At 73.5% G+C, this 228,673-nt stretch carries 198 protein-coding genes, 3 tRNA genes, 1 other RNA gene, 1 pseudogene and 1 riboswitch (1 of these 204 cut by a window edge); of the genes and pseudogenes, 120 read left to right on the top strand and 83 right to left on the bottom strand.

What is annotated here, in order from left to right; genetic code table 11:
- Positions 1 to 1,371, bottom strand: partial view of an alkyl/aryl-sulfatase gene (locus AC4H2G_RS09800; RefSeq protein WP_494365562.1) — the 5' portion only. The gene continues 516 nt to the left of window position 1, outside the view; the window shows 1,371 of its 1,887 coding nt (coding positions 1–1,371); the start codon lies at positions 1,369 to 1,371; its stop codon lies off the left edge, out of view.
- Positions 1,372 to 1,467: 96 nt separating this feature from the next.
- Positions 1,468 to 3,357 carry an alkyl/aryl-sulfatase gene (locus AC4H2G_RS09795; RefSeq protein WP_494365561.1) on the bottom strand — a complete coding sequence of 630 codons (1,890 nt, stop codon included), beginning with the start codon at positions 3,355 to 3,357 and terminating at the stop codon, positions 1,468 to 1,470.
- A 152-nt stretch (positions 3,358 to 3,509) separates the two neighbouring features.
- Here AC4H2G_RS09795 and AC4H2G_RS09790 point away from each other — a divergent pair, with 152 nt between their 5' ends.
- On the top strand, positions 3,510 to 5,594 hold the full coding sequence (locus AC4H2G_RS09790; RefSeq protein ID WP_494365560.1) for a hypothetical protein: 2,085 nt from the start codon (positions 3,510 to 3,512) through the stop codon (positions 5,592 to 5,594).
- Between the two features lie 42 nt (positions 5,595 to 5,636).
- Here AC4H2G_RS09790 and AC4H2G_RS09785 read toward each other — a convergent pair whose 3' ends face one another.
- The 4 genes from AC4H2G_RS09785 to AC4H2G_RS09770 form a co-directional block, all read right to left on the bottom strand.
- A complete protein-coding gene (locus AC4H2G_RS09785) occupies positions 5,637 to 6,083 on the bottom strand; it encodes a VOC family protein (protein WP_494365559.1) in 447 nt (148 codons plus the stop codon).
- Positions 6,084 to 6,135: 52 nt separating this feature from the next.
- A complete protein-coding gene (locus AC4H2G_RS09780; protein WP_494365558.1) occupies positions 6,136 to 7,017 on the bottom strand; it encodes a helix-turn-helix transcriptional regulator in 882 nt (293 codons plus the stop codon).
- Between the two features lie 79 nt (positions 7,018 to 7,096).
- Positions 7,097 to 7,681 (bottom strand): sugar O-acetyltransferase, encoded by a 585-nt coding sequence (locus AC4H2G_RS09775; RefSeq protein ID WP_494365557.1) that lies wholly within the window; start codon positions 7,679 to 7,681, stop codon positions 7,097 to 7,099.
- A gap of 57 nt (positions 7,682 to 7,738) precedes the next feature.
- Positions 7,739 to 8,638: a helix-turn-helix transcriptional regulator gene (locus AC4H2G_RS09770; RefSeq protein ID WP_494365556.1), complete on the bottom strand. Its 900-nt coding sequence runs from the start codon at positions 8,636 to 8,638 to the stop codon at positions 7,739 to 7,741.
- Positions 8,639 to 8,779: 141 nt separating this feature from the next.
- On the opposite strand from AC4H2G_RS09770, the gene AC4H2G_RS09765 reads away from it, so the two are divergent.
- From AC4H2G_RS09765 to AC4H2G_RS09730, 8 genes are all read left to right on the top strand, one after another.
- Positions 8,780 to 9,802 (top strand): zinc-dependent alcohol dehydrogenase family protein, encoded by a 1,023-nt coding sequence (locus AC4H2G_RS09765; protein WP_494365555.1) that lies wholly within the window; start codon positions 8,780 to 8,782, stop codon positions 9,800 to 9,802.
- Between the two features lie 61 nt (positions 9,803 to 9,863).
- Positions 9,864 to 10,262 carry a (R)-mandelonitrile lyase gene (locus tag AC4H2G_RS09760; protein ID WP_494365554.1) on the top strand — a complete coding sequence of 133 codons (399 nt, stop codon included), beginning with the start codon at positions 9,864 to 9,866 and terminating at the stop codon, positions 10,260 to 10,262.
- 81 nt (positions 10,263 to 10,343) lie between these two features.
- Complete coding sequence (locus AC4H2G_RS09755) at positions 10,344 to 10,793, top strand: hypothetical protein (RefSeq protein WP_435737242.1); 450 nt, start codon at positions 10,344 to 10,346, stop codon at positions 10,791 to 10,793.
- A gap of 116 nt (positions 10,794 to 10,909) precedes the next feature.
- Positions 10,910 to 11,179, top strand: coding sequence for a type II toxin-antitoxin system Phd/YefM family antitoxin (locus tag AC4H2G_RS09750; RefSeq protein WP_494365553.1), 270 nt, complete (start codon positions 10,910 to 10,912; stop codon positions 11,177 to 11,179).
- A gap of 90 nt (positions 11,180 to 11,269) precedes the next feature.
- Positions 11,270 to 11,617, top strand: a complete 348-nt coding sequence (locus tag AC4H2G_RS09745; protein ID WP_494365552.1) for a PIN domain-containing protein — start codon at positions 11,270 to 11,272, stop codon at positions 11,615 to 11,617.
- Between the two features lie 62 nt (positions 11,618 to 11,679).
- Positions 11,680 to 12,612, top strand: a complete 933-nt coding sequence (locus tag AC4H2G_RS09740; RefSeq protein WP_494365551.1) for a cold-shock protein — start codon at positions 11,680 to 11,682, stop codon at positions 12,610 to 12,612.
- Positions 12,613 to 12,627: 15 nt separating this feature from the next.
- A complete protein-coding gene (locus AC4H2G_RS09735; RefSeq protein WP_494365550.1) occupies positions 12,628 to 13,338 on the top strand; it encodes a Type 1 glutamine amidotransferase-like domain-containing protein in 711 nt (236 codons plus the stop codon).
- A 59-nt stretch (positions 13,339 to 13,397) separates the two neighbouring features.
- Positions 13,398 to 13,778, top strand: coding sequence for a hypothetical protein (locus AC4H2G_RS09730; RefSeq protein WP_494365549.1), 381 nt, complete (start codon positions 13,398 to 13,400; stop codon positions 13,776 to 13,778).
- Between the two features lie 128 nt (positions 13,779 to 13,906).
- On the opposite strand, the gene AC4H2G_RS09725 is transcribed toward AC4H2G_RS09730, so the two are convergent.
- Positions 13,907 to 14,371 carry a MarR family winged helix-turn-helix transcriptional regulator gene (locus tag AC4H2G_RS09725; protein WP_494365548.1) on the bottom strand — a complete coding sequence of 155 codons (465 nt, stop codon included), beginning with the start codon at positions 14,369 to 14,371 and terminating at the stop codon, positions 13,907 to 13,909.
- Between the two features lie 93 nt (positions 14,372 to 14,464).
- Between AC4H2G_RS09725 and AC4H2G_RS09720 the strand changes: the two genes are divergently transcribed.
- On the top strand, positions 14,465 to 15,358 hold the full coding sequence (locus AC4H2G_RS09720; RefSeq protein WP_494365547.1) for an alpha/beta hydrolase: 894 nt from the start codon (positions 14,465 to 14,467) through the stop codon (positions 15,356 to 15,358).
- A gap of 206 nt (positions 15,359 to 15,564) precedes the next feature.
- Here AC4H2G_RS09720 and AC4H2G_RS09715 read toward each other — a convergent pair whose 3' ends face one another.
- From AC4H2G_RS09715 to AC4H2G_RS09700, 4 genes are read right to left on the bottom strand one after another with little or no spacing between them, the layout of a single operon-like run.
- Positions 15,565 to 16,026, bottom strand: a complete 462-nt coding sequence (locus tag AC4H2G_RS09715) for a nitroreductase family deazaflavin-dependent oxidoreductase (protein WP_494365546.1) — start codon at positions 16,024 to 16,026, stop codon at positions 15,565 to 15,567.
- 16 nt (positions 16,027 to 16,042) lie between these two features.
- Positions 16,043 to 16,615: a dihydrofolate reductase family protein gene (locus tag AC4H2G_RS09710; RefSeq protein WP_494365545.1), complete on the bottom strand. Its 573-nt coding sequence runs from the start codon at positions 16,613 to 16,615 to the stop codon at positions 16,043 to 16,045.
- Between the two features lies 1 nt (position 16,616).
- Positions 16,617 to 16,937 carry an ArsR/SmtB family transcription factor gene (locus AC4H2G_RS09705; RefSeq protein WP_494365544.1) on the bottom strand — a complete coding sequence of 107 codons (321 nt, stop codon included), beginning with the start codon at positions 16,935 to 16,937 and terminating at the stop codon, positions 16,617 to 16,619.
- A gap of 10 nt (positions 16,938 to 16,947) precedes the next feature.
- Complete coding sequence (locus AC4H2G_RS09700) at positions 16,948 to 17,379, bottom strand: SRPBCC domain-containing protein (RefSeq protein ID WP_494365543.1); 432 nt, start codon at positions 17,377 to 17,379, stop codon at positions 16,948 to 16,950.
- 705 nt (positions 17,380 to 18,084) lie between these two features.
- Here AC4H2G_RS09700 and dnaK point away from each other — a divergent pair.
- The 5 genes from dnaK to AC4H2G_RS09675 all read left to right on the top strand — a co-directional run bounded on the left by dnaK (position 18,085) and on the right by AC4H2G_RS09675 (position 22,781).
- On the top strand, positions 18,085 to 19,959 hold the full coding sequence (gene dnaK / locus AC4H2G_RS09695; protein WP_494365542.1) for a molecular chaperone DnaK: 1,875 nt from the start codon (positions 18,085 to 18,087) through the stop codon (positions 19,957 to 19,959).
- Positions 19,956 to 20,639 (top strand): nucleotide exchange factor GrpE, encoded by a 684-nt coding sequence (gene grpE / locus AC4H2G_RS09690; RefSeq protein ID WP_494365541.1) that lies wholly within the window; start codon positions 19,956 to 19,958, stop codon positions 20,637 to 20,639. The genes dnaK and grpE overlap by 4 nt, the downstream gene beginning before the upstream one ends.
- 160 nt (positions 20,640 to 20,799) lie before the next feature.
- Positions 20,800 to 21,798, top strand: coding sequence for a DnaJ C-terminal domain-containing protein (locus AC4H2G_RS09685; protein WP_494365540.1), 999 nt, complete (start codon positions 20,800 to 20,802; stop codon positions 21,796 to 21,798).
- Between the two features lie 13 nt (positions 21,799 to 21,811).
- Complete coding sequence (locus tag AC4H2G_RS09680) at positions 21,812 to 22,282, top strand: heat shock protein transcriptional repressor HspR (protein ID WP_494365539.1); 471 nt, start codon at positions 21,812 to 21,814, stop codon at positions 22,280 to 22,282.
- A gap of 190 nt (positions 22,283 to 22,472) precedes the next feature.
- The gene (locus AC4H2G_RS09675) at positions 22,473 to 22,781 is read left to right on the top strand and encodes a DUF1540 domain-containing protein (protein ID WP_251149935.1); all 309 of its coding nucleotides are present in this window, start codon (positions 22,473 to 22,475) and stop codon (positions 22,779 to 22,781) included.
- A 132-nt stretch (positions 22,782 to 22,913) separates the two neighbouring features.
- On the opposite strand, the gene AC4H2G_RS09670 is transcribed toward AC4H2G_RS09675, so the two are convergent.
- Positions 22,914 to 23,711: a hypothetical protein gene (locus tag AC4H2G_RS09670; RefSeq protein ID WP_494365538.1), complete on the bottom strand. Its 798-nt coding sequence runs from the start codon at positions 23,709 to 23,711 to the stop codon at positions 22,914 to 22,916.
- 204 nt (positions 23,712 to 23,915) lie between these two features.
- Between AC4H2G_RS09670 and AC4H2G_RS09665 the strand changes: the two genes are divergently transcribed.
- Complete coding sequence (locus tag AC4H2G_RS09665; RefSeq protein ID WP_494365537.1) at positions 23,916 to 29,267, top strand: sigma-70 family RNA polymerase sigma factor; 5,352 nt, start codon at positions 23,916 to 23,918, stop codon at positions 29,265 to 29,267.
- A 97-nt stretch (positions 29,268 to 29,364) separates the two neighbouring features.
- On the opposite strand, the gene AC4H2G_RS09660 is transcribed toward AC4H2G_RS09665, so the two are convergent.
- The 3 genes from AC4H2G_RS09660 to upp form a co-directional block, all read right to left on the bottom strand.
- On the bottom strand, positions 29,365 to 30,087 hold the full coding sequence (locus AC4H2G_RS09660; protein WP_494365536.1) for an NAD(P)H-binding protein: 723 nt from the start codon (positions 30,085 to 30,087) through the stop codon (positions 29,365 to 29,367).
- A 149-nt stretch (positions 30,088 to 30,236) separates the two neighbouring features.
- Positions 30,237 to 30,923 (bottom strand): winged helix-turn-helix domain-containing protein, encoded by a 687-nt coding sequence (locus tag AC4H2G_RS09655; protein ID WP_494365535.1) that lies wholly within the window; start codon positions 30,921 to 30,923, stop codon positions 30,237 to 30,239.
- 279 nt (positions 30,924 to 31,202) lie between these two features.
- Entirely contained in the window at positions 31,203 to 31,838 is a 636-nt protein-coding gene (gene upp, locus AC4H2G_RS09650) for a uracil phosphoribosyltransferase (RefSeq protein WP_494365534.1), read from the bottom strand.
- A 270-nt stretch (positions 31,839 to 32,108) separates the two neighbouring features.
- Here upp and AC4H2G_RS09645 point away from each other — a divergent pair, with 270 nt between their 5' ends.
- A complete protein-coding gene (locus tag AC4H2G_RS09645; protein WP_494365758.1) occupies positions 32,109 to 32,540 on the top strand; it encodes a nucleoside deaminase in 432 nt (143 codons plus the stop codon).
- Positions 32,541 to 32,598: 58 nt separating this feature from the next.
- Here the strand turns inward: AC4H2G_RS09645 and AC4H2G_RS09640 are convergent, their stop codons facing one another.
- Positions 32,599 to 33,393, bottom strand: coding sequence for an NAD-dependent protein deacetylase (locus tag AC4H2G_RS09640; RefSeq protein ID WP_494365757.1), 795 nt, complete (start codon positions 33,391 to 33,393; stop codon positions 32,599 to 32,601).
- 317 nt (positions 33,394 to 33,710) lie between these two features.
- Here AC4H2G_RS09640 and AC4H2G_RS09635 point away from each other — a divergent pair, with 317 nt between their 5' ends.
- The 4 genes from AC4H2G_RS09635 to AC4H2G_RS09620 all read left to right on the top strand — a co-directional run bounded on the left by AC4H2G_RS09635 (position 33,711) and on the right by AC4H2G_RS09620 (position 36,272).
- On the top strand, positions 33,711 to 34,550 hold the full coding sequence (locus AC4H2G_RS09635; protein WP_494365533.1) for a siderophore-interacting protein: 840 nt from the start codon (positions 33,711 to 33,713) through the stop codon (positions 34,548 to 34,550).
- An 8-nt stretch (positions 34,551 to 34,558) separates the two neighbouring features.
- Positions 34,559 to 35,599 carry an iron-siderophore ABC transporter substrate-binding protein gene (locus AC4H2G_RS09630; protein ID WP_494365532.1) on the top strand — a complete coding sequence of 347 codons (1,041 nt, stop codon included), beginning with the start codon at positions 34,559 to 34,561 and terminating at the stop codon, positions 35,597 to 35,599.
- Positions 35,600 to 35,698: 99 nt separating this feature from the next.
- Positions 35,699 to 35,788, top strand: a tRNA-Ser gene (locus AC4H2G_RS09625).
- 136 nt (positions 35,789 to 35,924) lie between these two features.
- Positions 35,925 to 36,272: a DUF952 domain-containing protein gene (locus tag AC4H2G_RS09620; protein ID WP_494365531.1), complete on the top strand. Its 348-nt coding sequence runs from the start codon at positions 35,925 to 35,927 to the stop codon at positions 36,270 to 36,272.
- A 577-nt stretch (positions 36,273 to 36,849) separates the two neighbouring features.
- Here AC4H2G_RS09620 and AC4H2G_RS09615 read toward each other — a convergent pair.
- Positions 36,850 to 37,290: a hypothetical protein gene (locus AC4H2G_RS09615; protein ID WP_494365530.1), complete on the bottom strand. Its 441-nt coding sequence runs from the start codon at positions 37,288 to 37,290 to the stop codon at positions 36,850 to 36,852.
- Between the two features lie 305 nt (positions 37,291 to 37,595).
- Between AC4H2G_RS09615 and AC4H2G_RS09610 the strand changes: the two genes are divergently transcribed.
- On the top strand, positions 37,596 to 39,290 hold the full coding sequence (locus AC4H2G_RS09610) for a glycosyl hydrolase family 18 protein (protein WP_494365529.1): 1,695 nt from the start codon (positions 37,596 to 37,598) through the stop codon (positions 39,288 to 39,290).
- A gap of 87 nt (positions 39,291 to 39,377) precedes the next feature.
- Here the strand turns inward: AC4H2G_RS09610 and AC4H2G_RS09605 are convergent, their stop codons facing one another.
- From AC4H2G_RS09605 to AC4H2G_RS09595, 3 genes are all read right to left on the bottom strand, one after another.
- Positions 39,378 to 40,070: a phosphatase PAP2 family protein gene (locus AC4H2G_RS09605; RefSeq protein WP_494365528.1), complete on the bottom strand. Its 693-nt coding sequence runs from the start codon at positions 40,068 to 40,070 to the stop codon at positions 39,378 to 39,380.
- A complete protein-coding gene (locus AC4H2G_RS09600) occupies positions 40,070 to 40,768 on the bottom strand; it encodes a phosphatase PAP2 family protein (protein ID WP_494365527.1) in 699 nt (232 codons plus the stop codon). Before AC4H2G_RS09600 ends, AC4H2G_RS09605 begins: the two co-directional genes overlap by 1 nt.
- An 84-nt stretch (positions 40,769 to 40,852) precedes the next feature.
- Positions 40,853 to 41,248 (bottom strand): RidA family protein, encoded by a 396-nt coding sequence (locus tag AC4H2G_RS09595; protein ID WP_494365526.1) that lies wholly within the window; start codon positions 41,246 to 41,248, stop codon positions 40,853 to 40,855.
- A 167-nt stretch (positions 41,249 to 41,415) separates the two neighbouring features.
- Here AC4H2G_RS09595 and AC4H2G_RS09590 point away from each other — a divergent pair, with 167 nt between their 5' ends.
- The gene (locus AC4H2G_RS09590; protein ID WP_494365525.1) at positions 41,416 to 41,889 is read left to right on the top strand and encodes an NUDIX hydrolase; all 474 of its coding nucleotides are present in this window, start codon (positions 41,416 to 41,418) and stop codon (positions 41,887 to 41,889) included.
- Between the two features lie 147 nt (positions 41,890 to 42,036).
- On the opposite strand, the gene AC4H2G_RS09585 is transcribed toward AC4H2G_RS09590, so the two are convergent.
- The 3 genes from AC4H2G_RS09585 to AC4H2G_RS09575 form a co-directional block, all read right to left on the bottom strand.
- The gene (locus tag AC4H2G_RS09585; RefSeq protein WP_494365524.1) at positions 42,037 to 42,177 is read right to left on the bottom strand and encodes a hypothetical protein; all 141 of its coding nucleotides are present in this window, start codon (positions 42,175 to 42,177) and stop codon (positions 42,037 to 42,039) included.
- 201 nt (positions 42,178 to 42,378) lie between these two features.
- Positions 42,379 to 43,614 carry an acetyl-CoA C-acyltransferase gene (locus tag AC4H2G_RS09580; RefSeq protein ID WP_494365523.1) on the bottom strand — a complete coding sequence of 412 codons (1,236 nt, stop codon included), beginning with the start codon at positions 43,612 to 43,614 and terminating at the stop codon, positions 42,379 to 42,381.
- A gap of 110 nt (positions 43,615 to 43,724) precedes the next feature.
- Entirely contained in the window at positions 43,725 to 44,975 is a 1,251-nt protein-coding gene (locus tag AC4H2G_RS09575; RefSeq protein ID WP_494365522.1) for an acyl-CoA dehydrogenase family protein, read from the bottom strand.
- A 115-nt stretch (positions 44,976 to 45,090) separates the two neighbouring features.
- Here AC4H2G_RS09575 and AC4H2G_RS09570 point away from each other — a divergent pair, with 115 nt between their 5' ends.
- Positions 45,091 to 45,765 carry a hypothetical protein gene (locus AC4H2G_RS09570; RefSeq protein WP_494365521.1) on the top strand — a complete coding sequence of 225 codons (675 nt, stop codon included), beginning with the start codon at positions 45,091 to 45,093 and terminating at the stop codon, positions 45,763 to 45,765.
- Positions 45,766 to 45,812: 47 nt separating this feature from the next.
- On the opposite strand, the gene AC4H2G_RS09565 is transcribed toward AC4H2G_RS09570, so the two are convergent.
- The 4 genes from AC4H2G_RS09565 to AC4H2G_RS09550 form a co-directional block, all read right to left on the bottom strand.
- Positions 45,813 to 46,538 (bottom strand): MBL fold metallo-hydrolase, encoded by a 726-nt coding sequence (locus tag AC4H2G_RS09565; RefSeq protein WP_494365520.1) that lies wholly within the window; start codon positions 46,536 to 46,538, stop codon positions 45,813 to 45,815.
- An 87-nt stretch (positions 46,539 to 46,625) separates the two neighbouring features.
- Positions 46,626 to 47,321 (bottom strand): nicotinamide riboside transporter PnuC, encoded by a 696-nt coding sequence (gene pnuC, locus AC4H2G_RS09560; RefSeq protein WP_494365519.1) that lies wholly within the window; start codon positions 47,319 to 47,321, stop codon positions 46,626 to 46,628.
- Between the two features lie 85 nt (positions 47,322 to 47,406).
- Positions 47,407 to 47,533: riboswitch (FMN riboswitch) on the bottom strand.
- Positions 47,534 to 47,716: 183 nt separating this feature from the next.
- On the bottom strand, positions 47,717 to 48,475 hold the full coding sequence (locus AC4H2G_RS09555; protein ID WP_494365518.1) for a TetR/AcrR family transcriptional regulator: 759 nt from the start codon (positions 48,473 to 48,475) through the stop codon (positions 47,717 to 47,719).
- Between the two features lie 46 nt (positions 48,476 to 48,521).
- Positions 48,522 to 49,682: a class I SAM-dependent methyltransferase gene (locus tag AC4H2G_RS09550; protein WP_494365517.1), complete on the bottom strand. Its 1,161-nt coding sequence runs from the start codon at positions 49,680 to 49,682 to the stop codon at positions 48,522 to 48,524.
- Between the two features lie 220 nt (positions 49,683 to 49,902).
- On the opposite strand from AC4H2G_RS09550, the gene AC4H2G_RS09545 reads away from it, so the two are divergent.
- Genes AC4H2G_RS09545 through AC4H2G_RS09525 form a run of 5 tightly spaced genes read left to right on the top strand, consistent with a single transcriptional unit; the run spans position 49,903 to position 57,712 of the window.
- Positions 49,903 to 51,549, top strand: coding sequence for a 3' terminal RNA ribose 2'-O-methyltransferase Hen1 (locus AC4H2G_RS09545; protein ID WP_494365756.1), 1,647 nt, complete (start codon positions 49,903 to 49,905; stop codon positions 51,547 to 51,549).
- Positions 51,546 to 54,281 (top strand): polynucleotide kinase-phosphatase, encoded by a 2,736-nt coding sequence (locus tag AC4H2G_RS09540; RefSeq protein WP_494365516.1) that lies wholly within the window; start codon positions 51,546 to 51,548, stop codon positions 54,279 to 54,281. The genes AC4H2G_RS09545 and AC4H2G_RS09540 overlap by 4 nt, the downstream gene beginning before the upstream one ends.
- Positions 54,282 to 54,336: 55 nt before the next feature.
- Positions 54,337 to 56,220, top strand: a complete 1,884-nt coding sequence (locus AC4H2G_RS09535; RefSeq protein WP_494365515.1) for an ABC transporter ATP-binding protein — start codon at positions 54,337 to 54,339, stop codon at positions 56,218 to 56,220.
- On the top strand, positions 56,217 to 57,047 hold the full coding sequence (locus AC4H2G_RS09530) for an energy-coupling factor transporter transmembrane component T (RefSeq protein WP_494365514.1): 831 nt from the start codon (positions 56,217 to 56,219) through the stop codon (positions 57,045 to 57,047). The genes AC4H2G_RS09535 and AC4H2G_RS09530 overlap by 4 nt, the downstream gene beginning before the upstream one ends.
- Positions 57,048 to 57,106: 59 nt before the next feature.
- Positions 57,107 to 57,712 (top strand): ECF transporter S component, encoded by a 606-nt coding sequence (locus AC4H2G_RS09525; protein WP_494365513.1) that lies wholly within the window; start codon positions 57,107 to 57,109, stop codon positions 57,710 to 57,712.
- Positions 57,713 to 57,734: 22 nt separating this feature from the next.
- Here AC4H2G_RS09525 and AC4H2G_RS09520 read toward each other — a convergent pair whose 3' ends face one another.
- From AC4H2G_RS09520 to AC4H2G_RS09510, 3 genes are all read right to left on the bottom strand, one after another.
- Positions 57,735 to 57,968, bottom strand: a complete 234-nt coding sequence (locus AC4H2G_RS09520) for a hypothetical protein (RefSeq protein ID WP_494365512.1) — start codon at positions 57,966 to 57,968, stop codon at positions 57,735 to 57,737.
- A 140-nt stretch (positions 57,969 to 58,108) separates the two neighbouring features.
- A complete protein-coding gene (locus AC4H2G_RS09515; RefSeq protein ID WP_494365511.1) occupies positions 58,109 to 58,414 on the bottom strand; it encodes a hypothetical protein in 306 nt (101 codons plus the stop codon).
- Complete coding sequence (locus AC4H2G_RS09510) at positions 58,411 to 59,055, bottom strand: TetR/AcrR family transcriptional regulator (RefSeq protein ID WP_494365510.1); 645 nt, start codon at positions 59,053 to 59,055, stop codon at positions 58,411 to 58,413. Before AC4H2G_RS09510 ends, AC4H2G_RS09515 begins: the two co-directional genes overlap by 4 nt.
- A 150-nt stretch (positions 59,056 to 59,205) precedes the next feature.
- Between AC4H2G_RS09510 and AC4H2G_RS09505 the strand changes: the two genes are divergently transcribed.
- A complete protein-coding gene (locus AC4H2G_RS09505) occupies positions 59,206 to 61,101 on the top strand; it encodes an ABC transporter ATP-binding protein (protein ID WP_494365509.1) in 1,896 nt (631 codons plus the stop codon).
- A 145-nt stretch (positions 61,102 to 61,246) separates the two neighbouring features.
- A complete protein-coding gene (locus tag AC4H2G_RS09500) occupies positions 61,247 to 61,846 on the top strand; it encodes a dihydrofolate reductase family protein (RefSeq protein WP_494365508.1) in 600 nt (199 codons plus the stop codon).
- 131 nt (positions 61,847 to 61,977) lie between these two features.
- On the opposite strand, the gene AC4H2G_RS09495 is transcribed toward AC4H2G_RS09500, so the two are convergent.
- Entirely contained in the window at positions 61,978 to 62,871 is an 894-nt protein-coding gene (locus AC4H2G_RS09495) for an LLM class flavin-dependent oxidoreductase (RefSeq protein WP_494365507.1), read from the bottom strand.
- An 83-nt stretch (positions 62,872 to 62,954) separates the two neighbouring features.
- On the opposite strand from AC4H2G_RS09495, the gene AC4H2G_RS09490 reads away from it, so the two are divergent.
- From AC4H2G_RS09490 to AC4H2G_RS09465, 6 genes are all read left to right on the top strand, one after another.
- Positions 62,955 to 63,257 carry a Dabb family protein gene (locus AC4H2G_RS09490; protein WP_494365506.1) on the top strand — a complete coding sequence of 101 codons (303 nt, stop codon included), beginning with the start codon at positions 62,955 to 62,957 and terminating at the stop codon, positions 63,255 to 63,257.
- 65 nt (positions 63,258 to 63,322) lie between these two features.
- A complete protein-coding gene (locus AC4H2G_RS09485; RefSeq protein ID WP_494365755.1) occupies positions 63,323 to 64,246 on the top strand; it encodes an LLM class F420-dependent oxidoreductase in 924 nt (307 codons plus the stop codon).
- 537 nt (positions 64,247 to 64,783) lie between these two features.
- Positions 64,784 to 66,796, top strand: coding sequence for a glycosyltransferase family 2 protein (locus AC4H2G_RS09480; RefSeq protein WP_494365505.1), 2,013 nt, complete (start codon positions 64,784 to 64,786; stop codon positions 66,794 to 66,796).
- A complete protein-coding gene (locus AC4H2G_RS09475; RefSeq protein WP_494365504.1) occupies positions 66,793 to 67,554 on the top strand; it encodes an efflux RND transporter periplasmic adaptor subunit in 762 nt (253 codons plus the stop codon). The genes AC4H2G_RS09480 and AC4H2G_RS09475 overlap by 4 nt, the downstream gene beginning before the upstream one ends.
- A 140-nt stretch (positions 67,555 to 67,694) precedes the next feature.
- Complete coding sequence (locus AC4H2G_RS09470; RefSeq protein ID WP_494365503.1) at positions 67,695 to 69,803, top strand: glycosyl hydrolase; 2,109 nt, start codon at positions 67,695 to 67,697, stop codon at positions 69,801 to 69,803.
- A gap of 172 nt (positions 69,804 to 69,975) precedes the next feature.
- Positions 69,976 to 71,298: a uracil-xanthine permease family protein gene (locus tag AC4H2G_RS09465; RefSeq protein ID WP_494365502.1), complete on the top strand. Its 1,323-nt coding sequence runs from the start codon at positions 69,976 to 69,978 to the stop codon at positions 71,296 to 71,298.
- Positions 71,299 to 71,456: 158 nt separating this feature from the next.
- Here AC4H2G_RS09465 and AC4H2G_RS09460 read toward each other — a convergent pair whose 3' ends face one another.
- The 4 genes from AC4H2G_RS09460 to AC4H2G_RS09445 all read right to left on the bottom strand — a co-directional run bounded on the left by AC4H2G_RS09460 (position 71,457) and on the right by AC4H2G_RS09445 (position 74,428).
- Positions 71,457 to 72,419: a type IV toxin-antitoxin system AbiEi family antitoxin domain-containing protein gene (locus AC4H2G_RS09460; RefSeq protein ID WP_494365501.1), complete on the bottom strand. Its 963-nt coding sequence runs from the start codon at positions 72,417 to 72,419 to the stop codon at positions 71,457 to 71,459.
- Between the two features lie 341 nt (positions 72,420 to 72,760).
- Positions 72,761 to 73,372, bottom strand: a complete 612-nt coding sequence (locus AC4H2G_RS09455; RefSeq protein WP_494365500.1) for a GNAT family N-acetyltransferase — start codon at positions 73,370 to 73,372, stop codon at positions 72,761 to 72,763.
- A gap of 83 nt (positions 73,373 to 73,455) precedes the next feature.
- Positions 73,456 to 74,106, bottom strand: coding sequence for a LytR C-terminal domain-containing protein (locus AC4H2G_RS09450; RefSeq protein WP_494365499.1), 651 nt, complete (start codon positions 74,104 to 74,106; stop codon positions 73,456 to 73,458).
- Between the two features lie 25 nt (positions 74,107 to 74,131).
- Entirely contained in the window at positions 74,132 to 74,428 is a 297-nt protein-coding gene (locus AC4H2G_RS09445; protein WP_251149990.1) for a type II toxin-antitoxin system VapB family antitoxin, read from the bottom strand.
- Between the two features lie 370 nt (positions 74,429 to 74,798).
- On the opposite strand from AC4H2G_RS09445, the gene AC4H2G_RS09440 reads away from it, so the two are divergent.
- The 6 genes from AC4H2G_RS09440 to AC4H2G_RS09415 all read left to right on the top strand — a co-directional run bounded on the left by AC4H2G_RS09440 (position 74,799) and on the right by AC4H2G_RS09415 (position 83,330).
- Positions 74,799 to 74,888, top strand: a complete 90-nt coding sequence (locus AC4H2G_RS09440) for a potassium-transporting ATPase subunit F (RefSeq protein WP_494365498.1) — start codon at positions 74,799 to 74,801, stop codon at positions 74,886 to 74,888.
- A gap of 58 nt (positions 74,889 to 74,946) precedes the next feature.
- Positions 74,947 to 76,602: a potassium-transporting ATPase subunit KdpA gene (kdpA, locus tag AC4H2G_RS09435; protein ID WP_494365754.1), complete on the top strand. Its 1,656-nt coding sequence runs from the start codon at positions 74,947 to 74,949 to the stop codon at positions 76,600 to 76,602.
- Between the two features lie 233 nt (positions 76,603 to 76,835).
- The gene (gene kdpB, locus AC4H2G_RS09430) at positions 76,836 to 79,127 is read left to right on the top strand and encodes a potassium-transporting ATPase subunit KdpB (protein WP_494365497.1); all 2,292 of its coding nucleotides are present in this window, start codon (positions 76,836 to 76,838) and stop codon (positions 79,125 to 79,127) included.
- A 76-nt stretch (positions 79,128 to 79,203) separates the two neighbouring features.
- Positions 79,204 to 79,932 (top strand): K(+)-transporting ATPase subunit C, encoded by a 729-nt coding sequence (gene kdpC / locus AC4H2G_RS09425; protein WP_494365496.1) that lies wholly within the window; start codon positions 79,204 to 79,206, stop codon positions 79,930 to 79,932.
- Positions 79,933 to 79,968: 36 nt separating this feature from the next.
- Complete coding sequence (locus AC4H2G_RS09420; RefSeq protein WP_494365495.1) at positions 79,969 to 82,629, top strand: DUF4118 domain-containing protein; 2,661 nt, start codon at positions 79,969 to 79,971, stop codon at positions 82,627 to 82,629.
- Entirely contained in the window at positions 82,626 to 83,330 is a 705-nt protein-coding gene (locus AC4H2G_RS09415; RefSeq protein WP_494365494.1) for a response regulator, read from the top strand. The genes AC4H2G_RS09420 and AC4H2G_RS09415 overlap by 4 nt, the downstream gene beginning before the upstream one ends.
- A 39-nt stretch (positions 83,331 to 83,369) precedes the next feature.
- Here AC4H2G_RS09415 and AC4H2G_RS09410 read toward each other — a convergent pair whose 3' ends face one another.
- The 4 genes from AC4H2G_RS09410 to AC4H2G_RS09395 all read right to left on the bottom strand — a co-directional run bounded on the left by AC4H2G_RS09410 (position 83,370) and on the right by AC4H2G_RS09395 (position 87,043).
- Complete coding sequence (locus AC4H2G_RS09410) at positions 83,370 to 84,755, bottom strand: TrkH family potassium uptake protein (protein ID WP_494365493.1); 1,386 nt, start codon at positions 84,753 to 84,755, stop codon at positions 83,370 to 83,372.
- Positions 84,756 to 84,847: 92 nt separating this feature from the next.
- A complete protein-coding gene (locus AC4H2G_RS09405; protein WP_494365492.1) occupies positions 84,848 to 85,645 on the bottom strand; it encodes an ABC transporter permease in 798 nt (265 codons plus the stop codon).
- Complete coding sequence (locus tag AC4H2G_RS09400) at positions 85,642 to 86,406, bottom strand: ABC transporter ATP-binding protein (protein WP_494365491.1); 765 nt, start codon at positions 86,404 to 86,406, stop codon at positions 85,642 to 85,644. The genes AC4H2G_RS09405 and AC4H2G_RS09400 overlap by 4 nt, the downstream gene beginning before the upstream one ends.
- Complete coding sequence (locus AC4H2G_RS09395) at positions 86,390 to 87,043, bottom strand: TetR/AcrR family transcriptional regulator (protein ID WP_494365490.1); 654 nt, start codon at positions 87,041 to 87,043, stop codon at positions 86,390 to 86,392. Before AC4H2G_RS09395 ends, AC4H2G_RS09400 begins: the two co-directional genes overlap by 17 nt.
- 223 nt (positions 87,044 to 87,266) lie before the next feature.
- On the opposite strand from AC4H2G_RS09395, the gene AC4H2G_RS09390 reads away from it, so the two are divergent.
- Both AC4H2G_RS09390 and AC4H2G_RS09385 read left to right on the top strand, forming a co-directional pair.
- Positions 87,267 to 95,573 (top strand): DUF5979 domain-containing protein, encoded by an 8,307-nt coding sequence (locus AC4H2G_RS09390; protein WP_494365489.1) that lies wholly within the window; start codon positions 87,267 to 87,269, stop codon positions 95,571 to 95,573.
- A 308-nt stretch (positions 95,574 to 95,881) separates the two neighbouring features.
- Positions 95,882 to 96,346 (top strand): DUF488 domain-containing protein, encoded by a 465-nt coding sequence (locus AC4H2G_RS09385; RefSeq protein WP_494365488.1) that lies wholly within the window; start codon positions 95,882 to 95,884, stop codon positions 96,344 to 96,346.
- Here AC4H2G_RS09385 and AC4H2G_RS09380 read toward each other — a convergent pair.
- Positions 96,343 to 97,218, bottom strand: a complete 876-nt coding sequence (locus AC4H2G_RS09380; protein WP_494365487.1) for a DUF8757 domain-containing protein — start codon at positions 97,216 to 97,218, stop codon at positions 96,343 to 96,345. The two genes, AC4H2G_RS09385 and AC4H2G_RS09380, sit on opposite strands and share 4 nt — an antisense overlap.
- A gap of 251 nt (positions 97,219 to 97,469) precedes the next feature.
- Positions 97,470 to 97,558: transfer RNA gene (locus tag AC4H2G_RS09375), tRNA-Ser, on the bottom strand.
- A 137-nt stretch (positions 97,559 to 97,695) separates the two neighbouring features.
- On the opposite strand from AC4H2G_RS09375, the gene ffs reads away from it, so the two are divergent.
- The 8 genes from ffs to AC4H2G_RS09335 all read left to right on the top strand — a co-directional run bounded on the left by ffs (position 97,696) and on the right by AC4H2G_RS09335 (position 105,641).
- Positions 97,696 to 97,792: signal recognition particle sRNA small type (gene ffs, locus AC4H2G_RS09370), an RNA gene on the top strand.
- 414 nt (positions 97,793 to 98,206) lie between these two features.
- A complete protein-coding gene (locus AC4H2G_RS09365; RefSeq protein ID WP_494365486.1) occupies positions 98,207 to 99,127 on the top strand; it encodes a MetQ/NlpA family ABC transporter substrate-binding protein in 921 nt (306 codons plus the stop codon).
- Positions 99,128 to 99,321: 194 nt separating this feature from the next.
- Positions 99,322 to 100,536: a methionine ABC transporter ATP-binding protein gene (locus AC4H2G_RS09360; RefSeq protein ID WP_494365485.1), complete on the top strand. Its 1,215-nt coding sequence runs from the start codon at positions 99,322 to 99,324 to the stop codon at positions 100,534 to 100,536.
- Positions 100,536 to 101,198 (top strand): methionine ABC transporter permease, encoded by a 663-nt coding sequence (locus AC4H2G_RS09355; protein WP_435737173.1) that lies wholly within the window; start codon positions 100,536 to 100,538, stop codon positions 101,196 to 101,198. The genes AC4H2G_RS09360 and AC4H2G_RS09355 overlap by 1 nt, the downstream gene beginning before the upstream one ends.
- Before the next feature lie 69 nt (positions 101,199 to 101,267).
- Positions 101,268 to 104,213, top strand: coding sequence for a DNA polymerase III subunit gamma and tau (locus AC4H2G_RS09350; protein ID WP_494365484.1), 2,946 nt, complete (start codon positions 101,268 to 101,270; stop codon positions 104,211 to 104,213).
- A 34-nt stretch (positions 104,214 to 104,247) separates the two neighbouring features.
- Entirely contained in the window at positions 104,248 to 104,448 is a 201-nt protein-coding gene (locus AC4H2G_RS09345; protein ID WP_494365483.1) for a hypothetical protein, read from the top strand.
- 9 nt (positions 104,449 to 104,457) lie between these two features.
- The gene (recR, locus tag AC4H2G_RS09340; protein WP_494365482.1) at positions 104,458 to 105,057 is read left to right on the top strand and encodes a recombination mediator RecR; all 600 of its coding nucleotides are present in this window, start codon (positions 104,458 to 104,460) and stop codon (positions 105,055 to 105,057) included.
- A 14-nt stretch (positions 105,058 to 105,071) separates the two neighbouring features.
- Positions 105,072 to 105,641 carry a DUF5063 domain-containing protein gene (locus AC4H2G_RS09335; RefSeq protein WP_494365481.1) on the top strand — a complete coding sequence of 190 codons (570 nt, stop codon included), beginning with the start codon at positions 105,072 to 105,074 and terminating at the stop codon, positions 105,639 to 105,641.
- A gap of 24 nt (positions 105,642 to 105,665) precedes the next feature.
- Here the strand turns inward: AC4H2G_RS09335 and AC4H2G_RS09330 are convergent, their stop codons facing one another.
- Positions 105,666 to 106,211, bottom strand: a complete 546-nt coding sequence (locus AC4H2G_RS09330; RefSeq protein ID WP_494365480.1) for an SRPBCC family protein — start codon at positions 106,209 to 106,211, stop codon at positions 105,666 to 105,668.
- Positions 106,208 to 106,576, bottom strand: coding sequence for an ArsR/SmtB family transcription factor (locus AC4H2G_RS09325; RefSeq protein WP_494365479.1), 369 nt, complete (start codon positions 106,574 to 106,576; stop codon positions 106,208 to 106,210). The genes AC4H2G_RS09330 and AC4H2G_RS09325 overlap by 4 nt, the downstream gene beginning before the upstream one ends.
- Before the next feature lie 88 nt (positions 106,577 to 106,664).
- On the opposite strand from AC4H2G_RS09325, the gene AC4H2G_RS09320 reads away from it, so the two are divergent.
- Positions 106,665 to 107,477, top strand: coding sequence for a TSUP family transporter (locus tag AC4H2G_RS09320; RefSeq protein ID WP_494365478.1), 813 nt, complete (start codon positions 106,665 to 106,667; stop codon positions 107,475 to 107,477).
- A 181-nt stretch (positions 107,478 to 107,658) separates the two neighbouring features.
- Here the strand turns inward: AC4H2G_RS09320 and AC4H2G_RS09315 are convergent, their stop codons facing one another.
- The 6 genes from AC4H2G_RS09315 to AC4H2G_RS09290 all read right to left on the bottom strand — a co-directional run bounded on the left by AC4H2G_RS09315 (position 107,659) and on the right by AC4H2G_RS09290 (position 115,939).
- Positions 107,659 to 108,684, bottom strand: coding sequence for an ABC transporter permease (locus tag AC4H2G_RS09315; RefSeq protein WP_494365753.1), 1,026 nt, complete (start codon positions 108,682 to 108,684; stop codon positions 107,659 to 107,661).
- 177 nt (positions 108,685 to 108,861) lie between these two features.
- Entirely contained in the window at positions 108,862 to 109,845 is a 984-nt protein-coding gene (locus tag AC4H2G_RS09310; protein ID WP_494365477.1) for an ABC transporter permease, read from the bottom strand.
- A complete protein-coding gene (locus tag AC4H2G_RS09305; protein WP_494365476.1) occupies positions 109,842 to 110,657 on the bottom strand; it encodes an ABC transporter ATP-binding protein in 816 nt (271 codons plus the stop codon). The genes AC4H2G_RS09310 and AC4H2G_RS09305 overlap by 4 nt, the downstream gene beginning before the upstream one ends.
- Positions 110,654 to 111,517 carry an ABC transporter ATP-binding protein gene (locus AC4H2G_RS09300; protein ID WP_494365475.1) on the bottom strand — a complete coding sequence of 288 codons (864 nt, stop codon included), beginning with the start codon at positions 111,515 to 111,517 and terminating at the stop codon, positions 110,654 to 110,656. Before AC4H2G_RS09300 ends, AC4H2G_RS09305 begins: the two co-directional genes overlap by 4 nt.
- Before the next feature lie 151 nt (positions 111,518 to 111,668).
- Positions 111,669 to 113,339: an ABC transporter substrate-binding protein gene (locus tag AC4H2G_RS09295; protein WP_494365474.1), complete on the bottom strand. Its 1,671-nt coding sequence runs from the start codon at positions 113,337 to 113,339 to the stop codon at positions 111,669 to 111,671.
- 86 nt (positions 113,340 to 113,425) lie between these two features.
- On the bottom strand, positions 113,426 to 115,939 hold the full coding sequence (locus AC4H2G_RS09290; protein WP_494365473.1) for a beta-glucosidase family protein: 2,514 nt from the start codon (positions 115,937 to 115,939) through the stop codon (positions 113,426 to 113,428).
- 217 nt (positions 115,940 to 116,156) lie between these two features.
- On the opposite strand from AC4H2G_RS09290, the gene AC4H2G_RS09285 reads away from it, so the two are divergent.
- The 3 genes from AC4H2G_RS09285 (at position 116,157) to AC4H2G_RS09275 (ending at position 119,410) form a co-directional block, all read left to right on the top strand.
- Positions 116,157 to 116,792: a TetR/AcrR family transcriptional regulator gene (locus tag AC4H2G_RS09285; protein ID WP_494365472.1), complete on the top strand. Its 636-nt coding sequence runs from the start codon at positions 116,157 to 116,159 to the stop codon at positions 116,790 to 116,792.
- A 130-nt stretch (positions 116,793 to 116,922) separates the two neighbouring features.
- Positions 116,923 to 118,245, top strand: a complete 1,323-nt coding sequence (locus tag AC4H2G_RS09280) for an aspartate kinase (RefSeq protein ID WP_494365471.1) — start codon at positions 116,923 to 116,925, stop codon at positions 118,243 to 118,245.
- 25 nt (positions 118,246 to 118,270) lie between these two features.
- Positions 118,271 to 119,410 carry an aspartate-semialdehyde dehydrogenase gene (locus tag AC4H2G_RS09275; RefSeq protein ID WP_494365470.1) on the top strand — a complete coding sequence of 380 codons (1,140 nt, stop codon included), beginning with the start codon at positions 118,271 to 118,273 and terminating at the stop codon, positions 119,408 to 119,410.
- A gap of 244 nt (positions 119,411 to 119,654) precedes the next feature.
- Here AC4H2G_RS09275 and AC4H2G_RS09270 read toward each other — a convergent pair whose 3' ends face one another.
- Positions 119,655 to 123,011 (bottom strand): SNF2-related protein, encoded by a 3,357-nt coding sequence (locus AC4H2G_RS09270; protein WP_494365469.1) that lies wholly within the window; start codon positions 123,009 to 123,011, stop codon positions 119,655 to 119,657.
- A 139-nt stretch (positions 123,012 to 123,150) separates the two neighbouring features.
- Here AC4H2G_RS09270 and AC4H2G_RS09265 point away from each other — a divergent pair, with 139 nt between their 5' ends.
- Together AC4H2G_RS09265 and AC4H2G_RS09260 are read left to right on the top strand one after the other, a co-directional pair.
- A complete protein-coding gene (locus tag AC4H2G_RS09265) occupies positions 123,151 to 123,372 on the top strand; it encodes a ribbon-helix-helix domain-containing protein (protein WP_494365468.1) in 222 nt (73 codons plus the stop codon).
- Complete coding sequence (locus AC4H2G_RS09260) at positions 123,359 to 123,709, top strand: type II toxin-antitoxin system PemK/MazF family toxin (protein WP_494365467.1); 351 nt, start codon at positions 123,359 to 123,361, stop codon at positions 123,707 to 123,709. The genes AC4H2G_RS09265 and AC4H2G_RS09260 overlap by 14 nt, the downstream gene beginning before the upstream one ends.
- A gap of 6 nt (positions 123,710 to 123,715) precedes the next feature.
- Here AC4H2G_RS09260 and AC4H2G_RS09255 read toward each other — a convergent pair whose 3' ends face one another.
- The gene (locus AC4H2G_RS09255) at positions 123,716 to 124,402 is read right to left on the bottom strand and encodes a hypothetical protein (RefSeq protein ID WP_494365466.1); all 687 of its coding nucleotides are present in this window, start codon (positions 124,400 to 124,402) and stop codon (positions 123,716 to 123,718) included.
- Between the two features lie 180 nt (positions 124,403 to 124,582).
- Here AC4H2G_RS09255 and AC4H2G_RS09250 point away from each other — a divergent pair, with 180 nt between their 5' ends.
- The 6 genes from AC4H2G_RS09250 to AC4H2G_RS09225 all read left to right on the top strand — a co-directional run bounded on the left by AC4H2G_RS09250 (position 124,583) and on the right by AC4H2G_RS09225 (position 129,704).
- Positions 124,583 to 124,990 (top strand): GntR family transcriptional regulator, encoded by a 408-nt coding sequence (locus AC4H2G_RS09250; protein WP_494365465.1) that lies wholly within the window; start codon positions 124,583 to 124,585, stop codon positions 124,988 to 124,990.
- Positions 124,991 to 124,994: 4 nt separating this feature from the next.
- On the top strand, positions 124,995 to 125,954 hold the full coding sequence (locus AC4H2G_RS09245; RefSeq protein WP_494365464.1) for an ATP-binding cassette domain-containing protein: 960 nt from the start codon (positions 124,995 to 124,997) through the stop codon (positions 125,952 to 125,954).
- Entirely contained in the window at positions 125,951 to 126,760 is an 810-nt protein-coding gene (locus tag AC4H2G_RS09240; RefSeq protein ID WP_494365463.1) for a hypothetical protein, read from the top strand. The genes AC4H2G_RS09245 and AC4H2G_RS09240 overlap by 4 nt, the downstream gene beginning before the upstream one ends.
- Before the next feature lie 104 nt (positions 126,761 to 126,864).
- Positions 126,865 to 128,034: an ABC transporter ATP-binding protein gene (locus tag AC4H2G_RS09235; RefSeq protein WP_494365462.1), complete on the top strand. Its 1,170-nt coding sequence runs from the start codon at positions 126,865 to 126,867 to the stop codon at positions 128,032 to 128,034.
- Positions 128,031 to 128,837 (top strand): ABC transporter permease, encoded by an 807-nt coding sequence (locus AC4H2G_RS09230; protein WP_494365461.1) that lies wholly within the window; start codon positions 128,031 to 128,033, stop codon positions 128,835 to 128,837. The genes AC4H2G_RS09235 and AC4H2G_RS09230 overlap by 4 nt, the downstream gene beginning before the upstream one ends.
- A gap of 132 nt (positions 128,838 to 128,969) precedes the next feature.
- On the top strand, positions 128,970 to 129,704 hold the full coding sequence (locus AC4H2G_RS09225; protein WP_494365460.1) for a glutamine amidotransferase: 735 nt from the start codon (positions 128,970 to 128,972) through the stop codon (positions 129,702 to 129,704).
- Between the two features lie 73 nt (positions 129,705 to 129,777).
- Here AC4H2G_RS09225 and AC4H2G_RS09220 read toward each other — a convergent pair whose 3' ends face one another.
- Both AC4H2G_RS09220 and AC4H2G_RS09215 read right to left on the bottom strand, forming a co-directional pair.
- A complete protein-coding gene (locus AC4H2G_RS09220) occupies positions 129,778 to 130,731 on the bottom strand; it encodes a sulfite exporter TauE/SafE family protein (protein WP_494365459.1) in 954 nt (317 codons plus the stop codon).
- A 173-nt stretch (positions 130,732 to 130,904) separates the two neighbouring features.
- The gene (locus AC4H2G_RS09215; RefSeq protein ID WP_494365458.1) at positions 130,905 to 131,363 is read right to left on the bottom strand and encodes an RrF2 family transcriptional regulator; all 459 of its coding nucleotides are present in this window, start codon (positions 131,361 to 131,363) and stop codon (positions 130,905 to 130,907) included.
- Between the two features lie 80 nt (positions 131,364 to 131,443).
- Between AC4H2G_RS09215 and AC4H2G_RS09210 the strand changes: the two genes are divergently transcribed.
- Positions 131,444 to 132,244, top strand: a complete 801-nt coding sequence (locus AC4H2G_RS09210; protein WP_494365457.1) for an alpha/beta fold hydrolase — start codon at positions 131,444 to 131,446, stop codon at positions 132,242 to 132,244.
- On the top strand, positions 132,244 to 133,791 hold the full coding sequence (locus AC4H2G_RS09205; RefSeq protein WP_494365456.1) for a SpoIIE family protein phosphatase: 1,548 nt from the start codon (positions 132,244 to 132,246) through the stop codon (positions 133,789 to 133,791). The genes AC4H2G_RS09210 and AC4H2G_RS09205 overlap by 1 nt, the downstream gene beginning before the upstream one ends.
- Here AC4H2G_RS09205 and AC4H2G_RS09200 read toward each other — a convergent pair.
- Entirely contained in the window at positions 133,765 to 134,262 is a 498-nt protein-coding gene (locus tag AC4H2G_RS09200; protein WP_494365455.1) for an NUDIX hydrolase, read from the bottom strand. The two genes, AC4H2G_RS09205 and AC4H2G_RS09200, sit on opposite strands and share 27 nt — an antisense overlap.
- A 380-nt stretch (positions 134,263 to 134,642) precedes the next feature.
- Between AC4H2G_RS09200 and AC4H2G_RS09195 the strand changes: the two genes are divergently transcribed.
- From AC4H2G_RS09195 to AC4H2G_RS09185, 3 genes are all read left to right on the top strand, one after another.
- A complete protein-coding gene (locus AC4H2G_RS09195) occupies positions 134,643 to 135,725 on the top strand; it encodes a 3-deoxy-7-phosphoheptulonate synthase (RefSeq protein WP_494365752.1) in 1,083 nt (360 codons plus the stop codon).
- 107 nt (positions 135,726 to 135,832) lie between these two features.
- Positions 135,833 to 136,411, top strand: coding sequence for an ECF RNA polymerase sigma factor SigK (gene sigK, locus AC4H2G_RS09190; protein ID WP_494365454.1), 579 nt, complete (start codon positions 135,833 to 135,835; stop codon positions 136,409 to 136,411).
- Positions 136,404 to 137,288 carry an anti-sigma factor gene (locus AC4H2G_RS09185; protein ID WP_494365453.1) on the top strand — a complete coding sequence of 295 codons (885 nt, stop codon included), beginning with the start codon at positions 136,404 to 136,406 and terminating at the stop codon, positions 137,286 to 137,288. Before sigK ends, AC4H2G_RS09185 begins: the two co-directional genes overlap by 8 nt.
- Before the next feature lie 12 nt (positions 137,289 to 137,300).
- Here AC4H2G_RS09185 and AC4H2G_RS09180 read toward each other — a convergent pair whose 3' ends face one another.
- Positions 137,301 to 138,434, bottom strand: coding sequence for a DedA family protein (locus AC4H2G_RS09180; RefSeq protein WP_494365452.1), 1,134 nt, complete (start codon positions 138,432 to 138,434; stop codon positions 137,301 to 137,303).
- Between the two features lie 97 nt (positions 138,435 to 138,531).
- Positions 138,532 to 139,233 (bottom strand): fasciclin domain-containing protein, encoded by a 702-nt coding sequence (locus AC4H2G_RS09175; protein ID WP_494365451.1) that lies wholly within the window; start codon positions 139,231 to 139,233, stop codon positions 138,532 to 138,534.
- A gap of 126 nt (positions 139,234 to 139,359) precedes the next feature.
- Here AC4H2G_RS09175 and AC4H2G_RS09170 point away from each other — a divergent pair, with 126 nt between their 5' ends.
- Positions 139,360 to 141,363, top strand: coding sequence for a cytochrome c biogenesis protein DipZ (locus AC4H2G_RS09170; protein ID WP_494365450.1), 2,004 nt, complete (start codon positions 139,360 to 139,362; stop codon positions 141,361 to 141,363).
- Positions 141,364 to 141,616: 253 nt separating this feature from the next.
- Positions 141,617 to 143,638: a LamG-like jellyroll fold domain-containing protein gene (locus AC4H2G_RS09165; RefSeq protein ID WP_494365449.1), complete on the top strand. Its 2,022-nt coding sequence runs from the start codon at positions 141,617 to 141,619 to the stop codon at positions 143,636 to 143,638.
- Positions 143,639 to 143,723: 85 nt separating this feature from the next.
- Here AC4H2G_RS09165 and AC4H2G_RS09160 read toward each other — a convergent pair whose 3' ends face one another.
- The gene (locus AC4H2G_RS09160) at positions 143,724 to 145,250 is read right to left on the bottom strand and encodes a DUF4232 domain-containing protein (protein WP_494365448.1); all 1,527 of its coding nucleotides are present in this window, start codon (positions 145,248 to 145,250) and stop codon (positions 143,724 to 143,726) included.
- Between the two features lie 189 nt (positions 145,251 to 145,439).
- On the opposite strand from AC4H2G_RS09160, the gene AC4H2G_RS09155 reads away from it, so the two are divergent.
- From AC4H2G_RS09155 to AC4H2G_RS09135, 5 genes and pseudogenes are all read left to right on the top strand, one after another.
- Positions 145,440 to 146,165 (top strand): DUF2625 family protein, encoded by a 726-nt coding sequence (locus AC4H2G_RS09155; RefSeq protein ID WP_494365447.1) that lies wholly within the window; start codon positions 145,440 to 145,442, stop codon positions 146,163 to 146,165.
- Positions 146,166 to 146,256: 91 nt separating this feature from the next.
- A complete protein-coding gene (locus tag AC4H2G_RS09150) occupies positions 146,257 to 147,000 on the top strand; it encodes a GntR family transcriptional regulator (protein WP_494365446.1) in 744 nt (247 codons plus the stop codon).
- Positions 147,001 to 147,007: 7 nt separating this feature from the next.
- Positions 147,008 to 148,522 (top strand): annotated as a pseudogene (locus AC4H2G_RS09145) (MmgE/PrpD family protein); the annotation flags it as partial.
- Between the two features lie 167 nt (positions 148,523 to 148,689).
- Positions 148,690 to 149,607, top strand: a complete 918-nt coding sequence (prpB, locus tag AC4H2G_RS09140; protein ID WP_494365445.1) for a methylisocitrate lyase — start codon at positions 148,690 to 148,692, stop codon at positions 149,605 to 149,607.
- Between the two features lie 35 nt (positions 149,608 to 149,642).
- Positions 149,643 to 150,782, top strand: coding sequence for a bifunctional 2-methylcitrate synthase/citrate synthase (locus AC4H2G_RS09135; RefSeq protein WP_494365444.1), 1,140 nt, complete (start codon positions 149,643 to 149,645; stop codon positions 150,780 to 150,782).
- Between the two features lie 481 nt (positions 150,783 to 151,263).
- Here AC4H2G_RS09135 and AC4H2G_RS09130 read toward each other — a convergent pair whose 3' ends face one another.
- The 4 genes from AC4H2G_RS09130 to AC4H2G_RS09115 form a co-directional block, all read right to left on the bottom strand.
- Positions 151,264 to 152,499, bottom strand: a complete 1,236-nt coding sequence (locus AC4H2G_RS09130; protein WP_494365443.1) for an NAD(P)/FAD-dependent oxidoreductase — start codon at positions 152,497 to 152,499, stop codon at positions 151,264 to 151,266.
- Between the two features lie 79 nt (positions 152,500 to 152,578).
- On the bottom strand, positions 152,579 to 153,562 hold the full coding sequence (locus AC4H2G_RS09125) for a Gfo/Idh/MocA family protein (RefSeq protein ID WP_494365442.1): 984 nt from the start codon (positions 153,560 to 153,562) through the stop codon (positions 152,579 to 152,581).
- A 137-nt stretch (positions 153,563 to 153,699) separates the two neighbouring features.
- Positions 153,700 to 154,350, bottom strand: coding sequence for an NAD(P)H-binding protein (locus AC4H2G_RS09120; RefSeq protein WP_494365441.1), 651 nt, complete (start codon positions 154,348 to 154,350; stop codon positions 153,700 to 153,702).
- Positions 154,351 to 154,575: 225 nt separating this feature from the next.
- A complete protein-coding gene (locus AC4H2G_RS09115; RefSeq protein WP_494365751.1) occupies positions 154,576 to 157,314 on the bottom strand; it encodes an ATP-binding protein in 2,739 nt (912 codons plus the stop codon).
- Between the two features lie 319 nt (positions 157,315 to 157,633).
- Between AC4H2G_RS09115 and AC4H2G_RS09110 the strand changes: the two genes are divergently transcribed.
- From AC4H2G_RS09110 to AC4H2G_RS09095, 4 genes are all read left to right on the top strand, one after another.
- The gene (locus AC4H2G_RS09110) at positions 157,634 to 158,533 is read left to right on the top strand and encodes a protein kinase domain-containing protein (protein ID WP_494365440.1); all 900 of its coding nucleotides are present in this window, start codon (positions 157,634 to 157,636) and stop codon (positions 158,531 to 158,533) included.
- A 71-nt stretch (positions 158,534 to 158,604) separates the two neighbouring features.
- A complete protein-coding gene (locus AC4H2G_RS09105) occupies positions 158,605 to 159,477 on the top strand; it encodes an alpha/beta fold hydrolase (RefSeq protein ID WP_494365750.1) in 873 nt (290 codons plus the stop codon).
- A 33-nt stretch (positions 159,478 to 159,510) separates the two neighbouring features.
- A complete protein-coding gene (locus AC4H2G_RS09100) occupies positions 159,511 to 160,086 on the top strand; it encodes a small multidrug efflux protein (RefSeq protein ID WP_494365439.1) in 576 nt (191 codons plus the stop codon).
- 314 nt (positions 160,087 to 160,400) lie between these two features.
- Positions 160,401 to 161,726, top strand: coding sequence for a glutaminase (locus AC4H2G_RS09095; RefSeq protein WP_494365438.1), 1,326 nt, complete (start codon positions 160,401 to 160,403; stop codon positions 161,724 to 161,726).
- A gap of 118 nt (positions 161,727 to 161,844) precedes the next feature.
- Here AC4H2G_RS09095 and AC4H2G_RS09090 read toward each other — a convergent pair.
- The 3 genes from AC4H2G_RS09090 to AC4H2G_RS09080 form a co-directional block, all read right to left on the bottom strand.
- Positions 161,845 to 161,921 (bottom strand) — tRNA-Pro (locus AC4H2G_RS09090).
- A gap of 173 nt (positions 161,922 to 162,094) precedes the next feature.
- Positions 162,095 to 163,030, bottom strand: coding sequence for a metallophosphoesterase (locus AC4H2G_RS09085; protein ID WP_494365749.1), 936 nt, complete (start codon positions 163,028 to 163,030; stop codon positions 162,095 to 162,097).
- Complete coding sequence (locus AC4H2G_RS09080; RefSeq protein ID WP_494365437.1) at positions 163,027 to 165,360, bottom strand: transglycosylase domain-containing protein; 2,334 nt, start codon at positions 165,358 to 165,360, stop codon at positions 163,027 to 163,029. The genes AC4H2G_RS09085 and AC4H2G_RS09080 overlap by 4 nt, the downstream gene beginning before the upstream one ends.
- A gap of 212 nt (positions 165,361 to 165,572) precedes the next feature.
- Between AC4H2G_RS09080 and sp36 the strand changes: the two genes are divergently transcribed.
- The gene (sp36, locus tag AC4H2G_RS09075; RefSeq protein WP_021481786.1) at positions 165,573 to 165,737 is read left to right on the top strand and encodes a Sp36 family protein; all 165 of its coding nucleotides are present in this window, start codon (positions 165,573 to 165,575) and stop codon (positions 165,735 to 165,737) included.
- Complete coding sequence (locus AC4H2G_RS09070) at positions 165,737 to 166,225, top strand: RidA family protein (protein ID WP_494365436.1); 489 nt, start codon at positions 165,737 to 165,739, stop codon at positions 166,223 to 166,225. Before sp36 ends, AC4H2G_RS09070 begins: the two co-directional genes overlap by 1 nt.
- 642 nt (positions 166,226 to 166,867) lie before the next feature.
- Here AC4H2G_RS09070 and AC4H2G_RS09065 read toward each other — a convergent pair.
- Positions 166,868 to 167,545 (bottom strand): Crp/Fnr family transcriptional regulator, encoded by a 678-nt coding sequence (locus AC4H2G_RS09065; RefSeq protein ID WP_494365435.1) that lies wholly within the window; start codon positions 167,543 to 167,545, stop codon positions 166,868 to 166,870.
- A 119-nt stretch (positions 167,546 to 167,664) separates the two neighbouring features.
- Here AC4H2G_RS09065 and nth point away from each other — a divergent pair, with 119 nt between their 5' ends.
- Positions 167,665 to 168,405, top strand: a complete 741-nt coding sequence (nth, locus tag AC4H2G_RS09060) for an endonuclease III (RefSeq protein WP_494365434.1) — start codon at positions 167,665 to 167,667, stop codon at positions 168,403 to 168,405.
- A 70-nt stretch (positions 168,406 to 168,475) separates the two neighbouring features.
- On the opposite strand, the gene AC4H2G_RS09055 is transcribed toward nth, so the two are convergent.
- Both AC4H2G_RS09055 and AC4H2G_RS09050 read right to left on the bottom strand, forming a co-directional pair.
- The gene (locus tag AC4H2G_RS09055) at positions 168,476 to 169,414 is read right to left on the bottom strand and encodes an alpha/beta fold hydrolase (protein WP_494365433.1); all 939 of its coding nucleotides are present in this window, start codon (positions 169,412 to 169,414) and stop codon (positions 168,476 to 168,478) included.
- Positions 169,411 to 170,196, bottom strand: coding sequence for a winged helix-turn-helix transcriptional regulator (locus AC4H2G_RS09050; protein WP_494365432.1), 786 nt, complete (start codon positions 170,194 to 170,196; stop codon positions 169,411 to 169,413). The genes AC4H2G_RS09055 and AC4H2G_RS09050 overlap by 4 nt, the downstream gene beginning before the upstream one ends.
- Before the next feature lie 320 nt (positions 170,197 to 170,516).
- On the opposite strand from AC4H2G_RS09050, the gene AC4H2G_RS09045 reads away from it, so the two are divergent.
- From AC4H2G_RS09045 to AC4H2G_RS09035, 3 genes are all read left to right on the top strand, one after another.
- A complete protein-coding gene (locus AC4H2G_RS09045; RefSeq protein WP_494365431.1) occupies positions 170,517 to 171,251 on the top strand; it encodes a hypothetical protein in 735 nt (244 codons plus the stop codon).
- Positions 171,248 to 171,763, top strand: a complete 516-nt coding sequence (locus AC4H2G_RS09040) for a thioredoxin family protein (protein ID WP_494365430.1) — start codon at positions 171,248 to 171,250, stop codon at positions 171,761 to 171,763. Before AC4H2G_RS09045 ends, AC4H2G_RS09040 begins: the two co-directional genes overlap by 4 nt.
- Positions 171,764 to 171,914: 151 nt before the next feature.
- Entirely contained in the window at positions 171,915 to 172,400 is a 486-nt protein-coding gene (locus AC4H2G_RS09035; protein WP_494365429.1) for a DUF4395 domain-containing protein, read from the top strand.
- 205 nt (positions 172,401 to 172,605) lie between these two features.
- On the opposite strand, the gene AC4H2G_RS09030 is transcribed toward AC4H2G_RS09035, so the two are convergent.
- A complete protein-coding gene (locus tag AC4H2G_RS09030; RefSeq protein ID WP_494365428.1) occupies positions 172,606 to 173,004 on the bottom strand; it encodes a DsrE family protein in 399 nt (132 codons plus the stop codon).
- A 259-nt stretch (positions 173,005 to 173,263) separates the two neighbouring features.
- On the opposite strand from AC4H2G_RS09030, the gene AC4H2G_RS09025 reads away from it, so the two are divergent.
- The 9 genes from AC4H2G_RS09025 (at position 173,264) to AC4H2G_RS08985 (ending at position 179,274) form a co-directional block, all read left to right on the top strand.
- Complete coding sequence (locus tag AC4H2G_RS09025) at positions 173,264 to 173,860, top strand: heme-binding beta-barrel domain-containing protein (RefSeq protein WP_494365427.1); 597 nt, start codon at positions 173,264 to 173,266, stop codon at positions 173,858 to 173,860.
- 58 nt (positions 173,861 to 173,918) lie between these two features.
- Positions 173,919 to 175,061, top strand: a complete 1,143-nt coding sequence (ygfZ, locus tag AC4H2G_RS09020) for a CAF17-like 4Fe-4S cluster assembly/insertion protein YgfZ (protein WP_494365426.1) — start codon at positions 173,919 to 173,921, stop codon at positions 175,059 to 175,061.
- Positions 175,062 to 175,108: 47 nt separating this feature from the next.
- Complete coding sequence (locus AC4H2G_RS09015) at positions 175,109 to 176,257, top strand: FUSC family protein (protein ID WP_494365425.1); 1,149 nt, start codon at positions 175,109 to 175,111, stop codon at positions 176,255 to 176,257.
- Between the two features lie 68 nt (positions 176,258 to 176,325).
- Positions 176,326 to 176,637, top strand: coding sequence for a type II toxin-antitoxin system Phd/YefM family antitoxin (locus tag AC4H2G_RS09010; RefSeq protein ID WP_494365424.1), 312 nt, complete (start codon positions 176,326 to 176,328; stop codon positions 176,635 to 176,637).
- A gap of 6 nt (positions 176,638 to 176,643) precedes the next feature.
- Positions 176,644 to 177,063 carry a type II toxin-antitoxin system VapC family toxin gene (locus AC4H2G_RS09005; RefSeq protein ID WP_494365423.1) on the top strand — a complete coding sequence of 140 codons (420 nt, stop codon included), beginning with the start codon at positions 176,644 to 176,646 and terminating at the stop codon, positions 177,061 to 177,063.
- A 10-nt stretch (positions 177,064 to 177,073) separates the two neighbouring features.
- Positions 177,074 to 177,415, top strand: coding sequence for a DUF2516 family protein (locus AC4H2G_RS09000; RefSeq protein WP_494365422.1), 342 nt, complete (start codon positions 177,074 to 177,076; stop codon positions 177,413 to 177,415).
- 17 nt (positions 177,416 to 177,432) lie between these two features.
- Positions 177,433 to 178,443, top strand: a complete 1,011-nt coding sequence (locus tag AC4H2G_RS08995; RefSeq protein ID WP_494365748.1) for an asparaginase — start codon at positions 177,433 to 177,435, stop codon at positions 178,441 to 178,443.
- On the top strand, positions 178,440 to 178,895 hold the full coding sequence (dtd, locus tag AC4H2G_RS08990; RefSeq protein ID WP_494365421.1) for a D-aminoacyl-tRNA deacylase: 456 nt from the start codon (positions 178,440 to 178,442) through the stop codon (positions 178,893 to 178,895). Before AC4H2G_RS08995 ends, dtd begins: the two co-directional genes overlap by 4 nt.
- Positions 178,896 to 178,905: 10 nt before the next feature.
- Complete coding sequence (locus AC4H2G_RS08985) at positions 178,906 to 179,274, top strand: nuclear transport factor 2 family protein (protein WP_494365420.1); 369 nt, start codon at positions 178,906 to 178,908, stop codon at positions 179,272 to 179,274.
- Positions 179,275 to 179,283: 9 nt separating this feature from the next.
- Here the strand turns inward: AC4H2G_RS08985 and AC4H2G_RS08980 are convergent, their stop codons facing one another.
- Together AC4H2G_RS08980 and AC4H2G_RS08975 are read right to left on the bottom strand one after the other, a co-directional pair.
- A complete protein-coding gene (locus AC4H2G_RS08980; RefSeq protein WP_494365419.1) occupies positions 179,284 to 180,297 on the bottom strand; it encodes a CorA family divalent cation transporter in 1,014 nt (337 codons plus the stop codon).
- Positions 180,294 to 180,467, bottom strand: a complete 174-nt coding sequence (locus AC4H2G_RS08975; protein WP_494365418.1) for a hypothetical protein — start codon at positions 180,465 to 180,467, stop codon at positions 180,294 to 180,296. The genes AC4H2G_RS08980 and AC4H2G_RS08975 overlap by 4 nt, the downstream gene beginning before the upstream one ends.
- Before the next feature lie 607 nt (positions 180,468 to 181,074).
- On the opposite strand from AC4H2G_RS08975, the gene AC4H2G_RS08970 reads away from it, so the two are divergent.
- The 3 genes from AC4H2G_RS08970 (at position 181,075) to AC4H2G_RS08960 (ending at position 187,357) form a co-directional block, all read left to right on the top strand.
- Positions 181,075 to 184,110: a helix-turn-helix transcriptional regulator gene (locus AC4H2G_RS08970; RefSeq protein WP_494365417.1), complete on the top strand. Its 3,036-nt coding sequence runs from the start codon at positions 181,075 to 181,077 to the stop codon at positions 184,108 to 184,110.
- A 406-nt stretch (positions 184,111 to 184,516) separates the two neighbouring features.
- A complete protein-coding gene (locus AC4H2G_RS08965; RefSeq protein WP_494365416.1) occupies positions 184,517 to 186,424 on the top strand; it encodes a glycosyl hydrolase family 18 protein in 1,908 nt (635 codons plus the stop codon).
- Positions 186,425 to 186,805: 381 nt separating this feature from the next.
- Positions 186,806 to 187,357 (top strand): hypothetical protein, encoded by a 552-nt coding sequence (locus tag AC4H2G_RS08960; protein ID WP_494365415.1) that lies wholly within the window; start codon positions 186,806 to 186,808, stop codon positions 187,355 to 187,357.
- 122 nt (positions 187,358 to 187,479) lie between these two features.
- On the opposite strand, the gene AC4H2G_RS08955 is transcribed toward AC4H2G_RS08960, so the two are convergent.
- The gene (locus tag AC4H2G_RS08955; protein WP_494365414.1) at positions 187,480 to 188,151 is read right to left on the bottom strand and encodes a peptidase; all 672 of its coding nucleotides are present in this window, start codon (positions 188,149 to 188,151) and stop codon (positions 187,480 to 187,482) included.
- Between the two features lie 225 nt (positions 188,152 to 188,376).
- The gene (locus AC4H2G_RS08950; RefSeq protein ID WP_494365413.1) at positions 188,377 to 190,221 is read right to left on the bottom strand and encodes a DUF4012 domain-containing protein; all 1,845 of its coding nucleotides are present in this window, start codon (positions 190,219 to 190,221) and stop codon (positions 188,377 to 188,379) included.
- Positions 190,222 to 190,438: 217 nt separating this feature from the next.
- Between AC4H2G_RS08950 and AC4H2G_RS08945 the strand changes: the two genes are divergently transcribed.
- The 9 genes from AC4H2G_RS08945 (at position 190,439) to AC4H2G_RS08905 (ending at position 200,553) form a co-directional block, all read left to right on the top strand.
- On the top strand, positions 190,439 to 191,062 hold the full coding sequence (locus tag AC4H2G_RS08945; RefSeq protein ID WP_494365412.1) for an RNA polymerase sigma factor: 624 nt from the start codon (positions 190,439 to 190,441) through the stop codon (positions 191,060 to 191,062).
- Positions 191,063 to 191,139: 77 nt separating this feature from the next.
- Complete coding sequence (locus AC4H2G_RS08940; protein WP_494365411.1) at positions 191,140 to 192,711, top strand: hypothetical protein; 1,572 nt, start codon at positions 191,140 to 191,142, stop codon at positions 192,709 to 192,711.
- Between the two features lie 364 nt (positions 192,712 to 193,075).
- The gene (locus AC4H2G_RS08935) at positions 193,076 to 194,326 is read left to right on the top strand and encodes an inositol-3-phosphate synthase (protein ID WP_494365410.1); all 1,251 of its coding nucleotides are present in this window, start codon (positions 193,076 to 193,078) and stop codon (positions 194,324 to 194,326) included.
- Positions 194,323 to 195,300: an SCO3242 family prenyltransferase gene (locus tag AC4H2G_RS08930; RefSeq protein ID WP_494365409.1), complete on the top strand. Its 978-nt coding sequence runs from the start codon at positions 194,323 to 194,325 to the stop codon at positions 195,298 to 195,300. Before AC4H2G_RS08935 ends, AC4H2G_RS08930 begins: the two co-directional genes overlap by 4 nt.
- The gene (locus tag AC4H2G_RS08925) at positions 195,297 to 196,214 is read left to right on the top strand and encodes a sugar phosphate isomerase/epimerase family protein (protein WP_494365408.1); all 918 of its coding nucleotides are present in this window, start codon (positions 195,297 to 195,299) and stop codon (positions 196,212 to 196,214) included. The genes AC4H2G_RS08930 and AC4H2G_RS08925 overlap by 4 nt, the downstream gene beginning before the upstream one ends.
- Positions 196,211 to 196,930 (top strand): EboA domain-containing protein, encoded by a 720-nt coding sequence (locus tag AC4H2G_RS08920; RefSeq protein ID WP_494365407.1) that lies wholly within the window; start codon positions 196,211 to 196,213, stop codon positions 196,928 to 196,930. Before AC4H2G_RS08925 ends, AC4H2G_RS08920 begins: the two co-directional genes overlap by 4 nt.
- Positions 196,930 to 197,808 (top strand): TatD family hydrolase, encoded by an 879-nt coding sequence (locus AC4H2G_RS08915; protein WP_494365406.1) that lies wholly within the window; start codon positions 196,930 to 196,932, stop codon positions 197,806 to 197,808. The genes AC4H2G_RS08920 and AC4H2G_RS08915 overlap by 1 nt, the downstream gene beginning before the upstream one ends.
- A 1-nt stretch (position 197,809) precedes the next feature.
- Entirely contained in the window at positions 197,810 to 199,138 is a 1,329-nt protein-coding gene (eboE, locus tag AC4H2G_RS08910; RefSeq protein WP_494365405.1) for a metabolite traffic protein EboE, read from the top strand.
- The gene (locus tag AC4H2G_RS08905) at positions 199,135 to 200,553 is read left to right on the top strand and encodes an alkaline phosphatase family protein (protein ID WP_494365404.1); all 1,419 of its coding nucleotides are present in this window, start codon (positions 199,135 to 199,137) and stop codon (positions 200,551 to 200,553) included. The genes eboE and AC4H2G_RS08905 overlap by 4 nt, the downstream gene beginning before the upstream one ends.
- A 196-nt stretch (positions 200,554 to 200,749) precedes the next feature.
- Here AC4H2G_RS08905 and AC4H2G_RS08900 read toward each other — a convergent pair whose 3' ends face one another.
- Entirely contained in the window at positions 200,750 to 204,379 is a 3,630-nt protein-coding gene (locus AC4H2G_RS08900) for a S8 family peptidase (protein WP_494365403.1), read from the bottom strand.
- 280 nt (positions 204,380 to 204,659) lie between these two features.
- Between AC4H2G_RS08900 and AC4H2G_RS08895 the strand changes: the two genes are divergently transcribed.
- Positions 204,660 to 205,373, top strand: a complete 714-nt coding sequence (locus AC4H2G_RS08895; protein ID WP_494365402.1) for a hypothetical protein — start codon at positions 204,660 to 204,662, stop codon at positions 205,371 to 205,373.
- 122 nt (positions 205,374 to 205,495) lie between these two features.
- The gene (locus AC4H2G_RS08890; RefSeq protein ID WP_494365401.1) at positions 205,496 to 205,939 is read left to right on the top strand and encodes an OsmC family peroxiredoxin; all 444 of its coding nucleotides are present in this window, start codon (positions 205,496 to 205,498) and stop codon (positions 205,937 to 205,939) included.
- Between the two features lie 123 nt (positions 205,940 to 206,062).
- Here AC4H2G_RS08890 and AC4H2G_RS08885 read toward each other — a convergent pair whose 3' ends face one another.
- Together AC4H2G_RS08885 and AC4H2G_RS08880 are read right to left on the bottom strand one after the other, a co-directional pair.
- The gene (locus tag AC4H2G_RS08885) at positions 206,063 to 207,106 is read right to left on the bottom strand and encodes an NAD-dependent epimerase/dehydratase family protein (RefSeq protein ID WP_494365400.1); all 1,044 of its coding nucleotides are present in this window, start codon (positions 207,104 to 207,106) and stop codon (positions 206,063 to 206,065) included.
- A gap of 55 nt (positions 207,107 to 207,161) precedes the next feature.
- Positions 207,162 to 207,830 (bottom strand): TetR/AcrR family transcriptional regulator, encoded by a 669-nt coding sequence (locus AC4H2G_RS08880; RefSeq protein ID WP_494365399.1) that lies wholly within the window; start codon positions 207,828 to 207,830, stop codon positions 207,162 to 207,164.
- Between the two features lie 172 nt (positions 207,831 to 208,002).
- Between AC4H2G_RS08880 and AC4H2G_RS08875 the strand changes: the two genes are divergently transcribed.
- From AC4H2G_RS08875 to AC4H2G_RS08865, 3 genes are all read left to right on the top strand, one after another.
- Positions 208,003 to 208,698: a hypothetical protein gene (locus AC4H2G_RS08875; RefSeq protein ID WP_494365398.1), complete on the top strand. Its 696-nt coding sequence runs from the start codon at positions 208,003 to 208,005 to the stop codon at positions 208,696 to 208,698.
- Positions 208,695 to 210,833, top strand: coding sequence for a YhgE/Pip family protein (locus AC4H2G_RS08870; RefSeq protein ID WP_494365397.1), 2,139 nt, complete (start codon positions 208,695 to 208,697; stop codon positions 210,831 to 210,833). The genes AC4H2G_RS08875 and AC4H2G_RS08870 overlap by 4 nt, the downstream gene beginning before the upstream one ends.
- 261 nt (positions 210,834 to 211,094) lie before the next feature.
- Positions 211,095 to 214,061 carry an FAD-binding and (Fe-S)-binding domain-containing protein gene (locus AC4H2G_RS08865; protein WP_494365747.1) on the top strand — a complete coding sequence of 989 codons (2,967 nt, stop codon included), beginning with the start codon at positions 211,095 to 211,097 and terminating at the stop codon, positions 214,059 to 214,061.
- Position 214,062: 1 nt separating this feature from the next.
- On the opposite strand, the gene AC4H2G_RS08860 is transcribed toward AC4H2G_RS08865, so the two are convergent.
- Both AC4H2G_RS08860 and AC4H2G_RS08855 read right to left on the bottom strand, forming a co-directional pair.
- Positions 214,063 to 215,082, bottom strand: coding sequence for an NADP-dependent oxidoreductase (locus AC4H2G_RS08860; RefSeq protein ID WP_494365396.1), 1,020 nt, complete (start codon positions 215,080 to 215,082; stop codon positions 214,063 to 214,065).
- A 44-nt stretch (positions 215,083 to 215,126) separates the two neighbouring features.
- A complete protein-coding gene (locus tag AC4H2G_RS08855) occupies positions 215,127 to 215,513 on the bottom strand; it encodes a DUF1304 family protein (protein ID WP_494365395.1) in 387 nt (128 codons plus the stop codon).
- Between the two features lie 105 nt (positions 215,514 to 215,618).
- Here AC4H2G_RS08855 and AC4H2G_RS08850 point away from each other — a divergent pair, with 105 nt between their 5' ends.
- A complete protein-coding gene (locus AC4H2G_RS08850) occupies positions 215,619 to 216,224 on the top strand; it encodes a TetR/AcrR family transcriptional regulator (RefSeq protein ID WP_494365394.1) in 606 nt (201 codons plus the stop codon).
- A gap of 56 nt (positions 216,225 to 216,280) precedes the next feature.
- Here the strand turns inward: AC4H2G_RS08850 and pdxR are convergent, their stop codons facing one another.
- Complete coding sequence (gene pdxR, locus AC4H2G_RS08845) at positions 216,281 to 217,837, bottom strand: MocR-like pyridoxine biosynthesis transcription factor PdxR (RefSeq protein WP_494365393.1); 1,557 nt, start codon at positions 217,835 to 217,837, stop codon at positions 216,281 to 216,283.
- Between the two features lie 80 nt (positions 217,838 to 217,917).
- Between pdxR and AC4H2G_RS08840 the strand changes: the two genes are divergently transcribed.
- The 3 genes from AC4H2G_RS08840 (at position 217,918) to AC4H2G_RS08830 (ending at position 220,735) form a co-directional block, all read left to right on the top strand.
- Complete coding sequence (locus AC4H2G_RS08840; RefSeq protein ID WP_494365392.1) at positions 217,918 to 218,901, top strand: aldo/keto reductase; 984 nt, start codon at positions 217,918 to 217,920, stop codon at positions 218,899 to 218,901.
- Positions 218,902 to 218,977: 76 nt separating this feature from the next.
- The gene (locus tag AC4H2G_RS08835; RefSeq protein ID WP_494365391.1) at positions 218,978 to 219,589 is read left to right on the top strand and encodes a nitroreductase family protein; all 612 of its coding nucleotides are present in this window, start codon (positions 218,978 to 218,980) and stop codon (positions 219,587 to 219,589) included.
- A gap of 573 nt (positions 219,590 to 220,162) precedes the next feature.
- On the top strand, positions 220,163 to 220,735 hold the full coding sequence (locus tag AC4H2G_RS08830) for a TetR/AcrR family transcriptional regulator (protein ID WP_494365390.1): 573 nt from the start codon (positions 220,163 to 220,165) through the stop codon (positions 220,733 to 220,735).
- Between the two features lie 52 nt (positions 220,736 to 220,787).
- Here AC4H2G_RS08830 and AC4H2G_RS08825 read toward each other — a convergent pair whose 3' ends face one another.
- The 3 genes from AC4H2G_RS08825 to cofD form a co-directional block, all read right to left on the bottom strand.
- Positions 220,788 to 221,297: a DoxX family protein gene (locus tag AC4H2G_RS08825; protein WP_494365389.1), complete on the bottom strand. Its 510-nt coding sequence runs from the start codon at positions 221,295 to 221,297 to the stop codon at positions 220,788 to 220,790.
- A 120-nt stretch (positions 221,298 to 221,417) separates the two neighbouring features.
- Positions 221,418 to 222,320: a CofC family guanylyltransferase gene (locus AC4H2G_RS08820; RefSeq protein ID WP_494365388.1), complete on the bottom strand. Its 903-nt coding sequence runs from the start codon at positions 222,318 to 222,320 to the stop codon at positions 221,418 to 221,420.
- Positions 222,313 to 223,257 (bottom strand): 2-phospho-L-lactate transferase, encoded by a 945-nt coding sequence (gene cofD, locus AC4H2G_RS08815; protein ID WP_494365387.1) that lies wholly within the window; start codon positions 223,255 to 223,257, stop codon positions 222,313 to 222,315. Before cofD ends, AC4H2G_RS08820 begins: the two co-directional genes overlap by 8 nt.
- Positions 223,258 to 223,312: 55 nt before the next feature.
- Here cofD and AC4H2G_RS08810 point away from each other — a divergent pair, with 55 nt between their 5' ends.
- Together AC4H2G_RS08810 and AC4H2G_RS08805 are read left to right on the top strand one after the other, a co-directional pair.
- The gene (locus AC4H2G_RS08810; protein WP_494365386.1) at positions 223,313 to 223,633 is read left to right on the top strand and encodes an MTH1187 family thiamine-binding protein; all 321 of its coding nucleotides are present in this window, start codon (positions 223,313 to 223,315) and stop codon (positions 223,631 to 223,633) included.
- Positions 223,634 to 223,760: 127 nt separating this feature from the next.
- Positions 223,761 to 225,221, top strand: a complete 1,461-nt coding sequence (locus tag AC4H2G_RS08805; RefSeq protein WP_494365385.1) for a restriction system modified-DNA reader domain-containing protein — start codon at positions 223,761 to 223,763, stop codon at positions 225,219 to 225,221.
- Positions 225,222 to 225,263: 42 nt separating this feature from the next.
- On the opposite strand, the gene AC4H2G_RS08800 is transcribed toward AC4H2G_RS08805, so the two are convergent.
- Positions 225,264 to 226,097 carry an ABC transporter permease gene (locus AC4H2G_RS08800; RefSeq protein WP_494365384.1) on the bottom strand — a complete coding sequence of 278 codons (834 nt, stop codon included), beginning with the start codon at positions 226,095 to 226,097 and terminating at the stop codon, positions 225,264 to 225,266.
- Complete coding sequence (locus tag AC4H2G_RS08795) at positions 226,094 to 227,206, bottom strand: ATP-binding cassette domain-containing protein (RefSeq protein ID WP_494365383.1); 1,113 nt, start codon at positions 227,204 to 227,206, stop codon at positions 226,094 to 226,096. Before AC4H2G_RS08795 ends, AC4H2G_RS08800 begins: the two co-directional genes overlap by 4 nt.
- Before the next feature lie 128 nt (positions 227,207 to 227,334).
- On the opposite strand from AC4H2G_RS08795, the gene AC4H2G_RS08790 reads away from it, so the two are divergent.
- Complete coding sequence (locus tag AC4H2G_RS08790; protein ID WP_494365382.1) at positions 227,335 to 228,351, top strand: helix-turn-helix transcriptional regulator; 1,017 nt, start codon at positions 227,335 to 227,337, stop codon at positions 228,349 to 228,351.
- Positions 228,352 to 228,673: the final 322 nt, after the last annotated feature.

The following is a 228,673-nucleotide window of genomic DNA, read 5'->3' as shown; positions in this document are numbered from 1 at the left end:
GACGGCGTGGTTCGCGACCTCGGCCGCCCAGCGGAAGTCGCCGGCGTCGAAGGCCTCGCGCGCGTTCGCGACCAGCGCGTCGACGCCGCCGGCGAGCTTCGCGTAGCGCTTGGCGCGCTCGACCGGGGTGTGCTCCCACAGGTGCGCCGGGTTGCCGTCGAACCAGCCGAGGTAGCGCTGGTAGATCGCCTTGACGTTGTGGCTCACCGAGCCGTAGTAGCCGCGGGTGTTCCACGCGTTCTCGAGCGCCGGCGGCAGCTGGATCTCCTCGGCGATCTCCGGCCCGGTGAGGCCCTTGTTCAGCAGCCGCAGCGTCTGGTCGTGCAGGTACGCGTACAGGTCGCGCTGGTTCTCGAGGAAACCGACGACGCGCTCGTTGTCCCAGGTGGGCCAGTGGTGCGAGGCGAAGACGACCTCGACCTCGCCGCCCCAGAGGTCGATGGTCTCCGTGAGGTACTTCGACCAGGCGTGCGGGTCGCGCACGACGGCGCCGCGCAGCGTCAGCAGGTTGTGCAGGTTGTGCGTGGCGTCCTCGGCCGCGCACAGCGCCTTGTGGTCGGGCAGGTAGATGAGCATCTCCGACGGCGCCTCGGTGCCGGGCGCCATCTGGAAGACCATCCGGACGCCGTCGACGACCTCCTCGTGACCGGTGGTCGAGATCGTGTGCGTCGGCGGCACGAACGAGACCTCGCCGACCGACAGCGTCTGCCCGAGGCCGGCGCCGACACCGCCCTCCGGGCCGCGGGCCAGCGCTGCGCCGTACATGTACCCGGCGCGACGGTTCATCGCGACGCCCGCGTACACGTTCTCCGACACGGCGTGCTCGACGAACCCCTCGGGCGCGAAGATCTTCACCGCGCCGGAGTCGACCTCCTCCGGGGTGACGAAACCCTTGGCGCCGCCGAAGTGGTCCGCGTGCGAGTGCGTGTAGACGACTGCCTTGACCGGGCGGTCGCCCCGGTGCTCGCGGTACAGGGCCAGGGCTGCCGCCCCGGTCTCGGACGACAGCAGCGTGTCGATGACGACGACGCCCTCGTCGCCCTCGATGAACGACGTGTTGGACAGGTCCTGCCCCCGCACCTGGTAGATGCCGGGAGCGACCTCGAACAGGCCGTCGATCGCGGCGAGCCTGGACTGGCGCCACAGGCTCGGGTTGACGGTGTCCGGGGCGTCGCCCTGGAGGAACGAGTAGGTGTCGTTGTCCCACAGGACGGTGCCGTCCTCGGCCGTGACGGCGTTGGGGCTCCGCTTCGCGACGAGGCCACGGGTCGCGTCGTCGAAGTCCTGGGTGTCGGAGAAGGGCAGGCTCTCGAGGAGATCGCGCTGCTGCTTCTTGATGGTCTCTGTCGCTGGCTTCGGTGTGGTGGGCATGGCGCCAGAGTTGCAGCGGTCATCGGGGACCGCATCCGGAAGAATGCGCGAGCCCCTGGACTTCATGTGCCATTCACCGACCGACGACTCAGCGGGTCACGGCGTGACGATCGCGAAGTCCGGGTCGCCCGGGTCGAGCACGGCCCCGAGACGCGTCAGGGCCGACGCGTCGCCGCTCACCTCGATGCCGGCGTCGGAGAGCGTGTCCGGCGTGAGTCCGCCGAGCGCGAGTGCCGGCAGCGCGCGGCGCGTCGTCGTGATGGTCGCGTCGGCGTCACCGTGCTGGGCGGCGGCGGAGTAGGTGAGCACGCCGTTCGCGAGCCGGAGCCGGTACCGCTCGTCCGCGTCGGTGAGCACGACGTCGACCGACAGCGTCTCGTCCCACGCGCGGGGCCCGTCGACCTGGACGGCGAGGGCGTCGAAGAGCATCTCCGGCGAGAGCTGAGCGACCATGTCGGGCGAGCTCGTCACGGTCGGGGTGCCGAACGACCCGCCCCGCAGCTCCGTGGCGCCGGACAGGTAGAAGTTGCGCCACGTGCCGTTCTCCGAGCCGTAGCCGAGCTGCTCGTAGGTGTCGGCGAGCAGCTCCTTCGCGGCCGCGTGGCCGGGCTCGGCGAACACGACGTGGTTCACGACCTCGGCGACCCAGCGGAAGTCACCCGCGTCGAACGCCGAACGCGCCCTGTCGACGACGGCGTCCGCGCCGCCCATGTAGTCCACGTAGCGTCGGGCCTTCTCGACCGGGGTGTGGTCCCACAGCGTGGCCGGGTTGCCGCTGAACCAGCCCATGTAGCGCTGGTAGATCGCCTTGACGTTGTGGCTCACCGTGCCGTAGTAGCCGCGCGTGCTCCACGCGTTCTCGAGGGCCGGCGGGAGAGTGATGTCCTCGGCGATCTCCGGGCCCGTCAGCCCCTTGTTCAGCAGGCGCAGCGTCTGGTCGTGCAGGTAGCCGTACAGGTCGCGCTGGATCGAGAGGAAGTCGACGATCCGCTCGTTGCCCCACGTCGGCCAGTGGTGGGACGCGAACACGACCTCGACGTCACCGCCCCACAGGTCGATCGTCTCGGTGAGGTAGCGGGACCAGACGTGCGGGTCGCGCACGACGGCGCCGCGCAGCGTCAGCAGGTTGTGCAGGTTGTGCGTCGCGTCCTCGGCGGCGCACAGCGCCTTGTGGTCCGGGAAGTAGAACAGCATCTCCGAGGGGGCCTCGGTGTCGGGGGCCATCTGGAAGACGATCCGGACGCCGTCGACCACCTCCTCGTGACCGGTCGTCGTGATCTCGTGCGTAGGGGGGATCAGCGTGACGGTGCCGGTCGACGTGGTCTGTCCGAGCCCGGCGCCGACGGCGCCCTGAGGCCCGCGCGCGAGCGCGGCGCCGTACATGTACCCGGCCCGGCGTGCCATGGCGGTGCCGGCGTAGACGTTCTCGGAGACGGCGTGCTCCACGAAGCCGGCGGGCGCGAGGACCGGTACGCGTCCCGCGTCGACGTCCTCCTGCGACGTCACGCCCTTGACGCCGCCGAAGTGGTCGACGTGGGAGTGCGTGTAGATGACGCCCGTGACCGGACGGTCGCCGCGGTGCTCGCGGTAGAGGCCGAGCGCGGCCGACGCCGTCTCCGTGGAGATCAGCGGGTCGATGACGATGACGCCCGTCGCGCCCTCGACGAACGTGATGTTCGACAGGTCCAGGCCGCGCACCTGGTAGATGCCCTCGACCACCTCGTAGAGGCCCTGCTGGGCGACCAGCCGGGACTGGCGCCACAGGCTCGGGTTCACGGTGCCGGGCGCGTCGCCCTCGAGGAAGGCGTACGCGTCCCCGTCCCACACCGCTCCGCCGTCGGGCCGGGTGACGACACCGGGCTCGAGCTTGCCGAGGAAACCACGGCTCGCGTCGTCGAAGTCCTGGGTGTCGGAGAAGGGCAGGCTCTCGAGCAGCGCGCGCTGCTGCTGGACGATGGCGTCGGATGCTGGCTTCGGTGTCGACATGTTCGGAGCATCGCAGCGCGTTCCGCATCGTGCATCCGGAACCGGTCCGCCGTGCTACCGCGCGCGCGGTACAGTTCGCCGACGCCCGCCAGGGCGTCGGCCGAGACGCGGTTCGACCGGGCGGCCACGGAGCGCGGACGACGGAGACGCCGGTGGTGCAGGAGCGTGTGGTGCGCGGAGGGTCGCGCGCGGACGGGTCGGTGGGTCTGGCCCGGCGACCAGGGGTGTCGGGGCTGCTCGTGGCGGGGATCCTGGCGGCGTCCGTCGTGGTCGCGCCCGGTGCGGCGGCGGACGACGGGCTGGACGAGACGTCGCAGAGCAGGTTCGTCCTCGAGGCGGGAGCCGACGCCGTCGCCGCGTCGGTGACGGTCACGATCCGCAACGTGCGGCCCGACGACGGTGCGTACTTCTATTTCTTCGACAGCTACGCGCTCCCCGTGCCGGCGAGCGCGACGGGTGTGCGGGCCACGAGCGACGGCGCGGAGCTGCCGGTCTCGCTCGAGGCGACCGAGGACCCCGGGACGTCCCTGGCGACCGTGACGTTCTCCCCGCTCAACTACGGGCGGTCGCGCACCATCGAGTGGACCTACGCCGTCGCCGGGGAACCGATCCGTTCGGCCGGTTTCACGCGGGTCGGCGACGGCTACGCGACGTTCCCGGTCCAAGGGGTCGGGGAGCCGGGACAGGTCGGCGTCGACGTCGTGCTCCCCGCGGCGATGACCTTCGACGCCACGACCGACGTCTTCACGGCGAAGGAGGACGGCGGGACCGTCACGTACTCCGCGCGCGAGGGCACCGACGAGTACGGCATCTGGGCCGTCGTCTCGGCGCGTGACCCGGAGGCGGCCGACGAGCGCGTGCTGGAGGTCGGCGACGCGAGCCTGACCCTGCAGAGCTTCCCGGGTGACGCCGAGTGGGCGGACTTCGTCGAGACGCAGGTCGAGAAGGGCCTCCCGGTGCTCGAGGAGGTCATCGGTCACCCCTGGCCCGGCGGCTTGGAGGTGATCCGCGAGGACGTGTCGCCGCAGGTCCTCGGCTACGCGTGGTTCGATCCCGACGCGAACGAGATCGTCGTCCCGGAGGACCTCGACGAGAGCCTGCTGTTCCACGAGCTGACGCACGCCTGGCTCGACCCGGTGCACGTCCGCGAGCGCTGGTTGTACGAGGGCCTCACGGAGGTCGTCGCGGAGCAGGTCGTCGCGCGGACGGACGGATCGTTCGAGCCGTGGAAGGCCCCGGACCGCGCCTCCGCCGTCGCCCTGCCCCTCTCGCAGTGGGCCGAGCCGGTCGGCGAGGCCGCCGCCGAGGTCGACGAGTACGGCTACGCGGCGTCGTACACCGCGGTCTCGGAGCTGCTCGGAGACCTCGACGACGAGACGTTCACGGAGATCGTGGCCGCCTCGTACGCGGGCGAGAGCGCCTTCGAGGAGGCGGGCGGGGCCGAGAAGAACGGCGGTCGCACCGACTGGCGTCGGTTCCTCGACCTCGTCGAGGTCCGGGGCGGCGTCACCGGCGCCGCCGACGTGTTCCGGACCTGGGTGGTCGACGGCGCGGACGCCGACCTGCTGGACGGTCGCGCCGACGCGCTCGCCACGTTCACGGCGCTCGACGAGGCCGACGGCGCGTGGCAGGCGCCGTTCGGTGCGCGGTCCGCGATGACGCACTGGCGGTATGCGCAGCTCGACGACGCTGTCGCCGGACTGGGCGGCGCGCCTGTCGACGCCGGCTCCGTGCAGGACGCCGCCGAAGAGACCGGGCTGGCCGTCCCGGTCACGATCCGGGAGGCGTACGAGTCAGCCGCGGACGCGGAGGACTACGCCGCCGTCGCCACGCTGCTGCCGCAGGCCGCCGAGGCGATCCTGACTGTCGGGCAGGCGTCGGAGGCCGCGGCGACGGACCGCGACCCGGTCTCGGGGCTCGGCGAGCTCGTCCTCGGTGTCGACGGCTCGGCCTCCCAGGCCCGGACCGTTCTCGAGGAGGGCGACCTCGACGCTGCCGCCGGGCTCGCCGACCGGACGACCACGCTCTCGGGCCTCGCCACCTGGGTGGGCGTCGCCGTCGTCCTGCTCGGGGCCGCGGTGCTGGGCGGTGCGGTCCTCACGGTGCGCGCCGTGCGGCGGCGACGTGCTGCGGCGTCGGCCGCGGTCGTCGCTCGCGACGGCGAGCCGGACGCAACGTCCGCGCCGGTGGAGGACGAGGAGGAGCGGCAACCGGCCCCGGCCGCAGGGGCTCCGTGAGCCGACGGACCGCGAGAGCGCAGGGGTGCGCAGGGTGAGCGGCTACGGCCGGGTGGGCTCGCCGCGATAGCTGCCGAAGGACCACAGGTTGCCCTCCGGGTCGGCGCACGCGAAGGTCCGGCCGCCGTAGTCGGGGTTCTCCAGCGGCTGGACGATCCGCGCTCCGGCGGCAGCGACGCGGTCGTGGACCTCGTCCACCCGGTCGGTCACCACGTAGGCGCCGCCCGTGCCGGGCTGCTGCGTCCACGGGGTGCCGGGCCGGTCGCTCCCGAGCATGATCCCGCCGCCCTCGGGCCACGCCAGCTGGGCGTGCTCGACGACGTCCCCGTCGGCGTGCACCGCCGTCGCGGTGAAGCCGAGCACCGTCGTCAGGAAGTCGATCAGGGCGTGCGCGTCCCGGGCGCGGAGCGTCGGCCAGACGCTCGGGTCCGGGGCCCTGCCTGCTGTGCTGCCTGCTGTGCTGTCCGTTGTGCTGTCCGTTGTGCTCATGCGACCACCCTGTCCTGCCGGGCACCGGAGGGCTTGAACGTTTCGGCGGAGCTCATCCTGCCCGGGGTGCCTCGTGGTACCCGTCGGCGGAGAGGGTGCCGAGCTCCTCGGCCAGCCAGCGCGCCGGGCTGGTCCCCACGAGAGAGCCGAAGTCGCGCGTCAGGTGGGCCTGGTCGGCATACCCGCACCGCGCGGCGACGTCGGCGAGGCCGACGTCCCTGCCCTGGGCGACGCGTCCGCCGATGATCTGCTTCGCCTGCTGGAGGCGCAGGAGGCGGTTGAACCGCTTCGGCCCGACGCCGAGCTCCGCGGTGAAGACGGCGTGCAGCTGGCGAGGGCTGAGCAGCACGTGGTCCGCGAGGGCCGAGATCCGCCCTGTCCCGCGGTACCGCAGGAGCCAGCGCCAGGCTTCTGCGACCTCCGCCCGCACCGGTGGGCGGTCGGCGGCGCGCTCCACCCGGTCCTGGAGGAACCCCCGCACCAGGGCGAAGCGACCGGGCCAGTCGGGGGTCTCGATCAGGCGACCGCGGAGCCGGCTGATCACCGGACCTGCCACGTCGCTGCCCTCGACCGTCCGGTGGCTCAGCTCCGCGGCCGGGACGCCGAAGACGGCACGTGCCGCGGTCGGGTGCACCGCCAGCTGGATCCCGGACTGCGTCGGCGGCTGCCACACGTACGCCGGCTGCGTGTGCAGCCCGGCCGCGACGACGTCGACGCGCGTGGCCGACGGCCCGGACGTCTCCTCGACGGACCAGCCGGTGACCACGGGCTCGTCGAAGGTGACGACGAAGGTCAGGTGGGGTGACGGGAGCCCGCGGTGGATCGAGCGGGCGATCCCCTGGGCGTCGTACCCGACCACCGAGGCGACCACTCCGGGCATCAGTCCGTCCGCGCGCCGAAAGCCCCACTCAGGAACCTCGACCGGGCGAGCCATGCCTCCATCCTGGCACCGTCGACCAGACCGGCCCGGTCGGGGCCGGCCCGCCGCGCTCGCTACCCGCCCGCCGAAGCGCTCAGTCGGTGGAGGTCTCGAAGCCGGTCGGGCGGATCGGCCGGGCCGGGACGCCCGCGACGATCGTGTCGGCGGGCACGTCTCGGGTGACGACCGCACCGGCGCCGACGATCGCGCCGTCGCCGATCGTGACGCCGGGGACGATCGTCACGGACGCGCCGATCCAGACCTTGCGGCCGATCACGACGGGCGCCGGGATCATGTCGGCGCGCCGGGCCGGGTCGACCGCGTGGTTCAGCGTGACCACGGTCGTGCCGTGGCCGACGAGCGTCCCGTCCCCGATCGTGATGCCGCCCGCGTCCTGGAAGCGGCAGCCCATGTTGAGGAACACGTCGCGCCCGAGGACGAGGTTCTTGCCGAACTCGCAGTGGAACGGCGGGAAGACGGTCACCGAGTCGTCGAGGGTCCGCCCGGTCAGCCGGGACATCAGGCCGCGCACCTCCTCCGGTGTGCCGTACCCGGCGTTCAGCTCCGCGGTGATCCGCAGCGACTCCTGCGCGGTCTCGTGGAGGAACGCGTGCTGCACGGAGCCGCCCTCGATGACGTCTCCTCGCCCGACGTGGTCGAGGAAGTCCTGCAGCTGCATCGTGTGGTCCTGTCGTCAGGGGTCGGGCCGTGCCGTCGTGCGTCGCTCATCGGTCGCTCATCGGGGCGGCGGCGTGGCGGAGCCGACGGGGTCGGCGGTGGCGGCGGGGTCGGCCGCCCAGGACGCCAGCAGGCGCAGGCGCTCGGCCGACGGCGATCCCGGCTCGGCCGTGTAGACCATCAGGATCTGGCCCGGCTCGGCGGTGATCGCGAGCTCCTCGTACGCCAGCGTGAGGTCGCCGACCACCGGGTGGTGGAACCGTTTGGTCCCGGACCCGTGCGTGCGCACGTCGTGCGCGCCCCACAGGCGACGGAACGTCTCGCTGCGCGTCGACAGCTCGCCGACGAGGTCCTGCAGGCCCTTGTCGTGCGGGTCCCGCCCCGCCTCGGCGCGCATGATCGCGACGCACATCTCGGCGAACAGGTCCCAGTCGGGGTAGAAGTCGCGTGCCGCGGGGTCGAGGAACTGGAACCGGGCGAGGTTCGGCGTGCGGCCGCCGTCGCCGATGACGGGGGAGTAGAAGGCGCGGCCGAGCGCGTTGGTCGCGAGCAGGTCCTGGCGCTGGTCGCGCACGAACGCGACGCCGTCGGTGATCGCGGACAGCGCCCACTGCAGGCTCGGGCGGGGCGCCGACGACCGGGTAGCGCGCCGTCGGGCACGTCCCGACGACGGGATGCCGTCGGCCGCGCGCGCGAGGTCGAACAGGTGCGCGCGCTCGGTGTCGTCGAGCTGCAGAGCACGAGCCACGGCGTCGAGCACGGAGGCCGAGGCACCGCCGACGGCGCCGCGCTCGAGCTTGGCGTAGTACTCCACGCTCACCCCGGCGAGGGTCGCGACCTCGCTGCGCCGCAGGCCCGGGACGCGCCGGTTGGCCCCGCCGACGACCCCTGCCGCCTCGGGGGACACCTTCGCGCGCCGCGACATGAGGAACTCCCGCACGTCCGCCCTGTTGTCCATGGTTTCGAGGGTAGGCCGGTGGGGGTGCCCGTGCGGGAGTCCCTGTCATGGGGTGCACTGCTGGTACACCCCACCACAGGCACTCCCACGGGGACTCGATCCGTCGCACGCTGGTGTCCACCGAACAGAAGGAGAAACCCTATGCGTGGCGTCATCATGCACGGCCCCGGCGACGTCCGGGTCGAGGACCGCGAGGACCCGACGATCGTCGACCCCACCGACGCGATCATCCGCCTGGCCGCGACCTGCATCTGCGGGTCCGACCTGTGGCCCTACCGCGGCGCGGACCAGGTGGACCACGCGACGATGGGCCACGAGTACGTCGGCGTGGTCGAGGAGGTCGGTGCCGAGGTCACGACCGTCAAGCCCGGCGACTTCGTCGTCGGCTCGTTCGTCATCTCCGACGGCACGTGCGAGATCTGCCGTGCCGGCTTCCCGTCGAGCTGCGTGCACCGCATCTTCGTCGACGGCGCGATCGGCACCCAGGCCGAGAAGGCCCGCATCCCCTTCGCCGACGGCACCCTCGTCGCCACCCCGGGCCAGCCCGACGCCGACCTCGTCCCCCACCTGCTCGCCGCGTCCGACGTCCTGGGGACCGGCTGGTTCGCGGCCGTCGCCGCGCAGGCCGGTCCCGGGAAGACGGTCGCGGTGGTCGGCGACGGCGCCGTGGGCCTCATGGGCGTCCTCGCCGCCAAGCAGCTCGGCGCGGAGCGCATCATCGCGATGTCCCGGCACACCGACCGCCAGGGCCTCGCACGCCACTTCGGCGCGACCGACATCGTGGAGGAGCGCGGCGAGGCGGGCGTCGCTCGCATCAAGGAGCTCACGGGCGGCCTCGGCGCCCACTCGGTGATCGAGGCGGTCGGCACGCAGGAGTCGATGGTCCAGGCAATCGGCGCGACCCGCCCGGGCGGGAACGTCGGCTTCGTCGGCGTCACCCACGACGTCGAGCTCCCCGGCGAGCTGCTGTTCTTCTCCCAGGTGCAGATCCTCGGCGGCCCGGCACCTGTCCGCCGCTTCCTGCCCGAGCTGATCCAGCTCATCTGGGACCGGACGATCGACCCGGGCAAGGTCTTCGACCTCACCCTCCCGCTCGAGCAGGCCGCCGAGGGATACCGGGCCATGGACGAGCGGCGCGCCACGAAGGTGCTCCTGACCCTCTGACCTGCGCGCTGATCGGTGTGCTGACCGACGAGTCGTGACCCGCAACGAGAGGACGACCATCATGAAGCTGACGCGCAGCGGCGGCCGGACCGCCCCAGGACCCGGGGACTGGTTCACCGGCACCGTGTACATCGACGGCATCCGCGACCCCGACGACCAGTCCGCCGTCGGCTGCGCCCACGTGCGGTTCGCCCCGGGCGCCCGCACGGCCTGGCACCGCCACCCCCGGGGGCAGACGCTGTACGTGACCGACGGGATCGGGTACGTCGCGACCCGCGACGGCGGGGTCCAGGAGATCCGGCCCGGCGACGTCGTCTACATCGAGCCGGGCGAGGAGCACTGGCACGGCGCCACGCCCGACCGGTTCATGGCTCACGTCGCGGTCCAGGAGGCCGACGGCCAGGGCCAGGTCGTCACGTGGCTGGAGCACGTGTCCGACGACGACTACGGCCGTCGCTGAAGCTTTGGGGGCAGCCGCCACCGCGCACGAGCCGGTCGGCCTCCGCGCCGACCGGCTCGGCGGGGAGGCTAGGGTGCGCGCATGAGCAACCTCAGCACGGTCGGCGACCGGGACGCGTGGCGCTGCTGGCTGTGCGACGAGCCGGTGGATCCTGACGCCTCGGTGAACTCCGACCTCGGGCCCAGCGTCGACCTCGGCGCCACGGCGTCGAAGAAGGCGAAGAAGCCCGCAGCCGGCACCGAGCGGCTCGCCCACCGCGCGTGCAACACGCGCAAGGGAGCGGTGGCGCCGGTGGTGCCGTGGTCGCCGGACCTCTTCGTCGTCGACCCCGCTCCCATTGTGCCGACCGTGGAGCGCCTCGGGCGCAAGGGCGGGCGCGAGGTCGTGGCGCGCTGCCCGAGCCGCGCGGACGCCGACCAGGCCGCCGCGTGGCTCGTGGACCGGTTGTCCCGCCTGGCTCCGGACCTCGCCGTCACGACGCAGGTCGAGCCGGGCGGCGGTCAGTTCCTGCTGGTGCTGCGCGCCGCCTGAGGCGACGGCGGCGGTGCGTCGGCACCGTATGGTCCTGCGCCGTGGACGGCGTGGGCCCCGCGCGCCGCGGCGCTACTCGGTGGCACGCCCCAGCACAGGAGCGCCAGAATCATGCCATGCCCCGTCAGCCCGAGGTCAGCCAGCGAGACCTGCGCATGCGCTCGAAGGAGATCATGGACGCCGTCGAGCACGGTCAGGCCTTCACGGTGACCCGGGACGGCCGCAGAATCGGAGAGCTCGTCCCGCTCCGACGTAGCCGTCGGTTCGTCCCGCGGGCGGAGTTCGCGGCGCTCTCCCGCACGGCTCCGGCGATGGACCTCGACGCGTTCCGTGCCGACCAGGAGTCGCTGGCGGGGACAGGCCTGGACGACCCGTATGCCCGCTGAGGTGCGGCGCGGGCTGCTCGACACGAACATCCTGGTCCGCCGACGGGCCATCGACGCGAGCGTCTGCCTGACGAGGTCGCGATCTGCGCTGTGACGCTCGCCGAGCTCGCGGCCGGGGTCCACCTGGTGAGCGGGGACGACACCGCCGCGAGGGACGAGCGGGCGCGGCGCACCGACGTCCTGCAGCGGGCGGAGCACGAGTTCGACCCGATCCCGTTCGACGCCGAGGCCGCCCGCGCCTTCGGCCGGATCTGCGCAGCCGTCCGCGGTACGGGCAGGACGCCCCGTCGTCGCGTGGCCGACCTGATGATCGCCGCCGTCGCGGTGGTCAACGGCCTCCCGCTCTACACGACGAACCCCGACGACTTCGCGGGCCTGGAGGGCCTGGTCGAGGTCGTCGAGGTCGCTCGTCCGGTCGACGGTGACCGGGAAGGCTGATCCGTCTGCTGTTCGTCGGGGACACTGGTGACAGCACCATCTGCCGAAACAAGGAGTCCGCAGTGCCCCAGGGAACAGTCCGATGGTTCGACGCCGACCGAGGGTTCGGCTTCATCGACCTCGGGAACGAGGCCGAGGACCTCTTCGTGCACGCGTCCGAGATCCTCGGCGACGACGGACCGAAGCAGCTCCGCGAGGGGCAGGTCGTCGAGTTCGAGGTCGGCGAGGGTGACCGTGGTCCGCAGGCGCGCCGCGTCCGAGTCACGGGTGACCGGCCCGCCGACGCGCCAGCCGGCGTGCTCGGCACCGTCGCCTGGTACGAGCCGGCGAAGGGATACGGCTTCGTCACGCCCGACGACGGTCGCGGCGAGATCTTCGTCCACAGCTCGGCCATCGTCGGGGGCGGCGTGATCTCGGAGGGGCAGCGGGTGGCGTTCCTCGTCGTCGAGGGGGAGAAGGGGCCGCAGGCGGACCACCTGCTGCCGCTCGGGGCCCAGGCCGCGGGGCAGGCCGTGCCCTCTGACGGCGCGGACGGCACCGTGCGGTGGTACGACGACACCAAGGGCTTCGGTTTCGTCGCTCCCGACGGGGGTGGCGACGACGTCTTCGTCCACGTCAGCTCGCTCGGCGGGGGGCTGACCGAGCTCGTCGAGGGTGCTCGCGTCACGTACGACGTCGTCGCCGGCGACAAGGGACCGAACGCCCGCAACGTGCAGCTCGTGCGCGGCTCCGGTGCGCGCGGGGGCGCGGACCGCGGTCGGTCGAGCCGACCCACGGCATCCGGCGGGCCCGTGCGCGGAGGCGAGGGCACCGTCGCGCGCTACGACGAGGAGCGGGGTTTCGGCTTCATCACGCCCGACGCCGGGGGCGAGGACCTGTTCGTGCACGTGTCGGTCGTGCGGGGCGCCGAGGTCCTGGAGGCGGGCGACCGGGTCCGCTACAAGATTCGTCAGAGCGACCGGGGACCGCAGGCCGACGCCGTCGAGCTGGTGTGATCGAGGAGGCTCGTCATGAAGCTGCTGCTCACCTCCGGTGGAGTCACGAACAGGAGCATCCGCGAGGCGCTGGTCGACCTGCTGGGCAAGCCGATCGACGACTCCACCGCCCTGTTCGTCCCGACGGCGCAGTGGGGCCAGCCCGCGTGCACGCCCACGTCGGTGTGGAGGTCGACCGCCGGCGGGCCGAGCCTCAGCGGGCTGGGGTGGAAGTCGGTCGGCGTCCTCGAGCTCACCGCGCTGCCGAGCATCGCCGAGGACCGCTGGGTCTCCTGGGTCCGCGACGCTGACGCCCTCCTGGTCGACGGTGGCGAGGCGATCTACCTCGCGCACTGGATGCGGGAGTCCGGGCTGGCCGATCTGTTCCCGTCGTTGCGCAGCACCGTGTGGGTCGGAGTGAGCGCCGGCAGCATGGTGATGACGCCTCGTACCGGTCGTGAGTTCCTCGACTGGGAACCGGACGGCACGGACGAGACGCTGGGAGTCGTCGACTTCTCGGTCTTCCCGCACCTGGACTACCCGGGCTGGTCGAGCAACACGACCGACAGCGCGCGCCGATGGGCGACGAACATCCCCGGGCCGGCGTACGCGATCGACGACCAGACGGCGATATCTGTCGTCGACGGCGTGGCCCGGGTCGTCTCCGAAGGGCACTGGGAGCTCTTCGGAGACGACCCGGGCCTCGAGCCGCGGGAGTCGGAGCGCGCCGAGGAGGACAGTCCCTAGGAGAATGCGTTCGTTCTGCCGAACCGACCAGATCTGATGGTCGGTGGAAGCATCGGACCATGCGGGCGACTGGGTACGGTGCCGACCTCGAGCCGACCGATGATGCACTGGTGATCCACGCGGGCAAGGTGGCCGCGACGATCCAGGGCAGCCAAACTGTCACGATCCCGCTATCCGACGTTGTGCGGGTCGAGTGGAAGGACGCGGGCATGCTCGTCAACGGACGTGCGCGCGTGTTCGAGCCCGCCGGAACGCTGGGCCCGGCACCCTCGGCTGACTTGCTCGCGTTGGTGGATCGCGCGGAGACGGTCGGACGCACGGTCGCCGCCCACGTATTTCTGTCCGGAGAATCGCTGACCGCCGTGATGACCATCTCGGTGCCACGTGTCGCCGACCTGTCCGGGGAGTGGATCGGCGAGAACCTCGCGCCGACGGCGTAGACCGCACCGTTGCTCTCTTACTCGGGCCGTGGAGGCTCGCGCGTGGAGGAACTCATCAAACCTGTCCGGAGTGCGAAGTACTGACCAGCGGCCGGACCCCGCTCGCCGCCGTGTCATCAGCGACAGGGCTATGTCGCCGACGTGTCTGCCCGAGCCGCCGGCGGTGGCTGGCGTGCGCCGCGCAGCGCGCCGAGGATCTGCGCGAGACGTTCCAGGTCCGGCTCGGAGAGCAGTGTGCCGAACGTGTCCCGGGAGGCGGCCTCGAACACCGGGGTGGCGCGGTCGACGGCCGTCGAGCCGGAGGCGGTGAGTGACAGCGTCGACGAGCGGCGATCGGCCGGGTCCACCGAGCGTCGGCACCAGCCCTGACCTTCCAGCCGGTCGACGGCCTTGCTCGCGGCGCCGACCGTGATCGCGATGGTTCGGGCGATGTCCAGCACGCGGCATCGAGGAACGTCGCGGATCACGCGCAGCACCTCGAGCTGCGGCAGGCTGAGGCCGCCGGCGTCTTTCAGGCGCGCGTCAACGGCGTTGTACAGCCGAGTCTCGACGCGAACGAGGTCGATCAGCACCGACCAGGGCTCGACGGCCATCCAGGTCCTCTCGACGAAAGTACCTTCCCGGGAATGTATCTGCTCGCGGGATGGTTTCCCAGGAAACTATCTCGACGCTACCAGGAGGCCGCCATGTCACATGACCAGCTCACCGCCATCGACGCCGTGCTGCGAAGCGGGTCCCGCGAGCCGCGGTCCCTGGCGGAGCAGCGCGACGGCTTCGAGCAGTTCGCCGACCGGCCGGTGGAGCGGGACTTCGCGGTCACGCGCATCCTGCTCGGTGGGGTGCCGACCCTGCGGCTCGAGCCCTCAGGGGCTGCCGACGCGGAGCTGCTCTACCTGCATGGCGGCGGGTACGTCATCGGATCCGCTCGGTCGGGAGCCGGGTTGGCGGCCGAGCTGGCCCGCCGGACGCACGCGGCCGCCCGGTCCCTCGACTACCGGCTGGCGCCCGAGCACCCGTTCCCTGCCGCTCTGCAGGACGCCCTCGCTGCGTACCGCGCACTGCTCGACACCGGACACGAGCCGCAGCGGCTGGGGGTCGCCGGTGACTCCGCAGGCGGCGGCCTCGCGCTCGCGCTGCTCGTGTCTGCGCGAGACGAGGGCCTGCCGCTGCCGGCCGCGGCCGTCGTGATGTCGCCGTGGGTAGACCTGACCTTGTCGGGGGAGAGCTTGCACGCTAAGGAGGCGGTCGACGCCATCTTCGACGCGGCAGACATCGCCGAGTACGCGTCCCGATACGTCGGAGACCGCGATCCGGCTGATCCTCGCGTCAGTCCGCTCCTGGCCGACCTCAGCGGCCTGCCCCCGTTGCTCGTGCAGGTCGGGACCAACGAGGTGCTCCTCGACGACGCCACCCGGCTCGCGGCCCGCGCGGCGGCGGCGCACGTGGACGTGACGCTCGAGGTCTACGCCCGCGCGCCCCACGTGTTCCAGCACTTCGCGGGCCGGCTCGACGAGGCGGACCGAGCGCTCGACCGCGCGGGCCGGTTCCTCGCGAGATCCCTGGCGCACGGCCGCGCATAGCCGGTTGGCCGCTGCGAATCGGACAAGCTCAGCAACGGGATCTGCACGGAGGGTTCCTGTAGGAACGCACCGGAGCTGTCCGCAGGGCGACCGTTTGGCCTGCGGCTGGACAAGTACGTCAGACGCGTTCCGGCTCACTACTGGTCCACATCCTCGCCTCCCTGGCGTCTCCGGAAAGGTCCTCGCCGCCTCCGCGCCACTCCATCTCAGGTTTCAGGTGCTGTGGGCGGAGCCGGACGCGTCGGCGAGAGCTGCTCCGGTTGGCGCGTCAGGATGAACACCGGGATCTGTCGCGCGATCCCTGCCTGCAGGTCGCTTAGCCTAGGGACGTGCGCGACGAGTGTCGGCCACAGCGCCGCGCGTGCGGTGCCGCGCAGCTCCTCAGCCAGGACCGTCAACGTCTCGGCCCCGAGCTCGACGGTGATCACAGGATTGGCCTTGAGGTTGTAGTACCAATCCGGGTGTCTTTCCGATCCCCCGTTGGAGGCGACGATCGCCCATCGGTCGTCGTCTACGGGAAAGCAGCTCAGCGGTGTGGTCCGCTCCACCCCGGACCTGGCACCGACCTGATGGATCAGGATCACGACGTAGCCGGCCCACGACCCGCCGACGCGACCGTTGCTCGCGCGAAACTCCTCGATGATCGCGGCGTTGTACTCGTCGTCCATGCGAGCTCTTCCAGACTCAGCCAAGCTCGTAGCTCAGGCTGAGACGGCCGTCGGCAAGCTGTTCGACCTTTCGCAGTTCGAGTCCACGACGAACGGGCGTCACGAAGAGGGCAGTCCCTTCACCTGCGATCAGCGGATAGACAAGGAGTCTGAGCTCGTCGACAAGCCCGGCATCGATCAGGCTCGCCGTGGTTCGAGCTCCGCCGACGAGGTAGATGTCCTTCCCCGACTGCCGTTTGAGGGAGTCGATCCCGTCGAGCGTCTTCACGAAACTCGTCTGTGTCCATTGCGCCGAGGCCAAGCTGCCAGACAGCACGTAGTGAGGCGTCTGGGCAGCGAAGCGCGCCCACTCGACCTCGCCCTGGGTCGGCACCTCCCCGCTGAACGGGTGGCGGGTGGTCGGCTCGTTCTGGATCTCGGTCCAGTACTGCTCGTACGTCGGATACATGCCCCCTCCCAGCAGGCACGCGTCCACCTGTGGTGTGAGGCCGAAGTCCTCCGACCAGCCTTCTACCCAATCAGCAACCCCTTCCGGTCCCGCCACCTTTCCATCGAGAGACAGCTTCATTCCGCCGATCAGCTTCCGCATGTCACGACTCCTTGTCGCTTTCGAGGTGGTTCATCAATGCTTCGAGCCGGCCGTCCCAATCACTGGCGAGCGCGGCCAGGAACTGTTGTGCCACCTGCATCGGCGCGGTCAGTAGCCGATACCGCACCCTGCGCCGCTCGCCCGGCTCGGCCGTCACCAGACCGGCCTCTGCCAGCAGAGCGAGGTGCTTGGCAATCGCCTGACGCGTGATCGGGAGGCGATCGGCCAGGTCCGTGGCCGTGGCAGGACCCGCAGCGGCCAACGTCGCCAAGATGCCGCGCCGGGTCGGGTCGGCGAGTGCGACGAAGACCTGCTCGGCCACCGACTCCTGGTCAGGCGGCATCGAGGAACTCGATCAGTTCGCCTAGTTCAAGCGCCCAGCCCTTGACGTTTCCCTCGTACGCCCTCCGGTAGGGCCCATCCGGTAGCTGGGCGAAGCCGGACTCGACCACCGTCAGCCGCGTGCCCGTTCCGTTCGCTACAAGGGTGAACTCGACATAGGTGCGTCGCGGGTCGTCGCCCGGCAGCCCAAAGACCTGCCAGGTGAAACCGAAGACGTACGGCTCCTCGACGCGTTCGACTCGAAAGTCAGTGCTCTCGCCGCTCGTCCAGGTCATCCGCCCCGGCCCCCCGGGTCGCAGGTCGAGCGTCGCCTCGTCGCCGAACCACGCTCGCAGACCGTCGGCCGTCGTGAGTGCCCCCCACACCTTGGCTGGCGGGTGGGCGATCTCTACGGTCCGCTCGATCCGATCAGGGAATCCCATCGCGCCCTCCATGCAGTAGCAACCGTCACGTTGCTACTAATGTATAGCAACTGGTTGATTGCGTAAAGGTGCCGACGGAGGGCTTGGCAGCCGGCTGCCGGAACTCATCGAAGCTGTCCGGATCGCGGCGCGCTGACCTGCATGTGGACAAGGAAGGTGAGACGGCTCGCGTCTCACGAAGTTGTCCAGACCTCCAACATCGTGCTGATCTGAGTGCTCCACCGCCGGCGGGACTCTCAGGGCTGAGCGCTCGGGCGGCACTCCCAGTCGGTCATGCTGCGATCCGTGCGGCTCGCCTCCGAAGCCCGGCGAGCCGGTCTGTAGCGTGCGCCTGACCGGCGATGGCGCTAGTGGCACTGATCGCGGCGTAGCTCCCCCAAGCTTCGCTCGGTGGCGCTCTGACCTGCGGTGCGACAACCGCGCGCGACTTGCGGCACAGTGCCGACAGGTTCGCGCGAAAGTGACAGGTCTGATGCGAACCCGCACTCGCGCCTAGCGTGCTCCTTCCGACTCGCCATGCCGGGCATGAGCGCCTTACGACCAAGGTTGAGTCAGATGGACTCAAGTACGGCTCGGTGAACTTGCGCGAGCAACGACTCGGTGCCTACCTTGAGTGAAGCAGACTCAACCCGGTTCGCCCGGGGACCGTGCGCCGTCGTGCGCCACGGGGACCGGTGCGACCACAGCACAACGGAGGCAGCACACATGGCACGAGCAGTCGGGATCGACCTCGGAACCACCAACTCGGTCGTCGCCGTCCTGGAGGGCGGCGAGCCCACCGTCATCGCGAACGCCGAGGGGTCGCGCACCACGCCGTCGGTCGTCGCGTTCTCGAAGACCGGCGAGGTCCTCGTCGGCGAGGTCGCCAAGCGTCAGGCCGTCACGAACGTCGACCGCACCATCAGCTCGGTCAAGCGCCACATGGGCACCGACTGGGACGTCGAGATCGACGACAAGAAGTACACCGCGCAGGAGATCTCCGCGCGCATCCTCGGCAAGCTCAAGCGCGACGCCGAGGAGTACCTGGGCGAGCCCGTGACCGACGCGGTCGTCACGGTCCCCGCGTACTTCAACGACGCCGAGCGCCAGGCGACCAAGGACGCCGGCCAGATCGCGGGCCTCAACGTGACCCGCATCGTCAACGAGCCCACCGCGGCCGCGCTCGCGTACGGCCTGGAGAAGGGCAAGGAGGACGAGCTCATCCTCGTCTTCGACCTGGGCGGCGGCACGTTCGACGTCTCGCTCCTCGAGGTCGGCAAGGACGAGGACGACTTCTCCACGATCCAGGTCCGCGCGACGTCGGGCGACAACCGCCTCGGCGGCGACGACTGGGACCAGCGCATCGTCGAGCACCTCATCAAGCAGGTGAAGAACAGCTCGGGCGTCGACCTGTCGAAGGACAAGATCGCGCTCCAGCGTCTGCGTGAGGCATCGGAGCAGGCGAAGAAGGAGCTGTCGTCCGCGACGAGCACCAACGTCTCGATGCAGTACCTCTCGATGAGCGAGAACGGCCCGATCCACCTGGACGAGAAGCTCACGCGCGCGCAGTTCCAGCAGATGACGCAGGACCTTCTCGACCGGACCAAGGCCCCGTTCCACAAGGTCATCTCCGACGCGGGCGTCTCCGTCTCCGACATCGACCACGTCGTGCTCGTGGGTGGCTCCACCCGCATGCCGGCCGTGACGGACGTCGTCAAGGAGCTCACGGGTGGCAAGGAGCCCAACAAGGGCGTCAACCCGGACGAGGTCGTGGCCGTCGGCGCCGCGCTGCAGGCGGGCGTCATCACGGGCGACCGCAAGGACGTCCTGCTCATCGACGTGACCCCGCTGTCCCTCGGCATCGAGACCAAGGGCGGCGTGATGACCAAGCTCATCGAGCGCAACACGGCCATCCCGACCAAGCGCAGCGAGATCTTCTCGACGGCCGAGGACAACCAGCCGTCGGTGCTCATCCAGGTCTTCCAGGGCGAGCGCGAGTTCGCGCGCGACAACAAGCCGCTCGGCACGTTCGAGCTCACCGGCATCGCGCCGGCCCCGCGCGGCGTGCCGCAGATCGAGGTCACCTTCGACATCGACGCGAACGGCATCGTCCACGTCGGCGCCAAGGACCGCGGCACCGGCAAGGAGCAGAAGATGACCATCACGGGCGGCTCGGCGCTGCCCAAGGAGGACATCGACCGCATGGTCAAGGAGGCCGAGGAGCACGCGGCCGAGGACAAGAAGCGTCGCGAGGAGGCGGAGACCCGCAACCAGGCCGAGGCGTTCGTGTACTCGACCGAGAAGCTCGTCTCCGAGAACAAGGAGAAGCTCCCGGCCGACGTCGTGACCGAGGTCGAGGCCGACATCGCGTCGGTGAAGTCCGCGCTCGAGGGCGAGGACGCCGCCGCGGTGAAGACGGCGCACGAGAAGCTCGTCACGTCGTCGCAGAAGATCGGCCAGGCGCTCTACGCGTCGGCCGAGCAGGAGCAGGCCGCCCCTGACTTCGGCACCTCGCAGGACGCGCCCGCGGCCGACTCGTCCACCCCGGACGAGGACGTCGTCGATGCCGAGATCGTGGACGACGAGGACGACAAGAAGTGACGTCGGACGAGGCCCGGGGCCCCGAGGAGCAGGCCGGCGAGACCGGTCAGGGTCCCGAGGACAAGCCCTTCCAGTTCACCGACAAGCGCAAGGTCGACCCGGAGACCGCCCGGCCGCGCGAGAGCGCGGCCGGGGCCGGCCCCTCGGCTGATCCCGGGGCCGGCACGCCGCCCGGCGCCGGCGACGAGGCAGGGACCGACCCGCTCGAAGGGCTCGACTTCGAGCCCTCGGGCGAGGCCGAGGTCGACGCGGCCGTGCTGGCCGCGAAGGCCGAGGCGGCGCAGCACCTCGACTCGCTCCAGCGCGAGCGCGCGAGCTTCACGAACTACCGCAACCGGGCGCTGCGCGACCAGGAGGCCGCGCGCGCCAAGGGCGTGGAGGACGTGCTGACCGCGCTGCTGCCCGTGCTCGACGACGTGGACCGCGCCCGCCAGCACGGCGAGCTCACGGGCCCGTTCGCCGCGATCGCGGACAAGCTCGACGCGAGCCTCGAGCGGTTCGGGGTGCAGCGGTACGGGACCGTCGGCGAGGAGTTCGACCCGAACGTCCACGAGGCGCTCATGCACCAGACGGACCCCGAGGCCACCACCGCCACGGTGAACCTCGTCATCGAGCCGGGCTACCGCATCGGCGAGCGCGTCGTGCGCGCCGCGCGCGTCTCCGTCGTCGGCCCGGAGTAGCACCACCCCCGTGCCCGACGGCGCGGGCGCACCTTCCGCGCGAAGGTGCGCCCCGCCGTCGGGCACGGGACGATCACCACCGGGAGCGCCGCAGCGCCCCGGTCGAGCACCGCGAGGACAGACCCACGAGCACACGAGACACGACCCGGAGGGAGGCGCCGTGACCGGTCAGGACTGGATGGAGAAGGACTTCTACGCCGCGCTCGGCGTCCCCAAGGACGCCGACGACGCCGCGATCAAGAAGGCGTACCGCAAGCTCGCGCGGCAGCACCACCCCGACCACAACCCGGGTGACGACGCGGCCGAGGCGAAGTTCAAGGAGATCGGCGAGGCGTACGCCGTGCTGTCCGACCCGAAGGAGCGCGAGCAGTACGACGCGATCCGGGCGATGGCGGGCGGCGGTGCCCGGTTCTCCGCGGGGCCCGGCGGCGCCGGTGGCGCGGGCTTCGAGGACCTGTTCGGCGGCATGTTCGGCGGCGCCCCGGGCGGAGGGCGCGTGCGCTACTCGACCGGTGGTCAGGGCGGCGCCGGGTTCGAGGACATCCTCGGCTCGATGTTCGGCGGCGGAGCCGCGGGTCAGCGGTTCGCGGGCCCGGGTTTCGGCGGACCGCAGGCGGGGGCCGACGTCGCCGCCGCGACGACGCTCCCCTTCCGGCAGGCGGTCGAGGGTTCGACCGTCACGTTCACCGTCGACGGCCGCCAGGTGACCACGCGCATCCCGCCCGGCGTGCGGGACGGACAGAAGATCCGCCTGCGCGGCAAGGGCCGCCCAGGAAGCGCCGGCGGACCGGCCGGCGACCTCGTCGTCACCGTGCGCGTCACGCCGCACCCCGTGTTCGCGCTCGACGGGACCAACCTGCGCGCGAGCGTCCCCGTGACGTTCGCGGAGGCCGCGCTCGGCGCGACGATCTCCGTGCCGACCCTGGACGGGTCCACGGTAAAGGTCAAGGTGCCCGCGGGCACGCCGTCGGGCCGGACGCTGCGCGTCAAGGGTCGCGGCGTCCAGACGGCGAAGGGTGCGGGGGACCTGCTGGTCACGGTCCAGGTCGCCGTCCCGCAGAAGCTGTCGAAGGCCGCGCGCGAGGCTGTCGAGGCGTTCGCCGCCGAGACCGACGGGCAGGACGTGCGGGCCGATCTCGCGCGCCAGGCGGCGGAGTGACGGGGGTGGGGTCGTGAGCCAGGAGGTCCCCGAGGACGCGCCCGTCCTCGTCATCTCCCAGGCGGCGGCGCTCGCGGGCATGCACCCGCAGACGCTGCGCCAGTACGACCGCCTCGGGCTCGTCGTACCCCGCCGCGCCGCCGGGCGCGGTCGCCGCTACTCGCTGCGCGACGTCGCGAAGCTGCTCGAGGTGCAGCGCCTCAGCCACGACGAGGGCATCAACCTCGCCGGGATCCAGCGCATCCTGGCCCTCGAGTCGCAGGTCGAGCGGCTCGAGCGCCGGCTCGAGGCCCTGTCGGCGCGCGTCGAGCCCGGCGGGCGCGTGTTCGCCGCGGCGGCGAGCGGTGACGTCGTCGTGGTGCCGCGGGGCCGCAGCGTGCGCCGCGGCGTCGACGACGCCCTGCGCGAGACGTTCGCCGAGCACGCCGAGGCGCGCGCGCTCGTCATCTGGCGGCCGTCCGCCCGGCCGGACGCCGACGGCTGAACGCGCCCGAGGGGCAGCGGACCCGCGGCCGCGCCCCCGCAAGACTCATTTCGAAAGAATGATGTGCGCTAAATAAATGCACACGCTGCAATTGTTAGTCAGGCCTTGCTTGCTATACACGAGGGAATTCCGGGAATACCGTGGAGAACGGAAGCCCGGCCCCCCGGGTCCTCGGAGCGAGGAGACAACGATGAGCAGCCTCATGGAGATGCCCCAGGTCGTCGAGTGTTCCATCGACGGGTGCGGGTACAACCACGACCACGGGTGCCACGCGGGCGCCGTGACCATCGCCGGCCACGTCGGCGACGCGGAGTGCGCGACCTTCATCCCGCTCGGCACCAAGGGCGGGCTCGAGAAGGTCCTCGCTCACGTCGGCGCCTGCCAGCGCACGGAGTGCGTCCACAACGAGTCGCTCGAGTGCTCGGCGCCGTCGATCCGCGTCGGCGCGGGCCCGTCGAGCGAGATCAGCGCGGACTGCCTCACCTTCACGCCGCGCTGACGCGCGGCCGGCTCGGAGGCGGGCTGGCCACCCATCAGACCGCGAGGACGCCCCGCACCCCTGACGCCCCGGAACGAGCGATCGCCCGCTCGGGCCGGGGCGTCGTCGCGCCCGGCCTCGCGCCCGGACCGCTCAGCGTTGCAGCGTGTCGAGCAGCGCGACGGCGGCCGCGTGGGTCCCGGGCAGCGGCTCGGTCCACAGGCGCGGCGGACGGCGCAGGATCGCCGAGACGCCGAGCGAGAGCCCGGTGCGCTCGATACGACGGCGCAGTTCCGCCCGGACCGCCTCGCCGTCGACCAGGCGCTCACCGAGGACGACGAACAGCCCGTTGCCGAGCGACGCCATGGGGTGCCCGTCGCCGAAGGTCTGGGTCAGCGCGCGGCCCATCGCCGCCGACCGGGCGAAACGTTGCCACCCCGTCAGGTCGTCGACGGCCACGTCCACGACGAGCAGCCCGTGGGTGTCGCCGACCGGGACGCCCGAGCGTTGCGCTGCGCCGTACGTCTCGCGGAGGCGGTGCGTCAGGTACTGCGGCGTCGCGAGCCCGGACTCCGGGTCGAGGACCTCGGGGGAGACCGGGGTCGCGGCGTAGCCCTCGGCCCAGCCCACCGCGACGGCGCGCAGGAGCTCGAGATCGGGCTCGCGCTCGTGCGAGCGGTACAGGCACGCCACGTCGTCGATCGCCTCGCCGATGCCGACGCCGGCCTCGCCGCGTGCCTGCCCGAGCCGCTCCGCGGCGGGGGTGACGTCCTGGCGGTCGATCACCGCCTCGGCGAGCGCGTCCACGGCGGGGTGGTACCAGTCGCCGGGGCGCAGCCAGACGCTCTCGACGCTCCTCTCGCGCCAGGCCTCGCGCAGGCGCTCGGGGGCAGGCGCGGCGTACCCATGGATGTGTTCCATGTCCATGAGACGGGCGAGGACCTCGGTCATGACGCGGGTTCGGCGAGAAACTTCGCCGAGGTGCTGCAGCGGGTGAAAAGAACTGTCGGTAGCGGGTAAAGACAGGACGAAGCGGGACGGTTCACCCCCGTCCGAGACCGATGTCGTGGAACCCCTCCCCGGAACCTGGACAGGCGTCTACCATGAGCACCGTCGTACGTCTTGCTGCTGCAGGACGATGTCCAGGGCGGTGGCATGACTGAGGCGCGAACACAGGTGTCGGGCGAGGCGTTGAGCGACGCCGAGCTCATCACTGCTGTGCGTGGTGGAGACCCGAGCGCCTACGGTGCCCTGTACGAGCGGCACGCCGCTGCGGCGCACTCCGTGGCACGGCAGTACGTGCGGTCGGCGGTGGACGCCGACGACGTCGTCTCCGACGCCTTCGCCCGCACCCTCTCGGTCCTGCAGAACGGCGGCGGACCGGACGTCACGTTCCGCGCGTACCTCTTCACCGTCGTCCGGCGCCTGTCCTACGACCTCGTCAACGGTGCCCGGCGCACCCAGCCCACGGACGACGAGCGGACCTTCGAGTCAGCGTTCGGGCCGATGGCCTCGACGGAGGACCCGACGCTCGAGGGGTTCGAGCGCTCGATCGTCGCGAAGGCCTTCGCCGAGCTCCCCGAGCGCTGGCGCGCCGTCCTCTGGTACACGGAGGTCGAGAACCTCGCTCCCGCGGAGATCGCCCCGATCCTCGGTCTCACCGCGAACGGTGTCTCCGCCCTCTCCTACCGGGCGCGCGAGGGCCTGCGCCAGGCCTATCTCCAGCAGCACCTGACGTCAGTGCCCGCCGAGGAGTGCCAGGGCGTCAACCCCCTGCTGGGCTCCTACGTGCGCGGCGGCCTCGCGAAGCGCGAGACGGCGCGCGTCGAGAGCCACCTCGACGGCTGCGGCGAGTGCCGTGGGCTCGCGCTCGAGCTCGGCGACGTCTCGCACGGCATGCGGGCGGTCATCGCGCCCCTGGTCCTCGGGATCGGTGCGCTGGGGCTCGTCGGGACGGTGCTCCCGGTGTCCGGCGGGGCCGCGGTCGCAGGCGGCGCGGCGGCGGCCCTGGCCGGTGCCGGAGCAGGGCAGAGCGCCTCCGGCGGCGCTGCCGGTTCGGGCGGGGCAGGGTCAGGCGGGGCAGGTTCCGGGGGTGCGGCCGGATCGGGAGGCACGGCGTCCGGCGGGGCCACGGGTACTGGCGGTGCCGCGGGCACCGGCGGTGCCGCGAGCACCGGTGGGGCGGCGTCAGGCGGGGCGGCGGGCGCAGGCGGGGCGGCAGGCACCGGTGGCGTCGCGACCGGCGGGGCGGGCGCGGTCGGCGGTAGCGGGGCGGCAGCAGGGACAGGGGCCGCGGGAAGCGTGGTCGTGGGCGGTGGTGCGGCCGGCAGCGGTGCCGCAGCGGCGGGTGCCACGGCAGCGGGAGCCACCGCGGCGGCCGGCGGTGCGGGGGCAGCCGCAGCGGCTGGTGGCCTCGCCGCGCTCGTCGCGTCCGCGCCCCTCGCTGCGGCGGCCGTCGGTGTCGGGGTGCTCGCCGTGGCAGGGCTCGGTGTCGCGGGTGCGCTGGGCGTCTTCACGCCCAGCTCCACCCCGACACCCGAACCCACGGCTGCGACGAGCCCGTCGCCCAGCGCCTCGCCGGAGCCCTCCGGCTCCGCGACGACCGAACCGGCCACGACGCCCGACGACCCGTCGTCGGACCCCACGTCGCCGGCGAACATCCCGACCACGGCTCCCACGACCTCCACCGAGGAGGACCTGGTCGACGACCCCGCGCCGCTCGCCGACGTCCCGGGCGCCTCTCCCGTCGACCCGGGCGCGACCCCGGTCGATCCTGTTCCGCTGCCCGTCGGGCCGACGCCGGGTCCGGTGGAGCCCACGCCTGGCCCGACCGAGCCGCCGCCCGCGCCGCCGGCGCCGCCCGCGCTCGAGCTCTCGCTCGGGACGGTCACGCTCGCCGCGCGCGAGCCTGCCGACCTCACCGTCATCGCGGCCAACACCGGTGGCCGCGCCGCCGAGGAGGTCCTCGTCGAGGTGACCCTGCCCGAGGGGGTCGCGGCGGGCACCTCCTCGCTCGTCCCGGGCGGCGCGTCCGTCGCGCCCGCGCTCCGGACGGCGGCGCTGCCGTGCGGCTCCGCAGTGGCTCAGGAGGACGGGACGAGCCTCGTCACGTGCTCCGTCGGCGTGCTCTCGCCCGGCGCGAGCCAGGACCTCGTGGTCCAGGTGACGGCGCAGTCCGGCGGCGAGTACTTCTTCCACGGCGTCGCGCGGGCCAAGGGCATCGAGCCCGTCCGCAAGGCGTTCCGGCCGACGTCCGTCCGCTACTACGGCGCCGAGGTGCGCGTCGCGCCCGTGTACCCCGAGGGGCGGGCGTTCGCGCTGACGAACCCCGGGACCGTGGACATGGCGCTCGAGGTGCGCAACGCGGGCGACAAGGTCGCGAGCCGGCCCTCGGTCGAGTTCGCGCTCCCGGACGGTGTGGTCCTCGTGACCGACGACGACGGCACACAGCGCGCGGACGGCTGGACCTGCGAGGCCGGCGACCGCTCGGAGGTCTCGTGCACCAGCGAGATCGAGCTCGCGCCGAGACAGCGTGCGAGCTTCGCGGTGGACCTGCTCGCCGACGCCGCTGACGCCGACGGTGCGCGCCACACGGTGACGGTCAGCGGCGACGCGGTGGACGCGCACGACGGCGCGACGACCGTCGTGCTGGACGTCGCCGAGGCGTGGGCCGGCGCCGAGGACGGGCTGACGCAGCCGGTCGTGCCGCAGTGCGGCGTCCCGGGCGACCCCGAGGCCGCGTCGATCCGGGCCGGGTACACCAACACGACGGCCTACGACGACCTCACGATGACGGCGGAGGCGGCGGGGTCGGTCGCGACGTCGGTCGTGGCCCGCGGGGAGACCCGCGAGCTGCGCGTCGACGACGGCGTGCGGTTCCCCGCCGGGTCCGCCGCCGTCGTGCTCGCGACGACGATCGCGGACGAGACGTTCGAGCACCGGCTCGACGCTGGACCCTTCGAGGCCCTGGACTGCTGGGACCCGACGTGGCTCACCACGGCCGACGTCGGCGTCACGGCAGAGAACGTGGACGGCACCGTCCGGTACACGGCCGACGTCACGAACGACACCGACGTCGCGATGGACGTGCGTCTGCTCGCCCCGACGGGCGGCACGTGGGACGCGGTCGCGGACTCGGACGCTGCCCGGCTCACCGCCGAGGGCGGGACCGGCGCCATGGTCCTGGAGACCGGTCTGCGCGAGATCCCGCGCGGGAACGCGGTCCTGCGCCAGTACCGCTGGCACGCGGACGCGGACGGCGACGCGAAGGGGTACCAGAGGCTCCTGCCGATCCTCCTGGACGCGCAGCGGATCGCGCCGGCCGTGGCCGAGCCGAGCGTCGGGCAGTGCGTGTTCGACCCGGCGACGGACACGTCGTCCGCGCCCGTCACGCTGCGCTACGACAACTTGGCGTCGACGCTGCCCGTCCTGTTCACCGTCGCTGGGCACGCGGACCTGACGCGCACCGTCCCGGCCGGGACGTCTCTCGACGTCGACCTGCCGCGCGCCGGCGCCGCCCCGGTCTCGTACACGCTGCGCACCGACGGCGCACGGCCCGTCGACCGCGCGGTCCCGGCCGTGGACTGCTTCGTGTGGTCGGTCGCGGGCGAGGCCTCGTCGCGGTGGTCGGCAGAGTCGGGGTCCGTGGTCGTGGACGGGGTGTTCCGCAACGGGCACGCGGCGGCGCCGCTGCGCGTGGTGATGGACGCGGGCGAGCTGGGTGTCACGGAGCCGGTGGAGGTCGCGCCGGGTGCGGAGGCGTCGTTCACGGTCGACACGGGTTCGCGCGACGTCGCGGCCGGTGCGGTGACGTTCCGGGTGATCCGGCTGGACGGGTCCGAGGGGTCGCGCGAGGTGCCGGCGAGGTTCGCGGCGGTGCGGTACGCCCCGTCGGCGGCTGCCGCGCCGAGCGTGGGCGAGTGCGTGTTCGACCCGGCGACGGACACGTCGTCCGCGCCGGTGTCGCTGCGGTTCGACAACGCGGCGTCGACGGTGCCGGTCGTGTTCGCGGTCGAGGGTCGCGACGACGTCACGGTCTCCGTCCCGGGTGGTGCGGTGCGCGACGTCCAGGTGCCGGGCGGCGTGGGCCAGCAGGGTGCGACCGCCGTGGTGCTCGCCGACGGCGCCGCGATCGCGACGCACGCGATCCCCGCCGTGGACTGCTTCCGCTGGTCCGTCGACGGCGCGGTGTCCTCCGGCTGGGTCGTCGACGCCGGGACCGGCTCGGCCGTGCTCACGGGCACGTTCCGCAACGACCACCGGGCCGCGACGCTGCGGGTCGTGCTGGACGCGGGCGCACTCGGTAGCACCGAGCCCGTCGACGTCGCGCCCGGCACGAGCGCGACGCTCACGCTCGGGACGCGCCTGCGCGACCTCCCGGCCGGGTCGGTGACGTTCCGCGCGCAGCGGACCGACGCGACGGGCGGCTCGCACGACCTCGTGCGGTCGTACGACGCGTTCTCGTACGTGCCGGCCTGGGCCACGACCGCGACGGTCGAGACACGCTGGCAGGACGGCTCGGTGAAGATCGTCGGCACGCTGACCAACGACTCGCCCGAGACGATCGACGCGCGCATGCTCGGCGGCCGGTTCGGGGACTCGGCGCCCGTGCAGAAGATCGCTCCCGGGCAGACCGCGACCTTCACGATCGACACGCGCTCGCTCGAGGTGAAGCCCGGAACCGTCTCGTTCTGGCAGTACCGCTGGGTGCACGGCAAGGGGTTCGCGGACACGGCGCTGACCGCCCGGTTCTCCGGTACGGCCTACGTGCCGGACTGGGACGCGACCGCCACCGCGACGGCGCAGTGCGTCGCCGACGCCGCGGTGCTGACCGCGAGCCTGCGCAACGACTCGGACGAGCCCATGCACGTCGTCGCGCGGACACCGGTGGGTGCGCACGACCTCGGCGAGGTGGCGCCCGGCGAGGTCGCTTCCGTCGAGATCCCGACCGGCGCCCTGACCCTCGACGGCGGCGAGGTCGCGTTCGACCTGGCGCGCACGGTCCTCGGCCGGACGTTCACCCACACCGTGGCTGCGACGTTCGGCGCGGTTGACTGCGCGGTCGTCGCACCGGCGGCGAGCCTCGTGCTCGCAGACCCGACCTATGACGACGCCCGCGACCACTCGTTCCGGGCGGTCTCCCTGCTCCTCGACAACTCCGGGTCGAACGTCCCCGTGGCGTTCACCGTCAGCGGTGCCGCCTCGGGCGCCTGGGAGCTCGCGGCCGGCGAGCAGCGGACCGTGCCGCTGGGCGAGGCCCCGTGGACGGGTGCATCGTACGCCGTGCAGGCCGGCTCGTGGGCGCAGACGTTCACGGTCGAGGCCTTCACCGCCGCGCCGCAGTGCGCCCCGGCGTGGGTCTGGTCGACCTGGTACCGGCACGACGCGACGGTCTCGTACAAGGGCTGGAACTACGACGCGCGGAACGGGAGCATCGCCGTCGCCCCGGACGACCGGTGGACCGGCTGGCTGTTCTGGGAGCGAAGCACCCGCTGCGGCGCGGGCTGAGCCGCCTACCGCGAGGTAGAACCGCAGGTCGCGACGTAGAACCCGGCGGCTTCTACCTCGCGACGTGCGGTTCTATCTCGCGGCCGGTGACCGCCCGCTACCCGAGGATGCCGTCGATCGCCTCGTCCACGGGGCGATCGCCGCCGACGAGGTCGATCACCAGGCCGGCCGTGCGCGGCTCGTGGAGCACGGCCGCGATCACGAGGGCGACGTCGTCGCGCGTGACCTCCTCGCGCTCGCGACCGGCACCGGCCTTGCGCCGCTTGCCCCGGGGACGGCCGCCGTCCTCGTCGACCGGTGCGAGCGCGACGAGGCCCACGCCGGGCTCGTCGGTGAGGCGACCGGGGCGCACCACGGTCCACCGCAGGCCGTCGCGCGCGCGCAGGTCGTCCTCCGCGGCGGCCTTGGCCTGGAGGTAGGCCCAGAAGGTGTCGTCGATCTCGTCGGGTCGCTCGTCCGACCGCGCCGCCTCCGTGCCGCGCGACGAGACGAGGACGTAGCGCTCGACCCCCGCACGCTCGGCGGCGTCGGCGAGCAGGACCGCGCCGGCACGGTCGACGGTGTCCTTGCGCTCGGCGCCGCTGCCCGGGCCGGCGCCGGCGGCGAACACGACGGCGTCCGCACCCTCCAGCTCGAACGAGACGGCGACGGCGTCGTCCTCCTCGAGGTCGACGAGGGCCACGTGCGCCCCGATCTCCGTGAGGTCCGTGATCTGCGAGGCGGAGCGGACGAAGGCCACCACGTCGTCGCCGCGCTCCACCAGGGTCCGGGCCAGGCGACGGCCGACCTGGCCGTGACCTCCCGCGATGACTGTGCGCATGGGCCGAACGTAGCGCCGTCGAGCGGCACCTGCCCGTCGAGCAGCGTCGTCGGGGGCCTGTGACGGGAGGGCCCGACAGGGAGACGCTGCCGGGCCGGCGGGTCCCCACGTACCCCCACGTCGTCCCGCGGCCCGGCAGCGCAGGGTCCTCAGGCGGCGTCCCCCGAGCTGCCGAGGACGACGGGGGTCTGCGGGTCGAACCGGTAGCCCAGGCCGCGCACGGTCGTGATGACGTGCTCCAGGCCGAGCTTCTCCCGCAGACGGCGGACGTGGACGTCGATGGTGCGGCTGCCCGCCGCGACGGCGTGGTCGCCCCACACGGTGTCGAGCAGCTCCGCGCGCGTGACGACGCGGTGGGACGAGCGCGCGAGGTAGGAGAGCAGCTCGAGCTCGCGGTGCGTGAGGCGCGTGCGGCGTCCCTCGACCGTCACCGAGCGGTCGACGGGGTCGACGACCACGCGCGGCACCGGCGACAGGGTGGCGAGCCGCTCGCGGAACGCGGCGATGTCCTGGACCGGCGAACGCTGCCCGGCGACGGGGTCCTGGCTCGGCTCGGCGAGCGCGAGAGCGGTGTACGTCTCGGCGCTCGGCAGCCAGTCGCGGGCGAGCTCCCCGAGGGCCTCCGCCAGCTCGACGAGCTCGGCGGCCGGTGTCTCGCCCGGCGCGGCGTCGACACCGACGTACAGCACGAAGCCGGGGTTGCGACGGGGAGTGGTCGGGCTGACGACCGCGGCCTGCGCGACCGGTGCCGTGCGGGGCGAGGTGCCGTGCGGCGTCGGGACGGTGGCCGTGCGAGGACGGCGGTGCGTGGGGCGGGGTGCGGTGAGGGTGGTCATGGTGGCTCCGGGTGCGTCGGGCCGACGGCGGCACCGGAGGTCCGGCGGGGTCGGCAGGGTCAGGGTCTGAACGGGCGGGAGAGGCGTTCAGGCCTGACAACAGACGCACATGACCGCGCCCGGGAGCACGCCGGACGGCGTGCTGGCGGGACGGGTCGAGGTGCTCACGAGAGGCAGCATGGCAGGGCGCGAGCGGGCGCGCCAAGAGGTAGCGTGGAAAGTCTCACGGTGCGAGACGGATCCGTCTCGCTCAGCGAGCCGCCGGCTCGCACTGACGCGTCAGACGACGCCGTACAGCCGGTCGCCCGCGTCGCCGAGACCCGGGACGATGTACGCCTTCTCGTTGAGGCGCTCGTCGACCGACGCCACGACCACGTGCACGTCCACGCGGTCGCCGACGGCGGCCTGCAGCACCTGCAGGCCCTCGGGAGCGGCGAGCAGGCACACGGCCGTGACGTCGCGCGCCCCGCGCGCGAAGACGTAGTCGATCGCGGCGACGAGCGTCCCGCCCGTCGCGAGCATCGGGTCGAGGAGGAACACGTGCCGGCCCGTGAGGTCGTCCGGCAGGCGGTTGGCGTACGTGATCGCCTCGAGGGTCTCCTCGTCGCGCTGCATCCCGAGGAAGCCGACCTCCGCGGTCGGCAGGAGACGCGTCATGCCCTCGAGCATCCCGAGACCCGCGCGCAGGATCGGGACCACGAGCGGGCGCGGCTCGGCGAGCCGCACGCCGACGGTCGTCGTGACCGGGGTCTCGATCTCGTGCGGCTCGACGCGCACGTCGCGCGTCGCCTCGTACGCGAGGAGCGTGACGAGCTCGTCGACGAGGAGCCGGAACGTCGGCGACGCCGTGTCCTTGTTCCTCAGGACGGTGAGCTTGTGGGCCACCAGCGGGTGGTCGGCGACGTGCAGGCGCATGGGCTCCACGGTACTGGACGGCCGGCGCGGGTTGTCAGCGTCACGGCGGTCTATAGCCTGGAGGGCGGCTGACACGTTCGGGAGGGCTCCGGCCTGTCAGCACGCTGCCGCTCCATGGGGCGGTGTTCCGCTGACAGCTCCGGAGGTCCCGTGCCCGACGACGTCCCGCACCTCGGCGACACGTCGCGCCCCGGCCTCGCCCTCCCGTGGCCCGAAGGGGAGTTCCCGCCCGTCGCGCTCTCCGCGCGCCGCCAGGTGTGGGACGCGCTCATGGGGCTCGCGCTGCACGAGGCGACCCACGCCCTCGCGAGCGACGACGTGCCCGTGGGGGCGCTCGTCGTCGGGCCGGACGGGCGCCTGCTGGGCATCGGCCGCAACCGCCGCGAGGAGACCGGCGACCCCACCGCGCACGCCGAGGTCCTCGCGCTGCGGCAGGCCGCGGTGACGCTCGGGACGTGGCGGCTCGAGGGGTGCACGCTCGTCGTGACGCTCGAGCCGTGCGTCATGTGCGCCGGGGCGCTGGTTCTGGCGCGGGTCGAGCGGCTCGTGCTCGGCGCGTGGGACCCCAAGGCCGGCGCGACCGGCTCGGTGTGGGACCTCGTGCGCGACCAGTCCGCGAACCACGAGGTCGAGGTCGTGCCGGGCGTGCGGGCGGACGAGTGCGGGCAGCTCCTGCGGGACTTCTTCTCGACGCAGCGTTGATCAGCGGGTCCCTGTGGTCCGGGGTGCGGCCGTCCGGGACGCCGCCGCCGGGTCGGCGTCAGGTCAGGGCGTCCGTCAGCGCCGTGAGGGTCTCGGAGACGCCGGCCTCGACCTTGAGGGTCGCCAGCGGGTCGCCGCGGGTGGCGCCGCGGTTGACGATGACGACGGGCTTGCCCGCCTTCGCCGCGTGGCGCACGAACCGCAGCCCGCTCATCACCGTGAGCGACGACCCGGCGACGAGCAGCGCGTCCCCCGCGTCGACCATCGCGTACGCGCGCTGCACGCGCTCGCGCGGCACGTTCTCACCGAAGTAGACGATCTCCGGCTTGAGGACGCCGCCGCAGAACTCGCACGGGGCGGGGCGGAAGTGCGACGTGCGCTCGATGACCGCGTCGGCGTCGGGCGCGATCTCGACGTCGCCCACGTCGCCGATCGACTCGAGGAAGCCCGGGTTGAGGGCCGAGAGCCGCTCCGCGAGGTGCTCGCGCGAGACCACCCGTCCGCACTGCAGGCAGATCACGCGGTCGTACCGGCCGTGCAGGTCGATGACGTTGCGGCTCCCCGCGTCCTCGTGCAGCAGGTCCACGTTCTGCGTGATGAGCCCGACGAGCACGCCCGCATCCTCGAGGCGGACGAGCGCGCGGTGCCCAGCGTTCGGGCTCGTGCGGTGCACGTGCTGCCAGCCGACGTGGTTGCGCGCCCAGTAGTGGCGGCGGAACGCCTCGTCCTGCACGAACTGCTGGTACGTCATGGGGTTGCGCGGGGGCGAGTCGGGCCCGCGATAGTCCGGGATGCCGGAGTCCGTCGACACACCCGCGCCCGTGAGCGCCGTGACCCGCAGGCCCCGCAGCAGCTCCGCGGCGTCCGCGACGGTCCCCGTGCGCGGGGCCGGTCCCGTGCCCGACGGCGGCGGCTGGCTCGGCCGCCACGCGAGCCTCGACGAGACGGTCGGGACGGGCGACGGCGGCACGTCGGCGGCGGAGGTCGCGACGTGCGCGGGGGAGGTGCTGGGGCCGGGAGGCGTCGGGTCGGGCACGCATCCACGGTACGACGACGGCGGCCTGGGCGAGGGTGGTCCCGTGCCGCCGCCCGCCTGAGCGGCGGTCACGACGGGCGTGCCGGTGATGTTAGCCTTACCTAAGCATCGACGGCCATCGACGAGAGGCAGGCATGTCGACCACTCCCACGCAGGCTCCTCGGCGCGCGCGCCCGCAGACCGTCCTCGACGTCCTCGAGACGACGTGGATCGCCCCGCACATGGTGCGCGTCGTCGCCGGCGGGCCCGGTTTCGCGGGCTTCCAGAGCAACGAGTACACCGACAAGTACGTCAAGGTGCTGTTCGCGAAGCCCGAGCTCGGCCTCGAGCCGCCGTACGACGTCGCGGCGCTCCGTGAGACGCTCGCCCCCGAGGACCTTCCCGTCACCCGCACGTACACCGTCCGCTGGGTCGACGACGCGGCGCAGCGCCTCGCGATCGACTTCGTCGTCCACGGCGACGAGGGCATCGCGGGGCCGTGGGCCGCGAACGCTCGGCCGGGGGACCGGATCGTGCTCTCCGGCCCCGGTGGGCTCTACGCCCCGGACCCGGGCGCCGACTGGCACCTCCTCGTCGGGGACGACTCCGCGATCCCCGCGATCTCGGCCGCGCTCGAGGCGCTGCCCCGCGACGCCGTCGGGCTCGCGCTCGTCGAGGTCGGCACGGAGGCCGACGTCCAGGCGGTCGGCGCGCCCTCGGGCGTCGAGGTCACGTGGCTCTACCGCCGCGACGGCGCCGCCGGGACGACGACGCTCCTCCCCGACGCGGTGCGCGCGGCACCGTGGCTCGACGGCCGCGTGCACGTCTTCGCGCACGGCGAGCGCGAGGCGATGAAGGCGCTCCGCCGTGTCTTCGCCGAGCGCGGGGTGCCGCGCGCGGACCTTTCACTGTCCGGCTACTGGGCGTACGGACGCGCCGAGGACCGGTTCCAGGCCGAGAAGCGCGAGCCCATCGGCCAGATCTTCGAGGACTGAGAGAGACCATGAACGCACTGACCCACCGCGGCACCGCCGCGACCCGCCGTGCCGCCCTCGCGGGCGTCTCGGCCCTCGCGCTGCTGGCCCTCGCGGCCTGCTCCGCCGACTCCGGTGACGACACCGCGGACGGCGACGCCGCGACGTCGGGCACGGAGACCGCAGCGGGCGAGCAGTTCCCCGTGACGGTCGACACCGCCTTCGGCGAGGTCGAGATCCCCGAGGAGCCGACGCGCGTCGTCGCGCTCGGGTGGGGCGACGCCGAGACGGCGCTCGCCCTGGGCGTCGAGCCCGTCGGGGCGAGCGACTGGCTCGCGTTCGGCGGCGACGGCGTCGGGCCGTGGCTCGAGGACGCCTACACCGAGTCGCCCGAGATCATCGGCACGCTCGAGCCCTCCTACGAGCAGATCGCCCTGCTGGACCCCGACGTCATCCTCGACGTGAAGTCGTCGGGCGACCCCGAGCGGTACGAGCGCCTGTCGGAGATCGCGCCGACCGTCGGCATCCCGGAGGGCGGCGAGTCGTACCTGGCGTCCCTGGAGGACCAGGTCGACATGATCGCCGCAGCGCTCGGTCGCAGCGACGCGGGCGACGACCTGCTCGCCGAGGTCGACGACGCGTTCGCCGCCGCGCGCGAGGAGAACCCCGACTTCGAGGGCAAGACCGCCGTCATCGGGTCCTACTGGGCCGAGGGCTTCGGCGCGTACGTGTCGTCGTCGAGCCGCGGTGAGTTCATGCAGAAGCTCGGGTTCGTCACCAAGCCCGAGATCGACGAGGCCGCGGGCGAGGAGTTCTCCGCGAACCTCGGCACGGAGAACGTCGAGCTGCTCGACGCCGACCTCACCGTCATCCAGCCCATCGGCTTCACCGCGGCCGAGGTCGAGGCGCAGTCCGCGTTCCAGACCGTCCCGTCCGTGGTCGACGGGCGCTACGTCGTGTTCGACGACCCGGACCTGTCCAGCGCGTTCTCGCTCGGCACGCCGACGGCGATGATCTACGCGATCGACAACGTCGTGCCGCTGTTCGCCGAGGCGCTCGCGGGCAGCTGACCGGGTCGTTGATCGGTCGGCTGACTGGACAGCCAGGACGCCGATTCGGTGTCCGGGGCCGGGACCAGGTATCCTTCCTGGGCCGGTGTCCCCGGCGAAGGTAGCGTGTCCGAGCGGCCTAAGGAGCACGCCTCGAAAGCGTGTGTGGGTGAAAGTCCACCGTGAGTTCGAATCTCACCGCTACCGCCACCCGAAGGGCCCCACCCGCAGAATCCTGCGATGGTGGGGCCCTTCGTCGTACCCGACCCTCCGTCTTCACGCCGTTGTGCTCCGCGGACTGGACGAGCGGACGACGTCGGACGCCTGTTCTGGCAAGGTGTCGACGGTGGAGATCCTGCACGTGGCCCATCGGGAGGACTGGGAGGCGGCCCTCCGCAGCGGCGCCTATCAGGTCTCGACGCGCGGGGCGAGCCTGGATGAGGTGGGCTTCATCCACGCGTCCTACCCTCACCAGCTCGCCGCGGTGGCCGAGTTCGTGCACGCGGGCGACGAGGCCGACCTGTGCGTCCTCGTCCTGGACATGGACGCGATCCAGGCAGCAGGGACCCGCGTCGTCGACGAGGACGGCGGGAGGGGCGAGCTGTACCCGCACATCTACGGTCCGATCGAGCCGCGATTCGTTACCGCCGTGCGCCCGGCGGGATTCGATGAAGCCGGCCGGTTCCGGTGGTGACCGCCGTGATCCGGTCCGGGGGTCGGGCTGGACATACCGTCGCACCGAGCCCAGAGCCGGCCACCACTCCCGTCCTCCGCCCCGGGGCCGCGAGCGCCGAGCAGGCGTGACGACCAGGCCCCCGAGGCGACGACGTCGACGCGAGCACCACGAGAAGCCCCCCACCGCAGCCGCTGCGACCATGATGTGTATGGCCGCCCAAGACCTCGGACCCCGCTGGAGAGTTCTGTTAGTCACGCTGGGTACGTCGTTGGGCGTCCTCGGACTGGTGCTCGGCAACACGGTCTGGGATGCGCCCACTCTCTGGGGGCGCTGCATGATCGGTGGGTACCTCTTGGGCGGGGCGTATTCGCCCTTCGGTACTTTCGCCAGCGCGGCGACGACGCCTGAACCCAGCGCGTGCTCCGCGCGCCGCAATCGCCGTTCACTCCACCGTGCGAGTCGGCTCCCAGGCGGGCCCCGCGCGCTCCGCATCCTTGAGGGCCCGAGAGCAGGTCGGTGCCGAGTCCGTCCGGGTGCACCGACGTGCGTGAGACGAACTGGCCGCCCGCGATGAATCCGAGAGGAGAATGCAGGCTCAGCCGCCGGTGAACATGGAGATGAACAGCTCAACATCCACCGCCAGGCACGGCTCGTCGAGCGCGGCGAGCGCGTCGTTCCAGGCGTCCGACCTGATCCCGACGGCATCCTGCAGGTTGGCGACCCCGTGGCTGACAGCACTGTCCCCGCTCGAGGGGATGCGGTCGAGTGAGCGTGCCGCGACGGCGTACCAGCCCTGCTGCTCCTGGGCGGCCATGCGGCCCTCGCTCAGCGCGACGTCCGCGTTCTCCACGATCGTCATCACGTCGGAGACAGCCGCGCACGCGGCAGCGTCCTGCGCCACGTCGTCCCCGGGAGCATCAACCTGGGCCACCTCTCCCGTGGGCTCGGTCTGCGTGCTGCTTGCGCTACCGCAGCCAGCCACCATCAGCGCCACCAGCACCAGAGCTGAAACCCCGGCCGCCTTGCTTCCTCGCATGAACGCACCCCCGTTCTGACCGTGTGTGGCCAGAGACTACACAAGGCCGACGCCCCGCCGTCGACCGCTGCGACGTCCTTGGAGACCGCTGAGGCCGTTGCGATGCGGTCCCGGTGGTCGCGACATGTGTTCGTCCTCCACTCGTGACCAGATGGTTTCGTTCGGACTCTGGCCTAACCGCACCCCGACCGATAGTGTGCAGGAGACCGAACAAATCCCGGATCCCAGTCCGGCGCACGAAGAGCAACGAGGCCTTCATGTCGTATCGATCATCCCCAGCACCCCGACCTTCGAGGCGTGATCCCGTGAACACTGCACCCAGCCGGTCCCGATCCCGTACAGCGGGGGTGGCGCTCGCCGCCGCCACCGCCCTCGCCGCGGGGGCGCTCGCCGCACCCGCTGCCGCAGCGCCCCTGCCCAGCGCGAAGCCCGGCGCGTCGGTCGACGGCCCGGCCGACATCAACGGCTACCGCAGCGTCGGCTACGTCATGTCCGACTCGCGCGTCACCCGCGACTTCCAGGTGGCCGACCTCGTCCGCACCGGCGCGATCGAGGACCTCACCCACATCAACTACGCCTTCGGCAACGTCACGACCGACCTCGTGTGCGACATCGCCGACGTCCCCGGCGAGGGCGACCCGATCAACGACTTCGTCGCGGAGGTCGCCGCCAAGGACTCCGTCGACGGCAAGGCCGACAAGCCCGGCCAGGCGCTCGCGGGCAACTTCAACCAGCTCCGCAAGCTCAAGGCGGTGAGCCCGGAGACAAAGATCCTCATCTCCCTGGGCGGCTGGACCTGGTCCGACAACTTCTCCGAGGCGGCCTCGACGCCCGAGGGGCGCACCGCGCTCGTCGACTCGTGCCTCGACCTCTACATCGACGGCGACCTGCCGGAGATCGACGGCAAGGGCGGCCCGGGCGCGGCGGCCGGCATCTTCGACGGCATCGACATCGACTGGGAGTGGCCCGTCACCGGCGGTGAGACGGCCAACGCCCGCCCCGAGGACAAGGAGAACTTCCTGCTCCTCATGGAGGAGTTCCGGGCCGAGCTCGACGCGCGCGGCGCGGAGGACGGCGAGGACTACCTGCTCACCGCGTTCGCCCCGGCGGGCGGCTGGAACGCCGGGCAGGGCGGCTGGCTCGACCCGCGCCTGTTCGCCGTCGTGGACTTCCTCAACGTCCAGGGCTACGACTTCCACGGCGGCTGGGTGCCGAACCAGACCGGCCACCAGGGCAACCTGCACCCCGACGGCACGCAGAACTGGGGCCTCGGGCTCGACGGCGCGCTCGGCATGTACGTGAACGCCGGGGCGGACCCGTCGCAGATCAACGCGGGTCTCGCGGCGTACGGGCACGGCTGGTACGGCGTCGAGGACGGCTCGCAGGCCTGGCAGCCGGCCGCGGGGTACGTGGGCACGAAGACCTACGCCGAGCTGCGGTCGTTCGGGGAGGCCTTCTTCGACCCCGAGATCGGCGCGAGCTGGCGCTATGACGGCGACCAGTGGTGGAGCTACGACGACCCGACGTCGGTCACCGCCAAGGCCGAGTTCGTCGCGACACAGGGCTACGGCGGCGCGATGTGGTGGGACCTCTCGGGCGACTACCGCAACGAGCTCGGCGACGCACTCGGTTCGACGCTGCGCGCGGCGACTCCCGGCCCCGGCGTGGCGGACGAGTGTGCGGTCCCCTGGTACGGCACCGGCGTGTACACGGGTGGCGAGGTCGTCTCGCACGAGGGCTCGGAGTACAAGGCCCAGTGGTGGACCCGCAACCAGGAGCCGGGCGCGAGCACCGCGTGGAAGAACATCGGCCCCTGCGGCACGGCGCCCGAGGTCGAGGTCGCCGACTGCTCGGCGGAGTGGTCGCGGGAGACCGTCTACACCGGTGGGCAGAAGGTCTCCCGCGCGGGCGTCACCTACGTGGCCCAGTGGTGGACGCGGGGCGAGCTGCCCGGCTCCGTGACGTGGGGCGCGTGGGACCCGGTCGGTCTCTGCGCGTGAGCTGACGACGGCCGGGTGACCACCCGGCCAGACGACGACGGCGGGCCCGGTCAGACGACCGGGCCCGCCGTCGTGCCGCAGGGACGTTCAGCCCGCGCGCGCGTCGCGGCGCAGGTAGTTCCAGGCCAGGGCGCAGCAGACGATGCCGTTGACCAGCCCGACGACCACGTCCGCCGGCCCGTGCGCGCCGCGGTACAGGCGCGAGAACCCGATCGCGAGCGGGACGAGGCAGCACAGCACGGTCACGACCACGCGGAGCACGGGGTGCGTGATCCGCTGCGCGAGCAGGGCCAGGGTCAGGTAGAACGCGGCCGCCGCACCGGTGTGCCCGGACGGGAAGCTCGACGTCGGCGGCGACTCGTCGAGACGCTCGACGTCGGGCCGCTCACGGCCCACGACGATCGAGGACGTGAGGAAGATCAGCGCCTGCAGCGCGACGGCGAGCGCCGGCACGATCGCGAACCACCACTGCCGCGTCCGCCACCAGACGAGCAGCACCGTCAGCAGCGTGCCGCCGATGATGAACTCGGTCGTGCCGATCAGCGACAGCACGTCGGTGATCGCGTCCCACGTGGGGGTGCGACGCTCCTCGAGCCACCGGTTGACCGCCACCTCTCCCGGGAGGTCGCCGAGCGGACCGGTGATGAGGAAGCCCGTCGCGACGATGAGGACCCAGAGCAGCGCGCCGGGCAGGAAAGCGCGGAGCCCGACGTCGCGCAGCACCTCCTTCGCCGTCGGCCGGGTCGTGTCGGTCTCGTAGCGGTGCACGAAGGAGTGCATCAGGCCTCGTTCCGGGGAGCGGCACCGGGGGTGCCGGGGGTGAGGGTGGTCGTCCACCCGTGGTAGCCGACGGCGGACGCGCCGGCCACGGCGCCGCCGAGCAGGAGCCCGGCGACCACGTCGGACGGGAAGTGCGCGCCGAGGAGCACGCGGTCGGCGGCGGTGACGAGCCCGAGCGTCGTCGCACCGGCGACCGCCGCGACGCGGCCGCGCCGGCCGAGCAGCGGCCAGACGAGGACCGTGAGCGCGACCCCGACGGCCGCGGCGTTCATCGCGTGACCGGAGGGGAAGCTGCTGCCAGGGACCGTCGTGACGACCTCGTCCACGACGGGACGGGCGCGGTCGACGAGCTCCTTCGCACCGAGCCCGATGGCCCACGCTCCCCAGATGGTCCCGGCGGCCCACGCCGCGCGCGTGGCGAGACCGTGCCGTCGCCACGCCCAGACGCACACGCCCATCGCGCCGATGTTGAGCCACCGTGCCGCGAGGACCTCCTGGCCCACGAGCAGTCCGCGCTCGAGCACCGGCCGCTCCGCGGTGAACCGGGTCGCCGCCGCGACGGCGGCCCGGTCGGCGTCGACCACGAGGCCCGACTCGGCCCGCACGAGCCATGCCAGCGCGAGGACCGGGACGGACGCCACGACGCCGTAGAGCGCGGCGCGTGAGAGCGCGCGTCGTCGCAGCTTGTCGGCAGGCACCCCCGGACAGTAGCGGCAGAGAACGGCTCTCGCGCGAAATCTGCCGGGTTGACCAGGGCTGCCAGGTGCGTCAGGTCCGCGAGGTCAGGCGGGGAGCGCGGCCACCGCCTCGATCTCGACGAGTGCGCCCGGCCGGCCGATCCCGACGCGGAGCACGGTCACCGCGGCGGGATGGGGCCCCCACACCTCGCCGACGACGGCGAAGCCCTCCATGAGGTCGGCCTCGGGCGCCAGGTAGATCGCGAGCCGGGCGACGTGCTCCGGACCCGCACCCGCGGCGTCGAGCACGGCGAGGACGTTGCGCAGGGCCTGGGCGGTCTGCTCGGCGATTCCGCCCTCGACGATCTCGCCGTCGGGGCCGGTCCCGTCCTGGCCGCCGACGTAGAGCGTTCGGCCGGTCTCGACGATCGTGCCCTGCGAGAACGCCGGGTTCGTGTGCAGCCCGGGCGGGTTGACGTGCGTGACGGTCGGCGAGCTCATCCTGGTCCTCCTGGCTGGTCGATCTGTGGACGGTCGGTCACCATCGACGGTACGGGCCACCCCCCACACCGCTGAGTGCTGGGTATTTGTCGTCCATGGGTTTCGTGAACGACAAATAACCAGCACTCAGCGGGCTGGGTCGGCCGCGGCTGTGTAGGAATGGACACGTGAAGCAGTCAGCAGGGCTCGTGCTCTACCGCGTGCGCGACGGCGTCGTCGAGGTGCTGCTCGGGCACATGGGCGGTCCGCTGTGGGCGCGCAAGGACGCCGGCGCGTGGACGATCCCCAAGGGCGAGATCGACCCGGACGAGGAGCCGCACGCCGCGGCGCTGCGCGAGTTCGCCGAGGAGCTCGGCGTACCGGCGCCGACGAGCGACGAGCCCGACGTCGACCTCGGGACGGTGCGGCAGCGCGCGGGCAAGCTCGTCACGGCGTGGGCGCGCGAGGGCGACCTCGACGTGTCGGCGATCGTGAGCAACGCCTTCGCGATCGAGTGGCCGCCGCGGTCCGGGCGGATGCAGGAGTTCCCCGAGCTCGACCGCGCCGGATGGTTCCCGCTCGCGACGGCGCGGGGCCTCGTGGTCAGCGGGCAGGTCGAGCTGCTGGACCGGCTCGACGCGGCGCTCGCGGAGCGGGAGTGATCGTCAGAGGCGCAGTGATCCCGGGCAGCACGAGGCCCCGGGACCGACGGGTCCCGGGGCCCGCTCGTGCGGTCCGGACCTGCCCGGAATGACCCGGTCGGCTCGAGCCTGCCGGGAGGAACCCGGTCGGCTCAGGGAGCGCCTCGGTCAGGCCAGCAGGTAGGGGGCGGCGACGAAGCCGGCCAGGAGGCCGACGGCGACGACCGCGACGGCGGACAGGTGCGATCGACGTGCCCGTGCGGTCGCGCGGCGCGCGGTGTGGCCCAGGGCCTCGGTCATGGCGGTCATGACGGTCCTCTCGTCGTGGACGGTGTTCCAGGAGGAGAGACCGCGCGTGGCGCGATCCATGACGCGGTTTCAGCGACGAGTTGACGCGATCCACGTCACACCAGCCGTGTCGAAGCGCGTCGACCCTGGTTCATCATCGTGCACCAGGGTCGTTCGGCACGCGCGCGGAACCGCGCCCACGCCCGCGCAACCGCGCCAGGGTCAGCCGGCGCGCAGGATCAGGGCGTCGCCCTGGCCGCCTCCGCCGCACAGCGCGGCGGCACCGACCCCGCCGCCCCGACGTCGCAGCGCGAGCGCGAGGTGCAGCGCGAGGCGCGCCCCCGACGCCCCGACGGGGTGGCCGAGCGCGATCGCCCCGCCGTCGGTGTTGACGACGTCCGCGTCGATCCCGAGGTCCGCGACCGACTGCAGCGCCACGGCTGCGAACGCCTCGTTGATCTCGACGAGGTCGAGGTCCGACGCCGCAAGCCCTTCGCGCTTCAGCGCCGCCTCGATCGCGCGCGAGGGCTGGGAGTGCAGCGAGCTGTCCGGCCCGGCGACCTGGCCCGCCGCGCCGATCTCGGCGAGCCACGACAGCCCGTTGCGCTTCGCGAAGGCGCGGCTCGCGACGACGACCGCCGCCGCGCCGTCGGACAGCGGCGAGCTCGAGCCCGCGGTGATCGTGCCGTCCGCGACGAACGCGGGGCGCAGGCGCTCGAGCGCCTCGAGCGTCGTGTCCGCCCGGACGCCCTCGTCGTGCTCGACGACGACCGGCTCGCCCCGGCGCTGCGGCACGGCGACCGGCGCGATCTCCTCGGCGAGGTGCCCGGCGTCGCGCGCGGCGGCGGCCCGCTGGTGCGAGCGCAGCGCGTAGGCGTCCTGCTCGGGACGACCGATGCCGCGCGTGGCGCACCCGCGGTCGGTGAGCTCGCCCATGACCTCGCCGCTGAACGGGTCGTTCAGGCCGTCGTGCGTGAGCGAGTCGGCCATCGTCACGTCGCCGAACGCGAAGCCCGCGCGCGAACCGAGCACGAGGTGCGGCGCGTTCGTCATGGACTCCTGGCCGCCCGCGACGACGACCGTCGCCTCACCGGTGCGGATCAGCCGCGCTGCGTCGATGATCGCGGTGAGCCCGGACAGGCACAGCTTGTTGACCGTCACGGTCGGCACGTCCCAGCCGATGCCGGCGTTGATCGCGGCCTGGCGTGCAGGCCCCTGCTTGGCGCCCGCCTGGACGACCTGACCGACGATCACCGTGTCCACCTGGTCCGGCGCGACCCCGGCCGCGTCGAGCGCCCCGCGGATCGCGTGGGCTCCCAGCTCCGCGGCGGACAACGACGCGAGCGCGCCGCGGAAGCGCGCGAACGGCGTGCGGGCGCCGTGCAGGAGGACCGGGGTGACCTCGTCCTCGGGGGTGACGGCTGCGCCGTCGGGCAGGGTGCTGGCGTCGTTGCTCATGGTGATCCGTCCGGAGTGCGGTGGAGAGGTGAGGAGGAGGGGCCCCGGCGCCGCGAGGAGGGGCGCAGCGGCGCCGGGGAGCGTGAGGAGCGCGCGACGCGCGCGGCCGGTCAGGCGAAGGCCGAGACACCCGTGATGTCGCGCCCGACGATGAGCGCCTGCACGGACTCGGTGCCCTCGTACGTGTGCAGGGCCTCGACGTCGGCGAAGTGCCGCGCGACGCGGTTGCGCAGCAGGATCCCGTTGCCGCCGAGCAGGTCGCGCGCGCTCGCCGCGATCTCGCGGGCGCCGCGCGTGCACGTGTACTTCGCGAGCGACGCCTGCGGACCGGTGAGCTCGCCTGCCTCGTCGCGCCGCGTCATCTGGGCGACGAGGAGCTGCATCTGCGTGAGCGTCGACAGCATCCGCGTGAGGCGTTCCTGGATCATCTGGTTCGCCGCGAGCGGGCGGCCGAACTGCACGCGCTGCGTCGCGTACGCGACCGCGGTCTCGTAGCACGCGACCGCGTGCCCGACGGCGGCCCACGCCACCCCGAGGCGCGTCGCGAACAGCACGCGCGAGGTGTCCTTGAACGACCGCGCGCCCGGGAGGGCGTTCTCGGCGGGGACGAACACGTCGTCAAGCAGGACGTGCGCCTGCCAGATCGCCCGCAGCGACACCTTGCCGGTGATCGTCGTGCCCGTGTAGCCGGGGGAGTCCTGCGGGACGACGAAGCCGTGGACCTGGTTGTCGCCCTCCCCGCCCTCGCCGTCGACGAGGCGCGCCCACACGACGGTGATGTGCCCGGACGACCCGTTGCCGATCCACTTCTTCTCGCCGTTCAGCACGTAGCCCTCGACCCCGTCGCGGGTCTCGCGGCGGGCCGTCGTCTCGAGCGAGACGGAGTCGGAGCCGTGCGTCGGCTCGGTGAGCGCGAACGCACCGATGATCTCGCCGCGCGCCATGGGCTCGGCGTACCGGGCGCGCTGCTCGTCGGAGCCGAGCATCTGGATCGAGCGGAGCGCGAGCCCGCCCTGCACGCCGCAGATCGTCGCGACCGAGCCGTCGCCGCGCGACATCTCCATCGCGGCGAGGCCGGCGCCCATGAGGCTGACGTGCTCGCGCCCCTCGACGTCGACGCCGTCGCGCAGGAGGTCCAGCTCGCCGAGGCGCTTCACGAGGTCGAGCGGGACCTCGGCGCGCTCCCAGTACTCGTCGATGACGGGCAGCACCTCGTCCTGGACGAACGTGCGCACGCGCTGCTGGTGCGCGCGGTCGGCGTCGGTGGCGTCCGCGAACGCCCCGGAGTAGTCGACGTCGAGGGGCGTCGTGAGGTCGTAGGCGGGTTCGGTGACACCGGGCATGATCGGCGTGGCGGGCATCGGTGCTCCAGCTGCTTGCGTGCGGTCGGTCGTCCTCCCATCGTGCGCCGATACCCGGTATCAGTCAAGTGAGATGGGGTATCACAAGCGCGATGGCACTGCCTAGGGTGGACGCATGGTGAGCTGGGACGACGACGCGTCCGCGGGCGAGTGGATCGCGGAGCGCCTCGGGCCGTTCGGCCCGCGCGTGGACGGCACGGTGCCGCGGGGCTACGCGGCGTACGCGTGCCTCCCGCACCCCGACGGCTACGGCTCCCTCGTGCGCACCACCGACGACGGCGCACCCTCCGCGCTCGACGTCCTGACCGCGGTCCTCGCGTCGTCCACGGGCGACCAGGCGGTGCACGCAGGGCTGTGGACGGGGTTCTCGTTCCTCTACGACCACGGCACGGACCCGCGCGACAGCTCGGGCATCGGGGTGCTCGTCGGCTGGGACGAGGACGATCCGCGCCCGAGCGACGAGGAGATCACCGCCGCGCAGGCCGAGGCGTGGGACCAGCTCGCCCCGACGCTCGTCGAGAGACCCAGGGCACCGATGCTCCTGCTCCCGCACCGCGAGTACCACCTGTGGACGGGCCCGCTGTCCGACGTCGCGGCGTTCCGGCACCACGACCACTCGCCGAACCTGTGGTGGCCCGAGGATCGGTCCTGGTTCGTCGGGTCGGAGATCGACGCGTCGGCGACGTACGTCGGCGGGAGCGAGGCGCTCGTCGAGGCGGTGTGCACGGAGGCGACGCTGGGCGCGTACCGGGTCGCGCCGTCGGACGAGATGCTGTTCGAGGACGACTGAGGCGCGATCCGAGGACGACCGAGGCGTCACCCGCTCGCTGCGGGGCCTCAGGGCTGCGGGTCCGCGAGGGGGTCGCTCGCCTCGCGGATGCGCCGTGCGGCGTCGTGCAGCACCGCCTCGCCGTGGCCGAAGCCGGCGATGCCCGCACCCGTGCCGGCGATGCGCAGCGCCGAGCGCCGTGTCTCGTCGCGGTCGACGTCGAACACCCCGAGGATCACCTCCCCGTCGAGCTCCGCCACGGTGTCCCCGGTCAGGACGGCGTCGAGGTGGGGAAGGTGCAGCGCGAGGCTGCCGGGGGTGTGACCGGGGAGCACGAGGACCCGGGCGCCGCCGCCGACGGGGAGGCGGTCGCCGTCGGACACCTCCAGGTCCACCCGGCACGGCGGCCCGGCGGGCGGCTCCGTCGACTCCGGGTGGATGGCCCGCTCCGCCGTCGTGAGCCGGGGGAGCGGTCCGGCGACCGTCCCGCGCACGACGTCCGCCTCGGGCGCCCCGGCGATCACCTGCACGTCGCCCCAGGACGCGATCTCGGCGGCCGCACCGGCATGGTCCTCGTGGAAGTGGGTCAGCACGACGCGCCGGACGTCAGTGCGCCGGTGCCCGAGCGCGTGCAGCGCCGCCTCGACAGCAGGCGAGCTGTCGACCCATCCCGTGTCGACGAGCGTCACGCCGTCGTCGTCGAGCACGACGTAGCTGTTGAGCAGGTGTGCCGGGCCGCCGTCGATCCGCAGCCGGAAGAGCGTCGGGGCAAGAGGCTGGAGGTCGGGCCGCATGGCACCGAGGCTAGGGGGCGGTCGGCCTGCAGGGAACGGCGTTCTCCTCGCAGGAGAACCGGTCCACCCGGGGCCGCGTCCCTCCGTTCAGGCGCGCGCGCCTGCGGCCAGCGCGTCGGCCGTCGCGCGACGGTTGATGCGCCACCACACGAAGAACCCGACGAGCGTGAACGCGCCGTAGAACACGTACATGAACGCGGACGCGTAGTACCCGGCGGAGACCAGGAGCGGCACGCCGACGATGTCGACCGCGACCCAGATCAGCCAGAACTCGACCCAGCCCTTCGCCATGCCGTAGGTGGCGAGGAGCGAGCCCATGAAGATCCACGCGTCGGCCCACACCGGCTCGAACGAGCCGAGCGCGCGGAACACGGGCGTGAGCACCGCCGTGCCGACGAGGAGGGCGACCACGAGAGCGATCCGCTGGCGCGCCGTCGCCCACTGCGGGACGACGCTCACGCCGTGGCTGTCGGCGTCCGCATCACCCAGCCGCTGCTGCGTGCGGCGCCACTGCACCCACCCGTAGACGGACACGATGACGAACATGACCTGACGGCCGGCCTGCCCGAGCAGGTTGACGGGGTTGGGCGTCGCGAACACCGCGCCGAGGAACACCGTGAGCAGCAGCAGGTTGCCGACGATGCCGACCGGCCACGCCCACACCTTGCGCCGCATGCCGCCCAGCGCCGATGCCAGGCCGAACCCGTTGCCGACGATCTCGCGCCACAACAGGTGCTGGTCGCCGATCGTGAGCTGCGCGTCGAACAGCGCCATCAGGTCCATCGCTCGTCCTCGTCGTTCCCGGGCACGTCGGCTCCGGGTGGCGTGAGGACGGCACGACCGGTCCCTCGTCGGGCACGGCCGCGCCGCACGTGCTTCCTCCCATCCGGACTTTCACCGTCGGTCCTGGAGTTCCACCAGGTCAACCGCGCGTAGGGCGCGGGTCGCGGACTGTCACCGCCGGCTCGGAATTGCACCGACCCCGGAGCACGTTCGTGCGTACTGCGTTCTGCAACGGTGGATGCTACCCGCACATTCCCGCGGCTCGGCGCGACCGTTCGGCACCGCGTGCGCGGTTCGGCGCTCGGAGCGCGCTTCGGCAGCTCGACCTGCCGAACGGGGACGCGGACTGCCGAAGCGTGCGCACGACGGGCGACGTGCTGCGCGTCTGACCCGGCTCAGCCCAGGGCGTCGCGCACGGCGCGGGCGACGTCGTCCGCGACGTCGGCGACGTTCGCGCCCGTGTCGACGACCGTCACGACGACGCGGCGGCCGTCGGTCCGGCCGGTGCCGCGGGCCGGGGCGCCGGCGGGGCCGTCGGCGCCGAAGCGCCCGGTCGCGGCTCGGCGCAGCTCGGCGAAGGCCTCCTCGAGCTGCGGGCGCAGGTCCTGCGCGGGATCGCGCAACCAGCGGCGCAGGAGCGCGTTGTGCACGGCGACCACGGACGCGGCGAACGCGATGGACGCGGTGGAGCGCCGCGCGTCGGGCGGCAGGGCGTCGCGCAGGTAGGCGGTGAACGCGCGCTCGTAGCGGTGCGTCGTCACGAGCTCGCGGTCCCGGAGCGCGGGCACCTGCTGGAGCAGGCGGTGGCGCGCGAGCGACGTCTCGCGTTGGCCGACGTGGTGGTCGAACACGAGGCGCGCCGCGCGGCACACCTCGAGGTACGGGTCGACGGACGGGTCCGGGACGACGTTCCCCGCGGCGTCGGGCTCCGGCCGGGTGGCCGCGAGCATGACGACCACCTCGTCGAGGAGGAGCTCGTGGTCCGCGAAGACCACGTCCTCCTTGGAGCGGAAGCGGCGGAAGAAGGTGGCGCGGCTGACCTGGGCGGCGTCGGCGATCTCCTCGACGGTGGTCTGCTCGTAGCCCTTGCGGGTGAAGAGCTCGATCGCTGCGTCGACGGCCTGGGCGTGAGTTCGGCTGCGGACGTCGGTCATGGTCGGGACGGTACACCGGTACCGCTCCGCACCCCCGCCGGGGCGGTCAGAGCAGGAGCCGGTAGAACCGGAAGAACGAGAAGTCGTCGACGGGCAGCACCTGGACGCCCGAGTACCCCGCCTCGAGCGCGTAGCGGCGCAGCGTCGCGGGCCGCATGACGGTCCCCGTGGCCACCGACGGCTGCGTCGACAAACCGTCGGGCAGGCACACGAAGAGGCTGTAGCCGTACATGATCCGGTCGACGTCGTCGGCCGGGGCGGTGAACTCGTCGGCGACGGCCTCGTCCATGATGACCACGACGCCGTCGGGCCGCACGGCGCGGCGCACCGCGTCGAGCACCGCGACGGGGCGGGGCAGGTCGTGCACGCACTCGAAGGCGAAGGCGGCGTCGAACGGTTCCGCGAGCGTGAGCTCGGCGGCGTCGGCGAGATGGAACGTGACGCGGTCCGCCAGCCCGGCCGCGTCCGCGGCCGTCCGTGCTGCCTCGACCGACGGCCGGTCCACGTCGATCCCGTGCACGACGGCGCCCGGGTACGCGCGCGCGATCGCGAGCGTCGACCAGCCGAACCCGCACCCGACGTCGACGACGCGTGCACCCGGCCGTGACAGCACGTCGTCGACCTCGGGCAGGCGCGTGAGCGCGGGCCCCAGCTCGCGCTCGAACCACGGCCGGTTCACGTCGGCCTGCGCCTCGCGCGCATCGTCGCCGAGCTGGTCCCACGACACCCCGCCGCCGGTCCGGTAGGCGTCGAGCAGGTGGGGGAGCTGCGGCCCGATCGCCCCGACGAACCGCGCGAGCGGCGCGGAGTACGCGAGCGACGTCGTGTCCGTGAGGACCTCGGCGTGCGCGGCGGGCAGGGCGTAGCGGCGCTCGCGGGCGACGTCCTGCGGGTCCGCGACGAGCGCCGGTGCTGCGCCGGGGTCCTCGGCGACGAGGATGCCGGTCGCCGCCTGCTGCTCGAGCCACTCGCGCGCGTAGCGCTCGTCCGTGCCGGTCGCCTCGGCGAGGGCGGTCGAGGTCAACGGCCCGGTCGTGGCGAGCGCGCGGTACCAGCCGAGCCGGTCCCCGACGTGCACCGCGAGCACGTCGATCGCGCCGAGCGTCGCGGTGAACAGGCGCTCCGCGAAGGCGTCGACGGGCGCCGCGTCGTGCGGTCCCTCGCCAGGGTCGCGCGGCTGCGCGCTCGTCCGTTCCTCGGTCGTCACGACGGTCCCGTCCACGGTGGCCGGGCGTGCCGTGAGCGGCGCCGCCCGTCCCCCGACGGTAGACCTGTAGGACGTCCCGCGTCGACGGTTCGCGCGGCTGAATCTCGCTCGGCTCTCGGTGCTCGACCGGTAGTGCGCGCCGCCGCCGGTTCCCCGTGCCCGCCGATCCTGCGGCGAATCCTGGTGCCCGGTCGGCCGACGGGGTGACAGCATGGCGGCCATGCTCGTGACCCTCACCGCGACGGCGGCGCACGACCTCGGCCTCGACGACGCGACCGACCTCGGCTTCCTGCTGCACAAGCACCCCGGTCGAGCGCAGTCGTTCGATCTCGCGGTGGGTCGCGCGCACGTCTTCTACCCCGAGGCGACGCCCGAGCGCTGCACGGCGGCGCTGCTGCTCGAGGTCGACCCGGTGGGGATCGTGCGGGACAAGCGCTTCGGAGGCTCGGGAGGCGGGTTCGCCCTCGCGCAGTACGTCAACGACCGGCCGTACGCGGCGTCGTCCCTGGTCGCCGTCGCGCTCGGCAAGGTCTTCTCCACAGCGGCGTCGGGCCGGTGCGACGCGCGCCCGGACCTCGCAGCGACCGCGATCCCGCTCGAGATCCACGTCCCGTCGCTCCCGTGCCGCGGCGGCGCCGGTCTCGCGCGCCGCTTCTTCGAGCCGCTCGGCTGGGTGGTCGAGGCGACGGCCGAGCCGCTCGACCCGACGGTTCCCGCGTGGGGGGACGCGGACGTCGTCGACCTCCGTCTGAGCGGGACGGTGCGGATCGCCGACGCGCTGACCCAGCTCTACGTCCTCCTCCCGGTGCTCGACGACGCGAAGCACTACTGGGTGTCGACCGACGAGGTCGACAAGCTCGTGCGCGCGGGCGGCGGGTGGCTCGCCGACCACCCCGAGCGCGAGCAGATCGCCCGCCGGTACCTCGCGCACCAGCGGCGCTACGTGGACGACGCCGTCGCGCGGCTCAGCGCTCTCGACGACGCCTCGGGCGCCCTCGACGACGCCTCGGCCCCGCTCCTCGACGACGCCTCGCGGGCGCTCGACGACAGGCGGGCGGTGCCCGGAGAGGCTGCCGAACCCCGGGTTGTGCGTCGATCAGCGCCTGGATCGGCGCACAACCCGGGGTTCGGCGACGTGCCGGTGGGCGACACGCCCCCGCCGCTCGCCCGGCAGCGCGCGGACGCGGTGCTGGCCGCGCTGCACGACGCCGGCGCCCGGACGGTCGTCGACCTCGGGTGCGGCGAGGGCGTGCTGCTGCGCCGGCTCGCGGCCGACAGGTCGTTCACGCGGATCCTCGGCACCGACGTGTCGGCGCGAGAGCTCGAGCGGGCCGCGTCGCGACTGCGCCTGCACGACGCGAGCGACGCCGAGCGCGAGCGCGTGCAGCTCGTGCAGTCGTCGCTCACCTACGCCGACGACCGCGTGGCCGGCTTCGCCGCGGCGGTGCTCATGGAGGTCGTCGAGCACGTCGACCCCTCGCGGCTCGACGCGCTCGAGCGGGCCGTGCTCGGGCGCGCGCGGCCTCGGACGGTCGTCGTGACCACGCCGAACGCGGAGTACAACGTGCACTACCCGAACCTGCTGCCCGGCCCGGACGGCCCGGCAGGCGTCCTGAGGAGCGGGATGCGGCACCCCGACCACCGCTTCGAGTGGACCCGCGCGGAGCTGCGCGCGTGGGCGGAGGCGGCGGCGGAGCGGTTCGGGTACACGGTGGCGTACCGCGACGTCGGGCCGGTGGACACCGGGACGCCGGACCACCCGGGCGCCGGGCCGTCGACCCAGATGGCGGTCTTCACCCTCGTGTCAGGGTCACAGGCCACCGGGGCGTCTCCTCGCCCTGACACGCACGACCGGGGTGCGGCATGACCGAGCAATCCGTCCTGGAGCCGCAGGAGCGGCGCGTGCTGAGGGTGCCGGCGTCGAGCCTCGTCGTGCTCGTCGGTGTCTCGGGGTCCGGCAAGTCGACGTTCGCGCGGGAGCGCTTCGGCCCCTACGAGACGGTGTCGTCCGACGTGTGCCGCGGGCTCGTGTCCAACGACGAGAACGACCAGAGCGTCACGACGGCCGCGTTCGAGGTGCTCGAGACGATCGTCGCGAAGCGGCTGCAGGCGAACCTCCTCACGGTCGTCGACGCGACGAACGTGCAGCGCGAGGCACGCAAGGGCCTCGTCGCGCTCGCGCGGGCCCACGACGTCCTGCCCGTCGCGATCGTGCTCGACGTCCCCGAGCAGGTCGCGGTCGAGCGCAACGCCGCGCGTGCGGACCGCGGCTTCGGCGCGCACGTGGTGAAGCGTCAGCGCGCGGCGCTGCGGTCGTCGCTCAAGAGCCTGTCGCGCGAGGGCTTCCGCACGGTGCACGTGCTGCGCGGCACGGACGAGATCGACGCCGCGCGCATCGTCCGTACGCCGCTGCTCACCGACCGGCGCGACGAGACCGGCCCGTTCGACGCGATCGGCGACGTCCACGGTTGCCTCGACGAGCTGGTCGCGCTCCTGGGCCGGCTCGGGTACGACGTCACCCGTGACGACGCCGGCCGCCCCGTCGACGCCGCGCACCCGGAGGGGCGCCGCGCGATCTTCCTCGGCGACCTCGTCGACCGCGGCCCCGACTCGCCCGGCGTCCTGCGCCTCGCGATGGGGATGGTCCGCGCGGGGCACGCGCTCGCGGTCCCGGGCAACCACGAGCACAAGCTCGTGCGCGCGCTCGCCGGCCGCGACGTGCAGGTCTCTCACGGCCTCGAGACGACGCTCGCGCAGCTCGCCGCCGAGCCGGAGGAGTTCCGCCGCGACGTCGAGACGTTCTGCCGGGACCTCGTCTCCCACCTCATGCTCGACGGCGGCGCGCTCGTGGTCGCGCACGCCGGCCTCAAGGAGTCGTACCAGGGTCGCGCGTCGGGGCGCGTCCGGAGCTTCGCGCTGTACGGCGACACGACGGGCGAGACCGACGAGTTCGGCCTGCCCGTGCGCTACCCGTGGGCGCGGGACTACCGCGGCCGCGCCATGGTCCTCTACGGGCACACGCCCACGCCGGAGGCCGAGTGGGTCAACGGCACGATGTGCCTCGACACGGGGTGCGTGTTCGGCGGGAAGCTGTCGGCGCTGCGCTACCCCGAGCGAGAGGTCGTCCAGGTCCCGGCCGCACGGGTGTACTACGAGCCGGCGCGGCCGTTCCTCCCGGAGACCGTGCCCGGCACCGCGCCCGACGGCGCACGCGGGGCCGGGTCTCCCGGCTCGCCCGGGGTGCGCGGCACGGTGGCCCGCGAGCCCGACCTGCTCGACGTCGCCGACGTCCTCGGCCGCCGCGTGGTCGAGACCGCGCACCACGGTCGCGTGACGATCGGTGGGGAGAACGCGGCGGGAGCGCTCGAGGTCATGAGCCGCTTCGCCGTCGACCCGCGTCTCCTCACGTACCTGCCGCCGACCATGAGCCCCGTCGCGACGTCGACCCGGCCCGGACTGCTCGAGCACCCCGACGGCGCGTTCGCGGCCTACGCGCGAGACGGCGTCGGGCGGGTCGTGTGCGAGGAGAAGCACATGGGCTCGCGCGCCGTCCTGCTCGTCGCGCGGGACTCGGGCGCACCCGCAGGGTCAGGCGCGTCTCGGGTCGTCGCGGAGAGGTTCGGCATCGACGCCCCCGGCGTCGTGCACACCCGCACGGGCCGGTCGTTCCTCGACGAGCCGACGACGGCCCTGCTGCTCGGCCGTGCCGCCGCGGCGCTCGAGGCGGCCGGGACGTGGGACGTGCTCGGCGCGGACTGGGTGCTGCTCGACGCCGAGATCGTCCCGTGGTCGCTCAAGGCCGACCAGCTCCTGCGCGACCGGTACGCGAGCGTCGGCGCCGCCGCGCGCGCCGTCATGCCCGCTGCCCTCGGTGCGCTCGCGGCGGCGAAGGCCCGGGGCGTGGACGGTGCGGCGATCAGCGCGCTGCGGCGTCGGACGGCGGAGCGGGCCGCCGACGCCGAGCTGTTCGTCGAGGCCTACCGGCGGTACCGCTGGGACACCGGTGGCTCGGGTGGCGACCCGCTGCGCGGCGTCCAGGTCGCGCCGTTCCAGGTGCTCGCGAGCGGGACGGCCGGACGTCCCGGGACGCCCGAGGCCGCCGGGGCGACCTACGACGACCGCGACCACCTGTGGCACCTCGACGTCGCCGACGCGCTCGTCGCGGCGGACCCGGTGCTGTTCCGCACCACCCGCCGCGTCGTCGTCGACCTCGCCGACGACGCGTCGCGCGCCGCGGGCACCGCCTGGTGGGAGGAGCTCACCGCGGCCGGGGGAGAGGGCATGGTCGTCAAGCCGCTCGACAACCTCGTGCGCCGCGCGGGCGGCAAGGGTGGCGGCGGGCTCGTGCAGCCCGGTCTCAAGGTCCGCGGTCGGGAGTACCTGCGCATCATCTACGGGCCCGAGTACACGCAGGAGCGCAACCTCGAGCGCCTGCGCGACCGGTCGCTCGGCCGCAAGCGGTCGCTCGCGCTGCGCGAGTACGCGCTCGGGCTCGAGGCGCTCGACCGGGTGGCGCGGGGCGAACCGCTGTGGCGGGTCCACGAGGCGGTGTTCGCGGTCCTCGCGCTCGAGTCGGAGCCCGTCGACCCGCGGCTCTGACCCCGCTCGTGAACGGGTCTCGTCAAGCGGCTTAGGTTCGCCTATCCTGTGCTGCGTGCCCCGGGACGTGACGCCGACCGGCGCGTCCACGGACGCGCCGACGCTCGCCGTGCGCGGCGTGAGCATCCGGCACCACGTCCACCACGACGACGTCGCGACGGACGCGACGGACGCGTTGGGTTCCCCGGACGCCGCGCCGCGCCGCCCGGCGCCGACCCCGAGCGGCGTGACGTTCGAGGTCCGCGCGGGCGAGGCGGTGCTCCTGCTCGGGCCGTCGGGCTGCGGCAAGTCGACGCTCGCGCTCGCGACGAACGGTCTGGTGCCGCACGTGGTCGGCGCCGACCTGGAGGGTTCCGTCCACGTGCGCGGGCGGTCGACCGCGGAGCACACCCCGCCCGAGCTGTCGCGCGACGTCGCGATGGTCTTCCAGGACCCCGACGCGCAGGTCGTGACGGGCACGGTGCTCGACGAGGTGTGCTTCGGCCCCGAGAACCTGCTGCTGGACGTCGACGAGGTCCTCGCACGCGCCGAGGCGGCGCTGCGCACGGTGGGCCTCTGGGACCGTCGCGCCCACGACCCCGCGACGCTCTCCGGCGGCGGTCGGCAGCGCCTCGCCGTCGCGTGCGCGCTCGCGCTCGGTTCACCGTTGCTCGTGCTCGACGAGCCGACGGCGAACCTCGACCCCGTCGGCACCGAGGAGGTCTACGCGGTGCTGCGCGACGTCGTGGCGCGCGGCGACCGAGCGGTCCTGCTCGTGGAGCACGACCTCGACGCCGCCGTGTCGCTCGTCGACCGGGTCGTGGTGCTCGACGCCGCGGGCCGCCTCGTGCTCGACGGCCCGGCTCGCGACGTGCTCGCCGGTCACGCGGAGGAGCTCGCCCGGCTCGGCGTCTGGCTGCCCACGGCGACGCTCGCCGCGCTGCGCCTGCGAGAGGCCGGGGTCCACCTCGACCCGGCTCCGCTCACCCCGGAAGAGCTCGCGACGGCGCTGGACGCCGTCCCCGTCCTGCCCGACCCGCGCCCCGCCGATCCGCCTCCGGACGGCACCGGTGCCACGGCTCCCGTGCTGGTCGTCGACCGCCTGACGTTCCGCCGCGGCCGCGGGCGGGCGACCACGACCGTGCTGCGCGACGTGTCTCTCGCCGTCGCGCCGGGCGAGCTCGTCGCCGTCGTCGGGGCGAACGGCGCGGGCAAGACGACGCTCGCGCAGCTCGCCGCGGGAGTGCTCCGCCCCCGGCGCGGCGCCCTCGACGGGAGCGTCGCCGTGGCCGGTCTCGACCCGACGACCGCCGACCCGCGCGAGCTCGCGCAGCGCGTCGGCTTCGTGTTCCAGAACCCGGAGCACCAGATCGTCACGTCGCGCGTCGACGACGAGCTCGCCCTCGGCCTGCGCGTGCGCGGCATGGCGGAGGACGAGGTCGCGGAACGCGTCGACGACGTGCTGCGACGCTTCGGCCTCGCCGACCTGCGCGACCGCCACCCCTTCCTCCTGTCCGGCGGCCAGAAGCGGCGGCTCTCGGTCGGGACGGCGATCGTGTGCCGCCCCGACGTCCTCGTGCTCGACGAGCCGACCTACGGGCAGGATCGCGAACGGGCGGCCGAGCTGCTCGACCTGCTCACCGCGCTGCACCGCGAGGGGACCGCGGTCGTCGTCGTGAGCCACGACATGCAGCTCGTCGCGGAGCACGCGACCCGCGTGGTCGCGCTGGCGGACGGTGCCGTGCTCGCCGACGGCGCGCCGGCCGACGTCCTCGCGGACGACGCCGTGCTGCGCGCGGCCGGGCTGCGGCCGCCGCCGCTCGCGCGCGCGACGCGGCACCTCGCGCACCCCGCGTGGCGGACCGTCACGCGCCTCGCGGACCTGCCCGTCACGGCCCCGACGCCCGCCGGCCCCCCGGCATCCCTCGCGTCCCCGGCACCCGTGGGGGCCACGGCATGACCGCCGCCGCCGTGACGCGCCCGGCCGAGCCCGCGCGGCTCGGTCCCTTCGCCGGGCCGGCGTGGGACCTGCGTACCTATGACCCGCTCGTCACCGCCCTCGGACCGCTGCCCGTCGTGGTCTACGTCTTCACGACGCGCGACGTGCTCACCCCGGCGCTCATCGGGCTCGCGGCGCTCGCCGTGATCCTCGTGATGGTCCGACCGCCCGGCCGTGTCCTGGCGGCGCTGCTGCTCGGGCTGCCCGCGCTCGCCGCCGTCATGACGGTGTCGTTCGGCGTGCTCACCGACCCGCTCGGCGTCGACGACACCACGCTGCTCCTGACGGTCGGGCCGTTCGAGCTGTGGTCCGGTGCGCTCGCCGTCGGGCTCGCGACGAGCCTGCGCACGTGCGCGCTGCTCCTCCTCGTGCTGATCGGGGGGCTCTCGACCACCGGCCAGGACGTCGTGCGCGCGATGGTCCAGCAGCTGCGCGTGCCCTACCGCGTCGGCTACGCGGCGCTCGCGGCGCTGCGGTTCGTCCCGCGGTTCGGTCACGAGCTCGAGGTGATCCGCGCCGCCCACCGGGTGCGCGGCGTCGACCACGGCCGCGGCCCGTTCGCCGGTGCACGACGACAGCTCGGCTACGCGGTGCCGCTGCTCGCGGGCGGGATCCGGCACGGCGAGCGCGTGTCGCTCGCGATGGAGGCGCGCGCCTTCGGGGCCCACGCGACCCGCACCGAGCGCGTCGTCGTGCCGTTCCGCGTGCGCGACGTCGTGTTCCTCGTCGCGACGTGGGGCCTCGCGGCGGGGATCGCGCTCGTCGTCGTCCCTGCGCTCTCCGGCTGACCCTCGGCCGCCCCTCCCTCACCCCACGACCCCCCGACCCCACGACCCCCGGAGCCACGATGCCCTCCGCACCTCGCCGACAGTCCCTGACCACGCGGTACCTCATGACCTGTGCCGCGATCGGCGCCGCGTCGGGCGTGCTGCTCGTCCCGGCGAACTTCGTCGCGGCGGCGCTGTCGGCGACCGTCCCCGTGCTGTACTCCGCGATGCTCGGCCTGTGGATCGTCGGGCCGGTGCTCGCCCTCGCGCTCGTGCGGCGCCCGGGCGCGGCGGTGCTGACGATGCTCGTCGCCGGGGTGATCAGCTCGGCGTCGCCGCTCGGGGCGTCGTCGATCCTCACGTGCCTCATGGTCGGCGCGGCGCTCGAGGTCGCGTTCCTCGTGACGCTCTACCGCGTGTGGGCGCCGTGGTTCTTCTACGCGGCGACGTTCGTGTTCGCCGCGCTGTACACGTGGTCGGCGTTCGTCGCCTTCGACGCGGCGTCGATGGCGCCGGTCGTGCAGGTGCTCATCGTCGTGCTCATGATCGCGAGCTCGCTCGTGGGGACGTGGGCGGGCCTGCTGCTCGCGCGCCATCTCGAGCGGGCAGGCGTGGCGCGTGGGCTCGCGCCGGCGCGTCGCCCGGCGGCGACCGCTCCCGTCGTGGCGCCGGCCGAGCCGGTCTGAGCGAGGCGGAGAGGACGGAGCCTCAGCCGCCGAGGAACGCGTTCATCGCGAGGACCGAGAACAGCACCGCCCCCGCGGCGACCGCCAGGGCGACGACCCATCCGTTGGCCCGTTCGACGGGTGGGACGGCCGGCCGGGCCGGAGCGGGCGTACGGCGGGCGCGGCGCGCGGTGAACCGCAGGCCGCGCGCCGCGGCGCGCGTGGGTGGGGTCGTCGTGGGCGGGGTCGTCGCGCGGGCGGGGGTCTGGCTCGTCACGGGTGCCTCCGGGATTCTCGGCGCCGCTGCCCGACGCCGTACCCCAGTCTTCGTGGTCGGGCGCCCTCCGCGCGTCGCCCGTTCGGTGGATCCTGCCCGACGCGGCTGTGCGACCTGCGGATGACCTCCCGGTCGCACGGTCAGCGCGGCGCGTTCTCCTGGTACCGCGGACCTCGTCGTCCGCCCCGGGCGACGCGCTGGAGGTAGCGGACCTCGCGCAGCGCGACCGCGGCGGCCAGGACGCACGGGATCCACGCCCACACCCGTCCCCGCAGCACGAGCACCAGGCACAGCACGGCGACGACGACGCCGCCGAGCACCGTCGCGACGCTCGACCACCGCGTCCTGGTACGGACCTCGTCGGCGCGCTGCCACCAGCGGCGCACGCGCTCGCCGAGGCCGCGGTGCTGCCCGCCCCCGGGAGCGTGACCGCCGGCCGCCGTCATGACGAGCTCCCCGCGGGCCGGGCGAGGGCCACGCCCTCGATGCTGCGCAGTGCCATCCGCAGCGCGTCGGCCCGGGAGATCTCGCCCTCGGCGGCCATCGACCAGGCGTTGAACAGCATCCACCACAGCGTGCGCACGAGCCACGAGACGCTGAGCTGGTCGTCGACCACGCCGTCCGCCTGCCCTCGTCGAAGGAGCTCGCGGACGGGCTCCTCGGCGTCCTCGGCCTCGGCCCAGAACGCCGGCTCGCCGTCCGACATCTCGTTGAACATCACCATGTACCAGGGGCCGAGGTCGAAGTACTCGAACGCGAGCCGCCGCAGCGCCGCCGCGGGGTCGCCGTCGTCGAGCCGCGCGGCCGTGATCGCCGCGCGCGTTCGCTCCACGGCCTCCGCGCCGATGGCCTCGACGAGGTCCGCGCGCTCGGGGAAGTAGCGGTGCAGCGTCGTGCGACCCACGTGCGCCGCCTGGGCGACGTCGGCGAGCGACGCCGACTTGTCCGCGCTGAGGACGGACGTCGCCGCCTCGAGGATCGCGCGGCGTGTGCGCGCGCGGGCGGCCGTCTCCGTGGTCTCCGGGACCGCGGCGTCCGCTTCCTGTGTGCTGCGGTCCCGTGTCCCGCCGCTCGTCCGTGCCGTCACGAGCCTCACCCTAGCGACCGCGCGAGTGGCACACACCTTGCCGAGAATGGAACAGCCGTGTTCCACTAGGGATCACTCCTCACCCGCACGCCCTCTCGATGCCGTCAACCACAGTTGACAGCAGATCGGATGTCAACCATGGTTGACGGTATGGCTACCCCCGACACCGCCGGCACGCTCACGAGCCCCGAACGCGCCACTCCCGAGACCGAGCCGAAGGGACCGTTCCTCCCGCGGCTCAAGGTGCTCTGGGAGTTCGTCCGTCCGCACCGCCGGACCCTCGCGCTGGGCCTCGTGCTCGGCCTCGGGACCACCGCGGCGACCCTTGCCACGCCGATGGTGACGAAGTGGGTGCTCGACACCCTCGGCACCGGCGCGTCGCTGACGCCGGCCGTCCTGACCCTCGTGGGGCTCCTCGTCGTGGGTCTCGTCCTCGGGCTCTGGCAGTGGGTGCTGCTCGGGACGCTCGCGGAGCGCGTCGTCCTCGACGCCCGGTCCTCCATGGTGCGCCGGTACTTCGCCGCGAAGATCGGCGCGCTCACCGGTCGGCCGACCGGTGAGCTCGTCACGCGCGTCACCTCGGACACGGTGCTCCTGCGCGAGGCCGCGTCGTCGAGCCTCGTGAACCTCGTGAACCTCGCGGTGTCCCTCGTCGGGACGATCGTGCTCATGGGCGTCCTCGACATGGCCCTGCTCGGCACGACCCTCGCCGCGATCGTCGTCATCGGCGTGCTCGTCGGTGCCCTCATGCCCCGCATCGCCAAGGCCCAGGAGAAGGCGCAGGAGTCGCTCGGCAGCCTGGGCGGGACGCTCGAGGGCGGGCTGCGCGCCGTGCGGACCATCAAGGCGAGCCGCGCCGAGGGCCGCCAGGTCGACCGCGTGCTCGACGACGCGCAGGCGTCCGCGCGGCACAGCGTCCGCGCCGTGCGGACCGAGGCCGTCGCGTGGACCATCGCGGGCGGCGGCATCCAGCTCGCGATCATCGCCGTGCTCGCGCTCGGGGCGTGGCGCGTCGACCAGGGTCTGCTCGCGGTCTCGGGCCTCGTCGCGTTCCTGCTCTACGCGTTCCAGATCGTCGAGCCCGTCACCGGGCTGACGATGAACGTCACCCAGCTCCAGGCGGGCATCGCCGCCGCAGGCCGCATCCGCGACGTGCAGGCGATCGAGGTCGAGGAGGACGTGGCGAGCGCGGGCACCCACCGCGCGGCCACGTCACCGCTCGCGCGCCCCGGCGCCGAGGCGGGCGAGGTACGCGAGGCGGCCGCGGCGTCGGGCACGGTCGCGGTGCCCGACGACGTCCCGCGCCTCGCGCTGCGCGGCGTCACCGCGCGGTACCTGCCCGGAGGCGAGCCCGTCGTGCACGACCTCGACCTCGACGTCCCCCGCCGTGGTCAGGTCGCGATCGTCGGGCCGTCGGGCGCGGGCAAGACGACGACGTTCTCGCTCCTGCTGCGGTTCCTCCAGCCGGAGTCGGGGCAGATCCTCCTCGACGGCGTCCCGTACGACGCGCTGACGTTCGACGACGTGCGCCGCCGGTTCGCGTACGTCGAGCAGGAGACGCCGGTCGTGCCGGGGACGATCCGCGAGAACCTGCAGCTCTCGACCCCGGGCGCGACCGAGGACGCGATGTGGGCGGCGCTCGAGAAGGTGCGTCTCGCCGCGAAGGTCCGCTCTCTCGACGACGGTCTCGACACGTCGCTCGTCGGGACGACCGTCTCCGGGGGCGAGCGCCAGCGCGTGGCCCTGGCGCGCGCCGTCCTGCACGCGCCCGACGTCCTGCTCCTCGACGAGGCGACCGCCCAGGTGGACGGTCTCACCGAGGCCGCGGTGCACGCCGTGATCGAGGACCTCGCGCGCGACCGGGCCGTCGTGACCATCGCGCACCGGCTCTCGACCGTCATCGACGCGGACCTCATCCTCGTCATGGAGGCGGGTCGAGTCCGTGCGCGCGGCACGCACTCCGAGCTCCTCGCGACCGACGAGCTCTACCGCGAGCTCGTCGCCGCGCTGCGCATCGCGACCCAGGAGGCCCCCGCCACCGCCTGAGCGCGAGGTAGCACTCCGGTCCCGCGAGGTAGCGCCCCGGTCCTCGCTCCGGACGTCGCCGGCGATGAGTTCTCGGGTCCGTTCCGGTCGGAGCAGCGTCAGGACGACGGCGGTCCGTGCGGGCCGGGGAGTGCGGGAGGGTGTCATGGGTCGTGTGACGTTCGACGTGGCGGTGTCGGTCGACGGGTTCTCGTCCCGCCCGGACCAGACCGCCGAGCACCCGTTCGGCGAGGGGGTGGACCTGCACGGGTGGATGTTCGAGACGGCGGACGAGAACGCCGAGGAGCTCGCGGCCATCCTGTCCGCCGGGTCGTACATCATGGGGCGCAACATGTTCGGACCGGACCGGGGTGAGCCCGACCTCGGCTGGACCGGCTGGTGGGGCCCCGAGCCGCCGTACCACGCGCCGGTGTTCGTGCTCTCGCACCACGAGCGCGAGCCTCTCGTGATGGAGGGCGGTACGACCTTCACGTTCGTCACGGACGGGATCGAGTCGGCGCTGCGGCAGGCGCGCGAGGCGGCGGGCGACAAGGACGTCTCGATCGCGGGCGGCGCCGCGACCATCAACCAGTTCCTCGCGGCCGGGCTCGTCGACGAGGTGCGGCTGCACGTCGTGCCGCAGGTGCTCGGGCACGGCGACCGCGTGTTCGACGGCGTCCCGCCCCAGCACCTCGAGGTCGTGTCGGTGCGCGCCGCGTCACGCGTCACGCACCTGGTCTACCGTCCCGTGGGCCGGCTCGGCTGAGCGGTGGCGCGGCGGGATGACGTGCCGAACCCCGGGTTGTGGGGCACCGCGGAGCCCGATCGACGCGTAACCCGGGGTTCGGCGAGGCGACGTCGCCGCACCGGCGTACCGGCGTTCGCTCGGCGACGTCGTCAGAGCGCGGCGACCTGCGGTGCGCCCTCCGTCGCGATGCGCTCGAACACGGCCTGCTCGCCCTCGAACTGCGTGCCCGGGATGGGCCGGTGCACGACGATCTCCGTGATCCCGACCTCGGCGTACCCGGCCGCGGTCTCGACGAACGCGTCGACGGAGGCGAGCGGCCGGTCGGGGATGAACCCCGTGAGCAGGATCCGCTCGACGTCGGACGGGTCTCGTCCGGCGTCGTCGCACGCGGCCTCGAGGCGCTCCACCTGGGCGCGCACCGCCGCCCGGGACTGCGTGGGCGTCGCGTCGTCGCCGAGGCGGCCGTCTCCCGTCGTCACCCAGGCCTGACCGTAGCGGGCCGTGAGCCGCAGCCCACGCGGACCCGTCGCGGCGATCGCGAACGGCACGCGCGGCGTCTGCACCGAGCCGGGGATCGTGCGGGCCTCGTGCGCGCGGTAGTGGCCCTCGTCGTGCGTCACCGCGGGCTCGGTGAGCAGCCGGTCCAGCAGCACCGTGAAGTCGCGCAGGCGGTCGGCCCGCTCGCGCGCCGACCACGGCTCACCACCCAGCACGCTCGCGTCGAACCCCGTGGTCCCCGCGCCGAGGCCGACCGTCACCCGGCCGTCCGACAGGTCGTCGAGCGTCATGACGTCCTTCGCGAACGTCACCGGCTCGCGGAAGTTCGGCGAGGTCACGAGCGTCCCGAGGCGCACGCGATCCGTCACGGCCGCAGCCGCGGCGAGCGTCGGCACGGTGCCGAACCACGGCCCGTCACGGAACGTGCGCCACGACAGGTGGTCGTACGTGTACGCGGTGTGGAACCCGAGGCCGTCGGCCTCGCGCCACACCTCCTGCCCTTCTCGCCACGGGTACACGGGCAGGATCACGGTGCTCACGCGCATGGCACGACCCTACGGGGGTGGGCCGTCCCGGCGCCTGCGCGCCGTTGCCGCCGTCGGACGGTCGGCGACCTAGGGTGGCGGGTGTGATCCAGCACACCGTCGCCTTCCGCCTCGTCCACGCCGTCGACAGCCCCGAGGAGGCCGAGTTCCTCGCGACGGGTCGTCGCACCCTCACGGCGATCTCCGGCGTCCAGGACTTCACCGTCTCGCGCCAGGTGAGCACGAAGAGCCCGCTCGCCTTCCAGTTCTCCATGGTGTTCGACGACGCCGCCGCGTACGCCGCGTACGACGCCCACCCCGCGCACCGGGCGTTCGTCGCCGACCGCTGGGTCCCGGAGGTCGCAGAGTTCCAGGAGCTCGACCTCGTGCCGCTGGACGCAGGCTGACGCCTCGGGCGGGAGCCCCGGACGTCGCAGGTGCCGCCGTCGGGCAGACTGACGCCATGACCCAGATCGACCTGCGCATCTTCACCGAGCCCCAGCAGGGCGCCTCGTACGACGACATCCTGGCCGTGGCGAAGGCCACCGAGGACCTCGGTTTCGACGCGTTCTTCCGCTCCGACCACTACCTCGTCATGGGCGACGGCGAGGGCCTGCCCGGCCCGACGGACGCCTGGACGACGCTCGCCGGGCTGGCCCGCGAGACGAGCCGCATCCGCCTCGGCACGCTCGTGTCCTCGGCGACGTTCCGCCACCCCGGCGTGCTCGCGATCCAGGTCGCACAGGTCGACCAGATGTCGGGCGGTCGGGTGGAGCTCGGTCTCGGCGCCGGCTGGTTCGCACGCGAGCACGAGGCGTACGGCATCCCGTTCCCGGAGAAGCGGTTCGGGATCCTCGAGGAGCAGCTCGCGGTGATCACGGGCCTGTGGGAGACGCCGGTCGGTGAGACCTTCTCGTTCAGCGGCGAGCACTACACGCTCAAGGACTCTCCGGCACTGCCGAAGCCCGCGCAGGAGCGGATCCCCGTGATCGTCGGCGGTCACGGCCCGCGCCGCACGCCGGCGCTCGCGGCGCGGTACGCGAGCGAGTACAACGCCGCGTTCCCCGACCCGGGCGTGCTGCCCGAGCGGTTCGAGAACGTGCGCGCGGCGTGCCTCGACGCCGACCGAGACCCCGACTCCCTCGCCTACTCGGCAGCGTTCGTCGTGGCCGTCGGCAAGAACGAGGCGGAGTTCGCACGCCGCGCCGCGGCGATCGGTCGCGAGCCCGGGGAGCTGCGCCGCAACGGGATCGCCGGGACGGTCTCCGAGGCGGCGGACAAGCTCGCCGCCGCAGCCGAGCAGGGCGCGACGCGCTTCTACCTCCAGGTGCTCGACCTGCACGACCTCGACCACCTGCAGCTCGTCGCCGACGAGGTGCGCCCTCAGCTCGGCTGAGCGACGGCGGGCCGAGCCGGCCGTACGACCATCGTGCCGCGTCGCGCGTCCGAGGGGCGGACGCGCGACGCCGGCGCCCCGGTGAATTCTGGGTTTCGCCCGGTGAACGGGCTGTTTCCGGTCCGTGGTGCCGCGACGTCCCCGCGGCGGCCACGCGTCGTCGGGCACCACCCCACGACGCGAGCGTTCCCAACGGCCGTGCCCCGGCGGCTCCCTCAGCGTGGCGCGCCGGAGGCCTCCCACGACCGGCACGTGCGTACCAGGACACGGACCGACGGTCCGCTCCTTCACCCGTGACACCACCCCGGACCGGGGTTACGTTCGCCGCAGACGACGAGGTGGCCCGCTCCCGAGCGGGCCACCTCGACCCGTCTCGGGACCCGCCACGCCACCAGGCCGTGCCGAGACCGCACCGCAGATCTCACGACGCCGACGACGTCGCCGCACCCCGGGCGCAGAAGGCCCCGGCGCGGGCTCGCGCCCCCCGCCGATCTTCGGCACCCGTCGCTCGAGCCCACCGAGACCCGAGGACATGCGATGGCCGTCTCCGAGTTCGACCGTCTGGTCGTCACCCCCCGCCGCACGCAGTACGTGCGGCCTGAGCCCTTCGGTCCGCGCACCGAGCCCGAGCGCCCCACCGGACCGCCCCGCGACGAGAACTCCGCGGCGCGCTCGCCGTCGCTCGTCATGATCATGCTGCTCGCGACGCTGGGAGTCGTCGCGTACGCGGTCTTCCTCCTCAACCCCGCCAACCGCGGCGACGCGCTGCCGTACGCCATGGTCATCACCGCCGAGACGGTGCTCGTCGCGCAGGCGCTCCTCGCGATGTGGACCGTCCTGTCGAGCGGGCACGACCCGCGCGGCTTCTCGTTCCACCACGCGAAGGACCGGCTGTTCGACGTGCCGGAGATCATCCGCGACGGCGCCGAGGACGACCCGACCCGCTGGAACCTGTACCTGCACGACCAGCCCGTCACGGTCGACGTCTTCATCACGACGTACGGCGAGGACCTCGACACCATCGCACGCACCGTGCGCGCCGCGCTCGCGATCCGGGGCACCCACCGCACGTGGGTGCTCGACGACGGCCGGTCCGACGACGTGCGCGACCTCGCCGCGCAGCTCGGCGCCCGCTACGTGCGGCGCCTGTCGAGCAACGGCGCGAAGGCCGGCAACGTCAACCACGCGCTCGCCATCGCGAAGGGCGACCTGTTCGTCATCCTCGACGCCGACTTCGTCGCGAAGCCGGAGTTCCTCGTCGAGACCGTGCCGTTCTTCGTCAAGGACGACGTCGCGTTCGTCCAGACGCCCCAGACCTACGGCAACCTCCACAACCTCATCTCCCGCGGCGCCGGGTACATGCAGGCCGTGTTCTACCGGTTCGTCCAGCCCGGCCGGAACCGGTTCAACGCCGCGTTCTGCGTCGGCACCAACGTCATCTTCCGCCGCGCCGCGATCGACGACATCGGCGGCATGCACACCGACTCCAAGTCCGAGGACGTGTGGACCTCGCTCATGCTCCACGAGCGCGGGTGGCGGACGGTCTACATCCCCACGACGCTCGCCGTCGGTGACACTCCCGAGACCGTCGAGGCCTACACCAAGCAGCAGCTGCGGTGGGCGACCGGCGGGTTCGAGATCATGCTCCAGCACAACCCGCTGAGCCCGCGCCGCCACCTCACGCTCGACCAGCGCCTCCAGTACACCGTGACGGCCACGCACTACCTCGCCGGCATCGCGCCGCTCGTGCTGCTCCTCGTGCCGCCGCTGCAGATCTACCTGGACCTCACCCCGATGAACCTCACCATCTCGTGGGGTACGTGGCTCCTGTACTACGCCGGGTTCTACGTGCTGCAGATCGCCATCGCGTTCTTCACGCTCGGGTCGTTCCGGTGGGAGGTGCTCATGCTCGCGTCGGTGTCCTTCCCCATCTACACGAAGGCCCTGTGGAACGCGATGACGGGCAAGGAGCAGGCGTGGCACGTCACCGGGGGGACGTCGAAGGGCACAGGAAGGGCGTCCCCTTTCAACTTCATGATGCCGCAGGTGCTGTTCTTCGCGTTCCTGCTCATCACGTCGGGGGTGGCGGTGTGGAAGGAGTGGGGCGACCCGATGCCGAGCCTGGCGCTCGCGTGGAACGTCACCAACACGTTCATCCTCGGCGCGTTCGTCGTCACGGCGTTCCGCGAGTCGTCGGCGGCGAAGCGGGCTGCCCGTGGTGGTCGTCGCGGTCGTGGGCCCCGGGGGCGGGGAGGGGCGGCCGTGCCGGGTCTACCATCCGGCGCCTCGTCCCTCGGCGCCTCCCGCCAGACCCGCCACGACCCGGCACGGCCGCCCCTCCCCACCCCCTCGTCCCTCGCGGGCTCCCGCCAGACCCACCACGACCCGGCGTCGTCGTCCCTCCCCGCCGCGTTGCGGTCGGCTCGCCCTGACGAGGGTCCGGAAGCCCTTGCCTCGCCGGACTCGCGCGCGGCTCGTCGCCGTGAGTCATCCGTGCCCGACGGCGCGCCCGCGCCGACCGCCGTTCGTCCTGCCGGAGGTGTCGCATGACCTGGTCCAACCGATTGCGCCTCGTCGCGGGGCTGCTCGCCGTCGTGCTCGTGTGCGCTGCGCTGACGCTCGTCATGAACCGGCGGCTCAGCCAGGCCACGAGCGAGACGGCCACGATCCGGGCCGAGTCCCTCGGGATCGGTACCGACTACGCCGGGACGGTGACCCAGTCGCTGGTCGACGAGGGCGACGAGGTCGCCGAGGGCGACCCGCTGTTCACGGTGAGCAGCCTGACGCTGCAGCACGACCTGTCGATCGGCCTCGTGAGCGCCGACACGAAGGCGTATCAGGTGGGCGAGGACGGGACGATCACGCTCGTCGCGCCCTACGACGCCGTCGTGACCGACGTGTCCGCTCGCGAGGGCGCGTTCGTCGAGGCCGGCTCGACGATCGCGACGCTCGACCGCGCGGGGTCGTTGTTCGTCGACGCGGAGGTGTCGCTCGACCCGAGCGACTACGCGCGCGTGCGGCAGGGCGCCCCCGTGACCATCGTCCTTCCCGACCAGAGCGAGATCCCCGGGGAGGTCGCGTCGGTGTCCGTGACGAACGCGGACGACACCGCCGAGGCGACCGTCGAGATCACGAGCGACGCGCTCGTCGACGCCGGGCAGGCCGACGGCGGTCAAGACGGCGGCGGGCAGACCGGTCTCCTCGTGCCCGGGACCCCCGTGACGGCGAGCATCGAGCTGCACGACGACGGCGTGCTCGCCGGCGTCAACGAGAGCTTCGGGCAGTTCCTGCGGAAGGTCGGGCTGTGACGGCCCGCCGCGGTGCGTCGCGAGACCGACCTGTGCGTCGTGACGTCGACCTTCTGAGGGTCGATCTCGCGCGCTCGGGTCGATCTCGCGGGCGGCGGCCGTTGCTCGCTCGCGCCGCGGGGGCCGCCGCCCTGGCCGGTGTGCTGGCGCTCGGTGGCTGTGCACTGTTCACGTCGGACGCCACTCCTGGCGCGACGGGCACGCCGGGGGCGAGCGACGCCGTCGGGCTCCCGACGGCGGACCGGACGGGGACGGCGCCCGACGTGGACCCCGCGATCCTGCCGCAGGAGTCCGTCGGGCCTGCACCGGCGATGCGCCTCGCAGACGGGCTCGTTCCCCCGACGAACCGCTGGTTCTCGGGGCTGGTGTTCGGCGAGGAGCCGCTCCCGGTCTTCCCGGTGCCGCTCGCGTTCGGGGTCACCGACGGCGGGTTCGGCGTCGGTCTGCCGGAGGTCCAGGTGACCGAGACGTCGATCCTCGGCCCGTTCGTACCCCAGGTCGGGGTCGACGTCGGGGCCACGACGTCGCGCGTGACGGCGTACGACACGGCGTCGGTGACGCTCGAGCTGCAGGACGTCTCGGGCGCGGCGCTGGGCAGCGTGCTGCTCGTCGAGGGATCACCCGTGCTGCGGTACACCGCGGCGACGGACCAGACGGCGGGCCTCACGCAGGCGTTCGCGGCGTCGGACGGGCTCGTGACGGCCGACGTCGACGGGCACGACTGGCTGCTCGTCGGACCGGACGGCCCGTCGGACGAGTCCGTGCTCGGCGACGACGGTCGCTCGCTCGACTTCGCCGCGGGGGAGTCGGTCGCCTTCCTCCCCGTCCCGGACGACCTGCCCGACGGATCGTCCGACGACCCCGCCGACGACGCGCTGACGACGCTCGCCGAGGCGGCCACCGCCCCCGTCACGGGGACGACGCTCGCCTACGGCGTGACCGACGACGCCGTGACCACGGCGATCACGTACGCGACGGACGCCGGTGCCGACGGGCCGGGGACCGTCGTCGTGCGCATGCCGCACCAGCGCGAGAGCGGCAGCGTCGACACCGTGACGTGCGACCTCGGGACGTACGCGACCGTGCGCGGGACCGTCGACGTGTGCACGGCGACCACCCTCGCGTGGGCGAGCCCCGCCGTCGAACCCGCCGGGACGCTCGACCTCTCGGTCCTCGACGCGGATGCCCAGGCCGAGATCGCGGACCAGGTGCGCGCCGACTGGGCGGCGCGCGAGCCGCTGCCGTCGGACACCTACTTCGGCGGCAAGTCGCTCGCGCGCGACGCGAACCTGCTCTCGCTCGCCGAGCAGCTCGGCGCCGACGAGGTGTCCGGGCCGCTCCGCGAGGAGCTGACCGCGGCGCTGCGCGAGTGGGCGGAACCGGACGGGTGCTCGGCGCGCGACGCGCGGTGCTTCGTCTACGACCCCGCCGTGCGCGGCGTGGTCGGGAAGACCCCGTCGTTCGGCTCGGAGGAGTTCAACGACCACCACTTCCACTACGGCTACTTCCTCTACGCGGCGGGCGTCGTGGCGGCGGACGACCCGGCGCTCGCGGCCGACCTCGCGCCCGTCCTCGACCTCCTCGCGGCGGACGTCGCGGCGGGAGCCGGGAGTGAGGACTTCCCGGCGCTGCGCGTGTTCGACGCCTATGCCGGCCACTCGTGGGCCTCCGGCTACTCGCCGTTCGCCGACGGGAACAACCAGGAGTCGGCGTCGGAGGCGGTGTCCGCGTGGAACGGGCTCGCACTGTGGGCGGCCGCGTCGGGGGACACCCCCGAGGACTCAGAGCTCGAGGCGCAGGCGCGCTGGCTCCTGTCCGCCGAGGCGGCGTCGGCCAGGGCCTACTGGACCGACTTCGACCGCGACGACCCCGCGATCGCCGGGTTCACGCCGAGCGTGACGTCGCTCGTGTGGGGCGGCAAGCGGGACTACGCGACGTGGTTCAGCGCCGAGCCGGGCGCCATGCTCGGCATCCTCGTGCTGCCGTCGCAGCCGGTGGCGGACTACCTCGCGGGCGACCCCGAGCGCATCCGGGCGAACCTCGACAATGAGCTCGCGGGCCCCCGCGACGACGCGGCGTCCTGGGACGTGATGTTCGGCGACCAGCTCCTCATGTACGCGTCGCTCGCCGGGCCCGACGACGCGGCGTCGGCTCTGGAGGTGGCACGCTCGCTCCCGGAGGAACGGATCGACGACGGCAGCACCCGCTCCTACCTCCTCGCGTTCCTCCTGACGCACGCCGCGGGCTGAGTGTCCCTGCCGAACCCCGGGTTGCGCGGCGATCGTCGGCCTGATCGGAGCGCAACCAGGGGTTCGGCGTGCTGCTGGCGAGGTGCCGCGCAGGCTCGGGAACGAAGCCGTGACGCGCGGGCACTACCCTGCTCCGGGGGTCTTCACACGAACTTCACGGACAGGAGAAGTCATGAGCGCCATCGGGTGGCGGGTGCACGGGAACGGCAAGACGGTAGCTCCGGGGGACGTCGTCGATCCTGACGAGCGGCTGTCCTGGCCGCGGACCATCGGCATCGGCATGCAGCACGTCGTGGCGATGTTCGGCGCGACGTTCCTCGTGCCGCTCATCACCGGGTTCTCCCCGGCGACGACGCTGTTCTTCTCCGCGATCGGGACCGTCGGGTTCCTGCTCATCACGCGGAACCGGCTGCCCAGCTACCTCGGGTCGAGCTTCGCGTTCATCGCGCCGATCGGTGCCGCGACCGCGTCGCAGGGGCAGTCGGTCGCGGTGGGCGGGATCCTCGTCACGGGCGTCGTGCTCGCCGTGATCGGTCTGGTGGTGCATCTCGCGGGCGCCCGCTGGATCGACGTCGTCATGCCGCCGATCGTCACGGGCACGATCGTCGCGCTCATCGGCCTCAACCTCGCGCCCGCCGCCTGGAACAACTACCAGCTCGCGCCCGTCACGGCGACGATCACCCTTGCGTCGATCATCCTCGTGACCGTGCTGTTCAAGGGCATCCTCGGGCGGCTGTCGATCCTCGTCGGTGTCGTGATCGGCTACGTGGCCGCCATGATCCAGGGCGAGGTCGACTTCACGACCGTGCGCGAGGCCGGCTGGTTCGGCCTGCCCGAGTTCGTCACGCCGACGTTCGACGTCGCGGTGCTCGGCCTGTTCGTGCCCGTCGTGCTCGTGCTGATCGCGGAGAACGTCGGTCACGTGAAGTCCGTCGCCGCGATGACGGGGCGGAACCTCGACGATCTCACGGGCCGCGCGCTGTTCGCGGACGGGCTCGCGACGACGTTCGCTGGCATCGGCGGCGGGTCGGGCACCACGACGTACGCCGAGAACATCGGCGTCATGGCCGCGACGCGCGTCTACTCGACCGCCGCGTACTGGGTCGCCGCCGCGACCGCGCTGGTGCTGTCGCTGTCGCCGAAGTTCGGCGCGCTCATCGCGACGATCCCCGCCGGGGTGCTCGGCGGCGCGACAACGATGCTCTACGGCATGATCGGCATCCTCGGAGCGCGGATCTGGGTGCAGAACCGCGTCGACTTCTCCGACCCCGTGAACCTCACGACCGCCGCCGTGCCGCTCGTCATCGGCATCGCGAACTTCTCCTGGGTCGTCGGCGACCTGTCGTTCGAGGGCATCGCGCTGGGCACCGCCGCAGCGCTCGTGATCTACCACCTCATGCGCAACATCGCCCGGTGGCGCGGCACGAGCCAGGAGCCCGCCAGCCCGGCGTCGGCCCCGGGCGGTGACGAGCCCGCGGTCCACGACGCGCGCTGACCCTGCCGAACCCCGGGTTGCGCCCCGCTCAGCCGGGTAGGGGCGAGGTAACCCGGGGTTCGGCCACGAGCACGCCGAACCCCGGCCTGTACCGCGCTCAGGGGCGTGAGGGAGTGACAACCCCGGGTTCGGCCCACGACGGGAACGTCGTCTCCCGCTCAGGCGGCCCGACGACGCGCAGCCGACCCCAGCGCGCGGCGCACCGTGCCGTGCGTGCGGCCTGGAACCGTGACGTCGTGCCACGTGAAGCGGAGCACCGCGGCGACGTCTCCGGTGACGAGGTCGTTGTGGCGTTCCCGGTCCGCGAACGCGGCGACGAGCGTGTCGTGGACCTCGGCGCCGTCGACCTCGGCGAGGAGCCACCGTCCGTCGTCGAGCCGCCAGCCGAGGTCGCCGCGGCGGGCCGCGCCGCTCGCGCCCACCAAGGGCACCTGCAGCACGTCGGGTGGGACGCCGCCGTCGTGGCAGTCGAGGCGGGCCCACGTCTCGAGCGGCGACTCGGAGCGTCCGTCCGCGAGCTCCCACCACGCGTGCGTGCGGGCGACGCCGCGTCGTCCGCGCGCGTGGTCGTGCGCCCGGTCCAGGCCGGCCGGATCGACGAGCCCGAGGTGGAGAGCCGAGTCCATCACGGACACGGCCGGTCCGCGGTCCAGCTCCGGCACCGCCTGCGCGAGCGCCCACTCCGGGCTGGCGACGTACCGGTCGCCGACCCGCGCGACCGACATCCCGTCGTCGAACATGCGCAGGACGACGCCGTCTCGCGACTCCAGCGCACGACCCCCGGGCAGAGCCGCCTGCGGGGTCACGCGGGTCGGTAGGCCGGTCACGCCGAGCAGTGCCAGCGCGCACGGTCCGACGGCAACGGCGTCCGGGCCGAAGGCGAGGAGCGCCGCCCAGGCGGCGCGTCGGCGTCGATGGTCGTGCGGCCGCTGGACGACAGCAGTCGTGTCGGTGTCGTACACGCCGCGGGTGATGCGTGACCACGTCCCCGCGCGGAGCAGGCGATCGACGACCGCTGGGCCGAGGCCGGCGTCGCGGCACTGAGCCGTGCTGACGAGGCGTTCCTGACGGGCGGCGACGACCAGGAGATCGTCAGGGACGGCGCGAAGCGGCGTGGGCATGGACGCATTCCAGCCGTCCGGGCGACGCCGAGAGCGTCTCGACGAGCGCGGCTGTGGAAGGGAACGTCGAATCCGGGACTGTGGACGCCCAGGACCGGCCTCCCGCCGTCGGGCCCGAATAATGCACCCCGACCCACGGGCGCCGAACCCCGGGTTGGCCCGCGATCAACCGCCTGATGACGACGTAAACCGGGGTTCGGCACCGACCGACGCCGAACCCCGGGTTGTGCCGCGATCAGGTCCGCGATGGCGACGCAACCCGGGGTTCGGCCGAGGGGGTGGCCGGTAACCCGGGTTTCGGCGTCGCCCGTGGCCCGCAACCCCGGGTTCGCGAGCGGACGTCAGAGCCGCAGGCCCAGGGTCATGCCGCCGTCGTCGCCGGACAGCTCGGTGAAACCGAGGTGCCGGTAGAACCCGACGGCGCCGACGTTCGCGTGCGCCACGCCCAGGTGGACGCCCGGGACGCCGTCGGCGCGCAGCGCGTCGAACAGGGTCTCGAGCAGCCGGCGACCATTGCCCCCGCCCTGCGCAGCGGGGAGGAGGTCGACGTGCAGGTGCGCGGGGAACGCGCCGACCACGTCGGGCTCCGGGCGGTGCGGCGCGTGGATCTGCCGCACGAGCGCCTCGTCCGCCGAGCCGTCGGGGAAGGAGCCCAGCGGGTAGCGCGCGCGCAACGGGGGCCACCAGTCGCGCTCGCACGCGGCGTCGAACGCCACGGTGTCCCGCGCGCCGACGACGTAGCCCACGGCACCCCCGCCGTCGTCCAGCACGAACGCGAGCCCCGGCTCCAGCGCGAGGTACGCCCCGAGGTAGACCTCGCCCAGCAGGCGCGGGTCGGCGTAGAGGCCGCTCGCGTCGGTGCCCGACGCGCCGGTGCGCAGGCAGACGTCGTAGAGGCGGACGACCTCCGCGGGGTCGTCGACGCGCGCAGGACGCAGGGGCAGGGGATTCATCAGGGGCAGCCGTTCGGGTGTCGCAGGGGTTGTCGGTGCAGCCGTTCGGGTGTCGCAGGAGGTACCGCCGCCGTGGCGGTCCGTCAGCCCTCGGCGGGCGGGACGGGCAGCGGGCGCGGCGTGATCTGGTCCACCGGCACGCAGCCCTCCGGGTTCTCCAGCGGGACGTCGGGGGTGATCCCGATCAGCTCGAGGTCCACGAGGTCCTCGAAGTCCGCGCCGACGTACAGCGTCACGGTGGTGTCCTGGCGGGTGTCGAGGACGAGCCCGGGCTCGGGGTAGTGCGCCCCGAGCGTGTAGGCGGGGGCGATGCCTCCCGCCCCGAAGTGGATCTGCGTGCGCGCGAGGGCGTCGGGCTCGCCGTCGCCGTCCAGGTCCTCGGCGTTCGCGACGCCGTCGATGGTGAACCCGCGCTCCGTGAGGACGTCCTGGTTGATGCCCGCGAGCGGCTCGTCCCGGCCCGACGCGTTGACGATCGTCACGTGCACGTCACCCGATGCCGCCGGGAGGGCGCCCTCGGGCAGGCACGGCACCTCGACGTCCGCGAGGGCGTCGACCACCTCCGGCGTGGAGAACGGCCGCGAGAACGGCGTGTCGATCGCCCCCGTGTACACCGCGAGAGCACCCAGCCCGGTGACGGCCAGGGCGGCGATGAGCAGCCCGAACACGACGGCCTGGCGCTCGTGGATGCGCCGGCGGCGCACGGAGCGGGCGCGGTCGGGCTCGGTGGTCACGCCAGAAACCTACCCGACGGCGCGCTCATCGGAGCGTCAGGACGCGAGCGTGCAGGATCGCGCGCTGCTGGAGCGCCGCACGGACGGCGCGGTGCAACCCGTCCTCGAGGTAGAGGACGCCGTCGTACTCCACCACGTGCGCGAAGAGGTCGCCGTAGAAGGTCGAGTCCTCGGCGAGCAGGGCGTCGAGATCGAGGGTGCGCTTGGTCGTCACGAGCTCGTCGAGACGCACCTGGCGGGGCGGTACGTCCGTCCAGTCCTTGACGCTCACCTTGCCGTGGTCCGGGTAGGGGCGCCCGTCTCCGACGGCCTTGAAGATCATGCGGCACATCCTAGGTGCCCGACGACGGTCCGCACCCCGCGCTTCCGCGAGCGGTCACGCGGTCGTCACGTTCTCCCCACGAAGCGTCCGGCAGCGCGGGCCGGACGCCGCCGGTCAGGATGCCGTCAGGGACCGGAGGCCGGGCGTCAGGGTTCCGTCAGGACGCACCCGGCGCGGGTGCCGGCGGACGTAGAACGGCAGGGAGCGCGGACGTCGCGCTCCGGCCGCCGCGCCCAGCGCGACCGGCCGCCCGTCGTCGCGAAGGCGTCCCGCTCATGGCCGACCTGGCCTACCTCCTCCTCACCGTCGCGTTCTTCGCCGCGGTCGCGCTCGTCGCGCGCCGGCACGGATCGTCGGGAGGCACCCGGTGATGATCCTCGACTGGATCGCGCTCGCCGCGATCGTCGGCACCCTCGGCTACCTCTTCGTCGCGCTGCTGCGCAGCGACCGGGCCCGGTGAGCGCGCCGTGATCACCGCTGCGACCACCGCTGTGACCACCGGCACGGACCCCGCGGTCGTGTGGGCCGCCGTCGGGCAGGTCACCCTGCTCGTCGTCGCGCTCGCCGCCGTGCACGCCCCTCTCGGCGCGTACATGGCCCGCGTCTACACGTCGACGCGCCACCTCGCCGTCGAACGCGTCGGCTACCGCGCCGCGCGCGTCGACCCCGACGCCGAGCAGACGTGGAGCACCTACCTCTTCTCCCTGCTCGGCTTCGCCCTCGTCTCCGTGCTCGTGCTCTACGGGCTCGGGCGCCTGCAGGAGCATCTCCCGCTCGACCTCGGGTTCACCGGGCTCGACCCGGCCGGCGCCTGGAACTCCGCCGTCTCGTTCGTGACGAACACGAACTGGCAGTGGTACTCCGGCGAGGCCGCGGCCGGTCACCTGCTGCAGATGGCCGGCTTCGCCGTGCAGAACTTCGTCTCCGCCGCGGTCGGGATGTCGGTGGCGATCGCGCTCGTCCGCGGGTTCGCACGCTCCGGCACCGACGCGCGGATCGGCAACTTCTGGACCGACCTCACCCGCTCCGTCGTCCGGATCCTCCTGCCGATCGCGTTCGTCGCGGCCGTGGTCCTCGTCGCCAACGGCGTGATCCAGAACCTGAACCCGCACACCGCCGTCGAGACGCTCGCGGGCGGGTCCCAGCACGTCCTCGGCGGACCGGTCGCGTCCCAGGAGGCGATCAAGGAGCTCGGCACCAACGGCGGCGGGTTCTTCAACGCCAACTCGGCCCACCCGTTCGAGAACCCCCACCCGTTCACCAACCTCCTCGAGATCTTCCTGCTGCTCGTCATCCCGTTCACGCTGCCCCGCACGTTCGGGCTCCTGGTCGGCGACCGTCGCCAGGGCTGGGCGATCCTGGGCGCGATGGGCGCACTGTTCACGGTCGCGCTCACCCTCGTGACCTGGTCCGAGCTCGCCGGCCCGGGCGCCGCGCCCCAGGCCGCGGGAGCCGCCATGGAAGGCAAGGAGACCCGGTTCGGGCTCGCGGCGAGCGCCTTGTTCGCCACCGCCACGACCGGCACGTCGACCGGTGCGGTCAACGCCATGCACGACTCGCTCACCGCACCGGGCGGGGGAGTGGTCCTGTTCAACATGCTCCTCGGCGAGATCGCGCCGGGCGGTGTGGGCGCCGGCCTTTACGGGATGCTTGTCCTCGCGATCGTCGCCGTGTTCGTCGCCGGGCTCATGGTCGGTCGCACGCCCGAGTACCTCGGCAAGAAGATCGGCCGCCCCGAGATCACGCTCGTCGCGCTGTACATCCTCACGACGCCCGCCGTCGTCCTCGTCGGCACCGCGCTGTCCGTCACGCTGCCCGCCGGCCTCGCCGGCCAGCAGGAGACCGGTCCGCACGGCCTCACCGAGATCCTCTACGCGTTCGCGTCCGCGGGGAACAACAACGGGTCCGCGTTCGGCGGGCTGACCACCGGCACCCCGTACTACAACACGCTGCTCGGCCTCGCGATGCTCGTCGGCCGCTTCGTGCCCATCGCGCTCGTCCTCGCCCTCGCCGGCCGGCTCGCGAGCCAGAAGGCCGTCCCCGCGTCGGCCGGGACGCTCCCGACGCACCAGCCGCTGTTCGTCGGCCTGCTCGGCACCGTCGCGCTCGTCGTCGTGGGCCTCACCTTCATCCCCGTCCTGTCCCTCGGTCCCGTCGTGGAGTCCTTGTCATGAGCAGTTCTCGTCCTCGATCCGACGCCTTCCGCGAGTCCCCCTCCGGTGGCTCGCTCACCTCCGCGTCCGCCTCCCCGGGAGGGGCGGCGGGTCTACCGTCCGCGCCGCTCGTCCCTCGCGGCGCTCCCGCCAGTCCCGCCACGACCCGCCGCCCCTCCCGGTCCGGCGGCCGCTCGTCCGTCGCCGCGGGTGTGGTCGGGGCCGACGGCGACGGGTCGGCTTCCGGTGGTGCTGTGCCCGACGGCGGTGGGTCGGGTTCCGGTGGTTCCACGCCCGACGGCGGTGGGTCGGGTGCGGGCGGTCCCGTAGCCGACGGCGGTCGGTCGCGGCTGGCGCGGGCGCTCACCGGGGCGCAGGTGCGGGCGGCGCTGCCGGCCGCGGTGCGCAAGCTCGACCCGCGCGTGCTGTACCGGTCGCCGGTGCTGTTCGTCGTCGAGCTGGGGGCCGTCGCGACGACCGTGATAGCGGTCGTCGAGCCGACGGCGTTCGCGTGGTGGATCACCGCGTGGCTGTGGGCGACGGTGCTGTTCGCGACGCTCGCCGAGTCGGTCGCGGAGGCGCGCGGCAAGGCGCAGGCGTCGAGCCTGCGCGCGACCCAGCGCAGCACGACGGCGCGGCGCGTCGTCTCGGCGAGCGCCGCCGGTTCGGTCACGGACGCGGCCGCTGCGGGGCGACTGCACGCGCTGCCCGTGACCGAGGTGGCGTCGTCGGAGCTGCGCGTGGGCGACGTCGTCGTGGTCGAGGCGGGCGAGACGATCCCCGGGGACGGCGACGTCGTCGAGGGCGTCGCGTCGGTCGACGAGTCCGCGATCACCGGGGAGTCCGCGCCCGTGATCCGAGAGTCGGGCGGTGACCGGTCCGCCGTGACGGGAGGGACGGTCGTCCTGTCCGACCGGATCGTCGTGCGCATCACCGCGCCCGCGGGACAGACGTTCGTCGACCGGATGATCGCGCTCGTCGAGGGCAGCGAGCGCCAGCGGACGCCCAACGAGATCGCGCTGAACATCCTCCTGACGTCGCTGACGATCGTGTTCGTGCTCGCCGTGGCGACGCTCCAGCCGTTCGCCGCGTACTCCGGGGCGAAGCAGTCGCTGGTCGTGCTCGTCGCGCTGCTCGTGTGCCTCATCCCGACGACGATCGGCGCGCTGCTCTCCGCGATCGGCATCGCGGGCATGGACCGGCTCGTGCGGCGCAACGTGCTCGCGATGTCCGGCCGGGCGGTCGAGGCCGCGGGCGACGTCGACGTGCTCCTGCTCGACAAGACCGGCACGATCACGCACGGCAACCGGTTCGCGACCGAGCTCCTGCCCGTCGGCGGCGTCTCGGTGGACGAGCTCGCGGCGGCGGCGCGGCTCGCGTCGCTCGCCGACGAGACGCCCGAGGGCCGCAGCATCGTCGACCTCGTGGAGCGCACGTACCCCGGTGCGGGCCTGCCCGACGACGCGGGCGACCTCGCCCGGACGGGCGACCCCTCGCCGTCGGGCACGAGCGGGAGGGGCGACGAGCTGGCGGGCGCGACGCTCGTCGCGTTCACCGCGCAGACGCGCATGTCCGGGGTGGACCTGCCTGTGGACGCGCCTGTGGACCTACCTGTGGACCCGTCTCGTGCGGGCGGCCCGCGGCGTCTGCGCAAGGGCGCTGGCAGCGCAATCGAGCGGTGGGTGCGCTCGACAGGCGGCACGCTCGCGGGCGGCGCGGCCGAGGTGCTGGCCGCCCACGTGGACGCCGTGAGCTCGCAGGGCGGCACGCCGCTCGTCGTCGCGGAGCAGGTCGGCGACGGGCCCGCCCGAGTGCTCGGCGTCGTCCGTCTCAAGGACGTCGTCAAGGACGGGCTGCGCGAGCGGTTCGACCAGCTGCGAGCCATGGGCATCCGCAGCGTCATGGTCACGGGCGACAACGCCGTGACCGCGCGCGCGATCGCCGCCGAGGCAGGCGTCGACGACGTCCTGGCCGAGGCGACGCCCGAGGACAAGCTCGCGCTCATCCGGCGCGAGCAGGAGGGCGGACGGCTCGTCGCCATGGCCGGCGACGGGACGAACGACGCGCCCGCGCTCGCGCAGGCCGACGTCGGCGTGGCGATGAACACCGGGACGACCGCCGCCAAGGAGGCGGGGAACATGGTCGACCTCGACTCGAACCCGACGAAGCTCCTCGAGATCGTGGAGATCGGCAAGCAGCTGCTCATCACGCGCGGCGCGCTGACCACGTTCTCCGTGGCGAACGACGTCGCGAAGTACTTCGCGATCCTCCCCGCCATGTTCATGGGCGTGTTCCCCGCGCTCGGCGTGCTCAACGTCATGCGCCTGTCGAGCCCCGAGTCGGCGATCCTCTCCGCGGTGATCTTCAACGCGCTGATCATCGTCGCGCTCGTCCCGCTCGCGCTGCGCGGTGTGCGGTACCGGCCGGCGTCCGCGTCGTCGATGCTGCGCCGCAACCTGCTGATCTACGGCGTCGGCGGGCTCGTCGCTCCGTTCGTCGGCATCAAGCTCGTCGACCTGCTGGTCTCCCTCCTCCCGGGCTTCTGACCGGAACCTCCGGCCGGTACAGCCGCCGGTACAGCCCGCCACCCACGACACACCACACGACATCGAAGGACTCCTCATGCCCAGCACCTCGCCCACCCGTCCCGACGGCGGCCCCGCGGGAACGCCCCGCGCGTCGGTCGGCGGCGGCGTCGTCTCGCTCACCCGGCAGTCGTTCGCCGGGCTGCGCGTCCTCCTCCTCCTGACCCTGCTGCTCGGCGGCCTCTACCCGCTCGCGGTGCTCGGCGTCGGCCAGCTCGGGTTCGGCTGGCAGGCGAACGGCTCGCTCGTGCGGGCCGACGGCTCGCACGCGTCCGGGGTCGACGACGCCGCTCCCGACGGCGCGCCGGTCGTCGGGTCGGCGCTCGTCGGCCAGGACTTCGGCGAGCCAGGCGCCGACCCGCAGTGGTTCCACGGGCGCCCGTCGGCCGCGGGCGACGGGTACGACACCCTCGCGTCGGCGGGCTCGAACCTCGGTCCGAACAACCCCGACCTCGTCGCCGCGATCGAGGAGCGCCGGGCCGCGGTCGCCGCGGAGGACGGCGTCGACCCGGCCGTCGTCCCCCCGGACGCGCTCACGGCGTCGGCCTCGGGGCTCGACCCGCACGTCTCCCCGGCGTACGCCGACCAACAGGTCGAGCGCGTCGCCGAGGCCCGCGGGCTGGACGTGGCGGAGGTCCGCGCACTGGTCGAGGCCGAGGCGGCCGGGCGCGTGCTCGGGGTGCTCGGCGACCCGCGCGTGAACGTCCTGTCGCTCAACCTCGCGCTCGAGCAGCTCGACACGTCGGGCGCCGCGGGCACCCCGTGATCGCCGCACCCGTCCGCGCCGTGGTGGACTGCACGCATGGACGCTGAGCAGCCGCGCCGAGGTCGTCTCTCGGTCTACCTCGGCGCGGCGCCGGGCGTCGGCAAGACGTTCGCGATGCTCGACGAGGCGCACCGACGTCGCGCCCGCGGCACCGACGTCGTCGTGGGGCTCGTCGAGACCCACGGACGCGACGCGACCGCCGCGAAGATCGGTGACCTCGAGGTCGTGCCGCGCCGCGTCGTCGGGCACCGCGGCGTGGAGCTCACCGAGCTCGACGTCGCCGCGGTCCTCCTGCGCCGCCCGGACGTCGTGCTCGTCGACGAGCTCGCCCACACCAACGCCCCCGGGTCCCGGCACCCCAAGCGGTGGCAGGACGTCGACGACCTGCTCGCCGCGGGGATCGACGTCGTGACGACCGTCAACGTCCAGCACCTCGAGTCGCTCACCGAGGACGTCGAGGCCATCACGGGCGTGCGGCAGCGCGAGACCGTGCCCGACCACGTGGTCCGCGAGGCCGACCAGATCCAGCTGGTCGACCTCTCGCCGCAGGCCCTGCGGCGCCGCCTCGCGCACGGCAACGTGTACCGGGCCGAGCAGATCGACGCGTCCCTGTCGTCGTATTTCCGCGAGGGCAACCTCACGGCCCTGCGCGAGCTCGCGCTGCTGTGGCTCGCCGACCGCGTCGACGACGCCCTCACGCGCTATCGCGCCGACCACGCGATCTCGGGGACGTGGCCCGCGCGCGAGCGGGTCGTCGTCGCCCTCACCGGCGGTCCCGAGAGCGCGACGCTGCTCCGTCGCGGCGCCCGGATCGCCGAGCGCGCCGCCGGGTCCGAGCTGCTCGCCGTCCACGTCCTCGCGACCGACGGGCTGGCCGCGGCGTCCCCCGCGGCGCTCGCGGCGGACCGCGAGCTCGTCGAGTCGCTCGGCGGGACCTTCCACACCGTCGTCGGGGAGGACGTGCCGTCCGCGGTCGTCGACTTCGCGCGCGGTGTCAACGCGACGATGGTCGTCGTCGGGGTCTCGCGGCACTCGCGGTGGCGGGAGGCGCTGCTCGGCTCGACGAGCGCCGAGATCGCCCGGCTCGCGGGATCGCTCGACGTGCACCTCGTGACGCACGAGCGGGCGCGGGCGGGCCGGGTCTCGCGGCGCGCCCTCAGCCCGCTCTCCGCCCGACGCCGCGTGGCCGGCTGGGTGCTCGCCCCGACGGCGCCCGCGCTGCTCACCGCGTCGTTCGTCGCCACCGAGGAGCTCGTCGGCCTCCCGACGCAGATGCTCGTGTTCCTGGCACTCACCGTCGGGGTCGCCCTGGTGGGTGGGATGTGGCCTGCCCTCGCGTGCGCCGTCGTGTCGTTCCTGTGCATCAACTGGTTCTTCACGGCGCCCACCGGTCTGCTCACCGTCGCCGACCCGGAGAACCTGCTCGCGCTCCTGCTGTTCGTGCTCGTCGCGGTCGCCGTCGCGTCGGTCGTCGACCTGTCGGCACGGAGGTCCGTCCAGGCGTCGCGCGCGCGGGCCGAGGCGTCGACGCTCGCGGCGTTGTCCCGCTCGGTGCTGTCGGGGGAGGACACCGCCGACGCCGTCGTCTCGCGGCTCGCCGAGACGTTCGCCCTGCGCCGGGTCGCGCTGGAGGAGCGGGCAGGCACGGGAGCCGGCGGGGGCGGTGCGGCCGCCGGGTGGTCGACGATCGCCGAGGCGTCACGTCCGGTCGTCGAGCCCGGGCGCGACGTCGGGGGCCGTGCGGCGCGCGAGGCGTACGGGCGGGGCGGCCGCCAGGGCAGGCCCGACCCCCGCGGCGACGACGACCGGACGCTCGTCCGGATCGACGACGACCGCCGTCTCGTGCTCGACGGGCGTCCGCTGCCCGCCGGCGACCGGCAGGTGCTCGACGCGTTCGGCGCCCAGGCGGGGATCGTCCTGGAGTACCGGCGACTGCGCGAGCAGGCGGCCCGAGCGGCGGTGCTCGCCGAGGCGGACGCGACGCGCACGGCCCTGCTCGCCGCGGTCTCGCACGACCTGCGGACGCCGCTCGCCGCGATCCGCACCGCCGTGGACGGGCTGCGTCTTCCGGACGTCGCGCTCGCGCCCGAGGACGAGGACGCGCTCGTCGAGACCGTCGCGACCGCGACCGGGCGGCTCGAGCAGCTCATCGACAACCTGCTCGACCTGTCGCGACTCCAGACGGGCGCCGTCGTCCCGGTGCTGCGGGCCGTGTCGCTCGACGAGGTCGTGCCGTTCGCCGTCGAGCCCGCGACCGACCGCGTCGAGCTCGCCGTGCCCGACGACCTGCCCCTCGTGCGCACCGACCCGGGCCTGCTCGAACGGGTCGTCGCGAACGTCGTCGCGAACGCAGTGCGCTTCTCGCCGGGCGACGTGCGCGTCACGGCGTCGGCGTCGCGGGACGGCGTCGAGCTGCGCGTCGTCGACCGGGGTCCGGGGCTGGACGACTCCGCGAAGCAGCGCATGTTCGAGCCGTTCCAGCGGCTCGGGGACACGAGCGGGAGCGGTGTCGGGCTCGGGCTCGCCGTGGCGCAGGGCTTCGCGCGGGCCGTGGGTGCGACGATCCTCCCCGAGGACACCCCGGGCGGTGGCCTGACCATGGTCGTCACGGTCCCGTTGGCGGGCCCCGGGCCGTGGGGCGTGCGTGAGGCCGGGACGTCGGCCGAGGACGAGGCCGAGGACGAGGAGGTGCGATGAGCGCGGAGCGCGACGGGGTCGGCAACCGGGTGCTCGTCGTCGACGACGACCCGGGACTGCTGCGGGCCATGGAGATCACGCTGCGCGTGCACGGCTGGGACGTCACGACGGCGGCGACGGGCCGCGGGGGGATCGACGCCGCGGCGACGACCCACCCCGACGTCGTCCTGCTCGACCTCGGCCTGCCCGACGTCAGCGGGATCGACGTCATCACCGCGGTCCGCGGCTGGAGCCGGGTGCCGATCATCGTGCTCTCGGCGCGCCAGCTCGGCGACGACAAGGTCGACGCGCTCGACGCCGGCGCGGACGACTACGTGACGAAGCCGTTCGCGATGCCCGAGCTCATGGCGCGGCTGCGGGCGGCGGTGCGCCGCGCGTCGAGCGAGCCGGTGCCCGACGACCCGGTCGTCGAGGCCGGGGACCTGCACATCGACCTCGCGCGCCGCCAGGTGCAGCGCCGCGGCGAGGACGTGCGCCTCACCCCGACCGAGTGGGCGCTGCTGGAGCTGCTCGTGCAGCACCGGGGACGCGTCGTCGGGCGCGAGCAGATGCTGCGCGAGGTGTGGGGGCCCGCGGCGACGCGCGACACCCACTACCTGCGCGTGTACGTCGCGCAGCTGCGGCGCAAGCTCGAGGACGACCCGGCGTCGCCGCGGCACCTCCTCACGACACCGGGCATGGGCTACCGGTTCGAGGTCTGAGCCGACCCCGTGGGGCGACCCGGCGCCGTCTGGCACGGGTCACCCGATCACCGCGGCGCTCTCCGGGTGACGGAAGAGCCGCGGCCGCGACCGGAGCGCGAGCGCCGAGCCGAGCGTGATCGGGCCGAGCCTGCCCAGGAACATGAGGCCGACGAGGATCAGCTGGTGCGGGGCCGCGAGGTCCGCCGTGATGCCGGCCGACAGGCCCGTGGTGGAGAACGCCGACGTCACCTCGAAGAGGATGCGGTCGAGGCCGAACGGCGACGTCGCGGTGATGACGAGCGTCGAGAGCAGGACGGCGGCGACGCCGAGCAGGGCCACGCTGACGGCCTGTCGCTGCGTCGCGGCGGCGACGCGCCGGTCGAACGCCGTGACGTCGGGGTCGCCGCGCAGCTCGGACCAGATGACGAACGCGAGCACCGCGAACGTCACGACCTTGATGCCTCCCGCGGTGCTCGCGCTGCCCCCGCCGATGAACATGAGCACGTCCGTGCCGAGCCACGTCCCGCTGTTCATCTGCGAGGTGTCGAGGGAGTTGTAGCCGGCGGTCCGCGCCATGACGGACTGCGTGAACGCGGCGAGGACCCGGTCGCCCACGCCGAGCGCGCCGAGCGTGCGGGGGTTCGCCCACTCCGCGACGAGGAAGAAGAGGGTCCCGCCGGCGAGCAGCACGCCGCTCGTGAGGAGGGTCAGCTTGGTGTGCAGGCTCCAGCGCGACGCGCCGGTCCGGCGTCGGCGGGCGCGGTAGAGCTCGAACAGCACGGGGAACCCGATGCCGCCGAGGATCACGGCGAGGCACAGCGGCACGCACATCCACGGGTCGCCGACGAAGCCGATGAGCGAGTCGGAGTACAGCGCGAACCCGGCGTTGTTGAACGCCGAGACGGCGTGGAAGAGGCCGTGCCACAGCGCTTCGCCCGGCGTCATCCCGTACCCGACGACGAGTCGCGCGGCCACGAGGAGCGCGACGACGCCCTCGACGGCGACGGTGACCCGCAGGACGCCGACCAGCACGGAGCGCACGTCGCCGAGCCCGACGCTGCGGGTCGACGCCGCGGCGACCAGGCGCGTGCGCAGGTCGAGACGGCGGGAGACGAGCAGCCCGAGCAGCGACGCCGCCGTCATGACGCCGAAGCCGCCGAGCTGGATGAGCACGAGTATCACGACCTGACCGAACGGGGTCCAGAACGAGCCGGTGTCGACCACCGCGAGACCCGTGACGCACACCGCCGACGTCGCGGTGAACAGCGCCTCGAGCGGCGTCGCGAGCCGGTCGGTCGTCGAGACCGGGAGCAGGAGCAGCACGGCCCCGACGACGATCGCTGCGGCGAACCCGCCCACGACCAGTCGACCGGGACGGGTCCCCTCGGACCGGTGCGGCGTGCGGCGCGGCGAGGGTCGTCGCCAGGACGGGAGCAGGTGCACCCGTCCGGTCTACCGGGCCGCGGAGGCCCGCGCGGCGATCTTGACGGGATCCTGATGCCCGACGCGTCGCACCGGTTCGTCGGTGACCGCCGTCAGCGGGCGGTCAGCTCGGCCCGGTCCCACCACCACGCCGTCGCGAGCCACCCCGCCACGGCGACGAGCGGCGCCGTCGTGAGCTGCACGACCGACACGGTCACGTCGGCCCCGCCCATCCCGAGCCACAGTCCCGGGACGGCCCAGGGGAACCAGGGACCGGCACCGGTCAGCGTCACCACCTGGGTCACGATGACGACGCCCAGGACCGCGCCGACGCCGGCGAGCGCGTCGCGCCCCCAGGTCGCGACCAGGCCGAACGGCAGCGCGGTGAGCGCGGCCAGGACGCCGCCGAGGGCGGCGCGAGCGGCACCGGGCCACGGCGTGCCGGCCCCTGGGGACGTCGCGGCACCGAGGACCAGCGCCACGACGACCGAGGCGAGGCTCGCCGTGACGGCCCACACCAGGACCGCGAGGAGCTTGGCCGACGCGAGCTCCGCCCGGGACGCGCGACCCATGAGCAGCGGCTCCACCGTCCCGTCCGTGAGCTCTCGCCCGAACGACCAGCTGACGACGAAGCCCGTCGCGAGCAGCGCCGCCACCGCGAGCACCTGTCCGGTGAGCCCTGTCACGGCGTCCCAGCCGGTTCCCGGGACCATCGGCCGCACCTTGAGGGCGAGCGTGCTGTCGCCGCCGTGCTCGGCCGCGGCCGCGAAGCCGACCGCCAGCAGCGGCACCACGAGCACGACGACGGCCGTCGCGACGCGGACGACCGTCGAGCGCACGAGCTGGAGGAGCTCCGCACCGAGAGCGGCGCTGAAGGTCGCGGGGCCGGCCTGGGACCGGGCCGCGCTCACGGCGTCGCCTCGCGGACGGCGTCGGCGTTCGACGCGGCGTGCACGATGTCGAAGAACTGGCGCTCGAGGTCGACGCCTCCCGGCGGGAGGGTGCCGGCGACGCGTCCGTCGTGGACGACCGTGATCGTCGACGCGGTGCGAGCCATCTCGTCGAGGTGGTGGCTCGACACGAGCACGGCCGTGCCGCCCGCGGCACGCCGTAGGAGCGTCTCGCGGACCTCGATGACGCCTGCCGGGTCGAGCGCGCTCGTGGGCTCGTCGAGCACGAGAAGGTCCGGGTCGTGCACGAGCGCCGCCGCGAGCGCGAGGCGCTGGCGGTTGCCGTCGGAGAGCGTCCGCGCGCGGCGGTCCGCCCAGCGGTCGAGGGCGAGGGACGCGATCATCTCCGCGGTACGCCGGTCCGCGTCCTCGCGCGTGCACCCGTGCAGGCGGGCCGCGGCACGCAGGTTCTCGTGGACCGTCAGCTCGCCGTAGGCGCGGCCGCTGCCGACGTGGCCGACCCTCGCCCGGACGCCCGCGGGTGCGCGCCAGGCCGGCACGCCCCAGAGCTCGGCCGTGCCGGAGCCCGGTCGCAGCAGCCCGACGAGCAGCCGCAGCAGCGTCGACTTGCCGGCCCCGTTGAGGCCCACGAGCGCGTGCACCTCGCCGCGGTGCACCTCGAGGTCGACTCCCCGCACGGCCCGCACGTCGCCGAACGACCGCGCGAGGTCGACGGCGCGGAGGACCGGTCGGTCGTCCGCCGGCTCACGCACCGTGCTCACCGGCGCCGTGCGTCGTGGCGGGCGCGAGAGCCGTGCCGCCCGCGGTCGCGTCGGCCCGGGTCGCGGCGGCGAGCGTGGGGGCGAGCACGTCGAGCGCCCGGTCCAGGACCGCGGACAGCTCCTCGTCGTCGGTGTCCGCCCAGTGCAGGAGCGCGGCGGTCAGTGCGGCGAGCGTCGCGCCGACGGCGGCGCGCGCCTCGAGCGGGTCGCTCCCGTCGGCGACGAGCCGCTCCACGACCGCGTCCTCCGTGCGCGCGTTGTTCTGCCAGACGGCGCCGCGCAGCGCCGGCGTGCGTGCGACGACCCGGGTGCGGCGCCGGACGACGTCGACGGCCTCGGGAGGGATGTCGCGCCAGGCGGAACGCAGCCCCGCGACGGTCCGACGCAGTGATCCCTCGGCGCGCGGCTGCTCGGCGACGGCGGCGACGAGGAGCGGGTCGTACGGGTCGTCGAGCACGACGCGTTCCTTGGTGCCGAAGTGCCGGAAGAACGTCATCTCGCTGACCCCGGCCGCCGCCGCGACCTGGGCGACGGAGGTGGCGTCGTACCCCTGGCGTTCGAACAGGTCGAGCGCGCAGGTGACGAGGGCGTCGCGCGTACGGCTGCGGCGTCGGGCGGCCGGGCTGTCCTTGAGCATAGGACTGATGTTAGTGACTAACATGGAGACGGTCCAGTGCCGACGCCTGGTGGTCGGCACCATCGACGGCCTGACCCTTGCTGAGCAGCGATGACCTCGTGGCGGTGCCGTTCGAGGCACGCCCGTTCGACGCGACGGCGTGGAGACGGTGTGGCAATGTCGTGACGACGGCGGTGCACGACGACGTGCGCCGAGGTGGGGTGCGCGAGCGGAGGACACCGCGATGGGGGATCGTCGAACGACGGCCAGCGGCACGACACGGCTCGGCCGGTCGCGGCAAGAACGGCGCGAGCGCCGGTTCCGCCGCGCCTGGGCGGCGGTCGGGACGGCGCTGCTCACGCTTCCGCTCGTCCTCGCGCCGGCGCTGCCGGCGGCGGCGGCGGAATGGGGCATCCAGAAGCAGGTGACCAGCGGGCCGGGCCCGTACGAGCCCGGGCAGAACGTGACCTACGCGATCCAGATCTCCTGCTCGGACCCCAACCTCGATCCGTGCGTCAACGCGGTGATGACCGACGTGCTGCCGGACGAGCTCGTGCTCGTCGACGCGACGGTGAGCAGCGGCGGGGGCGAGGTCGTCGCGGACCTCGAGTCGAACACCGTGACCTACACCAACCCCGAGGTGCCGAACGGCCAGCAGGCGCTCATCACGGTCACCGCGCAGGTCGACCCCGATCTCCCGTACAGCGAGAACGGCGTCCCGATCCCGAACACGGCGACGGTCGACGCCGACAACGCCGAACCGGTGTCGGACGACGTCGAGATCACCCCCGTCGTCGAGCTGGTGCTCGGCTCCGAGACCACCAAGGCCATCGACCCGGAGGGCGCGCTCGCCGAGCCGGGTACACCTGCGACGGTGACCCTGGGCTCGACCAACACCTCCAACGATGCGGTCGACACCCTCGTCGTCTCGGAGCCGGTCGACCCGGCCGCCGACCCGAACCCCTTCACCTACCTCGAGTTCACCGGTTTCGGGCCGACCGGCGACGGCACCGGTGTGACCTGGCCCGCGGGCGCGACGTCGGCATCCGTGGCCTTCACCTGTGCAGACGGCTCCGCGCCGGTCGAGGAGACCACGACGGCAGGCACGCTCCCCGACCCACCGACGGGCTGCGTCGTCGAGGGCTACACCGTGACGTTCTCCGGCGAGATCGAGCAGGGTGCCACGGCGACGATCCCGTTCGCGGTGCAGCAGAGCGCTGCGGTCGAGGACCTGGACGAGCCCACGACGATCACGAACGACACGTCGTCGTACGTGACCGACGGGGACGTCCCGTCCGAGCCGACCACGGCGAGCGACACCTACGTCATCACGCCGCCGAACACGAGCGTCACGGCGTCGAAGAGCTTCGACCCGGCAGAGGTGAGCGCCGGGGCCCCGACGACCGTCACCCTGGGTGCGACCAACACCGGCACGCCCGTGGACACGCTGACGATCGTCGAGCCCGCACCCGGGACGGACAGCCCGTTCGAGGGCGAGGACCCGATCACATTCACCGGCTGGGGCACCGACGGTGCGGGTGCGGGTGTCGTGTGGCCCACGGGAGCGACCGAGGCCACCGTCACCTTCACCTGTGCCGACGGCACGACGCCGAGCGGTAGCACCACGACGGTGAACACGCTGCCCGACCCTCCCGCCGGATGTGAGGTCGTCGGGTTCACCGTCGCGTTCACCGGGACCATCGTCAGCGGCGGGGCGGCGACCGTCCCCTTCGCGGCGGACACGGATCCCGACCAGGTCCCCGACAACGTCGCGCACCCGAACCAGATCGAGGCCGAGGTGCCGAGCGCCGACCCGGCGACGGCGGACGCGACTCTCGTCACGCTGGTCGACCGGCTCGCGACCGACATCGAGAAGATCATCACGCCGTCCGTGATCCCGGCCGAGCCGGGGCAGAGCGTGGTCGTGCAGCTGCCGAGCTCGCTGCTGCCTTTCGGCCCGGACGGCTCGACGACCGACGCCAACACGTTCGTCGTGCAGGAGCCGCAGGACCCGGCGAACCCCGGCGAGTTCTGGGCGAACTTCGAGGCCACGGGCGTGCGCAGCACGGACGTGCCGGCGAACGCGACGCTGACGGTGAACTACTGGGACGGCGACTCGTGGGAGCCGGCGCCCGGCTGCGGCCCCACCGACGGCCCCGCCACCGTCGACTGCGACCTGCCCGCGGGCGCGGAGGGTGTGCAGTTCGTCTACACGTCGGACGACGGCTTCCCGCCGGGCACGGAGTTCCAGCCGAACTTCACGGCCGACTACACCGGCCCGACCGACCGGGACGACCCGATCGAGAACTGTGCCTCGTCCGCCGCCTCTGCGGACACGGTCGACCCGACCGACCCGGTCCAGGGGTGCGACACCGTGGACCCGTTCCCGACGGACGGCACCGGCGGTCCGGGCGACTTCATCGACAAGACGATGCTCGGCGACCCGGCGACCGTCCGGGCCCGCACGGACGACCAGGTCACCGCCCAGATCACCTGGTCGACCGGCGGATTCTCGGGTGTGGACCCGATGGTGGTCTCGGACATCGAGAACCCCGAGACCACGGCGATCGCGGACTCGTTCTACGACGCGTTCAACCTGGTCAGCGTGGATCCTATCGACGCGACCGTCGATCCCCTCATCCAGTACGACCAGGTCGAGAGCGTCGAGCTGTTCATCGGCGGCGCCTGGGTCGAGGCCTCGGGCGACCCGTGCCCGAGCGCCTGTGACGGGACGTTCCCGGGCTACACGCTGACGGACGAGGAGCAGGAGTCGGCGACGTCGGTGCGGCTCACGTACACGGAGTCGCCGTCACGTCCGGCGACCAACCCTGACCCGACGGCCCCGCTGCCGGGCGAGGGCGTCGCGCGCTCTTCGCAGGCCGACGGACGCCACCTCGACCTCACGTTCCAGGTCCGGGACTACAAGCGCAGCGACCCGTCCGTCGCCGTGCTCGGCGCCACGTCCGGCACGCTCTACAACACCGACACCGCGGGCGTCGTCAACGACACCGCCGAGGGCACGGCGACGTACGACGGCGAGGAGTTCACGGACGCAGACGCCGACACGGCCGAGATTCTCGACGTGCCGCTCAACGTCACGGTTGACAAGGAGTGGACGGGCGGCCCGCTCTCCGTCCCTCCGCCCGGCACGCCGGACGAGTTCTACCCGTCGACCACGGTGACGGTCACAGGAACCAACAACTCGGCGGCGAAGATCGAAGAGCTGCGGCTCGCCGACCCGGGTGCGGTGGACTCCGACGAGGTGCAGACGGCCCCCGGGACCCCGCCGTTCAACGCCTTCACGCTCACCGCCATCGACCTCACCCCGCCCGCCGGCGCGACGTCGACGACGGTGACCCTGACGAATGCCGCGGGTGAGACGGCGACGTTCACTGAGGAGGAGGCGGAAGCCCTGGCGCCCGGCGTTCTCGCCGAGGTCGTCGGGGTCGAGGTCGCCTACGACGGTCTCGTCGAGCCGGGTGCGTCCGGTTCGATGGACCTCACGCTCCAGCTCCGGGAGACCGACCGGTACACCGAGGCCCCGGTCACCGTCGCGGACTACAACCCGGTGCCGAACGGCGCCGTCGCGACGCTCGACGACCCGGGCGGCACGGGTGGCGACGTCCGCCAGGCGTTCGACGACGCGACGATGGAGCTTCAGGACGCCGCGATCGCGCTCGACGTCACCAAGGCGTTCAACCCCGACACGATCGTCGAGCCGAACAACGGCGTGGGGGAGAACGGCGACCTCCCCGTGATCATGACGCTCACCGGGCGTCCCCTGGGACCGTCGCGGAGCGTCGAGATGGTGCTGACCGACGACGACGCGCAGTTTTGGAACCAGTACGACTTCGTGGGCATCGACTCGAGCGCCGTGCTCGCCACCCCGATCGACCAGGTGCAGGTGGACGTCTTCACGGGCGGCACGTTCGTCGGCGAGCCCGGCTCGCCCGACCCGGTCACCGTGACCGGCGGCGACTGGGTCGAGGGCGAGCCGTCGGGCACGTTCACGCTGCCGGCCGGCGTGGACCCCGCCGACGTGCAGGGCCTGCGCTTCACGTTCACCCGGGCCGACGGGGAGATCTGGGAGAACCCGGCCACCCCGACCCAGACGGTGCCGGTCCAGGTGCTGCGCCGGGACGAGATGCGGTCGGGCGGTGAGGTGCAGCACGACCTGGCGTCCAACCCGGCGGCGCCGGGCGAGGCCGCGCCGGGCATCGCGAGCAACTCCGTGGACGGCACGACCACGGGAGCCGACCTGGTGGTCGACCCGGAGACGGGCGAGGTGGGTCCGGTCTCCGCGTCCGACGACGCCGAGGCGCAGATGCTGTACCAGCACGCGACGAACGGCGTGACGATCGTCAAGGACTTCAAGGGTGTCATCACGGGCGGCACCGCGGGGCCCTCCGACACGTTCGCGATGAACATCAGGGTCACCAACACGGGCGACCGCCCGATCATCGACCCCGTCGTCAGTGACGCGATGCCGACGGACGCCGAGGGCCCGCAGCTCACGCTGGCCGACGTCGACGAGCCGTTCAGCTATGGCCTGGAGGGCGCCGACCCTGACACCAGCACTCCAGATCTGCCGACCGACGCGGGCGACGTGACGGTCGACCAGACCGGCGACATCGAGAGCCTCGGGTTCACGTTCCCCGAGGGGTCGGTGCTCGAGGTGGGGCAGGTGTACACCATCACGGTGCAGGTGAGCTTCCGGTTCGCCATCGAGCCGCAGACCCTCGTGGCGAACACCGCCGGGGTCACCGGTGACCGCCCCTGGGACGAGTGCCAAAACCGTGTGGGCAACCCGACCGAAGGTGACCTGGTGGACGGTCGGATCAACACCGAGACCGGCGCCTGCGAGGCTGATGCCGACATCACCCCGACCGGCACCGCCGTGCTGCAGCAGCAGAAGTTCGTCAAGGCGACGGACGACGACGAGCTCGACGTCATCATCGACCCGGCGTACGAGGGTCCGGTGACCGAGTGCGTGGTCAACTCCTTCGGCTTCTACGGCTACCCCTGCACGCCGGTCATCGCCCCGGGGCACGACGAGACGTGGCGCATCCGCGTGGACAACATCGGCAACCTGCCGATGAACAAGGTGGTCATCTACGACCGGTTCCCGACGCCCGGCGACACGGGCTCCTCGCCGACCTCGACGACCCAGCGCGGGTCGCAGTGGACGCCCATCTTCACCGACGACCCGCTGCCGCAGGTCGTCAACGCCCCGCCCGGCAGCGAGGTGGAGTACTTCTACACGACCGTGGACGACTACTGCGGCGAGGACATCCAGGATCCGCTGAACGAGCCGATCTGCCCGACGGACCCCGAGACCGGCTGGGCTCCGCTCACGACGGACCTGAGCGACGAGGTGCTTCAGTCGATCACCGCGATCAAGAACGTCATCACGTTCCCCGAGGACGACCTGTTCCAGCCCGGACAGTTCATCGCGCTCGAGGCGACGTCGACCACCCCGCCGGTCGCCCCGGAGGCCGGGGACGAGTCGATCGCCTGGAACTCCGCGGCGGCGTCCGGCGTCGTCGTCTCCAACCAGGGCAACTTCAACCTGCTGCCCACCGAGGGCGTCAAGGTCGGCGTCGCGACGGCGACCGGGCCGCTCGAGGTGAACAAGGTCGTGGAGGGTGAGGGCGCGGACAACGCGCCGGAGTCGTTCGACCTGACCGTCGAGTGCACGTCCGCCGTCGGGAGCTGGGTCGAGACCGAGCTCGATCCGATCCCCATCACCGTGACACCCGGAACCCCGGTCGTCGTGCCCAACCTCCCGTACGGTGCCGAGTGCACCATCGTCGAAGATGCGAGCGCCGGTCAGACCCGCGTGGTCCTCGAGCCGAGCACCGTCACGATCGACAGCGAGGACCCGGCCGACCCGACGTCGATCACGGCGATCAACGTGTACGAGCTGTCGAGCATCGACCTCTCCAAGGAGGTCGTGACCGACGCCGTCGACCAGGACGGCGAGTCCGTCCCGTTCGGGCCCTTCGAGGCGACGGTAGAGTGCACCTTCCTCGGCGAGGCCGTGTACGCGGAGGGCTACGGGCCCGACGACCCGATGGTCGTGACGATCGAGGACGGCGAGTCGGTCGAGCTCGCGGGCCTGCCCGTGGGCTCGGAGTGCACGGTCACGGAGACCGGCACGGGCAACGCGTCCTCGGTGACGATCACCGTCGACCAGGGCCTGCCCGGTCACCCCGTGACCACCGACGGTCCGACGACGGACCTCACGCTCCTGGGCGACGTGCTCGGCGTCGGCACCAACGACGTCACGCTGACCAACACCTACGATGTCGGTGCGATCGGCCTCCTCAAAGTCGTCGACGGCGAGGGTGCGGACGCCTACGGCCAGGGTCCGTTCACCATCGCGGTGCTCTGCGAGTACGACGACGACGCGGACGGGCCGCTCGAGCCTCGCACCGTCTACGAGGGTGACGTCGTGCTCGGTGGCGCAGGGCCGCTGGAGGCGCAGATCGCCAGCCTGCCGACGGGCGCCGAGTGCTCCGTCACGGAGACCGACGACGCCGGGGCGACGGGCGCCGTGGTCCTGCCCGAGAGCGTGACCGTCGGCAGCGGCGACGTCGCCGAGGTCGTCATCACCAACACGTTCGACGTCGGCTCGATCGAGGTGGACAAAGAGCTCGACGGGCTCGGCGCGCTGTACGGCCCCGGCCCGTTCGAGGTCGAGCTCGCGTGCACGTACGAGGACGTCGAGCTGACGATCCCGGGCGGCGCGACGCGCGTGCTCGTGCCGGGCGATCCCGTCGTCTACGACGGATTGCCCGTCGGGTCCGAGTGCGTGCTGGAGGAGACGAACGACTTCGGGGCGTCGTCGACCACGATCACGGTCGACGGAGGCGAGCCGGTGACGATACCTGACGGCGAGTCGCCGGTGGTCGACATCACCGTGCCACCGGTGACCGACGGCGAGCCGACGACCGTGGCCGTGGCCTTCACCAACACGTTCGAGACCGCGCCGCTCGTGGTGCAGAAGGTCGTCGACGGCGACGGAGCGGCGTTCGCGCCGGCAATGCCGGAGCTGCCGCCGTTCCCCGAGATCCCCGACGGCCCGCTCGACCCCGCGACCCTCTTGCAGATCCTCGAGGAGCTGGCGGAGTACCTGCAGGCCGTGCCGTTCGACGAGTTCCCGTACGCGGTCTCGCTCGAGTGCACCACCTCCGAGGGGGTGCCGGTGGAGACCATCCCTGGCGGTCCCGACCGGCGGTTCGGCCCCGGGGTCCCCGCCCTCTACTTCGGGCTCCAGGACGGCGACTCGTGCACCGTGACCGAGACGGAGACCGCCGGGGCGACGTCGGTGACCGTCGCACCGGACCCGGTGACGATCGACGGTGACGCGCCGCTCGAGGATCCGGCCACGGTCGTCGTGACGAACACCTACGACGTCGGTGGGTTCACCGTCGAGAAGGTCGTCGACGGCGAGGCCGCGCAGTTCGGCGTCGGGCCGTTCGAGGTCTCGGCGGAGTGCACCTTCGAGGGTGCGCCGATCGACGTTCCTGGCGGCGCGACCCGCGAGGTCGGGCCGGGCGTCCCGGCGGTGTACGACGGCCTGCCCATCGGTGCCGCGTGCGTCGTCACGGAGACGGAGGCCGCCGGAGCCACGTCCACGGTGGTCTCGACGACCGTCGGCGACGGCGAGCCGGGACAGGTCGTGGTCCCGACCGTGGACGAGGACCCCGCGGTGATCACGGTGACCAACACGTTCAACGCAGGCTCGCTCGTGGTGGACAAGGTTGTCGACGGCGAGGGCGCCGAGGCGTTCGGTGCCGGGCCGTTCGAGGTCACCCTCGAGTGCGCCTTCGAGGGCGCGCCGATCCAGGTCCCTGGTGGACCGACCCGTGAGCTCGTCCCGGGCGAGCCCGCGACCTACGACGGTCTGCCGATCGGTGCCGAGTGCGTCGTCACCGAGACCGCGACGGGCGGCGCGACGTCGAGCACGGTCTCCGCCGTGGACGACGGCGAGCCGGGCGCCGTGACCATCGCGGCCGACCCGGCCGCGGTGACCGTGACGAACACGTTCGACGTCGGCCAGGTCGTCGTGACCAAGGAGCTCGACGGACCCGGCGCCGCGGAGCACGAGGGCGACGAGTTCGTCGTCACGCTCGCGTGCACGTGGGACGTCGACGGGGTCGAGACCGACGTCGTCGTCCCGGGCGGCGCCGAGCGCACGCTCTCCGCGGCGGACGACTGGACCGCCGTCTACGAGCAGGTGCCGCAGGGCGCGACGTGCACGGTCGCGGAGACGGACTCCGGTGACGCGGAGAGCGTCACGATCGTCGTCGACGGCACGGAGCTGACGACCGACCCCGCGGACGGCGTCCCGACGTCCGACCCGTTCGTCGTCCCCTTCGGGGATGACGCGCAGGTCGACGCGAGCGTGGCGAACACCTTCCCGAGCACCGGTGGCGGAGACCTGCCACGGACGGGGTCGACGGTGCTCGCCGTGACCGCCCTGGCGATCCTGCTCCTCGCGACCGGCGCGATCCTCGTCGCGGCACGCAGGCGCGAGGACGCCTGACGCGTCAGTGCTCGCAAGGGGCTCGCAGGGCTCGCAGCGGAATCCGCCAGGGCTCGTCGGCACCCTCCGGCGGGCCCTGCACGCGATGATCACGGACGGAAGCGGCCAGCCCCCTGCCGTTGCGACGCTCGGGGCCGTAGGCTGGGGGGAGCCGTCGGCGGCACCGCCGGCGCTCATGTCCCGGCGCGTCGGACCGTCGGGACGTCCGAGAGGCCCGTCGCACCCTGTGCGACGGGCCTCTGCGGTATCGGCCACTGTCCTCGTGTCCGGTTTCGGCGGGTCGGCCCGAGTCGTGAAACGATCAGCGGATGACGGTGCGACACGACGTGATGGGCTGGGGCTACGAGGGTCGATCGGTGGACGAGCTCGTCAGTGATGCTCGCCGAGGTGCCGTCGTGGCCGTCGTGGACGTTCGCCTGAACCCGATCTCGCGCAAGCGCGGCTTCTCGAAGACGGCGCTTTCGGCGGCGCTCACCGCTGGTGGTATCGAGTACGTCCACCTGCGCGCGCTGGGCAATCCGAAGGACAACCGCGCCGGATTCGCAGAGACGTCCACGAGCGGCGGTCGGGAGGCTCGCGAGCGGTTCGCCGACGAGGTGCTCTCGTCGGTGGGTGCTCGGGAAGCGCTCGAGACGATCGAGGAGCTGCAGGGAAGGGGTGCGGTCATGCTCCTCTGCTTCGAGTCAGAGGAGCGGTGCTGCCACCGGTCGCTCGTGCTCGAAGCGCTGCGGGCTCGTGCAGACCGCGAACAGTCGGAACTCGTACTGGCTTAGAAGAGCTGGGGTTCTGGCCGGCTCCCGGTCGGAGGCCAAAAGACGCCGAGCACCATGAAGGTGCCCGGGTGCTGGTGCTGGTTTCCGAGGTAGAAGTGCGTGTCCTTCGTCGGGCCGGCCATCTCGTCGAGGAACTTTGAGCGCATCTCAGCCCGTGCCTGCTCGTTCGTCCTGCGCTCCCGGAGCAGGCGGCGTCCGAGCTGGCCGGCCTCCCAGTCGATGATCGACTGCTGGTGACCGTTTCCCGAGCAGCTCTCGCAGCGGTAGCGGTACTTGGCGATGAACGGAGATGCTTCGAGAGGCTTGAGGGTGTTGCCGAAGAGGTCAGCCTCGGCCAGCTCGGCGAGTCCGGTGGAGGGCTTGTAGTGCTCGTTGTCGGTGACGACGACGTCGAGGACCTCGGTCGGGCGGATGAGGCCCAGAGATGGGGCGGCCTGGCCTGCCGTGCGTGCTGCCGTGGCGAGGTCGCACGCCGTGGTGGCGCCGACGAGCGGCGCGATGAGCGACCATCTGTCGCGCCATCCTCGTGTAGACGGTATACGCGTACCGACGCGGAGCGTCGAGAGATCGGGACGCATGCTCTCGGGTCGCCGGTCCTGCCCGTCGGATCGTCGTGCTCGGACTTGGACGATGGTGTACTTCCCGAACTGGACGTCTTCCGGCAGGTCTCGGAACGGGACCGGGAACAGCCGGATCCACCTCGGTTCCCCTCCGTCGAGACGTACGCCGGCGACACACACTGACTCGCCCGTTCTGCGTCCGATCACCGGGTATGCCTTGACCGTGACGAGCGCAGTAACGACCTCCCAACCGGGGCGTTCTTCGACGCCGAGGTCAAGGACCCCCGGCGGAAGCGCATAGTCCCTGCTCACGTGCTCCCCCTGCTCGTTTGCTCGTCATCGGAGCGTGCCGCGTCCGACGCCGTTTGCGAGTGGATACTGCCGGATTCGGCTCGCACCCGCCAGTCTCCGTCGGTGCAGGTGGTGTTCCGGGGCAAGGAGCGAGGGGTTCGGCGACTGGTGGTTGAAGAGGAGCGTCCTCGAGGCCAGGCGAATGATGGGCACGGCCGGGTACGACAACGGCCCCCGACCCACGTTCGTGCAGGTCAGGGGCCGTTTAACTCTGGCGGAGGATGGGGGATTCGAACCCCCGAGGGCTTTTAACCCAACACGCTTTCCAAGCGTGCGCCATAGGCCACTAGGCGAATCCTCCTGGTGCACTCCGGTCGCAGCAGGATCCTGAGAACGGACCGGGGTAGCGCAACGAGGATACCGGACCGCGGTGCCAGGGCCGAATCGCGCGCTCTGCGGCCGGTTTCTGGCACGGCCCGGTCCTGGGCTAGGCTGGGTGCAGACCCCTCGTGCGGCACTATCTCGCCGAACTCCCCCAGGGCCGGAAGGCAGCAAGGGTAGGTGAGCTCTGGTGGGTGTGCGAGGGGTCCTTCACGTCTCCGGCCGCCACCACCGACGTCGCGCCACTCCCAGCATGTGACCAGAACCGCGTCCACATCATGGACGAACGGGCTCCGGGATTGGCGCGCACGCGCCTCGCGTGCCCATGATGAACGACATGAGCTCGTTCCCCGTCGCCGCACCGGTCCCGCGCGCAGCGTCCTGCGTCGCGATGCCGTGTTGTCGCCGCGCACGGGGCGCCGGGCGAATGTGCGGCTGCTGACACCCGCGCCGTCGTCCCCCGCAGGGCTTCCCTGCACCTGACCGACCTGCTCCCGTCGCCTCGCGCGCCGGACCGGTCCACCCGCTCGCCACGTGGCTGATGGCCCGTCGGAAGCACCCCGATCCCCGCAGGCACCCCTGCACCCCGTCGTGCCGACCTCGCGCGACCCCGTCGAAGGGCCATCCCATGTCGTTCTCCACCACGTCGTCCCGCACCGCCCGCAAGCGTCTGACCTGGACTGCGGTCGCCGTCGCCTCCGCCCTGGCCCTGACGGCGTGCTCCTCCGCCGACGACTCCGCGGGCACCTCCTCCGGCGGAGCGGACGACCCGTTCCGCATCGGCGTCGTCGGCGCGTCCGACGACAAGTGGGCGGTCTTCCAGGAGCAGGCGCAGGCCGAGGGCATCGAGATCGAGCTCGTCGACCTCCAGGACTACACGCAGGCCAACCCAGCACTGTCCCAGGGCGAGCTGGACGCCAACCAGTTCCAGCACCTCCAGTTCCTCGCGGGCTACAACGTGGACGCCGGCGACGACCTCCAGCCGATCGGCGCGACGGCCGTCTACCCGCTCGCGCTGTACTCGACCAAGCACACGTCGCTCGAGCAGATCCCCGACGGCGGCCAGGTGGCCGTCCCGAACGACCCGACCAACCTCGCCCGCGCGCTCCTCGTGCTGCAGGAGGCGGGCCTGGTCGAGCTCGAGGACGGCGGAAGCTCGATCTCGACGGAGGCGGACGTGCTGCCGAGCTCGAAGGTCACCGTCACCCCCGTCGACGCGGCGCAGACCCCGATCCAGCTCCAGTCCGTCGACGCGTCGATCATCAACAACGACTACGTCGAGGACGCGGGCCTCACTCCCGAGGACGCCCTCTTCGAGGACGACCCCGACTCCGACGCCGCCAAGCCCTACATCAACGTGTGGGTCGTGCGCGCCGAGGACAAGGACGACGAGACGCTCCTGAAGCTCGCGGAGCTGTCCCACTCGCCCGAGGTCGTCGAGGCGGAGAAGACGGCGTCCGGCGGCACCGCGGTCATCAAGGAGAACTCGCCCGCCGAGCTGCAGGAGATCCTCGCGGGCATCGAGGACGACATCCGCTCCGCGTCCTGACCAGTCCTGACCCGTCCTGACCCGTCGGGAGCGAGGGGTGGGCGCGCGAACGCGCCCGCCCCTCGCGCGCCGTCGTGCCTCGCGGAGGACGATGGCAGGCGGGTTACCACCCGACCAGGGGCTCCCACGAGGCGCCCCAGCACAGGCCCAGCACAGGCACCCGGAGGCGCGTCCTCCGACGAGAGGACCCGACCGTGACCGACGGCCCCCGAACCCAGGGCGGTGACGAGCAGCCCGCGATCGAGCTGCGCCACGTGAGCAAGACGTTCGGCGAGGGCGACGACGCCGTCCACGCCGTCGACGACGTCTCCCTGACCGTCCGGCGCGGGGAGATCTTCGGCGTCATCGGCTACTCGGGGGCCGGCAAGTCGACGCTCGTGCGGCTCGTCAACGCGCTCGAGACCGTGACGAGCGGCGAGGTCGTCGTCGACGGCCAGGTGATCACGGGCCTGCCCGAGCGGCGCGTGCGCGACGTGCGCTCGCGCATCGGCATGGTGTTCCAGCAGTTCAACCTGCTGTCGTCGCGCACCGTGGCCGGGAACGTCGCCTACCCGCTCAAGGTCGCCGGGTGGTCGCGCGAGGACCGGGTGGCCCGCGTCGCGGAGATGCTCGCGTTCGTCGGCCTCTCCGACAAGGCGAAGGCGTACCCACGCCAGCTCTCCGGCGGTCAGAAGCAGCGCGTGGGCATCGCCCGTGCGCTCGCGGCGTCGCCCACCATCCTGCTCGCCGACGAGGCGACGTCCGCGCTCGACCCGGAGACGACGCGCGAGGTGCTGGCTCTCCTGCGGCGCGTCAACGCCGAGCTCGGCATCACGATCGTCGTCATCACGCACGAGATGGAGGTCGTGCGCTCGACGTGCCACCGTGTCGCGGTGATGGAGCACGGCAAGGTCGTCGAGACGGGTGACGTGTACGACGTGTTCTCCGCACCCAGCGCCGACGCCGCCCAGCGGTTCGTCGGCACGGCCCTGCACGACCGGCCGTCGCGCGAGACGCTCGCGCGTCTGCGAGAGCGCCACCCCGGTCGCCTCGTCACGGTCGGCGTCCGCGAGGGCGCGAGCACGGGGACCGACCTGTTCCGCCTCCTGCGCGAGCACGACGTCGACGGCTCGGTCGTCTACGGCGGCATCTCCGAGGTGGGGGAGCGGCCGTTCGGCTCGCTGACGGTGGAGCTCGACGCCCCGGAGGACCGCGTCGCGCCGTTCCTCACCGCGCTCGCCCAGCGGGCCGACGTCGTCGACCTCGGGACGGCGGCGCACCCGCTCGAGGACCCGCGCGTCGCGCGTCTCACCGCGGGCCGGGCCGAGGCCGGTGACGACGGTCCTCCCGACCCCGGAGGAGACCTCGGTGACCCGTACGGCACCGGCCGCGACACCGTCTTCCGCCACGGCAACCTCGGAGGCCGCTGATGAACCGCGACTGGTCGCAGCTGTGGCCGATCCTCGTCGAGTCGTTCGGCCAGACGCTGCAGATGGTGTCCGTGGCGCTGCTCACGGGTGGCCTCGCGGGGCTCGCGCTCGGCATCGCGCTGTACGTGACCCGGCAGGGCAACCTGCTCGAGAACCGCTGGGTGTTCGGCGTGCTCAACGTCGTGGTCAACGTCGTGCGGCCCATCCCGTTCATCATCTTCGTCACGCTGCTCGGGCCCGTGACGCTGCAGGTGGTCGGGACGACCCTCGGGACCGAGGCGTTCATCTTCCCGCTGTCGGTGATGACGGCGTTCGGCACCAGCCGCATCGTCGAGCAGAACCTCGTGGGCATCGACCCGGGCGTCGTCGAGGCGGCGCGCGCGATGGGCGCGTCGTCGTGGCGCATCATCACGACGGTGCTCGTCCCCGAGGCGCTCGCACCGCTCATCCTCGGGTACACGTTCCTCTTCATCGCGGTGCTCGACATGTCGGCGATCGCCGGGATCATCGGCGGCGGCGGCCTGGGCAACTTCGCGATCGTGTACGGCTATCAGCGCTACAACTGGGGCGTCGTGGTCGTGACAGTGATCGTCATCATCGCGATCGTGCAGCTCGCCCAGCTCCTCGGGAACTGGCTCGCACGCAAGGCGCTGCACCGCTGACCTCGGCGTCCGTCCACCGCTCGACGGACGGCCTCGTGCCTGTCGGTCCTGACGTCTAGAGTGGCCGGGGTGAGCACCGCCCTGTACCGCCGCTACCGGCCCGAGACCTTCGCCGAGGTGATCGGTCAGGACCACGTGACCGCGCCGCTCATGCAGGCGCTGCGGAGCGGCAGGGTGAACCACGCGTACCTCTTCTCGGGCCCGCGCGGCTGCGGCAAGACGACGAGCGCGCGCATCCTCGCGCGCACGCTCAACTGCGCGCAGAACACCCCGGAGACACCGATCGACACCCCGTGCGGGCAGTGCCCGTCGTGCGTCGACCTCGCGCGCGGCGGCCCGGGCAGCCTCGACGTCGTCGAGATCGACGCCGCGTCGCACGGCGGCGTCGACGACGCGCGCGACCTGCGCGAGCGCGCGACGTTCGCGCCGACGCGCGACCGGTACAAGATCTTCATCATCGACGAGGCGCACATGGTCTCGCCCGCGGGGTTCAACGCGCTGCTCAAGATCGTCGAGGAGCCGCCGGAGCACATCAAGTTCGTGTTCGCGACGACGGAGCCGGACAAGGTCATCGGCACCATCCGCTCGCGCACCCACCACTACCCGTTCCGGCTCGTCCCGCCGGACGTGCTCGGCCCGTACCTCGAGGAGCTGTGCACCGCGGAGGGCGTCGGGGTCGGCTCGGGGGTCTTCCCGCTCGTCACGCGCGCGGGCGGCGGCAGCGTCCGCGACTCGCTGTCCGTCATGGACCAGCTCATCGCCGGCGCGGAGAACGGGCAGGTCGACTACGAGCGTGCGGTCGCGCTGCTCGGCTACACGCACGCCACGCTGCTCGACGACGTCGTGGACGCCCTCGCGGCACGTGACGGCGCGAGCATCTTCCGCGTCGTCGACCAGGTGATCGCCACGGGCCACGAGCCACGTCGCTTCGTCGAGGACGTGCTCGAGCGCCTGCGCGACCTCATCGTCATCGCCGTCTCGGGCGAGGAGGCGCAGGCCGTCCTGCGCGACCACCCTGCCGACCAGCTCGCCCGCATGCGCACGCAGGCGCAGAACCTCGGTATGTCCGAGCTCTCGCGCGCCGCCGACCTCGTCAACGCGGCGCTCACGGAGATGGCCGGGGCGACGTCGCCGCGGCTGCACCTCGAGCTGCTCGTCGCGCGGCTCCTCCTGCCCGGCGCCGACGACGGCGCCGCGGGCTTCGCGGCCCGCCTCGACCGCCTCGAGCGCGGCGGCCTGGGCGCAACACCCGCCGGCCCGGTCCCCGCCGCGGCGGGTCCCGTCGCCACCGGGCATCCGCTGCCCGACGCCACCGTGCGTCCGGTACCCGACGCCGCCGCCTCCGGACCCGTGGTCTCCTCGCCGGAGCCCGGGCTCACCGGTGCCGCCGCGGTCCGTGCGGCGCTGCGCCCGGCCCGGGGAACCCTGCCTCCGCCTGCCGGCTCGACGCCCGCCCCCGCGTCCTCTCCTGCTCCTGCCGCCCCGACGCAGGCGCCGGAGGGCGAGGCTGCCGCGAGCGTCCCGACCGAGCGCGCTCCGGGCCAGGACGCTCCACGCGACACGCCCGCCGAGGAACCCGGCGTCCGCGCCGTGCCCGATGCCGGGTCGCCGGAGGGGTCGACCGACGAACAGGCAGGTTCACAGGTCGCGGAGCCGACGCAGGACCAGACCGAGGAAAGCTCGGCAGCACCCGCCGAGGAGCCGGCCGGAGCGTCGGCGGAAGCGCGTGCCGACGAGCCGGCGGTGGCGCCGAGCGAGGCGCAGGCCGCGCACGTCGGGCAGAGCGTGGAGATCCCCGCCCCGGCGGCCGCGCCGAGCGGTGCGACGGCGGCGATGACGACCGAGGAGCTGCGGCGGCGCTGGCCCGAGGTCCTCGAGACGCTGAGCTCGAGCCGCGCGACGTGGTCGCTCGTCAGCATGAACGCTCAGGTCGCGGAGCTGCACCCGGACGTGCTGTTCCTGGCCTTCCCGTCGCCCGGTCTCGCCCGGACGTTCTCCTCCTCGCGGCACACCGCGGCGGTCCAGGACGCCGTCTACCAGACGCTCGGTCTCCAGCTGAGGGTCGAGCCCCGCCTCGCCGAGGACGGCCCTGGCCAGGGCAGCAACGGAGGGGGCGGGGGCGGCTCGGCCCCCGCCGGCGATCCCGGGGGCCCGGGAGGCGTCGCGGTGCCGGACCCGGGCGTGGACGTCGAGCCGGCGTCCTGGGCCGCGGAGCACCCGGCCCCCGCGAGCCCCCCGGTCGGCGACGACGGCGCTCCACCGGCCGGAGCGACGTCTCCCGCGCGGGCGAGCGCGATCCCGGCGCTCGCGGGCTCGACCGTCGGCTCCGCCACCGCGGTGCTGGACGCCTCGCGCAGCGGAGCGGTAGCTCTTCAGGAGCGACCGGTCCAGCCGAAGACTTCGCCGTCACCTCAGGCCGCGGTGGTCGACGCGGCCGACGCGGCCTGGCTCGCGGGCGCACCGGTGACGGTCGCCGTGACGACACCGTCGGTCACCGCAGGTGCCGTGGGCCCGTCGTCGCCCGGCCCGACGTCGACAAGCCCGACGTCGACAAGCCCGTCGTCGCCAGGCACCGCACCGTCCCGCGGGACGCCCTCACCCGGGACGACGGCGCGCAATGCCGCCGCGGACGCGGGACCGAGCCCCTCGGGCGGCGTCGATGCGGCGGACGAGGCGTGGCTCGCCGGCGCGTCGCTCTCCGAGCCGCCCGCGGACCTCGACGACGGCCCGGAGCCGGAGCCGGTCGTCGAGCAGGACCGCCGGCAGACCGCTCCGTCACCCGCGACGGCCGAGACACCCCGCCAGGCCGAGACACCTCGCCAGGCGGCGGAGCGTCGCGAGGCCGAGCGCCGGGCGGCCACGCGCGTGACGGCACCCGTGCGCGTCGCGCCGGAGGACGACGCGCCCTCCGCCGACGACCCGGACATCGTGTCGACGGGCCTCGTCGGTGCCCAGCTCGTCGTGCGGCTCCTCGACGGGAAGATCGTCGAGGAGATCCAGGACCCGGGCGCCTAATCGTGCCGCGCGGTTCGCTGCACCACGTCGAGCTGTGGTCCCCGACCTCTCCCGCGCGGGGCGGTACGTGGCGACGGCGTGCGAGCACGGGTGGGCGCTGCTCTTCGGGGACCGGCACCCGTTCGCGGGCGGTCCCGACCACTACGCCGCCTATCTCGAGGACGCCGACGGCTTCGAGGTCGAGCTCGTCGCGTCGTCCGGAGCGGCGGCAGGGCACGTCGGCAACGCCCCGTAGGCTGGGGGAGTGTACGAAGGCGCTGTCCAGGACCTGATCGACGAGCTCGGCCGACTCCCCGGCGTCGGGCCCAAGAGCGCGCAGCGCATCGCGTTCCACCTCCTCGCGACCGACGCCGTGGACGTGCGGCGGCTCGTCGACGCGCTCACCGAGGTCAAGGCGCGCGTCCGGTTCTGCGACACGTGCGGCAACGTCGCCGAGTCCGAGCAGTGCCGCATCTGCGCGGACCCGCGGCGCTCGACCGACGTGATCTGCGTCGTCGAGGAGCCCAAGGACGTCGTCGCGATCGAGCGCACGCGCGAGTTCCGCGGGAAGTACCACGTGCTCGGCGGCGCCATCAACCCGATCGAGAACGTCGGGCCGGGCGACCTGCGGATCGCGCAGCTCATGACGCGCCTCGCGGACGGGCAGGTCACGGAGGTCATCCTCGCGACCGACCCGAACGTCGAGGGCGAGGCCACCGCGACCTACCTCGCGCGCATGCTCGGCCCGATGGGCCTGCGCGTGACTCGCCTCGCCTCCGGGCTACCGGTCGGGGGAGACTTGGAGTACGCCGACGAGGTGACCCTCGGGCGGGCGTTCGAGGGACGCCGCCTGATCGGCGGCTGACGGAAGGGACCGGCATGGGCGAGATCCAGCACGACCCGGAGCTGCGCGAGATCGCGGAGGAGACGGCCGCGGAGGCCCGCGCGTACCTCACGACCACTGCGCAGGTCGCCGCCGGCGCGACGCCGGGGGCCGTGCTCCCGCTGCTGCTCCTGGCTCTGTCCGACGTCCTGGCGGTGGGCGCCCGCCTCGGGGCGATGGGCGACGTCGTGCCCGTCGAGCGGTTCGAGCCGGACGCCGGCCCGGACACGGACCTTGACCCGCTGCGCACCGCGCTGTCCCGGCTGTTCGACGGCTTCGACGACTACGTCGAGATCACCGACCCGCTCGTCGGCGCCGAGGTCGGCGCGGCGTCGCTGTCCGGCGACCTGGCGTGCGTCGCCGAGTGCCTCGCGAAGGGACTGCAGCACTTCGAGGCGGGGCGCGAGCTCGAGGGCCTGTGGTGGTGGCAGTTCTCGTACGTGTCGCTGTGGGGCGAGCGCGCCGCGAGCGGCCTGCGCGTCCTGCAGAGCGCCCTCGCCCACCTGCGGCTCGACGTCGAGGACGACGTCGCGGCCGAGGCGGAGTACGACGCCCTCCAGTCCTGACGCGACGGCACCCGTCCGCCCCGGTCAGGACCCGCCGGCCGCGGCCTGCTCGTAGTGCTCGGCGAGGGCGGCGACGTACTCCCGCCAGTCGAGGTCACCGGGATCCCGGCCCTCGCGCGCCGCGACGAGCCGGTCCAGGTAGTACTCCCATCCCGGCCCGACCGAGCTGGCGTCGTCGGACAACCCGAGCAGCTGACGGAACGTGAGCGTCGTGACGCCGTCGGCCTCGTCGAGGTCGAACGCGAGGTGCCACGTGTCGTCGCCCATCGCGGTGTCCGCGGCGAACCGGTGCGGTGGTTCGCACCGCGTGATCGTGTACTCCTCCGGGTCGACGTCGTCCCCCTCGGCGGTCATGAAGAAGGTCACCCGTCCCGTCGACGGGTCTCCTTCCCACCGGCCGATCCACCGTTCGAGCCGGTCCGGCTCGGTGAGGCTCGCCCAGACGTCGGTCGCGGGCGCGCGGAAGGTGCGGGTGACGACGAGCTCGGCGCCCGCAGGGCCGTGCTCGACCGTCCCGCGCGGGACGGGGCCCGTGGTGTCGGACCGGGTGGGGGTCGTCGGGTCGCTCATGCGCTCTCCTCGTGTCGGGCCGCGCCCGGCTCGGCGGCGCGGCGCTCTCGGGTCGTCCGGCGGACCTCGAGGTCGAGGCCGTCGAGGGCTCGGGCAGGGACGGGTGGTGCGGGGCGGTCGAGCGCGGTGACGAGGTCGCGCACGGCGCCGAGGCCGTCGGGACGCAGCGAGTAGACCCGGCGCCTCCCGACGGCGACGACGGCGACGAGCCCGGCCTCGCGCAGGACCCGCAGGTGCCGGCTCACGCCGGGCCGGGAGACGTCGTCGCGCGTGGCCGCGAGGTCGCCGGCCGACAGGTCTGCGCGGCGCAGCGCGATGAGCAGGTCCCGGCGGACCGGGTCGGCGAGAGCCTCGAACGCGTCCATCCGTCAAGCGTAACCGAGGGGTTACGTATTGTCAGCGGGTGGCGGCCCGCGGCGTGGCCGACCGGCCGAACCGTGGTACCACTGGGGTGTGCTGCCCGCCTTCGTCCTCCCGTCCACGGGCGGGCTCGAGATCGACGGCCTGACGGTCGTCCTCCTCGTGCTCGCCGCGCTCACGGCGGGATGGATCGACGCGGTCGTCGGCGGTGGCGGGCTGATCCAGCTGCCGGCGCTGCTGCTCGTCCCGGGCATCAGCCCGGTCCAGGCGCTCGCGACGAACAAGCTCTCGAGCATCATGGGCACGTCGGTCAGCGCGGCGACGTTCTACCGGCGCGTGGGTCCCGACCTGCGCACCGCCGGCCCGATGGCGCTCGCCGCCCTGGTCGGCGCGATCGGGGGAGCGGCGCTGGCGTCACGCATCCCGGCGGACCTGTTCACGCCGATCATCCTCGTCGTGCTCATCGCCGTCGCCACCTACACGATCGCGAAGCCGAAGCTGGGCCACGCGACGAACCTGCGCTGGGAGGGCAACGGCCACCGCTGGGCCGCCGCGGGCATCGGCCTCGTCATCGGCACCTACGACGGCCTGCTGGGCCCCGGGACGGGCACGTTCTTCGTCATCTCGCTCGTGAGCATCCTCGGCTACGCGTTCCTCCCGGCGTCCGCGCTCGCCAAGATCGCCAACTTCGCGACCAACGCGGGCGCGCTGATCTTCTTCGTCCCGTACGGCGCGGTCTTGTGGGGGCTCGGGCTGATCATGGGCGCGGCCAACCTGCTCGGCGCGTACGTCGGCGCGCGCATGGCGGTCGCGAAGGGCAGCGGGTTCGTGCGCGTCGTGTTCGTCGTCGTCGTCGGGGCGCTCATCCTCAAGCTCGGGTCCGACGTCGTGCGCGACCTCGTCTGAGCCGCTCGCCCGGGCGGCGCTCGCCCTGCTCGGCCCGCGGAGACCGCGGGCCGGACGACGCAGGCCCCGACCCGGGCCGCGTCGTCGGGCAGCAGGGGCGTGCTGCACGAGGCGGGGTGCCCGGGTCGGGGCCGTCGTCGGCGGGGTGCTGAGCGGCCCCCGCCTGCTGTCGCACGGGCGGTCACACGGAGCGGTGCGGCCATCCCGTGGCGACGGTCTCGTCGTCCTCCCCGTCGATCGCCGTGGCCGACGTGTCGACGCCGTCGGGTGCGGGAGAGTCCGGCGGCGGCGGCGCCACGCTCCGGTCGAGCAGGTCGGGCCGGTCGCTCACGGTCGTGACACCGCTCGAGACCTTGTAGCCCTTCTTGCGCATCGCGCGGGCGCGCTCGCCCGCCGAGCGCAGGCGCGGGTTGACGTACTCGTCGATGCCGAAGTTCACGAGCGACAACGCCATGCCGAGCAGCGCGATGCACAGGCCGGCGGGGACGTACCACCACCAGTAGTCCGGGAACGCGCCGTTCTGCTGGGCCCAGAAGAGGATCGTTCCCCAGTTGAGGTTCGTGATGGGGATGACCCCGATGAACGCGAGGGTCGTGAGACCCAGCACCGCGGCCGTCACCGTGCCGACGAAGCTCGACGCGATGATGGCCGTGAGGTTCGGGAGCATCTCGACGGCGATGATGCGGTGGAGCGGCTCGCCGTTCGCCCGCGCCGCCTGGATGAAGTCGCGGTTGCGCAGCGACATGGTCTGGGCGCGCAGCACGCGTCCGCCCCACGCCCAGCCCGTGATCGCCAGCACGCCGGAGATCAGCAGCAGGCTCGGGTTCTCGTACTGCGACGCCACGATGATCATGAGCGGCAGGCCCGGGAGCACGAGGAAGACGTTGGTCAGCGCCGACAGCGACTCGGAGCGCCAGCCGGCCACGTAGCCGGCCGTGACGCCGACGACCACGGCGACGAGCGTCGCGATGATCCCGGACACGAAGCCGACGACGAGCACGCCGCGCGTGCCGTAGATGATCTGGCTCAGGACGTCCTCGCCCATGTGCGTCGTGCCGAGCCAGTGCTGCCCCGACGGCGGCTGCTTGAGCGCCGTGAAGTCCTTGTCGAGCGGACCGTACGGTGCGATGAGGTCGCCGAACACGGCCAGCACCGTGAAGAACCCGAGGATCGCGAGCCCGGTGAGCGACTTGCCGCTGCGGAACATCGCGAACCCCCGCCCGAGGCGGGCCGAGCGCGAGCGGCCGCGCGGGGCGTCGCCCGACGGTGCCGGCGCGGGGGCTGACGCACGGGACGTGGCGGGGCCGGTCGCCGTCGGGCCGGAGGACGCAGGGCCCGGGGCGGCAGGCGTGCCGTTCGTGGAGGTCGAGGTGGACGTCATGGCTCAGGCCTCCGTCGCGCGGGTGCGCGGGTCGAGGGCGGCGTGCGCGACGTCCGCCAGGATGTTCGCCACGAGGACGGACAGCGTGATGACGAGGAACAGGCCCTGCATGAGCGGGTAGTCCTTCGCGTTCGTGGCGTCGAGGAGGAGCTTGCCGACGCCGGGGTAGGAGAAGACGAGCTCCATGACGAGCGTGCCGCCGACGATGAAGCCGAGCGACAGCGCGAAGCTCGAGAGCTGCGGCAGGACCGCGTTGCGCGACGCGTACCCGGACAGCACGCGGCGCGGGCTCAGGCCCTTGGCCTGCGCGACGGTCACGTAGTCCTCGTCGAGCACGGTGATGAGCATGTTGCGCATCCCGAGGACCCAGCCGCCGAGCGACGCGACGACGATCGTGAGCGCCGGCAGCGTGCCGTGCTGGATCACGTCCCACGCGAACTCGAACGACCACTCCGGGCTCGCGCCCTTGCTGTACGCGTGCGAGGCGGGGAACCAGCCGAGCGCGCTCGAGAAGACGGCGATCGCGATGAGGCCCATCCAGAAGTACGGGACGGTCGACATGAACGTCGCGACAGGGACGATCGCGTCGGCGCGGCTGCCGCGGCGCCAGCCGACGACCGCGCCCAGCGCGCTGCCGAGGAAGAAGCTGATGATCGTCGCGATGCCGACCAGGCCGAGCGTCCAGGGCAGGGCGACCGCGATGACGTCCCCGACGGGGGCGAGGCCCTTGGAGAACGACCGCCCGAGGTCGCCGGAGAGCATGAGCCCCCAGTAGTCGATGTACTGCTGGAAAAGCGACCGGTCCTCGTCGAGCCCGAAGAGCGTGCGCAGCGAGGCCGCGGCCTCCGGGCTGACCTTGCCCTGGTTCTTCGCCAGGTAGGCCGAGACCGGGTCGCCCTTCATCATGCGCGGCAGGAAGAAGTTGATGGTGATGGCCGCCCAGGCCGTGAACAGGTAGAACGCGGTGCGGCGCAGGAAGAATCTCACGGTCGGCTCCTCGACGCGTCGGTCGCCGCTCCGGCACCGGAGAAGTGGACCTCCGGGTTCGGCGAGGCGTCGCGCAGCGCGCGGGTGTAGGGGTGCTGGGGATCGAGGATCACGTCGTCGGCGGGGCCGTGCTCCACGACGACGCCGTGGTGCAGGACCATGATCTCGTCGCTGAAGTGCCGGGCTGTCGCCAGGTCGTGCGTGATGTAGAGGACGCCGAGGTTCGACGCCCTCTGCAGCTCGGCGAGCAGGTTGAGCACGCCGAGGCGGATCGAGACGTCGAGCATCGACACCGGCTCGTCGGCGATGAGCAGCGACGGTCGCGACGCCAGGGCGCGCGCGATGGCGACGCGCTGGCGCTGACCGCCGGACAGCTCGTGCGGGCGGCGCTCGACCACGCCCGCGTCCAGGTGCACGCGCTCGAGGAGCCGGTGCACCTCGTCGTCGACCTCGTCCTTGGGCACGACGTGGTCGAGGAGCAGCGGCCGCTCGAGGTGGTGGCGGATCGTGTGCGACGGGTTGAGCGACGCGAACGGGTCCTGGAAGACCATGCGCACCTGCTGCCGGTAGCGGCGCAGCGCCCGCCCGCGCCGGGGGATGGGCGCGCCGTCGAGCAGGATGTCGCCCGACGTCGCGCGCTCGAGCTGCGTGAGGATCTTCGCGATCGTCGACTTGCCGCTCCCGCTCTGGCCGACGAGCGCGATCGTGCGCCCGGACGTGATCGTGAAGCTCACGTCGTCGAGCGCGAGCAGCTCGCCGGAGCCGCGGACGCGGTACTTCTTGGTGACGTGGGAGAACTCGAGCGTGGTCATGCGACCGCCTCTCCTGCAGCGCTGTCCTGACGACCCCGCACGAACCCGCCCCGTTCGCCCGTGAGGCTCGGGAACGAGCCGAGGAGCGTGCGCGTGTACTCGTGCTGCGCGTGGTGGTAGATGTTCGACGCCGTGTCGAGCTCGACGATGCGCCCCTGGCGCATGACGGCGATGCGGTCGGAGATCTCGAGCAGCAGCGGCAGGTCGTGCGTGATGAAGATGACCGAGAACCCGAACTGCTTCCGCAGGTCGGAGATCTGCTGGAGGATCTCGCGCTGCACGAGCACGTCGAGCGCGGTCGTCGGCTCGTCCATGATCATGAGCTGCGGCTTGAGGGCGAGCGCCATCGCGATCATGACGCGCTGGCGCATGCCGCCGGACAGCTCGTGCGGGTACGAGCGCAGGCGCTCGCGGCCCACGCCGACGAGGTCGAGCAGGTCGCCGCACTCGCGCGTCCGCTCGGCGCGGCTCATCCGGGGGCGGTGGGTCTCGAAGACGTCGCCGAGCTGCTTGCCGATCTTCGTGACCGGGTTGAGCGCGTTCATCGCGCCCTGGAAGACCATGGACGCCTTGTCCCAGCGGAACCGGCGCAGCTCGGTCTCGGAGAGGCGCGCGATGTCGACGTCCTCGCCGGACTCGTCGTGGAACACGGCGTGCCCCGACGGGATGACGGCGGGCGGCTTGAGGAGGCGCTGCACGCCGTAGGCGAGCGACGTCTTGCCGCAGCCGGACTCGCCGGCGAGACCGAGGATCTCGCCGCGCTGCAGCGTGAAGGAGACGCCGGAGACGGCCTCGACGGGTGGGTCGACGTCGTAGACCACGCTGAAGTCCGTGACGGTCAGCAGGGGATCGGTGTTCACTCGTCCAACCTGTTCGTGGGGTTTGCGGTCAGTGCTGGGCGCCTGCACGGGGTGGTGCGCCGTGACGCGGCGGGTGCGCCGGGGACCGAGGTCCACCGGTGCACCCGCCGCGCCGGGTCACGCGCGGTCGTGGGTCACGACGGGTCGTGCGTCACTCCACCGGCTCGAGCTCGGTGAGGATGAGGACGGCCGTCGGCTGGGTCGGGTCCGCGTTCGTGTACGGGTCGGCGTCGCTCGGCCAGCCCGTGTAGTTGCGCGTGTTGAACTCGCTGATGAACGGACGGGTACCGATCGGCATCGCCGGGACGTCCTCGACGAAGATCTTCTGGACCTCCTCGATCGCGGCGGTGCGCGTCGCGTCGTCCGTCGCGTTGGCGTACTCCTCGAGCGCGGCGGTCGCCTCGGGGTTGTCGTAGCGACCGAAGTTGTAGTCCGCGGCCTCCCCGATCGGCTTGAGCCAGCGGCCGTCCATCATGTCGCTGTAGAGGTCGTACGGGGTCGCGCCCGTCTCGGTCCAGTGCAGGATCGCGTCGAAGTCGCCCGTGCCCTTCGAGGCCCACCAGGTGTCGGAGTCGGGCGTCGTGACGGTCGCCTCGACGCCGAGCGCCTTGACCGACTCCGCGATGAGGCTGATGCCGGTGACGTAGTCGTTCCAGCCCTGCGGGACCTGGAGCTCGAACGTGACGGGCTCGCCGTCGGGGTCGACCAGGGTCTCGCCGTCGAGCGTGTAGCCGGCGTCCTCGAGGACCTTCTTGGCGCCGTCCACGTCGACCGCGTACTCCTCGCCCTGGAACTCCTCGGCGATGTACGGGTCACCCGCGGGCTGGGGGAGCCCGGTGACAGAGGTGAGCAGCGGCACGCCGTCCTCACGCGCGATCTGCTGGTGCTGGGTCCGGTCGACCACCATGTTCACGGCCTTGCGGAACGCCACGTCGTTGAACGGCTTCTTCGTGGTGTTGACGAACATCGCGTCGACGCCGAGGCCGGCCGGGGCCCAGTAGACGTTGTGCTCCGGGTCCTTCTCGACGTACGCCGACTGGACGTTGGGGAGGAACGCCTGCGCCCAGTCCGCGTCGCCGTTGGCGAGCGCGGTCGTCAGGGCGCTGTTGTCGTTGTACGACACGTAGTACAGCGTCGGGACCGCGAGCTCGCCGCCCCAGTAGTCGTCGCGCGCGGTGAGCTCGACGCTCTCCGTGCTGAAGCTCTCGAGCGTGTACGGGCCGGTGCCGACGGGCTCGGGGTTGGTCTCCGTGGTCGGGTCCGCGACGCCCTCCCACACGTGCTTCGGCACGACGTACCGGTGCAGCACCTTGTCCTGCTTCGCGTACATCGAGGTGGCGAACGTCAGGGTCACGACGTCGCCGTCGACCGCGACGCTCTCGAGCGGCAGCGCGGCCGTGTTGAGCTCGGGCGTGTCGATGAGGATCTGGTACGAGAACGCGATGTCCTCGGCGGTCAGGGGCTCGCCGTCGTTCCACGTGACGTCGCTCTGCGTGGTGAGCTGGACGGACGTGTAGTCGTCCGACCACACGATCTCCGACGCGAGCCACGGCTTGATCGGGTCGGTCGGGCTCACGACGTTGACGAAGCCCACGGGCTCGTAGATGGCGTTGACGTAGCCGAGCTTGAGCGCCGACGAGTCCCCGATCCACGGGTTGTTGGACTCGGTCGCGATCGCGCCGTCGGGCTTGGCGATCGTCAGGGCGGCGCCGCTGGCGCCGGTGGTCGTGTCGGTGTCGCCGTCGCCGGACGATGCCGAGCAGCCGGTGAGCACGAGGGCAGTCGCGACGCCGAGCGCGATCGCGGAGGCCTTCAACCTCATGAGTCTCTCCTTCGAGAACGTCGGCCCGGCGGGTGCCGGGACGAAAGGGGCGGTGCAGGGGGTGATGCCGCGGTCCGGTGGTGGTGCTACTCCCGTCCGGTGGTGCTCTCCAGCGCCCGGACCGCGGTGTCCAGGCGGAGGTCGTCGATCGAGCGCCCGACCCGGAGCCGGTACGTCCCGGCGGGCAGGTCCCAGCGCTCGCTGTCGGTGTCCCACACCTCGAACCTGCGGCGCGGGACGGTGATGGTGACGTCGGCGGACCCGCCCGCTGCGACGTCGACGGAGGCGAACCCGCCGAGCCAGCGGGCCGGTCGGTCGCGGTGGGCGACCGGGGCCCGGCTCGGCGCGAAGGGCGCCTCGAGGTAGACCTGGACGGTCTCGCGACCGTCCCGGGACCCGGTGTTGGTGACACGGACGGTGACGGCGGCCTCGCCGTCGGGCGTCCAGGTCGCGGGTGCGACCTCGTCGTAGGACCACGTGGTCCAGCCGAGGCCGTGCCCGAAGGGCGCGGCGGGCCAGCGGCCCGAGCGCACCCAGGCGCGGTGGCCGACGTGCACGCCGTCGGTGTACTCGACCACGCCGCCCGCGGGGACGGCGTGGGGGACCGGGACGTCGGCCTCGTCGGCGGGGAGCGTCCACGGCAGGCGCCCGGTGGGCTCGACGGCGCCCGCGAGGACGTCGGCGATCGAGTGCCCCGCCTCCTGGCCGGGGAACCAGACCCACAGGACGGTGCGTGCGCGGTCGAGCCAGGGGAGGAGCACCGGGGCGCCGGCGTTGACGACGACGACCGCGTCCGGGTCGGCGTCGAGCACGCGCTCGACGAGCTCGTCCTGGCGGCCGGGCAGCGCGAGCGAGGTCCGGTCCCAGCCCTCCGACTCGACCTCCTCGTTCGTGCCGACCACGATGACGGTGAGGTCCGCCGCGCCCGCGGCGGCGACCGCCTCGGCGATCTCCTCGTCGACGGACGGGGCCGGGACGCGGTGCCGCAGCTCGGCGCGCACCATGTTGCCGTACCCCTGGGCGCGCGTGACGAGCAGCGAGGCGGTGACGCGGACGCGGCGCGGGGCGTCGACGTGCACGAGCGCCGGGACGCCGACCGGGTTGTTGATCGACGAGTCGAGGATGACCTCGACGCCCGAGCGGCGCAGGTCCTGCGCGACGACGACGCCGTCGACCTCGATCGTGTGACCGGGCACCGTGCCGACCTCGAGCGTGTGGTCGCCCGGCTCGTCGAGCAGCACGTCGGCGTCGAGCACGACGGTGTCGACGGCGTCCGGCAGGTCACGGAGGAAGCCGTCCCAGTGCGCCAGGACCTCCTTGCGCAGCGTCGCGCCCTCGGCGTCGAGCCACGTGACCTGGAGGGCCTGGTCGGGGAGCGAGCGGGCGGCCAGGTCGAGGCGCGGTGCCAGACGGCGCGCGTCGCCCCCGCGGGCCACGGTGAGCGAGGCGTCGGGCCAGCGGGCGGCCAGACCCTCGGCCGGGGTGACGACGTGCGCAGGCGCGACGGTCGAGCTGCCCCCGCCGAGCACGTGCGGACGCACCGCGTTGGGCCCGACGAGCGCGATCGAGCGCGGCGCCGGCCGGTCCCAGACGGGGTTCTCGGCGTCGGACCGCAGGACGACCGTGCCGCGCGCGGCGGTGCGGCGCACGAGCTCGCGCAGGTCGCCGTCGTAGGTCAGGGGTCGGGCCGGCTCGTCCAGCGCGCCGACGCGGCGCGCGAGGAGCAGGAGGCGCGCGACCTTGTCGTCGATCTCCGCCTCGGGCACGAGGCCGTCCTCGACGGCGCGCACGAGCCGGTCCTCCCAGGGCCCACCGGGTCCCGGCATGACGAGGTCGAGCCCACCGTTCGCCGACTCGGCGGTCGTGTGCGTCGCGACCCAGTCCGAGACGACCGCGCCGTCGAACCCGAGCTCGCGCTTGAGGACGTCGGTGACGAGGTGCCGGTGGGCCGTCATCGGCGCCGTCTCGGTGTCGTCGTCCACCTGGTTGTACGCGGCCATGACCGACCACGCGCCGGCGTCGACGGCGGCCTCGAACGGGGCGAGGTAGACCTCGCGCAGCGTGCGCGGGTCGACGTGCGCGACGTAGCTCGTGCGGTCCGTCTCGGAGTCGTTGGCGACGTAGTGCTTGACGCACGCCGCGACGCCCTCGTCCTGGAGGCCGCGCACGACGCCCGTGCCGATCTCCGCCGTGAGGTACGGGTCCTCGGCGTAGCACTCGAAGTGGCGGCCGCCCACGGGCGTGCGCTGGATGTTCACCTGGGGCGCGAGCACGACGTCGACGCCGTGGTCGCGGGCCTCACGGGCGAACGCCCGGCCGGTCTCGTGCGCGACGTCGCGGTCCCACGTGGCGCTGATCGCGCTGGGGGAGGGGAACAGGACCGACGTCTCGCCCTCGACCTCGCTCGTGCCGCGGACGCCGACGGGGCCGTCGGACAGGACGACGGGGCGCAGCCCGAGGCCGTCGTGGCCGTGGGTGCGCCACATCGACTGCCCGGTGAGGAGCCGGACCTTCTCGCGGAGCGGCAGACGCTGCGCACGGGTGCGCAGGTCGTCGAGCTCCGGGGAGGTGTCGGCTCCCGGGCGGGACTGCGGTGTCACGAAGGCTCCTCGTCGTCGAGCGGCTGTGGCGATGAACTTACCGTGCAGTCAGTAAGTTGGCAAGAATCTGCATCTGCGCAGGTCAGGGGCTATTTGTTCAATGGGCGCCGGGATGGAGGTGGTGCGCGAGGCATCCCGGCGTGCGTAGGATCGCCCCGGCGCAGACCGTCGACGGCCTGCGCGGGACCGACGACAGCGACGACGAGCGGAGGCGACGATGCCCAGCAGCACGAGCGTGAGGCGGCCCCGGATGCGTGCGGAGACCGTGCGCCGTCGCGAGGAGATCCTCCGCGCCGCGATGGTGACCTTCGGCAGCAAGGGCTATCACAACGGCCCGCTCGCCGAGATCGCCGAGCAGGTCGGCATGACGCACGCCGGGATCCTCCACCACTTCGGGTCCAAGGACGACCTGCTGCTGGAGGTCCTGCGGTTCCGCGACGAGACCGACGTCGCCGAGCTCGAGCCGCAGCACATCCCCGGCGGGCTGGAGATGTTCCGCCACCTCGTGCGGACCGCGTTCCTCAACGCGCAGCGCGCCGGCATCGTCCAGGCGTACGCGGTGCTGTCCGCGGAGTCCGTCACCGACGGGCATCCCGCCCGCAAGTTCTTCGAGATCCGCTATCGCACCCTGCGGGCCGAGGCGGTCGAGGCGTTCCAGGAGCTGTGCGTCGAGCGCGGCGTCGAGGCGCCCATGACCGTGCGCCACGCAGCCGCCGCGATCCTCGCCGTCATGGACGGCCTCCAGGTCCAGTGGCTCCTCGACCCCACGCTCGTCGACCTCGGCGAGGTGAGCGAGTTCGCCATCGAGGCGATCGTCGCGGCGGTCGTCGAGCCGAGGCCGTCGCCGCTCTGACCGCTCCCCGGGGCTCGCATACCGGGACGGACTTGGCCGGACGTCGGGCCGCGTGCCTATCATCGTGAGTCCCACAAGCACCCGGCGGGCCGTTGAGAGAGACGGAGGCCGGCGACAGACGGAGCAGCACGTGGCACTTGTCGTGCAGAAGTACGGCGGTTCGTCGGTATCCGACGCCGAGAGCATCAAGCGGGTGGCCAAGCGCATCGCCGAGGCGAGGCGGGCCGGTAACGACGTCGTGGTCGTCGTCTCCGCCATGGGAGACACGACGGACGAGCTCATCGACCTCGCGCAGCAGGTCACCCCCCTCCCGCCGCAGCGGGAGATGGACATCCTCCTCACCGCGGGCGAGCGCATCTCGATGTCGCTGCTCGCGATGGCGATCAACAGCCTGGGCGTCAAGGCGAAGTCGTTCACCGGCCAGCAGGCGGGCGTCATCACCGACGCCGTGCACGGCAAGGCGCGCATCGTCGACGTCGTGCCGCACCGCATCCGCGAGACGATCGAGAAGGGCCAGGTCGCGATCGTCGCCGGCTTCCAGGGCGTCACGGAGTCGACGAACGACGTCACGACGCTCGGCCGCGGCGGCTCCGACACGACCGCCGTCGCGCTCGCCGCGGGCCTCGACGCCGACGTGTGCGAGATCTACACGGACGTCGACGGCGTGTTCACCGCCGACCCGCGCATCGTCCCGAGCGCACGCAAGATCGACCGCATCACGTACGAGGAGATGCTCGAGATGGCGGCGAGCGGGGCCAAGGTCCTCGCGCTGCGCTGCGTCGAGTACGGCCGTCGGTACGGCGTGCCGATCCACGTCCGCTCGTCGTTCTCCGGCAAGGAGGGCACGTTCGTCAGCGCCGACGCGTACATGGCGCGCAACCCCGCACCCACAGCCGGAACCAGCTCTGCCGACATCCCCGAGGAGACCGTCATGGAAGCCCCGATCATCTCCGGCGTCGCGCACGACCGCAGCGAGGCCAAGATCACGGTCGTCGGCGTGCCCGACGTCCCGGGCACGGCAGCGCGCATCTTCGAGGTCGTCGCGGGCTCTGGCGTGAACATCGACATGATCGTGCAGAACGTGTCGGCCGCGCGCACCGGGCTGACCGACATCTCGTTCTCCTTGCCCGAGGGCGACGGTCCGGCCGCGATGTCGGCGCTCAGCGCGCTGCAGGCCGAGATCGGGTTCGGCTCGCTCCAGTTCGACGACCAGATCGGCAAGCTCTCGCTCGTCGGCGCGGGCATGAAGTCGCACCCGGGCGTCTCCGCGAAGCTGTTCGGGGCGCTGCGCGACGCAGGCGTCAACATCGAGATGATCTCGACCTCGGAGATCCGCATCTCCGTCGTCACGCGCGAGGACTCGCTGGACGATGCCGTGCGCGCCGTGCACACCGCGTTCGAGCTCGACACCGCCGACGGCGAGGCCGTCGTGTACGCCGGCACCGGCCGCTGACCGGACGGACGAGAGGAACCAGAACATGAGCACCGAGAACCTCCCGGGCCTGCACGTCGCCGTCGTCGGCGCGACCGGCCAGGTCGGCGCGGTCATGCGCCGCCTGCTCGACGAGCGCGACGTCCCCGTCGCGAGCGTCCGCTACTTCGCGTCCGCGCGCTCCGCGGGATCGACCCTGCCGTGGCGCGGCGAGGACGTCGTCGTGGAGGACGTCGCGGCGACCCCGACCGACGACCTGCGCGGCATCGACGTCGCGCTGTTCTCCGCGGGCGGTGCGACGTCGAAGGCCCACGCCGAGCGCTTCGCCGCGGCGGGCGCCGTCGTCATCGACAACTCGTCCGCGTGGCGCATGGACCCCGACGTGCCGCTCGTCGTGTCCGAGGTCAATCCCGGCGCGCTGCGCGAGGCGCGCAAGGGCATCGTCGCGAACCCGAACTGCACGACGATGGCCGCGATGCCCGTGCTGGCGCCGCTGGCCCAGGAGGCCGGGCTCGAGCGCCTGATCGTCGCGACGTACCAGGCCGTGTCCGGCGCCGGGCTCGCCGGCGCCGAGGAGCTGCGCGCCCAGGCCGTCGCGGGTGTGGCGGCTGAGGCCGCGGTCGCTGACGGCTCGGGGGCCGGTCTCGTCGGGCTGGTGCACGACGGCGGAGCGGTCGCCTTCCCCGAGCCTGTCGCCTTCCCGCGCAACGTCGCGTTCAACGTCGTGCCGCTCGCCGGGTCGATCGTCGACGACGGTCTCGAGGAGACGGACGAGGAGAAGAAGCTGCGCAACGAGTCGCGCAAGATCCTCGGCCTGCCCGAGCTCGCCGTCGCCGGGACGTGCGTGCGCGTGCCGGTGTTCACCGGCCACTCGCTCGCGATCCACGCCGAGTTCGGTGCGGCGATCACGCCCGACCGCGCCCGCGAGATCCTCGCGGACGCGCCCGGCGTCGCGTTGTCGGGCGTGCCGAACCCGCTCGAGGCGGCCGGCGAGGACCCGTCGTTCGTGGGCCGCATCCGCACGGACCAGTCCGTCCCGGGCGGCCGGGGGCTCGTGCTGTTCGTGTCCAACGACAACCTGCGCAAGGGCGCTGCGCTCAACGCCGTGCAGCTCGCCGAGCTCGTCGCGGCCGACCTCGACGCCGTCCGCGCGGCGTTCACCCCCGCCGCGGCGACCACGGCCTGACCCGTCTCCTGCCGAACACGACCTGAGGGACGTCATCCGCGCGATGACGTCCCTCAGGTCGTGTTCGGCAGCGCGCAGAGGCGTGGCCGGCACGAGCTCGACCGGTGCCCGACGGCGCGTGGTCCCGGGTCAGATGCGTGTCGCGCTGTTGAGATGTGAGGAGTTGTCGTTGCGAGGGCGGGTTGGGCGGCAACATGTCGCATCTCGTGGCGGCGATGTGCCGACCCCGTCCGGTCGTGGGCAGCTACCGCGATCCGCTGTCGCCGTCGAACAGCCCGCGAACGTCGTCGGCGCTGAGACCCCGGGAGAAGAGGTCCTCGTCGTCGCCGAGTACGGCTCCGATCATGGCAGCCTTGCGGTCCTTGAGCTGCATGACCTTCTCCTCGATGGTGCCCGACGCCACGAGCCGGAAGACCATGACGTTGCGGGTCTGGCCGATCCGGTGGGCGCGGTCGACGGCCTGCGCCTCGGTCGCCGGGTTCCACCACGGGTCGAGCAGGTACACGTAGTCGGCCTCGGTGAGGTTGAGCCCGAAGCCGCCGGCCTTGAGGCTGACCAGGAAGAGGGGCGCGGTGCCCTCCTTGAACCCGCGCACGACGTCGGCGCGGTGGCGGGTCGAGCCGTCGAGGTGCGCGTACTCGATCCCCAGCGCGCGGCAGCGCTCCTCCACGAGCGACAGATAGCTCGTGAACTGGGAGAACACCAGCGCGCGGTGGCCCTCCGCGATCACCTCGACGAGCTGCTCGAACAGCACGTCCAGCTTGCTCGACGGCACCCCGGCGTATGCCGTCGCGTCGACGAGCGTCGCGTCGAGCGCCATGCGGCGCAGCGTCGTCAGGGACCGGAAGATCGCGATGCGGTTGCTGTCGAAGTCGTCGAGCAGTCCCAGCACGCGGGTGCGCTCGCGCTGGAGACGGGCGTCGTAGGCGCGACGGTGCTTGGGCGCGAGCTGGACGGACAGCACCTGCTCCTGGCGCTCCGGCAGCTCGGGCGCGACCTGTTCCTTGGTGCGTCGCAGCAGGAGCGGGCGCACGCGCCGTCGCAGCCGGGCCACCCGGTCCCGCGCGAGCGCGCGGGCGTCGTCGTCGGCGTTCGGCCGGGACGCGGCCTCGATCGGCTTCGCGTAGTCCTCGCGGAAGCGTTGCAGCGACGGGTACAGGCCGGGCGCGACGACGGCGAGCAGCGCCCACAGCTCGGTCACGTCGTTCTCCATCGGCGTGCCGGTGACGGCGAGCTTGAACGGCGCGCGCAGCGCGCGGGCGCACGCGTTTCCCCGGCTGGCGTGGTTCTTGACGAACTGCGCCTCGTCCAGGATCAGCCCGGCCCACTCGACCTCGCTGAACTGGTCGACGTCGAGCCGGAAGATCGCGTACGACGTGACCACGAGGTCGGCGTCGGCCACCTCCTGGGCGAGCGGCGCCGTCGCCCGCGCACCCGTCGTCGACCGGACAGCCACCCGCAGCCCGGGGGAGAACCGTTCCGCCTCCGCGGCCCAGTTCCCCACCACGGACGCGGGCGCGACCACGAGGAACGGCGCGTTCGCGCCCTGCTCGCGCGCGTGGGTGATCAGCGCGAGGGTCTGGAGCGTCTTGCCGAGACCCATGTCGTCGGCGAGGATGCCGCCCAGCCCGTGGTCGTAGCAGAACGCGAGCCACTCGAAGCCTCGCTGCTGGTACGGGCGCAGCTCGGCCTTCAGACCCGACGGCGCGGAGAGCGTCCGAGGGCGAGCGGGGGCGCCGTCGATGCTCTCGTTCCTGGCCAGCGCGAGAAGACCACCGACCGACTGCCGCCAGCGCTCGGACTGGTCCACGACGTCGGCCAGCTCCTCGAGCTCGCCCCACACGCTCGCCTGGTGCCGGCTGATCCGGGGCGTGCCGGGCTGGTCGCTGAGCCGGGAGGCCTCGTCGAGGAGCTCGCGCAGACGCTCGAGCGCGGGGTGCCCGAGCCGCAGCCAGGAGCCGTCGACCAGGAGCAACCGGTCGTCGCCGTGGGCGAGGGCCCGGAGCAGGTTCGGCAACGGCACCTGGCGGCCGTCGACCTCCACCGCCACCGCGAGGTCGAACCAGTCGGTCTGGTCGGTCTCCGTCGCGCCCAGCAGGACCGTGGGCGCAGCGCCGAGCTCGGCGTACTCGGGGACGTCTGTTGCGTCCACCCGGACGTGGTCGAGCGCGTCGAGGACCGGCAGCAGCACGTCGGCCGCGTCCATGGCCTCGAGCCCGGTGAGCAGGTGCTGGTCCTGCGGCCGCAGGTGCGACAGGACGGGGAGCGCCTGAACGGCCCGGACGACGTCGACCCGGATGTGCTCCTCCGCCGCCAGGTCCCGCAGGTCGGCGTCCAGCGCGGCGGCCTGCACGGGGCGGTTCACGGTGCCGCGCGGGGTGTCGTACTCCCAGCCCCAGGTGAGGCGCAGCCGGGTCGGGGACTCGAAGACCGCCGTGACGGCCAGAGTCGTCACGGCCTGTTCAGGCAGCTCTACGCTTCCGTCCGTGCTGAGCACCTCGATCTGGCGGGCCAGGCGGGGGTGGTAGTCCGCCCAGTACTGGTCGGCATCCGACGCGGGCACCTCGATCGGGTCACCGGTGAGCAGGTCCGCCGTCAGGTCGGTGACCGGGGCGGCGCTCGGCCCCAGGACGAGCACGCGCCCGCCCTCGCTCTCGTCGAGCGCGAAGAGCCCGCGATCCCCGATCGCGCCACGAACGCCGTCGGCGACCGGGACGCCATCGAACTCCACGCGCGGGGCGAGCAGGAGGCCGTCCTGCGCGGCGCCGACGTCGAGCACCGCGCGGGCCTCGGCCGCGACCCGGACGACGTCCTTCTTCGTGCTGCCCACCAGGGGGATGCCCAGCTCGACGGCGTGTGCCAGGTGCGGCCACAGCAGGCGCGGCCGGAACGCGTCGAGGGACTCCCAGGAGCTCGCGTCGTACCGGTACGGCGCAGCACTGCGCATGGCGCTCAGCTCGAGCAACCACTGGTGTGCCTGCGGCTCCCACGGGGTGCCGCGATGGCCGTAGCGGAGCGAGTCCCACGACAGGTGCCCGGACGACCACGCCCCGTTCCGTCCCTGCGCCGCCGGGCGGACCGACACCGTGAGCGGCCCGGGGGACCGGCGCCCGAGCTTCTGTCTTCCCAGCCCGTCGACCCGGACCTGCAGCCCGAGCGGAGCCGTGACCCGCGGTGCCGGGGTCTGGGCGGTGGCGAGCGGCAGCCGGTCGAGCACCCGCTTCCAGGCGGGAACGACGGCGGGGCGCCCGTCGCGTCCCTGCTCGCCGGTCGGCGCGGCGCCGGGGAGCGCTCCGCCCGCGGCGAGCTCGGCGGCCTCGAGCAGGAGCGCCGCCGAGTGCTTGCAGTCGACGCCCACCGGGCACGTGCAGTCGCCGTCCTCGAGCTGGAGCCGGTCCCCGACGAGCACGAAGTACGCGGCGCACTCGTAGGCGTTCCTGCCGCTGCCACGCACCGTCCCCTCGAGTCTGAGCTCGCGAGCGTCCCAGTTCACGTCCAAGACCATGCCCTGCGCCTGGTAGGCCGAGCCGCGCTGGAACGCGGCCTGCCCGACCAGCGCAGCGACATCGGCATCATCCGGAGCGAGGAACAGGACTGCCACCTGGCGATGATGTCACGCGCCTCCGACGAACCTGCCTGGCGGCGAGTGGTGCGGGGTTGGTCGCATGACCAGGTCGCTCATCAGGACGGGTAGTGCCACGCCGTCCTACCCCGGTAGTATCAACGGTATGAAGGTAAGTGTGAGCCTGCCGGAGCGCGACATCGAGTTCCTGGACGAGTACGCCGCCGAGCAGGGCCTCGAGTCCCGGTCGGCCGCGTTTCACGCGGCGATCAAGGCGCTGCGCGACCGTGACCTGCAGGACGAGTACGCTCTCGCGATCGACGAGTGGTATTCGTCGGGCGATGCCGAGGCCTGGGACGCCACGGTTGCCGACGGGATCGAGCCCGATGCGCCGCGGTGAGGTCTGGTACGCGGATCTCGAGCCCGTGCGGGGTGCCGAGTCGGACAAGGTCCGGCCGGTCGCCATCGTCTCGACCGACGCGCACAACGCCGTGGCGCAACGGCTCGGCAGGGGCGTGCTCACCGTCGTCCCGCTCACGAGCAACGTCCGGCGCGTCCTGACGTTCCAGGTGTTGGTCGGGGCGGGCACCGCAGGACTACCTGTCGACTCCAAGGCTCAGGCGGAACAGGTGCGGGCGCTGGACCTGTCACGGCTCGTGAACCGGGCCGGTCGGCTCACCGCGGAACAGTCCGCTGCGCTCGACGAGGCGCTGCTCGTCCACCTCGGCCTCACCTGAGCGGATCTACCTCGCCGGGCGGGTGCCGAGCGTCGGGGCGAGGGCCCACAGCGCGAGCGCCGCGAGCACGTGCCACACCGCGTGGCCCTGCAGCGTCACGCCGAGCGGCCCGTCGGCGTCGCACAAGGGCCACCCGGCGCGGGTCAGCGTCCCGATCGTCCCGCCGACGGCGAGCAGCACGAGCGCGGTGACCGTGCGCCGTCGGACGCCGGGGCGTCGCCAGGCCCGGACGACGCTCGCCGCCACGGCGACCACCGCCACGACCACCTGCGCCACGGTCGACGCCGGGACGCTCACCGCGGCGATCGCGACGCCGACGAGCGTCGGCGCGAGCCACCACCACGTCCGCAGCCGTCGTCCCGTCAGGTCCGCGACGGCGTCCGCCGCGACGAGCGCGAGCGCGCCGAGCAGCGGCGGGTCGTGCGCCACGGGGTTCCACGACGGCGACGGTCCGTGCTGGACCACCGAGCCGACCCCGATCAGCGCGACCAGGACGCCGAAGGCGAGCCGCGCGCGCCGGGCGGCGGCGCCGTCGGGCACGGAAGGCGTGGTGCTGCCCGACGGCGCGTGGTGGCGGGCGCGGAGCGTCGCCCCCATGATCGCCGCGCCCGCGACGACGAACACGAGGCTCGTCCACGTGCTCAGCGGCTCCGCCCACGGCGTCCCGCCCGCGAGCTCGCACGCTCCCTCCACGCCGTCTCCTTCCGACGGGGGATGCCGCGGTCACGTCCAGGGTGCGCCATCAGTGACCACGGTTCTACCTCGCCGAACACGGTTCTCCGTCGGCAGAGGGGTTGCGCAACGCTGCGCACCCGTGGTTCATTAGTGGAGTAATGAACCACTGAACACGAGAACCAGGAGAGGATGGGCGCCATGTTCGACGGTCCGGAACCCATCTACCTCCAGATCGCCCAGATGATCCGGGCGCAGGTCCTCGCGGGCGAGACGGCAGAGGAGGAGCAAGTCATGTCGACGACGGAGTTCGCGACGACGTTCCGCATCAACCCCGCGACGGCAGCCAAGGCGTTCGCCCTTCTCGTCGACGAGGGCGTGCTGTACAAGCGGCGCGGCCTGGGGATGTTCGTCGCCCCCGGGGCGCGTGAGCGACTGCTCGCGAGCCACCGCGAGAGCTTCTTCGCCGAGGTCCTCGACCCCGCGCTCGTCCAGGCCGACCTGCTCGACATCCCTGCCACCGAGATCGTGGCGCACGTCCTCGGTCGCCCGCGCCGCGAGCCCGGCGCGGGCTCGACCACCCACCCGACCACCGACAACCCGAGGTGACCCCGTGACCGCCCGGCCCAGCTCCGCCCCGAGCGCCGTCCCGACCGCCCCCGAGCCCTTCGGCGCCGAGCTGCGCGACGTCGTCGTCCGCTACGGGCGGTCCGACGACCTCGCGCTCGCCGGCGCCACCCTGACCGTCCGGCCCGGCACCATCACCGGGCTCCTGGGTCGCAACGGTGCCGGCAAGACGACGCTCGCCGCGCTCCTCGCCGCGTTCCGCCGACCGACGTCCGGGAGCGTGCGCGTCGGGCCCGACGCCGCGCTCGAGGACCCGTTCGAGAACCCCTGGACCATGATGCACACCCAGCTCGTCCGGGAGAGCGGCGACGTGTGGGGCGACAGCAAGGCGAAGGACACGCTCGAGTACTACGCCGCGCTGCGGCCGCACTGGGACGCGGACCTCGCGGCACGGCTGCTCGACGAGTTCGAGATCTCGCCGCGCAAGCACCCCGACCAGATGTCGCGCGGCAAGCGCTCAGCCCTCGGTGCCGTGATCGGCCTCGCCTCGCGCGCGCCGCTGACGATCTTCGACGAGGTGTACCTCGGCATGGACGCGCCGAGCCGGTACGCGTTCTACGACGCGCTCCTCGCCGACTACGCCGAGCATCCGCGCACGATCGTCCTCTCGAGCCACCTGATCGACGAGGTCGAGCGGCTCTTCGAGGACGTCGTCGTCATCGACCGCGGCAAGGTGCTGCTCGCCGAGCCGGCGGAGGACGTCCGCGGGCGCGGCGTGAGCCTCACGGGTCCGGTCGAGCTCGTCGACCGGTTCGTCGACGGTCGCGAGGTCCTCGCCCGGCAGCGCCTCGGCGGCACCGCGCAGGTCACGCTCTTCGGCACGTTCGGTGCCGACGAGCGCGTCGCCGCGACGGGCGCGGGCCTCGAGGTCGGCAGCGTGCCGGTGCAGGACCTGTTCGTCCACCTGACCCGACGACCCGGGCCCGACCGGGAGGAGGCACGATGAGCACCCAGACCTTTCCGGCGCCGCCGGACCGCGCGGCGCAGCGCGCCGCCCTCGTGAAGGCATCGCACAGTCGGGGTGTCCGCGCGACGGCCGAGTACGCGATCGGCTGGACCTGGGTCATCGGCCTGTGGTTCTGGGCGATCGCGCTCGTCGTCGGCGGCATCATCCTGTTCGTCATGCAGCGCGCCGGAGACGTGGAGATCACGGCGGTCGGCGGCCCGGCAGAGTCCGCGCCCTACTTCCTGCTCGTCATGGGGATCATCATGCCGCTGGCGATGATCGCGCTGCACGTCGCGGCGGGCGGGACCCGCCGGTCGTTCATCCACGGTCTGACCCTCTCCGGCGTCGTCGTCGGTGTGACCTTCGGCCTCGCGGCCGCCGTCGTCGCGTGGGTCACGTGGTGGGCGGCGGACCGGTACGGCTGGCCCACCGAACCGGAGGTCGACCGCCTCTACACCGACGGCTCGCAGTTCGGGCTGGTGCTCCTCGTGCAGTCGGTGTTCTGCGCCGTCTACTTCCTCGTGGGAGCGGTGATCGCGCTCGGGTACTACCGGGCGGGCTTCTGGCGGGGCACCGCACTCGTGCTGGTCACGCTCGTCCCGCTCACGGTCGCCGAGCTCTCCCTGCAGTCCGGATGGTTCGGCTGGGCGCTGGCCCGTGCGGTCGGCCTGCCCGTGCTCCCCGTGTGGGGTGCGGCGCTCGGCGGTCTCGCCGCCGTCGCGCTCGCCGCACTCCTCGTCCGCGCCGTCGTGCGCGACGTCGCGATCCGGCCGGTCGAGTTCGCCCGGAGCGTGTCGACGGGCTGAACCGCACCCCAGCACGCCTGGGACTCCCGCACCTGTCCGAGAACGACCTGGTCCGACGGCGCTCCCGCCGCTCGGCGGGTCCCGCACACCCTCAGGAGGTTCGCATGACCACCGCACCACGCCCCGCGGCCGCTGCAGCCACGACCGCCGCCACATCCGTCGCCACGGCCGCCGCCACATCCGTCGCCACGACCTCGCCCGACGCCGTCGCTCCCGTCGTCGAGGTCCGGCACCTGCGCAAGACGTACGCGGGCCCGAAGGGCTCGAGCGACCGCAAGGTCGCCGTCGAGGACGTGAGCTTCTCCGTCGCACCGGGGGAGATCTTCGGCATCCTCGGCCCGAACGGGGCCGGCAAGACCACGACCGTCGAGTGCCTCGCGGGCCTGCGCGAGGCCGACAGCGGCTCCGTGCGCGTGCTCGGCGTCGACCCGCAGACCCACCCGGAGCGGGTCCGCGACGCCCTCGGGATCCAGCTCCAGGAGTCGGCGCTCAACGAGAAGATCACCGTCGCCGAGGCGATGCGCCTCTTCGCGTCGTTCTACGAGTCGCCCGCCGACGCGGACGAGCTGCTCGAGCTGCTCGAGCTCACGGAGCACCGCGGCGTCGCGTACGCGAAGCTCTCGGGCGGGCAGAAGCAGCGCCTGTCCATCGCGCTCGCGCTCGTGGGCAACCCGCGTGTCGCGATCCTCGACGAGCTGACGACGGGTCTCGACCCGCAGGCCCGCCGCACCGCCTGGGACCTCGTGGAGCGCGTGCGCGACCGCGGCGTGACGGTCCTGCTCGTCACGCACTTCATGGACGAGGCGGAGCGCCTGTGCGACCGGCTCGTCGTCATCGACCGCGGTCGAGTCGTCGCCTCGGGCAGCCCCGCGGAGCTCATCGACGCGCTCGACGACTCACGGACGATGCGGCTCCGCGTGCCGGCCGTCGACCACGACGTCACGCTGCACACGCTCGCCGGCCTCGTGGACGTCGAGCACATCGAGGTGATCGACGCCGTCCGCCCGGCCGACCGCGAGATCGAGGTGCGCGGGTCGCGCCGGGTGCTGCCCGCCGTCGTGCTCGCGCTCGCGGAGCACGACGTCGTGCCCGACGACGTCCGCACCGTCTCCCGGTCCCTCGAGGACGTCTTCGTGGCCGTGACCGGCCGCTCGTACGACCCGACCGCAGCGGCCGACCCCACCGCGGCGGCCGACCCGACCGCTGCCGACCACGCCGCATCCCCTGCCGCCGGCACCCCTGCCGGTGCACGCCGCGAAGGAGCCTCCCGATGACCACCGCGACCCTCTCCCCGTCGGTGCCGACCACCCGCGTCGCCGGGTGGCGCGGCTTCCGCACCCTCCTGACGACCGAGGCGCGGCTGTGGCTGCGCGATCCCGGCACGGTCTTCTTCTCGCTGGCGTTCCCGACCGTCCTGCTGATCGGCGTCGGCTTCGCGATCCCCGGCATGCGCGACCCGATCGAGGGGATGGGCGCGCCGTGGGAGGGCCTCACGGCGATCGCCGCGTTCGTCCCGGTGGTGCTCTCCGCGGCGGTCGCGACGCCCGCGCTCACGACGATGCCGGTCTACTTCGCGACCTTCCGCGAGAAGGGGCTGCTGCGACGGCTGTCCACGACGCCGATGCGCCCGCAGGGCATCGTCGTCGCGCACCTCGTCATCAACCTCGTCGCGATCGTCGCGGCGTCCGCGATCGCGCTCGTCGTCTGCCAGCTCGCGTTCGGTCTCGCCGTGCCCCGCCACCTCGGGACCGTCCTGCTGGCCTTCCTGCTCACGATCCTGTCGATGCTCTCGCTCGGGACGCTCGTCGCGGCGCGGGCGCCCAAGGCGAGCACCGCCTCGGCGGTCGGGACGCTGATCTACTTCCCGATGCTGTTCCTGTCGGGGCTCTGGACGCCGGGCCCGATCATGCCCGACGTCGTGCGCGAGATCGGGCAGTACACGCCCCTCGGGGCGGCGTCCCAGGCGCTGACGGCGGGCTGGTTCGAGGACGGCTTTCCGACGCTGCAGATGGTCGTCATGGCGCTGTGGACCGTCGTCCTGCTCCCGCTGGCGATCCGGCTCTTCCGCTGGAGCTGACGGTCGGGGCACGGTGCCGAACCCCGGGTTGTCACCCGATCGACGTGCTGATCGGGACGCAACCCGGGGTTCGGCACCGTGCCCGGCCGGCCTCGTGGAGCGAGCGCCGCCCGCCGTGCCTAGCGTGGCGGCATGCGGCCCTTCCTGCTCCTCGCGTCCCGGGCCGAGGACGTCGCGGCGGACGGTGAGCACGACGCCGTGCTCCGCTTCTCGGGCCTGCGCCCCCGCGAGCTGCACCGCGTCCGGATGGAGGCAGGTCCTCTGCCGCCGATCGACCTCGACGACTACTCGGGAGTGATCGTCGGCGGGAGCCCGTTCGACTCGTCGCGCCCGGACGCGCAGAAGTCGGACGCCCAGCGCCGCGTCGAGCGCGAGCTCGCGCCCCTGCTCGACGAGATCGTCGACCGGGACGTGCCGTTCCTCGGCGCGTGCTACGGCGTCGGGACGCTCGGCCTGCACGAGGGCGCGGTGCTCGACGACACGTTCGCCGAGCCCATCTCGCCGGTGACCGTCCGGCTGACGCCGGAGGGTCGCGCGGACCCGCTCCTCGCCGGTCTGCCGGACGCCTTCGAGGCGTACGTCGGGCACAAGGAGGCCGTGCGGGAGCTGCCGCCGCACGCGGTGCTGCTCGCGTCGTCGGACACGTGCCCCGTGCAGATGTTCCGCGTCAAGGAGAACCTCTACGCGACGCAGTTCCACCCGGAGCTGGACCTCGACGGGATCCTCACGCGCATCGGCGTGTACCAGGGGTACGGGTACTTCGCGCCGGGTACGGCCGGCGAGGTCGAGGCGACGGTGCGCCGGGGCGACGTGCGGTACCCGGGCCGGATCCTCACGGCGTTCGTCCGGCGCTACGCCCGGGACTGAGCCGACGCCGGGCGAAGGCCCCCGCATCTGGGCGAGAATTCGTCCTCGGCGAGGGGTCATCCCCCGTAAGGGTTCAGCGGCCCGTGCCGTGCTCCGCGCCCGCGAGCGTCCCGGCGCCGACGGCGTCGTCGTCGGCGAGCGCCTCGGCCTCGGTGGCCAGCGCCTTCGCCCGACGGTGCTCGCGGACCGACCAGGCGACTGCCGCGGCCCAGACGACGGCGACCAGGCCGAGCACGACGCCCTGGACCGTGCCGCTCGCGTCGACCCAGTCGGAGCGCAGGAGCGTGCGGACGTTCGTCAGGACGATGACGCCGCCGACGGCCGAGCCGAGGATGCGCGGCGGGAGGTGCCGCACGAGCCACGCGGCGATCGGGGCCGCGACGAGACCGCCGGCGAGGAGCGCGACGACCCACTGCAGGTCGATCCCCTGGGTGCCGAGCGAGACGAGGAAGCCGAGGGACGCGGCGACGGCGACGAGGAACTCGCTCGTGTCGATCGAGCCGATGACCTTGCGGGGCTCGATTCGCCCCGACGCGAGCAGCGCGGGCGTCCCGACCGGGCCCCAGCCGCCGCCACCGGTCGCGTCGACGAACCCCGCGACGAGCCCCAGCGGGCCGAGGAAGCGCTTGCGCAGCGGGAGGCCGAGGCGGCCCGTGGGAAGCCCCGCGACGGTGAACCGCGTGAGCACGTAGATCCCGAGCGCGAGGAGGAGCAGCGACATCACGGGGGCCGCGACGTCGCTCGAGAGGCTCGAGAGGAACGTCGCCCCGGCGAACGCGCCGACCGCGCCGGGCACGCCGATGCGCAGCACGACCTTCCAGTCGACGTTGCCGAAGCGCCAGTGCGCGGCGCCGGAGGCGAGCGTCGTGCCGATCTCGGCCAGGTGGATCGTCGCCGAGGCAGCGGCCGGGTTGGTGCCGATCGCGAGGAGGAGGGTCGTGGACGTCACGCCGTAGGCCATGCCGAGGCTGCCGTCGACGAGCTGCGCGCCGAGGCCCACGAGGGCCAGCAGGATGAGGGTCCGCACCGCAGTCCTCCGTGGTCGGTCAGCCGGGCAGCGCCCGAGGTCTCCGACAAGGTTGACCGAGGAGGTCCAGTATGTGAAGCGCCGACCACATCGTGGGCGAGTGTTAACGGCTCGCCCGGGTCAGTGCTCGTCGGTGATCGTCGGTGCTCGTCACGTGCCGGCCAGGTGGCTGGTCACGGGTTCTCCCACGCGTCGGCCCGCGCCGCGAGCGCGTGGACGGCTTCGGGCAGGTCGCGGCGCACGACGTCCGCGATCGTGACGCGGTCGAGGACGTCGCGCACGCTCGCGCGCAGCGCCACCCAGACCTCGAGCAGCGCCGCCGCCGACCCCTCGTACTCGAGGCTCGGCGGACGCTCGTCGCGCACGGTGACGAGAGGGCCGTCGACCGCGCGGAACACGTCCGCGAGCGTGATCTCCGTAGCGGGCCGGGCGAGGCGGTGCCCGCCGGAGCGACCGCGGACGCTCGCGACGATGCCGGCGCGTCGTAGGTCGCCGAGGATCCGTTCGAGGAAGCTCACGGGCAGGCCTTGACCGGCCGCGAGGTCCTCCGCCCGCACGGTGTCGCCGTGCGGGGACGCCGCGAGCTCGGCGCACGCCCGCACCGCATAGTCTGCCTTCGCCGAGACACGCATGAGGCCATTGTGCCGTGGGTCGCGATCTCACCCGGTCCGGCCGCTCCTCCGCAGCGCGTGGACGGCCTACGCTGTCGTCCGTGGACGTGCGTGAACGCAACAACGTGCGGGTCGTGGGCACGCCGGGGGCGCCCACGATCGTGTTCGCGCACGGGTTCGGGTGCGATCAGTCGATGTGGCGCTTCGTCGCGCCGGTCTTCGCAGCCGACCACCGAGTGGTCCTCTTCGACCACTCGGGCTGCGGCGCGTCGCACCCGACCTCGTTCGACCCCGTGCGGCACGCCGACCTGCGGGGATATGCGGCCGACGTGATCGAGATCGTCGAGGACGTCGCGGACGAGCCGGTGGTCTTCGTCGGCCACTCGGTGAGCTCGATCATCGGGCTGCTCGCCGCGGCGGACCGACCGGACCTGTTCGACCGTCTCGTGCTCGTGGGGCCGAGCCCGCGCTACGTCGACGACGAGGGCTACCGCGGCGGCTTCAGCGCCGCCGAGATCGACGAGCTGCTCGAGACGATGGACGCGAACTACCTCGACTGGACCGAGGCGATGGCGCCGGTCATCGTGGGCAACCCGGACCGGCCGGCGCTCGGCGACGAGCTCGCGGAGGTGTTCCGCCGCAACGACCCGGCCGTCGCGCGCCAGTTCGCGCGCGTGACCTTCCTCGGCGACAACCGCGCCGACCTCGCGCGGGTGCGCACGCGCAGCCTCGTCGTGCAGAGCCGCGAGGACGTCATCGCGCCGCCGGAGGTCGGGCGCTACGTCCACGAGCACCTGCCGGACAGCGACCTCGTCGTCATCGACGCCGTCGGGCACTGCCCCAACCTCTCGCACCCGGCCGCGCTCGTCGGCGCGATGCGGGACTGGCTCGGGACCCCCTGATGCCGAGGTCGCGGGCCGAGCGCTGGGGGCTCGCGCCCGTCGCCCTGGCGCTCCTCGACGCCGACGCCCGGATCCTCGACGCGAACGACGAGCTGCTGCGCCTCCTCGACATGCCCGACGTCGACGCCGTCGCGGGGCGACGCGTGGGCGACCTGCTCACCGTCGGCGGCCGCATCTACTGGGAGACGCACCTCGAGCCCCGGCTGCACGAGTCCGGCAGGGTCGACGAGGTCGCCGTCGAGCTGCGCACGCCGGGCGGGCGGGAGCCCGTCCTGCTCACGGCGATCGAGCGCGACTGCCACGGCGAGCGCCTCGTCGACGTCGCGATGCTGGGCGCGCGAGAGCGCTCGCGCTTCGAGCACGAGCTCGTCGGCGCGCGCCGCGCGGCCGAGGCGGCGGAGCGCCAGGTGCGGCTGCTGCACGGCACGGCCGCCGAGCTCGCGAGCGCCGCTGGTGTCGACGGCGTCGCCCGGGTCCTGCTGCGGGTGGCGGTCGCCCTGCTCGGGGCGAGGAGCGCGGCGCTGTGGGTCGCGCGCGATGGTGGGCCGCTGCGACGCTGGGGGGAGGGCGACGACGTCGAGCCGCCGGCGGTCGACGAGATCGCCGAGACCACCACGCGCCCGGACGGGAACGTCGTCGTGCCCCTGCGGACTGCGGGTGCGCTGCTCGGGGTGCTCGTCCTGACGCCCCGCGACGCACCGGGCGCGGAACCCCTGGACCCCGTGACGCTCGCCGCGGCGGGGCAGGTCGCGGCCCTCGCGCTCGCGCGGGCGCACATGCACGAGCAGAGCGTCTCGGTCGCGTCGGAGCTGCAGCGCGCGATGCTCGCGGACGGGATCGTGCACGACCCGCGCGTCGAGGTCCTCGCACGCTACCGACCGGGTGTCGACGACCTCCAGGTCGGTGGCGACTGGTACGACACGTTCCGCGTCACGCCCGACGTCCTGGCGCTCACGGTGGGAGACGTCGTCGGTCGCGGGCTCGGAGCGGCGACCGCGATGGGCCAGCTCCGCACCGCCGCTCGCGCGGCCGCGGACGCGGAGCTGGGACCGGTGCAGGTCGTCGAGCGGCTCGACCGGTTCGTCGACCGCACGGGCACCGGCTTCATGACGAGCCTCGTGTACGCGGAGCTGGACCTGGTCGAGGGGATCCTGCGGTACTCGTGCGCCGGTCACCTGCCCCCGCTGCACGTGGGGCCCGACGGTGACGCGACCTTCCTGTGGAAGGCGCGGTCGACCCCGCTCGGCGTGCGTGCCCCGACCCCGCGGACGGCGGACACGCTGCGCCTGGTGCCCGGCGACCTCGTCGTGCTCTACACCGACGGCGTGGTCGAGCGGCGTGACCGCTCGCTCGAGAGCGGGCTGGACGAGCTCGCGGAGATCGTCACGAACGCGTTCGCCGCCGGCCTGACCGGCGACGAGGTCCTGGCCGCTCTCGTCGCCCGGGCTCCTGAGCACGACGACGCGTGCCTCCTCGCGGTGCGCTGGCTCGGCCCCGGTACGGGCACGGCGGTCGCGGGCTCAGCGGACGAAGTACGGCCCGTCTGACGGCTCGGCGAGCCAGTCCGTCGCGTGCCCGAGGCGCTGGACCGACGAGCGGGCGACGTCGGCCGGGAGCGCGTCCGGGGCGAACCACCCGACGGCGAGCGACTCGTCGTCGGCGACGTGCGCGGCGGCGGCAGCCGCGGGGGAGACCGGGCGGCACACGAACGCGAGGTCGAGGTACTGGGACCGGTCCCCGTTCGGGTACTCGACCGGTTCCGTCACCGTCACGGAGACGAGCGCCTCGACGACGACCTCGACCCCCGTCTCCTCGAGCACCTCGCGCGCCAGCCCGACCGCCGGGTCCTCGCCGGGCTCGAGGATCCCGCTGATCACGGCCCACTGCCCGCTGTCCGCGCGCTGCCCCAGCAGGACCCGTCCGTCGTCGTCGACGACGACCGCCGACACCCCCGGCATCCACAGGAGGTCGGTCCCGACACGGGACCGGAGGGCGGTGACGAACTCGGGGATCGGCATGACCCGAGCCTAGGACGTCCCCGCGCCGCGACCACCACGCGAGACGGCCCGTCCGCCCCTCGGAGGCCCCGTGCTATCGTCCCTTCGTGACTTCTCAGTGGTATTGGCGCTTTACGCAGGCTCCCGGTGGGGCCGTGCGGGCGTTCGCCTGACCACAGATCACACCACCCGGAGCCAGCACAGGGCCTTGGACGCGGACCGCGTCCGGGCCCTTCGTCGTCCAGACGGGCCGCTCCGGGGATCACGGGCGGCAGCAGGCCGGTGCGGCTCCGTCTCGGCGGCGGTCCCCACCTTCCGCAGCACGACACCAGGAGCCTCCCGTGACCAGCACGACCGCCCAGCCCGCGAACGTCGGCCTCGATGCCGATACCGTCGACCCCGTGGACAGCCCCGAGCTGCAGGCCCGCACGAGCGACCTGCGCGTCCGCGCGCTCGACGCGCTCCCCGCACCGCGGGCCCTGCTCGCCGACCTGCCGCTCGGCGCGACGCGGGGAGACCTCGTCACGACGTCGCGCCGCGAGGTCCGCGACGTGCTCGCCGGCGACGACGACCGCCTCCTCGTGATCGTCGGGCCGTGCTCGGTGCACGACCCGGAGGCGGCGCTCGACTACGCGGGCCGTCTCGGCGCGATCGCGCGTGACCTGTCCGACGACCTCATGGTCGTCATGCGCGTGTACTTCGAGAAGCCGCGCACGACGGTCGGGTGGAAGGGACTCATCAACGACCCGCACCTCGACGGCTCCCACGACGTGCACCACGGGCTGCGCCTCGCGCGCGAGGTGCTCCTGGGAGTGCTCGACGCAGGCGTCCCGGCGGCGTGCGAGTTCCTCGAGCCGACGAGCCCGCAGTACATCGCCGACGCCGTCTCGTGGGGCGCGATCGGTGCGCGCAACGTCGAGTCGCAGGTGCACCGCCAGCTCGCGTCAGGCCTGTCGATGCCGATCGGTTTCAAGAACGGGATGGACGGCGACGTCCAGATCGCCGTCGACGGCTGCATCACGGCCGCGAGCGAGCACACGTTCTTCGGCATGGACTCGCTCGGCCGTGCGGCCGCGGTCGAGACGGCCGGGAACCCGGACTGCCACGTCATCCTGCGCGGCGCTCGCAGCGGTCCGAACTACGGTGCCGACGACGTCGCGGCGGCCCTCGCGGTCGCCCGCGCCTCGGGCCTCGGCGGGCTCACGGAGCACGGTCTCGTCGTCGACGCGTCGCACGGCAACTCGGGCAAGAGCCACGTGCGCCAGGCGGAGGTCGTGCGCGAGGTCGCCGGCCGTCTGGCCGAGGGGGAGCAGGGCATCACGGGGCTGATGATGGAGAGCTTCCTCGTGGCGGGCGCGCAGAAGCCGGCGCCGTCGGGACTCGTGTACGGGCAGTCGGTCACCGACGCGTGCATCGACTGGGACACGACGGCGGACCTCCTGCGCGAGCTCGCGGGCGCCGTCCGCGCGCGGCGCGAGGTCTGACGCGACCTCGACCCATCCGGGAGCCGTTCCGCGCCGAACCCAGGTCGTCCCGGGAGGTCCGGGACCGTGCACGCGTGAGGGGACCAGTGCTGGGGCAGACTGTCCGGGTGCCACCCTCCGTGACGACGAGCTCGTCGGGTGCCGTCGACGCCGCGCTGTCCGCGTGCGCCGGCGGCGACCCCGACGCGTTCGCGCCCGTGTACGACGCGCTCGCGCCCGTCGCGTACGGCACCTGCCTGGGTGTCCTGCGCGACCCGGACCACGCGGCGGAGGTGATGCAGGAGGTGATGGTCGAGGTGTGGCAGACGGCGACGCGGTTCGACGCCTCGCGCGGCTCCGCGCGCACGTGGGTCGCGACCCTCGCGCGCCGCCGCGCGGTCGACCGGGTGCGCGCCGAGCAGTCGCGGCGCGACCGCGACCAGCGCGACCTCGACTCGACGATGGCGACCGTGTCGCGGGACGTCGTCGCGGACGACGTCGAGCGCCTTCTCGAGGGGGCGGCGGTGCGCCGCTGCCTCGAGTCGCTCACCGCGACGCAGCGCGAGGCCGTGGTCGACGCGTACTACGGCGGGTTCACCTACCGCGAGGTGGCCGAGCGTCTGGACGCCGCGCTGCCGACCGTGAAGTCCCGCATCCGGGACGGCCTGATCCGTCTGCGCGACTGCCTGGGGGTGCGCCGTGGCTGACGAGACCTACGGACCGGGCGGTGCCGGGACAGACGGCGCCGGGACAGACGGCGCCGGGCCGGGCGGCGCCGGGCCGGGCGGCGTCGGGGCCGGCGGTGGCGACGACGGCCGCCTCCGCGGCGACGCCTGGGACCTCCTGCCCGCGTACGCGCTCGACGCCGTGGACGACCTGGAGCGACGGTCCGTCGAACGGCTCCTCGCCGCCGACCCCGCGGCGCGGCGGGCGCTCGACGAGTACCGCGACGTCGTCGCGGCGTTCGCCGTCGAGCAGGCACCGCCCGCGTCCGCGCGCGACGCGGTGCTCGCGCGGGTCGCGACCACGCCGCAGGCCGAGCACGCCTCCTCCAGCGACCCCACGCCGTCGTCCACCGGCCAGGGGGCCGCTCCCGAGCGCCCGGCCGCACCAGGCGGCGGGCCGGCGGCCGCGCGCGCCCGTGTGCGCTGGGGCCTGGTCGCGGCGGCGGCTGCGGCGGTCGTCGCGGTCGCGGTGCCGACGACGGTCGCCGTGCGCGCCACGCAGGAGCAGTCGCGCCTGCAGGCGCAGGCGGACATCGTCACGCAGATGCTCGCCGACCCGTCCGCAACCATCGTGCGCGGCGAGGTCGCGGGCGGTGGCGAGGCGTCGGTCCTCGTGGCGGGCGACGACTACCTCTTCCGGGCGTCGGAGCTGCCCGGGGCGGGCGACGACCAGGACTACCAGCTCTGGGTGGTCGGCGACGACGGCGGCGTCACGTCGGCGGGCGTCCTCGCCGAGCGGGACGGAACCGTCCAGCAGATCGTGCAGGACGCCCCGGGGGTCGGCGTGGCTGTCACGGTCGAGCCGGAGGGCGGCTCGGAGCAGCCGACGACCGACCCGATCGTCGCGCTCGTCACCTGACGGACCCGCGCGTCAGGAGAGCGCGGCGAGCGCTGCCTCGAGACGTCGGGCCTCGACGTCGCGCGCGATCGCCTGGCCGAGGAGCGCGCGCAGCACGACCCCGACCAGTGCGACACCGCCGACGACGAGCGCCGCCCCGCCCACGAGCAGCACGACGCCCGGCGCGACCGCCTCGCCGGGGGCCAGGACGACGCCGAGGCAGAAGATCAGCACGGAGATCGCGGCGGTGGAACCGATGGCGAGGTCGACCCAGGGGAACGCCGCACGGTCCAGGAGGGTTCGCCGCCGGGACATCGTCACGAGCCGCCACACGCTCACGGCTCCCACCTGGAGGGCGAGGAGCCCGAGGACCAGCAGGGCGACGACCGACACCTGCGTCCAGGACGGGGCGCCGGCGAGGTCGGCCCACAGCAGCGGGGCCATGAACACCTGGACGAACAGCGCGCCGGCGACGGCGAGCGCGAGAACGATCTGCAGCGGGAGGACGGTCAGGGTGCGCATAAGAGCTCCTTCGACGTGGGGGAGGGACGGCAGGTCGAGGACCGAACGTGCCGCGGTGGGGCGGAGGCGGGAGAGCGCGCGCAGCCGGTCGACGGCGAGACCGACCGCGAGCCCTGTCGCGACGCCGAGGGCGACGCCCACGAGCGGGTGGTGGCCCGCGAGCACGCGCCCGGCACCCGCCCCGAGGGCGGTCGTGCTCGTGGCCCACAGCACCGACGCGAGGGCCGAGAGTGCGCTGAACCGCAGGCGGGGGTAGCCGGTCGCGCCCGCAGCGAGGGTGACGGCGACGCGACCGCCGGGGACGAAGCGACCAGTGAGCACCAGTGCGGCACCGCGGCGCGCGAGCACGTCCCCCGCCCGGCCGATCACGGCCTGCGCCGTGCGCGACCGGCCGCGCCGTCCGGTCGGCACGGGGACGCGCCGCCCGACGGAGAAGGCGACCTGGTCGCCGCAGAAGGCTCCGACGGCGGCGACGCCGGCGACCAGCCCGAGCGTGCGACCGTCATCGGCGAGCGCCGCGAGCGTGACGACGGCGGTCTCGCTCGGCACGAGGGGGAGGACACCGTCGAGCGTCGTGGCGGCGTAGAGCGCGACGAGCGCCCACGGCTCTGCCGTGACCGCCTCCACCCACCCGGGTTCCAGCAACTCCGCACCTCCTCGCGCCACCGGACGACAAATACCTCGCACTGCTAGGTGTGAAGCCTAGCAGTGCGAGGTATGAGAGGGAGGTGCGACGGACGGGTCACATGGTCGGCATGAGCACCGAGTCGACGAGGTAGACGGTGGCGTTCTGCGTCATGACGCCACCGCAGACGACCTTGGCGTCGTTGACCATGAGCTCGTCGCCCTCGCCCGTGACCTCGACCGTGCCGCCCTGGACCGTCGTCTGCTCGCCCACGACCTGGTCGGGCGTCAGCTGCCCGGGCACCACGTGATAGGTGAGGATCGACGTCAGCATGTCGGAGTCGGTCTTGAGCGTCTCGAGGGTCGCGGCGTCGATCTTCGCGAACGCGTCGTCGACGGGGGCGAACACCGTGAACTCGTCGCCGTTGAGCGTGTCGACCAGGTCGACCTCGGGGTTGAGCTCGCCGGACACGGCGGAGACGAGCGTCGTGAGCAGCGGGTTGTTCGACGCGGCGACGGCGACCGGGTCGGTCGACATGCCGGTGATCGAGCCGGCGCCGTCGGGCACCTGCTCGGCGTAAGCCTCGCAGCCCGCGCCGACGAGGTTCGCGGCGGGGTCCATCGCCATGTCGTCGGACGTCTCGGTGTCCTCGGCCATGTCCTCGGACTCGGTGGACTCGTCCGTCATGGTGTCCTCGCTCGACTGCGACTCGGTCGTCTCCGAGCCGGAGCCCGAGTCCGAGCTGCAGGCGGACAGGCCGAGGACGGCGAGCGTGGCGATGCCGGCCACGGCGTACGACGTGCGGGTTCGAGCGTTCATCGGTCTCTCCTCGGGTCGTGCCCCGCGGTCTGCGGGGCGTCTCGAGGGGTGTTCGGAGCCCTCGGCCGACCGGATGGGTCCGATTCTCGAACCCATCCGGACGAGGCGGCGTGCCGAACACCCGGCATGGAGACGCTGATCGTCATCGGACTGCTCGGGGGCCTCATCACGGGCATCTCGCCGTGCATCCTGCCCATGCTCCCCGTGATCTTCTTCGCGGGCGGCGTGCAGGGTGCGCGGCGGGACGGCCCCACCGGTACGGGGGAGCTGCCCGACGGCGCGGTCTCCCCCGCGCTCTTCGCCGGCCTCCCGCAGGCGGTCACCGTCGGTGGCCGTGGTGCTGGACCGCGCGCGACCGGCGCGACCGGCGCGACCGGCGCGACCGGCGCGGCCGGGGCGGGCGGCACGACGCGGACGGTTACGGCTCAGTCGACCGGTGGGCTCGTCACCCTCGACCTCGCGTCCGACGACGCGGGCAGCGCGGCCTCGCCCGGTGCGCGGGCGGCGTCGGCGCGCGGGGTGCCCAGGTCGTGGCGTCCGTACCTCGTCATCGCGGGCCTCGTGCTGAGCTTCAGCGTCTTCACCCTGCTGGGCTCCCTGCTCCTCACGGCGCTCGGGCTCCCGCAGGACCTCCTCCGGTGGGCGGGCATCGTGCTGCTCGCCCTTCTTGGTGTCGGCATGATCGTCCCCCGCGTCGAGGAGGTGCTCGAGCGCCCGTTCCAGCGCATCGCCGCGCTCGGCGCGCGGCGCGGGGCCGCCCGGCAGGACCGCGGCGCGTTCGTCCTCGGCCTGGGTCTCGGCGTGCTCTACGTCCCGTGCGCCGGTCCGGTCCTCGCGGCGATCACGGTCGCCGGGGCGACGGGCAACATCGGTCCCGGAACGGTCGCCCTCACGGTGTCGTTCGCCGTCGGCGCCGCGATCCCGCTCCTCGTCTTCGCGCTCGCGGGCCGTCGCGTCGCCGAGCGGGTCAAGGGCTTCCAACAGCACACGCGCGGCATCCGCGTCACGGGCGGCGTCGTGATGATCGCGCTCGCCGGGGCGCTCGCCCTGAACCTGCCCGCAGCGCTGCAGCGGGCGCTGCCCGACTACACGGGAGCGCTCCAGCAGCAGGTCGACGAGAACGAGACCGTGCGCGAGGCGCTCGACCTCGGTGGGCTCGTCACCGACGAGAACCGCGAGCTGTCGAACTGCTCGAACGGCGCCCCCGAGCTCGAGGACTGCGGCCCCGCGCCGGAGATCCGTGGCATCGACACGTGGCTCAACACGCCGGACGGCGAGGCGCTCGCGCTCGACGAGCTGCGCGGGAAGGTCGTGCTCGTCGACTTCTGGACCTACTCGTGCATCAACTGCCAGCGCGCGATCCCCCACGTCAACGCGTGGTACGAGCGGTACCGGGACGTGGGCGAGGGGTTCGAGGTCATCGGCGTGCACACGCCGGAGTTCGCGTTCGAGCGCGAGACGCGCAACGTCGTCGCGGGCGCGGAGGACCTCGGTGTCACGTATCCGGTCGCCCAGGACAACTCGTACGCGACGTGGACCGCGTACCGGAACCGCTACTGGCCGGCGCAGTACCTCGTCGACGCCGACGGGACCGTGCGGCACATCCGCTTCGGCGAGGGCGGGTACGAGGAGACGGAGAACCTCGTCCGCGAGCTCCTCGCCGACGCCAACCCGGGCGTCGAGCTGCCCGAGCCCACGTCCGTCGGCGACTCCACGCCGCAGGACGAGACGACGCCCGAGACGTACTTCTCCATCAAGCGCGTCGTGAACTACTCCGGCGCACCGCGGTACGCCGCGGGCGAGCAGGACTTCTCGCTCACGGACGACCAGCCGCAGGACACGTTCTCGCTCGGCGGTACGTGGGACGTCGACTTCCAGGGCGCCACGGCGGTGTCCGACGGCGCGCAGGTCCGCCTCGCGTACCGGTCGAACGACGTGTTCGCCGTCCTGGGCGGCGAAGGCACCGTCACGGCGCGCGTGACGACGGACGGGAAGACGACGGAGCGCGAGATCGACGTGTCGGGGAACCCGACGCTCTACCCCGTGCTCGAGGGCAACGGGCCGAGCGAGGGCCTCGTGGAGCTCGACGTCCCCGCGGGCGTCCAGGTGTTCACCGCGACCTTCGGCTGAGCCGGCCGGTCCCCGGACCGGCCCATGACCGGGCGCGCGGCGGCTGATGTCGAGAACAGGCGTACGGCCGCCGCGCGTCCTCCCTCGCTGCCCGACGGGCCGAGGCTTCCGGGACGGCGCGTCCCGTGTCCCGGACGAGGCAGTACAGTCCGCTCACCCGCTGTGACATCGCTGGAGATGCGCTGTGCCGGCGTCGCTGCCGCGGGCCCCGCGCCGAGCACGGCGCGGGACGACGGTGTCGGACGGGAGAACGATGAGCGGACGGGTGTGGCGACGGGTGACGGCGGTGGTCGTCGGAGCGGCGTTGCTGGCGGGAGGGCTCGCCGGGACGGCCTCGGCGGCGACGTCGGACCGGGGGTCCGAGGCGAACCAGGCCGAGGCGGACGTGGTGGACGTGGTCGACGTGGTGACCGTCGGGGGTGCGGCGACCCCGCGGACCGTGATCCGGTCCGCAGCGCCGGCGTCCACCGCGGGCTTCGCGTTCCGTGGGCCGCGCGTGATCGGTGGGTGCAGCGCCGGTGCCCTGTGCCAGGCGCTGGGTGAGACCCGGGTCGCGTGGGACTTCTCGTCCGGACTGACGGAGGCCGCGGTCGAGGGCAACCGGATCGTGCGGGCGACGCTCGAGGGCACGGCCAGGCAGGGCGCGGCCTGCCGCACGGCGCCGGTCACGGTGCACGCGGTCAGCGGGGTCGACGCCTCGACCAGCTGGTCCGCGCACGCGCCGACCTGGGGCGACGCCGTCACGGGCGCCGTGGCCGAAGGGCGGTGCGACCGGTGGAGAGCGGTCACGTGGGACGTGACGGACGCGGTCCGACAGGGCCTGGACGACAGTCTCGCGGTCGCGCTCGGGCTCTCGGTGCCGGCCGGGAGCGGCTCCGCGCTGGTCGGGCCCCAGGCCTCGCTGCGCGTCGAGATCGGCCCGCCTCCGGGCCCGGCCGCGATCGCGCGGGGGACGAGCGATCCGTCCGCCCCGTGCGTGGTGGGGGACGACCGTCCGTCGATCCGCTCGGCGACGCCGCGGCTCGTGGCGGACGTCGAAGGCGTGGGCAACCTCCGTGCGCGCTTCGCGGTGTCGGACGTCGAGGACGGGGTCGAGCTCTGGTCCGCGGAGACCACGCCGACAGCAGCGGGCAGCCGGGTCGGCGTCAGGGTCCCGGCCGATGTCCTCGTCGAGGGTCGCGCCTACGCGTGGGAGGTCCGGGCAGCGACACCCACCGGGCCGTGGAGCGACCCGACGTCGTGCGAGCTCGTCCCGGATCTCACGCCGCCGGTCGTCACGCCCGTCGCCACGCCCGTCGAGGGTGAGCCGGCCGTCTACCGCGAGGGCGTCACCTCGGGCGGTGTGGGCATCCCGGGAGCCTTCGTCCTGTCGTCCGACGAGGCCGACGTGACGATCGCGTACTCGTTCACCAGCCCCGACGCCCTGGTGAACACCGTCGCCCCGGGTGGCCGGATCGACTTCGCCCCGTCGGCCAACGGTCCCCACACCCTGTACATGCGGGCCGTGGACAGCGCGGGCTGGGTCGGCCCGACGGGGGCGTACTCCTTCCAGGTCGCCAGGACCTCACCGATGCGCTGGTCGTTCGATGAAGGAGCGGGACTCGAGGCCCGGAACGCCGCAGGAACCGGCACGCTCACGCTGAGCGGACCGGACCTGTGGGGCGACGGCCTGCACGCCGACTTCGGGGCCGATCCCGCCGACCGCGCGCTCGTCCTCCGGGACGGCGAGTCGGCCGCGTGGTCGCAGGTTCCCCTCGTCCCGACCGACAGGAGCTACTCGGTCAGTGCCACGGTTCGCGCAGACGACGCCGGGATGACCCGGGTCGCCGTGAGCCAGGCCGGTGCGCGCACCAGCGCGTTCGCGCTCGGTCAGCGCGAGGACGCGGCGTGCAGCACGCCGTCGGGCTCGTGCTGGGCGTTCTGGACCGCCGGGTCCGACGTCGCCGACCCTGAGCTGGCGGTCGCGCTCTCGGGCGTCGAGGTCCGGCCCGGCTCGTGGGTCCGCCTCACCGGGATCCACGACGCGCGGACCCAGGAGAACCGGCTGTACGTGTGTGAGCTCGGCACCGTCGACGAGCCGGGCTTCGACGGCGTCCGGCTTGCCGCGACGGCGTCGTCGACAGGGACGGGGTGGGCTACGAGCGGCCCGCTTCAGCTGGGCCGCAGCGGGGTCGCCGGCGCCTGGAGCGACCCGTGGGAGGGCACGGTCGACCGGCTCTCGATTGCGGACGGGATCCTTTCGGAGAGCGACATGTTTCGCGAGTGCTACTCCTGAGCGCCAGGTATCCGCGGGAGGGCGGTCGGCCCTGACCGGCCGCGGCCGGCGGGCGCGCCGCTGACGAGGATCCCGCCCGGTGGGCTCACGGCTCACCGGGCGGGACCCACGTCGTCCACGGGGTGACGGTGGCGGTCGCACCGTCGAGCAGGTCGAGCCCGTGCTCGGCGCCGGGGACGTCCGCGAACGGGACGACGCTCTCGGTCGCGCCCGCCACCGGGGCGACGAGCAGGCTCGTCACGAGCGCCGGGCCGTCGGCCGTGGGGCCACCGCGCCAGGAGAGGGTCGACTGTGCGAGGTCGCCCGGCGCGAGCGTGACCGGCGACCCGACGGCGATCGCGTCGGGCTCGACGAGCACGTCCTGCTCGCCGCCGTCCGAGGCGACGAACCGCAGTGCCGGGCTGCCCGCGAGGACGCACGGGGCGTCGTCGTCGTTGCGCGCCGTGACGGCGAGGAAGCGACGCCCGAGCGCGGCGTCGAACCACGCGGCGTCGAGCGTCAGGAGGTCGGTGTCGCACGTCGTCCCGTCGGCAGCGAGGCCGGGCACGGAGCCGCCGACATAGCCGGAGCTGACGCTCGCGGCGCCGTCCGCCGCGGCGCCGTGGACCTGGTAGCCGAGCGGGTCGGCGTCGTACGTCGCCTCGTCGAGCCATCGGGCGACGGGAGCGGGGTCGCCCGAGCCGAACGCGGACAGGAGGGGCGTGCCCGGCAGCACCGGTCGGCGCGCCTCGTAGAGGACGGTGTCGACGCCCGGCTGGGCGGACGTGCCCGCGACGAGGGCGAGCAGCGCGTCGTCGGGCACGGTCGTGCCGTCCGGCCCCAGGGAGAGGTTCACGACGTATCCCGAGGTGCCCATCGCCGTCAGCCCGCGGCCCTCGGTGCGGACCGCCCCCGCCACCGGGACGAGGTCGGCGGGAGCCGCCACCTCGACGGACGCGTACCCCGGTTCGAGCGCGACGCCGCGCACGCCGTCGACCGCGACGAGCCGGACCGCGTACGCCACGGGGTCGTCGCCGAGGAGGTCCGGCAACGGGTCGCCGGTCGTCGGGTCCGTCCCGAGCGTGCCGCGGGCGCCGGTGCCGTCGACGACCAGGACCGTCGCGCCCGAGGCCGAGGTCCCGGACAGACGCAACGACCACTCCGCGCCGCCGCGCGAGGCCGCGAGGATCTCGCGGGCGTCGTCGGCCGTGCGCTGCGCCGCCTCGGGCGCGGGGAGCGGGGTGTCGAGCGTGATCTCCGCGGAGGCGCCGCTGTACCCGTTCAGCCGGGCGTCCGCGACGCCGGGCAGCGCCGCGAGCAGCACCGTGGTGTCCTCGACCCAGCGCGTCGGGTCCTGCTGCTGTGGGACGGGCCCGGTCGACGGCTCGGTCGACGGCTCGGGCGACGTCGCGGTCGGCGAGGTCTCGTCGGCGGTCGACGTGGTGGCCAGGAGCCCCGGCCCGACGAGAGCGGCCGTGACGGCGAGGCCGAGACCGACGAGGCCGGCGACGACGGCGACTGTGCCGCGGGTGCCGCGGGTCTCCTGCGGGGGAGGAGATGCTGCGGCGACGGCGACGGCGACGGCGACGGCATCGGTGCTGGTCGGGGGAGGCGGTGTGCGCTCGTCGTCCACGGCGCCGACGGTACCGGCGACGGCCCGCCGTGGACGAGCCGTCGTCAGGTCTGCGCAGGTCGCGCGCGCACCCTTCACGGGAGGTGGCGTGGGGGAGTTTCAGGGCACGGGCGGACCTCTCGGACACAACGACCAAGATTTCCCATACCAGGATTCACGCACTGCGGCAACACGTGGCATGATCCGGCCATGACAGTGAGGACGGCTGCGGAGCTCGCCGCTGTCGACGACCCCGCGTGGCCGACCCTCGCCCGGATGCTCGGGCGTGCCGGGGTCGACATCGTCCCCGCGCCGGCGTGGTCGCTGGAGGTCCTCTTCCGTCTCCAGGTCACCGTCCGCTCGACCTTGGGAGCGCTCGCACTGCACACCGGGGGAGTCCTCGTCGACGGCGGGTGGCTGCGCATCCTCGGCGGCGGGGGCGCGGGCCTTCCCGACCTCGCGAGCGTCAACGGGTTGGGGGAGCCTGGCGAGGACAGTGCCGTGCCGTCGGTCCTCGTCGTCGCGTACGACGTCCTGGGCGGGACGTTCGCCATCAACGGCGGCGGTCTCGCCGGTCCGCTGGGGAACGTGCACTGGTTCGCGCCCGACGCCCTCGACTGGGTCGACCTCGGCTTCGGGCAGGCCGCGTTCCTCGAGTGGGCCGTGAGCGGCGGGACGGCCGACTTCTACGACCGTCTGCGCTGGCCCGGGTGGTATCACGACATCGGTGCCGTCGGCCTGGACGAAGGGCTGAGCATCTACCCGCCGCTGTGGTCGGAGGAGGGCCGAGACGTCGCGCGCGCCTCCCGGACGGCCGTGCCGCTCGGCGAGCTCGTGAACTGGCACTTCGAGATGGCCGAGCGCATGGCTCCGGTCGACGACGAGATCGACGACCTCCCGGCGGGCGGCTACGCGGGCTGGACCGCGGGCCCGTAGGCGGGCCCTGACCGCGACTCAGGGACACCGCGACATCGCGACGCGCGAAGCACCTGTATACAAGTGCGCAGCCGTGTGTCACGATGGCGACGTGACGACGACGCCCGCTCCCGTCGGCCTCGCGGCCGAGCCGCTCGGCGGTGCCCGACGACAGTCCGGGGCCCGCGCCGTCTACGACCTGCTCCGCACGCGCATCATCGACGGGTCCCTCGCCCCCGGCGAGCGGCTCACCGAACCGGTGCTCTCGGCACAGCTCGGCGTCTCGCGGACACCGGTCCGCGAAGCCCTGCGCCTGCTCCAGGCCGAGGCGCTCGTCGTCGAGCTCCCGACCGGAGGGGTGCGCGTCGCGCCGCTCGACCTCGCCGACGCGCGCCGCGTGTACGAGGTCCGCGCGCGGCTCGAGGGCCTGCTCGCGCGCGACGCGTGCGAACGGGCACGGCCCGACGACGTCGCACGCCTCGAGCGCCTCGTGACCCTCATGGACGCGGTCCGCGACCATGAGGAGGAGGTGCTGCGCGTCGGAGCGCAGTTCCACGGCGAGATCGAGACGCTCGCCGACAACCGCTGGTGCTCCGCCCTCCTGCGCCAGATCCGCGGCCACGTCGACCGGTACCGCACGCTCGCCGCGCGCGGACGCGTGGGCACGACCGACCACGTGGACGAGCACCGCGCCGTCGCCGCCGCCTTCGCCGCCGGCGACCCCGCCGCGGCCGAGGCCGCGATGGTCGCCCACATCGACCGCAGCGCCGCTCTCGCCGAGCACGCGCTGCGCGCCACGACCGACACCACCACCGGTCCGGCCACGGACCACCCCGCCACGACCGACGAGAGCTGAGCCAGCGATGCCGTACACCCACCACCTGCGCGTCTACCCCAGCGCCAAGCCGCTCGACCGCACGGACCAGCTCGCGTGGAAGCTCGCCGAGCTGGCGACCGACCCGGTCGAGGTCACCCCCGAGGTCGCGGACATGGTGATCAACCGTGTCATCGACAACGCCGCGGTCGCGGCCGCGAGCCTGACGCGCAGCCCCGCGGTGGCCGCGCGCGGCCAGGCGCTCGCCCACCCCTACTCCCCGGGGTCGACGGTGTTCGGGTGCGACCTCGCGACCCGCACGAGCCCCGAGTGGGCGGCGTGGGCCAACGGCGTCGCGGTGCGCGAGCTCGACTTCCACGACACGTTCCTCGCCGCCGAGTACTCGCACCCCGGCGACAACATCCCGCCGATCCTCGCGGTCGCTCAGCACGCGGGAGCGGACGGCGCAGCGCTCGTGCGCGGCATCGTCACCGGGTACGAGATCCAGGTCGACCTGGTCCGGGCCATCTCGCTTCACCGGCACAAGATCGACCACGTCGCCCACCTCGGCCCGTCCGCCGCGGCGGGGATCGGGACCATGCTCGGCCTGGACACCACCACGATCTTCCAGGCGATCGGCCAGGCCCTGCACACGACGACGGCCACGCGGCAGTCGCGCAAGGGCCAGATCTCGACGTGGAAGGCGCACGCGCCCGCGTTCGCCGGCAAGGTCGCGGTCGAGGCCGTGGACCGCGCGATGCGCGGCCAGACGTCGCCCGAGCCGATCTACGAGGGCGAGGACGGCGTGGTCGCGTGGCTGCTCGACGGGCCCGACGCGGCGTACGACGTCGTGCTGCCCTCGCCGGGCGAGCCGCGGACGGCGATCCTCGACACGTACACGAAGGAGCACTCCGCGGAGTACCAGTCCCAGGCGCTCATCGACCTCGCGCGGGCGCTGCACGACGAGCACCCGTGGCTCGCCGACCCTGCGAACGTCGCGAGCGTCGTCATCCACACGAGCCACCACACCCACTTCGTCATCGGCTCCGGCGCGAACGACCCGCAGAAGTACGACCCGACCGCGTCGCGCGAGACGCTCGACCACTCGATCCCGTACATCTTCGCCGTCGCGCTCCAGGACGGCGGCTGGCACCACGTCGACTCGTACGCACCCGAGCGGGCTGCGCGCCCGGACACCGTCGAGCTGTGGTCGAAGGTCACCACGGCCGAGGATCCCGAGTGGACGCGCCGCTACCACGCGACCGACCCCGCGGAGAAGGCGTTCGGCGGTCGCGTGGAGATCGAGCTGGCCGACGGTGGCCGCCTCGTCCGGGAGATCGCCGTCGCCGACGCGCACCCCCTCGGCGCACGGCCGTTCGGCCGCGCGCAGTACGTGAAGAAGTTCCGCACGCTCGCCGCCGGTGTCCTCGAAGACGCCGAGATCGAGCGCTTCCTCGACCTTGCCGAGCGGCTCCCGTCGCTCACGGCGGCCGAGGTGCGGGAGCTGACGGTCGTCGGCCGCCCCGGCCTGCTCGACTCCGTGCCCACGCCGAGCGGGCTCTTCGAGCTCGGCCGGCCCGACGCCGCGGCCTCGGGCGAGGACGGACCGTCACCCGAGGTCCAGGGCGAGGGATTCACGATGCACGACGCGCCCGAGGCCACGGCACGCCCGGGTGCACCCGGCGAGCCCGCGACGTCGGGCACCGAGACGACCGACGCAGGAGGCGAGTGATGCTGTACAGCCAGGTGACGCCGTCGGACAAGCGGCAGGCGTTCCGCGCGGCGCTCGCGGAGGCCCGGAGCGCGGGGGAGCCGCTGCGGCTCCCCGGTGCGTTCAACCCGCTCTCGGCGCGGCTGATCCAGGACAAGGGCTTCGAGGGGGTCTACGTCTCCGGGGCCGTCCTGTCCGCCGACCTCGGGCTGCCCGACATCGGTCTCACGACGCTCACCGAGGTCGCGGGACGCTCGCAGCAGATCGTGCGCGTCACCGACCTGCCGGCGCTCGTCGACGCCGACACGGGCTTCGGCGAGCCGATGAACGTGGCTCGCACGGTCCAGACCCTGGAGGACGCCGGGGTCGCGGGCGCGCACGTCGAGGACCAGGTGAACCCCAAGCGGTGCGGCCACCTCGACGGCAAGGAGGTCGTGGGGCTCGACGAGGCGGCGAAGCGTGTGCGGGCCGCCGTCGACGCGCGGCGCGACCCCGGCTTCCTCGTCATGGCGCGCACCGACGTGCGCGGGACGGTCCCGGGGGACGCCGGGCTGCGCGTCGCGATCGACCGCGCGAAGGCGCTCGTGGACGCCGGGGCGGACGCGATCTTCCCCGAGGCCATGAAGGACCTCGGGGAGTTCGAGGCGGTCGCGTCGGCCGTGGACGTGCCGGTGCTCGCCAACATGACGGAGTTCGGCAAGTCCGAGCTCTTCACGCGGCGCGAGCTCGGTGACGCGGGCGTCGCGCTGATCATCTACCCGGTGACGCTCCTGCGGGTCGCGATGGGCGCGGCCGAGCGCGCGCTCGACGAGATCGCCGGGACCGGGACCCAGGCCGGCCAGGTCGAGGGCATGCAGACGCGCGCGCGCCTCTACGAGCTCCTCGACTACGCCGCCTACAACCAGTTCGACGAGGGCATCTTCACCTACCGACCCTGACGACCACCCGAGCTGCACCACGAAGGAGTGAGCGCATGAGCACCCCCGCCAGCACCACCCCCGTCGACGGGCCCGAGATCCGCAAGGGCCTCGCCGGCGTCGTCGTCGACGTCACGGCCGTCTCGAAGGTCAACCCCGAGACGAACTCGCTGCTGTACCGGGGCTACCCCGTGCAGGACCTCGCCGCGCGCCGCTCCTTCGAGGAGGTCGCGTACCTCCTGTGGCACGGCGAGCTCCCGACGCCCGAGCAGCTCGCCGAGCAGACCGCCGTCGAGCGGGCGCACCGCGCCCTGCCGGGGAACGTGCGCAACGCGGTCCTCGAGCTGCCGACGACGTGCCACCCCATGGACGTGTGCCGCACCGCGGTGTCGCAGCTCGGGGCGCACGACCCCGACGCCGAGAACTCCTCGTCCGAGGCCGAGCAGGCCAAGGCGCTGCGCCTGTGGGCGGCACTGCCCGCGGTCGTGGCTCTGGACCAGCGCCGGCGCCGCGGGCTGCAGATCGTCGAGCCGCGGGACGACCTCGGCTACGCCGAGAACTTCCTGTGGATGACGTTCGGCGAGGAGCCCGACCCCGCCGTGGTGCACGCGTTCGAGGTGTCGATGGTGCTGTACGCCGAGCACTCGTTCAACGCCTCGACGTTCACGGCGCGCGTCATCACGTCGACGCTCTCCGACCTGCACTCCGCCGTCACCGGCGCGATCGGCGCGCTCAAAGGCCCGCTGCACGGCGGCGCGAACGAGGCCGTCATGGCGACGTTCGCCGAGATCGGTACTGCCGACCGCGCCGACGCGTGGCTCGACGACGCCCTCGCGAGCAAGCGCAAGATCATGGGGTTCGGGCACCGCGTCTACAAGCACGGCGACTCGCGCGTGCCGACCATGCGCGCGACGCTCGACGCGCTCGTCGAGCACTACGACCGCCCGGACCTCCTCGAGCTCTACACCGCGCTGGAGTCCGCCATGACCGAGCGCAAGAACATCCTCCCCAACCTCGACTACCCGGCCGGCCCGGCGTACCACCTCATGGGCTTCGATACCCCGATGTTCACGCCGCTGTTCGTCGCGTCGCGCGTCGTCGGCTGGACCGCGCACGTCATGGAGCAGCGCGCCGCGAACGCGCTCATCCGACCGCTCAGCGAGTACGTCGGCGAGCCGCAGCGCGACGTGCCCTGAGGCGACGCCCGGTAGCGTGACCGACGGCGCGTGGTCGCCTCGGGTGTCGGGGTGGGCGGGGGCGCCGCGTCTACCATCCGCCGCTCGTTCCTCGCGGCTCCCGCCAGACCCACCACGACGCGGCGCCCCCACCCACCCCTCCTGGTGCCGTCTCGCCCTGGTCTGCGCTCGCCACGGGCGAGACGATCCCGCGAAGTAGAACGTCCGGTCGCGAGGTAGAGCTCGCCGAGTTCTACCTCGCGACCTGCGGTTCTATCTGGGCGACCTGGCCTCTCCGTGGTCGACCCACGGTTCATTCTCGGGCGCTGCCCGTGGTGAGGTGATGGGTGAGCGGGTGGGGCGGCGTCGGATGCGAAGGGCGTAAGAGCCGCGCTCGAGAACCTCCGGCCGGACGACCACGGTGACGGCGCGGCAGCCCGAGCACCGGCGTCGTCCCACCCGCGGTCGCGACCCGACCGATCCGACCGCACCGGCGCGGACGTCAGCCGACGAACGACTCCAGCTCGGCGCGGTCGACCGGGCCGTCGCGGTGGATCAGGGCCTTGACGTCGTCCATGCGGTCCCACACGTTGACGGCCATGCCGGCCTCGACGCGGCCGTCCTTGACCCAGAACGCCACGAGCTCGCGGTCGGCGACGGAGCCGCTCACGACGAGCTCGTCGTAGGCGTCCGGGCCCGCGACGAAGCCGAGGTACTCCATCCCGACGTCGTACTGGTCGGAGAAGAAGTACGGGAGGCCGGGGTAGGGGTCCGTCGCGCCGAGCATCGCGCGCGCGGCGTGCGGACCCTGGTTGAGAGCCGTCGCCCAGTGCTCGACCCGGATCGACCGGCCGTACCGGGCGTACGGCACGCTCGCGACGTCTCCGGCGACGAACACGTCCGGGTCGGTCGTCTGCAGGGTCGCGGAGGCGACGACGCCGCCCGTCGCCGAGTCGATCGCGAGGCCGGCGGCCTCCGCGAGGCCGACGTTGGGCACCGCGCCGACGGCGACGAGCACCACGTCGGCGTCGACGTGCGTCCCGTCGGCGAGCGCGACGCCGGTCACGGCGCCCTCGCTGCCCGTGATCGCCGACGCCTCGGCGCGCCGGTGCAGGTGCACCCCGTGCTCGGTGTGGAGCTGCCCGTAGAGCTCGCCCATCTCGGGCCCGAGCACCCGGTCGAGCGGGTGCGCCCCGAGCCCGACGACGCTGACGTCCATCCCCGTCGAGCGCGCTGAGGCCGCGACCTCCAGCCCGATCCACCCGTCGCCGACGATCGCGAGCCGGCCGGCGCCCTCGCGCGCGGACGCCTCGAACGTCGCGGCGAGCCGCTCGCTGTCCTCGAGCGTGCGCAGCTCGTGGACGCCGTCGAGGTCGATGCCGAGCACGGGAAGGCGCCGGGGTTCGGAGCCCGTGGCGAGGAGCAGCGTGCCGTAGGGCATCGTGCGGCCGTCGGCGAGGGTCACGGTCCGCGCCGCCACGTCGACGGCCGTCGCGCTCGCACCGGTGAGCAGCTCGACGTCGTGCTCGGCGTACCAGGACTCGGCGAGCGGGAAGACGGAGTCGCGCTCGACCTCGCCGCGCAGGTAGTCCTTCGAGAGCGGAGGACGCTCGTAGGGTCGGTGCCGCTCACGCGCCACGACGCGCACCTCGCCGTCGAACCCCTCGTCGCGCAGCGTCTCGACGGCCTTGGCGGCGGCGAGACCACCCCCGACGACGACGATCGTCCCTGCAGCCACGATGACCTCCCTCTCGAGGGCTTCCCGGACGCCTTCAGTCTCTCGCGCGCGCCGTCAGGCCGCCCGGCACGCGAGGGTCTCAGGCCACGAGCGCCGTCCGCCACTGGTCGAGGAGGCGCGCGACGGTGCGCGTGTGCTCCCAGGGCATCTCGGGCGCCTCTGTCCGTCCGTCGGCGAGAGCGCGCGACACGGCGTCCGCCTCGGCGGCGAAGGGGTCCACGGTCGGTTCTTCGACGACGCGCTCGCGACCGCCGGCACGCACGACGAAGGACGCCGCCGAGTCGTCCCGGCTGCCGAACGCGTCGTCGAGCCGCAAGACCCCGGCCGGACCCTCGACGACGGCGGACCGCGCCAGGTCCGCGACGACGGAGCACTCGACGTCGGCCGTGATGCCGTCGGCGGCGATCGTCGCCGACGCGTGCTCGTCGACACCCGTCGGGCCGACAGCGCCCGCGATGTCCGTGACGGTGAGCGCGGCGAGGTCCACGCCGGCCGCCGCGGCGATCGCGACGGCGAGCGACACCGGGTAGCCGCCGACGTCGAGGATCGCGCCACCCGCGAGGGCAGGGTCGAACAGCCGTCCCGTCCGCTCCGCGGCCTCGAACCCGAATGCTGAGGTGACGTGGAGCGGGGTGCCGAGCGCGCCGTCGGCGATGGTCGCGTCCAGAGCACGGGCCAAGGGACCGAACCGGTGCTTGTACGCCTCGACGAACGGCACACCGTGCGCGGCCGCGGCGGCGAGGACACGGTCGGTCTCGGCGGCGGTCGGCGCCACGGGCTTCTCGCACAGCACCGCCTTGCCCGCGGCGAGAGCGGCCACGGCGAGGTCCGCGTGCGTCGTGTGCACCGTAGAGACGTAGACCGCGTCCACGTCCTCGCGCGCAAGGATCTCGGCGTAGGTGCCGGTCACCGGGGCGCCGTGAGCGCGGGCGAACGTGGCCGCCCGGTCGGGGTCGCTGCTCGCCACGGCGTGGAGGGTCCCGTGCTCCGAGCGCGGCAGCGCCCGGGCGAACCAGCCGCCGATCTGACCAGGGCCGAGGACCGCCCACCGTGTCGTCCGCATGCGGGGAACGTAGCAGCACACGGATCGCGGGATCTGAACCTGCGCCCTCGTCGTCCCGAAGCGCATCCGATGCTGGGCGTTGCTCTCGGCTCGTCGTGGTTCTGCGGGGTGGTTCCTCGTGCTCAAGCCGTGGCCGATCACGGCACGTTCGCCAGCACCGCCCGAGCGATGGGCGTACTGCCCTGAGTGACTTCGAGTATCCGCTTGCGGATCCGGGGCTCGTGGAGCAGTTCCGCCAGCGTGGCGGCCACGTCCTGGCGTGGGATCTCGTCGTGGGGCTGCGCCGGACCCAGCGATATCGTCCCGATCCCGTCGCGGTCGACGAGCAAGGACGGCCGAAGGATCAGCCAGTCCAGGTCACTCATGCTGACCGTGACGTCGATCAGCTTCTTGACCGCGAAGTAGAACTCCACATCCTCGCCGAGGTCGGACGCGCGCCCGGCCTCGGGAAGGACGGAAACGAGCATGAAGCGACCCACAGCGGCAAGTCGTGCTGCCTCGAGCGCCTTCACCACACCTTCGCCGTCGATGGCGGCCGTGACCTTCCTCGTACCGCCGTTCGACCCGGCGGTGTAGACGAGGACGTCGGCCCCGGTGAGCATGGGGGCCAGCGCGTCAGCAGTGAGGTCCGCGAGCTGAGCCACGTGAGCGTCGACTCCCCGGGCAGCGAGGTCTCTCTGCTGCTCGCCACGACGTACCAGTCCGGCGACGTCGTCACCCCGGTCGATCAGGTTCCGCGCCAGCAGCGTACCGACAGCCCCACTGACGCCAAGGATGAAGACCTTCATCGTTCCGCTCCCGAGCACGCGGAGGCGCTCGCAGCGTGGCCGCTGAGCTCCGTGGCCGGCCGGCGCCGTGCCGGGAGGCGCTCGATCCTCCGGGACGTCGACGGCAGATCTGCTCCGCAGGGGTGGGGGACGCGGGACGGGTGCATGGTGCAAGCCTGGCCGCCGCGGCCTGGACTTCGCGTCGGTAGCAGCCACCTATCGTCGGCGCCACCTGCTCCGGTCCGGTCAGGGAAGACGGAACTCTGTGAGCTGGCGGCGCGAGGTGATGCCGAGCTTGCGGAAGATGTTGCGTAGATGGGCCTCGACGGTCCGTGGGCTGAGGTACAGCTGTGCGCCGACCTCACGGGAGGTCGCTCCGGTGGCCACCAGCCGTGCGACGTGCAGCTCCTGGGCGGTGAGCTCGTCGGTCGGCTGGGCGGTACGTGCTCGTGGGTGCTCGCCCGTGGCGCGGAGCTCACCTGCGGCGCGGGCAGCGAAGGCTTCCGCGCCCATGTCGGTGAGGAGCTCATGGGCGGTGCGGAGCTGGTCGCGGGCGTCTCGGCGGCGGCCCTCACGACGGAGCCATTCGCCGTAGACGAGATGAGTACGGGCCAGGTAACCGCCCGCCCGGCTGTTCCTGAGCTGCCCGATCGCCTCGCGGTACTGGTCCTCTGCCACCGATCCGGTGCTCATGAGCGCCTGTGCGCGCGCCGCCATTCCGAGCGCCCACGGCGTACCGCTGGCACGAGCCCGGGTGCAGAGCTGCTCCATCGCCTCGACCGCGTGCTCCGGCTGACCGGCACGGGCCGCTGACTCGATGAGCTCGGAGTGGGCCAGGTTGCTGTGCGTCAGCTCGTCCGACTGGAACGCCCGCGTCGCGGCGGTCTGAGCCGATGGGTACTCTCCCAGACCGTTGTGGAGCACCGCGAGCGCGTACTGCGCCAGCGAGACCTCGGAGTCGTCCCCACGTCTGGCAGCCACTCGGATGATGGTCGCCCGGATCTCGCCTGTCTCGTGCGCGCGGCCGCGCCAGGCGGCGAGGATGAGCCGGGCGTGGAGCAACGGCACTGCCGTCGTCGAGGCCATGATCGCGGCCTGCTCGTCGGCGAGCCCGGAGGCACGAGCGAGCTCGCCGGAGAGCACCAGCATCACGGACTGGACCAGGAGGGCAGCCGGGAGCGTGGCCAGCGCGCCGGCCTCCCGAGCAAGCCGGACGTGACAGTCTGCCAGGGCGTGGGCCATCTCGTCGTCGAAGATCGCCATCGCGGTCCTGCTGGCCAACCACAGCCAGCGGTGGCTCTCGCGGTCACCCACGGACCCCGGGTGCGGCTCTTCGCGGACGAAGGCGATCAACGCCCGACGCAGCTCCGGCACGCCCGCCTCGTATCCTTGCGTGAAGGTCGTCACGAGGGCATCGAGCAGCAGGTCCGCCGGCTGCGGCACCATGGGCGGTGCCGGGGCGGCCCGGGCGGCCTCGGCCACCTTCCGCACGCCGCCGCGGGAGTCGCCGGTCACGATCGCCGCGTCCAGCGCCTCCAGGTAGGTCTCACGGGCCAGGGGTGCGTTCAGCGGGGTCAGTGTCCTGGCGGCGTCCAGCAGTATCCGCGGCCCCTCGCTACCTCGACTCCGGTGGAAGGCGATCTGGGCGCGGAGCAGCTCGAGGCGGGCGCGTGGGAGAGCGTCCAACGGCCCGGTGGCCGCGACCGCCAGCAGCTCGAGGGCGGCCTCGGTCGCACCGGCCTCGTGCTTGGCGTGCGCTCCTTCCAACGCCCGTCTCGCGCGATCGGCAGGCAGAGGAGACAGCTCGGCCGCGCGCTGCAGGAACGCGGCCGCGGCGGCCACACCCCCGCGGGCGCGCGCCCGCTCCGCCGAGCGCTCCAGCTCTTCGGCGGCTTCCTCATCAGTTCCGAGCACCGCCTGCGCGTGGTGCCAGGCACGACGATCCGGGTCAGACCGCGGGTCGGTCGTCTCGGCCAGCGCGCCGTGGGCGCGGCGACGGTCCGGTGACGTGGCGGCCTGGTAGATGGCAGAGCGCACCAACGGATGACGAAACCGCACCCTGGAGTCGATCTCCAACAGCCCGGCGACCTCTGCCGGCGCGGCCGACTCGCGATCGATCCCCAGACGCGCCGCTGCGCTCCACAGGAGCGCCACGTCGCCCGTCGGCTCGGACGCGGCGACCAGCAGCAGCAGCTGCGTCTGCGCCGGGAGGCTGGCCGACCGGTGTCGGAAGCTCTCCTCCATGCGGCGCGGGACGCTCATCGCGTCGGGCAGCTCGTACCCGCCGGCGAGCTGCATCGGCCGTGCGTTGCTGGGCAGCTCCAGCAGTGCCAGCGGGTTGCCGCCCGCTTCGGCGAGAATCCGTTCTCGCACACCTTCGTCCAGCGGCGTGGGCAACGCAGCACCGAGCAGCGCACGGGCATCGGGCTCGCCGAGCGGCTCCAGCCGTACCTCGGGCAGCCCGGTGAACGGAAGGCGGTCGCCCTCGTCGGAGTCGCGCACCCCGAACACGAGGGCCAACCTTTCGGCCCCCAGCCGCCGGGCCACGAAGGCCAGGACCTGCGCCGACGCCTCATCCAGCCATTGGGCGTCGTCGACGAGACACAGCAGCGGCTCCTCCTCGGCGACCTCGGCCAGCAGGTTGAGGATGGCCAGCCCGACCAGGAACCGGTCTGGCGCGGCGCCGTCGCGGAGGCCGAACGCCACTCCGAGAGCGGCACGCTGCGGCTCGGGCAGCGGGTCGATGCGATCCAGCAGGGGAGCGCACAGCTGGTGCAGCCCAGCGAACGCGAACTGCGTCTCGGACTCGACGCCGACCGAGGACTCCACTCGGAAGGCTGACGCGAGCGCCGTCTGCCGAGCGTGCTCGAGCACGGCCGTCTTCCCGATCCCGGCCTCCCCGCGCACCACGACAGAGCCGCTGTGCCCGGACCGAGCCAGGGAGAGGAGCTTCTCGACCGCTTCACGCTCCGAGCGCCGGCCCACGAGATCCGTCAGGTTGTGCTCCTGTCGAACGCCACCGAGTAGGTAGCCGCCACAGTAACCGTCCCTGACGCGAAGCGGTACGGCTCCGGTCCTCACCTGCGCCACCGACGTTCTCGGTGACGCCAGGCGGTGGAGACCTACGTGGTCGCCACCGACGCGAGGGCCCGGCCGTCGGTGCGAGCCTGATGACGTCGCCGGGACCGGGTATGCGGTCCCGGCGGACCAGCGTCCGTGGGGCGGGCGCCCTGCGTCTCAGACGATCCACCCGACGTCGGAGCCATCCCCGGTCGCACCGACCATGAGAAGGCGAGGAGACCTCATGAGCACGGATCGCGTGCTTGGCGGACGCTATGAGCTCCGCGACGTCCTGGGCCGGGGCGGCATGGCCGTTGTCCACCTGGCTCGTGACAACCGTCTCGAGCGCATGGTCGCGGTCAAGGTGCTCCGCGCAGAGCTGGCCCGTGACCCGCTGCTCCGATCCAGGTTTCGGCAGGAAGCGCAGACGGTCGCTGGTCTCGACCACCCCGGCATCGTCTCCGTCCATGACGTCGGTGAGCACGTCGAAGGTGGCCGGGCGGACGAGCCGAGCGTTCCGTTCATCGTCATGGAGCATGTCGCCGGCCGGTCGCTGCGAGCTCGGCTCCGTGAGGGCGCGCTCGCGCTGGAGGAGTCGGTCGGGCATCAGATGGATGTCCTGTCGGCGCTGGAGTTCAGCCATCGCGCAGGCGTCGTCCACCGCGACATCAAGCCGGCCAACGTCATGGTCACGCCCGACGGCGGGATCAAGGTCGTGGACTTCGGGATCGCGCGCGTCGGTGGCGACTCCGGCATGACCGCAACTCAGACCCACACCTTCCTCGGAACCGCTCAGTACCTCTCTCCCGAACAGGTGCGCGGTGAGATCGCCGACGCCCGGAGCGACCTGTACTCCGCCGGCTGCCTGCTCTACGAGCTGCTCACCGGACGGCCGCCGTTCGTCGGTGACGACCCGGTCGCCATCGCGTACCAGCACGTGCACCAGGCACCCGTGCGAGCCAGCGCCTACCGCTCCGACATCGCACCGGCGCTCGACACGGTGCTCCGTACAGCACTCGCCAAGGACCGCAACGACCGGTTCCAGCACGCTCGATCGTTCGGGGATGCGCTCCAGTCCGCTGCGAAGAGCCTGGTCGGTGCGCACGAGTGCGCCGACCGGTTGCCCGTCTCGACCAGCCGGTGACGCGAAGACGACCACCACACGATCCGCCCGGGCGAACGGTTCGCACCGGGCTCACCACAGGAAGGCAGACCATGGCATACATCAGCGTCGGGACAGAGAACAGCACGCCGATCGAGCTGTACTTCGAGGATCAGGGCACGGGCCAGCCCGTCGTCCTGATCCACGGGTATCCGTTGGACGGACACAGCTGGGAGCACCAGACACGGGAACTCCTGGCCGGCGGGTACCGGGTCATCACCTACGACCGTCGCGGCTTCGGCCGGTCATCGAAGGTCAGCACCGGCTACGACTACGACACCCTCGCTGCCGACCTGAACATCCTGCTGGCGACCCTCGACCTGCGCGACGTCATCCTCGTCGGATTCTCGATGGGGACCGGCGAGCTCGCCCGCTACGTCGCGCAGTACGGCCACGCGCGGGTCGCCAAGCTCGCATTCCTCGCCTCGCTGGAGCCCTTCCTCGTCGCTCGCGACGACAACCCCGAAGGCGTGCCGCAGGAGGTGTTCGACGGCATCGTCGCCCAGGCGACGAGCGACCGCTACGCCTGGTACGCGCAGTTCTTCTCCGACTTCTACAACCTCGACGAGAACCTCGGCTCTCGTATCAGCCAGGAAGCGGTCACCGGCAGCTGGAACATCGCGATCGCCAGCGCCCCGGTGGCGTCCTACGCGGTCGTGTCCTCGTGGATCGAGGACTTTCGTCGTGATGTCGACGCAGTTCGCAGCAGCGGCAAACCGGCACTGATCCTCCACGGCACCGCCGACAGGATCCTGCCCATCGACAGCACGGCCCGTCGCTTCTCTCGGGCACTGCCCGCCGCCCACTACGTGGAGGTCGAGGGTGCCCCGCACGGGCTGCTCTGGACGCACGCCGGCGAGGTCAACGACGCCCTGCGCACCTTCATCGGCTCCGCCCACGGCGAGGACGACAGCGTCACCACCTGACGCACCCACATCGCAAGAACCGAAAGGTCGGACATGACTCCCATCGAGAAACTCATCAGCGACTTCCAGGAGCTCGTCGCCCAGGTGCCCGAGATCGTCCAGCCGTTCATCATCATGCTCGCCGCTGCGATCCCGTTCGCCGAGGGGGAGGTAGGGGCTCTCATCGGTGTCGCCGGTGGTCTGAACCCCATCGTCGCGGCCGTCGCAGCAGCCACGGGGAACTTCCTGAGCGTGCTGCTCGTCGTCGCGGTCACCTCACGCGCCAGGACGGCCGTCGTCGATCGACGATCCAACCTGGTCGGGGTGAGTGCAGGCGCCGGCGTGCGTCCGAGCGCCGTCGGGGAGGCGTCCCAGGAGACGGCGGCCACCAAGCCGGAGTCCAAGGGACGCCGGCGCTTCAACAGATGGCTCGTCCGCTTCGGTGTCCCCGGCGCGAGCATCCTCGGCCCGCTCGCCATCCCGACCCAGATCACCTCGGCGATCCTCGTGGCCGGCGGAACTCCACGCCGCTGGGTCCTGCTCTGGCAGGCCGTCGCCATCGTCATCTGGACGACGATCGCCACCGTCTCGGCCTGGGCCGCGCTCACCTTCGTCGTCGAGGTCTCGTAGGTGATGACCGGCCAGCAGAACGTGTCCCGTCACGGGGAGGCGGAGGCGCCGGAGCTCACAGACATGAAAAGCATGCCCGTCACGGTCGCTCTCGAACGCGCGACACCGATCGACGCCTACACCGTGAGCGTCGCCGCAGCGCGAGTCGGCAGAGCCGACTTCGTCGACCCTGCCGATGGGAGAGCGGATCTTCTTCCATACCGAGATCGACGAGCAGTTCGCGGGGCGTGGTCCCTGCCGATATCGACCTCGTCACGCGCGCTGCTCGGCGCAGTTCATGATGCGGGCGGATGAACGCCTCTGGAGGAGGGTGGATGAGATCGATCGTTCCCGACTATCTGACCGACGTCCTGAGAGACGTGAAGTCGAACATCTCCGGGGAGCTGGCGGGGTACATCCCCGAGCTCGCCGCGGCGGATCCCGGGCGCCTCGGTGCAGTCTTCGCCACGGTCGACGGCGAGGTCCATGGCGCCGGTGACGCCGATGTCGAGTTCACGATCCAATCGATCTCGAAGCCGTTCGCGTACGCGTTGGCCCTCTCCGATCGCGGCTTCGACCCGGTGCTCGCCAAGGTCGGGGTCGAGCCGTCCGGGGAGGCGTTCAACGAGATCTCCCTCGAGATCGACACGGGTCGGCCCCGAAATCCGATGATCAACGCAGGCGCGATAACCGTTCACTCGCTCGCCGGTGCGGAGAACCTTGCGCCGACCGAGCGTGTCGAGCGCATCGTCCAGGGGCTGTCGGCGTTCGCCGGCCGTCAGTTGAAGATCGATGAGACGGTCTGCGCATCCGAGATGGGGAACGCGCACCGCAACCTCGCCATCGCGCACATGCTCCGCAGCCACGGGATTCTCACGGAGGACCCGAGGGCCGTGGTCGATGGCTACATCCGCCAGTGCTCGGTGCTCGTCACGGCACGGGATCTGGCCGTGATGGCTGCGACGCTGGCGAACCGTGGCGTGAATCCCTGCTCCCACGAGCAGGTGGTGGACGGCGCCGTGGTGCGTCAGGTCCTGGCCGTCATGGCCACCTGTGGGATGTACGACGCGGCCGGCGACTGGGCGACCCAGGTGGGCATACCCGCCAAGAGCGGCGTGGCCGGGGGCCTGATCGGCGCGCTGCCCGGTCAGCTCGGCGTCGCCACCTTCTCCCCTCGGCTGGATGCACAGGGGAACAGCGTTCGTGGTGTCTCGCTGTTCCAGCGGTTCACGTCCGACATGGGCCTGCATGCGATGGAGGTCGCGCCAGCGGCGCGTGCGGTCGTGCGATCCAACGACGTCCACGGGCTCGGACCGGCCGCGATCCGAGTGCTCCAGGCGCAGGGTGGGATCCGCTTCGCCGGAGCCGAGCGAATCGTTCGCGAGTTCGTGGACACCCCACCTCGAGAACCCAGGGTGGTCCTGGATCTCACGAGGGTCTCCTCGATCGACGACGTGGCGCGGCGCATGCTGCTCGAAGTCGTGCGTCGACTCACGCTGGACGGCCATGAGGTCTATCTCGTCGACCCCGAGCTGATCATCCCCGACCCTGACCCCGGTGATGGCGGTCGGGTGACCGTCATCGGCGACGTCCAAGATGCCATGAGCCCACCGCGCTCGGTGGCAGAGGGCAGCAGCTGCCGCGAGAGGCGCGGCGCGTGAACGCGGACACCGCCTCCAACCCGCTCCGCCGATGCGCAACATCTCCCTGGGGAACAGGACTCGACATGCGAAAGGCCCTCTGGACTCAGCGTTTCCGCTGGCCAGAGGGCCTTTCTGTTGGTCGGGGTGACAGGATTTGAACCTGCGACCTCTTCGTCCCGAACGAAGCGCGCTACCAAGCTGCGCCACACCCCGGTTGCCCACCACGCGTCGTCGGGCACTGCGAACAGTGCTCGGCGGCCAGGAGAGATCCTGACCTTCCGCGGGGGAAGCCTGCCCAGAATAGCCGACGAAGTGCCGTGCGACGAAACCGGGTCCGGGTGACGTGCCCGACGCCGTCCGCGCGCCCTGCGCAGGCCGGCGGGACCTCAGCGGGACGTCAGCGTGAGGAGCGTCGCCTCGGGGCGGCACGCGAAGCGGAACGGGGCGTACGGCGACGTCCCGGCACCGGCGGACACGTGCAGCCACGTCGACGCCTCGCCGCCGTCCTCGCCCGGCCGCGCACCCGGCCAGCCGTGCAACCCCTTGGCCCGACGGCGGTCGAGGTCGCAGTTCGTGACGAGCGCGCCGAAGCCCGGGACGCACAGCTGCCCGCCGTGCGTGTGGCCCGCGATGATCACGTCCGACCCGTCGGCGTGCATCTGGTCGAGGACCCGCCGGTAGGGCGCGTGCGTGACGCCCAGGCGCAGGTCGGCGCCGACCGTCCGGGAGAGCTCGGCCTCCGGGAACACGTCCCGGTCCAGGTGCGGGTCGTCGACCCCGACGAGGTCGAGCCGCAGCCCGCCGACCTCGACGACGTCGCGCCGGTTCGTGAGGTCCACCCAGCCGGCGTCCCGGAACGCCGCGGACATCTCGGCTGCCGGGAGCGCGCGCGGCGGCTCGGACCGGGACACGCGCGCGTCGGGGAGGAGGTAGCGCGCCGGGTTCTTCGGGGACGGGGCGTAGTAGTCGTTCGACCCCATGACGAACAGCCCCGGCGTGGAGTCGAGCAGCGGCTCGAGCGCGTGCAGGAGCGGGTCGAGCGCGTCGACGTGGGCCAAGTTGTCACCCGTGTCGACGACGAGGTCCGGCTCGAGGTCGGCGAGCGACCGGACCCAGTCGATCTTGCGCTGCTGCGTCGGGACCAGGTGGAGGTCGGAGACGTGCAGCACGCGGAGGTCGCGCGCCCCGGGGGGCAGGACCGGTACGGTCAGCTCGCGCAGCGTGAAGAGCTTCGTCTCGACGTGCGCGTAGGCCAGCGCACCGACGCCCGCGACGGCGAGCGCCCCGAGAGCCTGCCCGGCGACGCGCCCGCGGGCGCTCAGTCGTTCCCTCCGCCGCCGGCGAGGTCGCCGAGGAAGTCCTCGAGCGCGTCGCGACCCTCGTCGTTCCCGCGGTCGCCGCGGTCGCCGCGGTCACCCCTGCCGCCGCCGTCGGCGTTCGCCGGCGGCTGAGCGCCCTCCTGGGCGGGAGGCGCGGTGTCGCCGCCCTCCGGGGTGGTCGGGGCCGTCGGCGGCGGTGCGGGGGCGTTGACCCGGCCCCAGTCGGGGGCGGCGAACTCGACGGCAGGCTTCCCGGCGAGCGCCTGGTCCATGTACGCCTTCCAGGTGGGCGCCGCGAGGTCGGAGCCGAACCACCAGCGCCGCGAGACGCCGTTGATCGTGAACCCGTCGCGCATCTCGATGTCCGACTCGGCGTTGCCGATCCAGACGGCCGTCGCCACCTGCGGCGTGTAGCCGATGAACCACGTGTGCTTGTTGAGGTTCGCCGTCCCGGTCTTCCCGGCCGAGGTCCGGCCCTCGAGCTGCGCCCGCTTGCCCGAGCCCTGGGTCATGACGGACTGGAGCGCGTACGTCACGGTGTTCGCGACGGCGGGGTCGAGCGCGTTCGGGTTGCAGCTCGCGGCGGGCACGGGCACCTCCGCACCGTCCGCGCCGACGACCTTCGTGATCGCGATCGGCTCGCAGTAGGTTCCCCCGCTCGCGAACGTGGCGTACGCGGCGGCCATCTGGAGGGGCGAGGAGTTCTGCGTGCCGATGACCATCGAGGGGTACATCTGCACGCCGCCCTCCTGGTCCGCGAGGCGGGAGGGCTTGTAGCCGATCGACTCGGCGGTGGTCTTGATGTCGCACAGGCGCAGCTGGCTCTCCATCGACGCGTACGCCGTGTTGATGGAGTTGTACGTCGCCTGCAGCACGGAGATCGAGCCCTTGTTGTCGATGCCGTCGGAGTTGCCCGGTCGCCACGGCTTCGACTCGTTGCGCACGTTCGCGCCGCAGAAGTCGAAGTCGGAGTTGTTCCACGACCGGCTGTTGGCGTTGACGTTCTGGTACAGGCTCCGGCCGCTCTTGAGCCACTCCGCGAGCACGAAGACCTTCCACGTCGACCCGGGCGAGAAGCCGCTCGACGAGCCGTGCGCCTGGTCCACGTTGTAGTTCACCGCGGTCGTGTTCGGCGCGGGCTGCTCCGCGACGTCGTAGTCACGGTTCTGCGCCATCGCGAGGATCTTCCCCGTGCCCGGCTCGACGGACACGATCGCGTCCTCGACACCGGAGGGGTCCTCGGGCGGGACGGCCGCCTTCGCCTGCTGCTCGGCCGCGACCTGCATCGCGGGGTCGAGCGTCGTGTAGATGTCGAGGCCGCCCCGGTACAGCAGCGCCTTGCGGTCCTCCTCGGTCTCGCCGAACGCCGGGTCGGAGATCATCACCTTCGTGACGTAGTCGCAGAAGAACGCCGCGCCGCCCGCCGCCTGGCAGCCGACCTCGACGGGCTTCACCTTCAGCGTGTCGGCGAGCGGCGTGGCGCGCGCGGTGTCGTACTCCTCCTTGGAGATGAACCCCTGCTGGTACATCGTCAGCAGCACGGTGTTGCGGCGGCTCTGCGACACCTCGGGGTTGCGCGTCGGGTCGTACAGCGACGGCGCCTTCGTGACGCCCGCGATCGTCGCGGCCTCGACCGGGGTGAGGTCCTTCGCGCTCTTGCTGAAGTAGTGCTGCGCCGCGGTCTCGACGCCGTACAGCGACGCGGCACCGAACTGCGCGATGTTCAGGTACCCCTGGAGGATCTCCTCCTTGGTCATCCGCTTCTCGAGCGAGATCGCGAGCTTCGCCTCCCGGGCCTTGCGGCCCAGCGAGTTCTCCTTGGCCTCCCAGATGCCCATCGTGTCGTCCTCACGGACCGCCTTCTCGATGAGGACGTTCTTCACGTACTGCTGCGTCAGCGTCGACGCACCCTGCGTGTCCTTCTGCAGGACGTTGTTCACCGCCGCGCGCGGGATGCCCTCGAGGTCGATGCCCCCGTGCTGCCAGAACCGCTTGTCCTCGATCGCGATGACCGCGTTCTGCATCGCCTCCGACACCTGGTCCAGGGGGACGACGATGCGGTTCTCCGTGTAGAACGTCGCGAGCTGCGTCGTGCCGTCGTTCGCGTACACGCGCGACTGCTCCGCGAGCGGGCCGGGCTCGAGGTCCGCGGGCAGCTCGTCGAACACCTCGAGCGCGCTGTCCGTCGCCGTGTTGGCGCCCGCGGCGAGCGGGACCACCAGCCCGGCCGCCAGCACGCCGCCCACGCCGGACACCAGCACGAACGCCAGGAAGAGGGCGATGAGCTGGTACGCGTTGATCTGTCGACCGCGTGGGCGCACAGGGGAAGCCATGGTGCCAACCCTACGGGAGCCCGCCGGGCGGGGGCCCGGGAAAGCCCGCACCGGGCGCGTGCGGGTTGTGTGAGCATCCCGGGAACCGCGTGCGACGGCCCGACGACGGCCCGACGACGGCACGACGACGGCACGACGACGGGCCGATCACGGGTCCGGGCGGTGGCGCAGGCCACGCCGCGGAGGCGACACCGGACGGCTACGCTCGCCCCATGGCAACCACCTGGGAGTACGCGACCATCCCCCTGATCATCCACAACACGAAGGCCGTCCTCGACCAGTGGGGCTCCGACGGCTGGGAGCTCGTCCAGGTCGTCACCGGCCCCGACGGCAACGGCCTCGTCGCCTACCTCAAGCGCCCGACCGGGGAGAAGTAGTGGCCGACGGCGCACCCGGCGCCGTCGCCGCACGCCTCGCCGAGCTCGGCATCACGCTGCCCGACGTCGCGGCTCCCGTCGCCGCCTACGTCCCCGCCGTGCGCACGGGCCGGTACGTCTACACGTCCGGTCAGCTCCCGTTCGTCGACGGCGCCCTGCCCGCGACCGGCAAGGTCGGCGACGGCGAGGGCCTCGTCCCGCCCGACGACGCCGCGCACCTCGCGCGCGTCTGCGCCCTCAACGCCCTCGCGGCCGTCCACGCTCTCGTCGGGAACCTCGACCAGGTCGTGCGGGTCGTCAAGGTCGTCGGCTTCGTCGCGAGCGACCCGTCGTTCACCGGCCAGCCCGCCGTGATCAACGGCGCGAGCACCGTCCTCGCCGACGTCCTCGGCGACGCCGGCGTCCACGCGCGCAGCGCCGTCGGCGTCACCGTCCTCCCGCTCGACTCCCCGGTCGAGGTCGAGCTGGTCGTGGAGCTCGCGGAGTAGTTCTCTTCGTTCATCGGCGTACGACCGCGGGGTTCCCGGTGCGGCGGGCGTTCGCGGGGTTCCGCAGTGGCGGCGTGCGTTCGCGGGGTTCCCCGGTGGCGGCGGCGGGTCTACCATCCGCGTCGCTCGTTCCTCGCGCCGCTCCCGCCAGACCCACCACGACCCGCCGCCGCCACCGGTCCACCCCGTTCGGCGGTCAGGTCACCCTTTCGCGTCCCCGCGTCGGTCGCTGCACGCAGTGCCCGACGGCGACGCTCGGCCGGTCCTGTGTCGCGCCACGAGATGCGGGTCGTTGTCGTGAACCCTCGCCGGTGGACGGCAACGAGTCGCATCTCGCGCGACGGCGATGGGTGGCACGCTGTGGCGCATCGAGGCGGCCGGCCGTCGCTCCGGTGTCGTGCCTGACCGCGCACGAGGGCGACGTCCCTGACCGACTTTCGCCCCGGCGTCGTGCCTGACCACAGAGCGAAGGTGAGACGGCACCGGAGGGTGCGGGTGGGGGCGCCGCGTCGTGGAGGGTCTGGCGGGAGCGGGCGAGGGACGAGCCCGCGGATGGTAGACGCGGCGCCCCCACCCGCACCCTCACCCAGGGCGACCCCGGACCCGCACCCCGGGTGACCGCAAGGACACCACCCAGGACGCTCAGCGCGCGCGACGCTCCAGGCGGTCCAGGTCGAGCAGCACGACGGCGCGGCCCTCGCGCCGGACCCAGCCGCGCGTCGCGAAGTCGGCGAGGGCCTTGTTGACGGTCTCGCGTGACGCGCCGACGAGCTGTGCGAGCTCCTCCTGCGTGAGGTCGTGCGCGACGCGGATCCCCTCGTCGGTGTCCTCGCCGAAGCGGGTGGACAGGTCGAGGAGAGCCTTGGCGACGCGGCCGGGGACGTCGGAGAAGACGAGGTCGGCGAGCGTCTCGTTGGTGCGGCGCAGACGTCGCGCGAGCGCGTTGAGCAGGTGCTTCGCGACGCTGGGGTGCTTCTCGATCCACTCGACGAGCTGGTCGTGGCCGAGCTCGTAGATGACGGAGTCGGCGACGGAGCTCGCGGTGGCGGTGCGGGGGCCCGGGTCGAACAGCGAGAGCTCGCCGAACATCTCGCCGGGGCCGAGGATCGACAGCAGGTTCTCGCGCCCGTCGTTGGAGCGGCGGCCGAGCTTGATCTTGCCGCTCGCGATCACGTACAGGCGGTCGCCCGGCTCGCCCTCGCGGAAGAGCACGTCACCCCGGGAGAGCTCGATCTGCTGCATCGACTCGAAGAGGGTGCGCGTCTCGTCCGGGTCCATCGTCGCGAACAGGGGTGCGGAGAGCACAACGTCGTCGTCCACGCGGGGTGTCCTTCGTCTCGTCCTCGTCATCTTTCAGCCCAAGTCTGCCCTACCGTGGCAACTCGGGTGTCGCAGGGGCGCGCTAACGTGGCCGTGTGACCGACGCCGAGCAGGTTCCCGTGACAGCTCCGAGCACGACGTCGCGGACGAGGGCGAGGGGACCGGCGGGCGACGGCGAGTCGCACCTGGGTCTCGTGCGGCGCGCGCGGCGGACCAACCGCGAGCTCGCGCTCACGTACCCGGACGCGCACAGCGAGCTCGACTTCACGACGCCGCTCGAGCTGCTGATCGCCACCGTGCTCTCGGCGCAGACGACGGACAAGCGCGTGAACCTCACGACGCCGGAGCTGTTCGAGACGTACCCCGACGCCGCGGCGTACGCGGCCGCGGACCGGGCGGAGCTCGAGGACATCTTGCGGCCTACCGGCTTCTTCCGGGCGAAGGCGCAGTCGGTGATCGGGATCGGGCAGGCGCTCGTCGAGCGCTTCGACGGCGAGGTGCCGGCGCGCCTCGACGACCTCGTCACGCTCCCCGGCGTGGGCCGCAAGACGGCGAACGTCGTGCTGGGCAACGCGTTCGGCGTCCCGGGCCTGACGGTCGACACGCACTTCGGGCGGCTCGTGCGACGGCTCGCCTGGACGGCGGAGGAGGACCCGGTCAAGGTCGAGCAGGTCGTCGGCGGGCTGATCGAGAAGTCGGAGTGGACCATGCTCTCGCACCGGCTGATCTTCCACGGCAGGCGCGTGTGCTTCGCGCGCAAGCCGGCGTGCGGCGCGTGCACCATCGCGCAGTGGTGCCCTTCCTACGGCGTCGGCGAGACGGACCCCGAGAAGGCGGCGGCGCTCGTCAAGGCGAGCTGAGGTCGACCCTCACCGCGATGGGGTCGGCGTCGGAACAGGTCGACGTCGACGGCGGCGCTCGCCACCGGTCTCAGTCCCGGGTGGTGCGTGGCAGCCAGTCGAGCAGGAGGTCCGTGACGTCGTCAGACGCCTCCTCGGGGAGGTAGTGCCCGACGTCGGGCAGCACCTCGAACCGGAAGTCGCGCGCGAGGGCCGCGCCGTCGGCGTCGGCGAGCTCCCTGCGGAGCAGGCCGTCGCGCCCGCCGTGCACCTGCAGCGTCGGGATGTCGACGGGGCTGCGCAGCGCGTTGAGGAAGCGCCGGCCGTCGGGACGCGGGGTCGAGCGCACCGCCCAGCGCAGCGACTCCATGGCGGTGTGCGCGGCGAACGGGATGCGCATGACGGTGCGGTAGGTGGCGACGACGTCGTCGTCGAAGGCCCGGGCGGCGCCGTCGGCGAGGACGCGGTCCACGAGGTCACCGGACGTGAGGGCGCGCTCGGGCAGGGTCGGGACTTGGAAGAAGGCGAGGTGGCGCCGCGCCGCCGGCGTGAGCAGGCGGCGCGCGGACGCGTGCAGGCGCGCAGGGTGCGGTGCGGAGAACGCGGCGACGCCCGTCGTCACGGCGGGCTGGAGGGAGGCCATGGCCCACGCGAGGCTCCCGCCGGTGCCGTGGCCCACGACGACGGCGCGGCCCGCGCCGAGCGAGCGGATCACCCCGGCGATGTCGCGCGTCCGGGTGGGGGCGTCGTACCCGATCGGCGGCTTGTCCGAGGCACCGACGCCGCGCAGGTCCATCGCGGCGACGCGGTACCCGGCGGCCGCGAGCGGCTCGACCTGGTGCCGCCACGCCCACCAGAACTGGGGGAACGAGTGGAGGAGCACGACGAGCGGCGGCCCGGGGTCGCGGACGCCGCGGTCCTCGGGCCCGGCGAGCGCGACGTGGAACCGCGCCCCGTTCGCGGGCACGAACTCGTGCCGCCAGGGTCCGTCGGGGAGGGCTGCGGTGAAGTCGGAGGTGTCGGCCGTCACCCGGACGAACCTACCGGTGCGCCGGCGCCTCCGTCCCGGGAGGTCCCGGCCCCGCTGCGTCCGCGTCCCTCGGCGTCCGCGGTGTCGTCGTCGGCCACGGGACGGCGGTCCTTGGGCGGGTCGAACCGGTAGCCGACGTTGCGGACCGTCCCGATGAGCTGCTCGTGCTCGGGGCCGAGCTTGGCGCGCAGGCGCCGCACGTGGACGTCCACCGTACGGGTGCCGCCGTAGTAGTCGTAGCCCCACACCTCCTGCAGCAGCTGGGCGCGCGTGAACACGCGGCCCGGGTGCTGCACGAGGTACTTGAGGAGCTCGAACTCCTTGTAGGTGAGGTCGATGGGGCGGCCGCGCAGACGTGCGGTGTACCCGCTCGCGTCGATCGCGAGCTCGCCCGCGGAGATCTCCTGCGGCCCGTCGTCCGACGGCCCCCTCGCCGAGCGCTCGATGACGAGCCGCAGCCGCGCCTCGACCTCGGCCGGGTTCGCCGTCTCGAGCAGCAGGTCGTCGGCGCCCCACTCGGCCGTGACGACCGTCAGGCCGCCCTCGGTGAGGACGAGGATCAGCGGCACCGTGAGACCCGTGGCGTGCAGGAGCCGGCACGTCGTGCGTGCGGCCACGAGGTCGCGCCGCGCGTCGAGCAGGACGACGTCCGAGTCGGGCGCGTCCACGAGCGCGGACGGCTCCATCGGCAGGACGCGGATGCGGTGGGAGAGCAGGCCCAGCGCAGGAAGGACCTCGACGGAGCCTCCGGTGGCAGGGGTGAGGATCAGCAGGTCGGCCACTGCTGGCACCTCCTTCGGGGACGGGACGCGTGGCGCCCGCGTCGTCGCGTCTCGTGGTCTCGCAGCCCACCGGCCGAGGCCTGTGTCTCGTCTGGTGGCGGGACGTGCTCGGTCCGTGGATGGTTACCGTATCGCGAGGTGGCCCGCCGGACGGCGGCGTCTCACCGCGGCGCACCGCGCGAACGTGCGGAAGGATCCGCGCAGCGGGGGCTGCGACCCTCGCCCGCGGCCGTCGTCCGCGACACGCGTCTGCGACACTCTGAGGCGTGCTGTGCGACTCGACGACCTCTTCGACCCCCCGAGCGGGGTGCTGACCGCTCGTGGACCTCTCGACCCGTGCCGTCGTCACGGCCTGTCTCGCGGCGGGCATCGCCGTCGCCGCCTTCTTCGGGCCGCTGCCGCTCGCCGCGGCGGCCGGTGCCCTCGCGCTCGTCGTCGCGATCGGCTGGCCGCGGCTCCTCGACATCCCGGTGCACGGCGGTACCCGGATCGTCATCGCGGTCGCCGGGGTGGGGGCCGTCGCCGCGACGGTGGCCACCCAGGGCGAGCCCGCGCTGCGCCACCTCCCCGTGGTCCTCGCGCTGTCCGTCGTCCTCGCGTTCGTCGCGGAGCTGCTCCGGCGCGACGGACGCCCGCGGCTCGTCGAGTCCCTCATCGGCACGGTCAGCGGGATCGTCGTCGCGGTGTCGTGCGCGGGGTGGATCGCGACGGGCCGCACCGACGCCGGCGCGTCACTCGTCGTGACGTGCGCGGTCGCGCTCGCCGTCGCGTCCGCCGTGTCCGCATTGCCGATCGACGGGTGGCTGAACGCGGGTCTCACGCTCGCCCTCGCCGTCGTGTCCGGCGGCGCGGTCGGCTTCGTCATGCCGGACCTCGACCTGATCGACGGCGTGTGGTCCGGGGTCGTCGCCGGGCTGCTCGTCGCGTCGCTGCACGCGCTGTTCGACCAGCTGCCCGAGCTGCGGGGACGGTGGGGCGCGTTCTCGGCGACGGCGCTGCCGGTCGCCGTGGGCGGGACGCTGATCTTCGTGGTGGGGCGGGTGATCGTCGGATGACCGGCGTGCCGGCCGTGCCGGTGCTCGCGCTCCTCGGCGTCCTGCTCGTCGCCGGCGGGCTCGGCGTGTGGTGGCAGCGGCGTCAGGGCGTGGTCCGTACCGGTGCCCGACGGCGCGTCCCCGGCGCGCAGGCGAGGACCGCCCAGGTTGCAGGGGCCGACGCAGGCGCCGACCGAGAGGCCGCCCCGTTCGACTGGGCGACGCACGGCGTGGAGCTGGGCGCCCGCCGGACCTTCCTCCAGCTCTCCGCCGCGGTGTGCGCGCCGTGCCGGTCGACGGCACGCGTGCTCACCGAGGTGGCAGGGAGCCACGACGGGGTGCTGCACCGCGAGCTGGACGTGGACGAGCACCTCGACCTCGTGCTCGCGTTCGGCATACTGCGCACCCCGACCGTTCTCGTCCTCGACGCGGACGGGCGGGAGACGGCCCGCGCGAGCGGCGCGATGAACCGCCGCCAGGCGATCACGGCGCTCGCGGTCGGGGAACCGGCGGCGGTCGTCCGCACGGGCTGAGCACCTCGGGTCCCGTCCGCGGGCCTCACGAACGACCTGGGACCCCTGGACGGTCCCGGGAGCCGTACGAGCGGACGCGGCGCGAACGACCCCGGAACCTTGTGAACGACCCGACATCGGCAGTACACCGCCCGACCCCGAGGAGACCTCGATGACCGAACCCGTCGAGCCACCGGCGTCGCGCGAGCGAGCCGAGATGCGCGGTATCGACCCGCGCGGACCCCGCGCCGCTGCCGGCATCACGGCGCTGCTGCTCGCGGTGACGATCCTCCTGTGGACGTCGACGGCGGCTCTCGTCCTCCTGGCCGTCGTGGCCGCCAGCTTCGCGGTCGGGGCCGTCGGTGGTGCGCAGCGCACGTGGCAGGCGTGGGTCTACCGGGTCGTCATCCTGCCGCGCATCGGTCCGACGGACGAGCGCGAGGACCCGGCTCCGCCGCGCTTCGCCCAGCTCGTGGGGTTCGTCATCACTGCGGTGGGCGTCGTCCTCGGCCTGGTGGGCGTGCTGCAGGCCGTGCCGATCGCTGCGGCGCTCGCGCTCGTGGCGGCGGTCCTCAACGCGGCCTTCGGCCTGTGCCTCGGGTGCGAGATGTACCTGCTGCTCCGCCGGCTCCGTGCAGGCTCGGCCGCAGCGCGCTGACGGACCGGGCCTGCCGCGGGCGCGCGGTGCCGAACCCCGGGTCGTGCGGTAGCGGCGGTGCCGAACCCGGGGTTGTGCGGCGGATTCGGTGCTGAACGACGCACAACCCGGGGTTCGGCAGATGTGGGACACCGTCAGCGAGCGCATGATCGGTACGGCTGACGGCTGACGGGCCGTGACCGCGCGCGTGCGCGTCGGGGCGGGATCAGTACACGAGGGCCTGGGCGCCGTCGCGCAGGGCCTCCTCGACGAAGACCGCGGCGCCGGCGATGCGCACTCCCGGCAGGACGTCGTCGGGCGTGATGCCGCGACGTGCGGCGCACTGCGTGCACACCGTGAGGGTGCCGGCGGCGAGGATCGCCTCGAGGAGGTCGGGCAGGGGCGCCGCGTGCTCGAGCTCGAGCTCGGCGGCGCGGCCCGGCAGGCCGAACCACGCGGCCTCGCCCGTGAGCCACACGCTCACCTCGACGCCCGCGGCGACGGCGGCCGCCGCGACGGTGAACGCCTGGTTGGCCGCCTCGGGGCGGTCGAGGCCCGAGGTGGCCTTGACGACGAGCGAGCGGGCAGGGGCGGCGGACGGGCCCGCCGGAGGCGCTGTGGTCACCCGACCGAGCGTAGCGGGAGACCCCTCGGGAGTGACCGGCGGCACGGGGCCCGGCGGCCGTCCGTGCGGGGACGGCTTGTAGGATCGGGCCCATGAGCCCGCACACTCTCGAGCTGATCTTCCTCGGCCTGCTCCTCGCGGCCACCGTGACCATCACGTGGTTCGCCGGGTACGTCGTCTACAAGCTCTACAAGGGTCAGCGCTGACGTCCCGCTGACGTGCCCTGACGCCCCGACCCGAACCCCGGAGGTAGCCGCTCATGCCGTTCGAGTTCCCGGAAGGGCTCGCGCCCGAGGTGTACCCGCTCGCGTGGCTCGTGGGCCGCTGGCGCGGCGAGGGCGTCATCAAGTACCCGGGCGTCGAGGAGACGCCCTTCGTCCAGGACGTCGTGTTCGACCACGACGGCGGTCCGTACCTGCGCTACGAGTCGACCCTGCGGGTGCTCGAGGCCGAGGTGCCCGCGACCGTGCCGGGCGAGGGGGAGTGGCCGGAGCGTGACCCCGAGGCGCTCGACGCCGCGGCCGCCGACTCCACGGTGTGGTCCACCGAGACCGGCTACTGGCGCGTGTCGACCGAGCGCCCCGAGGGCCTCGAGGACGACCGGCACCCGCTCGAGGTGCTGCTGGCCGACCCGGCGGGACGTGTCGCGGTCTACCTCGGCGCGGTCGGCAACGGGCGCGTCGACCTCGCGAGCGACCTCATCGCGCGCACGGGGACGGCCGCCGAGATCTCGGCGTCCAAGCGGTTGTTCGGCCTCGTCGAGGGCCAGCTCCTGTGGGTCTGGGAATTGGCGGCCTTCGGGGAGCCGTTGCAGTCGTACGCGTCCGCGAAGCTGGACCGCCGCCCGGCGGTCTGATCGTCGGCAGGCCCGCACGGCACCCGCCGGGCCGCGGGCGACGACCAAGGAGGACCCTGTGACCACCGGCTACACCAGCCCCCTGCTCTCCCGGCACGGCGCCGTCGAGGCGTCCGGCCCCGACGCGGGCGTCGCGTGGCACTACGGCGACCCCACCGGCGAGCAGCGCGCGCTGCAGACCGGGGGAGCCGTCGTCGACCAGTCGCACCTGGGCGTCGTCCGCGTGGCGGGCCCGGACCGCCTCTCCTGGCTGCACTCGATCACGTCCCAGGACCTGACGAACCTGGCCCCGCGCACGTCGACGGAGCTCCTCGTCCTCTCGCCGCAGGGGCACGTCGAGCACGCCGCGGCCGTCGTGGACGACGGCGAGGCGACGTGGCTCGTCACCGAGCGGTCGCACGCGCCCGACCTCGCGGCCTGGCTCGACCGCATGAAGTTCATGCTGCGCGTCGAGATCGCCGACGTCACGGACGAGTACGCGGCGCTCGGCGAGCCCGTCGACGCGGAGGGCGCCCCGGGCGAGCCCGTCACGTGGCGCGACCCGTGGCCGCACGTCACCGGCGGCGGCACGCGCTACGGACCGCCGGAGGACGAGCACCCCGGCAGCGAGCGGCCGTGGCGCCTGGTCCTGGTCCCGCGGGCCGAGCTGGCCGACGCCGTCGCCGCGCGCGAGGCCGCCGGGTGGCGCCTCGTCGGCACGTGGGCGAGCGAGGCGCTGCGCGTCGAGGCGTGGCGGCCGCGGCTGGCGACGGAGGTCGACCACCGGTCCATCCCGCACGAGACCGACTGGCTGCGCACGGCCGTCCACCTGGAGAAGGGCTGCTACCGCGGGCAGGAGACCGTCGCCCGCGTGCACAACCTGGGCCGTCCGCCGCGCCGGCTCGTCATGCTCCACCTCGACGGCTCCGGTCACCTCCTGCCCGTCGCCGGCGCGGAGGTCACGCTCGACGGCCGCGCCGTCGGCGCCGTGACGTCGGTCGCCCGACACCACGAGCTCGGCCCGGTCGCGCTCGCGGTCCTCAAGCGCAGCGTCCCCGACGACGCGGTCCTGCTCGTCGACTGCGACGGCGGCGCGATCTCCGCGGCCCAGGAGATCGTGGTGCCCGGCGAGGGCGTCTCGGTCGACCGGCCGGGGCCGCGCGGTCCCGTGGCCCGGGGCCTGACGCCACGGGGCGAGGGCGCGCCGTCGAGCATGCTGTGACCCCGGACACGCCGTGACCCTGGAGGGCCCGTGACCCTGGAGGCTCCGTGACGCCCGACGCGTCGAGGGACGCCGACGACCGTCCCGGCGCCGTCGACCTGGCGCGGACGGCGTGGCGCCGGCTCCTGCTCCGCGCGCGCGTCCGCCAGGGCGCGTCGCGCGTCCGGGTCGCGTTCTGGCCGATCCTCCAGGCGGCGGCCGCCGCGGGCCTCGCGTTCGGCATCGCCCGGTACGGGCTCGGGCACTCCGCCCCGTTCTTCGCGCCCGTCGCGGCGTGGATCTGCCTCGGGTTCAGCCAGGACCGCCAGCTCCGGCGCGTCCTCGAGGTCGCCGTGGGCGTCGCGATCGGTGTCGGCCTGGGCGACCTCGTCGTGCACGTCATCGGGTCCGGGTGGTGGCAGGTCGCGGTCGTCCTCGCGGTGTCGGCGCTCGCGGCGCGGTTCATCGACCGCGGCGCGATGCTCACGACGCAGGCCGGGGTCCAGGCGATCGTCATCGTCGGGCTGCCCGCGGCGCAGGCCGGGGGGCCGCTCGGCCGGTGGACGGACGCGCTCGTGGGCGGCGGGGTCGCGCTCGCCGTCGCGGCGCTCACGCCGGGCGACCCGCGCCGCCGACCGCGGCTCCTGGGCGCGGAGGCGACGACGGAGCTCGCCCAGGTGCTCGAGGTCCTGACGCGCGGTCTGCGCAGCCGCGAGCGCGCGGACCTCGAGGCCGCGCTCGTCCGGGGTCGCGCGTCGGAGGGCTCGCTCGAGGAGTGGCAGGCCGCCGCGTCGTCGGCCCGCGAGCTCGCGCGCGTCAGCGCCGCGGGCCGCCGCCACCGCGACGAGCTCGGGGACCACGAGCGCCAGTCGGTGCTCGTCGACCGCGCGATGCGGAGCGTGCGCGTCCTCGCCCGCCGCGCCCTCCCGGTGGCGACCGGGCCGGACGCGCACGACGTCGCACCCGTCGCCGACCTCGTGGCCCGCTTCGCCGCGGGGACCCGCGTGCTCGCGGAGGCGATCGGCGCGGGGCGCGATCCTGCGGTGGCGCGCGAGGTGCTCGTGGAGGTCGCCCGGACCGCGGACCCGCACGCGGTCGGGGAGGGGGACTGGCAAGTCCAGTCGCTCGTCATGCTCCTGCGCTCGCCGCTGGTCGACGTGCTGGAGGCCGCCGGCGCGACGCCCGAGCAGGCGCGGAGCGCCCTCCCGGAGCTGTGACGGGCCACCGGACGGATCGGACGATCTTCACCCTGCACCGGGTGCCTCGCGGACGGTACGGTCGGGGGATGGAGGTCCCCGTCAGCGCGTTGCGCGCCGAGCTCAGGTCGTGGATCGAGCGGGCCCGGTCGGGCGAGGAGATCGTCGTCACGGAGCGTGGCGTCCCGGTCGCGCGGTTGACGGGCGTGGCCACGGCGGACCTCGTGACCGAGCTGACGCGCGACGGCGTCCTGAGCCCGCCGTCGGTGGAGCGTCCGGTGCACGCGGTGACCGCGCCCGACGACGCGCCGTCGGCCCGGCCGGTCGGGGTCCCGGCCGCGGCGACGCGGGCGACGCGTCCGTCCGGCGTCGCGGCGCTCGTGCGGCGCATCAGGCGCTGACGGGCCATGGCCCTCGTCTACTTCGACGCGAGCGCGCTCGTGAAGCTCTGCCTGCCGGAGCCGGGCTCGGTCCTCGCGAGCCGGCTGTGGAACCGCGCGGACGTCGTCGTGACCAGCCGCCTGACCGACACCGAGCTGCGTTCCGTGCTCGCCGCCGGACTCCGTGCCGGGGCGCTCGGGCCGGGCGACCACGCGGACGCGCTGGGCACCTGGGAGTCGCTGTGGCCCGCGCTGCACGTCGTCGAGGTCTCGAGCGACGTCGCGGCCCGCGCCGCGTCGCTGGTCGGGAACGCCTCGCTGCGCACCCACGACGCCGTGCACGTCGCCAGCGCCCTCACCGTCGTCCACGACGACGCGCTCGTCGCGGCCTGGGACCCGTTCGTGGCTTCCGCGGCGCGAGGTCAAGGCCTGCGCGTCGTCCCGTAGGCTCGTCGTCGTGACCGGACTCGTCGGATCCCTCCAGTGGATCATCTACCTGCTACTCACCCTGCTGGTGTTCGGGGTGCAGCTGTTCGCCCTGATCGACGCGGTCCGGCGGCCCGCGAGCGCCTTCACCTCCGAGGGCAAGCTGACGAAGCCGATCTGGCTCGGCATCCTCGGGGTCGCCGCGCTGCTCGGGTTCCTCTCCCTGCCGTTCGGCGGACCGAACCTCGGGTTCTTCGGACTCATCGCGGTCGTCGCGGCGATCGTGTACCTCGTCGACGTGCGCCCGCGTCTGCAGCCGTACGGCAACGGCCGCAGCGGCGGGCAGGGTGGCGGGCGCCCGAACGGGTGGTGACGGCCGTGCCGGGGACCATGAGCGCCGTGGGCGTGGCGCGCGGCGCGGTGCCGCTCGCGGAGGTCGTGCGCGGCGACCTCGTGGAGTCGGTGCACCTGGGGCACCTCGTGCTGCTCGACGGCGCGCACGACGCCGAGCCGGACCTCGTGCTCGGCGACGCGGACGCCGTGATCTGGCCGCGGTCGAGCGTCAAGCCGTTCCAGGCCGTCGCGATGCTGCGCAACGGGCTCGCGCTGCCCCCGCGGCTGCTCGCTCTCGCGGCGGCGAGCCACGACGGCGAGGCGGAGCACGTCGCGGGCGTGCGCGAGATCCTGGCAGGCGTGGGCCTCGACGAGTCGGCGCTGCGCAACACCCCGGACATGCCGCTGCACGCGCCCGCGGCGTTCGCGTGGCAGGTCGAGCACGGCGGGCCGTCGTCGGTCACGCAGAACTGCTCGGGCAAGCACGCCGCGATGCTCGCGACGTGCGTCGCGGCGGGCTGGGACACGCGGACGTACCTCGCGGCGGACCACCCGTTGCAGGTCGCGGTCCGCGAAGTGGTCGGCGAGCTGACCGGCGTCCCCGTCGAGCACGCGACCGTCGACGGGTGCGGGGCGCCGCTGTACTCGACGACGGTGCGCGGCCTCGCGCGAGGATTCGGGCGGCTCGCGGCGGCTCCCGCGCGCGAGCCGGGCTCCGCGGAGGCGGAGGTCGCGCGGGCGATGGCGACGTTCCCCGAGATGGTCGCCGGGTCGCACCGCGACGCGACGCGCGCGATGCGCGCCGTCCCCGGGCTCGTCGCGAAGGACGGTGCCGACGGGGTGTACGGCGCAGGGCTGCCGGACGGGCGCGCGGTGGCGTTCAAGGTGCTCGACGGCGCGGCGCGCCCCCGGCCCGCGGTGCTCGCCGCGGCCCTGCGCCGACTCGGCGCGGAGGCCGTGGCCGGTGCGGACGACGCGGCGCTCGACGCGCTGGGCGACGTGCCCGTGCTCGGCGGCGGACGACCGGTCGGTGTCGTGCGCGCGGTCGGTCTCGAGGCCGCGTCGTGAGGGCTGTGCTGCAGCGCGCGACGCGAGCGAGCGTGACCGTGGTGCGCGACGACGGGACGCGCGAGGTCGTCGGGGCGATCGACCGGCCCGGGATCGTCGCGCTCGTCGGAGCCACGCACGACGACGGTCCGGCCCAGGTCGAGACCGTGGCGCGCAAGATCGCCGACCTGCGCATCCTCGACGGCGAGCGGTCCGTCCTCGACACCGGGGCGCCGGTCCTCGTGGTCAGCCAGTTCACGCTCTACGCCGACGTGCGCAAGGGACGACGGCCGTCGTGGAACGGCGCCGCACCCGGTGACGTCGCGCGCCCCCTCGTCGACGCGGTGGTCGAGGCGCTGCGTGCGCGCGGCGTCGAGGTCGCGACCGGGGAGTTCGGCGCCCACATGGAGGTCGAGCTCGTCAACGACGGCCCCGTGACGATCCTCGTCGACACCGGAGGCGACCGCTCGTAGGGTCGTGCTCATGGGTATGCCGACGCTGGAGGAGATGCTCGCCGCCGAGCACGCCGGCTGGGCCGCGCTGTGCGCGTCCCGCGGCGCCGCGTACTACGGCGGCCTCATGACGCCCGACGCCGTGATGGTCGTGGCCGACGGCACGGTCCTGGACCGGCCGACGATCGCGGCGACGCTCGACGACGCGCCGCCCTGGGACCGCTACGAGATCACCGACGCCCGCGCCGTCGACCTCGGTGACGACTGCGCCGCGCTCGTCTACCGCGCGTCGTCGGTCCGCGGCGACGCGCCGCCGTTCACCGCGCTCATGACGAGCGTCTACCGGCGTGTCGACGGCGCCCTGCGGCTCGCGCTCTACCAGCAGACGCCGACGGGCTGACGCCCGCCGTCACCGCAGCCAGCCCCGCCGCTTGATGTACGCGAGCGGGATGACGGCGGCGACGAGCGTGAGGAGCAGTGTGAGGGTGAACCCGTACGGCCGGTCGAGCTCGGGCATGTGCGTGAAGTTCATGCCGTAGAACGAGGCGATGAGCGTCGGCGGCAGGAACACGGCCGTGATGATCGTGAACACCTTGACGATCTGCGCCTGCTTGACGTCGAGCGACGTCATGATGGCCTGCTGGAGGTAGCGGACCTTCTCGTGCTCGAACCCGGCGTGCTCCTTGACGCCCTCGACGTCGGCGACGAGCGTCTCGACGAGGCCCGCGAGGACCGGGTCGGAGTCCGCGATCTCGCTGCGCAGGTGCCGGACGGCCCGCGCGAGCGAGAGCTGCGACTCCTGCGCGCGCGAGACGATCTCCTCGGCACGGTTCATGCGGGTGATGGTCTCCTGCATGTCCCGGACGCCGATCTCGCGGCCGCGCGCGTCGACGCCGCGCGTGGCCTCGTCGATCTCGTCCGACATCTCCTCGAGCAGGTCGCTCGCGTGCGCGACGACGCGGTCGGCGGCCTCGTTGAGCGCGTACAGCAGCGCGTACGCGACCCCGTACGCCGAGCCGACGAGCCACGGCGTGCGCCGCATGCGCGCGATCGCCTTGTCGAACACGGGGTAGTGGCGCACGGGCTGCGCGGTCGCCACGACGTCCGGGGAGAGGGCGAGCACGATCCGCTCGTGCAGCACCTCGTCGCCCTGGCGCCGGGTGGCGGCGACGGGGAGGTAGACGTGCACGTCCGTCTCCCACACGCGGCCGCCGGCCGTCGCGAAGTCGACGCCGTGCTCCGCGGCGCGGGCCGCGGCGTCGGCGTCGCCGGCCGCGACCTGGATCCACCGGGTGCGCAGCACGGCGGGGTCGAACCGCGGGGGCGCGGCCGTGGCCGCGGGGACTGGCGCGCCCGTGCGGCTCGTCGTGCGGCTCGCGGTGCCCGCGGGGATCGTCGCGCGCTCGGGCAGCAGGGTCGTCATCGGGCACCTCCCGCGGTGACGTGCGCGAGGAGCAGCGCGACGACGATGAACAGGTAGAGGCCGACCGTGAACGAGATCGACTGACGCTCGAGGTCGGGACCGCGCCGGGTGCGGTCGACGGGGTGGTGCCGGGCCGGGGTCCGCCGGCCGGTGGAGGTGCGTGACGTCATGGGTCGTCCTTCTCGACGGCGCGCGGGCGGTCCTCCGTGCGACGACAGGTCGGGGTGCGACGACGGGTGCCCGGGCGGGGGAGGGGTGCGGGGCGCGCGCAGGGGCGGGCGCTCGGAGCGCACTGGCGGCCTCCCCGCGCGCGACCTGCCCGCGGCCGGAGGGACGCGGGGAGGTGCCGTCGACGACCGGTCAGCGTGCCGGTCGGGGACCACGAGGGGTGAGCGCGCAGTGCGCGGATCTATGACTGCTGCCGTCCGGCATGGTGCTCACCTCGCTCTCGTGGCGGCGCCTCCGCCGTGCGGAGGCGCACCCTCGTCCCGGTGCGCACGACGCGGCGCGACGGGGTGGGACCGGGTCAGGCTAGACCTCCTCGTCGTCGCGGGCAAGGGCGGCGCTCGCTCGCGGTCGGTCGTGGGTCGACTCCGGGATCGCTCCCGGGTTCGCTTCCGGGTCGCTTCCGGGCCGGCTCCGGTGGCGTGCCCGTAACGCCCGGGAAACGATGAGACCGCCTCGCGTTTACGGAGGGTTGTTAACATTTCACCCGGACGTCGGGCAACGGTGCCCTCGGACGGAAGGGCCGCCATGTCGGACAGCACGTTGGACCTCGTGATCCCCGAACGCGCGCGGAGCGCGGACGCCCGTGCCGCACGGCGGCTCGAGCGCCTGTCGTCGCGAGCGCAGGAGACCGAGCTCGCCCTCGCGGCGGTCGTCGAGGGCCGTGGTGCGTTCGTGTGGACGGCCGAGCCCGGGATGGGCGCGAGCGCGACCCTCGAGCTCGTGTGCGAGGCGGTGGTCGCGGCGACGGCGGCACGCCCGCCCGTCGTCGTGCACTGCCGGCCAGCCGCGGGCCCGCCGGTATCGGGCGCGGCGGTCGCGGCCCTCGTCTCCCAGGTCGTCCAGCTCTCCGGCCGGACCGTGCCGACCCGGCTCGAGCGCGCGCTCGACGTCACCGACCCGGCCTCCGCCTGCCTCCCGGAGGTCGCCGCCGTCGCGCTCGCCGAGCTGTTGGTCGAGGCCTTCGACACGACGACGGTCGTGCTCGTGGCCGACGACCTCCACCTCCTCGACGAGCGCAGCCGCGCGGTGCTCGTCGCGCTCGTCGGGCACCGGCGCGCGCCCGTCGTCCTCCTCGGGACAGCGGCCGAGGGCGCGCTGGACGCGTCGTCGACGCCGTTCGAGCTCCGCAAGGTCCCGCCGCTCGCCGCGGCCGACGCGCTGCACCTCCTGCTCGTGGAGCGCCGGCTCGCCGTCGCGCCGCACGTCGCCGCGCACCTCGCGCGGCGCCTCGTCGGCAACGCGGCCGCGATCGTCCAGACCGCCGACCTCCTCACGCCCGAGCAGCTCGCGGGCGGCGCGATCCTCCCCGACCCGCTGCCGGTCGTCCCGGCCGTGCGCCGTCTGCTCGGGGACCGGCTCGCGCTCCTCACGGCGGAGCAGCGGCACGCGCTCCTCGTGGCGGCGGTGGCCGTCGTCGACCGCACCGAGCTCCTGCTCACCGCCACCGGCCAGACGATGCACGAGGTGCTCGACGGGCCCCTCGCCGAGCACCTCGTGCTCGTCGGTGGGCGGTTCGCGTTCGTCGACCCCCGCGTCCGCGCGCTCGTGCACGGCGACGCCCGCCTCGCGGAGCGCACCGCGGCGCACGCCGCCCTCGCCGAGGCCCACCGCCGCGCGGGGGAGGACGACGTCGCCGTCTGGCACGGCGCGCTCGCGACCCTCGCCGGGGATCCCGCGCTGGTCCCCGGTCTGCTGCGCATCGCGCGACGGCACCTCGAGCGCGGCGACGTCGTGTGGGCGCACGAGGTCGCGCGCGAGGCGGCGAGCCAGGCGGACGGCGCCCACCGCGCCGAGGCGTTCGCCGTGGCGGGGATCGCGGCGCTCACGTCCGGGCACGTCCAGGACGCCGCGGACTGGCTGCGCAAGGCGTCGCGCAGCGGGGACGACACCCTGCGCGCCCGGACGCTCGGCCCGCTCGTCGCGGCCCTGACGCTCGCCGAGGGGCAGGTGCCCGACGACGTCCTCACGCCCTACCTCCGCCCGGCGGGCGCCGACGGACTCGAATCGGCGGCGCGCGCGGGGACCACGTGCGGCGTCGTCACGGCGGCCCGGCTGCACGCCGAGCGCGGCGACGGGGTGAGCGCGAGCCAGCTCCTCGACACTGCCGCCTACCTGTGCCCGTCCGGTGCGGACGCGGACCCGCGGACGCTCGCGGAGCTCGCCCTCGGCCGGACCTGGGCCGCGACGTTCGGCGTGGGGGAGCGCCCCGCCCACGTGCCCGACGACGGCCTCGGGCCCGACCACGAGGCGTACGTCCAGGTGTGCCGGGCCCTCGCCGTCGCCGCCGACGACCACCCCGACGTCGCCGCGCAGACGCTCGCGAGCGCCGTCGCGTCGCTCGCGCCCGTCCGGGACGAGGCGCGCTGGTTCGACGGGCCCGCGACCGCGCTCACGCCGCTCGCCGAGGCCCACGTGCGGCTCGCCCAGGTGCTCGTCGACGTGTGGCGCGGCAACCTCACGCGAGCGGCGGACGAGATCGCCGACGCCGCGTTCCGGCTCCCGCTCGGCCTGCCGTTCGCCGGGCTCGGCGTCGCGGTGGCACGCCGCGTCGACATGATGACCGCGGGCGTCGTGGGCAGCGTGGCGACGGCGCTCGAGGAGACGTGCGCGAGCCCGACGGCGCGGCCGGTGCGGCTCGGTCTCCTGGTCGACCGGGCGATGGGCGCGGCGTTCGCGCACCACGTCACGCAGGCGGCGACGCTCCTCGAGCTCGCCGCCGAGCGGGAACGGCCGGACAGCGCGCGCATGCTCCCCCTGCCCGGCCTCGACGACGTGGAGGCGTGGGTCGTCGCCGGCCGCATCGACGCGGCGCACCGCGCGCTCTCGAGACGGCGCGTCGACGCCAAGGAGCTGCCACCCTCGCTGCGTGCGGCCTCGCTCGTGCGGGCGGACCTCGCTCTCGCGGCGCCCGAGGAGCTCACCCAGCCGGTCGAGCGGGCGACGCGCGTCAACCGGACGACGGCCTCGCCCTACGAGCACGCGCGCACCGACCTGTGCGCGGCCCGAGCCCTCGTGCGGGCCGGCGAGCTGGCGCGCGCCCACGGGCTGTTCCTCTCCGCCATCGAGCTCTTCGCCGAGTCGGGGGCCGACGCCTGGGCGAACGCGGCCCGGGACGAGCTCGTCGACGTCGTGCGCCGCCTGGGCGGGCACCCGGACGACGGCGCCGTCGTCCGGGCGCCGGGGAAGCCCGCGAGCGGACCCGTCACGGGGACGGGTGCGGGCGCCGTCGGCGGTGCGAACGCCGAGGTCTTCGGCGTGGCCGCGAGGACGTGGAACCGGCCGGGCGCGGCGTCGCCGAGCCTGGCCGTCGCGCGCGTGCCCGACCGGTGCCGTCTCGCCGCGCGGGAGAGCGAGGTGTCCGACGACGCGCTCGCGGAGCTGCGGGTGCGGTGGGCGGACGAGCTCACGGAGCGCGAGCTCGACGTCGCGCTGCTCGTCGTCCAGGGCGGGTCGAACCGCGAGGCGGCCGACCAGCTCTACCTGTCCGTCCGCACGGTCGAGGTGCACCTCGGCCGGGTGTTCCGCAAGCTCGGCGTCCGGTCGCGCGTCGAGCTCACGGTCCTCGCGCACCGGGTGGGTCGCTGACTCACCGCGACCCGGGGCAGCTCTGCGTGCCGAACCCGGGGTTGTGTGGCGATCGGTGGCCGGATCGGCTGCTAACCCGGGGTTCGGCAGCGTTGTGTGCCGAACCCGGGGTTGTGTGGCGATCGGCGGCCGGAACGGCTGCTAACCCGGGGTTCGGCGGGCGGCCCGATCGGCTGCGTGCCCGACGGCGCGGCCTCAGGAGCGTCTCAACGCACCGGTTCGGCCCGTTTCGGGATGGTACGTCCTACGGGTTCTCCCCTACGCCGTGCGTAAGTTTAGATCGCGAACAATGTGGAGAGCGCGGATGTCCGGCGCGCGCTTGCGCGCTTACGGTCGTGACGACCCGGCGACGACGCCGGCCGCGGAGGCCGCGCCGTCGCCCACGACACCACGTGAGGTAGGACCCATGGACGTGTTCACCCGCACCAGAGGGACGGGACGCCGACGCGGCGGCCCCGCGGTCGCGCTCGCCGCGACCGTCGCCCTCGTCGCCGGGCTGGTCGGCGGCGTCGCACCGGCGAGCGCCGCTCCGGCAGCCGTCCCCGTCGCACCGTCCGCCCCCGTCACCCATCCCGGCGACAGCGACGTCAACGGCTACCGGAACGTCGGCTACTTCACGCAGTGGGGCGTGTACGGCCGCAACTTCCAGCTCAAGAAGGTGCAGGACTCCGGGGCCGCCGCAGACCTGACCCACATCAATTACTCGTTCGGCAACATCCACCACCAGAACCTGACCTGCTTCATCGCGAACAAGGCGCAGGGGACCGGGCCGAACGGGTCCGACGGCGCGGGCGACGCGTGGGCCGACTTCGGCATGGGCTACACCGCGGCGAACTCCGTCGCCGGGGTCGCCGACACGTGGGACCAGCCGCTCGCCGGCTCGTTCAACCAGCTCAAGCAGCTCAAGGCGAAGAACCCGCACCTGCGCCCGATGATCTCGCTCGGCGGCTGGACGTGGTCGAAGAACTTCTCGCTCGCCGCGGCGACGGACGCGTCGCGCAAGAAGCTCGTGTCGTCCTGCATCGACCTCTACATCAAGGGCAACCTGCCCGTGATCGACGGCCGCGGCGGCCCCGGCGCGGCGGCGGGCGTGTTCGACGGCATCGACGTCGACTGGGAGTGGCCCGGCTCGACCAACGGCCTCGAGGGCAATCACGTCGACGTCGTGAACGACGCGCGCAACTTCACGCTTCTCCTCCGGGAGTTCCGCACCCAGCTCGACGCTTATGGCGCGCAGACGGGCAAGCACTACCTGCTGTCCGCGTTCCTGCCGGCGAACCCCGACGACGTCGCCGCGGGCGGCTGGAACGACCCCGAGATCTTCGAGTACCTCGACTTCGGCAACGTCCAGGGCTACGACCTGCACGGTGCGTGGGACCCGGCGCTCGCCGGGCACCAGGGCAACCTCTACGACGACCCGGCAGACCCGCGCGCGGCGAACCGGCAGTTCAGCGTCGACAAGGCCGTGAACGAGTACCTGCGCACGGGCATCGACCCGTCCCAGCTCGGCGTCGGGCTCGCGATGTACGGCCGCGGCTGGAAGGGCGTCGGCTCGGCCGAGCCGTGGTCCGCGGCGAGCGGGGCCGCACCGGGCACGTGGGAGGCCGGCAACGAGGACTACGACAAGCTCCGGACGCGCGGCCAGGACCACTACGACGCCGAGACCGTCTCGGCCTGGCGGTACGACGGCGACCAGTGGTGGAGCTACGACAACCCCCGGTCGGTCGCCGCGAAGGCGGACTACGTCGCCGACAAGAACCTCGGCGGCGGCATGTGGTGGGACCTGTCCGGCAACCACGACGGGACCCTGCTCGGCGGCTTCACGGACGCGCTCCGCGCCGCGCCGACCGGCCCGGTCGACGGGACCGGCGGCCCGACGGACCCGACGGATCCCACCGATCCCACCGATCCTACGGATCCCACCGACCCGACCGACCCGACCGACCCGGGTGACGGGTGCCTGCCCGCATGGTCCGCCGCGGCCGTCTACACGGGCGGCGCCACGGCGTCGTACCAGGGGACGAATTACCGCGCGAAGTGGTGGACCCAGGGCGAGACACCGACCGCGGGCGGGCCGTGGGAGGCGACCGGGCCGTGCGGCGACGACCCGACGGACCCGACGGACCCGACCGACCCGACGGACCCGACCGACCCCGGTGAGTGCACCGCGGCCGCGTGGTCCGCGTCCGCCGTGTACACCGGCGGCGCGACGGTCTCCTACCAGGGCCAGACCTACCGCGCGAAGTGGTGGACGCAGAACAACGTCCCCGGCGCCGAGCAGTACGGCCCCTGGGAGTCGCAGGGCGCCTGCTGACCCGGCCCTGAGAGGCCGCGGGTACGGGGAAACCCGTACCCGCGGCCGTCGACCCGTGTGGATCTCCCCGATCTCGGCGCTCCGCCGCGCTCGCTAGCGTGGACGGACCGTCGAGGTCACCCCGCCGCCCTCCCCAGTGGGCTACGGGGTCGCTCCGATCGTGAAAGGCAAGTCACCGTGCACCTGCGTCGCGGCACCCCTCGTCCCTCGTCCGTCGGACGACCCGCACACCCGAGGACGGAGGGGGCCGCGACGCGGCCGCCCCAGCCGGGTGCAGCGGCCCGGTCCGGTCACGTCCTCGCGGTCGCGCTCGCCGTCGGGCTCCTCGCGTCCTGCACGGGTGGCGCCGGTGCGGGTAGCGGACCGGACGGCGCACCGCCCGTGGAGACGCCCGGTGCGGAGACGTCCGACGCCGGCGGGTCCGGCCCCGCGGGCGCGGGCGAGGACCACGCGGAGCACGGCGACCACGCGCAGCACGGCGGTCAGGTCCCGGTCGGCCCGCTCACGCTCCCCGCCGCGGAGTACTGGTCCGTGATCCAGCCGGACGACGGCGTGACGCAGGTGCGCGCCGGGGGCTGCCCGGAGGATGCCGTGTGCCCGAGCTTCGACATCCTCACCGGACCCGCGCTCGACGGCGTCGACCCCGCCGCCGCCCACGTCCCCGACGACGCGACGTGCCCGGGCGCGGACGCGCTCACGGCGCGGCCCGTCGCGGCGGCCGAGGAGTCCGAGGCGGTCGTGGGCGGCACGCCCGCGACGCTGACCCGCTGGACGCTGTCGTGCGTCGACGGCTCCGGGACCGAGGTGCGCACGGCCGAGCAGCTGCAGTGGTACGTCGACGACGCCCCCGCCGGGCCGGTGCTCGTCGTCGACCGCTGGGCCTTCGAAGGGCTCGGGTCGCGCCTTGCCGCCGGGTCCTGGCCCGCGGCCTGAGGGCCGCCGCCCGACGACGGCACGACGACGGCCCGACGACGGCACGACGACGGGCTCCGCACCTCGCGAGGTGCGGAGCCCGTCGTCGTGGGGCTGCCCGGGCGGAGGCCCGGGCGAGCCGGTCAGCTCCTGCGGGCCCGGCGCGTCAGCAGCAGGATCGCGGCGCCGACGATCGCGAGACCACCGGCGATCGCCGCGTACAGGCCGACCGTCGCGCCCGTGTCGGCAAGACCGGGCGCGTCGCTCGACGCCGACGTGCCGGGGTTCGACACCTGCTGGGCGGGCGGCGGGTCTTCCTCGCCGGGAGGGTTCGTCGCGCAGTCCGGCGAGGACGGCGGGTAGTCCACCGTCACGACGGTCTCGGGGTTGACCTCGAAGAGGACCTCGACCGACGGGCGGACCCAGTCGAACTCGTCGCCCACGACCCACTCGCCACCCTCGAGGCGCCAGCCGGGCCAGTCGGCGCCGCGCCCGTCCGGGCCGACGACCGCGCCCGGCCAGATGACACGACCGCTGAGCGGCAGCTCGGACTGGACGACGTCGTCGCCGGTGGGGTTCTGCCACGTGATGGTGACGGTGTTGCTCTCCGTGCCCGTGACGTCGACCGCGTACTGGAGGTACGGCACGTCGCCGTCGCAGACGGGCGAGAGGACCGAGAGGTCGATCGTGGGCTCGGGCGGGACGTACGAGTCGTCGGCGTGCGCCGACGGCGCGGCCAGCAGCACGGCGACGCCGACGGCTGCGGTGGCGGCGAGTGTGCGGACCGCGGTGCGCGACCCTCTCGAGCTGCTCATGGCTTCCTCGTCTCGGTCTCAGGAGGTGTGCGGTGCTGGAAGGAGGGAGCCGGCGAGCAGCGGCGCTGATACCTGGCCGCGGCCGCCCCGGCAGCCCTCCCGAAGAGTCGGGATGCGGCCACAGTATCGACGTCGGTGCTTCGAGTTGGACGATCGTCCGGGTGAAAAAGATTGCCGCCGGGCATCGTTACCGGTCCGTGACGAGAATTCACCCGGGGACGGTGGTCAGCCGCAGACCGGGACCTCGACGGTCTGCAGCCCTGGCGTGCGTGCCGTCGGCGTCGACCACACGTCGAGGAGGCCGGGCGAGGGGTCGGGCGCGTCGTCGTCGGGGGGCGACGTCGTCGCGAACGTGAGCGTCGTGGTCTCGCCGGGCGCCAGGTCCACCATGACCGACACGGCGGCGCGGTCGCCGACGGTCCCGGGCTGGCCCGGCGCCGACCGGTCGTCCCGTCGGACGTCCGTGACGGTCCGGCCGCGCGGCGTGTACAGCACGACGAACGTCCGGGTGACGCCCGGCTCGACGCCGTAGATCCCCCCACCTGTCACGTACCACGGCAGGCTCGTCCCGGCGTCTGCGGGGGCGGTCGAGGTCAGGTCGGCCGCGAACGTGTCGACGCGACCGTCGGCGGTGCAGCGGCTCCCCGTGTGCCGGACCGCGGTGTCGAGGTAGTAGCCCATCTTCCCGCCGGTGCCGTCGTTGAGGAACACCCCGACGGAGCGCGTTGCCCGGTCCGCGGTGTCGACGTCTCCGGCCACGACTGTGCCCGCGAGGCTCTCCTGCTCGTCGGCGTGGGCCGACCACAGCATCAGGCGGTGCTCGTCCGCGGCACGCCCGACGGCATCGAGAGCCGTCGCAGGGTCCGCGCTGCCGCCGAGGAACGTGCTGAGGACCGACGAGGCGACCGTGGCGAAGAACTCGTCGGTCGCCGGGCCGGGCTCGAGCTGCGCGTAGGCGTCCGAGAGCAGGGTGCGGACCACGGTCGTCGAGTCCACGGTCGTGCCCGCCACGTCGACGGGTCCCGTCGACTCGAGGAGGTAGGACAGGGCGACGGGATCGGTCGCGACGACCCCGTCCACGCGCTCGCCCTGGGCCCGTTCCCACATCGCGGCGGAGAGCGCGGCCGTCGTCGGGAAGTCGGGCGTGAGCGTCGTGTCCTGGACGAAGCGCCCCACGCGGTCGGAGTAGAGCTGCTCGACACCCGGGTCGAGCGGCAGGACCGGCTCGGCGAACGGCGGCACGTCGGAGGTCGAGGCCTGGCGCTCGAGGGCGACCCGGCCGTCGTCGACCGTGAGCACGGCGAGCGCGCCGGTGATGCCGCCGGCAGCGCGCAGCTCCGCGTTGTTGAGCGCGAGGACGAGGTAGCGGCGCGGGCCGTCGGCGCCGAGCATCGCCGGGCCGAGCGTCGTGACGCGGTCGGTGGTGCGCACGAGCGGGCGCAGCTCGTCGGCCGCGGCGACGAGCCGGTCGTACGGCTCCGCGACCTCCGCGTGCAGGGCGGTGCGGTCCACCTGCGCGTGGCGCGCGTCGATGTCGTCGAACGCGGCGGCCGCACGGGCCGCCAGCGGGGCCGCCTCCTCGAGCGGCGCGAGGTCGACTGCGCCGTCGGTGATCGCGATCGCATCCCCCTCGACGACGGAGAGCACCTGGGCCAGCGAGGGGAGGACGTCGGTGGCGAGGTCGTCGACCGTCGCCGCGGACGCCGAGAAGGCGCGCACGTCCTGCCCGACGACGGGCAGGTGGGCGGCGAGCGCCCAGAGGAACCCGTCGGTGCTCGCGCGCGCGGTCGCGGTGAGCGGCTGGACGTCGGCGAGGATCGCGGACGCGGTCTCGACGTCTCCGGCGCGCAGCGCCTCCTCCGCGGTGGGGACCTCGGCCACCGCGCTCTCGAGCGCGTCCCGCGCGGTGAGGGCGTCACGGACGAGGAGCGCGGCACCGACGAGGAGAAGGACGCCGAGCGCGACGAGCGACCAGCCCACCCAGAGGCCCCAGCGGCCCCGGCGGCGTCGCGGGCTCTCCGGCGCGATCTCCTGGTGATCCGCCCCACCGGCGGCGTCGGCGGCGCTCATGGTCCTCAGCGTAGGGCGTCGTGGGTGGCAGGATCGTGCCCGGAGCGGGTGATCCTCCGGCCGCTCCGGGGCGGGCAGATGCCCGTTCCCCGGCCGGCTCCGGGTGCTCGTGGGGAGACGACGACGCCGTCGTGCAAGGACCTCTCGCCCCGCGACACAGAGCGGTTGACGACCGTCCGCCGACCGCGGGCGACCGCCCGACGACACAGGAGCCGCCGTGACGACCGACGAGACGCCCGACGCGACGTCCGGTGCCGCGCGCGAGCGCCTGCCGCTCGACCCGTCGCACGGCGTGCCGCACGGCGTGCCGCATGATGCGGCCTGGTTCGCCGTGCTCTTCGGCGCGCACTCGGGCGCCCTGTACCGCTACTTCCGGCGCCGCCTGCCGACCGGTCAGGGCGCCGTGGGCCCCGACGCCGAGGACCTCGCAGCCGAGGTGCTCGCGACGGCGTGGCGTCGTCGCGAGGTCGTGCCCGACGGCGCCGAGCTGCCCTGGCTGTACCGGACCGCCGGCTTCGTGCTGGCCAACCACCGGCGCAAGGCTCGCGCAGTCCCCGTCGCCGACGTGCCGGAGGAGACCGACGCGGGCGCCGACGTCGAGCACGTCGTGGTGCAGGACGACGAGGTGCGGCGCGCGCTTGTCGCCCTGTCGGCGCGCGACCGGCGGATCTTGCTGCTCCATGCGTGGGAAGGGCTGACGGGCGACGAGCTGGCGGCCGTGCTCGGGGTGTCTCGCGGCGGGGCGGACGCCGCGCTCTCGCGCGCCCGGGCCCGGTTGCGCGCCGCGTGGGACGGCGCCGCGGCCCCCGCGGCGCGCGCCCCGCAAGAGACGGGCGCCTGACGACACAAGCCCGGTGGACGACGCAAACGTCGGACCCGCGTCCCTGGCGCCGTACCTGGAGCCCTCTTGGAGTCGACATGACCACGAACACCCCTGACGAGCCGACCTCGGCACCGGCCGACCGGACCGGTGCCCCGGAGCCGGTGGACGGCGCGGAACCGGTCGACCGCTCCGGGCCGGTCGGGACCGACGACGTCTCCGGGCCGGTCGGGACCGACGTCGCCCTGGAGCGGCTGCGGGCCGCGGACCCGGCCGCCGACGAGACGCCCGACCTCGCCGTGATCGAGGCGGCGGTCCGCGAGCGCGCACCCGAGGCGTTCGCCGGCATCGATGGCGCCGACGGCACGGACCGTGCCGCGGCGCCCGTCGTCGAGCCCCCGGTGGTGCCGGACGAGCTCGCCGCGCGCCGCCGCCGTCGTGCGCCGCTGCTCGTCGCCGCCGCTGTCGCGGGGGTGCTCGTGGTGGGCGGTGGCGGCTACGCGCTCGGCGCCGGGACGGGTGCGGGGAGCACGTCGGACGAGCAGGCGGCCAGCTCTGCGCTCGCCCCGATCCAGCTCGGGGCACCCGTCCCGGCGCAGGAGCAGGCTGCGGCCGACGCGGCGGGGGGCGTCGCTGCGGAGACCCTGGTCGGCCCGTCGTCCCGCGCCACCGCCGACCTGGCGTACGGCGGCTGGGGCGGCCGGAGCGTCTTCCACCAGGACGGGCTGGCGACCGAGGGCGGGCGTGCCGACGCCTGGGCCTATGACGCGCAGTCCGTGTTCTCGGAGGAGACGGCGCGCCGCGTCGCCGACGTCCTCGGCGTCGAGGGTGAGGTCCGCGAGGAGCACGGCGCGTACGCCGTCGGGTCGAGCGACTGGACCGGGCCGCAGGTCTCGATCCAGCCCGACGGTCTCGCGAGCGTGTCGTTCAACGACCCGACGAAGGACCCGTGGGGCTGCGTCGTCGTGACGCCGATGCCCGCGGAGGAGGGCGGCTCCACCGACGACGGCGCCATGTCGCCGTCGGCGGAACCGGGCGCGTGCGTCGAGCAGGACCACGGCGCGCCGCCGAGCGGGGACGACGCGGTCGCGCAGCTGCGCGAGGTGCTCGGCGAGCTGGGCCTGGACGCCGGCGCGTTCGAGGTCGTCGCGGAGGCGCAGCCCGCGGACCAGGGTGCGCCGCGCGCCACCACGGTCTCGGCGCACGAGGTCGTGGACGGCCGGCGCACGGGCGTCGCGTGGGGTGCGACGTTCTCCGGCGCGGGCATGTCGTCGCTGTACGGCTCGCTCGCCCCGCGCGTGCCGCTCGGCACGTACGACGTCGTGAGCCCGGCCGCGGCGGTCGAGCGGCTCGGCGACCCGCGGTTCTCGGGCGGTGGCCCGATCGCGTGGGCGCGCCAGGACGTCGGGACGGCGGTCCCCGAGATCGGGATCGCCCCCGAGGAGATCGAGATCCCTACGGTCCCGCCGACCGTCGCCGAGGGCAGCCGGTTCGCGTGGCCCGTGACCGACGTGACGATCACCGACGCACAGCTCGGCGCCGCCGTCCAGCACCAGCCGGACCGGGCGGCGGTGCTCGTCCCGGCCTACGAGCTGACTGACGCGGAGGGGAACACGTGGTCGGTGCTCGCCGTCGCGGACGAGCAGCTCGACTTCGCCACCGCCCCCTGACCCGCCGCCGAACACGGGATCGTCCACCGCCGAGCACGGGATCGGCCACCGGATTCGACGAGATACGGTGGCTGACCCCGTGTTCGGCACGCTCCTGGGCGGCTGGTACGCGGCGAGCCTCGGCGTGAGGGCTCGGTGTGGGGCCGGAAGGGCCGACGTCTTTTGTCACACGTTCTGCCCAGTGCGATCAGAACCGCACCGCTTTTGATTGACCACCGACAAAAGTGTGGCTAGGGTCGCAGCAGGCCGTCGCCTCGGGCACGCTCCCCGTGTGCTGCGGGCATCGGCCTGCGGTGGCAGTGAAGCCACCGCCGCGACACTTCGGTCCGCGCCCCGGCGTGCGGCCGACGGAACGGGAGCAACGATGCACCACAACGCCTCTGGTCGGACCGGACTGTGGCTCGTCGGGGCGCGCGGGTCGGTGGCGACCACCGCGGTCCTCGGCCTCGCCGCGATCGTCGACGGCCGCGCCGCGCCCACCGGGTGCGTGACCGCGCAGGAGCCGTTCGCCTCCGCGCCGCTCCCCGCCTTCGCGGACCTCGTCGTCGGCGGGCACGACATCACCGACGTCTCCATGGCGAAGCACGCCGAGCTGCTCGTCGAGGCCGGCATGGTCCCGCCGCGCCTGCTCGCCGCGACCCACGCCGCGCTGGAGCGGGCCGACGCCGAGGTGCGCCACGGGTACGACGCGCGCCCGGGCGTCCTCGCGCAGGGTCCGCGAGAGTCCCAGCAGGTCGCAGCCGAGCGCCTCGCGGCCGACATCACCGACTTCCGCGAGCGCAACGGGCTCGCCCGGGTGGTCGTCGTCGACCTCGCGTCGACCGAGCCGCTGCCTGATCCCGCGCCCGAGTTCACGGACCGCGCCCTCCTCGAGGCCGCACTTGCCGACCCGGATCGCGCCGTCCTGCCCCCCAGCTCGGTCGTCGCGTACGCGGCGCTGCTCGCGGGCGCGCCCTACGCCGGCTTCACGCCGTCGGCGAGCATGGACCTGCCCGTCCTCGTGGAGCTCGCGCGCGAGCGGGGCGTGCCCGTCGCGGGCCAGGACGGCAAGACCGGCCAGACGTGGCTCCGCACGATCTTGGCGCCCGCGTTCGCTGCGCGCGGCCTGCGCGTGCTCTCGTGGGCGGGTGCGAACCTGCTCGGCGGCGGTGACGGCGCGACGCTCGCCGACCCCGAGGCCGTCCGCAGCAAGCTCGCGTCGAAGACGCGCGGCCTCCAGGACCTCACGGGCAGCGAGGTCACCCCGCTGCACATCGACAACGTGCCCGACCTCGGCGACATCAAGGTCGCGTGGGACCACGTGCACGTCGAGGGGTTCCTCGGCTCGCGCCTCACGCTGCAGACGACGTGGTCCGCGTACGACTCGATGCTCGCCGCGCCGCTCGTGCTCGACCTCGCGCGCCTCCTCGCGCTCGCGGACGCCGCCGGCTGCGCGGGCCCGGTGCCCGAGCTCGGGTTCTTCTTCAAGGACCCGTGGGGCAGCGACGTGCACGACTTCGCGACGCAGACCGTCGCGCTCGCCGACTGGGTGCGCGACGCCGGTGCCCGCGTCGTCGGGAGGGCGGGGACGCCCGGCGCGACGGGCGACGTCGTCGCGCCCGACGACCGGGCGTGACCGTGCCGACCAGCCTGCCGACCAGCCTGCCGACCAGCCTGCCGACCAGCCCCACCCTGCGCGACCACCTCGACCTCGTCCGAGCCCCTGCCGTCCTGTCCGTCGTCGGCGACACGCTCGCCGGCGCGGCAGCCGCCGGGCACCGCATCACCCCCCGTCGCGCTCTGCTGCCGCTCGCGTCCGCGTGCCTGTACGCGGGCGGCATGGCGCTCAACGACTACGCCGACCGGCACCTCGACGCGCTCGAGCGGCCCGAGCGACCCATCCCGTCGGGCCGCGTCACGCCGCGCCGCGCGCTCCAGGTCGCGACGGGCCTCACCGCCGCGGGGATCGGGCTCGCCGCCGTCGGCGGCGGACGCCGCGCGCTCGCCGTCGCCGTGCCGCTCGCCGCGAGCGTGTGGACCTACGACACGGTCGCCAAGGACCGTCCTGTCGGCCCGGTCGTCATGGCGGCGTGCCGCGGCCTCGACGTCCTGCTCGGCGCGGGCGTCGGGCACCTGCGTGCGGCGCTGCCCGCCGCGACGGCGCTCGCCGCGCACACCGCGGGCGTCACCGTGCTCTCGCGCGGCGAGGTCCACGGCACGACGACGCCCCTCGCCGCGGCCGTCGCGGGCGGCACGCTCGCGGTGGCCGGGGCCGTCACCGCGGGCGCGCTGCGAGGTGGCCGCCCGGACGGTGGCGACCGTGCCGCTCGTGCCGCTCGTGCCGCCCGTGCCGCGACGGTCGCCGCCGCGGGGGCGTACGTCGCGACGTGCCTGCCGCGCCAGACGGACGCCGCGCTGACGCCGTCCGCGGCCAACGCGTTCGCCGCGACCAAGGCCGGGATCCGCGCGATGGTGCCGCTCCAGGCGGCCTGGGCGGCCCGCGGCGGCAGCCTCGCGTCCGTCGGGGTGCTCGCCGCCGTGGAGGTCGCCGGCCGGCTGCTCCGGCGCGCGGGACGGCGTCCCGGCCGGGCCGAGATGAGCGAGACGTGAGCGCCGGGGACGAGCCGGGCCGCGGCGTCGGGCAGGGGGCGCTCCCGTTCGCCCTCGGGTACGGCACGAACGGCTTCACCGACCACCCGCTCGACGACGTGCTCACGGTCCTCGACCACGAGGGCTACGACGCGGTCGCGCTCACCCTGGGATTCCCGCACCTCGACCCGTTCGCACCGGGTTGGGGTGACCGCGTCGACGCCCTGCGGTCGCGCCTCGCGGGCCTGCACGACGGCGCGGGGATGCGCGTCGTCGTCGAGACGGGCACGCGCTTCCTCCTCGACCCGTACCGCAAGCACCGCCCGACGCTCGTCGACGCCGAGGCCGAGCCGCGCCTGCGGTTCCTCGAGCGGGCCGTCGAGATCGCGGCGGGCCTCGACGCGGAGTGCGTCTCGTTCTTCTCCGGCGTCCTGCCCGACGACGCGTCCCCGGCCGAGGGGTGGGACCGCCTGCGCAGCCGGCTCCCCGCCCTGGTCGAGCACGCCCACGGCCTGGGCGTGCGGCTCTCGCTCGAGCCGGAGCCCGGGATGCTCGTCGAGACGGTCGCCGACGCGCTGCGGCTGCGCGAGGACCTCGGCGACCCTCCCGGCCTGGGCATCACGGTCGACGTGGGTCATTGCCTCGTCGTCGAGCCCGATGGGGTCGAGGGCGCGCTGCGCGCCGCCGCGCCGTACCTCGCGAACGTCCAGCTCGACGACATGCCGTCGACGCACCACGAGCACCGCCCGTTCGGCGAGGGCGAGATCGACCTGCCCCTCGTGCTCGCGACGCTCGCGGACGTCGGGTACACCGGTGTCGCGGCGGTCGAGCTGCCGCGCCACTCCTACGACGCGCCCGGCCTCGCGCACCGCAGCATGACGGCGCTCCGGGCGGCATCCCACCACCACCCCAGCACCGTGACGGAGGTGTCATGACCGAGGACCTCACCCGCGTCGACCCGGCCGAGAGCCCGGGCGACCTCTGGCTCGCCGAGGCGTGCGCCGCCGTCGGGCGCGACCCCGGCTCCCTGACCCGGGCGTTCGCCCTGGCCGGGCGCAAGGTCGGGCGCGGGGCGCGACGGCCGGACGACGACCCGGCCGGGATCCTGCACGGGACCGTCGACGACGCCGCGCGGGCCGCGCTCGTCGTGGCGCTCGCGGACGCGCTCGGCCCCGGTCAGTCGCCGGCGTTCGCGGCGCGGCTCGCGGACCTCTACCAGCACGGCGACACCGCCGAGCGGCGCGGTGTGCTGCGCGGCCTCGACGCCCTCGCGTCGCGCGGCGAGCTCGCGCCGGAGGTCGTGGACGTGGGCCGCGACCTGGCGGCGGACGCGCTGCGCACCAATGACCAGAGCCTCGTCGCCGCGGCCGTCGGCCCGTTCGCGGCCGCGCACCTCGACCAGCACGCGTGGCGCCACGCCGTCCTCAAGCTCGTGTTCATGGGCGTGAGCCTCGACGCCGTCGCCGGCCTCGACGACCGCGCCGACGACGAGCTCGCGCGCATGGCCCGCGACTTCGCCGCCGAGCGCCGGGCGGCAGGGCGCGCCGTGCCCGACGACGTCGCGCGCCTCGCGCCCGACGTCACCCCCGGCCCGACCCGGCCCGACCAGACCGCCCCCGGCACGTCGTCCCCCACCGGAAGGAGCGCCTGATGCGCATCTTCGACCCCCACATCCACATGACGAGCCGCACGACGGACGACTACGAGGCGATGTACGCCGCGGGCGTGCGGGCGCTCGTCGAGCCCGCGTTCTGGCTCGGGCAGCCGCGCACGAACGTCGGGTCGTTCCTCGACTACTTCGACTCGCTGCTCGGCTGGGAGAGGTTCCGGGCCGCGCAGTTCGGCATCCGGCACCACGCGACGATCGCCCTCAACCCCAAGGAGGCGAACGACCCGCGCTGCCGCGAGGTGCTCGACGAGATCCCGCGCTACCTGCTCAAGGACGGTGTGGTCGCCGTCGGCGAGGTGGGGTACGACTCGATGACGCCCGAGGAGGACGAGGTGTTCGCGCGCCAGCTCCAGATGGCGCGCTCCGTCGAGCTGCCCGTCCTCGTGCACACGCCGCACCGCGACAAGCTTGCGGGCACGCGGCGCACGCTCGACGTCGTGCGCGAGTCGCGGCTGCCGTCGGAGCACGTGCTCGTGGACCACCTCAACGAGACCAACGTCGCGCTCGTGCTCGACGCCGGGGCGTGGGCCGGTTTCTCCATCTACCCGGACACGAAGATGGACGAGGACCGGATGGTCGCGATCCTCCAGGAGCACGGGACCGAGCGGATGATCGTGAACTCCGCCGCGGACTGGGGGCGCTCCGACCCGCTCAAGACGCTCAAGACCGGGCACGCGATGCTCGCGGCGGGGTTCACCGAGGACGACGTCGACAAGGTCCTGTGGCGCAACCCCGTGGAGTTCTACGGGCAGTCGGGCAACCTCGTGCTCGACCCGGTCCCCGGGTTCACGGCCGGGGAGCTCCCGACGCCCGGCGTCGAGTTCGAGGGCTCGTCCGTCCTGCGCGGCGCGCGGGCCTGACATGCTCCTGTCCTACTGCACCAACGTCCACCCCGCCGAGGACCTCGACGGCGTCCTCGACCAGCTCGCGCGCTACGCCGCGCCCGTGCGCCAGGCCGCGGGTCTCGACGTCCTCGGCGTCGGGCTCTGGCTCCCCGCTGTCCTCGCGCACCGGCTCGCCGGGTCGCCCGGGGACCGTGACCGGCTGCGCGCGGCTCTGGCCGAGCACCGCCTCCAGGTCCACACGCTCAACGCGTTCCCGTACGGCGGGTTCCACGCCGACGTCGTCAAGCTCGACGTGTACACGCCGACGTGGGCCGACCCCGAGCGGCTCGCGTACACGCTCGAGTGCGCGGAGGTCCTCGCGGACCTGCTCCCCGACGGCGTCGACGGGTCGATCTCGACCCTCCCGCTGGCCTGGCGTGAGCCGTGGTCCGCGGCCGACGACGACGCGGCGACCCGGGCGTTCGCCGAGCTCTCGGCGGGGCTCCGGGACCTCCGCGAGCGCACGGGCAAGGTCGTGCGGGTCGCGGTCGAGCCCGAGCCGGGCTGCGTGCTCGACACGGTGGAGGACGTCGTGACATGGCTCGCGGCGCGGACCGGCACGGACCTGCCCGTCGAGCGGCATATCGACCCCGAGCACGTCGGCGTGTGCCTCGACACGTGCCACCTGGCGGTGTCGTTCGCGGACCCTGCGGGGGCGGTCCGGCGGATCACCGACGCGGGTCTGCGCGTGGTCAAGGTCCAGGCGTCGGCCGCGCTGCACCTGGACGACCCTGCGGACGCGGCGTCCAGGACCGCCGTGGGCCGGTTCGCCGAGAAGCGCTACATCCACCAGGTGCGCGAGCTCGCCGCCGACGGCACCGTGCTGCCCGCGGACGACCTGCCCGACGCGCTGGGCGACACCCCCGCACCCGGGGCGCGCGACGTCGTCGGGCACGAGGAGGACGCCGCTCCCGCACACGAGGTGGAGGGCGCCGTCGGGCCCGCGCTGCCGGGGGAGGGGCCGTGGCGCGTGCACTTCCACGTGCCGCTGCACCACGAGCCCGAGGCGCCGCTCGCGGCGACGACGGACGTGCTGCGCGCCGCGGTCGCGGCGGTGCGGGAGGCGCCGCACGGCGAGGAGGCGCACCTCGACGTCGAGACGTACACGTGGTCCGTGCTGCCCGAGGGCGCCGCGACCGACTCGCTCGTCGCGGGCATCGCGGCCGAGCTGCGCTGGGCAGTACGCGAGCTCGGCCCGACCACGGGGACATCCACCGCCGAGCACGGGGATGCCCACCGGAATCCGTCCGAAACGGTGGACAAGCCCGTGTTCGGCACCGAAGGAACGACCAGGAGGACCGCATGAAGCCCGTGCTGCTGCTCGACGTCGTCGGGCTCACGTCGACCGCCCTCGCGCACATGCCGCGACTGCGCCAGCTCGCCGCCGGAGGATGGCAGTCCGAGCTGCGGACCGTCCTGCCCGCGGTGACGTGCTCGGTGCAGTCCACGATGCTCACGGGCTTGAGCCCGGCGCAGCACGGGATCGTCGGGAACGGCTGGTACTTCCGCGAGCTCGGCGACGTCTACCTGTGGCGTCAGCACAACCGGCTCGTCGAGGGGGAGAAGCTCTGGGAGGCGGCGCGGTCGGCGCGCTCCGGCTACAGCAGCGCCAACGTGTGCTGGTGGTACGCGATGGGCATGTCGACGGACGTCACGATCACGCCGCGCCCCATCTACCACGCCGACGGCCGCAAGTCGCCCGACGCCTACGTCCGCCCGCCGGCGCTGCACGACGACCTCGTCGAGCGGCTCGGCGAGTTCCCGCTCTTCACGTACTGGGGCCCGACGGCGTCCATCGCCTCCTCGCGCTGGATCGTCGACGCGACGCGGCACGTCCTGCGCACCCACGCGCCGGACCTCACCATGACGTACGTCCCGCACCTCGACTACGACCTGCAGCGGTTCGGGCCGAACGACCCGAGGTCCCATGCCGCGGCGGCCGAGCTCGACGCGGCGCTCGCCCCGCTGCTCGACGACTGCGCGAACCAGGGCGTCACGGTGCTCGTGGTGTCCGAGTACGGCATCGCCGACGTCGACCGCCCGGTGCACCTCAACCGCATCCTGCGGCGTGAGGGCCTCCTCGAGGTCTACGTCCAGGACGGCAAGGAGCAGCTCGACCCGTGGGCGTCGCGCGCGTTCGCGGTCGCGGACCACCAGGTCGCGCACGTCTATCTCGGCGACCCGCAGGACACCGCGCTGCAGCGGAAGGTCGCCGACCTGCTCCGCGCGGTGCCCGGCGTCGACGAGGTCCTCGACCGCGAGGCGCAGGCCCGCTACGGGCTCGACCACGAGCGGTCGGGCGAGCTCGTCGTCGTGGCCGAGCCCGGCGCGTGGTTCACGTACTACTTCTGGCTCGACGACGACCGAGCGCCCGAGTACGCGCGCGGCGTCGACATCCACCGCAAGCCCGGCTACGACCCCGCCGAGCTGTTCTTCGACCCGGCCGACCCGCTCGCCAAGGCCAAGGCGGGTCTCAACCTGGTGAAGAAGAAGGTCGGCCTGCGGTACGCGATGAGCACGGTCCCGCTCGACGCGTCGTACGTGAAGGGCTCGCACGGCCGCCTGCCGACGTCGTCGGCGGACACACCGTTGGTCCTGTGCTCGGACGCGGAGGTCCCCGCGTCGATCGCGGGGCTCGTCGCCTCCGACGACGCGCAGATCCCCGCCGCGGCGATCAAGGGCCTCGTCCTCGAGCTCCAGGGACTCGGCGCGCGCGTCTGAGGCGGCGCCCGTCGACCGCGGCGCACCTTCCACGCCGAACCCCGGGTTATCTGCCGATCGACGTCTCGATCGGCTCGTAACCCGGGGTTCGGCGTGCTGCCTGGCTCGGCACGGCGGACACGAGGGCGCGGGGCGGACGCGGCGAGGGCCGCCACCCCTGCGGGTGACGGCCCTCGCCGTGGTCGTGCGGTGACGCCTACGAGCAGCTCAGCGCCTCGTACTCGGCGTCGTACGACGTGGTCACCTCGACCTCGTCGATCTCGGCCGTGGCGTCCACGGTCACGGACCCCGCCTCGACCGACGTGTCGCGGACGGCGAACGCCTGGTAGGCGTTCTTGCCCTCCTTGACGTTGTTGAACGTCCGGTCGCCGTACGGCGTGGTGACCGCGACGTCCGCCCGTGCGCCGGACTCGTTGAGCACGCGGACGGCCACGTAGGCCTTGCCCGCGAGGCAGCGGGCCTCGGCGGTCACCGCGACGTCGACGGCGGCGTCGGACGTCGTGACGTCCACGGTCTGCCACCGCTTGCCCGGTGTCGCGTTGTGCAGGTGGAGCAGCAGGAGCTGTCCGCTGCCCTCCTCCGCGGCGGCCTCCGACCGGTGCACCGTGAGCGGGGCGTCGTCCGCGCCGAGGTACACCAGCTCGTCCTCGCCCTCGAACCAGTAGGCGGGGTCGTACGGGTCGCCCGTGAACGTGTCCGTGGCGTCGACGAGCTGGCCCTCCTCGCCGGACGCGTACGGCGAGTAGGTCCGCACCTGGAACGTCGGGACGGTGCCCTCCTCGATCCCGAGCGAGCCGATGCCCACCGGGATGACGACGACGTTGTTGTCGAACACCGAGGTGTCGACGTCGCCCCACAGCGAGTTCACCGGCTGGAGGTCGATGTTGTCGCCGGCCTGGTACTCCGTGCCGTCGGGCGCCGTCCAGTCCTTGAGGGTGAACGTCGCCGCGAGGGTGAGGTCGGTCTCGTCGTTGTACTTGAGCACCGAGACCTCGAAGTCCGAGGACCCGTCGGAGTCGACGTCGACCTCGACCGAGGGGCTCGCGACCGAGCCGAGGCTCGCCCACGGGCCGTCGACCGCGACGCCGATGCCCACGACCCCGTCCGCGGGGTCCCCACCGGCGGCCGCCACCTGCGGCGCCGTCGAGGAGAACCCGACCGCGCGGATGTCCGTCGAGGCGATGGCCGTCGCCGACGTGCCCTCCGACGCGTCGGCCTCGAGCCGTGGGCTCGTCGCCTTGAGCTCGAACGGCGCGAGCAGCGAGAACCAGCCGCCCGAGGCGACGCCCCGGCCGTCGAGGTCGAGCTCGGCGGTGTCGGCCTGTGCACCGAAGGTGACCGGCTTGGCCGTGAGGTCGCTGACGAGCCGCGGCGACGCCTGCACCGGCACGCGGAGCTCGCTGCTGCCGTCGGTCGGCGTGAGCACCACCCGTCCGCTCACCGAGGACACGAAGTCGCGCGGGACGCCGACGCCGGAGTCGGGCGACGACGTCGGGTCGAGCTCCTTCTCGAGCGTCGCCGGGTCCGCGGTGAGGGTCACGGTGACGACCGTCTGCTGCCCGGCCGGGACGGTGACCGTCGCGGGGGCCACGGTGACGGTCGCGCCGCCGGCCGTGCTCGACGGCGTGAAGCCGGTCGCGTACGTGACCGCGGCATCACCCGTGTTGCGCACGGTGACGGCCTGGCGCTTCGTCACCGTCGTCTCTCCGACGTCGACGACGCCGAACGCGACGGACACGAGGTCGGAGGCCTGCGAGGCGTAGGCGAGCGTCGTGTTGCCGACCGCCTCGAGCGCGTCCACGCGCCCGGACCCGACGCGCTCCGGGCCGTAGGCCGTACCGGTGCCGGTCGGGCCCGTGAACACGTCGTGCGTCGCGGTGTTCATGACGGACGTCTTAATCTCCTGCGGTCCCCAGCCGGGCTGGGCCTGCTTGACGAGCGCCGCGATGCCCGCGACGTGCGGGGCCGACATGGACGTCCCCGACTTGATGCCCGCGCCGTCGAGGCGACCCGAGGCCGCGGAGGCGATGCCGGTGCCCGGCGCCGCGACGTCGGGCTTGACGACGCCGAGCGAGCCGTGGACCCCGCGCGACGACCCGCTGTTCAGCGTGTCCGCGATCTCGGGGATCTCGACGAACGACGCCATCGCGTACGACGGGCCGATCGTCATGACGACGGTGCCCGCCTCGATCGCCGGTCGGAGCGCCGCGTGGCTCGGGCCGGTGAGCTGGGCACCGGGGATGCCCTGGTTGCCCGCGATCCCGGCGACGAACGACTGCAGCTCGGACGAGAGGAGCACGCCCACCGCACCTGCCGCCTCGGCGTTGTTGAAGCGTGCGGCGCTGCCGCACTCGCGCGTCGCGTCCGAGTCGTCCCAGAAGAGGAACGCGATCTTCCCGGCGACCGCCGCGGCCTGCTCGGGCGTGTACGCCGTGCAGCCGGAGAAGTCGGCGGCGACGAACGCGACCGGTGCGGTCACGTCCTCCGCGCCGCGGTACTCGACCGAGTTCTGCGCCGCGTACGTCCCGACGAGCTCTGCGGGCTCGACGACCTCGACGGCATCGAAGGTCTGCGTGTTCCCCACGGAGTTCGCCACCGTGAGGGCCGTGCGCGAGTTGCCCGGCGAGCCGCCGACGTCGGTCACGTCCCCGGAGTTGCCCGCCGAGTTGACGGACAGCGTGCCGAGGCGCGAGAGCTGGTCGATGAAGAGGTTCTCCGGGTCGTCGGCGGGGGAGCCGGCCGAGCCGAGGGAGAGGTTGACGATGTCGAGGCGGTCGGACAGGTCGCCGTCCTGGTTCGGGTCGGCCGCCCACTCGAGCGCGTCGACGACGACGCTCGTGGATCCCCCGAGGTCGCCGAACACCTTGAGCGCGTACACGCCGGCCTCCGGCGCCGAGCCGGGCCCGACCTTCCAGTCGGAGAGGTCGGTCAGCGTCGAGTAGTCGCCGTCGAAGGTCGTGCCGTCGGCCGTGACGCCGTAGCCGGCGGCGGTGCCGGCGACGTGCGAGCCGTGGCCCGAGCCGATCGTGTCGAGCGAGTCGATGGGGTTCTCGTCGGGGGTCGGCACGAGCGTCGTGCCCTCGACCGTGCCGGAGGCGTCGTAGTCGTAGCCCGCGAAGTCGTGGCCGCCGAGGTACTTCAGCTCGTCGTACGTGCCCTCGGGGACGGGGCCGTCGCCGCGCTCACCGTACGCCTCGTCGTAGGCCTCCTGCGTGCCGGGGCCGCCGAAGTCGGCGTGCGTGTAGTCGATGCCGGTGTCGATGACGCCGATGCGCACGCCCTCGCCCGTGAGGCCCGTGCTCTGCCACGTCTCGGTCGCGCGCGTGAACACGTCGGTGCCCTTGTTCGTGGGCTCCTTGGGGATGATCCGGTAGACCGTGACGACCTTGTCGTCGCGCGCGAGGTCGCGCACGCGGTCCGCGTCGCCCGTGACGACGACCCCCGAGACGAGCGTGCTCGTCACCGAGACCTGCTGCGGGCTGCGCGCACCGGCGCTGCGCGCGGTCGCCTGCTGCGGGACGACGTCGTCCGCGAGCGTGGCGACCTCGGCCGCGTTGTCCTCGACCTCCCGCGGGCTCGCGCCCTGCGCGGCGAGGTCGACGCCCGACGGCGCGTCGAGCTGCACGAAGGCCGTCACGGTCCCGGCGGCGGAGGCGAGCGACGGGGCGACCTTGTCGAGCGGCTCGAGCCCGGAGTCCCGCTGGACCGCCAGCCCGCCGGGCTCGTCCGGTGGTGGGGCGGCGACGGCCGGGACGGCGGCCGCGGCGACGACCGCGAGCCCCGCGGCGGCCGCGGTCAGGGACACGGGCAGAGAACGGTGCTTCATCGACACTCATTTCCCCGGCTGGACCGGTGGGTGGAGGGGAGCGTAAGTGGGTCCTGCGGGTGGACGCCGACCGGTCGGACGGCTGCCCCCGGTTGCACGGTAACCTCCCGACGCCCTGGTTGCCCAGGGACAGCGTCCTCCCGGTCGCGACAGGACGGCTGGCGGAACCTAGGATGCCGCCCGGGGGCACGGGACGACGCTGTCCCGTGGGAGGCCCCTTCCCGCGTCAGGTCCACGGGTGCGACACACCGGGGGCGTGGCCCACGCAGAAGGAGAAACCATGCAGCGACGACCGTCCCGCTTCCTGTCCGCCGCGCTCGCGTCCGTCCTGGGCGCCGCCGTGGCCCTCGCCGTCCCGGCCGTGGCGTCGGCCGCGGAACCCGACCTGACCGTGAAGACGTGGGAGCGTCCGGGGTCCGGCACCGCCTCGCCGACCGACGAGGTGTGCACCGCGCAGGCGCAACCCGTCGTAGAGGGGCAGGACCCGTCGCTCCTCCCGCCGACGCTCGTCGAGTGCTTCGGCACGCTCGAGGACGCGCTCGCCCACGTGACCGGCAGCCCCGTGCCGGCAGCCGAGGACGTGGCCGCGGACGACCGCGCCGGCGTGCGCGCCGCCGTGGACGCGGCGAACGCCCGCAGCACGGCCGAGGCCGGGACCATGGCCGACGCTCGGACCACCGCCGCCGCGTCCTCGCTCGTGCTCGGCCTGATCCACCGTGACGCCAACTACAGGGGCAGCCAGACCCTCCTGTGGGGCAAGAGCAGCAACGGGTGCTTCACCGGGTCGACCTACGGCTTCCCGAACATGGCGAACTTCCTCCAGAACAACGTCATCAGCTCGGCCGAGTCGGTCGCGGGGTGCTGGAGCACGTTCTACGACGCGTACAGCTACGGCGGCGACCGTCGCAACTGCACGCCGAGCTGCGCGACGATGGGGTCGATGGACAACCGGTCGTCGTCGATCGTGTACCGCCCGAAGGGCACGCTGGGCTGAGCCGTCACGCCGTCCGGGCACCTGCCTGACCAGGCCAGGGTGCCCGACGGCGCGGAGCCGGGTTACGGTCGGGACGAGCCCGGGCGCGTCCCCGGGACCCTCGACGTCGAAGGAGCACCCGCATGCCCACTCGTATCGCACGCACCGCCTGGAACGGCGGCCTGCAGGACGGCCAGGGCCAGGTCGAGCTGTCGAGCTCGAAGGTCGGCACGTACGACGTCTCGTTCCCGCGTCGCGCGGCCGACGACGCCGGCGGCGTCACCAGCCCGGAGGAGCTCATCGCCGCGGCGCACTCGTCGTGCTTCGCGATGCAGCTCTCCGCCGTGCTCGGCGAGGCCGGCGCGACGCCCGTGGCGCTCGAGGTCACGGTCGAGGTGGAGCTCGGCCCGGACCCGGCCGGCGGCTTCAAGATCCCGTCCATCGCCGTCACCGTCCGCGGTGAGGTCGAGGGCATCGACGAGGCCGGGTTCCAGCAGGCGGCCGAGACCGCCAAGGCGACGTGCCCGGTCTCGAAGGCGCTCGCGGGCGTCGAGTCGATCACGCTGGACGCCTCGCTCGAGGGCTGACGCCCGTCGCCCCACCTGCCGAACCCCGGGTTGTCGGGTGCTCAGGTCCCTGAGTGCCCGGTAACCCGGGGTTCGGCGCGTCCGGGCGCCCAGCGTCAGCGCCGCACGGGCAGGCGTCCTCCGTCAGCGCGGCGCGAGCGGCGGGGTCGACGTGCCGGCGCCGTCGCGGATGCCCGTGACGAGCTCGGCGAGCGTGTCCTTCGCCTCGTGGACCGGCGCCCAACGGAGCAGCTCGTTCGCGAACGTCATGTCGAGCACGGGGACGCGCATCGCCATGTCGAGCCAGCCCTCGCCGACCGGGACGAGCCGCGCGCGCCATGCCGCCGCGAGCGCCGTGCGGGCCGTGCCGAGCGGGACCTCGCGCCACGAGCCGTCCGCGACGACGTCGGCGACGTCCTGCGCGGTGAGCACGGTCGGGTGCGCGACGTTGAACGGCCCCGGGTGGCGCCCGACGACGATGCGCGCGTAGGCGTCGGCGAGGTCGTCGGCGTGGACGACCTGGAGACGGAGCCCGCCGGGGAGCGGCACGGTCGGCAGGGGTTCGCGGCGCAGGACGCGCGTCCCGAGCGGTCCGAGGAAGTACCGGGAGATCTCGGAGGCGGCGTCGCGCTGGAAGACGAGGGCCGACCGCACGCGCGAGACGACGAGCCCGGTCTCGCGTTCGACGTCGTCGAGCAGCGCCTCGACCGCGGCCTTGTCCTCGGAGTACGACGAACCCGGGACGCCGCCGACCGGCCAGTCCTCGGTGACGGGCGTGTCGCGCGCCTCGCCCGCGTAGCGCGCGGGCGAGTAGGCGCCGACCGACGAGGCGACGACGAGGTGCTGCACGCCCGACCGGCGCACGGCCGCGACGACCCGCCGCGTCCCCTCGACGTTGACGCGGCGCAGGTAGCGCCGGTCGTGGCTGGGCTGGATCGCCCACGCGAGGTGCACGACGACGTCCGCACCGGCGAACGCCGCGTCGAGCCGCTCGTCGGCGTCGGACGCGGCGACGTCGGCGTAACGCCAGGTCGCGACGTCGTGGGGAAAGCGCACGGTGCTGGACCCGTCGGCGCGCGGCACGCGCCGCGCGACCGCGACCACGGACGTCACGACGGGTTCCTCCGCGAGGCGGCGCAGCACCGCTGACCCGACGTTCCCGCTCGCCCCGACGACCACCACGCGCATAGGGTGCCTCCGCTCTCGACGACCGCGGCGGGCACGACCGCCGCCGGGTCCGACGCTAGCCCGCCGAGCCCGAGTTCGCGCGGGCGATGGCGAGCACGGCGCCGCGCGCGGGCTCGCTGAGCTCAGGCACGAGGACGACCGTGCTCGCGAGCACGAGCCGCTCGATCTCGGTGCGCGTGAGGTCGCCACCGCCGAGCCAGGCCGCGGTGACGTTCTCGACGAGAGCGACCCAGCCGCCGACGAGCAGGTTCCAGCGCGGCGTCGGCGTGGCCCCGACGGTCGCGGCCGTCGTGGTCATCCGCAGGACGAGGCCTGAGCGGACCGCGGCGAGGGCCTCCTGCGTGGCCGGGTCGTCGCCGAGCGTGCCGCGCCACAGGTCCTGCCAGACCCGGCGGCGCGACTCCACGGTGTCGAGGAAGGCCGCGACGGCGCGTGCGGGGCGCTCGGCGAGGGGGCGGTCCTCGGGCGAGACGGTCGCGCGCTCGAGCTCGGCGACGGCCTCGAGCGCGACAGCCCGGCGCAGCCCGGACGTGGACCCGAAGTAGTGGAAGACCAGGGCCCTGGACGCCCCGGCGCCCGACGCGACGGCGGCGGGCGTGAGGGCGTCGAGGCCCTGCTCGTCGGCGAGGCGGGCCGCGGCGTCGAGGAGCTCGCGCCGTCGGTCGGCCGGCTCGCGCCGCGTGCGGCTGTGCGGGGTGTGCCCGGTGGCGGGGGAGGAGGTCATGGCACCGTTCTACGCCGCTGTTGACTCGAAGTCAATAGGGGTCGTACTCTTGTTGACAGGAAGTCAACGAGCGCCGCGGACGGCACCCGGGCGCGCGGCCCGGACGGCCCGGAGGCGCAGGCGGGCGGAGGCGCACCGGTCGGTGTCGTCGTCGCAGGAAGGAAGTCCCGAGGTGCAGATCACCCTGGCCGGCGTGCGCGTCGACGGGCGGCGCGAGCCGATGCTCGAGCCGCTGGACCTGGAGTGGCGCACGGGCGAGGCGGTGCTCGTCGCGGGGGAGCCCGGCCACGGGCACACCGCGCTCGCGCTCGTGGCGACCGGACGCTTCGCTCCGAGCGCGGGCGAGGTCCGCCTCGAACGCTCGTCCGCGGGGACGCTCACCGAGCCCGGGCCCGCGCGCGCCGCCGACCTGCGCGCGGTGAGCGCCGTCGTCGACGTGCCGGGCGTGAGCGAGCCCGACGACGCGCTGACCGTCACCGCCGTCGTCGCGGAGGGCCTGGCGCTCGCCGGGCGACGCAGCCTCCCGACGGACGTGTCCCGGTGGCTCGCCGACCACTCGTTGGTCGCCGACCGAGGACGCCGGCTCGACCAGGTGCCGGGCGTCGTGCGTACAGCGCTGCTCGCGGCGCTCGCGGCCGAGCGCGCGGGCGTGCGGTTCCTCGTCCTCACCCTGCCCGACCGGCACGGCGGCGAGCCGGCCGGATGGTGGGAGGTCGCGCAGACGCTCGCCGCGTCCGGCCTGGGCGTGCTCGTGCAGTGCTCGCGCTCGTCCGCGCGGGACCTCGGCGTCGACCTCCCGCCCGCGCACGGCTCGTTCGCCGTGCCGCCCGTCGTGGCGCTGCGCACCGCACCGGAGGTGACCCGATGACCGCCGTCCGCCTCGGCCTGTCGGAGCTGCGACGCCTCGCGTCGGGCACGCTGCCGCGCCTCGCGATCCTCGCGATGGCCCTCATCCCGACGCTCTACGCCGGGCTCTACCTCTTCGCGAACCACGACCCCTACGGCCGTCTCGACGGAATCCCGGCCGCGCTCGTCGTGCTCGACGAGGGCACCACCACCACCGATCGATCGACTGGCGGAGCGACCGGCGAGCCTGTCGAGCGCGACTTCGGGCGCGACGTCGCGGACCAGCTCCTCGACGACGGCGGGTTCGGCTGGGTCGAGACGTCCCAGGTGGACGCCGAGTACGGCGTGCGCTCCGGCCGCTACGACGCGGCGCTCGTCATCGGCCCGACGTTCTCGGCGGACCTCGCGTCCGCTGGCCAGTTCGAGCCGCAGCAGGCGAGCCTCACGCTCGTCACGAACGACGCCAACAACTACCTCGCGCGCACGATCGCCGACCAGATCGTCGGGGCGGTGCGCGACTCGATCGCGTCGCAGGTCGGGACGGAGGCGGCGGACAAGTTCCTGCGCGGCTTCGCGTCCATCCACACGAACCTCGCCGACGCGGTCGACGGCGCGGACCAGCTCCTCGACGGGTCGACGGAGCTCCGGGACGGCCTGGTCACCGCGGACGACGGCGCGCGCACGCTCGCGGACGGCGCAGCCCAGGCGGCCGACGGCGCGGCGACGCTGCGATCGAGCGTTGGGCCGCTCGCGGCCGCGGCCGGGCAGCTCGACGACGGCGCGGACCAGCTCGCGACGGGCCTCGGCACGTTGCGGGACCGCACCGCGTCGCTGCCCGACCAGACGCGACAGCTCGCCGACGGCGCGGCCCAGGTCGCGGACGGCAACGCCCAGGTCGCGCAGTACGGGCAGCAGGCCGCCGACGCCGCCGCGCAGGTGCTGCCGGCGCTCGACACGGTCCGGGACGACGTGGGGACGGCGCTCGACGAGCGTCTCGGCGAGCTCGTCGACCAGGGCGTCCTCATGCAGGAGCAGGCCGACGCGGTCCGCGCCGACGTGCAGTCGCAGGTCGCTCCGGTCCTCGACGCCCAGCGCGAGCAGGTCCAGGGCGCGGTCGACCAGGTCGAGGGCGCGTCCGCGCAGCTCGACCGCCTCGCCGACGGGTCGCGCCAGGTGTCCGACGGTGCGAGCACGCTCGCCGCCGCGACGCCGCAGCTCACCGCCGGCATCGCGTCCGCGGCCGACGGCGCCGACCGTCTCGCCGACGGGACCGGGCAGCTCGCCGCGGCCACCCCCGACCTGGTGGCCGGCGTCGGGCGGCTCGCGGACGGCACCGCCCAGGTGTCCGACGGCGCCGGGTCGCTCGCCGAAGGGCTCGACCGGCTGCGCGACGGGTCGGGCGAGCTGGTCGACGGGGTGACGCAGCTGCGCGACGGGCTCGCGGAGGGCCTGGGTCAGGTGCCGGACCTCGACGAGCAGACGCGGCAGGACACCGCCGAGACGATCGGCGACCCGGTGTCGGTGCGGAACGAGGCGCTCGCCTCGGCGGGCACGTACGGCGGCGGGCTCGCGCCGTTCTTCCTCTCGCTCGCGACGTGGATCGGCGCGTACGTGCTCTTCCTCCTCGTGCGGCCGCTCTCGACCCGCGCCCTCGCGGCCGGGCGCTCGGGGCTCGCGACGGCTCTCGGGGGATGGCTCACCCCGGCCGCGATCGGCGTCGTGCAGGTCGCGGCGATGTTCACGGTGACGAAGTTCGCGCTCGACATCGACCCCGTGCACGGCGTGGGCACGGTGCTGTTCCTCGTGCTCGTGTCCGCGACGTTCGTCGCGATCCTCCAGGCGCTCAACGTCTGGCTCGGCGCCGCCGGCCAGTTCCTCGGGCTCGTGCTGATGCTGGTCCAGCTCGTCACCGCGGGCGGCACGTTCCCGTGGCAGACGATCCCGCAGCCGCTCCAGGGGATGCACCGGTTCCTGCCCATGACGTACGCCGTCGAGGGTCTGCGACAGCTGCTCTACGGAGGGAACCTGGCGACCGTCGCGCGCGACGTCACGGTGCTCGCCGTCGTGCTGGCCGGGGCGCTCGCGCTGACGACCGTCGCCGCGCGCCGTCAGCGCATGTGGACCGTGACGAAGCTCCAGCCCGAGCTCGTCCTCTGACGCCGAGGTAGAACCGCAGGTCGCGACGTAGAGCTCCCGGGGTTCTACGTCGCGACCTGCTGTTCTACCTCGCGTGGTGGCGTGGCGTGCCGGTCACCGGGCGGACGGTCGGACGGCGCGCCGACGGACAGTGCGAGAATCACCGACGTGTCCGCTGAGATCGACGCCACCCCGACCCCCGCCCGGCAGCACGACGGGAACGGCTCGCGGCGGTCCGGCTCCGGCGCCGTCACCGCCGCCGAGGCCGAGCACGCCGCGGCCCTGCGCGAGGCCGAGCGCGCCGCCGACGCCGCCCGCGCGGCGCTCGCCGACGCGCTCCGCACCGTGACGCGCGGTGACGTGGACCCGTCGTCCCGTCGTCGTGCCGAGTACTCCACGGACGCCTCCAACTACCGTGTGCTGCCCGAGGTCGTGGTGCTCCCGGAGGACGTCGACGACGCGGTCGCCGCGCTCGACGTCGCGCGCGAGCTCGAGGTGCCGATCACCGCCCGTGGCGCGGGGACGTCGGTCGCGGGCAACTCGGTCGGCCCGGGCGTCGTCCTCGACTTCTCGCGGCACGTGCACCGCGTGCTCCACGTCGACCCCGAGGCCCGGACCGCGCGCGTCGAGCCGGGCGTCGTCATGTCGGCGCTCCAGCAGGCGGCGGCCCCGCACGGGCTGCGCTTCGGCCCGGACCCCTCGACGCAGAACCGCGCGACGCTCGGCGGCATGATCGGCAACAACGCGTGCGGCCCGCACGCCGTGGCCTACGGTCGCACGGCCGACAACGTGCTCGAGCTCGACGTCGTGGACGGGACCGGCCGGCGCTTCACCGCCGGGAAGGGTGACCCGACGTTCGCCGCGGTCCCCGGCCTGGCCGACCTCGTCCGCGAGAACCTGGCCCTGATCCGCACCGAGTTCGGTCGCTTCGGCCGCCAGGTGTCGGGCTACTCGCTCGAGCACCTCCTCCCGGAGAACGGCTCCGACCTCGCGAAGGCGCTCGTGGGGACCGAGGGCACGCTCGTGACGATCCTCGAGGCCACGGTCCGGCTCGTCCCGGTGCCGTCCAAGCCGACTCTCGTCGTCCTGGGGTATCCGGACATGCCGTCGGCCGCCGACGACGTCCCGACCTTCCTGGGCCTCAGCCCTCTCGCGGTCGAGGGGCTCGACGCGCGCCTCGTCGACGTCGTGCGTCGCGCCAAGGGCGACGCCTCGGTCCCGCCGCTGCCGCCGGGTGCGGGGTGGCTCATGGTCGAGGTCGGCGGCGCGACCCCGGAGGAGGCGATGGCGAGCGCGGAGGCGATCGTCGCGGCGTCGGGCAGCGAGGCGACGATGATCCTCCCGGCCGGACCGGAGGCCACCCAGATGTGGCAGATCCGGGCCGACGGCGCGGGCCTGGCCGGGCGCACGCCGTCCGGGGAGCAGGCGTGGCCGGGCTGGGAGGACTCGGCGGTCCCGCCGGAGAAGCTGGGCGCCTACCTGCGCGACCTCGACGAGCTCATGGCGCGCTACGGCGTCGACGGCCTGCCGTACGGGCACTTCGGCGACGGCTGCGTGCACCTGCGGATCGACCTGCCGCTCGAGGCGTCGGGGTCGGTGCTGCGCACGTTCATGCTCGAGGCGGCGGAGCTGGTCGCGAAGTACGGCGGCTCGCTGTCCGGCGAGCACGGCGACGGGCGCGCCCGCTCCGAGCTCCTCCCGCTGATGTACAGCCCGGAGGCGATCGCGCTCCTCGAACGCTTCAAGGCGCTGTTCGACCCGCGGGACGTGATGAACCCGGGCGTCGTCGTGCGCCCGCGCGCGATCGACGACGACCTGCGCCGCCCACAGGCCCACCCCGTGCTCTCGGCGGTCGGCGCCGCGGGCGGCCCCGGTACGACGGCTCCCGTGAAGGTCTCGAAGATCTCGCGCCGCGCGGGCTATCAGGGCTTCTCGTTCGCGCACGACCACGGTGACATGACGCAGGCCGTGCACCGCTGCGTGGGCGTCGGGAAGTGCCGCGCCGACACGAGCGCCGCGGGCGGGTTCATGTGCCCGTCGTACCTGGCGACGAAGGACGAGAAGGACGTCACACGGGGCCGCGCGCGCGTGCTCCAGGAGGCGGTCAACGGGACGCTCGTCGGCGGGCTCGCGGCACCCGAGGTGCACGAGTCGCTCGACCTGTGCCTGTCGTGCAAGGCGTGCTCGAGCGACTGCCCGGCGGGCGTCGACATGGCGCAGTACAAGTCGGAGGTGCTCTACCGTACATATCGCGGGAAGGTGCGCCCGGTCGACCACTACTCGCTCGGGTGGCTGCCGATCTGGGCGCGGCTCGCGACGGGGATGCCGCGCCTGGCCAACAAGCTCCTCGGGTTCCGGCCGATCGCGAAGACGGTCCTGTGGGCGGGCGGCATGGATACGCGCCGCAAGATGACGACGTTCGCCGAGGTCCCCTTCCGCACGTGGTGGAAGCGCGGCGGCGCGACGCAGGGCGTGCCGGGTCTGCGCGTCGGCCAGACACCGGGCCGGCCCGTGCGCGATGAGCGCCCACGGGTCGTCCTGTGGACCGACTCGTTCAGCGACAACATGTCGCCCGGCGTTCCTCAGGCGGCCGTCAAGGTCCTCACGGCCGCGGGGTACGACGTCGTGGTCCCCGAGCAGGAGGCGTGCTGCGGCCTCACGTGGATCAGCACGGGCCAGCTCGACGGCGCGCGCAAGCGCCTCGAGAACCTGCTGTCGGTCCTCGGCCCGTACGCCGTGAACGGCATCCCGATCATGGGGCTCGAGCCGTCGTGCACCGCGGTCCTGCGCTCCGACCTCGTCGACCTGTTCCCCGAGGACCCGCGCGCTCTGGCCGTCTCGCGCGCGACGCGCACGCTCGCGGAGCTGCTGACGTCGGTCGACACGGCCCCCGGCAAGGACTCCGGGTGGCGCGTGCCCGACCTCTCGGACGTGACCGCCGTCGTGCAGCCGCACTGCCACCAGCACTCGGTGATGGGCTTCGCCGCCGACGAGCGCCTGCTGCGCGACGCCGGCGCGACGGTCAAGGTCCTCGCCGGGTGCTGCGGCCTCGCGGGGAACTTCGGGATGCAGAAGGGCCACTACGAGACGTCGGTCGCGGTCGCGGAGAACGCCCTGCTGCCCGCGCTGCGCGACGCCGAGCCCGGCGACGTGTACCTCGCCGACGGGTTCTCGTGCCGCACCCAGGCCGACGACCTCGCGGGGGTGCAGGGCAAGGCGCTCGTCGAGCTCCTCGCCGAGCGCCTCTGACCTACGAGCGGTCGACGCGCACGACCATCTTGCCGACGTTGCCGCCGCGCATCATGTCGAGGAACGCGTCGACCGCGTGGTCGATGCCGTCGACGACCGTCTCGTCGTAGGCGATCTTCCCGCCGGCGAACCAGCCGGTCATGCGCTCACGGAACTCGCCGGAGAGGCCGAGGTAGCCGCCGAGCGTGAAGCCGCGCAGCGTGAGGCCGCGCGTGATGAGGTTCGACAGGTTGTCCGGGCCGGGGGCACGGTCGGTCGTGTTGTACCCGGCGATCGCCCCGCACAGGGCGACCCGTCCGCCGTCGCTCATGACGTCGAGCGCGGCCTCGAGGTGGTCGCCGCCGACGTTGTCGAAGAACACGTCCACGCCGTCCGGCACGAGCGCGGGAAGCTGCTCGCGCACGGGCGCGGCCTTGTAGTCGAGGGCGGCGTCGTAGCCGTAGCGCGACGTGAGGAGCCCGGCCTTCTGCGGGCCTCCCGCGGACCCGACGACGCGCGACGCGCCCAGCAGGCGGGCGATCTGCCCGGCCGCCGTCCCGACGGCACCCGCGGCGCCCGAGACGAGGACCGTGTCGCCGGACTTCATGCCGGCGATCGCGGTGAGGCCGACGTAGGCCGTCAGCCCGGTCATGCCCAGGATCCCCAGGTGCACCGACGACGGGTGGCCGGGGATCTCCGGCACCACGCGGAACCCGGCGGCGTCCTCCTGCGCGACGTCGCGCCAGCCGTGCTGGTGCAGGACGAGCGCCCCGACGGGCAGGTCGTCGACGGACGTCTCGACGACGCGGCCCACCGCACCGCCGGTCATGGTCTCGCCGAGCGCGAAGGGCGGGGTGTAGCTCTTCACGTCGTTCATGCGGCCGCGCATGTACGGGTCGACGGACACGAACTCGTTGACCACGCGCACCTCGCCGGGGGCGAGGTCGCCGTACTCGACGGTGACGGTGCGGAAGTCGTCGTGCGTCGGCCAGCCCTCGGGGCGGGCGGCGAGCTGGACCTGGGTGCTGCGGGCGGACGTCATGCGGAGGGCCTCCGGTGGGGTCGGGTGTGGCGGCTTCTGGTGGGTCAGGACACGAGGGCGACGACGACCGCCAGGACCGCGAGGAGCGGGAGCGTGCCCTGCTTGACGGCGGCCGCGCGGTGCGTGCGGGACGAGAGGAACAGGACGAGCGCGGCCGCGAACATCGACCCGGTGCCCGTGAGGACGAGCGTCGTGCCGACGGTCGTCTCGCCCGCGACGTGGAGGACGACGCCCAGCACGGTGACGATCGCGAGGAACAGGTTGTAGAACCCTTGGTTGAACGCGAGCGACCGTGTGGCCTCGGCTTCCTCCGCCGTGGTGGCGAAGGTCGCGCGGGCCCGGGGAGTCGTCCACGCGACGGACTCCAGGTAGAAGATCACGACGTGGAGCGCCGCCGCTGCGGTGGCGAGCACGAGTCCGACGGCGATCACGGTGGCACGTCCCTTCGACGGCCCGGCGGGCGCCGGGATTCTGTACTGAGCGTTACACAATCTATACTGGACTGCACGGTTCACAAAAATGACGAGGAGCACCGGGTGGGCAGACCGCAGTCGTTCGAGACGACCGACGTGGTGCGCGCCGCGCGCGCGGCATTCTGGGAGCACGGCTACGAGGACGCGTCGCTGCCGCTGCTCGAAGGTGCGACGGGGCTGCGCCGGTCGAGCCTCTACCACGCGTTCGGGAGCAAGCGCGGGCTGTTCGACGCCGCGGTGACGAGCTATCTCGACGAGGTCGTCCGCCCGCGGCTCGCGGCGCTCACGGCTCCCGAGGTGCCCCCGGACGCGGTGGTCGACTACTTCGTCGGGCTGCGCGCCGCCCTCGCCGCGCCGGGCACGGTCCAGGCGGACAGCGGCTGCCTGCTCATCAACGCCGCGGGAGCGCCGATCGGGAAGGACGTGGTCGTGCGCGAGACCGTGGCCGCCTACCGGGCCGAGCTGCGCGCGGCGATCCGGGCCGGCGTCGTCGCCCGCTTCCCCGACCGTGCCCCGGCCGAGCACGACCGCGTCGCCGACCTGTGCACCGCGCTGCTGGTCTCGGCCTTCCTCCTCACGCGGGTCGACCACCCGCAGGCGCTCGCGAACCTCGACGCCGCGCTCGACCTTCTCACGCTCGACGGCGCACCGGCCCCGGCGCCGAGGTAGAGCCTCTCGCCGTCGCGGCGGACGAGCCGGGTGGCCCGTCGCCTCGGCGAGAGCTGCTATGCCGCTCCGGCCGCCCGCACGGCGTCGGCGAGCCGTCGCACCGCCTCGTCGACCCGCGCGTCGGCGAGGTTCCCGTACCCGAGCACGAGCGTGGTCGAGCGCTCGCCGGGGGCGGACCGGTAGCGGCGCAGGTCCACGACCGCCACCTCGCGCGCCGCCGCCTCCCGCACGACGTGGGCCGCGTCGGGTGCGTCGTCGCCCAGGTCGAGCAGCGCGTGCATCCCGGCGGCGAGGCCGCGCACCGCGGCGTTCGGCAGGTGACGGGCCAGCGCGGCGAGCACCGCGTCACGACGGCCGCGATAGCGTCGCCGCGCCGCACGCAGGTGCCGGTCGTACGCACCGCACGCGACGAAGCGCGCGAAGGTGAGCTGCTCGACGACGGACGGCCCCGCCGTCGGGCCTGCCCCACGCGCCACGGATTCGCGCCACCGCGCCGGGACGACCATCCACCCGATCCCGAACGCGGGGGACACGGTCTTGCTGATCGAGCCCAGCAGCAGCACCCGGTCAGGGTCGAGTCCCTGGAGCGCGGCGATCGGGCGGCGGTCGTAGCGGAACTCGGCGTCGTAGTCGTCCTCGACGACGAGGCCGTCGACGTCGCGCGCCCACGCCACGACGGCCTCCCGGCGCTCGGGGGTCAGCGCCGTCCCGGTCGGGAACTGGTGCGCCGGGGTGAGCAGCGCTGCGCGTGCGCCCGTCCGTCGCGAGGCGGCGACGAGCGCGCCCGTGTCCACGCCGTCCGCGTCCACGGGGACGGGCACCGGTGTCAGCCCGGCGCGTGCCGCGACGTCGCGCAGCACGGGCCAGCTCGGGTCCTCGACGATCAGGTGCGTGTGCCCGGCCGCGGCGAGCGCGGCGGCCACGCGACCCATGCCGTCGGTCGCGCCGTGCACGAGCACCACGGCGTCGTCGGGCGCAGCGACGACGCGAGCGCGGCGCAGGTGGCCCGCGACGACCGACCGCGCCGTCGGGTGCCCGCCCGGTGCGGGGGCACCGAGGTCGTCGTTCGACGCCGCACCGGACGACGAGCCCAGCACGTCGCGCGCCGCGCGCAGCCACGCGTCGCGCGGCACGTGGCGCAGGTCGGGCACTCCCGGGGCGAGGTCGAACCGAGGGCGCCCGGGATGAGCCTGGCCGGCGGGAGAGACGGCGCGTGCGGGTCCACCGTCCGCCGCTCGTTCCCCGCGGCCCCCGCCGGGCCCGTCACGACCCGCGCGCACCGTCTCTCCCGCCAGGCTCGTGCCGTGCCGGGTCGCGGCCGCCGCGGACACCCGCGTCGCGGAGCCTGCGCGGCCCTCCAGGAACCCCTCGGCGACGAGCTGCCCGTAGGCCTCGGTGACGACCCACCGGGAGACCCCGAGCGTCTCGGCGAGCTGCCGGCTCGGCGGGAGCGCGGCGCCGACGCCGACGCGGCCCGAGCGGACGGCCTCGCGGATCGCGTGCTCGAGCCGCACGACGCGCGATCCCGACCCTGCGTCCAGGTCGAGCAGGGCCTCCCAGGCGAGGGACGCCGTCGGGCCGCCATCCGGCGAAGTGGTCTGGTCAGGAGTCATGGAATCGGACCGTACACCCGTGCCGATCTCTCCCTAGCGTGGAGCCGTCACCAGGACCACCCTCTCGACAGGAGATCACCATGCGTTACCGCACCATCGGCGACGGCCGCACCACCTTCGACGTCTCGACCCTGTGCCTCGGCACGATGAACATGGGCACCCAGGTGGACGAGGACACCTCGTTCGCGATCCTCGACCGCTACCTCGAGGCCGGCGGCACGTTCCTCGACACCGCGAACAACTACAGCTTCTGGAGGGGCGGCTACGGCCGGGACAGCGAGGACCTGCTCGGCCGCTGGCTCGCGACCCGCGGGGTCCGCGACCAGGTCCGCCTCGCGACGAAGCTCGGCGCAGCGAAGAAGGACCCGGCGCTGCCGCTGCAGAACGTGGAGCCGACGAACTTCCAGGGGCTCGCGGCGGACGTCGTCGAGCGGGAGGCGCACGAGAGCCTGCGTCACCTCGGCGTCGACCACCTCGACGTCCTCTACGGGCACGTCGACGACCTCGACACCCCGCTCGCGGAGACGGTCGGCGCGTTCGGCAAGCTGCAGGCCGAGGGGTCCGTGGGAATCACGGGCATCTCGAACGTCGCGCTGTGGCGCGTGGTCGAAGCGCGCGAGGAGGCGCTGCGGCAGGGCATCGCGCCCTATGGGCTCGTCCAGCAGAACTTCACGTACGCCTACCCGACACCCGAGCCGGGGCGGCACAACTGGGCGTCGTACGAGCTGCTCGACTACGTGGCGTCGACCGGGACGCCGGAGCGCCCGCCGCTCGCCGTCGTCGCGTACTCGCCGATCCTCCAGGGCGCGTACGTGCGCCGCGACAAGCCGCTGTGGGAGGGCTTCGACCACGCGTCGACGCGCGAGCGGATCCGCACCCTGCACGAGGTCGCGGGCCAGACCGGCGCCACGCCGAACCAGGTCGTGCTCGCGTGGCTCCTCGGCGGCGAGCACCCGGTGGTCCCGGTGATCGGGCCGAGCACGGTCCAGCAGCTCGACGAGCTCCTCGGCGCGGCCGACCTCGACCTCGACCCCGAGGTCCGGGCCCGCCTCGACGCCGTGTGAGTCACGTCGCCATGCCGAGCCCTGTGTCGGGTCGAGAGATCACCTGAGCGACCTCTCGACCTGGCACCATCGGGGCATGGAGTTCCAGGACGTCGTGCGCCGCCGCCGCATGGTCCGGCGGTTCACGCCCGACCCCGTCGATCCCTCGTCGGTCGACCGCGTGCTGCGCAACGCCGTCCGCGCACCGAGCGCGGGCTTCGCGCAGGGCTGGGCGTTCGTGGTCCTCACCGAGCCCGACGACGTCGCGCGCTTCTGGGCCGCGTCGTCGCCCCAGGACCCGGAGCGGGACATGAGCGCGTGGCTCGACGGCATGCGCACGGCGCCCGTCATCGTGCTCGTCCTCACGTCGAAGGACGCCTACCTGCGGCGGTACGCCGAGGACGACAAGGGCTGGGCCGACCGCGACGAGAACCGGTGGGCTGTGCCCTACTGGCACGTCGACGCGGGCATGGCGTCGCTGCTCATGCTCCAGACCGCGGTCGACGAAGGGCTCGGCGCCTGCTTCTTCGGCGTGCAGCCGGGCGAGGTGCCGCGGCTGCGCGCGGCGTTCGACATCCCCGACGAGTACGCACCGACGGGCGTCGTCGCGCTCGGCCACCCGGGTGACGCCGGCCCGAGCGGGTCGCCGCGCCGTCGGGCCCGCAAGCCGCTCGACGACGTCGTGCACCGCGGCCGCTGGGGCAGCTAGGCCCGGAAGCCGAGGACCAGTTCCGCGACCGTGAGGTCGTAGGGCACCGCGCACCCCTCGATCGGGCGCGTACCGCGGTGTATGTGTGGCAGCGCGCGAAGAGCTCGCAGGTCGGCACCCGGACCGACGCCTGCGGTGCGGCCACGTGGACCACGCCGCCTCCGCGGCGTTCCGAGGGAGCCCACAGGCTGGTCGCGCAGCGGGCAGGGGCGTGCGCGAGGTTTGCACCTGATGATGCCGAAACCTCCAGCGTGAAGGGGTGGACTTGCCTGGCTCCCGCCCGGACCGGCGCATGTCCGGCACCAAGCGAGTGTGGCCCGCACGACCTTGTGCCCGACGTCGAGCAAGTCTGCCTCCAGTCCGCGGGTCACGTGGCGGCAGTCCTCCACCGCGACTCATCCGTCGTCGACCGCGACGAGCGTGTGCCAGTTTTGTGGGCGTCGATGCCGACGACTGTCATGCCGTGCCGTGCCTACGACCGCGCAGACTGACCAGACGGGATACCCGCCGTGTATCTTTGCGATGACTAGTTTCCTTGACCCCCAGGGCAGTTGGCCCGGAGAGAGGCGTCCCTTGACGAAGGCTGGATACCATCATGGCGACCTGCGCCGAACCATTCTCACCGCCGCCGTCGAAGCCATCAGGCAGTCGGGCGTGGACGGCTGGAGCATGCGAGAGCTGGCGCGCCTCGCCGGTGTGTCGCACGCTGCGCCCGCCCATCATTTCGGCGACAGGACGGGCCTGTTCACAGCGCTGGCGGCGGAGGCATTCGAGCTTTTTGCCGACGAGCTGGAGGGCGGCGACGGAGACTTCCTCGAAACCGGGCTGGCGTACGTGCGGTTCGCCGTCGCGCACCCGGTCCATTTCGAGCTGATGTACCAACGGACGCTCTACCGGGCCGACGACCCGGAAGTCCAAGCGGCAGAACAACGTGCGGCTGTCGTGCTGACGCGCGCAGCGCACGAAGTCGCAGCGGACGATCCTGACCAACGAAGCGTCGCCCTCGCCGGATGGTCGATCGCCCACGGCTTCGCGAGCCTGTGGCTGGGCGGTGCGCTCGAGTTCCCTGTCGGTGCCGACCCGGTGACCGTGGCCCGGCCCGTGCTCGGCCGACTGCTCCCCGAACGGCACGCGAAGGACGCGTAGAAACCCCGACCACGAAGGTTCCGCGCCGGGTCATCTTCAGGACTGGACCGGTTCACGCGGCCGAAGTCGCGGCCGAGCGCTCCTGCGCGCGAGCACCGGGCCTGCGGCCGATCGTTGCCCATAAGGCCACAGCAATGTAGAGGAGCTGCTCGGGAACTCGCTGCCACAGTGGCGTGGCCGGCTCGCCCGCGAGCTCGATCCCCTCGACCGCCGCATACACGTTTCCAGGGAGCAGCACGACGAGCAGCAGCGCCACGCACGCGCCCGCCCACCGCCTCGTCGGGGCGATGACCAGGCCAGCGGCCCCGAGCAGTTCGAGCACCCCGGTGAGGTAGATGATTGCCGAAGGGAACGGAAGCGAGGGCGGGACCATCGCGACCAGGTCGTCATGGTTGGGCATGACAGTCACGTCGCCGGGTGCGAAATGAGCGCTGGCAGTCATGACCAGCATCACGGCCAGCCCGTGGACGGCGGCGGCGCGCCACGACGCGAGACGGCTCACCCCGAGGGCACCGACGCCGCGAAACGCGAGCGTCGAGATGAGAAGGGTGAGGACGGTCATGAGGACTCCCGCGAACGTGACACTGGCTAGATTGACGGTGCGACGCTACGCGGTGGCTACAATCTTGTCAATGTCTACTTAAGCTCGATCTGAGCTTCACTCCAGTTCTGCGGAGCGCGCCTAGCCGGCGCTGCCGGTGGCCAGGCCGGGCACGTGCTGCCCGACGGCGGCCCGTACCTGCGCGGGCAGCTCGCCCCAGTCGTCGATCGTGTCGAGGTCGGTCGCCGTCCCGGGTCGCTGCACGACGGCGACCCCCAGCCCGCGCGCGGCGGCCTCCGCGAGGTGCGCGGCGAGGCTGTCGACGCCGAACCGGAACCGGAACTCGTGCTGAACACGACCGTGAGGTCGTTCTGCGGCGGAACACGACCCCGAGGTCGTGCTCGGCGGTGCGGACGCGTCCGCGGAGAGGACGAGCAGGTTCGTGCCCGAGCGGTGCCGGTCCGTCGCGATCACGACCGGGGCCTCCTCGGCGAGCAGCGCGGCGATGTCGTCGGTCGTGAGCGCCGGGAGGTCCGCGTGCGCGACGAGCAGCCGCACGGCGCCGTCCTGCGTCGCGATCTCGCGGCCCACCTCGACCGCCTCGTTCAGCCCCGGTCGGTCCGCGGGCTGCAGCACGATGCGGAGCCGGTCGGCGTCGTCGGTGAGCAGGGGCGGTCCGTCGTGCGCGCCGGCCTCGTCGTCCCGGCCACTCGCGGCCTCCACCACGAGGTCCCGCAGCGCCCGCCACGTGAACCGCGGGTCCGACGTCACGACGACCACCCGCTCCACCGCCTCGGACGCGAGCAGCGTCGACACCACGTGCCGCGCCAGGACGGTGACCAGCCGGCTCCGCGCCGCCGGGTCGAGGACGTGCGCGAGGCGCGACTTCCCGGACGTCCCGTCGCGCAGCGGCACGACGGCGACCACGCGCCCCGGGCGCGTCACCTCACCGAGGTGCGCCACGCCGTCGGGCACGGAGAGCGGGCCCGGAGCGAGACCCTCAACCTCTCCCGCCTCGCCAGACACCGACGAGCGCTCAGCCACGCGCCGCCGCCAGGATCTCCCGCGCGAGGCGCTCGCGGCCGTCGGCGCCGCCCATGACGGTGTCGGTGACGAGGACGCGCAGGCCGAGCGCCGCGACGTCCTCCGCGAGGTGCGCGTCGCGCTCGTCGATCACCATGTGGTCGACGAGGCCCGTGTAGAGGCGCGCGACGCCGAGCGCGGACACCTCGTGGCCGAGCGTCGCGAGCATCTGCGCTGCGGGCCCCTTGATCGCCCGCCCGCCGACGATCGGGCTCACCGCGACGCGGTGCGCGCGCGACCCGACGAGCGCCTCGCGCACCCCGGGCACGCCCAGCACGGGCGCGACGGACAGGAACGGGTTCGACGGCGCGACCACCACCACCGCGGCGTCGCGCACCGCCTCGACGACACCGGGCGCCGGGCGCGCGGCCTCGATGCCGTCGTAGACGAGTCCGAGGACGTCGTCGGCGTGGTGCCGACCGACGAAGTACTCCTGGAAGCCGAGCCGCCCGCCGGGAGTGTCGACGAGCGTCGCCACGCGGTCGTCGGTGACGGGCAGGACGCGCGCCCGGACGCCGAGCGCGCGGGTGAGATCAGCGGTCACCGCGGACAGCGGTGCCCCCGCGCGCAGCCGGGCGGTGCGCACGACGTGCGTCGCGAGGTCCTTGTCGCCGAGCGTGAACCACGTGTCCTCGCCGAGCCGGCCCATCGCCTCGAGCGTCGCGTAGGTCTCGCCGACCACGCCCCAGCCGCGCTCCTCGTCGGCCAGACCGGCGAGCGTGTACGTCACGGTGTCGAGGTCGGGCGAGATCGCGAGGCCGTGCAGCTCGACGTCGTCGGCGACGTTGACGACGACCGTGAGGTCCGTCCCCGCGAGGTCCATGCCGTGGGCGAGCCGGGCGCCCCCGACACCTCCGGCCAGCACGGTCACCGCGTCGGTCGTCACGCCCTCAGTCACGGACCGAGCCTACGTCGCGGGCGAGCGCGGTCAGCGCCGTGCCACCATGGGCCCCATGGCCGTCTTCGCCTTCTCCGTCGCCCCGCTCGGTGCCGGCGAGTCCGTCGCGGACTCCGTCGCCGAGGCCGTCCGCATCGTCCGCGAGTCGGGCCTGCCGAACCGCACGACGTCGATGTTCACCGAGATCGAAGGGGACTGGGACGAGGTCATGCCCGTCATCCAGCGGGCCACGGAGGCGGTCGGGGCCGGCGGGCACCGCGTGTCGCTGGTCATCAAGGCCGACATCCGGCCGGGTCGGACGGGCGAGCTCACGGGCAAGGTCGAGCGCGTCGAGGAACGTCTGGCGGCCGACGAGGGGCAGCCCGGGCCTGCCTGACCTGCGCACTTCCCGGCGCCCGAACCGTACGGGTTCGGGCTGTTCGCGGGACTTGACCGGCGACGTAGGCTAAGCGGCAAACGACCCCGCCCCGGTCGCGTTCCGCAATGCAGCAGGAGACCCCCCGATGCCCCTCTTCGAGGTGGACGCCGAGCGTCCGTTGCTCGTCCAGCCGCCCCAGCCGGCCGGCGCCTTCGGGACCGACGCGCAGCGCGTGGTCGACGGCAACCTCGACAGCCTGCTCGGCGAGCAGATCTTCCCCGTCAAGCAAGGGACGTCCGACGACGAGCCGCACCTCCTCGCGCTCGACGCGGCCGGGCTGCCGGTGGTCATCGAGGTGACGGCCGAGCTCACGGAGAGCGCGCTGACGGCTGCTCTGAACCACGCGGGCCGGGCCGGACGGCTCACGCGTGCCGAGCTCGCCGCCCGGTACACGGGCGGGGCGTCGCGCTTCCAGCAGGACGTCGCCGCGTTCTACGACAACGTGCCGCTCACGCGGTCGCAGGCCACGGCGCGCACCACGGGCGCCCGGCTCATCGTCATCTGCTCGAGCGCCGCGCCGGGCATCGAGGACGCGCTCGACTTCCTGCGCCAGCCCGGCTCGCCCGTCGCGGTGCTACGGCTCGGCGTCGTGCACGGCGCCGACGGACGCCGCTATGTGGACGTGTCGCCGCTCGCGGTCGGCCGTCCCGAGACGCCCCCGGCTCCGGAGCGCACGCCCGTGCGCGCCCGGGAGACGGCGCCCCCCTCCGACTTCGCGGACGGCGTCGCCGTGGGCCGAGCGCTGACCGGCAAGTTTCCCGTGGTGACGCAGCACGCGCGGTCGCGCGCGGAGCGACGTCGCGAGCTCGAGTCGAGCACGACCTACGGGTCGACGTCGTCGTCCGCCGACGTCACGGGGCAGCTCGCGCCCGTGCCGCTCGAGATCCCCCTCGGCGGCCCCGCCGCGGAGGACGGCCTGCCGATCCTGGACTTCGTCCCCGTCGAGGACCCGTCGACGGCGCGTCCCACGCCCGAGCAGCGCACGTGGTCCGACGAACCGAGCACGTGGGCCGACCGCCGGCCCGCGGGCAGCGGCGACGACACCCGCGTGCCGCGGACGTCGATCCTCACGCGCGAGTCGGTGCGCACGCGGGAGTCGGTCCGGACACGCGAGTCGATCCTCACGCACGAGTACGGCCAGCAGCACCCCCCGGCGGCCGAGCGCTCGTACGACCCGCTGTCCTACCAGCCCCCGGCCGGTCTCGAGCCCGATCCCCTCGTCGGTCGCGAGGTCGCCCCGGTTCCCGCGCCCGGCGTCGTCGACGTGCCGCTCGGTCCCGACGACGACCCGGACCTCGTGGCGCTCGCGCGCAGCCTGGGCAGCCCGCGCCACCTCGTGTGGTCGCGCCCGCGCCGGGGTCAGCGGTTCGAGGCCGTCCTGCAGCCCGACGGCTTCATCGAGCTGGCCGACGGCGCCCGCTACCGGCACCCCGACCTCGCCGCCGTCGCGGTCTCGGGGACCGCGACGGCGGACGGCTGGAGCGTGTGGCGCCTCGGCGACGACGGCCCCTCGCTCACCGACGCGTTCCGCACCCACCACGCCTGACGGCGACCCGGGGTCCGGCACGTTCCTCGCCGACCCGTGGTGTCAGTCGGTCGACGTGACCATCGCGCGGATCCCGACGGCGAGGCCGAAGACGGCCGTCACGACCGCGGCGACCCAGCCCCAGGCGACCGCGGTGGCGCCGAGGTCGCCCGCGAACAGCGCCCGCTCCGCGTCGACCACGTACTTCAGCGGGTTCACCGCCGCGGCGACCTGCATCCAGCGCGGCCCGGACTCGAGCGGCAGCAGCATCCCGGACAGGAGCATGAGCGGGAACAGCACGGTCTGCTGGACCATCCAGAACATCCAGTCCTGCTTGCGCACCGCGAGGGCCAGCGCGTAGGACAGCGCGCCGATCCCGACGCCGAGCACCGCGAGGAGCACGAGGCCCAGGACCGCGCCGGCGAGGTGCAGCTCGAACCCGAACGGCAGCATGACGAGCACGACGATCACCGACTGCGCGACGATCGGCACCATCTCCTTGAGCGCCCGCCCGACGAGCAGCGACGAGCGGGACAGCGGCGCGACGAGCATGCGCTCGTGCGCTCCCGTCTGGAGCTCGAACAGCAGGTTCGAGCCCGTCGCGGACGTGCCGAACAGCGTGGTCATGACGAGGATCGACGGCACGAACCACTGCCAGACGCTGCCGCCCAGCACCTCGGTGCCCCCGAGGGAGCCCACGAGCAGCGGGCCGAACAGCCCGAGGAAGACGAGCGGCTGCACCAGGCCGAACACGACGGAGAACGGGTCGCGCACCACGGGCCGCAGCTCGCGCGCGAGGACGATGCCGGTGTCGCGGACGACGTGGCGTCGCGACGACGCGCGGGCGGGAGCGGGCGGCGTCGCGGGGACGGCGGTGCGGGTGTCGACGGCGCTCATGCTGCGGTCCTCTCGGTGGGCCGGGTCGTGGACCCGGCGGGGTCGATGGTCGGCGCGTCGGACGGCGCGCCGCCGGTGGCGGGGTCGGTGGCGCCGGCCTCGCGGAGGCTGCGGCCGGTGAGGGCGAGGAAGACGTCGTCGAGCGTCGGGCGGTGCACGTGCGCCGTCGCGACCGCGATCCCCGTGGCGTCCGCCGCGCGCAGGAGGCGGGGGAGGTACGCGTCGCCACGCTCCGCTCGGACCGTCACCTGCGAGCCTTCCCGCGCGAGCACCTCCCGGAACCCCTCGACCCGGGCGGCGACCTCGGCGAGGCGAGCGGCGTCGTCGTCCCGGGCGGCGTCGGGCGCGGACCCGTCGGACGCGGATCCGTCCACCGCGACGACGACGCGGTCGCCCGCGAGGTCGGCCTTGAGCTTCGCGGCGGTGTCGTCCGCGATGACCTCGCCGTGGTCGACGACGACGACGCGCTCGGCCATCGTGTCCGCCTCGTCGAGGTAGTGGGTCGTGAGGACGACGGTCATGGGCGCGCCCGTCGTCGCGACGGCGTCGGCGCGCATCCGGCCGACGTGCTCCCACAGGTTCGCGCGGTTGTGGGGGTCGAGCCCGGTCGTCGGCTCGTCGAGGAAGAGCAGCGCGGGGGAGTGCACGAGGCCCATCGCGACGTCGAGGCGGCGTCGCTGACCGCCCGACAGGTCGGAGACCTTGCGCGTGCGCTGGGCGGTGAGCTCGAGCACGTCGAGCAGCTCGTCGGCGCGACGCCGGGCGGCACGCCGGTCGAGGCCGTGGATGCGCGCCTGGCTCACGAGCTCGTCGACGGCGCGCTGGCCGTGACCGGCCGCGTTTCCCTGCCCGACGTAGCCGATGCTGCGGCGGACGGCGTCGGGCTGCGTGACCACGTCGAGACCGGCGACCGTCGCCGTGCCCGACGTCGGGCGGATGAGCGTCGTGAGCATGCGCAGCGTGGTCGTCTTGCCGGCGCCGTTGGGGCCGAGGACGGCGACGAGCTCGCCGGGCGCGACGTCGAGGTCGATGCCGCGCACGGCGTGCACGGTCCTGCTCGCGTCGCGCCCGACGGGGAAGTCCTTCGTCAGGGCTCGGGTACGGATCACGGTGTCCTCCGGGGCGTGGTGGTGGTCTTCTGCGGATCGGTGAACCTGCCGGCTCCGCACCGGCTGAAGACCACTCTTCCCGGTATAGCGGTCAGGTCCTGGCCTCTACTGCGTGCGACTCTGGAGACATGCTCGAGACCTCCGGCCGACTTCTCACGCTGCTGTCCCTCCTGCAGGCACGGCGGGACTGGCCGGGACCCGCGCTGGCGGAGCGCCTCGCGGTCAGCCCGCGCACGGTCCGACGCGACGTCGACCGGCTGCGCGAGCTCGGCTACCCGGTGCAGGCCACGAAGGGACCGGACGGCGGGTACCGCCTCGACGCGGGCGTCGACCTGCCGCCGCTGCTGTTCGACGACGAGCAGGCCGTCGCCGTGGCGCTCGCCCTGCGGACCGCGAACCTCCCGGGCGTCGAGGACGCGGCGGCCCGCGCGCTCGCCACCATCCGCCAGGTCATGCCCGCACGGCTGCGCGGCCGGATCGACGCGCTCGAGGTGACGGCGGTCCCGCGCGGCCGGGAGTCCGAGCGTCCGGCGGTGCGCCCGGACGTCCTCGTGGCGATCGGCACCGCGGCGCGCGAGCGGCGCGTGGTGCGCTTCGACTACGACGGCGGGTCGGGAGAAGTGCTGCGCCCGGCGAACGCCGCGGACTCTGCCGGCTTCCGACCGCCGCGCCGGGTCGAGCCGCACCACCTCGTCACGTGGGGTGGCCGGTGGTACCTCGTGGCCTGGGACCTCGATCGCGACGACTGGCGCACGTTCCGCGTGGACCGGATGACGCCGCGCTCGGGCGACGGCCCGCGGTTCCGGCCCCGCGACCTCCCCGCGCCCGACGTCGCGACCTACGTCTCGCAGGCGTTCTCTCGTCCTGCATGGCCCGTCCGCGGCACGGCCGAGCTGGGCGCGAGCGCGGACCACGTCGCACCGTGGGTCGGGGACGCCGCGGTCGTCGAGGCGCTCGGCGAGAACCGTTGCCGGGTGACCGCGGGCTCGTGGTCCTGGGGTGGGCTCGCGGCCTGGTTCGGCATGTTCGACGTCCCCGTGACGGTCGTGGGGCCGCACGAGCTGCACGACGCCGCGCGGCAGGTCGCGGAGCGCCTCGCCGGTGGCTCGGGCAGGCCCAGGCGGGCCCCGGCAGGAGCGGGATGAGCTCCCTGAGCGGGGTGAGCGGGGTCACCCGGAGCGCGTTTGACCGCGCGCCGCGATCCCCGTAATGTTCTCGAGGTCGCCCGGCAGGGAGGAACAGACACCACGGCGTAGCTCTTCGGAGCAGACGCGAAGTGGCTGGTCCCGCAGGCGAATCCCCTTCTTCTGGACGTGAGTGCAGCATGCTGCGCCTGCGGTACAGTTCGGGGGCCAGACAAGAGGTCATTCTGAACGAATTTCCGGTTCGACCGGGTTCGGGACGAAGATCCGGGTCTGGTAGGCTGAGAAACGAAGCCCCGCGCAAGAGTCGGAAACGACTGGAGGC

This window comes from Cellulosimicrobium sp. BMG9.23 (genome assembly GCF_059159985.1).
Note: the sequence above shows the minus strand (reverse complement) of the source record. Positions and strands in the feature narration are given on the sequence as shown.

Coding starts and splice junctions, on each gene's coding strand:
- dnaK (WP_494365542.1), top strand. CDS start 18,085: ATGGCACGAGCAGTCGGGATCGACCTCGGAACCACCAACTCGGTCGTC.
- AC4H2G_RS08805 (WP_494365385.1), top strand. CDS start 223,761: ATGCCCCTCTTCGAGGTGGACGCCGAGCGTCCGTTGCTCGTCCAGCCG.
- AC4H2G_RS09335 (WP_494365481.1), top strand. CDS start 105,072: ATGGGCGAGATCCAGCACGACCCGGAGCTGCGCGAGATCGCGGAGGAG.
- AC4H2G_RS09110 (WP_494365440.1), top strand. CDS start 157,634: ATGAGCACGGATCGCGTGCTTGGCGGACGCTATGAGCTCCGCGACGTC.
- AC4H2G_RS09460 (WP_494365501.1), bottom strand. CDS start 72,419: ATGCCCACGCCGCTTCGCGCCGTCCCTGACGATCTCCTGGTCGTCGCC.
- AC4H2G_RS09455 (WP_494365500.1), bottom strand. CDS start 73,372: ATGAATCCCCTGCCCCTGCGTCCTGCGCGCGTCGACGACCCCGCGGAG.
- AC4H2G_RS08860 (WP_494365396.1), bottom strand. CDS start 215,082: ATGACGTCCGCCCGCAGCACCCAGGTCCAGCTCGCCGCCCGCCCCGAG.
- AC4H2G_RS09005 (WP_494365423.1), top strand. CDS start 176,644: ATGGCCCTCGTCTACTTCGACGCGAGCGCGCTCGTGAAGCTCTGCCTG.
- AC4H2G_RS09645 (WP_494365758.1), top strand. CDS start 32,109: ATGGGGCTCGCGCTGCACGAGGCGACCCACGCCCTCGCGAGCGACGAC.
- AC4H2G_RS09575 (WP_494365522.1), bottom strand. CDS start 44,975: ATGCCCGCCACGCCGATCATGCCCGGTGTCACCGAACCCGCCTACGAC.
- AC4H2G_RS09035 (WP_494365429.1), top strand. CDS start 171,915: ATGACCGAACCCGTCGAGCCACCGGCGTCGCGCGAGCGAGCCGAGATG.
- AC4H2G_RS09595 (WP_494365526.1), bottom strand. CDS start 41,248: ATGAGCTCGCCGACCGTCACGCACGTCAACCCGCCCGGGCTGCACACG.
- AC4H2G_RS09665 (WP_494365537.1), top strand. CDS start 23,916: ATGACTGAGGCGCGAACACAGGTGTCGGGCGAGGCGTTGAGCGACGCC.
- AC4H2G_RS09385 (WP_494365488.1), top strand. CDS start 95,882: ATGACGGTGCGACACGACGTGATGGGCTGGGGCTACGAGGGTCGATCG.
- AC4H2G_RS09475 (WP_494365504.1), top strand. CDS start 66,793: ATGACCTGGTCCAACCGATTGCGCCTCGTCGCGGGGCTGCTCGCCGTC.
- AC4H2G_RS09755 (WP_435737242.1), top strand. CDS start 10,344: ATGAGCAACCTCAGCACGGTCGGCGACCGGGACGCGTGGCGCTGCTGG.
- AC4H2G_RS09760 (WP_494365554.1), top strand. CDS start 9,864: ATGAAGCTGACGCGCAGCGGCGGCCGGACCGCCCCAGGACCCGGGGAC.
- AC4H2G_RS08920 (WP_494365407.1), top strand. CDS start 196,211: ATGACCGAGGACCTCACCCGCGTCGACCCGGCCGAGAGCCCGGGCGAC.
- AC4H2G_RS09775 (WP_494365557.1), bottom strand. CDS start 7,681: ATGCAGCTGCAGGACTTCCTCGACCACGTCGGGCGAGGAGACGTCATC.
- AC4H2G_RS08980 (WP_494365419.1), bottom strand. CDS start 180,297: ATGACGACCCTGCTGCCCGAGCGCGCGACGATCCCCGCGGGCACCGCG.
- AC4H2G_RS08905 (WP_494365404.1), top strand. CDS start 199,135: ATGAAGCCCGTGCTGCTGCTCGACGTCGTCGGGCTCACGTCGACCGCC.
- AC4H2G_RS09120 (WP_494365441.1), bottom strand. CDS start 154,350: ATGAAGGTCTTCATCCTTGGCGTCAGTGGGGCTGTCGGTACGCTGCTG.
- AC4H2G_RS08790 (WP_494365382.1), top strand. CDS start 227,335: ATGCTCGAGACCTCCGGCCGACTTCTCACGCTGCTGTCCCTCCTGCAG.
- eboE (WP_494365405.1), top strand. CDS start 197,810: ATGCTCCTGTCCTACTGCACCAACGTCCACCCCGCCGAGGACCTCGAC.
- AC4H2G_RS09765 (WP_494365555.1), top strand. CDS start 8,780: ATGCGTGGCGTCATCATGCACGGCCCCGGCGACGTCCGGGTCGAGGAC.
- AC4H2G_RS09720 (WP_494365547.1), top strand. CDS start 14,465: ATGTCACATGACCAGCTCACCGCCATCGACGCCGTGCTGCGAAGCGGG.
- AC4H2G_RS09545 (WP_494365756.1), top strand. CDS start 49,903: ATGCTCGTGACCCTCACCGCGACGGCGGCGCACGACCTCGGCCTCGAC.
- AC4H2G_RS09655 (WP_494365535.1), bottom strand. CDS start 30,923: ATGACCACCCTCACCGCACCCCGCCCCACGCACCGCCGTCCTCGCACG.
- AC4H2G_RS09710 (WP_494365545.1), bottom strand. CDS start 16,615: ATGCGGAAGCTGATCGGCGGAATGAAGCTGTCTCTCGATGGAAAGGTG.
- AC4H2G_RS09465 (WP_494365502.1), top strand. CDS start 69,976: ATGAGCGCCATCGGGTGGCGGGTGCACGGGAACGGCAAGACGGTAGCT.
- AC4H2G_RS08890 (WP_494365401.1), top strand. CDS start 205,496: ATGCCCACTCGTATCGCACGCACCGCCTGGAACGGCGGCCTGCAGGAC.
- AC4H2G_RS08940 (WP_494365411.1), top strand. CDS start 191,140: ATGACCACGAACACCCCTGACGAGCCGACCTCGGCACCGGCCGACCGG.
- AC4H2G_RS09670 (WP_494365538.1), bottom strand. CDS start 23,711: ATGACCGAGGTCCTCGCCCGTCTCATGGACATGGAACACATCCATGGG.
- AC4H2G_RS09325 (WP_494365479.1), bottom strand. CDS start 106,576: ATGGACGCGTTCGAGGCTCTCGCCGACCCGGTCCGCCGGGACCTGCTC.
- AC4H2G_RS09200 (WP_494365455.1), bottom strand. CDS start 134,262: ATGCCGATCCCCGAGTTCGTCACCGCCCTCCGGTCCCGTGTCGGGACC.
- AC4H2G_RS09215 (WP_494365458.1), bottom strand. CDS start 131,363: ATGCGTGTCTCGGCGAAGGCAGACTATGCGGTGCGGGCGTGCGCCGAG.
- AC4H2G_RS09155 (WP_494365447.1), top strand. CDS start 145,440: ATGACAGTGAGGACGGCTGCGGAGCTCGCCGCTGTCGACGACCCCGCG.
- AC4H2G_RS09390 (WP_494365489.1), top strand. CDS start 87,267: ATGGGGGATCGTCGAACGACGGCCAGCGGCACGACACGGCTCGGCCGG.
- AC4H2G_RS09660 (WP_494365536.1), bottom strand. CDS start 30,087: ATGCGCACAGTCATCGCGGGAGGTCACGGCCAGGTCGGCCGTCGCCTG.
- AC4H2G_RS09715 (WP_494365546.1), bottom strand. CDS start 16,026: ATGGACGACGAGTACAACGCCGCGATCATCGAGGAGTTTCGCGCGAGC.
- AC4H2G_RS09780 (WP_494365558.1), bottom strand. CDS start 7,017: ATGGCTCGCCCGGTCGAGGTTCCTGAGTGGGGCTTTCGGCGCGCGGAC.
- AC4H2G_RS09170 (WP_494365450.1), top strand. CDS start 139,360: ATGGAGACGCTGATCGTCATCGGACTGCTCGGGGGCCTCATCACGGGC.
- AC4H2G_RS09205 (WP_494365456.1), top strand. CDS start 132,244: ATGCCGAGGTCGCGGGCCGAGCGCTGGGGGCTCGCGCCCGTCGCCCTG.
- AC4H2G_RS09505 (WP_494365509.1), top strand. CDS start 59,206: ATGGCTACCCCCGACACCGCCGGCACGCTCACGAGCCCCGAACGCGCC.
- AC4H2G_RS08840 (WP_494365392.1), top strand. CDS start 217,918: ATGCGTTACCGCACCATCGGCGACGGCCGCACCACCTTCGACGTCTCG.
- AC4H2G_RS09095 (WP_494365438.1), top strand. CDS start 160,401: ATGAGATCGATCGTTCCCGACTATCTGACCGACGTCCTGAGAGACGTG.
- AC4H2G_RS08950 (WP_494365413.1), bottom strand. CDS start 190,221: ATGAGCGCCGCCGACGCCGCCGGTGGGGCGGATCACCAGGAGATCGCG.
- AC4H2G_RS08810 (WP_494365386.1), top strand. CDS start 223,313: ATGGCCGTCTTCGCCTTCTCCGTCGCCCCGCTCGGTGCCGGCGAGTCC.
- AC4H2G_RS09530 (WP_494365514.1), top strand. CDS start 56,217: ATGACCGCCGCCGCCGTGACGCGCCCGGCCGAGCCCGCGCGGCTCGGT.
- AC4H2G_RS09735 (WP_494365550.1), top strand. CDS start 12,628: ATGAAGCTGCTGCTCACCTCCGGTGGAGTCACGAACAGGAGCATCCGC.
- AC4H2G_RS09355 (WP_435737173.1), top strand. CDS start 100,536: ATGAACCGCGACTGGTCGCAGCTGTGGCCGATCCTCGTCGAGTCGTTC.
- AC4H2G_RS09135 (WP_494365444.1), top strand. CDS start 149,643: ATGAGCACCCCCGCCAGCACCACCCCCGTCGACGGGCCCGAGATCCGC.
- prpB (WP_494365445.1), top strand. CDS start 148,690: ATGCTGTACAGCCAGGTGACGCCGTCGGACAAGCGGCAGGCGTTCCGC.
- AC4H2G_RS08800 (WP_494365384.1), bottom strand. CDS start 226,097: ATGAGCGCCGTCGACACCCGCACCGCCGTCCCCGCGACGCCGCCCGCT.
- AC4H2G_RS09565 (WP_494365520.1), bottom strand. CDS start 46,538: ATGCGGCCCGACCTCCAGCCTCTTGCCCCGACGCTCTTCCGGCTGCGG.
- AC4H2G_RS09440 (WP_494365498.1), top strand. CDS start 74,799: ATGATCCTCGACTGGATCGCGCTCGCCGCGATCGTCGGCACCCTCGGC.
- AC4H2G_RS08825 (WP_494365389.1), bottom strand. CDS start 221,297: ATGACCGTCCTCACCCTTCTCATCTCGACGCTCGCGTTTCGCGGCGTC.
- AC4H2G_RS09395 (WP_494365490.1), bottom strand. CDS start 87,043: ATGCTCAAGGACAGCCCGGCCGCCCGACGCCGCAGCCGTACGCGCGAC.
- AC4H2G_RS09080 (WP_494365437.1), bottom strand. CDS start 165,360: ATGGCTTCCCCTGTGCGCCCACGCGGTCGACAGATCAACGCGTACCAG.
- AC4H2G_RS09515 (WP_494365511.1), bottom strand. CDS start 58,414: ATGACGGCGGCCGGCGGTCACGCTCCCGGGGGCGGGCAGCACCGCGGC.
- AC4H2G_RS09675 (WP_251149935.1), top strand. CDS start 22,473: ATGAGCAGCCTCATGGAGATGCCCCAGGTCGTCGAGTGTTCCATCGAC.
- AC4H2G_RS08885 (WP_494365400.1), bottom strand. CDS start 207,106: ATGCGCGTGGTGGTCGTCGGGGCGAGCGGGAACGTCGGGTCAGCGGTG.
- AC4H2G_RS08975 (WP_494365418.1), bottom strand. CDS start 180,467: ATGACGTCACGCACCTCCACCGGCCGGCGGACCCCGGCCCGGCACCAC.
- AC4H2G_RS09125 (WP_494365442.1), bottom strand. CDS start 153,562: ATGCGGACGACACGGTGGGCGGTCCTCGGCCCTGGTCAGATCGGCGGC.
- AC4H2G_RS09730 (WP_494365549.1), top strand. CDS start 13,398: ATGCGGGCGACTGGGTACGGTGCCGACCTCGAGCCGACCGATGATGCA.
- AC4H2G_RS08835 (WP_494365391.1), top strand. CDS start 218,978: ATGGAGTTCCAGGACGTCGTGCGCCGCCGCCGCATGGTCCGGCGGTTC.
- AC4H2G_RS09480 (WP_494365505.1), top strand. CDS start 64,784: ATGGCCGTCTCCGAGTTCGACCGTCTGGTCGTCACCCCCCGCCGCACG.
- AC4H2G_RS09365 (WP_494365486.1), top strand. CDS start 98,207: ATGTCGTTCTCCACCACGTCGTCCCGCACCGCCCGCAAGCGTCTGACC.
- AC4H2G_RS09585 (WP_494365524.1), bottom strand. CDS start 42,177: ATGACCGCCATGACCGAGGCCCTGGGCCACACCGCGCGCCGCGCGACC.
- AC4H2G_RS09010 (WP_494365424.1), top strand. CDS start 176,326: ATGGAGGTCCCCGTCAGCGCGTTGCGCGCCGAGCTCAGGTCGTGGATC.
- AC4H2G_RS09230 (WP_494365461.1), top strand. CDS start 128,031: ATGACCACCGCGACCCTCTCCCCGTCGGTGCCGACCACCCGCGTCGCC.
- AC4H2G_RS09260 (WP_494365467.1), top strand. CDS start 123,359: ATGCGCCGCGGTGAGGTCTGGTACGCGGATCTCGAGCCCGTGCGGGGT.
- AC4H2G_RS09750 (WP_494365553.1), top strand. CDS start 10,910: ATGCCCCGTCAGCCCGAGGTCAGCCAGCGAGACCTGCGCATGCGCTCG.
- AC4H2G_RS09040 (WP_494365430.1), top strand. CDS start 171,248: ATGACCGGCGTGCCGGCCGTGCCGGTGCTCGCGCTCCTCGGCGTCCTG.
- AC4H2G_RS09770 (WP_494365556.1), bottom strand. CDS start 8,638: ATGGACAACAGGGCGGACGTGCGGGAGTTCCTCATGTCGCGGCGCGCG.
- AC4H2G_RS08915 (WP_494365406.1), top strand. CDS start 196,930: ATGCGCATCTTCGACCCCCACATCCACATGACGAGCCGCACGACGGAC.
- AC4H2G_RS09105 (WP_494365750.1), top strand. CDS start 158,605: ATGGCATACATCAGCGTCGGGACAGAGAACAGCACGCCGATCGAGCTG.
- AC4H2G_RS09315 (WP_494365753.1), bottom strand. CDS start 108,684: ATGTTCCGCAGCGGCAAGTCGCTCACCGGGCTCGCGATCCTCGGGTTC.
- AC4H2G_RS08995 (WP_494365748.1), top strand. CDS start 177,433: ATGAGCGCCGTGGGCGTGGCGCGCGGCGCGGTGCCGCTCGCGGAGGTC.
- pdxR (WP_494365393.1), bottom strand. CDS start 217,837: ATGACTCCTGACCAGACCACTTCGCCGGATGGCGGCCCGACGGCGTCC.
- AC4H2G_RS09025 (WP_494365427.1), top strand. CDS start 173,264: ATGCCGTTCGAGTTCCCGGAAGGGCTCGCGCCCGAGGTGTACCCGCTC.
- AC4H2G_RS09615 (WP_494365530.1), bottom strand. CDS start 37,290: ATGCGAGGAAGCAAGGCGGCCGGGGTTTCAGCTCTGGTGCTGGTGGCG.
- AC4H2G_RS09175 (WP_494365451.1), bottom strand. CDS start 139,233: ATGAACGCTCGAACCCGCACGTCGTACGCCGTGGCCGGCATCGCCACG.
- AC4H2G_RS09700 (WP_494365543.1), bottom strand. CDS start 17,379: ATGGGATTCCCTGATCGGATCGAGCGGACCGTAGAGATCGCCCACCCG.
- AC4H2G_RS09225 (WP_494365460.1), top strand. CDS start 128,970: ATGCGGCCCTTCCTGCTCCTCGCGTCCCGGGCCGAGGACGTCGCGGCG.
- AC4H2G_RS09285 (WP_494365472.1), top strand. CDS start 116,157: ATGCCCAGCAGCACGAGCGTGAGGCGGCCCCGGATGCGTGCGGAGACC.
- upp (WP_494365534.1), bottom strand. CDS start 31,838: ATGCGCCTGCACGTCGCCGACCACCCGCTGGTGGCCCACAAGCTCACC.
- AC4H2G_RS09235 (WP_494365462.1), top strand. CDS start 126,865: ATGACCACCGCACCACGCCCCGCGGCCGCTGCAGCCACGACCGCCGCC.
- AC4H2G_RS09580 (WP_494365523.1), bottom strand. CDS start 43,614: ATGAGCAACGACGCCAGCACCCTGCCCGACGGCGCAGCCGTCACCCCC.
- AC4H2G_RS08900 (WP_494365403.1), bottom strand. CDS start 204,379: ATGAAGCACCGTTCTCTGCCCGTGTCCCTGACCGCGGCCGCCGCGGGG.
- AC4H2G_RS09250 (WP_494365465.1), top strand. CDS start 124,583: ATGTTCGACGGTCCGGAACCCATCTACCTCCAGATCGCCCAGATGATC.
- AC4H2G_RS08965 (WP_494365416.1), top strand. CDS start 184,517: ATGGACGTGTTCACCCGCACCAGAGGGACGGGACGCCGACGCGGCGGC.
- pnuC (WP_494365519.1), bottom strand. CDS start 47,321: ATGGACCTGATGGCGCTGTTCGACGCGCAGCTCACGATCGGCGACCAG.
- AC4H2G_RS09240 (WP_494365463.1), top strand. CDS start 125,951: ATGAGCACCCAGACCTTTCCGGCGCCGCCGGACCGCGCGGCGCAGCGC.
- AC4H2G_RS09725 (WP_494365548.1), bottom strand. CDS start 14,371: ATGGCCGTCGAGCCCTGGTCGGTGCTGATCGACCTCGTTCGCGTCGAG.
- AC4H2G_RS09605 (WP_494365528.1), bottom strand. CDS start 40,070: ATGCACTCCTTCGTGCACCGCTACGAGACCGACACGACCCGGCCGACG.
- sp36 (WP_021481786.1), top strand. CDS start 165,573: ATGGCAACCACCTGGGAGTACGCGACCATCCCCCTGATCATCCACAAC.
- AC4H2G_RS09785 (WP_494365559.1), bottom strand. CDS start 6,083: ATGAGCACAACGGACAGCACAACGGACAGCACAGCAGGCAGCACAGCA.
- AC4H2G_RS08895 (WP_494365402.1), top strand. CDS start 204,660: ATGCAGCGACGACCGTCCCGCTTCCTGTCCGCCGCGCTCGCGTCCGTC.
- AC4H2G_RS09305 (WP_494365476.1), bottom strand. CDS start 110,657: ATGACCACGCTCGAGTTCTCCCACGTCACCAAGAAGTACCGCGTCCGC.
- AC4H2G_RS09500 (WP_494365508.1), top strand. CDS start 61,247: ATGGGTCGTGTGACGTTCGACGTGGCGGTGTCGGTCGACGGGTTCTCG.
- AC4H2G_RS09495 (WP_494365507.1), bottom strand. CDS start 62,871: ATGCGCGTGAGCACCGTGATCCTGCCCGTGTACCCGTGGCGAGAAGGG.
- AC4H2G_RS09420 (WP_494365495.1), top strand. CDS start 79,969: ATGGACGCTGAGCAGCCGCGCCGAGGTCGTCTCTCGGTCTACCTCGGC.
- AC4H2G_RS09540 (WP_494365516.1), top strand. CDS start 51,546: ATGACCGAGCAATCCGTCCTGGAGCCGCAGGAGCGGCGCGTGCTGAGG.
- AC4H2G_RS08985 (WP_494365420.1), top strand. CDS start 178,906: ATGGGTATGCCGACGCTGGAGGAGATGCTCGCCGCCGAGCACGCCGGC.
- AC4H2G_RS09525 (WP_494365513.1), top strand. CDS start 57,107: ATGCCCTCCGCACCTCGCCGACAGTCCCTGACCACGCGGTACCTCATG.
- AC4H2G_RS09330 (WP_494365480.1), bottom strand. CDS start 106,211: ATGAGCGACCCGACGACCCCCACCCGGTCCGACACCACGGGCCCCGTC.
- AC4H2G_RS08880 (WP_494365399.1), bottom strand. CDS start 207,830: ATGACCTCCTCCCCCGCCACCGGGCACACCCCGCACAGCCGCACGCGG.
- kdpC (WP_494365496.1), top strand. CDS start 79,204: ATGCCCAGCACCTCGCCCACCCGTCCCGACGGCGGCCCCGCGGGAACG.
- AC4H2G_RS09415 (WP_494365494.1), top strand. CDS start 82,626: ATGAGCGCGGAGCGCGACGGGGTCGGCAACCGGGTGCTCGTCGTCGAC.
- AC4H2G_RS09795 (WP_494365561.1), bottom strand. CDS start 3,357: ATGTCGACACCGAAGCCAGCATCCGACGCCATCGTCCAGCAGCAGCGC.
- AC4H2G_RS09445 (WP_251149990.1), bottom strand. CDS start 74,428: ATGATCTTCAAGGCCGTCGGAGACGGGCGCCCCTACCCGGACCACGGC.
- AC4H2G_RS09165 (WP_494365449.1), top strand. CDS start 141,617: ATGAGCGGACGGGTGTGGCGACGGGTGACGGCGGTGGTCGTCGGAGCG.
- AC4H2G_RS09275 (WP_494365470.1), top strand. CDS start 118,271: ATGAGCACCGAGAACCTCCCGGGCCTGCACGTCGCCGTCGTCGGCGCG.
- AC4H2G_RS09635 (WP_494365533.1), top strand. CDS start 33,711: ATGTCGACCACTCCCACGCAGGCTCCTCGGCGCGCGCGCCCGCAGACC.
- AC4H2G_RS08870 (WP_494365397.1), top strand. CDS start 208,695: ATGACCGCCGTCCGCCTCGGCCTGTCGGAGCTGCGACGCCTCGCGTCG.
- AC4H2G_RS08935 (WP_494365410.1), top strand. CDS start 193,076: ATGCACCACAACGCCTCTGGTCGGACCGGACTGTGGCTCGTCGGGGCG.
- AC4H2G_RS08955 (WP_494365414.1), bottom strand. CDS start 188,151: ATGAGCAGCTCGAGAGGGTCGCGCACCGCGGTCCGCACACTCGCCGCC.
- AC4H2G_RS09630 (WP_494365532.1), top strand. CDS start 34,559: ATGAACGCACTGACCCACCGCGGCACCGCCGCGACCCGCCGTGCCGCC.
- AC4H2G_RS09555 (WP_494365518.1), bottom strand. CDS start 48,475: ATGACCGACGTCCGCAGCCGAACTCACGCCCAGGCCGTCGACGCAGCG.
- AC4H2G_RS09570 (WP_494365521.1), top strand. CDS start 45,091: ATGGTGAGCTGGGACGACGACGCGTCCGCGGGCGAGTGGATCGCGGAG.
- AC4H2G_RS09295 (WP_494365474.1), bottom strand. CDS start 113,339: ATGAGGTTGAAGGCCTCCGCGATCGCGCTCGGCGTCGCGACTGCCCTC.
- AC4H2G_RS09100 (WP_494365439.1), top strand. CDS start 159,511: ATGACTCCCATCGAGAAACTCATCAGCGACTTCCAGGAGCTCGTCGCC.